242 protein-coding genes, 3 tRNA genes and 2 pseudogenes (2 of these 247 only partly in view) are annotated in these 220,539 nt (G+C 45.0%); 119 read left to right on the top strand and 128 right to left on the bottom strand.

What is annotated here, in order from left to right; translation table 11 throughout:
- The 3 genes in view from THERU_RS02700 to leuA are tightly spaced (at most 53 nt apart) and all read left to right on the top strand, a layout consistent with a single transcriptional unit that may run on beyond the window.
- On the top strand, positions 1 to 395 hold the 3' portion of the coding sequence (locus tag THERU_RS02700) for a hypothetical protein (RefSeq protein WP_025305751.1). The gene continues 34 nt to the left of window position 1, outside the view; 395 of the gene's 429 nt are visible here — the last part of the coding sequence; its start codon lies off the left edge, out of view; the stop codon is at positions 393 to 395.
- The gene (locus tag THERU_RS02695) at positions 329 to 1,924 is read left to right on the top strand and encodes a hypothetical protein (protein ID WP_169727084.1); all 1,596 of its coding nucleotides are present in this window, start codon (positions 329 to 331) and stop codon (positions 1,922 to 1,924) included. Before THERU_RS02700 ends, THERU_RS02695 begins: the two co-directional genes overlap by 67 nt.
- Before the next feature lie 53 nt (positions 1,925 to 1,977).
- On the top strand, positions 1,978 to 3,537 hold the full coding sequence (gene leuA, locus THERU_RS02690; protein WP_025305749.1) for a 2-isopropylmalate synthase: 1,560 nt from the start codon (positions 1,978 to 1,980) through the stop codon (positions 3,535 to 3,537).
- Here leuA and THERU_RS02685 read toward each other — a convergent pair.
- From THERU_RS02685 to THERU_RS02675, 3 genes are read right to left on the bottom strand one after another with little or no spacing between them, the layout of a single operon-like run.
- Positions 3,534 to 4,292, bottom strand: coding sequence for an ABC transporter ATP-binding protein (locus tag THERU_RS02685; protein ID WP_025305748.1), 759 nt, complete (start codon positions 4,290 to 4,292; stop codon positions 3,534 to 3,536). The two genes, leuA and THERU_RS02685, sit on opposite strands and share 4 nt — an antisense overlap.
- The gene (locus THERU_RS02680) at positions 4,282 to 4,785 is read right to left on the bottom strand and encodes an HIT family protein (RefSeq protein ID WP_025305747.1); all 504 of its coding nucleotides are present in this window, start codon (positions 4,783 to 4,785) and stop codon (positions 4,282 to 4,284) included. Before THERU_RS02680 ends, THERU_RS02685 begins: the two co-directional genes overlap by 11 nt.
- Positions 4,782 to 5,102, bottom strand: coding sequence for a thioredoxin family protein (locus THERU_RS02675; RefSeq protein ID WP_038532040.1), 321 nt, complete (start codon positions 5,100 to 5,102; stop codon positions 4,782 to 4,784). Before THERU_RS02675 ends, THERU_RS02680 begins: the two co-directional genes overlap by 4 nt.
- 253 nt (positions 5,103 to 5,355) lie before the next feature.
- Here THERU_RS02675 and THERU_RS02670 point away from each other — a divergent pair, with 253 nt between their 5' ends.
- Both THERU_RS02670 and THERU_RS02665 read left to right on the top strand, forming a co-directional pair.
- Positions 5,356 to 5,565 carry a cold-shock protein gene (locus tag THERU_RS02670; protein ID WP_025305746.1) on the top strand — a complete coding sequence of 70 codons (210 nt, stop codon included), beginning with the start codon at positions 5,356 to 5,358 and terminating at the stop codon, positions 5,563 to 5,565.
- A 44-nt stretch (positions 5,566 to 5,609) separates the two neighbouring features.
- Entirely contained in the window at positions 5,610 to 7,121 is a 1,512-nt protein-coding gene (locus tag THERU_RS02665; protein ID WP_025305745.1) for an HD domain-containing protein, read from the top strand.
- On the opposite strand, the gene THERU_RS02660 is transcribed toward THERU_RS02665, so the two are convergent.
- From THERU_RS02660 to THERU_RS02650, 3 genes are read right to left on the bottom strand one after another with little or no spacing between them, the layout of a single operon-like run.
- Positions 7,118 to 7,627: a DUF29 domain-containing protein gene (locus tag THERU_RS02660; protein WP_025305744.1), complete on the bottom strand. Its 510-nt coding sequence runs from the start codon at positions 7,625 to 7,627 to the stop codon at positions 7,118 to 7,120. The genes THERU_RS02665 and THERU_RS02660 overlap by 4 nt on opposite strands.
- An 11-nt stretch (positions 7,628 to 7,638) precedes the next feature.
- Complete coding sequence (locus THERU_RS02655) at positions 7,639 to 8,181, bottom strand: murein hydrolase activator EnvC family protein (RefSeq protein WP_025305743.1); 543 nt, start codon at positions 8,179 to 8,181, stop codon at positions 7,639 to 7,641.
- Positions 8,123 to 9,649, bottom strand: a complete 1,527-nt coding sequence (locus THERU_RS02650) for a bifunctional ADP-dependent NAD(P)H-hydrate dehydratase/NAD(P)H-hydrate epimerase (protein WP_025305742.1) — start codon at positions 9,647 to 9,649, stop codon at positions 8,123 to 8,125. The genes THERU_RS02655 and THERU_RS02650 overlap by 59 nt, the downstream gene beginning before the upstream one ends.
- A 17-nt stretch (positions 9,650 to 9,666) precedes the next feature.
- Here THERU_RS02650 and THERU_RS02645 point away from each other — a divergent pair, with 17 nt between their 5' ends.
- Genes THERU_RS02645 through proB form a run of 3 tightly spaced genes read left to right on the top strand, consistent with a single transcriptional unit; the run spans position 9,667 to position 11,798 of the window.
- Positions 9,667 to 10,272 carry a LolA family protein gene (locus tag THERU_RS02645; RefSeq protein WP_025305741.1) on the top strand — a complete coding sequence of 202 codons (606 nt, stop codon included), beginning with the start codon at positions 9,667 to 9,669 and terminating at the stop codon, positions 10,270 to 10,272.
- Between the two features lie 4 nt (positions 10,273 to 10,276).
- Positions 10,277 to 10,756: a GNAT family N-acetyltransferase gene (locus tag THERU_RS02640; RefSeq protein WP_025305740.1), complete on the top strand. Its 480-nt coding sequence runs from the start codon at positions 10,277 to 10,279 to the stop codon at positions 10,754 to 10,756.
- Positions 10,740 to 11,798 (top strand): glutamate 5-kinase, encoded by a 1,059-nt coding sequence (gene proB / locus THERU_RS02635; RefSeq protein ID WP_025305739.1) that lies wholly within the window; start codon positions 10,740 to 10,742, stop codon positions 11,796 to 11,798. The genes THERU_RS02640 and proB overlap by 17 nt, the downstream gene beginning before the upstream one ends.
- On the opposite strand, the gene ispD is transcribed toward proB, so the two are convergent.
- The 5 genes from ispD to THERU_RS02610 are packed head-to-tail and all read right to left on the bottom strand — an operon-like array spanning position 11,795 to position 17,427.
- Positions 11,795 to 12,424 (bottom strand): 2-C-methyl-D-erythritol 4-phosphate cytidylyltransferase, encoded by a 630-nt coding sequence (gene ispD / locus THERU_RS02630; RefSeq protein ID WP_025305738.1) that lies wholly within the window; start codon positions 12,422 to 12,424, stop codon positions 11,795 to 11,797. The genes proB and ispD overlap by 4 nt on opposite strands.
- The gene (gene uvrB / locus THERU_RS02625; protein WP_025305737.1) at positions 12,421 to 14,415 is read right to left on the bottom strand and encodes an excinuclease ABC subunit UvrB; all 1,995 of its coding nucleotides are present in this window, start codon (positions 14,413 to 14,415) and stop codon (positions 12,421 to 12,423) included. The genes ispD and uvrB overlap by 4 nt, the downstream gene beginning before the upstream one ends.
- 11 nt (positions 14,416 to 14,426) lie before the next feature.
- Positions 14,427 to 15,218 (bottom strand): acyl-ACP--UDP-N-acetylglucosamine O-acyltransferase, encoded by a 792-nt coding sequence (lpxA, locus tag THERU_RS02620; protein WP_025305736.1) that lies wholly within the window; start codon positions 15,216 to 15,218, stop codon positions 14,427 to 14,429.
- Positions 15,215 to 15,886, bottom strand: a complete 672-nt coding sequence (locus THERU_RS02615; RefSeq protein ID WP_025305735.1) for a CinA family protein — start codon at positions 15,884 to 15,886, stop codon at positions 15,215 to 15,217. The genes lpxA and THERU_RS02615 overlap by 4 nt, the downstream gene beginning before the upstream one ends.
- Entirely contained in the window at positions 15,883 to 17,427 is a 1,545-nt protein-coding gene (locus THERU_RS02610; RefSeq protein ID WP_025305734.1) for a hypothetical protein, read from the bottom strand. The genes THERU_RS02615 and THERU_RS02610 overlap by 4 nt, the downstream gene beginning before the upstream one ends.
- A gap of 169 nt (positions 17,428 to 17,596) precedes the next feature.
- Between THERU_RS02610 and fdnG the strand changes: the two genes are divergently transcribed.
- From fdnG to THERU_RS08540, 7 genes are all read left to right on the top strand, one after another.
- Positions 17,597 to 20,638: a formate dehydrogenase-N subunit alpha gene (fdnG, locus tag THERU_RS02600; protein WP_084326235.1), complete on the top strand. Its 3,042-nt coding sequence runs from the start codon at positions 17,597 to 17,599 to the stop codon at positions 20,636 to 20,638.
- 13 nt (positions 20,639 to 20,651) lie between these two features.
- A complete protein-coding gene (gene fdxH / locus THERU_RS02595; protein WP_025305731.1) occupies positions 20,652 to 21,539 on the top strand; it encodes a formate dehydrogenase subunit beta in 888 nt (295 codons plus the stop codon).
- Between the two features lie 3 nt (positions 21,540 to 21,542).
- On the top strand, positions 21,543 to 22,184 hold the full coding sequence (locus THERU_RS02590; protein ID WP_025305730.1) for a formate dehydrogenase subunit gamma: 642 nt from the start codon (positions 21,543 to 21,545) through the stop codon (positions 22,182 to 22,184).
- Positions 22,181 to 22,699, top strand: coding sequence for a superoxide dismutase family protein (locus tag THERU_RS02585; RefSeq protein WP_025305729.1), 519 nt, complete (start codon positions 22,181 to 22,183; stop codon positions 22,697 to 22,699). The genes THERU_RS02590 and THERU_RS02585 overlap by 4 nt, the downstream gene beginning before the upstream one ends.
- Positions 22,696 to 23,466, top strand: coding sequence for a formate dehydrogenase accessory protein FdhE (locus THERU_RS02580; protein ID WP_025305728.1), 771 nt, complete (start codon positions 22,696 to 22,698; stop codon positions 23,464 to 23,466). Before THERU_RS02585 ends, THERU_RS02580 begins: the two co-directional genes overlap by 4 nt.
- Positions 23,463 to 23,984 (top strand): biotin/lipoyl attachment domain-containing protein, encoded by a 522-nt coding sequence (locus THERU_RS02575; RefSeq protein ID WP_025305727.1) that lies wholly within the window; start codon positions 23,463 to 23,465, stop codon positions 23,982 to 23,984. Before THERU_RS02580 ends, THERU_RS02575 begins: the two co-directional genes overlap by 4 nt.
- Positions 23,984 to 24,079, top strand: a tRNA-Sec gene (locus THERU_RS08540). The genes THERU_RS02575 and THERU_RS08540 overlap by 1 nt, the downstream gene beginning before the upstream one ends.
- Here THERU_RS08540 and selD read toward each other — a convergent pair.
- From selD to sucC, 6 genes and pseudogenes are all read right to left on the bottom strand, one after another.
- Positions 24,080 to 25,048: pseudogene (gene selD / locus THERU_RS02570) on the bottom strand (selenide, water dikinase SelD); the annotation flags it as partial.
- A 59-nt stretch (positions 25,049 to 25,107) separates the two neighbouring features.
- Positions 25,108 to 26,163 carry a transglutaminase-like domain-containing protein gene (locus THERU_RS02565; protein WP_025305726.1) on the bottom strand — a complete coding sequence of 352 codons (1,056 nt, stop codon included), beginning with the start codon at positions 26,161 to 26,163 and terminating at the stop codon, positions 25,108 to 25,110.
- A gap of 99 nt (positions 26,164 to 26,262) precedes the next feature.
- Positions 26,263 to 27,609: an L-seryl-tRNA(Sec) selenium transferase gene (gene selA, locus THERU_RS02560; protein WP_025305725.1), complete on the bottom strand. Its 1,347-nt coding sequence runs from the start codon at positions 27,607 to 27,609 to the stop codon at positions 26,263 to 26,265.
- Positions 27,606 to 29,327, bottom strand: coding sequence for a selenocysteine-specific translation elongation factor (selB, locus tag THERU_RS02555; RefSeq protein WP_025305724.1), 1,722 nt, complete (start codon positions 29,325 to 29,327; stop codon positions 27,606 to 27,608). Before selB ends, selA begins: the two co-directional genes overlap by 4 nt.
- Positions 29,324 to 30,229, bottom strand: coding sequence for a selenium metabolism-associated LysR family transcriptional regulator (locus tag THERU_RS02550; protein WP_025305723.1), 906 nt, complete (start codon positions 30,227 to 30,229; stop codon positions 29,324 to 29,326). Before THERU_RS02550 ends, selB begins: the two co-directional genes overlap by 4 nt.
- A gap of 59 nt (positions 30,230 to 30,288) precedes the next feature.
- Positions 30,289 to 31,437: an ADP-forming succinate--CoA ligase subunit beta gene (sucC, locus tag THERU_RS02545; protein ID WP_025305722.1), complete on the bottom strand. Its 1,149-nt coding sequence runs from the start codon at positions 31,435 to 31,437 to the stop codon at positions 30,289 to 30,291.
- A 57-nt stretch (positions 31,438 to 31,494) separates the two neighbouring features.
- Between sucC and hemB the strand changes: the two genes are divergently transcribed.
- Entirely contained in the window at positions 31,495 to 32,478 is a 984-nt protein-coding gene (gene hemB / locus THERU_RS02540; protein ID WP_025305721.1) for a porphobilinogen synthase, read from the top strand.
- Entirely contained in the window at positions 32,479 to 33,537 is a 1,059-nt protein-coding gene (locus THERU_RS02535) for an LptF/LptG family permease (RefSeq protein WP_025305720.1), read from the top strand. It abuts the gene before it with no gap.
- Here the strand turns inward: THERU_RS02535 and tpiA are convergent.
- Entirely contained in the window at positions 33,487 to 34,212 is a 726-nt protein-coding gene (gene tpiA, locus THERU_RS02530; protein WP_025305719.1) for a triose-phosphate isomerase, read from the bottom strand. The two genes, THERU_RS02535 and tpiA, sit on opposite strands and share 51 nt — an antisense overlap.
- A 24-nt stretch (positions 34,213 to 34,236) precedes the next feature.
- Between tpiA and purE the strand changes: the two genes are divergently transcribed.
- Genes purE through THERU_RS02515 form a run of 3 tightly spaced genes read left to right on the top strand, consistent with a single transcriptional unit; the run spans position 34,237 to position 35,248 of the window.
- The gene (gene purE, locus THERU_RS02525; RefSeq protein WP_025305718.1) at positions 34,237 to 34,731 is read left to right on the top strand and encodes a 5-(carboxyamino)imidazole ribonucleotide mutase; all 495 of its coding nucleotides are present in this window, start codon (positions 34,237 to 34,239) and stop codon (positions 34,729 to 34,731) included.
- A gap of 22 nt (positions 34,732 to 34,753) precedes the next feature.
- Positions 34,754 to 34,993 (top strand): 30S ribosomal protein S16, encoded by a 240-nt coding sequence (gene rpsP / locus THERU_RS02520; protein ID WP_025305717.1) that lies wholly within the window; start codon positions 34,754 to 34,756, stop codon positions 34,991 to 34,993.
- Positions 34,994 to 35,008: 15 nt separating this feature from the next.
- On the top strand, positions 35,009 to 35,248 hold the full coding sequence (locus THERU_RS02515) for a KH domain-containing protein (protein ID WP_025305716.1): 240 nt from the start codon (positions 35,009 to 35,011) through the stop codon (positions 35,246 to 35,248).
- Here the strand turns inward: THERU_RS02515 and THERU_RS02510 are convergent.
- Both THERU_RS02510 and THERU_RS02505 read right to left on the bottom strand, forming a co-directional pair.
- Positions 35,240 to 35,560: a YraN family protein gene (locus tag THERU_RS02510; protein WP_025305715.1), complete on the bottom strand. Its 321-nt coding sequence runs from the start codon at positions 35,558 to 35,560 to the stop codon at positions 35,240 to 35,242. The two genes, THERU_RS02515 and THERU_RS02510, sit on opposite strands and share 9 nt — an antisense overlap.
- Complete coding sequence (locus tag THERU_RS02505; RefSeq protein ID WP_156916217.1) at positions 35,547 to 36,479, bottom strand: bifunctional heptose 7-phosphate kinase/heptose 1-phosphate adenyltransferase; 933 nt, start codon at positions 36,477 to 36,479, stop codon at positions 35,547 to 35,549. The genes THERU_RS02510 and THERU_RS02505 overlap by 14 nt, the downstream gene beginning before the upstream one ends.
- An 87-nt stretch (positions 36,480 to 36,566) precedes the next feature.
- Here THERU_RS02505 and THERU_RS02500 point away from each other — a divergent pair, with 87 nt between their 5' ends.
- The 17 genes from THERU_RS02500 to THERU_RS02420 are packed head-to-tail and all read left to right on the top strand — an operon-like array spanning position 36,567 to position 54,443.
- Positions 36,567 to 37,172 (top strand): NuoI/complex I 23 kDa subunit family protein, encoded by a 606-nt coding sequence (locus THERU_RS02500; RefSeq protein WP_025305713.1) that lies wholly within the window; start codon positions 36,567 to 36,569, stop codon positions 37,170 to 37,172.
- Entirely contained in the window at positions 37,160 to 37,651 is a 492-nt protein-coding gene (locus THERU_RS02495) for an NADH-quinone oxidoreductase subunit J family protein (protein ID WP_025305712.1), read from the top strand. Before THERU_RS02500 ends, THERU_RS02495 begins: the two co-directional genes overlap by 13 nt.
- Positions 37,648 to 37,950, top strand: a complete 303-nt coding sequence (gene nuoK / locus THERU_RS02490) for an NADH-quinone oxidoreductase subunit NuoK (protein WP_025305711.1) — start codon at positions 37,648 to 37,650, stop codon at positions 37,948 to 37,950. Before THERU_RS02495 ends, nuoK (THERU_RS02490) begins: the two co-directional genes overlap by 4 nt.
- 1 nt (position 37,951) lies before the next feature.
- The gene (gene nuoL, locus THERU_RS02485) at positions 37,952 to 39,865 is read left to right on the top strand and encodes an NADH-quinone oxidoreductase subunit L (RefSeq protein WP_025305710.1); all 1,914 of its coding nucleotides are present in this window, start codon (positions 37,952 to 37,954) and stop codon (positions 39,863 to 39,865) included.
- A gap of 3 nt (positions 39,866 to 39,868) precedes the next feature.
- Complete coding sequence (locus THERU_RS02480) at positions 39,869 to 41,389, top strand: complex I subunit 4 family protein (RefSeq protein WP_025305709.1); 1,521 nt, start codon at positions 39,869 to 39,871, stop codon at positions 41,387 to 41,389.
- A complete protein-coding gene (locus tag THERU_RS02475; protein WP_025305708.1) occupies positions 41,380 to 42,837 on the top strand; it encodes an NADH-quinone oxidoreductase subunit N in 1,458 nt (485 codons plus the stop codon). Before THERU_RS02480 ends, THERU_RS02475 begins: the two co-directional genes overlap by 10 nt.
- Positions 42,838 to 42,842: 5 nt before the next feature.
- Positions 42,843 to 43,217 carry an NADH-quinone oxidoreductase subunit A gene (locus THERU_RS02470; RefSeq protein ID WP_025305707.1) on the top strand — a complete coding sequence of 125 codons (375 nt, stop codon included), beginning with the start codon at positions 42,843 to 42,845 and terminating at the stop codon, positions 43,215 to 43,217.
- Between the two features lie 18 nt (positions 43,218 to 43,235).
- On the top strand, positions 43,236 to 44,951 hold the full coding sequence (locus THERU_RS02465; protein WP_025305706.1) for an NADH-quinone oxidoreductase subunit D: 1,716 nt from the start codon (positions 43,236 to 43,238) through the stop codon (positions 44,949 to 44,951).
- A 34-nt stretch (positions 44,952 to 44,985) separates the two neighbouring features.
- Positions 44,986 to 46,035, top strand: a complete 1,050-nt coding sequence (gene nuoH, locus THERU_RS02460) for an NADH-quinone oxidoreductase subunit NuoH (RefSeq protein WP_025305705.1) — start codon at positions 44,986 to 44,988, stop codon at positions 46,033 to 46,035.
- Positions 46,036 to 46,038: 3 nt separating this feature from the next.
- Positions 46,039 to 46,665, top strand: coding sequence for a NuoI/complex I 23 kDa subunit family protein (locus tag THERU_RS02455; RefSeq protein WP_025305704.1), 627 nt, complete (start codon positions 46,039 to 46,041; stop codon positions 46,663 to 46,665).
- Entirely contained in the window at positions 46,662 to 47,195 is a 534-nt protein-coding gene (locus THERU_RS02450; RefSeq protein WP_025305703.1) for an NADH-quinone oxidoreductase subunit J family protein, read from the top strand. The genes THERU_RS02455 and THERU_RS02450 overlap by 4 nt, the downstream gene beginning before the upstream one ends.
- Complete coding sequence (gene nuoK / locus THERU_RS02445) at positions 47,176 to 47,484, top strand: NADH-quinone oxidoreductase subunit NuoK (RefSeq protein ID WP_025305702.1); 309 nt, start codon at positions 47,176 to 47,178, stop codon at positions 47,482 to 47,484. The genes THERU_RS02450 and nuoK (THERU_RS02445) overlap by 20 nt, the downstream gene beginning before the upstream one ends.
- Before the next feature lies 1 nt (position 47,485).
- On the top strand, positions 47,486 to 49,315 hold the full coding sequence (gene nuoL / locus THERU_RS02440; protein WP_025305701.1) for an NADH-quinone oxidoreductase subunit L: 1,830 nt from the start codon (positions 47,486 to 47,488) through the stop codon (positions 49,313 to 49,315).
- Positions 49,315 to 50,790 (top strand): complex I subunit 4 family protein, encoded by a 1,476-nt coding sequence (locus THERU_RS02435; RefSeq protein WP_025305700.1) that lies wholly within the window; start codon positions 49,315 to 49,317, stop codon positions 50,788 to 50,790. Before nuoL (THERU_RS02440) ends, THERU_RS02435 begins: the two co-directional genes overlap by 1 nt.
- A gap of 1 nt (position 50,791) precedes the next feature.
- Positions 50,792 to 52,174, top strand: a complete 1,383-nt coding sequence (locus THERU_RS02430; RefSeq protein WP_025305699.1) for an NADH-quinone oxidoreductase subunit N — start codon at positions 50,792 to 50,794, stop codon at positions 52,172 to 52,174.
- The gene (gene cysM, locus THERU_RS02425) at positions 52,175 to 53,122 is read left to right on the top strand and encodes a cysteine synthase B (protein ID WP_025305698.1); all 948 of its coding nucleotides are present in this window, start codon (positions 52,175 to 52,177) and stop codon (positions 53,120 to 53,122) included. It begins immediately after the preceding gene.
- Between the two features lie 10 nt (positions 53,123 to 53,132).
- Positions 53,133 to 54,443 (top strand): UDP-glucose dehydrogenase family protein, encoded by a 1,311-nt coding sequence (locus tag THERU_RS02420; RefSeq protein ID WP_025305697.1) that lies wholly within the window; start codon positions 53,133 to 53,135, stop codon positions 54,441 to 54,443.
- Here the strand turns inward: THERU_RS02420 and THERU_RS02415 are convergent.
- The 4 genes from THERU_RS02415 to THERU_RS02400 are packed head-to-tail and all read right to left on the bottom strand — an operon-like array spanning position 54,440 to position 58,365.
- Complete coding sequence (locus THERU_RS02415) at positions 54,440 to 55,525, bottom strand: flagellar basal body P-ring protein FlgI (protein WP_025305696.1); 1,086 nt, start codon at positions 55,523 to 55,525, stop codon at positions 54,440 to 54,442. The two genes, THERU_RS02420 and THERU_RS02415, sit on opposite strands and share 4 nt — an antisense overlap.
- Positions 55,486 to 56,151: a flagellar basal body L-ring protein FlgH gene (locus THERU_RS02410; protein WP_038532027.1), complete on the bottom strand. Its 666-nt coding sequence runs from the start codon at positions 56,149 to 56,151 to the stop codon at positions 55,486 to 55,488. The genes THERU_RS02415 and THERU_RS02410 overlap by 40 nt, the downstream gene beginning before the upstream one ends.
- On the bottom strand, positions 56,148 to 57,890 hold the full coding sequence (locus THERU_RS02405; RefSeq protein ID WP_156916184.1) for a bifunctional 3'-5' exonuclease/DNA polymerase: 1,743 nt from the start codon (positions 57,888 to 57,890) through the stop codon (positions 56,148 to 56,150). Before THERU_RS02405 ends, THERU_RS02410 begins: the two co-directional genes overlap by 4 nt.
- The gene (locus tag THERU_RS02400) at positions 57,874 to 58,365 is read right to left on the bottom strand and encodes an N-acetyltransferase (protein ID WP_025305693.1); all 492 of its coding nucleotides are present in this window, start codon (positions 58,363 to 58,365) and stop codon (positions 57,874 to 57,876) included. Before THERU_RS02400 ends, THERU_RS02405 begins: the two co-directional genes overlap by 17 nt.
- Before the next feature lie 49 nt (positions 58,366 to 58,414).
- Between THERU_RS02400 and serS the strand changes: the two genes are divergently transcribed.
- Both serS and THERU_RS02390 read left to right on the top strand, forming a co-directional pair.
- Positions 58,415 to 59,695, top strand: a complete 1,281-nt coding sequence (serS, locus tag THERU_RS02395) for a serine--tRNA ligase (protein WP_025305692.1) — start codon at positions 58,415 to 58,417, stop codon at positions 59,693 to 59,695.
- Positions 59,685 to 60,221, top strand: a complete 537-nt coding sequence (locus tag THERU_RS02390) for a flavin reductase family protein (protein WP_025305691.1) — start codon at positions 59,685 to 59,687, stop codon at positions 60,219 to 60,221. Before serS ends, THERU_RS02390 begins: the two co-directional genes overlap by 11 nt.
- Here THERU_RS02390 and THERU_RS02385 read toward each other — a convergent pair.
- Positions 60,218 to 60,724 carry a thioredoxin family protein gene (locus THERU_RS02385; protein ID WP_025305690.1) on the bottom strand — a complete coding sequence of 169 codons (507 nt, stop codon included), beginning with the start codon at positions 60,722 to 60,724 and terminating at the stop codon, positions 60,218 to 60,220. The genes THERU_RS02390 and THERU_RS02385 overlap by 4 nt on opposite strands.
- 38 nt (positions 60,725 to 60,762) lie before the next feature.
- Between THERU_RS02385 and rsmA the strand changes: the two genes are divergently transcribed.
- Positions 60,763 to 61,491: a 16S rRNA (adenine(1518)-N(6)/adenine(1519)-N(6))-dimethyltransferase RsmA gene (gene rsmA / locus THERU_RS02380; protein WP_025305689.1), complete on the top strand. Its 729-nt coding sequence runs from the start codon at positions 60,763 to 60,765 to the stop codon at positions 61,489 to 61,491.
- Here the strand turns inward: rsmA and THERU_RS02375 are convergent.
- Positions 61,480 to 62,010, bottom strand: a complete 531-nt coding sequence (locus THERU_RS02375) for a thermonuclease family protein (RefSeq protein ID WP_025305688.1) — start codon at positions 62,008 to 62,010, stop codon at positions 61,480 to 61,482. The two genes, rsmA and THERU_RS02375, sit on opposite strands and share 12 nt — an antisense overlap.
- Positions 62,011 to 62,052: 42 nt before the next feature.
- Between THERU_RS02375 and THERU_RS02370 the strand changes: the two genes are divergently transcribed.
- Both THERU_RS02370 and THERU_RS02365 read left to right on the top strand, forming a co-directional pair.
- Entirely contained in the window at positions 62,053 to 62,802 is a 750-nt protein-coding gene (locus tag THERU_RS02370; RefSeq protein WP_025305687.1) for a patatin-like phospholipase family protein, read from the top strand.
- Positions 62,792 to 64,159: an MATE family efflux transporter gene (locus THERU_RS02365; RefSeq protein ID WP_025305686.1), complete on the top strand. Its 1,368-nt coding sequence runs from the start codon at positions 62,792 to 62,794 to the stop codon at positions 64,157 to 64,159. The genes THERU_RS02370 and THERU_RS02365 overlap by 11 nt, the downstream gene beginning before the upstream one ends.
- On the opposite strand, the gene THERU_RS08535 is transcribed toward THERU_RS02365, so the two are convergent.
- From THERU_RS08535 to THERU_RS02355, 3 genes are all read right to left on the bottom strand, one after another.
- The gene (locus tag THERU_RS08535) at positions 64,099 to 64,317 is read right to left on the bottom strand and encodes a hypothetical protein (protein WP_156916183.1); all 219 of its coding nucleotides are present in this window, start codon (positions 64,315 to 64,317) and stop codon (positions 64,099 to 64,101) included. The genes THERU_RS02365 and THERU_RS08535 overlap by 61 nt on opposite strands.
- Positions 64,314 to 64,808, bottom strand: a complete 495-nt coding sequence (locus THERU_RS02360) for a hypothetical protein (protein WP_156916182.1) — start codon at positions 64,806 to 64,808, stop codon at positions 64,314 to 64,316. The genes THERU_RS08535 and THERU_RS02360 overlap by 4 nt, the downstream gene beginning before the upstream one ends.
- 211 nt (positions 64,809 to 65,019) lie before the next feature.
- Positions 65,020 to 65,670 carry an SIMPL domain-containing protein gene (locus tag THERU_RS02355; protein ID WP_025305684.1) on the bottom strand — a complete coding sequence of 217 codons (651 nt, stop codon included), beginning with the start codon at positions 65,668 to 65,670 and terminating at the stop codon, positions 65,020 to 65,022.
- 30 nt (positions 65,671 to 65,700) lie between these two features.
- Here THERU_RS02355 and THERU_RS02350 point away from each other — a divergent pair, with 30 nt between their 5' ends.
- A complete protein-coding gene (locus THERU_RS02350; protein ID WP_025305683.1) occupies positions 65,701 to 66,126 on the top strand; it encodes a hypothetical protein in 426 nt (141 codons plus the stop codon).
- On the opposite strand, the gene THERU_RS02345 is transcribed toward THERU_RS02350, so the two are convergent.
- The 12 genes from THERU_RS02345 to nuoE form a co-directional block, all read right to left on the bottom strand.
- Positions 66,110 to 67,423 carry an arsenic transporter gene (locus tag THERU_RS02345; protein ID WP_025305682.1) on the bottom strand — a complete coding sequence of 438 codons (1,314 nt, stop codon included), beginning with the start codon at positions 67,421 to 67,423 and terminating at the stop codon, positions 66,110 to 66,112. The two genes, THERU_RS02350 and THERU_RS02345, sit on opposite strands and share 17 nt — an antisense overlap.
- Positions 67,424 to 67,426: 3 nt before the next feature.
- On the bottom strand, positions 67,427 to 67,843 hold the full coding sequence (locus THERU_RS02340; RefSeq protein ID WP_025305681.1) for an arsenate reductase ArsC: 417 nt from the start codon (positions 67,841 to 67,843) through the stop codon (positions 67,427 to 67,429).
- Positions 67,844 to 67,846: 3 nt separating this feature from the next.
- Positions 67,847 to 68,806, bottom strand: coding sequence for a permease (locus THERU_RS02335; protein WP_025305680.1), 960 nt, complete (start codon positions 68,804 to 68,806; stop codon positions 67,847 to 67,849).
- Between the two features lies 1 nt (position 68,807).
- Complete coding sequence (locus THERU_RS02330; RefSeq protein ID WP_025305679.1) at positions 68,808 to 69,053, bottom strand: thioredoxin family protein; 246 nt, start codon at positions 69,051 to 69,053, stop codon at positions 68,808 to 68,810.
- On the bottom strand, positions 69,050 to 69,379 hold the full coding sequence (locus THERU_RS02325; RefSeq protein WP_025305678.1) for an ArsR/SmtB family transcription factor: 330 nt from the start codon (positions 69,377 to 69,379) through the stop codon (positions 69,050 to 69,052). Before THERU_RS02325 ends, THERU_RS02330 begins: the two co-directional genes overlap by 4 nt.
- A 98-nt stretch (positions 69,380 to 69,477) precedes the next feature.
- Positions 69,478 to 70,677 (bottom strand): hemolysin family protein, encoded by a 1,200-nt coding sequence (locus THERU_RS02320; protein WP_245565844.1) that lies wholly within the window; start codon positions 70,675 to 70,677, stop codon positions 69,478 to 69,480.
- Between the two features lie 7 nt (positions 70,678 to 70,684).
- A complete protein-coding gene (locus tag THERU_RS02315; RefSeq protein WP_245565843.1) occupies positions 70,685 to 71,554 on the bottom strand; it encodes an ABC transporter ATP-binding protein in 870 nt (289 codons plus the stop codon).
- 38 nt (positions 71,555 to 71,592) lie between these two features.
- Positions 71,593 to 72,963: an oxygen-independent coproporphyrinogen III oxidase gene (gene hemN, locus THERU_RS02310; protein ID WP_025305675.1), complete on the bottom strand. Its 1,371-nt coding sequence runs from the start codon at positions 72,961 to 72,963 to the stop codon at positions 71,593 to 71,595.
- 15 nt (positions 72,964 to 72,978) lie between these two features.
- On the bottom strand, positions 72,979 to 74,226 hold the full coding sequence (locus tag THERU_RS02305) for an EAL and HDOD domain-containing protein (protein ID WP_025305674.1): 1,248 nt from the start codon (positions 74,224 to 74,226) through the stop codon (positions 72,979 to 72,981).
- Complete coding sequence (gene glyA / locus THERU_RS02300; RefSeq protein ID WP_025305673.1) at positions 74,192 to 75,478, bottom strand: serine hydroxymethyltransferase; 1,287 nt, start codon at positions 75,476 to 75,478, stop codon at positions 74,192 to 74,194. The genes THERU_RS02305 and glyA overlap by 35 nt, the downstream gene beginning before the upstream one ends.
- The gene (nuoF, locus tag THERU_RS02295; RefSeq protein ID WP_025305672.1) at positions 75,465 to 76,754 is read right to left on the bottom strand and encodes an NADH-quinone oxidoreductase subunit NuoF; all 1,290 of its coding nucleotides are present in this window, start codon (positions 76,752 to 76,754) and stop codon (positions 75,465 to 75,467) included. The genes glyA and nuoF overlap by 14 nt, the downstream gene beginning before the upstream one ends.
- Entirely contained in the window at positions 76,729 to 77,193 is a 465-nt protein-coding gene (gene nuoE, locus THERU_RS02290) for an NADH-quinone oxidoreductase subunit NuoE (RefSeq protein WP_025305671.1), read from the bottom strand. Before nuoE ends, nuoF begins: the two co-directional genes overlap by 26 nt.
- Positions 77,194 to 77,222: 29 nt before the next feature.
- Between nuoE and THERU_RS02285 the strand changes: the two genes are divergently transcribed.
- Genes THERU_RS02285 through THERU_RS02250 form a run of 8 tightly spaced genes read left to right on the top strand, consistent with a single transcriptional unit; the run spans position 77,223 to position 82,665 of the window.
- Positions 77,223 to 78,305 carry a radical SAM protein gene (locus THERU_RS02285; RefSeq protein WP_025305670.1) on the top strand — a complete coding sequence of 361 codons (1,083 nt, stop codon included), beginning with the start codon at positions 77,223 to 77,225 and terminating at the stop codon, positions 78,303 to 78,305.
- Between the two features lie 22 nt (positions 78,306 to 78,327).
- On the top strand, positions 78,328 to 78,651 hold the full coding sequence (locus tag THERU_RS02280) for a DUF190 domain-containing protein (RefSeq protein WP_025305669.1): 324 nt from the start codon (positions 78,328 to 78,330) through the stop codon (positions 78,649 to 78,651).
- Positions 78,636 to 79,010 carry a fluoride efflux transporter CrcB gene (gene crcB, locus THERU_RS02275; RefSeq protein ID WP_025305668.1) on the top strand — a complete coding sequence of 125 codons (375 nt, stop codon included), beginning with the start codon at positions 78,636 to 78,638 and terminating at the stop codon, positions 79,008 to 79,010. Before THERU_RS02280 ends, crcB begins: the two co-directional genes overlap by 16 nt.
- Complete coding sequence (locus THERU_RS02270) at positions 79,007 to 79,327, top strand: DUF190 domain-containing protein (protein ID WP_025305667.1); 321 nt, start codon at positions 79,007 to 79,009, stop codon at positions 79,325 to 79,327. Before crcB ends, THERU_RS02270 begins: the two co-directional genes overlap by 4 nt.
- Positions 79,324 to 80,235: a hydroxymethylbilane synthase gene (gene hemC, locus THERU_RS02265; protein WP_025305666.1), complete on the top strand. Its 912-nt coding sequence runs from the start codon at positions 79,324 to 79,326 to the stop codon at positions 80,233 to 80,235. Before THERU_RS02270 ends, hemC begins: the two co-directional genes overlap by 4 nt.
- An 8-nt stretch (positions 80,236 to 80,243) precedes the next feature.
- A complete protein-coding gene (locus tag THERU_RS02260) occupies positions 80,244 to 81,221 on the top strand; it encodes a 3-dehydroquinate synthase II (RefSeq protein ID WP_025305665.1) in 978 nt (325 codons plus the stop codon).
- Complete coding sequence (locus THERU_RS02255; protein WP_025305664.1) at positions 81,218 to 82,057, top strand: glycosyltransferase family 2 protein; 840 nt, start codon at positions 81,218 to 81,220, stop codon at positions 82,055 to 82,057. The genes THERU_RS02260 and THERU_RS02255 overlap by 4 nt, the downstream gene beginning before the upstream one ends.
- 23 nt (positions 82,058 to 82,080) lie before the next feature.
- Positions 82,081 to 82,665, top strand: a complete 585-nt coding sequence (locus THERU_RS02250; protein WP_025305663.1) for a nicotinamidase — start codon at positions 82,081 to 82,083, stop codon at positions 82,663 to 82,665.
- Positions 82,666 to 82,668: 3 nt separating this feature from the next.
- Here the strand turns inward: THERU_RS02250 and THERU_RS02245 are convergent, their stop codons facing one another.
- From THERU_RS02245 to THERU_RS02210, 8 genes are read right to left on the bottom strand one after another with little or no spacing between them, the layout of a single operon-like run.
- Positions 82,669 to 82,860: a CDGSH iron-sulfur domain-containing protein gene (locus tag THERU_RS02245; protein WP_025305662.1), complete on the bottom strand. Its 192-nt coding sequence runs from the start codon at positions 82,858 to 82,860 to the stop codon at positions 82,669 to 82,671.
- Between the two features lie 21 nt (positions 82,861 to 82,881).
- On the bottom strand, positions 82,882 to 84,159 hold the full coding sequence (locus tag THERU_RS02240; protein WP_211230160.1) for a CBS domain-containing protein: 1,278 nt from the start codon (positions 84,157 to 84,159) through the stop codon (positions 82,882 to 82,884).
- Complete coding sequence (locus THERU_RS02235; RefSeq protein ID WP_025305661.1) at positions 84,159 to 85,322, bottom strand: LL-diaminopimelate aminotransferase; 1,164 nt, start codon at positions 85,320 to 85,322, stop codon at positions 84,159 to 84,161. Before THERU_RS02235 ends, THERU_RS02240 begins: the two co-directional genes overlap by 1 nt.
- A gap of 2 nt (positions 85,323 to 85,324) precedes the next feature.
- The gene (locus THERU_RS02230) at positions 85,325 to 86,110 is read right to left on the bottom strand and encodes an iron-sulfur cluster-binding protein (protein ID WP_025305660.1); all 786 of its coding nucleotides are present in this window, start codon (positions 86,108 to 86,110) and stop codon (positions 85,325 to 85,327) included.
- Positions 86,111 to 86,125: 15 nt separating this feature from the next.
- Entirely contained in the window at positions 86,126 to 86,647 is a 522-nt protein-coding gene (locus THERU_RS02225) for an NTPase (RefSeq protein WP_025305659.1), read from the bottom strand.
- A gap of 21 nt (positions 86,648 to 86,668) precedes the next feature.
- Positions 86,669 to 87,304, bottom strand: a complete 636-nt coding sequence (locus tag THERU_RS02220) for a superoxide dismutase (RefSeq protein ID WP_025305658.1) — start codon at positions 87,302 to 87,304, stop codon at positions 86,669 to 86,671.
- Between the two features lie 33 nt (positions 87,305 to 87,337).
- Positions 87,338 to 88,117 (bottom strand): citryl-CoA lyase, encoded by a 780-nt coding sequence (locus THERU_RS02215; RefSeq protein ID WP_025305657.1) that lies wholly within the window; start codon positions 88,115 to 88,117, stop codon positions 87,338 to 87,340.
- A 3-nt stretch (positions 88,118 to 88,120) separates the two neighbouring features.
- Positions 88,121 to 89,452, bottom strand: a complete 1,332-nt coding sequence (locus tag THERU_RS02210) for a peptidylprolyl isomerase (protein ID WP_051402148.1) — start codon at positions 89,450 to 89,452, stop codon at positions 88,121 to 88,123.
- Between the two features lie 111 nt (positions 89,453 to 89,563).
- On the opposite strand from THERU_RS02210, the gene THERU_RS02205 reads away from it, so the two are divergent.
- On the top strand, positions 89,564 to 89,929 hold the full coding sequence (locus tag THERU_RS02205; protein WP_025305655.1) for a TraR/DksA C4-type zinc finger protein: 366 nt from the start codon (positions 89,564 to 89,566) through the stop codon (positions 89,927 to 89,929).
- The gene (locus THERU_RS02200; protein ID WP_025305654.1) at positions 89,922 to 91,133 is read left to right on the top strand and encodes an aminotransferase class I/II-fold pyridoxal phosphate-dependent enzyme; all 1,212 of its coding nucleotides are present in this window, start codon (positions 89,922 to 89,924) and stop codon (positions 91,131 to 91,133) included. Before THERU_RS02205 ends, THERU_RS02200 begins: the two co-directional genes overlap by 8 nt.
- On the opposite strand, the gene THERU_RS02195 is transcribed toward THERU_RS02200, so the two are convergent.
- Genes THERU_RS02195 through yaaA form a run of 3 tightly spaced genes read right to left on the bottom strand, consistent with a single transcriptional unit; the run spans position 91,114 to position 93,419 of the window.
- A complete protein-coding gene (locus THERU_RS02195) occupies positions 91,114 to 91,749 on the bottom strand; it encodes a ComF family protein (protein WP_025305653.1) in 636 nt (211 codons plus the stop codon). The genes THERU_RS02200 and THERU_RS02195 overlap by 20 nt on opposite strands.
- Positions 91,746 to 92,687, bottom strand: coding sequence for a glycosyltransferase family 2 protein (locus THERU_RS02190; protein ID WP_025305652.1), 942 nt, complete (start codon positions 92,685 to 92,687; stop codon positions 91,746 to 91,748). Before THERU_RS02190 ends, THERU_RS02195 begins: the two co-directional genes overlap by 4 nt.
- Positions 92,688 to 92,699: 12 nt before the next feature.
- Positions 92,700 to 93,419, bottom strand: a complete 720-nt coding sequence (yaaA, locus tag THERU_RS02185; protein ID WP_245565842.1) for a peroxide stress protein YaaA — start codon at positions 93,417 to 93,419, stop codon at positions 92,700 to 92,702.
- Between the two features lie 26 nt (positions 93,420 to 93,445).
- On the opposite strand from yaaA, the gene THERU_RS02180 reads away from it, so the two are divergent.
- From THERU_RS02180 to THERU_RS02125, 12 genes are all read left to right on the top strand, one after another.
- Complete coding sequence (locus THERU_RS02180; RefSeq protein ID WP_025305650.1) at positions 93,446 to 93,955, top strand: peroxiredoxin; 510 nt, start codon at positions 93,446 to 93,448, stop codon at positions 93,953 to 93,955.
- 120 nt (positions 93,956 to 94,075) lie between these two features.
- Positions 94,076 to 95,353, top strand: a complete 1,278-nt coding sequence (locus THERU_RS02175; RefSeq protein ID WP_025305649.1) for a heterodisulfide reductase-related iron-sulfur binding cluster — start codon at positions 94,076 to 94,078, stop codon at positions 95,351 to 95,353.
- 3 nt (positions 95,354 to 95,356) lie between these two features.
- Positions 95,357 to 97,270, top strand: a complete 1,914-nt coding sequence (gene thrS, locus THERU_RS02170; RefSeq protein WP_025305648.1) for a threonine--tRNA ligase — start codon at positions 95,357 to 95,359, stop codon at positions 97,268 to 97,270.
- Between the two features lie 32 nt (positions 97,271 to 97,302).
- Positions 97,303 to 97,548 (top strand): hypothetical protein, encoded by a 246-nt coding sequence (locus THERU_RS02165; RefSeq protein WP_025305647.1) that lies wholly within the window; start codon positions 97,303 to 97,305, stop codon positions 97,546 to 97,548.
- Positions 97,545 to 98,345, top strand: a complete 801-nt coding sequence (gene dapB, locus THERU_RS02160; protein WP_025305646.1) for a 4-hydroxy-tetrahydrodipicolinate reductase — start codon at positions 97,545 to 97,547, stop codon at positions 98,343 to 98,345. The genes THERU_RS02165 and dapB overlap by 4 nt, the downstream gene beginning before the upstream one ends.
- On the top strand, positions 98,342 to 98,758 hold the full coding sequence (locus THERU_RS02155) for an archease (protein ID WP_025305645.1): 417 nt from the start codon (positions 98,342 to 98,344) through the stop codon (positions 98,756 to 98,758). The genes dapB and THERU_RS02155 overlap by 4 nt, the downstream gene beginning before the upstream one ends.
- Positions 98,755 to 99,603, top strand: coding sequence for a UbiA-like polyprenyltransferase (locus THERU_RS02150; RefSeq protein WP_025305644.1), 849 nt, complete (start codon positions 98,755 to 98,757; stop codon positions 99,601 to 99,603). Before THERU_RS02155 ends, THERU_RS02150 begins: the two co-directional genes overlap by 4 nt.
- A gap of 25 nt (positions 99,604 to 99,628) precedes the next feature.
- Positions 99,629 to 101,209: a S1 RNA-binding domain-containing protein gene (locus tag THERU_RS02145; protein ID WP_245565841.1), complete on the top strand. Its 1,581-nt coding sequence runs from the start codon at positions 99,629 to 99,631 to the stop codon at positions 101,207 to 101,209.
- Between the two features lies 1 nt (position 101,210).
- A complete protein-coding gene (locus tag THERU_RS02140) occupies positions 101,211 to 101,468 on the top strand; it encodes an HU family DNA-binding protein (RefSeq protein ID WP_025305642.1) in 258 nt (85 codons plus the stop codon).
- Positions 101,469 to 101,541 (top strand) — tRNA-Pro (locus THERU_RS02135). It abuts the gene before it with no gap.
- A 23-nt stretch (positions 101,542 to 101,564) separates the two neighbouring features.
- Positions 101,565 to 102,179 carry a bacterio-opsin activator gene (locus tag THERU_RS02130; protein ID WP_025305641.1) on the top strand — a complete coding sequence of 205 codons (615 nt, stop codon included), beginning with the start codon at positions 101,565 to 101,567 and terminating at the stop codon, positions 102,177 to 102,179.
- On the top strand, positions 102,176 to 105,568 hold the full coding sequence (locus tag THERU_RS02125) for a translocation/assembly module TamB domain-containing protein (RefSeq protein ID WP_025305640.1): 3,393 nt from the start codon (positions 102,176 to 102,178) through the stop codon (positions 105,566 to 105,568). Before THERU_RS02130 ends, THERU_RS02125 begins: the two co-directional genes overlap by 4 nt.
- Here THERU_RS02125 and THERU_RS02120 read toward each other — a convergent pair.
- The 4 genes from THERU_RS02120 to THERU_RS02105 are packed head-to-tail and all read right to left on the bottom strand — an operon-like array spanning position 105,539 to position 107,888.
- The gene (locus THERU_RS02120; protein WP_038532014.1) at positions 105,539 to 106,051 is read right to left on the bottom strand and encodes a CDP-alcohol phosphatidyltransferase family protein; all 513 of its coding nucleotides are present in this window, start codon (positions 106,049 to 106,051) and stop codon (positions 105,539 to 105,541) included. The genes THERU_RS02125 and THERU_RS02120 overlap by 30 nt on opposite strands.
- Positions 106,052 to 106,055: 4 nt before the next feature.
- Positions 106,056 to 106,757 carry a succinate dehydrogenase/fumarate reductase iron-sulfur subunit gene (locus tag THERU_RS02115; protein ID WP_025305638.1) on the bottom strand — a complete coding sequence of 234 codons (702 nt, stop codon included), beginning with the start codon at positions 106,755 to 106,757 and terminating at the stop codon, positions 106,056 to 106,058.
- Between the two features lie 15 nt (positions 106,758 to 106,772).
- Positions 106,773 to 107,402: a Crp/Fnr family transcriptional regulator gene (locus THERU_RS02110; protein WP_025305637.1), complete on the bottom strand. Its 630-nt coding sequence runs from the start codon at positions 107,400 to 107,402 to the stop codon at positions 106,773 to 106,775.
- A gap of 45 nt (positions 107,403 to 107,447) precedes the next feature.
- The gene (locus tag THERU_RS02105) at positions 107,448 to 107,888 is read right to left on the bottom strand and encodes a group I truncated hemoglobin (protein ID WP_025305636.1); all 441 of its coding nucleotides are present in this window, start codon (positions 107,886 to 107,888) and stop codon (positions 107,448 to 107,450) included.
- Positions 107,889 to 107,981: 93 nt separating this feature from the next.
- Here THERU_RS02105 and THERU_RS02100 point away from each other — a divergent pair, with 93 nt between their 5' ends.
- Positions 107,982 to 109,985 (top strand): primosomal protein N', encoded by a 2,004-nt coding sequence (locus tag THERU_RS02100; protein ID WP_156916181.1) that lies wholly within the window; start codon positions 107,982 to 107,984, stop codon positions 109,983 to 109,985.
- On the opposite strand, the gene thrB is transcribed toward THERU_RS02100, so the two are convergent.
- Both thrB and thyX read right to left on the bottom strand, forming a co-directional pair.
- Positions 109,957 to 110,874: a homoserine kinase gene (thrB, locus tag THERU_RS02095; RefSeq protein ID WP_025305634.1), complete on the bottom strand. Its 918-nt coding sequence runs from the start codon at positions 110,872 to 110,874 to the stop codon at positions 109,957 to 109,959. The genes THERU_RS02100 and thrB overlap by 29 nt on opposite strands.
- A complete protein-coding gene (gene thyX, locus THERU_RS02090; protein WP_025305633.1) occupies positions 110,850 to 111,779 on the bottom strand; it encodes an FAD-dependent thymidylate synthase in 930 nt (309 codons plus the stop codon). The genes thrB and thyX overlap by 25 nt, the downstream gene beginning before the upstream one ends.
- Before the next feature lie 20 nt (positions 111,780 to 111,799).
- Between thyX and THERU_RS02085 the strand changes: the two genes are divergently transcribed.
- Both THERU_RS02085 and lpxK read left to right on the top strand, forming a co-directional pair.
- Positions 111,800 to 112,762, top strand: a complete 963-nt coding sequence (locus tag THERU_RS02085) for a flippase-like domain-containing protein (protein WP_025305632.1) — start codon at positions 111,800 to 111,802, stop codon at positions 112,760 to 112,762.
- Positions 112,759 to 113,682, top strand: coding sequence for a tetraacyldisaccharide 4'-kinase (lpxK, locus tag THERU_RS02080; RefSeq protein WP_025305631.1), 924 nt, complete (start codon positions 112,759 to 112,761; stop codon positions 113,680 to 113,682). The genes THERU_RS02085 and lpxK overlap by 4 nt, the downstream gene beginning before the upstream one ends.
- Here the strand turns inward: lpxK and THERU_RS02075 are convergent.
- The 5 genes from THERU_RS02075 to THERU_RS02055 all read right to left on the bottom strand — a co-directional run bounded on the left by THERU_RS02075 (position 113,666) and on the right by THERU_RS02055 (position 118,594).
- Entirely contained in the window at positions 113,666 to 114,325 is a 660-nt protein-coding gene (locus THERU_RS02075) for a potassium channel family protein (RefSeq protein ID WP_025305630.1), read from the bottom strand. The genes lpxK and THERU_RS02075 overlap by 17 nt on opposite strands.
- The gene (locus THERU_RS02070; RefSeq protein ID WP_025305629.1) at positions 114,322 to 115,632 is read right to left on the bottom strand and encodes a TrkH family potassium uptake protein; all 1,311 of its coding nucleotides are present in this window, start codon (positions 115,630 to 115,632) and stop codon (positions 114,322 to 114,324) included. Before THERU_RS02070 ends, THERU_RS02075 begins: the two co-directional genes overlap by 4 nt.
- An 82-nt stretch (positions 115,633 to 115,714) precedes the next feature.
- On the bottom strand, positions 115,715 to 116,281 hold the full coding sequence (locus tag THERU_RS02065; protein ID WP_245565839.1) for an SCO family protein: 567 nt from the start codon (positions 116,279 to 116,281) through the stop codon (positions 115,715 to 115,717).
- Positions 116,282 to 116,402: 121 nt separating this feature from the next.
- Entirely contained in the window at positions 116,403 to 118,145 is a 1,743-nt protein-coding gene (locus THERU_RS02060; RefSeq protein ID WP_025305627.1) for a cbb3-type cytochrome c oxidase subunit I, read from the bottom strand.
- Positions 118,142 to 118,594, bottom strand: a complete 453-nt coding sequence (locus THERU_RS02055; protein ID WP_025305626.1) for a cytochrome c oxidase subunit II — start codon at positions 118,592 to 118,594, stop codon at positions 118,142 to 118,144. Before THERU_RS02055 ends, THERU_RS02060 begins: the two co-directional genes overlap by 4 nt.
- 277 nt (positions 118,595 to 118,871) lie before the next feature.
- Between THERU_RS02055 and THERU_RS02050 the strand changes: the two genes are divergently transcribed.
- The 6 genes from THERU_RS02050 to THERU_RS02025 are packed head-to-tail and all read left to right on the top strand — an operon-like array spanning position 118,872 to position 123,127.
- Positions 118,872 to 119,336, top strand: coding sequence for a hypothetical protein (locus THERU_RS02050; protein WP_025305625.1), 465 nt, complete (start codon positions 118,872 to 118,874; stop codon positions 119,334 to 119,336).
- Between the two features lie 10 nt (positions 119,337 to 119,346).
- Positions 119,347 to 119,874 (top strand): glycine cleavage system protein GcvH, encoded by a 528-nt coding sequence (gcvH, locus tag THERU_RS02045; protein ID WP_025305624.1) that lies wholly within the window; start codon positions 119,347 to 119,349, stop codon positions 119,872 to 119,874.
- On the top strand, positions 119,875 to 121,230 hold the full coding sequence (gene gcvPA, locus THERU_RS02040; RefSeq protein WP_025305623.1) for an aminomethyl-transferring glycine dehydrogenase subunit GcvPA: 1,356 nt from the start codon (positions 119,875 to 119,877) through the stop codon (positions 121,228 to 121,230).
- Positions 121,199 to 121,618 carry a CoA-binding protein gene (locus tag THERU_RS02035; RefSeq protein ID WP_025305622.1) on the top strand — a complete coding sequence of 140 codons (420 nt, stop codon included), beginning with the start codon at positions 121,199 to 121,201 and terminating at the stop codon, positions 121,616 to 121,618. Before gcvPA ends, THERU_RS02035 begins: the two co-directional genes overlap by 32 nt.
- 7 nt (positions 121,619 to 121,625) lie before the next feature.
- Positions 121,626 to 122,267, top strand: a complete 642-nt coding sequence (gene thiE, locus THERU_RS02030; RefSeq protein WP_025305621.1) for a thiamine phosphate synthase — start codon at positions 121,626 to 121,628, stop codon at positions 122,265 to 122,267.
- Positions 122,264 to 123,127, top strand: coding sequence for a 5'-3' exonuclease (locus THERU_RS02025; protein ID WP_025305620.1), 864 nt, complete (start codon positions 122,264 to 122,266; stop codon positions 123,125 to 123,127). Before thiE ends, THERU_RS02025 begins: the two co-directional genes overlap by 4 nt.
- Here THERU_RS02025 and THERU_RS02020 read toward each other — a convergent pair.
- Positions 123,124 to 123,849: a flagellar hook-basal body protein gene (locus THERU_RS02020; RefSeq protein ID WP_025305619.1), complete on the bottom strand. Its 726-nt coding sequence runs from the start codon at positions 123,847 to 123,849 to the stop codon at positions 123,124 to 123,126. The two genes, THERU_RS02025 and THERU_RS02020, sit on opposite strands and share 4 nt — an antisense overlap.
- Before the next feature lie 34 nt (positions 123,850 to 123,883).
- Complete coding sequence (queA, locus tag THERU_RS02015; protein WP_025305618.1) at positions 123,884 to 124,888, bottom strand: tRNA preQ1(34) S-adenosylmethionine ribosyltransferase-isomerase QueA; 1,005 nt, start codon at positions 124,886 to 124,888, stop codon at positions 123,884 to 123,886.
- A 76-nt stretch (positions 124,889 to 124,964) separates the two neighbouring features.
- Here queA and THERU_RS02010 point away from each other — a divergent pair, with 76 nt between their 5' ends.
- Both THERU_RS02010 and THERU_RS02005 read left to right on the top strand, forming a co-directional pair.
- On the top strand, positions 124,965 to 125,786 hold the full coding sequence (locus THERU_RS02010; protein WP_025305617.1) for a hypothetical protein: 822 nt from the start codon (positions 124,965 to 124,967) through the stop codon (positions 125,784 to 125,786).
- A complete protein-coding gene (locus THERU_RS02005) occupies positions 125,783 to 126,673 on the top strand; it encodes a multiheme c-type cytochrome (RefSeq protein WP_025305616.1) in 891 nt (296 codons plus the stop codon). The genes THERU_RS02010 and THERU_RS02005 overlap by 4 nt, the downstream gene beginning before the upstream one ends.
- Here THERU_RS02005 and THERU_RS08285 read toward each other — a convergent pair whose 3' ends face one another.
- Genes THERU_RS08285 through exbB form a run of 3 tightly spaced genes read right to left on the bottom strand, consistent with a single transcriptional unit; the run spans position 126,674 to position 128,521 of the window.
- A complete protein-coding gene (locus tag THERU_RS08285; protein WP_025305615.1) occupies positions 126,674 to 127,729 on the bottom strand; it encodes an energy transducer TonB in 1,056 nt (351 codons plus the stop codon).
- Entirely contained in the window at positions 127,726 to 128,106 is a 381-nt protein-coding gene (locus tag THERU_RS01995) for an ExbD/TolR family protein (protein ID WP_025305614.1), read from the bottom strand. The genes THERU_RS08285 and THERU_RS01995 overlap by 4 nt, the downstream gene beginning before the upstream one ends.
- Complete coding sequence (gene exbB / locus THERU_RS01990; protein ID WP_025305613.1) at positions 128,096 to 128,521, bottom strand: TonB-system energizer ExbB; 426 nt, start codon at positions 128,519 to 128,521, stop codon at positions 128,096 to 128,098. Before exbB ends, THERU_RS01995 begins: the two co-directional genes overlap by 11 nt.
- 75 nt (positions 128,522 to 128,596) lie before the next feature.
- Here exbB and THERU_RS01985 point away from each other — a divergent pair, with 75 nt between their 5' ends.
- The 9 genes from THERU_RS01985 to THERU_RS01940 all read left to right on the top strand — a co-directional run bounded on the left by THERU_RS01985 (position 128,597) and on the right by THERU_RS01940 (position 136,226).
- Positions 128,597 to 130,681: a TonB-dependent receptor gene (locus tag THERU_RS01985; protein WP_025305612.1), complete on the top strand. Its 2,085-nt coding sequence runs from the start codon at positions 128,597 to 128,599 to the stop codon at positions 130,679 to 130,681.
- Between the two features lie 12 nt (positions 130,682 to 130,693).
- A complete protein-coding gene (locus tag THERU_RS01980; protein ID WP_025305611.1) occupies positions 130,694 to 132,106 on the top strand; it encodes a 4Fe-4S binding protein in 1,413 nt (470 codons plus the stop codon).
- Positions 132,107 to 132,384: 278 nt separating this feature from the next.
- Positions 132,385 to 132,750, top strand: a complete 366-nt coding sequence (locus THERU_RS01970) for a hypothetical protein (protein WP_025305609.1) — start codon at positions 132,385 to 132,387, stop codon at positions 132,748 to 132,750.
- Between the two features lie 3 nt (positions 132,751 to 132,753).
- Entirely contained in the window at positions 132,754 to 133,068 is a 315-nt protein-coding gene (locus tag THERU_RS01965) for a hypothetical protein (RefSeq protein WP_025305608.1), read from the top strand.
- A gap of 12 nt (positions 133,069 to 133,080) precedes the next feature.
- Positions 133,081 to 133,281: a hypothetical protein gene (locus THERU_RS01960; RefSeq protein ID WP_025305607.1), complete on the top strand. Its 201-nt coding sequence runs from the start codon at positions 133,081 to 133,083 to the stop codon at positions 133,279 to 133,281.
- Positions 133,281 to 135,359, top strand: coding sequence for a heavy metal translocating P-type ATPase (locus THERU_RS01955; protein ID WP_025305606.1), 2,079 nt, complete (start codon positions 133,281 to 133,283; stop codon positions 135,357 to 135,359). The genes THERU_RS01960 and THERU_RS01955 overlap by 1 nt, the downstream gene beginning before the upstream one ends.
- Before the next feature lie 12 nt (positions 135,360 to 135,371).
- A complete protein-coding gene (locus tag THERU_RS01950) occupies positions 135,372 to 135,644 on the top strand; it encodes a hypothetical protein (RefSeq protein WP_025305605.1) in 273 nt (90 codons plus the stop codon).
- Positions 135,644 to 135,901 carry a hypothetical protein gene (locus tag THERU_RS01945; protein WP_025305604.1) on the top strand — a complete coding sequence of 86 codons (258 nt, stop codon included), beginning with the start codon at positions 135,644 to 135,646 and terminating at the stop codon, positions 135,899 to 135,901. Before THERU_RS01950 ends, THERU_RS01945 begins: the two co-directional genes overlap by 1 nt.
- Complete coding sequence (locus THERU_RS01940) at positions 135,882 to 136,226, top strand: SCP2 sterol-binding domain-containing protein (RefSeq protein ID WP_025305603.1); 345 nt, start codon at positions 135,882 to 135,884, stop codon at positions 136,224 to 136,226. The genes THERU_RS01945 and THERU_RS01940 overlap by 20 nt, the downstream gene beginning before the upstream one ends.
- Positions 136,227 to 136,229: 3 nt before the next feature.
- Here the strand turns inward: THERU_RS01940 and THERU_RS01935 are convergent, their stop codons facing one another.
- The gene (locus THERU_RS01935; RefSeq protein ID WP_025305602.1) at positions 136,230 to 137,600 is read right to left on the bottom strand and encodes a deoxyribodipyrimidine photo-lyase; all 1,371 of its coding nucleotides are present in this window, start codon (positions 137,598 to 137,600) and stop codon (positions 136,230 to 136,232) included.
- A 216-nt stretch (positions 137,601 to 137,816) separates the two neighbouring features.
- On the opposite strand from THERU_RS01935, the gene THERU_RS01930 reads away from it, so the two are divergent.
- On the top strand, positions 137,817 to 138,329 hold the full coding sequence (locus tag THERU_RS01930; protein WP_025305601.1) for a flavin reductase family protein: 513 nt from the start codon (positions 137,817 to 137,819) through the stop codon (positions 138,327 to 138,329).
- Here THERU_RS01930 and THERU_RS01925 read toward each other — a convergent pair.
- The 5 genes from THERU_RS01925 to THERU_RS01905 all read right to left on the bottom strand — a co-directional run bounded on the left by THERU_RS01925 (position 138,304) and on the right by THERU_RS01905 (position 143,492).
- Positions 138,304 to 139,296 (bottom strand): sensor histidine kinase, encoded by a 993-nt coding sequence (locus tag THERU_RS01925; RefSeq protein WP_025305600.1) that lies wholly within the window; start codon positions 139,294 to 139,296, stop codon positions 138,304 to 138,306. The genes THERU_RS01930 and THERU_RS01925 overlap by 26 nt on opposite strands.
- A complete protein-coding gene (locus tag THERU_RS01920; RefSeq protein WP_025305599.1) occupies positions 139,280 to 140,746 on the bottom strand; it encodes a phytoene desaturase family protein in 1,467 nt (488 codons plus the stop codon). Before THERU_RS01920 ends, THERU_RS01925 begins: the two co-directional genes overlap by 17 nt.
- 124 nt (positions 140,747 to 140,870) lie before the next feature.
- Positions 140,871 to 141,806, bottom strand: a complete 936-nt coding sequence (locus THERU_RS01915; protein WP_025305598.1) for a YbgA family protein — start codon at positions 141,804 to 141,806, stop codon at positions 140,871 to 140,873.
- Between the two features lie 10 nt (positions 141,807 to 141,816).
- Complete coding sequence (locus tag THERU_RS01910) at positions 141,817 to 142,554, bottom strand: LytR/AlgR family response regulator transcription factor (protein ID WP_025305597.1); 738 nt, start codon at positions 142,552 to 142,554, stop codon at positions 141,817 to 141,819.
- 422 nt (positions 142,555 to 142,976) lie between these two features.
- On the bottom strand, positions 142,977 to 143,492 hold the full coding sequence (locus THERU_RS01905; RefSeq protein WP_025305596.1) for a DUF29 domain-containing protein: 516 nt from the start codon (positions 143,490 to 143,492) through the stop codon (positions 142,977 to 142,979).
- A gap of 232 nt (positions 143,493 to 143,724) precedes the next feature.
- Here THERU_RS01905 and THERU_RS01900 point away from each other — a divergent pair, with 232 nt between their 5' ends.
- The 5 genes from THERU_RS01900 (at position 143,725) to pyrH (ending at position 151,531) form a co-directional block, all read left to right on the top strand.
- Positions 143,725 to 146,205, top strand: coding sequence for a type I restriction-modification system subunit M (locus THERU_RS01900; protein ID WP_025305595.1), 2,481 nt, complete (start codon positions 143,725 to 143,727; stop codon positions 146,203 to 146,205).
- The gene (locus tag THERU_RS01895; protein WP_025305594.1) at positions 146,192 to 147,562 is read left to right on the top strand and encodes a restriction endonuclease subunit S; all 1,371 of its coding nucleotides are present in this window, start codon (positions 146,192 to 146,194) and stop codon (positions 147,560 to 147,562) included. The genes THERU_RS01900 and THERU_RS01895 overlap by 14 nt, the downstream gene beginning before the upstream one ends.
- Before the next feature lie 102 nt (positions 147,563 to 147,664).
- On the top strand, positions 147,665 to 149,935 hold the full coding sequence (locus THERU_RS01890; protein WP_025305593.1) for a DNA gyrase/topoisomerase IV subunit A: 2,271 nt from the start codon (positions 147,665 to 147,667) through the stop codon (positions 149,933 to 149,935).
- 19 nt (positions 149,936 to 149,954) lie between these two features.
- The gene (tsf, locus tag THERU_RS01885; RefSeq protein ID WP_025305592.1) at positions 149,955 to 150,818 is read left to right on the top strand and encodes a translation elongation factor Ts; all 864 of its coding nucleotides are present in this window, start codon (positions 149,955 to 149,957) and stop codon (positions 150,816 to 150,818) included.
- Positions 150,818 to 151,531: a UMP kinase gene (pyrH, locus tag THERU_RS01880; RefSeq protein ID WP_025305591.1), complete on the top strand. Its 714-nt coding sequence runs from the start codon at positions 150,818 to 150,820 to the stop codon at positions 151,529 to 151,531. The genes tsf and pyrH overlap by 1 nt, the downstream gene beginning before the upstream one ends.
- On the opposite strand, the gene THERU_RS01875 is transcribed toward pyrH, so the two are convergent.
- The 9 genes from THERU_RS01875 to THERU_RS01835 are packed head-to-tail and all read right to left on the bottom strand — an operon-like array spanning position 151,524 to position 161,400.
- Positions 151,524 to 154,007, bottom strand: coding sequence for an AMP-binding protein (locus tag THERU_RS01875; RefSeq protein ID WP_025305590.1), 2,484 nt, complete (start codon positions 154,005 to 154,007; stop codon positions 151,524 to 151,526). The two genes, pyrH and THERU_RS01875, sit on opposite strands and share 8 nt — an antisense overlap.
- The gene (gene yajC / locus THERU_RS01870) at positions 154,007 to 154,339 is read right to left on the bottom strand and encodes a preprotein translocase subunit YajC (protein WP_025305589.1); all 333 of its coding nucleotides are present in this window, start codon (positions 154,337 to 154,339) and stop codon (positions 154,007 to 154,009) included. Before yajC ends, THERU_RS01875 begins: the two co-directional genes overlap by 1 nt.
- 1 nt (position 154,340) lies before the next feature.
- Positions 154,341 to 154,685, bottom strand: coding sequence for a hypothetical protein (locus tag THERU_RS01865; RefSeq protein WP_025305588.1), 345 nt, complete (start codon positions 154,683 to 154,685; stop codon positions 154,341 to 154,343).
- 15 nt (positions 154,686 to 154,700) lie between these two features.
- Positions 154,701 to 156,599 (bottom strand): 1,4-alpha-glucan branching protein GlgB, encoded by a 1,899-nt coding sequence (gene glgB, locus THERU_RS01860; RefSeq protein WP_025305587.1) that lies wholly within the window; start codon positions 156,597 to 156,599, stop codon positions 154,701 to 154,703.
- Positions 156,599 to 158,263 carry a dihydroxy-acid dehydratase gene (gene ilvD, locus THERU_RS01855; RefSeq protein WP_025305586.1) on the bottom strand — a complete coding sequence of 555 codons (1,665 nt, stop codon included), beginning with the start codon at positions 158,261 to 158,263 and terminating at the stop codon, positions 156,599 to 156,601. Before ilvD ends, glgB begins: the two co-directional genes overlap by 1 nt.
- The gene (locus THERU_RS01850; RefSeq protein WP_025305585.1) at positions 158,244 to 158,618 is read right to left on the bottom strand and encodes a hypothetical protein; all 375 of its coding nucleotides are present in this window, start codon (positions 158,616 to 158,618) and stop codon (positions 158,244 to 158,246) included. The genes ilvD and THERU_RS01850 overlap by 20 nt, the downstream gene beginning before the upstream one ends.
- A gap of 1 nt (position 158,619) precedes the next feature.
- On the bottom strand, positions 158,620 to 160,029 hold the full coding sequence (dnaB, locus tag THERU_RS01845; RefSeq protein WP_038532007.1) for a replicative DNA helicase: 1,410 nt from the start codon (positions 160,027 to 160,029) through the stop codon (positions 158,620 to 158,622).
- Between the two features lie 24 nt (positions 160,030 to 160,053).
- Entirely contained in the window at positions 160,054 to 161,157 is a 1,104-nt protein-coding gene (locus THERU_RS01840) for an RNA ligase (RefSeq protein ID WP_025305583.1), read from the bottom strand.
- Between the two features lie 9 nt (positions 161,158 to 161,166).
- Positions 161,167 to 161,400, bottom strand: a complete 234-nt coding sequence (locus tag THERU_RS01835) for a hypothetical protein (RefSeq protein ID WP_025305582.1) — start codon at positions 161,398 to 161,400, stop codon at positions 161,167 to 161,169.
- 103 nt (positions 161,401 to 161,503) lie between these two features.
- Here THERU_RS01835 and THERU_RS01830 point away from each other — a divergent pair.
- Both THERU_RS01830 and THERU_RS08425 read left to right on the top strand, forming a co-directional pair.
- Positions 161,504 to 161,576: transfer RNA gene (locus THERU_RS01830), tRNA-Lys, on the top strand.
- 9 nt (positions 161,577 to 161,585) lie between these two features.
- A complete protein-coding gene (locus THERU_RS08425) occupies positions 161,586 to 162,125 on the top strand; it encodes a hypothetical protein (RefSeq protein ID WP_025305581.1) in 540 nt (179 codons plus the stop codon).
- Here THERU_RS08425 and uppP read toward each other — a convergent pair.
- Together uppP and THERU_RS01815 are read right to left on the bottom strand one after the other, a co-directional pair.
- Positions 162,087 to 162,857, bottom strand: coding sequence for an undecaprenyl-diphosphatase UppP (gene uppP / locus THERU_RS01820; protein WP_025305580.1), 771 nt, complete (start codon positions 162,855 to 162,857; stop codon positions 162,087 to 162,089). The genes THERU_RS08425 and uppP overlap by 39 nt on opposite strands.
- On the bottom strand, positions 162,857 to 163,600 hold the full coding sequence (locus tag THERU_RS01815; protein WP_245565838.1) for a DUF3108 domain-containing protein: 744 nt from the start codon (positions 163,598 to 163,600) through the stop codon (positions 162,857 to 162,859). The genes uppP and THERU_RS01815 overlap by 1 nt, the downstream gene beginning before the upstream one ends.
- Before the next feature lie 22 nt (positions 163,601 to 163,622).
- On the opposite strand from THERU_RS01815, the gene purS reads away from it, so the two are divergent.
- Entirely contained in the window at positions 163,623 to 163,835 is a 213-nt protein-coding gene (gene purS, locus THERU_RS01810; protein WP_025305578.1) for a phosphoribosylformylglycinamidine synthase subunit PurS, read from the top strand.
- Entirely contained in the window at positions 163,832 to 164,515 is a 684-nt protein-coding gene (gene purQ, locus THERU_RS01805) for a phosphoribosylformylglycinamidine synthase I (protein ID WP_025305577.1), read from the top strand. Before purS ends, purQ begins: the two co-directional genes overlap by 4 nt.
- On the opposite strand, the gene purH is transcribed toward purQ, so the two are convergent.
- The 7 genes from purH to THERU_RS01770 form a co-directional block, all read right to left on the bottom strand.
- Entirely contained in the window at positions 164,505 to 166,022 is a 1,518-nt protein-coding gene (gene purH, locus THERU_RS01800) for a bifunctional phosphoribosylaminoimidazolecarboxamide formyltransferase/IMP cyclohydrolase (protein ID WP_025305576.1), read from the bottom strand. The two genes, purQ and purH, sit on opposite strands and share 11 nt — an antisense overlap.
- Before the next feature lie 11 nt (positions 166,023 to 166,033).
- Positions 166,034 to 167,389, bottom strand: a complete 1,356-nt coding sequence (locus THERU_RS01795; protein WP_245565837.1) for a sigma-54-dependent transcriptional regulator — start codon at positions 167,387 to 167,389, stop codon at positions 166,034 to 166,036.
- On the bottom strand, positions 167,331 to 168,254 hold the full coding sequence (gene thiL, locus THERU_RS01790) for a thiamine-phosphate kinase (protein WP_025305574.1): 924 nt from the start codon (positions 168,252 to 168,254) through the stop codon (positions 167,331 to 167,333). The genes THERU_RS01795 and thiL overlap by 59 nt, the downstream gene beginning before the upstream one ends.
- On the bottom strand, positions 168,251 to 168,493 hold the full coding sequence (locus THERU_RS01785) for an NIL domain-containing protein (protein ID WP_025305573.1): 243 nt from the start codon (positions 168,491 to 168,493) through the stop codon (positions 168,251 to 168,253). The genes thiL and THERU_RS01785 overlap by 4 nt, the downstream gene beginning before the upstream one ends.
- A 7-nt stretch (positions 168,494 to 168,500) precedes the next feature.
- The gene (locus THERU_RS01780) at positions 168,501 to 168,953 is read right to left on the bottom strand and encodes a DUF1122 family protein (protein WP_025305572.1); all 453 of its coding nucleotides are present in this window, start codon (positions 168,951 to 168,953) and stop codon (positions 168,501 to 168,503) included.
- A complete protein-coding gene (gene hisS / locus THERU_RS01775) occupies positions 168,943 to 170,172 on the bottom strand; it encodes a histidine--tRNA ligase (RefSeq protein ID WP_025305571.1) in 1,230 nt (409 codons plus the stop codon). Before hisS ends, THERU_RS01780 begins: the two co-directional genes overlap by 11 nt.
- A 93-nt stretch (positions 170,173 to 170,265) precedes the next feature.
- On the bottom strand, positions 170,266 to 171,822 hold the full coding sequence (locus tag THERU_RS01770; RefSeq protein ID WP_025305570.1) for an IS200/IS605 family accessory protein TnpB-related protein: 1,557 nt from the start codon (positions 171,820 to 171,822) through the stop codon (positions 170,266 to 170,268).
- A gap of 175 nt (positions 171,823 to 171,997) precedes the next feature.
- Between THERU_RS01770 and panC the strand changes: the two genes are divergently transcribed.
- From panC to nusB, 3 genes are read left to right on the top strand one after another with little or no spacing between them, the layout of a single operon-like run.
- On the top strand, positions 171,998 to 172,861 hold the full coding sequence (gene panC / locus THERU_RS01765) for a pantoate--beta-alanine ligase (protein ID WP_025305569.1): 864 nt from the start codon (positions 171,998 to 172,000) through the stop codon (positions 172,859 to 172,861).
- A complete protein-coding gene (gene ribH / locus THERU_RS01760) occupies positions 172,848 to 173,312 on the top strand; it encodes a 6,7-dimethyl-8-ribityllumazine synthase (protein WP_025305568.1) in 465 nt (154 codons plus the stop codon). The genes panC and ribH overlap by 14 nt, the downstream gene beginning before the upstream one ends.
- Complete coding sequence (gene nusB, locus THERU_RS01755) at positions 173,309 to 173,713, top strand: transcription antitermination factor NusB (RefSeq protein WP_025305567.1); 405 nt, start codon at positions 173,309 to 173,311, stop codon at positions 173,711 to 173,713. Before ribH ends, nusB begins: the two co-directional genes overlap by 4 nt.
- Here the strand turns inward: nusB and tatA are convergent.
- Complete coding sequence (gene tatA / locus THERU_RS01750) at positions 173,710 to 173,913, bottom strand: twin-arginine translocase TatA/TatE family subunit (RefSeq protein ID WP_025305566.1); 204 nt, start codon at positions 173,911 to 173,913, stop codon at positions 173,710 to 173,712. The two genes, nusB and tatA, sit on opposite strands and share 4 nt — an antisense overlap.
- A gap of 5 nt (positions 173,914 to 173,918) precedes the next feature.
- Positions 173,919 to 174,860 (bottom strand): UDP-glucuronic acid decarboxylase family protein, encoded by a 942-nt coding sequence (locus THERU_RS01745; protein WP_025305565.1) that lies wholly within the window; start codon positions 174,858 to 174,860, stop codon positions 173,919 to 173,921.
- A gap of 65 nt (positions 174,861 to 174,925) precedes the next feature.
- Between THERU_RS01745 and THERU_RS01740 the strand changes: the two genes are divergently transcribed.
- From THERU_RS01740 to THERU_RS01725, 4 genes are read left to right on the top strand one after another with little or no spacing between them, the layout of a single operon-like run.
- Entirely contained in the window at positions 174,926 to 176,218 is a 1,293-nt protein-coding gene (locus THERU_RS01740) for a M16 family metallopeptidase (protein WP_025305564.1), read from the top strand.
- The gene (locus THERU_RS01735; RefSeq protein WP_025305563.1) at positions 176,215 to 177,468 is read left to right on the top strand and encodes a M16 family metallopeptidase; all 1,254 of its coding nucleotides are present in this window, start codon (positions 176,215 to 176,217) and stop codon (positions 177,466 to 177,468) included. Before THERU_RS01740 ends, THERU_RS01735 begins: the two co-directional genes overlap by 4 nt.
- Positions 177,469 to 177,519: 51 nt before the next feature.
- Positions 177,520 to 178,683, top strand: coding sequence for a (Fe-S)-binding protein (locus THERU_RS01730; RefSeq protein ID WP_025305562.1), 1,164 nt, complete (start codon positions 177,520 to 177,522; stop codon positions 178,681 to 178,683).
- A 9-nt stretch (positions 178,684 to 178,692) separates the two neighbouring features.
- Positions 178,693 to 178,974 carry a hypothetical protein gene (locus THERU_RS01725; protein ID WP_025305561.1) on the top strand — a complete coding sequence of 94 codons (282 nt, stop codon included), beginning with the start codon at positions 178,693 to 178,695 and terminating at the stop codon, positions 178,972 to 178,974.
- Here the strand turns inward: THERU_RS01725 and THERU_RS01720 are convergent.
- The 6 genes and pseudogenes from THERU_RS01720 to epmA all read right to left on the bottom strand — a co-directional run.
- Entirely contained in the window at positions 178,966 to 179,604 is a 639-nt protein-coding gene (locus THERU_RS01720) for a nucleotidyl transferase AbiEii/AbiGii toxin family protein (protein WP_025305560.1), read from the bottom strand. The genes THERU_RS01725 and THERU_RS01720 overlap by 9 nt on opposite strands.
- Complete coding sequence (locus THERU_RS01715; RefSeq protein ID WP_025305559.1) at positions 179,540 to 179,818, bottom strand: hypothetical protein; 279 nt, start codon at positions 179,816 to 179,818, stop codon at positions 179,540 to 179,542. Before THERU_RS01715 ends, THERU_RS01720 begins: the two co-directional genes overlap by 65 nt.
- A 13-nt stretch (positions 179,819 to 179,831) precedes the next feature.
- Complete coding sequence (locus THERU_RS01710; protein WP_025305558.1) at positions 179,832 to 180,776, bottom strand: bifunctional riboflavin kinase/FAD synthetase; 945 nt, start codon at positions 180,774 to 180,776, stop codon at positions 179,832 to 179,834.
- Positions 180,764 to 181,357, bottom strand: a complete 594-nt coding sequence (locus THERU_RS01705; RefSeq protein ID WP_025305557.1) for a LabA-like NYN domain-containing protein — start codon at positions 181,355 to 181,357, stop codon at positions 180,764 to 180,766. The genes THERU_RS01710 and THERU_RS01705 overlap by 13 nt, the downstream gene beginning before the upstream one ends.
- Positions 181,358 to 181,367: 10 nt before the next feature.
- Entirely contained in the window at positions 181,368 to 182,585 is a 1,218-nt protein-coding gene (locus THERU_RS01700) for a baeRF12 domain-containing protein (protein WP_025305556.1), read from the bottom strand.
- Positions 182,582 to 183,490 (bottom strand): annotated as a pseudogene (epmA, locus tag THERU_RS01695) (elongation factor P--(R)-beta-lysine ligase); the annotation flags it as partial. The gene THERU_RS01700 and the pseudogene epmA, both read right to left, overlap by 4 nt.
- Positions 183,491 to 183,689: 199 nt before the next feature.
- Here epmA and THERU_RS01690 point away from each other — a divergent pair.
- The 3 genes from THERU_RS01690 to THERU_RS01680 are packed head-to-tail and all read left to right on the top strand — an operon-like array spanning position 183,690 to position 185,479.
- On the top strand, positions 183,690 to 184,193 hold the full coding sequence (locus THERU_RS01690; RefSeq protein ID WP_025305554.1) for a DsrE family protein: 504 nt from the start codon (positions 183,690 to 183,692) through the stop codon (positions 184,191 to 184,193).
- A 56-nt stretch (positions 184,194 to 184,249) separates the two neighbouring features.
- Positions 184,250 to 184,828 (top strand): hypothetical protein, encoded by a 579-nt coding sequence (locus THERU_RS01685; RefSeq protein WP_025305553.1) that lies wholly within the window; start codon positions 184,250 to 184,252, stop codon positions 184,826 to 184,828.
- 42 nt (positions 184,829 to 184,870) lie between these two features.
- Entirely contained in the window at positions 184,871 to 185,479 is a 609-nt protein-coding gene (locus THERU_RS01680) for a M23 family metallopeptidase (RefSeq protein ID WP_025305552.1), read from the top strand.
- On the opposite strand, the gene THERU_RS01675 is transcribed toward THERU_RS01680, so the two are convergent.
- From THERU_RS01675 to THERU_RS01655, 5 genes are all read right to left on the bottom strand, one after another.
- Positions 185,476 to 186,024, bottom strand: coding sequence for a DUF507 family protein (locus THERU_RS01675; protein WP_025305551.1), 549 nt, complete (start codon positions 186,022 to 186,024; stop codon positions 185,476 to 185,478). The two genes, THERU_RS01680 and THERU_RS01675, sit on opposite strands and share 4 nt — an antisense overlap.
- A gap of 15 nt (positions 186,025 to 186,039) precedes the next feature.
- On the bottom strand, positions 186,040 to 186,750 hold the full coding sequence (locus THERU_RS01670; RefSeq protein WP_025305550.1) for a tRNA1(Val) (adenine(37)-N6)-methyltransferase: 711 nt from the start codon (positions 186,748 to 186,750) through the stop codon (positions 186,040 to 186,042).
- On the bottom strand, positions 186,737 to 187,138 hold the full coding sequence (gene atpC / locus THERU_RS01665) for an ATP synthase F1 subunit epsilon (RefSeq protein ID WP_025305549.1): 402 nt from the start codon (positions 187,136 to 187,138) through the stop codon (positions 186,737 to 186,739). The genes THERU_RS01670 and atpC overlap by 14 nt, the downstream gene beginning before the upstream one ends.
- Positions 187,139 to 187,148: 10 nt before the next feature.
- On the bottom strand, positions 187,149 to 187,919 hold the full coding sequence (locus THERU_RS01660) for an oxygen-binding di-iron domain-containing protein (protein WP_025305548.1): 771 nt from the start codon (positions 187,917 to 187,919) through the stop codon (positions 187,149 to 187,151).
- Between the two features lie 64 nt (positions 187,920 to 187,983).
- Positions 187,984 to 188,478: a YceD family protein gene (locus THERU_RS01655; RefSeq protein ID WP_025305547.1), complete on the bottom strand. Its 495-nt coding sequence runs from the start codon at positions 188,476 to 188,478 to the stop codon at positions 187,984 to 187,986.
- A 49-nt stretch (positions 188,479 to 188,527) separates the two neighbouring features.
- Here THERU_RS01655 and THERU_RS01650 point away from each other — a divergent pair, with 49 nt between their 5' ends.
- From THERU_RS01650 to THERU_RS01640, 3 genes are read left to right on the top strand one after another with little or no spacing between them, the layout of a single operon-like run.
- Positions 188,528 to 189,505 (top strand): gluconeogenesis factor YvcK family protein, encoded by a 978-nt coding sequence (locus tag THERU_RS01650; protein WP_025305546.1) that lies wholly within the window; start codon positions 188,528 to 188,530, stop codon positions 189,503 to 189,505.
- The gene (locus THERU_RS01645) at positions 189,486 to 190,997 is read left to right on the top strand and encodes an L-aspartate oxidase (RefSeq protein WP_025305545.1); all 1,512 of its coding nucleotides are present in this window, start codon (positions 189,486 to 189,488) and stop codon (positions 190,995 to 190,997) included. The genes THERU_RS01650 and THERU_RS01645 overlap by 20 nt, the downstream gene beginning before the upstream one ends.
- Positions 190,994 to 191,638, top strand: coding sequence for a hypothetical protein (locus THERU_RS01640; protein WP_025305544.1), 645 nt, complete (start codon positions 190,994 to 190,996; stop codon positions 191,636 to 191,638). The genes THERU_RS01645 and THERU_RS01640 overlap by 4 nt, the downstream gene beginning before the upstream one ends.
- Here the strand turns inward: THERU_RS01640 and hisG are convergent.
- A complete protein-coding gene (hisG, locus tag THERU_RS01635; RefSeq protein ID WP_025305543.1) occupies positions 191,577 to 192,236 on the bottom strand; it encodes an ATP phosphoribosyltransferase in 660 nt (219 codons plus the stop codon). The genes THERU_RS01640 and hisG overlap by 62 nt on opposite strands.
- Before the next feature lie 21 nt (positions 192,237 to 192,257).
- On the opposite strand from hisG, the gene THERU_RS08420 reads away from it, so the two are divergent.
- From THERU_RS08420 to THERU_RS08530, 3 genes are all read left to right on the top strand, one after another.
- Entirely contained in the window at positions 192,258 to 192,431 is a 174-nt protein-coding gene (locus THERU_RS08420) for a type I restriction-modification system subunit M N-terminal domain-containing protein (protein ID WP_084326227.1), read from the top strand.
- Between the two features lie 136 nt (positions 192,432 to 192,567).
- Positions 192,568 to 194,541: an ATP-binding protein gene (locus THERU_RS01630; RefSeq protein ID WP_025305542.1), complete on the top strand. Its 1,974-nt coding sequence runs from the start codon at positions 192,568 to 192,570 to the stop codon at positions 194,539 to 194,541.
- Between the two features lie 4 nt (positions 194,542 to 194,545).
- Positions 194,546 to 195,733: a hypothetical protein gene (locus THERU_RS08530; protein ID WP_156916178.1), complete on the top strand. Its 1,188-nt coding sequence runs from the start codon at positions 194,546 to 194,548 to the stop codon at positions 195,731 to 195,733.
- On the opposite strand, the gene THERU_RS01625 is transcribed toward THERU_RS08530, so the two are convergent.
- Positions 195,634 to 196,749 (bottom strand): phosphoadenosine phosphosulfate reductase domain-containing protein, encoded by a 1,116-nt coding sequence (locus THERU_RS01625; protein ID WP_025305541.1) that lies wholly within the window; start codon positions 196,747 to 196,749, stop codon positions 195,634 to 195,636. The genes THERU_RS08530 and THERU_RS01625 overlap by 100 nt on opposite strands.
- Before the next feature lie 263 nt (positions 196,750 to 197,012).
- Between THERU_RS01625 and serA the strand changes: the two genes are divergently transcribed.
- Complete coding sequence (gene serA / locus THERU_RS01620; RefSeq protein WP_025305540.1) at positions 197,013 to 198,605, top strand: phosphoglycerate dehydrogenase; 1,593 nt, start codon at positions 197,013 to 197,015, stop codon at positions 198,603 to 198,605.
- On the opposite strand, the gene coaBC is transcribed toward serA, so the two are convergent.
- On the bottom strand, positions 198,586 to 199,755 hold the full coding sequence (gene coaBC, locus THERU_RS01615) for a bifunctional phosphopantothenoylcysteine decarboxylase/phosphopantothenate--cysteine ligase CoaBC (RefSeq protein WP_025305539.1): 1,170 nt from the start codon (positions 199,753 to 199,755) through the stop codon (positions 198,586 to 198,588). The two genes, serA and coaBC, sit on opposite strands and share 20 nt — an antisense overlap.
- Positions 199,756 to 199,856: 101 nt before the next feature.
- Between coaBC and THERU_RS01610 the strand changes: the two genes are divergently transcribed.
- The 5 genes from THERU_RS01610 (at position 199,857) to purC (ending at position 206,656) form a co-directional block, all read left to right on the top strand.
- Positions 199,857 to 201,779 carry a PhoX family protein gene (locus THERU_RS01610; RefSeq protein ID WP_025305538.1) on the top strand — a complete coding sequence of 641 codons (1,923 nt, stop codon included), beginning with the start codon at positions 199,857 to 199,859 and terminating at the stop codon, positions 201,777 to 201,779.
- Positions 201,780 to 201,940: 161 nt separating this feature from the next.
- The gene (locus THERU_RS01605; RefSeq protein ID WP_025305537.1) at positions 201,941 to 202,663 is read left to right on the top strand and encodes a polysaccharide deacetylase family protein; all 723 of its coding nucleotides are present in this window, start codon (positions 201,941 to 201,943) and stop codon (positions 202,661 to 202,663) included.
- A complete protein-coding gene (locus THERU_RS01600; RefSeq protein WP_025305536.1) occupies positions 202,611 to 204,839 on the top strand; it encodes a glycosyltransferase in 2,229 nt (742 codons plus the stop codon). The genes THERU_RS01605 and THERU_RS01600 overlap by 53 nt, the downstream gene beginning before the upstream one ends.
- Positions 204,836 to 205,945, top strand: coding sequence for a glycosyltransferase (locus THERU_RS01595; RefSeq protein ID WP_025305535.1), 1,110 nt, complete (start codon positions 204,836 to 204,838; stop codon positions 205,943 to 205,945). The genes THERU_RS01600 and THERU_RS01595 overlap by 4 nt, the downstream gene beginning before the upstream one ends.
- Before the next feature lie 9 nt (positions 205,946 to 205,954).
- On the top strand, positions 205,955 to 206,656 hold the full coding sequence (gene purC / locus THERU_RS01590; RefSeq protein ID WP_025305534.1) for a phosphoribosylaminoimidazolesuccinocarboxamide synthase: 702 nt from the start codon (positions 205,955 to 205,957) through the stop codon (positions 206,654 to 206,656).
- Here purC and THERU_RS01585 read toward each other — a convergent pair.
- The 5 genes from THERU_RS01585 to THERU_RS01565 are packed head-to-tail and all read right to left on the bottom strand — an operon-like array spanning position 206,644 to position 210,661.
- Positions 206,644 to 207,078, bottom strand: a complete 435-nt coding sequence (locus tag THERU_RS01585) for a C39 family peptidase (protein WP_038531991.1) — start codon at positions 207,076 to 207,078, stop codon at positions 206,644 to 206,646. The two genes, purC and THERU_RS01585, sit on opposite strands and share 13 nt — an antisense overlap.
- Positions 207,078 to 207,473 (bottom strand): PA2779 family protein, encoded by a 396-nt coding sequence (locus tag THERU_RS08525; RefSeq protein ID WP_025305532.1) that lies wholly within the window; start codon positions 207,471 to 207,473, stop codon positions 207,078 to 207,080. The genes THERU_RS01585 and THERU_RS08525 overlap by 1 nt, the downstream gene beginning before the upstream one ends.
- Positions 207,474 to 207,495: 22 nt before the next feature.
- Positions 207,496 to 208,146 (bottom strand): phosphoribosylglycinamide formyltransferase, encoded by a 651-nt coding sequence (purN, locus tag THERU_RS01575; RefSeq protein WP_025305531.1) that lies wholly within the window; start codon positions 208,144 to 208,146, stop codon positions 207,496 to 207,498.
- Complete coding sequence (gene lysS, locus THERU_RS01570; protein WP_025305530.1) at positions 208,143 to 209,852, bottom strand: lysine--tRNA ligase; 1,710 nt, start codon at positions 209,850 to 209,852, stop codon at positions 208,143 to 208,145. The genes purN and lysS overlap by 4 nt, the downstream gene beginning before the upstream one ends.
- Before the next feature lie 17 nt (positions 209,853 to 209,869).
- Complete coding sequence (locus THERU_RS01565; RefSeq protein WP_025305529.1) at positions 209,870 to 210,661, bottom strand: ParB/RepB/Spo0J family partition protein; 792 nt, start codon at positions 210,659 to 210,661, stop codon at positions 209,870 to 209,872.
- Positions 210,662 to 210,730: 69 nt separating this feature from the next.
- On the opposite strand from THERU_RS01565, the gene rlmN reads away from it, so the two are divergent.
- On the top strand, positions 210,731 to 211,786 hold the full coding sequence (gene rlmN / locus THERU_RS01560) for a dual-specificity RNA methyltransferase RlmN (RefSeq protein ID WP_025305528.1): 1,056 nt from the start codon (positions 210,731 to 210,733) through the stop codon (positions 211,784 to 211,786).
- 7 nt (positions 211,787 to 211,793) lie between these two features.
- Positions 211,794 to 212,477, top strand: a complete 684-nt coding sequence (gene lepB, locus THERU_RS01555) for a signal peptidase I (RefSeq protein ID WP_025305527.1) — start codon at positions 211,794 to 211,796, stop codon at positions 212,475 to 212,477.
- On the opposite strand, the gene THERU_RS01550 is transcribed toward lepB, so the two are convergent.
- The 15 genes in view from THERU_RS01550 to secY are tightly spaced (at most 34 nt apart) and all read right to left on the bottom strand, a layout consistent with a single transcriptional unit that may run on beyond the window.
- Positions 212,467 to 214,182, bottom strand: a complete 1,716-nt coding sequence (locus THERU_RS01550; protein ID WP_025305526.1) for an oxygen-binding di-iron domain-containing protein — start codon at positions 214,180 to 214,182, stop codon at positions 212,467 to 212,469. The genes lepB and THERU_RS01550 overlap by 11 nt on opposite strands.
- Positions 214,182 to 214,430 carry a hypothetical protein gene (locus tag THERU_RS01545; RefSeq protein WP_025305525.1) on the bottom strand — a complete coding sequence of 83 codons (249 nt, stop codon included), beginning with the start codon at positions 214,428 to 214,430 and terminating at the stop codon, positions 214,182 to 214,184. Before THERU_RS01545 ends, THERU_RS01550 begins: the two co-directional genes overlap by 1 nt.
- Complete coding sequence (locus THERU_RS01540; RefSeq protein ID WP_245565834.1) at positions 214,406 to 214,807, bottom strand: hypothetical protein; 402 nt, start codon at positions 214,805 to 214,807, stop codon at positions 214,406 to 214,408. Before THERU_RS01540 ends, THERU_RS01545 begins: the two co-directional genes overlap by 25 nt.
- Complete coding sequence (locus THERU_RS01535; protein ID WP_025305523.1) at positions 214,773 to 215,549, bottom strand: TlyA family RNA methyltransferase; 777 nt, start codon at positions 215,547 to 215,549, stop codon at positions 214,773 to 214,775. The genes THERU_RS01540 and THERU_RS01535 overlap by 35 nt, the downstream gene beginning before the upstream one ends.
- Positions 215,546 to 215,785 carry a YggT family protein gene (locus tag THERU_RS01530; protein ID WP_025305522.1) on the bottom strand — a complete coding sequence of 80 codons (240 nt, stop codon included), beginning with the start codon at positions 215,783 to 215,785 and terminating at the stop codon, positions 215,546 to 215,548. The genes THERU_RS01535 and THERU_RS01530 overlap by 4 nt, the downstream gene beginning before the upstream one ends.
- Positions 215,782 to 216,138 (bottom strand): 50S ribosomal protein L17, encoded by a 357-nt coding sequence (gene rplQ / locus THERU_RS01525; protein ID WP_025305521.1) that lies wholly within the window; start codon positions 216,136 to 216,138, stop codon positions 215,782 to 215,784. The genes THERU_RS01530 and rplQ overlap by 4 nt, the downstream gene beginning before the upstream one ends.
- Positions 216,139 to 216,144: 6 nt before the next feature.
- Positions 216,145 to 217,098, bottom strand: a complete 954-nt coding sequence (locus THERU_RS01520; protein WP_025305520.1) for a DNA-directed RNA polymerase subunit alpha — start codon at positions 217,096 to 217,098, stop codon at positions 216,145 to 216,147.
- A 12-nt stretch (positions 217,099 to 217,110) separates the two neighbouring features.
- Positions 217,111 to 217,740 (bottom strand): 30S ribosomal protein S4, encoded by a 630-nt coding sequence (gene rpsD / locus THERU_RS01515; RefSeq protein ID WP_025305519.1) that lies wholly within the window; start codon positions 217,738 to 217,740, stop codon positions 217,111 to 217,113.
- Between the two features lie 3 nt (positions 217,741 to 217,743).
- Positions 217,744 to 218,133, bottom strand: a complete 390-nt coding sequence (gene rpsK / locus THERU_RS01510) for a 30S ribosomal protein S11 (RefSeq protein WP_025305518.1) — start codon at positions 218,131 to 218,133, stop codon at positions 217,744 to 217,746.
- 11 nt (positions 218,134 to 218,144) lie between these two features.
- Positions 218,145 to 218,525: a 30S ribosomal protein S13 gene (gene rpsM, locus THERU_RS01505; RefSeq protein WP_025305517.1), complete on the bottom strand. Its 381-nt coding sequence runs from the start codon at positions 218,523 to 218,525 to the stop codon at positions 218,145 to 218,147.
- Positions 218,526 to 218,536: 11 nt separating this feature from the next.
- Positions 218,537 to 218,653, bottom strand: a complete 117-nt coding sequence (gene rpmJ / locus THERU_RS01500) for a 50S ribosomal protein L36 (protein WP_025305516.1) — start codon at positions 218,651 to 218,653, stop codon at positions 218,537 to 218,539.
- Between the two features lie 34 nt (positions 218,654 to 218,687).
- Positions 218,688 to 218,927 carry a translation initiation factor IF-1 gene (gene infA, locus THERU_RS01495; RefSeq protein ID WP_025305515.1) on the bottom strand — a complete coding sequence of 80 codons (240 nt, stop codon included), beginning with the start codon at positions 218,925 to 218,927 and terminating at the stop codon, positions 218,688 to 218,690.
- Positions 218,927 to 219,733, bottom strand: coding sequence for a type I methionyl aminopeptidase (map, locus tag THERU_RS01490; protein WP_038531987.1), 807 nt, complete (start codon positions 219,731 to 219,733; stop codon positions 218,927 to 218,929). The genes infA and map overlap by 1 nt, the downstream gene beginning before the upstream one ends.
- On the bottom strand, positions 219,726 to 220,364 hold the full coding sequence (locus tag THERU_RS01485; protein ID WP_025305513.1) for an adenylate kinase: 639 nt from the start codon (positions 220,362 to 220,364) through the stop codon (positions 219,726 to 219,728). Before THERU_RS01485 ends, map begins: the two co-directional genes overlap by 8 nt.
- Positions 220,361 to 220,539 carry the 3' portion of a preprotein translocase subunit SecY gene (gene secY, locus THERU_RS01480; RefSeq protein WP_025305512.1) on the bottom strand. The gene runs 1,117 nt beyond the window's last position, so only the last 179 of its 1,296 coding nucleotides appear in the window; its start codon lies beyond the right edge, outside the window — the gene reads right to left on this strand; its stop codon occupies positions 220,361 to 220,363. Before secY ends, THERU_RS01485 begins: the two co-directional genes overlap by 4 nt.

Genomic DNA, 220,539 nt, shown 5'->3' with positions numbered 1-220,539 from the left:
TTATACCCGGCATTGGTATTTACAATCTGAACATAGAAAAGGCAAAACCTGTGAAAACCCTATACGATTTTTTAGATGAAGTTGGAGAAATTGACAGATTAAAGAACTTAGACCATCTGGGTATTGTGAGGGAGGTTATTGACGGAGCAAGACATTCAAGGTTTGACTACATTGCCTTAATTTTTGCTTTGATAGACCAATGGGATCAAAAAGTAGATGAAATTCATGCATCAAATGTAAAGTTTAAACTTAAGGCTGGAGAAAAGGAGGTAAAAGGGAAAGATCTAATCAAATGCTGGGCGTTATTATTTAATATCGGGCACTTGGAGTGGACATTTTTCACGGAAAGGATCCTGTTAGAGTTTTTTTTGAAGAAAAACTTTATACAAGATTGATAGAAAACATTGATAGAGAAAAAATAAAGAAGAGAGCCAAAGAAATATTTAAATTCTGTGATTATAGCCATTTTTATCAAATCTTAGCTTATTTGAGGTTTGATTGTTTGTATAAAAAGAATAAGGACAAAATAAATAAAGAAGACAAAATCTGGTTTGAAGAAGTATATAAGCAGATGTTTGAAAGATATATTGTTGATGACTTTTCTGATAAAGTGGAAAAAAATAATTTACCCTACCTAAAAAGCTTATATCGTACTGTAAGAAACATTGCTTTTCTTGTTTTGGACTCATTCTATACTCCATCCGGGCTTAACCTTTCCCCTGTATTGCTATTTGATAATCCAGAACTTATACGTAGCATAGTTTTCGGTGAAACTGAAATTTCTAATACATTAAAATTTCTTTACAGACAGTTGTATAAAAGCGTGTACTTAAACGAGAAAGTCTTGGCAATACAGAGCCTATACTACGAATATTTGAAGGAAAAATTAAAAACGAAAATAGAAGATTTGAAAAATGGTATAGATATCTGTAATTGTGATTTTGTTAATAAAATTTACGATGAGTTGATAAAAGATATTATAAAAGAAGTCAAGAACGATGTGAAGAGCAAAAGTAAATGCGTACCTATTATGAGGTTTGAGTTTGAAGACGAGGACCTTAGTGAACAATTTAAAAAGAGGCTGGGCAAAGCCCGATTAGTAAAAATAAATTCAAATTCAAACTACTATAGAGTAGTTTGGAAAACACCTCTGAACTTCTATGTGATTCAATACAACTCCAGGTCTGATAAGCGAAGTTCAATAACAGCATTTGAAAAATCGTTTAATATGGTTAAAAAGTTCCTAAAGTGTATAAAGGATAAATATAATGGGGCGGGTTATATAGAGCATAAAAGGGATGTGATAGAAAAAATAGCTAAGAAATACATAGAACAGGCACTGAAACTCTTCTTTAATAGTAAAGATGTAAGATGGGAATGGGATCATACTTCATTTCTTAGGAGCTACTTCAATTTCCCTGATGCGGTTATAGGTTTCGCGGACGATGTCATTAAGTTTTACGAGAACAATATCATTTCAGAATTTAACAAAAAGCATAATGGAACAAGCAAAAGCGTAAAGAAAGAATTAGAGGCAAAGTCTAAGGTTGTTGAAAAACTTAAAAATGATGAGTCAATAAAAGGAAAAGATATTCTTTGTATGACAATATCAAATCTAATTGCATATTCTGTACACTCTGGAGATCAACTTATGGAAGTTGATGGTTTAATTCTTGGTTTAACCACAGGAAAACAACTCTTTATATGCTTAATAGAAGCAAAAAGTGGTAATAAAAAGGCGGTAAAAAATTTGAAATCAAAAATTTGTGCTCGTGTAGGAGACATTTTAGAAGTCTATGATATATCTGACATACCTAATTTGATAAACTCGGTAGAAGGTTTAGACGATGACAGCATAGCTTACTTGATAATAACAGATGACTTACTTGATAATAACCGACGAAAAAATCCCAATCTTCCCTAACCCTTGACTTTTTGCTAAATGAGAATTATTATCAATAGTTAGGAGGAAACGGAATGGAGAGAGTTTATATTTTTGACACCACCCTTAGGGATGGAGAGCAGGCACCGGGTTTTTCTATGACTACGGAGGAAAAGCTCCAGATGGCACTTCAGTTGGCAAGGCTTGGGGTTGATGTAATAGAGGCGGGCTTTGCGGCGGCCTCTAAGGGGGACTTTGAGGCGGTTAAGCTTATTGCGGAAGAGGTCAAAGGACCTGTGATATGTTCCTTGGCAAGGGCTTTGGAAAAGGACATTGAACTTGCAGCACAAGCCCTTGAGGGGGCAGAAAGGAAAAGAATACACACCTTTATTGCCACCTCTGAAATTCATATGAAATACAAGCTAAGGCTACCTCCTGAAGAGGTGCTTGAGAGGGCAGAGAAAGCGGTTGCCTTTGCCAGAAGATTTACCGACGATGTGGAGTTTTCCTGCGAAGATGCTACGCGCAGTCAGAGGGAGTTTTTGTATAGGATCATAGAAAGGGCAATAAAGGCGGGTGCCACTGTTATAAACATACCGGACACGGTGGGCTATGCGGTGCCAGAAGAGTTTGCCCAGCTCATAGAGGATATTCGCAACAATGTGCCAAACATAGACAAAGCTATAATTAGCGTCCATTGCCACGATGACCTTGGTATGGCGGTGGCAAACTCTCTGATGGCTATAAAGCACGGGGCAAGGCAGGTAGAATGCACTATAAACGGTATAGGGGAGAGGGCTGGCAACGCAGCACTGGAAGAGATAGTGATGGCTCTGAAGGTAAGAAAGGACTTCTTTGGTGGGCTGTACACCAACATAAACACCAAAGAACTCTATAAAACCAGCCGGCTACTTTGCCGGATCACTGGGAGCTTTGTGCCACCCAATAAGGCGGTGGTTGGAGACAATGCCTTTGCCCACGAATCGGGCATTCACCAGCACGGAGTGCTCTCTAATCCATTAACCTATGAGATCATGAGCCCAGAGGATGTAGGCTTTCCATCTACACGCATAGTGCTCGGAAAACACTCCGGCAGGCATGCCCTTAAAAGCAAGCTAAAGGAAATGGGCTATGAGCTCTCGGAGGAGGAAATAGACAAAATCTTTGAAAAGTTCAAAGCCCTTGCGGACAAGAAGAAAGAGGTGTACGAGGAAGACTTGGAGGCGATCATCTACGAGGAGGTTATGAAAATAGAAGAGGAAGAGCCGGTGAAGGTCCTACACTATCAGGTTCAAACGGGAGACAAGCTACTTCCTACTGCAACGGTGGTACTCTCTTACATGGGAGAAGAAAGAACAGCCACTTCCACCGGAAACGGTCCTGTGGATGCTGTAATAAAGGCAATACAAAAAGCACTGGGTATAGAGCCCAAACTCTTGGATTTTTCCATAAAAGCCCTAACGCCCAACACGGACGCCCAAGCGGAATCAAGGCTTGTGATAGAACTTGATGGTATTAAGTCCTCCGGAAGAGGTGTGGATGTGGATGTGATAAAGGCAAGTGTGCAGGGCTTTGTGGATGCCCTCAATAGGGCTATTCTAAGAAAGAACTACATCCTCTCAAGGCAGAGAGTTAGAGAGGAGGGCACCGTTTAAGCTTTAAGGTATGTGGCAGAAAGCAGAGCTCTTGTGTATGGGCTTTTTGGTGCATCAAAGATAGAAACCACATCGCCCTCCTCCACCACCTCTCCCTCTTTTAAAACCAAAACCCTGTCTGCCACCTCAGCCACCACTCCAAAATCGTGGGTTACCAAAATAATGCCCTTTCCCTCCTCCTTCAACTGGGTAAAAAGTCCCAAGATCTTTCTTTGAACGGTTAAGTCTAAAGCGGTGGTAGGTTCGTCCGCCAGCACCAGCTTTGGGTTGCAAACCACCGCAATGGCAATGCAAACCCTTTGCTTTAGTCCTCCAGAAAGCTGATGAGGGTAAGAGTTCATAACCCTCTCCACATCCTGCACACCAACCTTTTTTAGCACCTCTACGACCCTCTCCTCTCCCCCCGCTTTACCGAAGTGGGCGGTGTATGCCTCAAGGATCTGATCCTTTACCTTAAAAAGAGGGTCCAAATACAGAGAGGGTTCCTGAAAGACTATGCCTATTTCTTTACCTCTTAGCTTTCTGTATTCTTCCTCCCGTAGGTTCAAAAGTTCCTTTCCTTCCAAAAGGATGCTACCGCTCAGCTTTGCGTTCTTGGGCAAAAGACCCATAATAGACAGCAAAATGGAGCTCTTCCCTGAACCCGATTCGCCCACTATACACAGGACTTCTCCTCTGTTTAAGGAAAAGCTAACATTCTTTAAAACCCTTTTATCACCGTAGCTTAGGGAAAGGTCTTTTACCTCAAGTAGCATTTATAAGCCTTTCAAAGGTGGGCTTTATGCGGTCGTAAAGCTCCCAAAGGTCTTGGGATATCACCTTTGTTTTGGCTATGGTGGGCATAAAGTTTGTGTCTCCGTTCCATCTGGGGACTATGTGAAGATGAATGTGACTCTCTAAGCCCGCACCCGCAGACCTGCCCAAATTGTAGCCAAGATTAAAGCCGTGGGGCTTTATAACTTCCTCCAAAGCCTTTATGGAGACAACCGTTAGCCTGTGAATTTCCAAAACCGTCTCTTGGTCCAAAAGACAAAAGTTCCCTATGTGTTCTATGGGGGCGACCATAAGATGTCCTGCATTGTACGGATATTTGTTAAATATCACAAAGGCTTTTTTACCTCTATATAACACCAAATGATCCCTCAGCTTTTCCTCCGGTTGGGAGACCGCATCACACAAAAAGCACCCAGAAGTTTGGTCTATCTTTTCCACATATGAACTTCTCCAAGGAGCCCACAGAAGGTTCATAGCCTCAAAAGCCTCCTTATTGCGGTTTCTACTTCCTCCTCTGTGGGTATGTAATCGTGCCTTTCCAGTTCCATGGTGTCCCTAAAGTAGAGCACCGTCGGAAAGTAAAAGATGCCCAAGTCTTCGGGAGTGGTGTTTTCTTCTGCGTTCATAGCAAAGAAATTGACCTTATCACCGTATATTGCCTTAAACTTGGCAAGAAGGTCAAAGAGCTCTTGATTTTTCTCCGAGCCGGGCTTGTAGAAAATGACCACTGCAGGCTTTTCCGCAGAAATTGCCCTGTCGTATATATCCTTATCTGTCAGCTCTTCAAACATTTACCACACCTCCAAAGGTAATTTTATCCCAAAGCCTGTATGATTGAACTCATGGTTTGTGAATGTGTAAGCATACTTGTTCCTTGGCTTTTGGAATTCTACCACCGCTTTGCATTTGGGGGATAAAAAAAACTTGCACTTTTTTTTGTTTGGGATTATAATTATACGCATTGAGCTGTTCTATGGAAGGGAGGGCGCCTAACCTTCTGTAGTTCCGCTCTAAGTAAATTTTTTGTAGGAGGTTTTTAGCACCATGAAGTTCACAGGCACCGTTAAGTGGTTCAGCAAGGAAAAGGGTTATGGCTTCATAACCCGCGATGACAATCAAGGAGATGTCTTTGTACACTTCTCCGCCATTCAGCAAAGAGGTTTCAAAACCCTTCAGGAAGGTCAGAGGGTGGAGTTTGAGGTGGAGCAAGACGCAAAGGGACCGAGGGCAAAGAACGTAAGAGTAATTTCCTGACACACCTTTCCCCCTTCGGGGGGCTTTATATATTTTTTTCTTTTATGGAAGAGATTTTGTTTGAAAAGGGTGTAAAACATACCCTTCATGGTTTGAACTTTTACCTTTCCTACTTTGACGATCTTGCCAGAGTTTTACCGAGAGATTGCTACTGCTTTATTGTGGGAGGATGGGTAAGGGACAGAGTTCTTGGGGAACCGGTTGGCTACAAGATAGACATAGACTTACTGCTTACCTGCGACCCGTTAAAGGTGGCATCAGATTTTGCAAAGCTCGTGGGAGGGTCATACTTTGAGTTTGAAAAGAAGGGGCTTTTTAGAAGACCCACCATAGCCACCGTCATAATAAATCTTCCACCTTATAAGTACAGGTTTGACTTTGCCCAAATAAAGGGAAAGGATGTGGAGAAGGCTCTAATAGAGGACCTTCTTTCAAGGGACTTTACCGCCAACGCTATGGCCGTTAGCATTGATGATGTTCTTAGCATAGGTGCCAAGCAAACGATCCTCTATGATCCAGCCCATGGTATGGAAGACCTTCAGGAGGGCATCCTTAGACCTGTGTCCTTGAAGAACTTAGAAGAGGACCCTGTCAGAATGCTGAGGGGCTTTAGGCTCAGCGTGGAGAAAAGGTTGGATCTAACTCAGGACTTTTTGGACTTTGTCAAGAAAAAGGCGGAGCTTATAAAAAAGGCACCCATGGAAAGGGTCTCTTTAGAACTGCTCAAAATTCTACGGCACAGAGAAGGCGGAAAGGTTATTCGGCTACTTTATGAAAACAATCTGCTCCAGCAGATCATTCCAGAGACGGAAAGATGGAAGGAGATCACAAACCAAGGGCAACATCACAAATACCCCCTCGATGAGCACATGCTGAGAATTATGGAGTTTATAGACCAAGTGGTGGAAGAAAGAGAAAGGTTTTTGCCCGCAGAGCTTTTGAAAGGAATAGGAGAGAAAGAATTTTTGGGGGAATTCTCCGATCTGGAACTCCTTAAGCTCTCTGCCCTTCTTCATGATATTGCCAAACCCTACACCTTTGAGCTAAGGGATGGCAAAGCCACCTTTTACAATCACGATAAATTGGGAGCCCAAATGTCAAGGGACATTCTCAAGAGGCTAAGACTAGGGGATGATGCAATTCAGTTTGTTTCCAAGTTGGTGGAACATCATCTGCGACCTTTTTATCTGAGGGAAGCTTTTAAAAAGGGTGAGCTTACAAACCGAGGAAAGGCAAAGTTTTGGAGGGATTGCGGAGACATTGCAGGTTGGCTCTTTTTGCACGCCATTGCGGATGCCTTTGCCAGCGGAGACGATCAGGAGGAAATCAGTTGGCTTTTGAAGACCATCCACGAGCTTGAGGATTTTAGAAGAAAGGAACTTAGCAAAATACCCACTAAGCCTTTGCTCTCCGGAGATGAGATCATGGAGATTTTAGGAATAGGTCCGGGTCCAAAGGTAGGGGAAATAAAAAGGGCTTTAGAGCAAGCCCAATGGGAAGGAATTGTAAAGACCAAAGAGGAAGCCATAAACTTTGTGAAATCTCAAAAGCTTTAAGACTCCCTCCTCCAAGGTCTGTGTTCCATCGCCTGTTCAAAGGTATATGGACACTTTTGTGGGAAATCCTCCTCCGTAGGAAGTCTGCCAAAGTATTTTTTGGCTAAGTCCTCCGCCTCTTCAAACCAACCTACAAGGTTTATGACCGCATATTGCCAAGCTTTTTCCAAGCTTTCTTTTTGCTCAGCCTTTTGTCTGAGGGAAGGAGTATCTTTAAAGAGCTTTTTGATCTCGTTTCTTGCGTTATTTATGCTCTTTTTCCAACTGTCACCCCAATAAACCTTCTCCCTGAAGTTTTCCCACTTGTAGAGGTGCTCCATTATAACTGCCATAAGGTTTATCAGGCTTTTTAGTTCCCTCCTTGCCATATCCTCTATCTCCTCCAGGAGATTTTCCCAGTCTACAAGGTCGTATTCTCTGTTTTTAAGAAGCTTCAGATTTTCCATAACCCAAAGGTAAAAGTCCTTTTCGTATAGCTCTTTTAGGTTTTGGGTCTTTAGTTCCATGGTTTTTGAATTTATTCCTTCACAAGCTCAAAGTTTGTTGGAGAGCCGTCCTTTAGCCTAAGTTCAAAACCTATGCCACAGTCCTGCCCTTGCTTTCCTACCTTCCCAAGCACCTGACCCTTTTTTACGCTTTCTCCTTTCTTCACAAAGACCCTTTCCGCCCTTGTATAAACGGTTATGTATCCGTCTTCCTGCTCTACCATAACCACCCAACCGTAGCCCTTAAGGTCATCCCCCGCATAGAGCACTCTGCCTCTTTCAACAGCCCTAAAGAATTCATCGCAGGAGCTTTTTATAAAGTAGCCTCTGTGGGATCTAATTGGGGCACCTTTAACGGGCATTGGCACCTTTGGAACTTCCACAGTAGGCGGTTTTACCTCTTGTTCCCTTGCGGGCTCCTTGGGCTTTGGGATTTCCTTTGGGGGTTTAGACGGGGTCTCTTGCTTTCTATACACTGGAGGCCTTCTGTCCCTGATCTCTATTTGCACGCAGGAGTTAATAAAGGTAATTAAAAGGAAGACCGTAATCGCCTGCTTCCAAGCTCCTGTAGGCATTTGGTAGGTATTCTACCAGATCAAGGGCTCGGACACTTTCCGTGTGCTTTTCTCTTTCTGCAATCTCTCCAGCCAGTCCATGGATAAAGACACCCAACTTGAGGGCATACTCCACCTCAAAGCCCCTTCCCACCAGTGCAGACAGAATGCCAGAGAGCACATCACCCACTCCACCCTTTGCCATGGCAGGAGTTCCCCTTGTGGATAAAAAGCAGCTCCCATCGGGCGTCCCTATAGCAGTCCTTGAAGACTTTAGCACCACATAGCATTGGTTATTAACAGCAAACTCCAAAGCCCGGTCCATAAGGTTATGGATGATATCCTCCTTTGGTAGACCTGAAAGCCTTTCAAACTCTCCCACATGAGGCGTCAGAATGGTAGGACTGCCTCTTTCCCTCAAAACCTCCAGCCTTTTGCTGTCAGCCAAGTTGTTCAGGGCGTCCGCATCCAAGAGGATGGGCTTTTCCCAAACTTCCAAGAGCTTTAGCACAAGCCTTTGTCCCTCCTCGGTCCTTCCCATGCCCATTCCGATCCCTAAAACGCTAAACCTATCCTGTTCTTTAAGGATAGTCTCCCAAGCCCTGTAAGAGAGAAAGTCCTCTCCGGGCAAGGGAATGCTCATCTCTTCGGTGAGGGCTACTTCAAAGATGGGATTTAAATTCTGCGGAACACCCACGCTAACGAGCCCAGCACCAGCCCGGGTAGCAGCCTTCGCAGACATGATAATAGCCCCTGTTTTCCCAACGCTACCACCTACCAAAAGTACATGCCCAGCCTTTCCTTTGTGAATGTCTGGCTCCCTTTTAGGCGGTTCAACCCTCAAAATCACCTCCCTTCTTACATCCTCCACAAAAACCTCGGGTATTCCTATGTGGGCTACGTAAAGCTCTCCACATTGTTTTGACGCCGGATGCAAAAGGTGGCATATCTTTGGAAACTGGAAGGTAACGGTGATGTTGGCTTTAACGCTTGGGGTGTAGAGCTTTCCACTGTCTGCGGAGAGCCCGGAAGGAATATCCACCGAAAGGATGGGCACCTTTGTTCTTTCTAAGGTTTTTATTATTGCCTCCGCGGGTGGTTTCACCGGTGGCTGAAAGCCCGTGCCAAAGATGGCATCTACGACAAGGTGGTAATTTTCCAAGGGTGGAAGCTCCTTCAGAGGCTCCACTCCTAAAGCCTGCAGGAGGTTGAGTTGGAGTAGTGCATCTCCCTTTACCTCACCAAACACAAGGAATACATCCACCCGGTAGCCCCAGAGCTTTAAATGTCTTGCACAGGCAAGCCCATCTCCTCCGTTGTTTCCTTTGCCCACTAACACAAGGACCTTTGAACCTTCTGGGAACTTCTGCTTGATGACCCTCGCCACCGCCAAGGATGCGTTTTCCATGAGCACAAGGGAAGGAATGCCAAGCTCTTGTATGGTTTTTATGTCCGCAAGGGACATTTCCTCTGAATTGAGGACCTTCATGCTTAAAATATTAACCTATGATACTGTTTGTTTTGCTAGTACTCCCTCTTTTTGTTTTTGCCCAGAGCTTTGAACAGCTTGAAAAAAGGCTTGCCCAGATCAACACAATAAAAGTCTCTTTTGTGCAAAAGACAAAATACACTTGGCGCACCAAGGAGGATGTAGCAAAGGGCTTTTTTTATGCCCAAAAGGGCGGAAAGTTCCGCATAGAGTACGAACAGCCGGAGAAGATGATTATTGTTTCCGATGGAAGGGAGGTCGTTCTTTACTATCCAGCCCAGGGCAATGCCCTAATAGACAGTATGGAGAAGAATCAATCTCCGGTGGTGGAGTCTTTGCTTTTGGTCTCAAAGCCACTGGGGGAGGTCTTTGACCTGGTGGGAGAAATTGAAAGGGAAGGGAGGAGGTTTTTTGTCTTAAAGCCCAAGGTTAATGACGAGTTCTTTCATAGGGTTTTAGTTCATGCGGACCGGGATGGAACGCCAAGGTTGGTTCGCGTAGAGGAAAAGGATGGAACTATTACAGAGATAGAGTTTTTAGAGGTGCGCACAAACTTTAGTCCTTCTCAGGGTCTTTTTAAACTACAACTGCCACCCAATGTTAAAGTAAAAAGGGTTTATTGAACGTATGGTTAAGGTGGAAAGGGCGACCGCGGAAGACATAGAGGAGTTAGCCAACATATACTTGGAAGGCTACGCTGGACTTGAGGAATACTCTTACACCCACAGGGAGGATGTGCTTGCTTACCTTAACTGGCTCTTTAGGAGGGATGTGGCGGGTGTTTTTGTGGCGCAGGTGGATGGCAAAAAGGTAGGGTTTGTGGCAGCGGACGGGAATTGGTTTAGCAAGAGGGAAGGCAAGGTGGTGGGTGCCATACATGAGCTGGTAGTTCTGCCCGAGTACAGAAATAAGGGCATTGGAAAAAAGCTTTTGGAGAAAGCCCTTGAATACTTTAAAGAGAGGGGTCTGCCTCTGGCGGAGCTCTGGGTTGGTGATGAAAACATAAGGGCTATAGAATTTTATAAAAAGCACGGCTTTGAAGAGAGGGATAGGTTTAACTATTGGATCAGGATGACCAAACGGTTGGAAAATGAGGATAGTGGTTAAAATAGGCTCAAACCTTATCCAAACGGAGGAGGGAGATATAGACCTCAGTCTCATTAGCAAGCTGGGCAGAGAAATAAAGAGGCTAAAAGCCTTGGGAAATGAGGTGGTCATAGTCTCCTCCGGTGCGGTGCTCTGTGGTCTAAAGAAGCTGAACTTAACAGAAAGACCAAAGAGTTTGGTGGAAAAGCAAGCTTTGGCGGGCATTGGGCAAGCTTATCTTATTCATCTTTACGACCTTGTCTTTTCCAACTATAAGCTTGTGCCCGCTCAGGTGCTTTTGACCTCCGATGTGTTTACCGACAAACACAAGTTTGAGAACGCTAAGAATGCCTTGGAAAAGCTTCTGGAGATGGGTGCGGTGCCAGTGATCAACGAAAACGATGCGGTGGCTGTGGAGGAGCTTCTCTTTGGCGACAACGACTTCCTTGCGGTGCATACCGCCTTTATGCTTCAGGCAAACCTTTTGGTGATCCTATCTACCGCGGGAGGACTCAGAGACCACCAAGACCGGGTAATTCCCTTTGTGGAGGACGTGGATTCAGCCTTTGCCTTTGTTAGAGGGGTCAATTCCACCTATGGCACCGGCGGAATGCTCAGCAAGCTGACAGCCACCAAGATTGCGGTCCGTTTGGGAATTCCGGTGGTCATAACCGGAAAAGAGGACTCTTTGGAGGAGATCCTACAGGGCAGGACAAAGGGCACCTACTTTAAGCCTCTACCTCCACCAAGGCAGGGCAAAAAACTGTTGGCTATGGTGGAAAAGCCAAGGGGTGCCCTTTACATAGATGAGGGTGCCTTTAAAGCCCTCAAATCGGGCAAGAGCCTGCTTCCTGCGGGTATAAAGAGGGTGGAGGGTAGCTTTCAGCGCGGTGATGTGGTGGTTATCTATACGGAGGATGGTCTGCTGGTGGGCAAAGGCAAAACCAACTTTTCCTCTGAGGAACTAAGGAGGGTTCTTGGAAAGAAAGGGGAGGAGGTTAGGCGTATCTTGAAGACCACCAAAGAGGAAGCGGTGCACAGGGACTATATGGTGGTCTTTTAGAGTAGCCTTTGGGCAAGGGCAAGGTCCTCTGGATATGTGATCTTTATGTTAGTGGGCTCGCCCATAACCACACCTACCCTGTAGCCATACCTTTCCAAAAGCATGGCATCGTCCGTGGCAAAAAAGCCTTCGCTCCTTGCCCTAAAGTGGCATTCCAAGAGAACCTTTCTTAAGAAGGCTTGGGGTGTTTGTGAATGCCAAAGACCTGTCCTGTCAATAGTTTTTATCACCATACCTTCTGAGACCTGCTTTAGGGTATCCCTGACGGGTAGGGCACAGATCTTTCCTTCAAAGTCTCCGAGCTCAGAGACCTTTAAAAAGAGCTCTCTGCTGGCAAAGGGTCTGGCACAGTCGTGAATGATCACTATATCTCCCTCCGCCTCAAGGATGCCCTCAAGGACAGAGTCCTGTCTTTCCTTACCTCCCGCTACCTTTTTAACCTTTGGTGGCACCTTTATCTTTTGTAGGTCCTCCTCCGGCAATACTAAGATAACCTCCTCAAAGAGGTCCAAGACCTTCTCCAAAGAGTGCATGTAAAGGGGCTTTCCACCAAGTAGAATATACTGCTTTTTTGTGCCGAACCTACTTCCTTCGCCTCCCGCAAGGAGTATAACGCTCCTCTTCATACCAGGTTCAAAAGCTCTCTGAGTTTTTTGATCTCATCCCTCAGCTTTGCTGCCTTCTCAAACTCCCACCTTTTTGCACACTCCCACATCTCCTTTTCCAGACGGCTGATCTTTTCTACGAGGTCTTCCTCGTTCTTTATGTCCTTGGGTAGATTCATCGGCAGGCGCACATAGTCCAGCTCTTCTATGGCTAAGAGTTCCTTTACGGGCTTTACTATGCTCTTGGGAGTTATTCCGTGCTCCCTGTTGTATTTCTCTTGAATTTCTCTCCTTCTGTTGGTTTCCTCTATGGCCTTTTGCATGGAAGGGGTTATACGGTCTGCGTAAAGGATTGCTTTGCCGTTTATGTTCCTTGCAGCCCTTCCTATCATCTGAATAAGCGAAGTGTAGCTTCTCAGAAAGCCCTCCTTGTCCGCCTCCAAAATGGCAACCAAAGAGACCTCGGGCAAGTCCAAGCCTTCTCTAAGCAGATTAACTCCCACTATCACATCAATGCTTCCCTCTCTCAACTCTTTTACTATCTTTGCCCTCTCTATGGCGTCAAGCTCTGAGTGCATATACTTGGCTTTTATGTTCCTCTCCTGAAGGTATTCGGATACTTCCTCTGCGAGCCTTTTGGTGGTGGTGAGCACTAGTGCCCTCTCTTTTCTCTTCTTTCTCTGCTGAATTTCTCTGACCAGGTCCTCTAACTGTCCAGTGGTGGGTCTAACTTCCACCTGTGGGTCCAAAAGTCCCGTAGGTCTGACGATCTGCTCCACCACTACGCCCGCACTTCTTTCTATCTCCCACGGTCCTGGGGTAGCGGAAACATATATGGCTTGGTTGATCCTCTCCAAAAACTCTTCAAACTTTAGCGGTCTGTTGTCCAAGGCGGAGGGCAATCTCCAGCCGTATTCTACCAGTTTTTCTTTGCGGGACCTGTCTCCGTTATACATAGCCCTTATTTGGGGAATGGTTACGTGGGACTCGTCTATTATGAGCAGAAAGTCCTCGGGGAAATAGTCAAGCAAGGTGTAGGGAGGTTCTCCCGGCTGTCTCCTATCAAAGTACCTGGAGTAGTTCTCTATTCCTTTGCAGTGTCCAATTTCTCTAATCATTTCTATATCGTGCATAGTTCTCTGATAGAGCCTTTGGGCTTCTACGAGCCTTCCCTGATCCTTGAACCACTTTACCCTTTCGTGCAGGTCCCTCTCTATCTGCTCCAAGGCAGATTCTATGATGTCCCGGGGTGCTATGTAGTGGGATGCGGGGAAGAGCACCACCTTTTGGAGTTCCTTTAGCTTGTTTCTGTTGAAGGCATCCAAAAGGCTTATGCTCTCTATTTCGTCGTCCCAAAACTCCACCCTGATAATTTGGTCCTCCATGTCGGAGGGGATGATCTCCAAGGCAGAACCTCTGAAGGAAAAGGTTGCCCTCTTTATGGAGTAATCGTTCCTTTCGTACCCTATCTCCACTAGCATCCTTGCCAGCTTGCTTTGGCTTATTCTTTTTCCCACTTCTAAGGGTATTCTCATAGAGTAGTAGGAGTGAGGCGAGCCAAGTCCGTATATACAGGAGACAGACGCCACCACTATCACATCCCTCCTCTCCAGAACCGCTATAGTGGCGGAGTGTCTGTAGCGTTCCAGTATTTCGTTTATGGATGCGTCCTTTTCTATGTAAAGGTCCTTCTCGGGTATGTATGCCTCCGGCTGGTAGTAATCGTAATAGGAGATAAAGTATTCAACCCGGTTGTGAGGGAAAAGCTCTTTCAATTCTCTGTAAAGCTGTGCAGCAAGGATCTTGTTGTGGGCGATTATGAGGGTAGGCTTTCCGTATTTGGCTATCACATTGGCTATGGTGAAGGTTTTTCCTGTGCCGGTGGCACCAAGGAGCACTTGGTCCTTTACACCGCGCAAGAGGTTGTCCAGAAGCTCTTCAATAGCCTTAGGCTGGTCTCCTGCGGGCTTCAGGTTGGTAGAAAGCCTAAAGGTCTCTTCCGTTTGAACCATCTTTTAATAAATTATCCCCTACCCACATCCCTTGCCACACCCCTCTTACTGCTCTGTAAAAACTCCACCAACTTTTTAACCTCAGGACTGTCTGGAAACTCGCTGAGGACCTTTTCTATAGCTTCCTTTCTCAAAAGACTGCTTCTGAAGATTATGCGGTAAGCCTTCTTTAGGATGTTTATGGTTTCCTTTGAAAAGCCCCTTCTTTCCAAGCCCACGGTGTTTATGCCGTAAAGGTGGGCATGCTGTCCGGACGCCCGGGTAAAGGGTGGCACGTCCAAAGAAACTCCAGACACACCGCCAACCATGGCATAGTCTCCTACCCTTGCCCACTGATGGACTGCGGAGAGCCCACCTATGAAGGCATACTCCCCTACCTCCACATGTCCACCCAGGGTAGCACAGTTTGCCATTATGGCTCCCCTTTTCACCACGCAATCGTGGGCTACATGGGTGTACGCCATTAGCATAACATCGTCCTCTATGATGGTCTTTCCGATCCCAAAGGGTGTGCCCCTGTGGATGGTGGCGTACTCCCTTATGAGCACCCTGTTGCCTATTATCACTTCCGTATCCTCTCCTTGGTATTTCAGATGCTGAGGTTCCTCTCCTATTATGACACCGTCGTAGATTTTGCAGTTTTCCCCGATTTGGACCCTTCCCTTTATGCTAACCCTTGCACCCAACTTGGTGCCTTTGCCTATTCTGATGCTCCCCTCCAACAGGCAAAAGGGACCTATCTCAACATCCTCTTCCAAGTGCACATCTCCCAAAAGGATCGCAGTTGGATGAACCTTTATCATCGGATTACTCCCAAAAGAAATTTTCTAAGCAGGTTTAAAGCCAGTTGGGTTGCCAAAAAACGGTTTTCGTTCCTGCCAAGTTTGAGCACGTGCCTTTCCACTATAACTTCCTTGTCTGTGCTCAAGGCTATGTAGGTCAAGCCCACAGGCTTTGTGGGGGTTGCCCCAGAGGGACCCGCTATGCCAGTGATGGCAATGGAGATGTCTGCGTCCGTTTCCTCCAGTGCGGATATGCACATAGCCCTGCAAACCTCCTCAGAAACCGCACCATGCTTCTGTAATAGCTCTCTTTCTAAGTTCAAAAGCTTTGTTTTTAGTTCATTGGAATAGACCACAAAGCCACCCAGAAAGTATTGACTACTGCCCGGCACGTTCACAAGCCTTGCGGACAAGAGTCCTCCAGTGCAACTTTCTGCAACCGCAAGTTTTAAGCCCCTTTCTTTTAGAAGTTCTCCCACAACTTCTTCCATCTCCCTTCTGTCATCCGCATAAACATAAAAGCCAAGCTCTTGCCGTGCCCTCCTCCAATCCTCCTCACTGTCAAAGTATATGTCTATACCACCCAACCATTCATAAACCCTTGGATAGTTGAGTTTTTCCCTCTCCAAGCCAAAGGTTCTTAAAATATAGCCCTCTTTAAAGGAGTCTTCACACACCCCCACCCTCATTCCAAAACCTCAAACCTGTAATAGGGCTCTTTGGCAAAACTTCCCACGCTGTGCCCAGGGTCAAAGGGCTGAAATTCCTCAAAGGAAAGGGGCACATAAATTACATCCTCCGCCACGTTGGGTGTGATAACCACTTCAAACTCTCTTCCTCTTAGGGTTAGTTTGCTTTTCACTCCCAGCTTTCTTGCGGTTTTTTCCGACATGTATGCCCTTTGGTGCTTTTCCATGTTGTGGGTCCAAGGGTTCCAGTGTCCCAGCTCATCCACCAAACCGTTGGAGGTATAAAGCACTATTCCTTCCTTTAACCGTCCACTTGCAGGCTCTTCTTCAAGGGATGGCAGTTTTAAGGGTGTCCCCTCAAAGCCGGGCTCCACCTTTAAAAATTCTTCCACCTTTACCTCAATACCAAACACTTCTCCCAAAAACGCGTAGGGAACTACCGCACCCTCCGGTTTTTTTATAGCCTGTGGGCAAAAATAAACCCTTCCAAAGCTGTTTCTGTACGCTATAAAGTCCCTCTCAGAAAAGTTGGCACTGCCCACCACGAGGGTAGAATACTGGGAAGTTAAGTTTGGAAACAGGGTAAAATGCACCGAAAACTTCTCTTTTATTCTTTCCCTGACCTCCTGCGGAAGCTGAACCAACGGATTTCCAAAGAACACAAAGCTATCGTAGTCCTCTATGCTATCCACAAGATCCCTAAGTTCCTTGGCGGGCAGCGGCATAAGGTCTCCCACAAAGCTGTAATCTACCCCGAAGCGTCTTTTTAGCCTGTAAAGGATGCTGAGAACTTGGTTTCTGAAGGGTGAGGCAAGGAGGTCTGTGCACACCAGCAGGAGGGTTTTTACAAGGTGCATAGCTTTCTTTAGTTCCACCACCAGAGGGTCTGTGTGCTCTGGCTCCAGAAGGCTGTTCATAAAAGAAAGCTGTTTTATAGGGTTCAAAAGTACCTGCCTTTTAGCCTTGGCACACAGGGTAGCATACCGGGAGCTAACGCAGACAAGGTGGGCAGACTTTTCCACCGCATCCACCAGATATCTCATAGACATAACCTCAGAGAATACAGGCTCCGCCTCCCAGCCAATTATGAGCATATAGTTCTGCCATTGGTTGAAGAAGACCTCCGAAGGATTGTAGCCCAGCACGGGTGCATCCACGAAAACATCTCCCAATTGCCTTGCCAGAAGATACTCCTCAAGGCTTGAAAGATGTCTGTCTAAAACTATGGCAACTTTTCCCTTAAGGTGCTCCTTTATTAGCTCCTTGGCTTGTTCTTGGGAGATGTTTAAAAGTTCTTGTCCCTGCCACAGGTAAAAGCCCAGTAGCCGGAGAGGATTTTGGGCAACCTCTTGTAGTAAGGTTATACCTTTGCTACAGAGGCTTCCCATACCCTTTGGATCCGCAGGATGTCCATAAAGGTCTATGGGCTTTCCTTGGGCTTTATACAGCACATAGCCGCACCCACAACCACAGCCCGCACACTGGCTAACTACCTGCTCCTCAAAGGGCTTTCTTGTTAGTGGAATAGAGGGCGGTGTCATTGTAGGGAGTAAATTTTAATATACATCTGGTGTGAAATTCAAGAAAGCTAAATGTCTGTTCAATATTAGAACATTCTAATATCTATACTCTAAAAGTTATCCTTTGAAAATTTCTATGGCTAAACAAAAACCTTTGAATTACCATTCAAACCAGAAGGAGGTGCAAAAAATGGAGCTTACCAGAAGGACTTTCCTTAAGGCTTCTGGATTGTCTGTTGGTGCCAGCGTGGCTGGTGTTTTGGGCTTTGATATAAAGCCCGCCTTAGCAAGGGTTCAGGAGTTGAAAATTTCTAAAGCCAAGGCAGTTAAGAGCATATGCCCTTACTGTTCTGTGTCCTGCGGTGTGCTCATATACAGCCTTACGGATGGCGCAGCGAACGTAAAGCCGAGAGTGATCCATGTGGAAGGGGACCCAGACACGCCCGTCAACAGAGGGACCCTCTGCCCCAAAGGTGCTACTCTTAAGGACTTTATAAACTCTCCGAGGAGGCTCACAAAACCCCTATACAGGGCGCCTGGTTCCAAAGAGTGGAAGGAGATCAGTTGGGACGAAGCCATAGAGAAAATGGCAAGGCTTATAAAGGATACCAGGGACAGGACCTTTATTGAAACAGACCAAGAGGGTAGGGTGGTAAATAGGTGCGAGAGCATCTTTTGGCTGACGGGCTCCATAATGGAAAACGAGGCAGCTTACCTATGGATCAAGCTGGGCAGAATACTTGGCTTAACAGCTTTAGAGACGCAGGCACGAATATGACACGCACCCACGGTGGCCAGTTTGGCCACAAGGTTTGGCAGGGGTGCAATGACCAACTCTTGGGAGGACATAAAGAACGCAGATGTTGTGTTTGTTATGGGAGGGAACCCGGCTGAAAACCATCCATGCGGTTTCAAATGGGCAATAAAGGCAAGACAGGAAAGGGGTGCAAAGATTATATGCGTTGATGTGCGCTACACAAGAACTGCAGCGGTCTCGGACATATTCGTTCAAATAAGACCCGGTTCCGACATAGCCTTTATGGGTGGTCTGATAAACTATGTTCTCCAGAACAAAAAATACAACGAAGAGTATGTAAGACACTTTACCAACGCCACCTACATAGTGAAGGACACCTACAACTTTGACCCCGAAACTGGACTTTTCTCCGGCTACGACCCAGAGAAGAGAAGGTATGACACCAAGCTTTGGGATTATGAAAGGGACGAAAAGGGCATGGTCAAGAAGGATATGACCATGGAACATCCAAGGTGCGTCTTCCAACTCCTCAAGCAGTTCTATTCAAGATACACGCCGGAGGTTGTGGAAAAGATAACGGGTGTTCCAAAGGAAAAGTTCCTGGAGGTGGCAAAGATCATAGCGGAGACTGGTGCGCCAGACAAATCCATGACACACCTTTACGCCTTAGGTTGGACCCATCACAGCTGGGGCACGCAGGTGATAGGTTCTATGGCGATCCTTCAACTGCTTTTGGGCAATATTGGTGTGCCCGGAGGAGGAATAAACGCACTCAGAGGACATTCTAATGTGCAGGGTGTGACGGACTTGGCGGGTGAGGGTAGGTTCCTGCATGGCTACCTCAGACCACCTAAACCCGAACAGCAAACCCTAAAGGATTACATTGAAGCGAACACACCCAAGCCTTGGGACGAAGGCTCCATGAACTACTGGTCCAACTACTCAAAGTTCATTGTCTCCCTGCTAAAAGCATACTACGGAGATGCGGCCACTCCCGAGAACGACTTTGCCTATCACTTCCTGCCAAAGCAGGATAAGGTCATTGCTTGGGATGAAGCCATTGACAGGATGTATAGAGGTAAGATGGAGGGTTTGGTCTCTTTGGGTGTGAATATTCTGGCTAACACGCCCAATGTGAATAAGACCGTGGAAGCTCTGTCCAAGCTCAAGTGGATGGTGGTGGTGGAACTCTTTGAAACAGAGATGGCGTCCTTCTGGAAGCAAGCCAAAAACCCAGAGGCGGTAAAGACGGAAGTTCTGCTCTTGCCCTCCGCCCTCTTTGCGGAGAAGGAGGGAACAAAGACTAACAGCGGAAGGCGTCTATCTTGGCAATACAAGGCGGTGGACCCACCCGGGGATGCCAAGTCTGAATACTGGATCGCAGGAAGGCTTTACATGAAACTAAAAGAACTCTACCAAAAGGAGGGTGGCAAATTCCCCGATCCAATACTGAAGGCACGCTGGCCCTATAAGAACCCCTACGAGCCCACTGCGGATGAGGTTCTTGCCCTGGAGATAAACGGCGTGGCTCTTGCGGACTTGACGGACGATAAGGGTAATGTGGTGGTGAAGAAGGGCGAAAGATTGCCCAGCTTTACCATGTTGAGGGATGACGGAACCACCGCCTGCGGTATGTGGCTATACTGCGGAGTGTATCCTCAGTCTGGAAACAGGGCAAAGAACACAGACCTATCCGACCCCTCTGGGCTGGGCATATATCCCAACTTTGGCTTCTCTTGGCCCGCCAACAGGAGGATCCTATACAACAGGGCCTCTGCAGACCCAACGGGTAAGCCTTGGTCTCCTAAGAAGAAACTGCTCTGGTGGGACGAAAAGGAAGGCAAGTGGGTTGGGCACGATGTGCCAGACATAAAACCCGACCTGCCACCAGAGTATGGTCCCTTCATAATGCTACCGGAGGGTAGAGGCAGGCTCTATAACTTCTTCCTTGCGGACGGACCCTTCCCCGAACACTACGAACCCTACGAATCGCCCGTCCAAAATGTGTTACATCCTAAGACCTCCACCAACCCAGTAGTTAAGATCTATAAGTCTGAGCTGGACCTTTTGGGAACCCCCGACAAGTTCCCCTACTGTGCCACCACCTACAGGCTTACTGAGCATTTCCACTTCTGGACAAAGCATGTATATGGGGCTTCTGTTCTATTCCAGAAGATCTTTGTAGAAATACCAGAGGAGTTGGCTAAGGAGCTTGGCATAAAAGAGGGAGATAAGGTCAGGATCGTGACCGCAAGGGGTTCTGCGGAAGCCTACGCCCTCCCTACCAAGAGGATCAAGCCTCTGATCGTAAACGGTAAAAAGGTCTATACCGTTGGCATACCCATTCACTGGGGCTTTGAGGGCTTTGTGAAGGGTGCCCTTGCCAACTTGGCAACGCCCTATGTGTGGGACCCCAACTCTCAAACGCCCGAGTTCAAGGGGTTCCTATGCAACATAGAAAAGGTAAAAGCATAAAGGAGGTAATGCAATGAGCACAGTTACCGTTGGAGGAACTGTTGGAGCAGGGCTAAAGCGGGTGTCTGCCTCCAAGGCACCCGCGGAGGTAAAGTCCGCGGACAGGTTAGCCATATTGGTAGATGTTTCCTCCTGCATAGGATGTAAGGGTTGTGAGGCGGCATGTGCCCAGTGGCACGACCTTAAGCCCCCACTTTTACCGGAGGAACAGGCACCAGTGGGATATCAATCCTATCCGGACCTAATGCCCAGCGTATTTATGATGATGAAGTTCAGGGAGGCGGAAACAGAGAAGGGGCTAACCTGGTTTATAGCCAAATACCAATGCATGCACTGTGGGGACCCTGGTTGTCTAAAGGCTTGCCCTTCGCCGGGTGCGGTTATTCAATACCAAAACGGCATAGTGGATTTTGACCATTCCAAGTGCATAGGCTGTAAATTCTGCCTTTCAGGCTGTCCCTTTGATATTCCAAGGTACGACGCCAACAACAAGCCGTGGAAGTGCAACTTCTGTGTGGATAGGGTCTCTGCGGGGCTTGAGCCTGCCTGTGTGAAAACCTGTCCTACCAACTGTCTGCACTTTGGCACAAGGGAGGAGATGCTACATAGGGCTGAAAAGATCGTGGCACAGCTAAAGCAGAGAGGCTTTGAAAATGCGGCTATATACGACCCACCCGGTGTGGGAGGAACTGGATACATCTATGTTCTACCCCATGGAGATAAGCCGGAGATGTATGGGCTTCCCAAAGAGGCGAGTATATCTCCCCTTGTTAGCCTGTGGAAGGGTCCCGTAAAGCTGGTGGGAAGCGTGATCCTGTGGGCTTCTCTGTTGGGTGCCTTCCTACAGCTAATACTCTTTGGACCCATAAAGGTGGGTAAGAAAGAAAAGAAGGAGGAGTAAGCCATGGAACACACAAAAAACCTTGAGGATGTGGAAGTTCAAAGGTTCTCAGCCTTTGAAAGATTTATACATTGGCTTGTGGCAATATCTTTCCTGTATCTGTTTTTCTCGGGTCTTGGTATATACTCTCCCAAGTTTAGCTGGCTTTTGACTGTGCTGGGGGGTAAGGAGTTTTCCGCATGGCTACATCCCATTGCTGGCATCGTCTATTCGGTGGGAGTGTTCTTGATGTTCCTCAAATGGGCAAAGGATTTTATTTTGGATGCGGACGACATAAAGTGGCTGAAGGGCGTAAAACACTACATAAAGGGAGAGGAGGAAAAACTGCCAGAGGCGGGGAAATATAACGCAGGGCAAAAACTCTTTGGGTGGATCGTGTTCATAGGAAGTGCGGTGTTCCTGATTTCTGGATTGGTTATGTGGTTTCCGAATAGCTTTTCAATAACCCTGGTCAGGTGGGCTATATTGTTGCACGAAATTGCCTTCATAGTGGTGGGTGCGGGCTTTATAGTGCATGTTTATATGGGAACCATTGGGGTGCCCGGTTCTCTGAGCAGTATGATAACTGGGAAGGTATCCGCCCTTTGGGCTGCCTCACATCATCCCAAGTGGTTTAAGCAAATTATTGGGAGGAGAGAGCCATGAGGGCTTTAAAGCTTTTGACCGCCGCCCTGGCGGTCCTTCCAACTTTTACACTTAGCCAAGAGTTGAAAGCGTCTGCAGAGCTCATAAATCAAAAAGGTGAAAAGGTTGGTAAAGCTGAACTGATACAAACCAACTCGGGAGTACTAATAAAGTTGGATGTTAAGGGACTTCCCCCCAACGCAGAGCTTGCCCTTCACATACACGAACTTGGAAAATGCGATCCGCCGGACTTTATGTCTGCCAAAGGACACTTTAATCCCTTCAACAAAAAACACGGGCTCTTGAACCCTGAGGGACCACACGCAGGAGACATGCCGAACGTGTTTACGGATGCCAACGGCAACCTGAGGGTGCATGTTCTCAACACCTTTGTGACCCTTGAGCGTGGAAAGCCAAACAGCCTCTTTAAGGAAGGAGGAACTTCCATCATGATCCACCAGCATCCAGATGATCACAAAACAGACCCAGCGGGACATGCGGGACCAAGGATCGCCTGCGGAGTAATAAAACAATGAGCATTGTGAGGTTAAAAGAAAGAGAATACAGCATAAGCAGACTACAGCACCTAAAGGCTAAGCACCCGGAGGCGGAGGAAATTCTTAGCTTTATGGAAAAGGTCCTCCGGTGGCAGTTAGACTTTTACGAAAAGCTTGAAAACAAAGGGGAAAGCAACTGGAGAAAAGGCTTAAAAGAATTTTATTCCCTATTGGAACTCTGCATAAGCTACGGCTCTGAAACCCTTAGGGAAACCGCGCAAAGTTTGATGGCTTTGGGTAAAGAAGAGATAGAAAAGCTGATAGCAGAGTTTCTCAAGGAGAGGTGGGCACCGGAGGAGGAGAGGTTCATATTTTTGTCCTTTTTGAACCCTTTTTTCTCCATAATGGCTGAAAGCACGGACGCAGACCTCAAAAATTGGCTAAAGGAAAAGTGCCCCGTATGTGGCTTTCGTCCCTCCGTTTCTTACATTATGGATACGGAGGATGTGGAAGGGGGGAGGTATCTGAGTTGTGTGCTGTGCAATACCGGTTGGCTATACTACCGGACCAAGTGCCCAAAATGTGGAAATGTGGAGGATGATCACTTTGAATACATCCACGAGGAAGGGAACAGGTATGTTCAACTGCATGTTTGCAAAAAGTGCAACACATACCTAAAGGTAATAGACCTAAGGGTTGATGGATTGGCGGTTCCCCATATTGACGACCTTGCCACATTAAGTTTAGACCTCTGGGCAAGACAGCAGGGCTTTGAAAGGTATGAAAAGAACCTCTTGGGTTTATGATAGACAGGCGGTTTCTTTTAAAGTTCTTGAGTTTTTCCTTTCTGGCGAGGGCTAACGTGGAAAAGGATATCGATGTGTTCGGTTGTAAGCTAAAAAGGGATAGGCTCTACAGAATAAACGAAGACAGGATGATCTTTCAGTGGATAAAAAAGGAGGGAAAGAACATTTATTCGGTGGGCTTTACACCCATCCTTTCAGCCCTTGTGTATCCCCTTTATTCGGTAAAGATCAAGCCGGTGGGTACAGTGGTGGAATACGATGGAAACTTAGCGGTAGTGGAGGCGGGCAAGAGAGTATCCACCTTTCCCTCTCCCTTGGGTGGGAAAATAGTGGATAAAAATTCCAAGCTTGAAAAGGACCCAAGCCCCCTGATCAGCGACCCTTACAACGCATGGCTCGTCAAGGTTGAATCTGAAGATACGGAAAGCCTCAAAAGGCTCAAAAGGGCTGAGGAAGTGGTGGATACCATAAGGCAGTTTATAATAAGAGAACAAATAGAGTGTTTGCCAAGGAAATAGGGAGAGCGTGGCAGGCTGGTGCCGCCCCGGGACTTCAAATCCCGTGAGGGGTTGCTCTGGCAATCCCTGGAGGGTTCGATTCCCTTGCTCTCCCGCTATGTTTTAATAACTTCCAAACCTTCGCCCTCCTCAACCCAACCTACATGCCGCAGGCTAACCTTTAATTCTTTAGCTAAAGCAAGCACATCTCTTTCTCTTTCTTTGGGAACCGTAAAAAGAAGCCCGCCGGAGGTGGTAGGGTCCGATAGAAGGATCAGCTCCCATCTTTCCAAGCCGGAGAAACTAAGGGAGGGCTTCACAAAGTTAAAGTTATCCACCGCACCCTTGGGATATATGCCCATCTTCGCAAAGTGGGCAGACTGCTCGTAAAAGGGCACCCTTGAGAAGTCTATTATTAACTTTACTCCCGATTTTTTGGCTACATTGTAGGCATGACCCAAAAGCCCAAAGCCGGTTATGTCCGTGCAGGCGTTGGCATTTACCCTTAGGGCAAGCTCGCCCGCTCTATCGTTCAAAAGTAGCATGTTTTGAATTGCATCCGGGATATCTTTCTCTTCAATCTTCCCTTCCTTTATAGCCTTGGTTAGTATGCCCACGCCTATGGGTTTTGTGATGTAAAGAAGGTCGCCGGGTTTGGCTCCACTCTGTGTTAAGAGCTTTCCAGATGGGCAAACTCCAAAGACCGCCAACCCAAACTTGGGCTCTTGGTCGTCTACGGTATGACCGCCCAAAAGGACAGTCTTTGCCTCCCTTAGTTTGTCCGTGGCACCCCTGAGCACCTCTTTTAAGACCTCCGAAGAAAGCTGGCAATGGTTAAAGCCAAGCACCGCAAGGGCTGTTAGAGGAACTCCTCCGGTGGCGTATATGTCGCTAAGGGAATTGGCGGCGGATATAGCACCCCAAAGGTATGGGTCATTGACTACGGGAGTTATAAAATCCACCGTATGCAAAAACACTGACCAATTGTATTCATATGCCCCCGCGTCATCTCCCATACCCAAAAGGGTATGCTCATCCGTGTATGGGTTTAGCCCCGCCAGGAGCTTTTCTAGGTCCCCCGGACCTACCTTAGCCGCTCAACCGGATGCCCTGACAAGCTTCAAAAGTTCCATCTTTTCAATTTTTATACAACCTCTACTCTATACTTGGATTGTTCAAAGGTCAGCTTATATTTATCTACCAATTTCCCAGAAACCTCCGCTATGGGATACATTAACTCGTTTATAGTCTCCCTACTGCTCAAAGGAGGCTCGGGTTCAAAATCCCTTGCGTAGTTAAAGGCAACCCAATGTAAATCCCATCCACCGAACATAAATTCCCTAATGAACTTTACCCTCTCATCTTTTATACTATCTATCTTTTCCTCAAGTATAAACTTCCTTACATCTGCCGGGTCTGCAGGTACCCACTGTCCTAACCAGAACTCAGCTCTACAGTGTTGTGCTTTTGTTGCATCTCCCGCTACATCAGATATGCCCTTGGATAGGGATGATGCTTTAACCCTAATGCCAAAGATTTCCCTTGCGGGAATTCCGGACGCTCGGCAAAGGGCTACAAATAGGGAATTTATATCCGTGCATTTTCCACCAAAGTATCCACTTTCCAGCATAGCCTTTACATCCCCAGTGCCACACCCCAAAACTTTGGGGTCCCTAAAAGTATTATCCACTACCCAATCGTATATAGCCCTAACTTTGCTGTAATCTGTGCTAAGACCCTTGGTGATTTTATTCGCATACTCTTTAACTATTCCATCGGTGGGTATATGTTTGGTAGGTTTGAGATAAAGGGCAACCTCAGAAGGTATGTGGGTATTGTTCTTTGGTAATTTCTTCAGATCTACATTCCTTGACCAAAATTCCACATCAAATATAACTTCCACCTGCTTTTCATTCTTATCGGGAAACTCCAAGTATAGTATGGGTGCCGAATATACCGCATCTTTAGTAAGCCTACTCAACGAGTGAGTGCCTTTTATTTCCAAGCTTAACAACCTTTGATAATCTGTATTCATAGGTACTGGTAGCCAAAGCCTAACTTTACCCTCGTAGGGAAGCTTGGCAGAATATATCAGCTTCGCCCTTTCTTTTTTGGTTGAAGAAAAGGAAAGCTGAGGAAAGTTAAGAACTGAAAGGGCAAGACTGCTTACAGAAAGCTTAATAAAATTCCTCCTGTCCATTTTACAACCTCCATAATTTGATTTGTACTAAGATTAATCAGCCAGAAAAAATTTTTCATCAGAAAGTTTGGAAGGGTGTCCGCCTTTTCGTTTGAAAATTTAGAACTCTAAACCCTTAAGCACCGAAATCAGAGGCTTTATATCCTCCTCAAGGACCGTTCTCATGTCAAGCAGTAGCAAGTCATCCCTCAACCTGCCAACCACTGGAGGCTCCTGTTTTAACAGCCACTTGTATAACTCTTGAGGGCTAATCCTTTGATGCTTTATTGCCACGCAATAGGTAGGTAGCTTTAGCTCCGGTAGGCTTCCCCCTCCGCACACTGAGAGTTCTCTAACAATAGATACACTTAACCACTTTACATTTTTTAAGTGTTTTGCCACCTTTTTTGCTTTTTTCTTTAGCTCCTCCTCCGCTGTGGAAAGCATACGCAGGGTAGGTATCTCCTCATACCTCTCTTCCCTGTAAAGTCTTAGGGTATGCTCAAGGGCTGAGAGGGTAAGCTTGTCAACCCTGAGAACCCTGCTAAGCGGATTTTTCTTCAAGGGTTCCACAAACTCTCTCTTTCCTAAGATCAGCCCCGCTTGGGGACCGCCCAAGAGCTTATCTCCGCTACCGGAGACCAAATGCAGACCTTTCTTTATAAGCTCCTCAAAGGAGGGCTCTTCGTAATTTATACCGAGCTTTCTTAGGTCCATAAGAAGACCACTACCCGCATCATAGTAGACAGGCAGACCCAAACTCAAAAGCTCTTCCGCCTTCACTTCTTCTATAAAACCCTCCATGTAAAAGTTGCTCTTATGCACCTTCATTATCAGGGCAGTGTTTGGGCTGATGGCGTTTTTGTAATCCTGTAGCCTTGTTTTGTTGGTGGTGCCCACTTCCACCAAGATTGCCCCAGAAGCCCTCATAATGTCCGGGATACGAAAGCTTCCCCCAATTTCTACAAGCTCGCCCCGGGAGACTATAACCTCCCTGTCCTTTGCATGGGTGTTCAATACTAAAAAGACCGCTCCAGCGTTGTTATTTACCACATGGGCGGACTCACAGCCAACCAAATCTACCAATAGCTCCTCCACCAAACGCACCCTTGAACCCCTTTTCCCCTCCTCCAAGTCAAACTCCAAATTGCTGTAATGGGTGGCGATTTCTTTTATAAAGTTAGCGGTCTCCTCCGAAAGGACAGACCTTCCTAAGTTTGTGTTTATGACCACTCCAGTGGCGTTTATTACCCTCCTCAGGTTTGTTCTTTTTAGCCTTTTTAGCTCCTCCTCTATAACCAACCCAAGGTCCTCCAGATGGCTTCTTTTGCCCTCCAAAATTTCCCTTCTTACCTTATCCACCGCATTTTTTATTGCCATCCTAAGCAGTGGGCTATCTCCATGAACCTTTCCATACTCTTCTATGAGCTTGGACACCTGTGGGATCTTTCTCAAAAGCTCTCTCACTTTATGAACCTCCTAAAATTTCCCTCTCGCCTGGTGTATCCAAGGTAGTCTATGTATTCCAGAAGCGGGATCAAATACTTTCTACTCAATCCAAGCAGTGCCTTTGCCTGTTGAACCTCAAAGCTGTCTCCCAAAGACCTGAGCTTAGACAACACTTCCTTTAGGTCCTCATCAAGTATGTAAAGCCTTTCTCCCAAGCTATGAACCTTTCCCTTCCTTACTGCCAAGGGAAGGACCTCCTTGAACCTCTCCAATTCAGCCTCCTCCTTTATAGAACCCTTCATAAACTCCAAAAGTTCCCGAAAGCCCTCCAACTCTTCCAAGTTTGCCCTTCTCTCGTCTAAAATATAGCCCTCTACCAGTCTGTAGCCCTTCAGTTGAGACAGGATATACTTCAAAAGTTCCTCGCTCACTCGGAGAGAACTTTTTAACTCCTCCAAGGGTAAAAAGCCCCCCTTGGTGCTAAGGATGGCGCTTAGCTTTTCCCTTAGCCCTTCCACCACAGTGGGTGCAAAGAGTTTATCCCCTATCCTTACCGCCCCAAGCTTGCTCGGATTTATATGCACACCAAATAGAGAGCCGAGCACTTCCAAAGGGAGCCCCCTAAAACCAGCCTCAGAAAGAAAGTAAGAGATTGGGTCTTCCTTGAGGAAATCCAAACGTTCTTTTATAAATCTTTTCCTTTTTACTGTGGGCTTTGGGTGTATCACCCTATAGCTGGCACATAGCTGTCCGGACGCATCAAGGATGGGTCCCCTATCCCCTAAGATAGCACACACTGGCTCTTCCAAGGTAAGAAGATAGACCTTTTCGGAGACCTTTTTTCGTTTGAACTTTATTTCCCTCATATAAAAGAAAAGGCTCCCTTCACCCTTTGGCATTTCTCCCTCCACCTCCACCAAGAGATGCCTGCTCTTTGCAATCTGTCCCTTTTTAACAAGCACAAAGCCCCTTTCCACCTGAGAGGGTTCAACACCAGCCACCAACAGAGCCAACCTTTCCCCTTCTTTTCCCTCCTTCACAAATACACCGTGATTTTGAATTTTCTTTACTCTAACTTCAAAGCCCAAGGGTTCAAGGCTCAAACTGTCTCCCTCTTCAACCCTACCAGATAAACAACTACCCCTCAGAACAGTTCCGTAGCCCTTTACATTAAAGGCTGAATCCAAAACTATGCGTAAAAATTCAACGCCGGCGCCTGAAATCTCCTCCGCATACTCGCCTATTGTCTTCTTCAACTCCTCCAATCCAATACCGCTCAAAGCGGAGACCGCACACAGCCCATAAGCCCTTAGCCCCATATCCTTCAAAAACTCCGAAAGCTCCATTCTTGCAAGTTCTAAGGTTTCCTCATCCACCCTGTCTGCCTTTGTTAGAACCGCCACGCAGTGGTATATGCCAAAGGCTTTGATGAGTTGGGTATGCTTTATAGTCTCCGGCATTACGCCCTCCACCGGGTCCACCACCAAAAGCACACCCCTTACGCAAGCCAAACCCGCTATGGCGTTCTTTATGAACCTTTCATGACCGGGTATGTCTATGAGCTCTACCCTTAGCCCTTTCTCGGGATAGTCCAAGTATGCAAAGCCAAGGTCAATGCTCATACCCCTCCTTTTTTCCTCGGGCAACCGATCTGTATCTATGCCCGTCAGGGCTTTCACCAAGGTGGTTTTACCGTGGTCTACATGTCCCGCAATTCCCACGGGCACAAATCTCATGGGCTCACTTCCACAAAGCTACGCCTTTTTAACTCTTCCACAAAATATCTAACCGCCGGTGGCATGGGTCTCTCTTCATCAAAGACCAAGTAAAACTCCCTCTCTATGGGTTCAAAGCCCTTCACCTTTACCTGCCTTATGCCTTTGTATTTTCTGAGTGCTAAGGAGGACATAAAAGATAGAGCTTTGACCCTTTTTAGCACATCCAATATGACCTCGTTCTTATCTGTGATCATGAGAACCTTCAGCTCCTTTAGATTTATTCCAAGCTTGTAAAGGGCTTCTTCTAAAAGCCTTCTTGTGCCGGAACCCTCTTCTCTCAGAACCCAAGGCAAGGTCTTTAGGTCCTCCAAGCTCAGCTTTGGGTCCACTCCATTGCCACCTACAATGTGGATCTGGTCCCACCATAGATTTTCATACTTGAGCCTACTAAAGGGTATCTTTGCACCAACTACACCCAAATCCAACTCGCCTTTTGCTACCTTATCCACGACCTCCTTAGAATCGCTAACATAAAACTCTATCATTATCTGTCTGTTCTTAGATAGAAAGTCTGATATAAAGTCGGGAAGTATGTAGCTTCCGGGAACTGAGCTCGCCCCCACCTTTACAAGTCCCCTGTAGGAACCAGAGAGCATCTTTATCTCCTCTATTACCGCAAGCTTTAGCTCAAGGACCTTTTTAGCGTATGGGTAGAGCATTTGGGCTGTGCTGGTTGGAATGAGCTTTCTGCCCTTTTTGTAAAAAAGCTTAAGTCCTATTTGGTTTTCAAGCTGATGCAAATGAAAGCTTATGGTAGATTGGGAAAGATGCAAGCAGTCTGAACTTTCTGAGATGCTTCCCTTTTCATAAACACAGCAAAAAAGCTCAAGGAGTTTCAGGTCTATATCTAAATTCTTCACTCCTTACATATTATCCAAGGCTAACAGGGCGTTCAATAGCTTAAATCATAGATTTTTGACTACTTAGCCAACTCCACCGCTTTTTTGGCACCGTCCCACATGTCCTCGGCGGTTATGAAATTCAGCCCAGATTCCGAGAGAATTCTTTTACCTTCCTCCACATTGGTGCCCTCCATCCTAACCACCACCGGCACCTTTATCTCCACCATCTTTGCTGCTTCAACGAGTCCGTTAGCAAGCCTGTCGCACCTTAGAATGCCACCGAATATGTTTATAAACACCGCCTTTACGTTCTTGTCTGCAATCAGGATCCTAAAGGCGTTGGCGATCTGTTCCACATTGGCACCGCCACCCACATCCAAGAAGTTTGCGGGCTCACCACCCGCCAGCTTGATTATGTCCATGGTGGTCATGGCAAGCCCTGCACCATTTACCATACAGCCTATGTTTCCGTCAAGCTTTATGTAGTTTAGGCTGTAAGTTTTTGCCTCCACCTCCAATGGGTCCAGCTGGGTCAGATCCTCCATCTCCTCCAGGTCCTTGTGCCTGAAGAGGGCGTTGTCGTCAATTTCTACCTTGGCGTCCAAAAGAACAAGCTTACCATCCTTTGTAAGCACCAAAGGATTTATCTCCACAAGGCTGGCATCCAACTCCTCATAAGCCCTATACAAACCCAGGGCGATCTTTACAAAATCGTTAACGGGCAGACCCAGTTTAAAGGCAAGCCTTCTTGCCTGAGAGGGCATGAGACCGAGGTCTGGGTCAATGTGTAGCATGTGGATAGCTTCCGGCTTTTCCTTTGCCACCTCCTCAATCTCCATACCACCCTCCGCAGAAGCCATCAGCACAGGCTTAGAGACAGACCTGTCTAAGGTTATGGAGAGATAATACTCCTTCTCTATGGGCGTTGCCTTCTCTATCCAAACCCTGTTTACGGGCTTTCCATCGGGACACTGGAAGGTCTTTAGCACCTTTCCAAGCATACCTTCCACCGCAGCTTCAAGCTCCTCCATGCTTTTTACCAGTTTTACACCGCCTGCCTTGCCTCTTCCACCGCAATGCACTTGGGCTTTAACCACCAATGGAAATTCACCAAGCTCTTCTGCCGCCTGCTTGGCTTCCTGCAAACTGAAGGCTACCTTACCCTCTGGAACAGGAAGGTTGTATTTTTTCAGAATTTCCTTTGCCTGATGCTCGTGCAACTTCATGCTTACCCCCTAAGAGAGTTTGTTAAATTATACCACCGTTGGCTTAAAATTGTTCCTATGGAGTTTCCTAAGCTAAGACCCAGAAGGCTGAGGTTATCAGAAAACATAAGAAGGCTCGTCCGAGAGACCCGGCTTACCCTTGACGATCTAATATATCCCATCTTTGTCAGATACGGAGAGAACATAGTGGAAGAGGTCCCATCCATGCCCGGCGTTTATCGCTACAGTGTGGACAGGGTTGTGGATGCGGTAAAGGAGGTCAGAGACCTGGGCATACCCGCCATCATACTCTTTGGAATACCCGAACACAAGGACGAAATAGGTTCCGACACTTGGAGCGAGCAGGGTATAATCCAGAGGGCTCTCAGAAGGATCAAAAAGGAAGTGCCCGAGATGTATGTAATAACCGATGTATGCTTTTGTGAATACACCACTCACGGGCACTGCGGCGTGTTAAAAGGTCATACTGTGGATAATGACCTGACCCTTGAAAACTTAAAAAAACAGGTAATTTCTCACGCAGAGAATGGTGCGGATATGGTAGCACCTTCGGGTATGATGGACGGTATGGTTCAAGCCATAAGGTCTGCCCTTGACTCTGCAGGTTATACTCACATTCCGATAATGGCATACTCTGCCAAGTTTGCCTCCGCCTTCTATGGTCCCTTCAGGGACGCAGCAGAATCTGCCCCCGCCTTTGGAGACAGGAGAAGCTATCAGATGGACCCTGCCAACGCAAGGGAAGCCCTAAAGGAGGTGCTTTTGGACGTTCAAGAAGGCGCAGACATAGTTATGGTAAAGCCCGCTTTGGCATACCTTGATATAATAGCCAAGGTAAAAGAAGCCACACTTATACCAGTCTGTGCCTACAACGTTAGCGGAGAGTATGCCATGATAAAGGCTGCCGGAAGGCTTGGCTGGATAGATGAAGAAAAGGTGATGATAGAAACTTTAATATCCATAAAGAGGGCTGGGGCGGACATGATCATAACTTACTTTGCAAAGGATGTAGCAAAGCTCATAAACAAGGGCATAATTTGAATGCTGTTTATCTATAATCTTAGGGAGTTTTTAAAAGTACTTTTACTCCTCAGTTTGGTTTTTAGCTTTCTTTTGAGCCTTTACTCCTTGGTGGATATCCTACTCCTATACAAAGTGTCTGCACCACACATAATCCCGAAGGCTATACTAATAACAGTATTCTCAAGCTTTTATTACACTGCACCCATCTTAAATTGCCTTGCCCTGATGGTCTATATGAGAAGGGTGTTTAAAAAATCTTATGACAGGCTTTCTTACTCTTTTGGTATATCGCCGTTGAGATTTTTTATGCCTGTTTTGATGGCTTCTTTTATTCTTTCCCTTTTACAGCTTGCTTTGAGCTACAGTTTTTATCCAAAAATCTTTAAAAATGCCTACGCAATTGAGAGGGAGTTCAAGAAGGGAAAGGCAAAAGAAGAGCTTGTTTTAAACAACTTTTGGCTCAGCCTGGGAGAAGGAGAAAAAAGGGCTTACGTAAGAATAGGCTTTGCAAACCTGATGGATGGCAGGGTTTATGATGTCTTCTCTGTGTATTTGCAGGGTAATTATATATACGGAGTGCTCTACGCCAAAGAAGGGCTATGGAAAGACAGAAGTCTAACACTCATTGGAGCGGAAAGGAGTTATTCTGATAGCGGGTTGAAGGAAAAGAAGGATATAACCTTGGAGTTTATATCTGTGGATGATGCAAAAGCCTTTGGAGAAAAACTGAGCCACTTAAGGATGGATAAGCTGATTTCCCTTTACTCTTTGGCAAGTTCTCTGGGTATGAACAGGGATGTTTATCTTGCGGAGCTTTTGTTAAGGCTCGTTATCAGCCTATCTGTGCTCGCACTTACCCTACCCTTAGCCTACCATCTTTTAAAGGAACGTAGCTTTCTAAAGCCTTCTATGTTTTTTCTTCTTTACATAGCCCTTTACATACTTAGTTTGAACCTTATAAAGATCACTGCCCAAGAGCTGGGACGCAGTCCCCTTTTGGGAGCCTTGCCCTTTTTCGTGCTTGTCTTACTCTCCTTCAGAAGCCTTTACTATCTGGGCAAAGGATTCAGGGTCTAAGCTGGCGGTTCCCACCAAAAGACCATCCACATCGGGCATAGAAAGAAAGTCTTTGGCGTTCTTTGGGCTTACACTGCCTCCATACAGAACTCTAACATCTCCCAAAAACTCCTTTATAAACCTATGGACAAATTGGGCATCCTCCGGTGTGGCGGGTGTTCCTGTGCCTATTGCCCAAATAGGTTCATAGGCGATGTCAATCTTGCCCGCCAAATCCTCCAAACCGGACAATCCAAGCTTTAGCTGGCTTTCCACTACCTTTAAGGTCATGCCTGCATTTCGGTCTTCTATCTTTTCCCCAACGCAAAGGATGGGTCTTAGCCCCTTTTCCAAGCAGGCTATAACCTTTTTGTTTATCATCTCGTCAGTTTCTCCAAAAAGCCACCTTCTTTCTGAGTGCCCTACTATAACATAAGACACGCCAAGTTCCTTGAGCATACTAAGGGATATTTCTCCCGTAAAGGCTCCCTTTTCCTCATAGTGGCAGTTTTGAGCTCCCAGCTTTATATGGCTATCCTTTAGCATTTCTCCTGCCACACAAAGGGAGGTAAAGGGAGGACAAAGAAGAATTTCCGTGTTTTTAACATCCCTTACAAGTTCTAAAAACTTTGTTATGTACTCCCTCGTTTGGGAGGGGGTTTTGTTCATTTTCCAGTTTCCCGCAATTAGCTTCATAGCAAAATATTCTACAATATTTGTATGGAAAAGGCCTTAGTGGGTATAATAATGGGGAGCATCTCCGATTGGGAGTATCTAAAGCCCGCCTATGAAGTTTTGAAGGAGTTTGGAGTGCCCTGCGAGGTTAAGGTTGTTTCTGCCCATCGCACACCTGAACTTATGTTTGAGTACGCCAAAACCGCAAGGGAAAGGGGCATAGAGGTGATAATCGCCGGCGCGGGAGGTTCTGCCCACCTACCGGGTATGACCGCTTCTATGACTACCTTGCCAGTTATAGGTGTTCCCGTACCCACAAAGCATTTGGGAGGTGTTGATTCTCTACACTCCATCGTTCAAATGCCCGCGGGCATCCCTGTGGCTACTGTAGGCATTGGCAATGGCACCAACGCAGGACTTTTGGCGGTCAGGATACTTTCTATAAAGTATCCAGAGCTTGAGAAAAAATTGCAGGGTTACACCAAAAAGCTGAAGGAAAAGGTAGCTAAGATGAACGAAGACCTAAAAAATATGCTATAATAAAATAGAATGGAGGAAGGAAATGGCACTGAGGATTAGACTCTCTAAGTTTGGTAGGACTCACCATCCTATATATCGGATAGTAGTGATGGATAGCCGTTCTCCAAGGGAAGGTAGGTATGTGGATATTTTGGGAACTTATGACCCAAAGAGAAAGGAACTTTTGGATATCAAACCAGAAAAGGTAAAAGAATGGCTTGAAAAAGGTGCAGAGCTTACCGATAGAGCAAAAAGCATACTCAAAAACGCAAAAATAATCTAAGAAGGAGGTAGTTCCATGAGCCAACTGAGAGACATCGTAGAAATCACCGCCAAGTCCCTTGTGGACAACCCCAACGGGGTCAATGTGGTAGAGATAGAAGGGGAGAAGACCATAGTTATTGAGCTGAGGGTGGACAAGGCAGACGTAGGAAAGGTAATAGGCAAGCAGGGCAGAATAGCCCGAGCCCTCAGGACTATCCTATCCGCTATGGGTAGGAAGACCGGCAAGAGGGTGGTTCTTGAAATCCTAGAGTGATATATTCTTTAGATGCACTATACGACCACCCTCCACTAAGATAGCATCTACCCTGCACTCCTGTGCAGGGGCTTTTGAAAGAAATTCTTCTGCGCACTTGTAGATACGTTGAAGTTTTTTGTAGTTGATGCGCTCCGCGGGGTTTAGCTTTGTGGTTGTTCCTTTAACCTCCACGAAAACTAAAACATCTCCGTCTAAGGCTATAATGTCTATCTCTCCACCCCTGCAGTAAAAGTTCCTGTGAAGGATCCTATACCCAAGATTTGTTAAATATTCGCAGGCTATGTCTTCAAAGCTCTTACCCTTCTTCAATTTCCCTTATAACCTCCTCCAAGGTTATAGGAGTGGTGCCTAGCTTTCCTACCACTATGCCTGCGCATAGGTTTGCAAGCTCACAGGCAATATGCCAATCTTTTGTGGCTATGTAAGCGGAGGTAAGCACTGCCACTGCGGTGTCTCCTGCACCCGAAACATCATAAACCTGCTTTGCCTTTGCAGGAAAATGAAAGTACTCTCTATCAAAGAGGGACATGCCCTTCGCACCCAAGGTTATAACCAAAGTCTTCAGCCCAAGTTCCTCTTTTAGCTTCCATCCAAGCGTTTCCACCGGTTTGTCTCCGCCCATCTGCTTTGCTTCCTTTTCGTTGGGGGTCATGAGGTCAGCACCAAAGTAAAGATGCTTATTAACAGGTCTTGGGTCTATGGAAATAAAGACTTTCTTTTCTTTTATTCTGTCCATCAACTGCTGGCATACAACTCCCTTGGCATAGTCCGAGACTATAACCCCATCCACATCTACATCAAGCCTTTCAAGGAGTTCCTTTAAAACCTTTCCCTCTATGGGTCTTTTGTCTTCCCAGTCTATACGTAAGAGTTGTTGGGACATAGAAACCACCCTTGCCTTTTCTGTGGTTGGCCTTTGGGGATCCTCCACCGTTAGGTCCTCTATGCCCGCAGACTTCATAAGCCCCCTTAGTATGTGCCGTCCGTAGTCTGCTCCCACCACGCCCGCCAGGTAAGTTTTTACACCCAAGTTAGCCAAATTGTTTGCCACGTTTGACGCCCCGCCTAAGCGGAACTCTTCCCTTTCCACCTCCACCACCGGAACCGGTGCCTCGGGCGAGATCCTTTCCACTCTCCCAAAGATATAACGATCAAGCATAACATCCCCCACCACCAAGATCTTTAAGTCCTTCATTTTCCTGAGGGTCTCAAGCATCTTGTCCTTCATCAGTCTTAAGTCTATCATAACCTGAACCTGATTTGCCTCATAAACTTTTACAACAAACCGCAAATGGTATAAAATACTAAACCCACTATGGCTATAAAAAAGGTAGACAGGAAGGCTTTTCTGAACATAATAGAAACTGTGCTCTTTTTGGATTTCATAAAGGGGCTTTCGGTTACCCTCAAAAACCTTCTCCGAAGGCCCATAACTACCAACTATCCGGTGGAAAAGCTCACACCCCCAAAGCGCTACAGGGGAGCCCACGGACACTTTGTATGGGATGGCACAGAGCCAGACTCCCTGAGGGCTATAGAGAAGTTTATGAGCTTTGAGAAGGGCAAAAGCAGATGCGTTGCCTGTTATATGTGTCAGACCGCCTGTCCTATGCCCACCCTGTTTAGGATAGAAGCGGTGCAAATGCCCGACGGCACAAAAAAGGTGGTACGCTTTGATATGAACTTGCTAAATTGTCTTTTCTGTGGTCTTTGTGTGGATGCCTGTCCGGTAGGCTGTCTTACCATGACAGACCTTTATGAACTGGCAGGATACTCCCGTAGGTCGGCTGTCCTTAAGATGGACAAGCTGGAAGAAAATGCCATAGACTGGAAAAAGAGAAGGGGCAACGACCCAGACAGAATTTGGATAGACGACGAACACAGAGAACGCCTTTGGGGGAAGATAGAGTGGAGTGGCTGATTTTTGGCTTTCTAAGTCTTTGGCTTTTGGTTTCAGTCTTTGGTACCCTTTTCCTGAAAAACCCGGTCCATGTGATCCTTGCCTTCTTATCGGTTATATTGGCTATAGCGGGTATCTTTTTGCACCTTGGGGCGGAGCTTTTGGCGGGTTTGCAACTCATAATATACGCGGTTGCCATAATCGTCTTTTATGTTCTGGTTATAACCACCATTCCGTGGGAAAAGGTAAAGAAATTTGAAGGCATTTACAAAAGAGAAGCCCTCTTGGCAGTGCCCTTTTTGCTGGTCTCCTTCCTTCCCATCGCATACATGGTGTTGAATGGTAAGTTTGCAGTTTCCGGGAGGGTTATAACGGAGGGTAACATTCAAAGCGTGGGCAAAACCCTATTTACCAACTACCTCTTTCCTTTTGAGGTGGCTTCTGTTATACTTTTAACCGCAATGATCGGAGCCATCCTTCTCGGGAGGAAAGAGGAGTGAAAATAGAGATTGCTTATATTCTTATAAGCATTTTTTTATTCCTCTGTGGGCTTTTTGGTGTTATCATAAGGAAAAACCTTATAACCCTTTTGGTGAGCACGGAGCTAATGCTAAACGGTGTGAATTTAGGGCTTGTTAGTATGGACAAAATGGTGGGTGGTGTAGAGGGGCAGGTTTTTGCCCTCTTTGTGCTCACCGTAGCTGCAGCGGAGGTGGCGATAGGTTTGGGCTTGGTGGTGGCCATATTCCGCCTGAGGGGCTATGAAGGTTCCTCTGAAATAACCCAACTAAGGGACTGATATGGACGCGTTGTTAATTATTTTATTCCCACTTCTTGCCTTTTTGCTGATAGGACTTTTTGGCAGAAGGCTGGGAGATTTACCTTCAGCTATAATAACAGTCTTGGGAAGTACCCTCTCATTCATCTTCTCAATCCCTGCCCTCTTGAAAGCTTTGAATTCTCCCTTTTCTGTCAAACTCTACGACTTTATAAGCCTTGGCTCTTACACCCTCACCCTCGGTCTCTACTTTGACCCGCTCTCTGCCATTACTACTTCCCTCGTATGTCTTATATCAACCCTGATATTCATCTACTCCATAGGATACATGGAAAATCTTTTTGGACAATGGACCTACAAATTCTACGCATACCTTTCTTTATTCCTCTTCTCTATGCTACTCATAGTGCTGTCGGATAACCTGCTTGGTATGTTCTTCGGTTGGGAAGGTGTGGGCTTGGCATCTTACCTTTTGATCGGCTACTTCCACCAGCAAAAATACGCCACAAACTCTGCCTTTGAAGCCTTCGTTATGAACCGCATAGGAGACTGGCTATTCCTTTTTGGCATATTCTCCATCTTTTACCTCTTTGGAAGTTTAAACCTTTTGGAGATATTCTCCAAGGTCAAAGAAATAGACCCTAACTTGCTTGGGCTTGCGGTTTTACTACTCTTTGGGGGTGCGGTAGGAAAGTCAGGACAGGTTCCACTTCACACATGGCTACCAAACGCCATGGCAGGTCCCACACCCGTGTCAGCCCTTTTGCACTCTTCCACGATGGTAGCAGCTGGCGTGTACATGGGAGCAAGGCTATATCCTGTGTTTGAGTCTGCACCGCAGAGTTTGAAGGTGGTAGCCCTCATTGGAGGAATTACTGCGCTGTTTGCTTCGCTGGCGGCCACCTCCCACACAGACATAAAGAAGATCATAGCCTTCTCCACCATGAGTCAACTGGGTCTGATGTTTTTAGCCTTGGGCATAGGGGACATGAGTTCTGCCATGTTTCATTTAACTACTCACGCCTTTTTCAAGGCACTGCTGTTTTTGTCGGCGGGTTCTATAATCCACGCCTTTCACCACCATGCCCGTGACATATATGAAGTGGGAGGGCTAAGAAAGCACATGCCCATAACTTATGCTACCTTCTTTGTGGGGGCGTTGGCATTAGCGGGCATATTTCCCTTTGCGGGATTTTGGAGCAAGGACCTGATAATAGCCAGTAGCTACGAGGCGTCTTTTGGTTTGGGAGTGTTTGTAAGCTTTGTAAGCTTTTTGACCGCTTACTACATATTCAGGGAAGGGTTTGTGATGTTTTACGGACCAGAGAGGCACAAGGAACACTTTGAGGAGGAACCACATGAGGCACCTTCTGTTATGCTTGTGCCCATGGTGGTGTTAGCCATAGGTTCAGCGGTAGTGGGCTTTTTTGAAGGTTGGTATATGAGTGCGTTAAAGGATCACAAGGAGATGCATTTAAACATAGCCATAAGTTCGGTGGTAATAGCCCTTTTGGGAATAGGTTTAGCGTATTTGGTGTTTGTCAAGAGAGTTTTGGACCCAGAAAAGCTGTATCAGTCTTTAAAGCCTGTTCATACCACCTTCAAAGAACAGTTCTTTACAGAAAGGTTGTATCACAAGGGATTTGCAAAGGGCTATATGGAACTCTCAAGGGGTCTTTTCTTGGTGGGTGATAGGTTCTTAATAGATGGTTTCATAAATCTTTTGAACTTTCTTTACTTTAAAGTGGTCAAGTTTCTGTGGATTAAGCTGGACATATACACGGTGGACCTTTTTGTTAATGGGGTTGCCAAGTTTTCCTTTAGGTTTGGGAGAAAAGCAAGCCTAATACAAACTGGTCTTCTAAACAACTATGTAGCCTTTTTGCTCTTTGGATTGGTTGTTTTGCTGGGAATAATCATTTACTTTATGAGGTGAGCCATGGAGCTTGTGCCTGCGGTTTTTCCCTTCATTCCTTTGAGTATAGTCCTGCCTCTGCTGGGCATAGTGCTCATTGTTCTTCTTGAGGAAAAATTTGCCAAGTGGATTGCCCTTGTCTTTTCGGGTGCGGTCTTTGTTCTCTCTTTGGTTTCTCTCCTTTACTTTGACTTTTCTCAAGCCCAAAAGGTTCAGTTTTACCAAAGCATTACCCTAATTGAGGAGCTGAAGCTAAGTCTCTCCTTTGGTGCAGATGGACTTTCCTACCTTATGTATATTCTTACTACCCTGGTTTCCTTTGTAGCTATATGCTGGTCTATAAGGGACCATCAGATAAACCACCGGCTGAAGGAGTACTACACCTGGTTTTTGCTCTCTGAGAGCTCCCTCGTGGGTGTATTCACCAGCTGGGACTTGCTCGTCTTTTATGTCTTTTATGAGCTTACCCTTGTGCCCATGTTCTTTGTTATAGGCATATGGGGCTACAAGCTAAGGCTATACTCTGCCTACAAGTTCTTTGTTTATATCTTTGTCTCTTCTTTGTTTTTCCTTCTGGGGATAGTAAGCATTGCGGTGGAGCATTATAGACAGTTTGGTAAATTCTCCTTTTCCTACTTTGACCTCCTGCAAAACCAGTATAGCTTAGCTTTTGGACTTTTCCTTTTCCTTCTCTTCTTTATTGCCTTTGCGGTAAAGACGCCCATAGTGCCCTTTCATACGTGGCTTCCCGATGCCCACGGTGAGGCTCCCACCGCTGGTTCTGTGGTGCTGGCGGCGATCCTCTTAAAGATGGGTACTTATGCCCTTCTAAGGTTTAACATTGGGCTTTTCCCAGAGGTTGCGGTCTTTTTGATGCCTGTCCTTGTGCTTTGGGGCATAGCCACCATAATCTTTGCCTCTTGGTTCACCATAAGCCAGAGCAATGTTAAGCGTTTTGTTGCATACTCTTCTGTTAGCCACATGGGCTTTGTGGTGGCGGGTATGTTTTTACTCAACAAGGAAGGTCTTAGGGCGAGCATAATGGAGATGTTTGCCCACGGACTTACCTCTGCCTCTTTGTTTATGATGGCAGGTTTTATATACAACAGACTGCACAGTTTTAACATGCAGGCACTGAGGGGTTCCATAAGGTTTATGCCAGTGTTTGCGGTTCTTACTGCCATAACGGGCTTTTCTTCTATGGGTCTTCCGGGTGGTTCTTCCTTTTGGGGTAAGTTTTTGACCATAATGGGTGCAAGGGAATACACCTTGCAATTGGCACTCCTTGTCCTTGCTGGTGCCTTCTTCAGCGTCCTTTATATGCTTTATCTGTTAAAAACCTTATACTTGGATGTTAAAGAAGAGGGTAGGCTTGTCCATTTTACGGATGTCAGGGGGTTTAAGTTGGTTGCCTTCCTGTTGGTGGTGGTGCCCATGCTTATGGTGGGGCTTCTACCTTTCCTCTTCTTTGCCTTCTTTGACGCCCACATTGACCTTCTTCTTAGGATGGTATTAAAAAGCTTAGGGGGTGGCTTATGGAACTAAAGGATCTAATCCAGATTGAAATTCCAAAGCTTGCCCTCTTTGTTCCAGAGCTGATAGTTCTGATCACGGGCTTTTTGCTCTTTAGCCTTGACCTTATATACAAAAGGCTCTCCCATACTTTGGCAATAAGCGTTAGTGTGATAGGCTACACCTTGGCACTGCTCTATCTGGTCTTTAACTTTGACCTCACAGGAGAGACCTTTTACGGGCTCTATATCAGGGATAGTTTTTCCTCTTTGCTTCAGTTTTTTATGATACTGCTTACCATAATACTTCTTGCCTTTACCCTTCAGTATCAGAGGTTTAAAAGGTCCCTATATGGAGAGTTTTATTACCTTCTGGCTTTCTCCCTTTTTGGTGGTATGGTCCTTGCCAGTTCTTATAACCTGCTTCTGATATACATAGCCCTTGAGGCGGTTTCTGTGTCCTTTTATATCCTTACAGCCCTGCAAAGGAGGGACTTTACCTCAAAGGAGGGTGCGTTCAAATACCTAATATTGGGTGGGCTTGCCATAGCCTTGGCGTCCTATGGTGCTGTTTTCTTATACATATATGCCGGCTCCTTTGATTTAAGGCATGTTCTTCACTTCAATGCACCGGACAAGGGCTTTCTTATTCTGGGCTTGGTATTTTTTCTCTTTGGCCTGGCTATAAAGATAGGGGTTGTACCTTTTCATTTTTGGCTACCGGACGCCTACCAAGGTGCGCCCACACCCATAACCGCCTACATGTCCAGCGTGGGCAAAATAGCCTTCTTTGCACCGGTGATAAGGGTAATGCCCTTGGTTCAGGAGGGTTTTCATAACACTTGGGTTTTAGTAGTTGGAACCTTGGCGGTAATTACCTTCCTTTACGGAAACTTTGTAGCACTTGTTCAGAAGGATGTAAAAAGGATGCTTGCCTACTCTTCCATAGCCCACTCGGGCTACATTTTGGCAGGTGTGTCTGTAGCCAGTGCCATAGGATTAAAGGCGGTTATTTACTTTCTTTTGGCATACTCCATAATGGGTATGCTTGGCTTTTTGGTTCTGGCAGTTTTGGAGCGTAGCGGAAGTTGGGAAAACAAGTTGGAGGACTTTGACGGACTAAAGTATTCGCAGAATTTTATGGCATGGGTTTTTGCCATAGCCCTTTTATCACTCCTTGGTGTTCCTCCCACGGTGGGCTTTTTGGCAAAGGCTTTGGTTTTTATGTCTTTGGCTTACGGTAAGCTGTGGTGGATCGGTATTTTGATGATCGTTGGAATAGGTGTATCCACAGGGTACTATTTAAGGTTGATCGTGCTCATGTTTATGAAGGAGAGAGAAAGGCGAGTGATTGCAAATCCTACAGGTTTTGAAAAGGCGTCCATGATTCTGATGGCAGCGTCTTTGCTGATTCTTGGCATACTTCCTATGCTCCTTTGGAATTACATTAGCCCTACTTCAGAGATGCTCTTTAGGAGGTAAAGGAAATGGACTACTTGGGCTTTTTAATCCTTGCTTTTGTTATGCTTGGTATTGCCCTGCTTATGGTCTTTCTAAACTACTTGCTTGGACCAAAGGCTCCATCAGCCCTAAAGGACTATCCTTACGAATGTGGTGTGCCTCTTTATGATAAATCCGCACAGGCAACCTTTCATCAGGGCTATTACCTTTTGGGACTACTCCTTTTGCTCTTTGATATAGAGGCTGCCTTTCTATTTCCTTGGACGGTGGTTTATAGGTATTTGGGAGTTTTTGGTTTTGTAGAGATGTTTTTGTTCATATTCATACTAACCTACGGGCTACTTTACGCCTGGAGAAAGGGCGCCCTTGATTGGCAGTTTGAAGAAGAGTATATTGATTAAACAAACGGAGGTTAAACCGTGCCCTGGGCTAAGGAAGAAGATTTTTTGGAACTGAAGAAGAAGTTTAAAGACCTGCAGATTGAGGTAAAGCCTACCATCACAAACCTTCATATCCCAAAGCACGAACTCATTGAACTTCTCAAGGACCTAAAACAAATGGGCTATAAGCTGTTTATAGACCACTCGGTGGTGGATTTTCCTGAAAGGTCTCCGAGGTTCCAAGCCTTTTACATACTCTACAATGTGGATGAGCGAAAGAGGGTTATGGTAAAAACTTGGACGGATGGAACACTTCCCAGTATTGAAAAGCTTTGGTTTGCAGGCAAGTGGGCGGAGAGGGAATGCTACGATATGTTTGGCATTCAGTATGAGGGGCACGAAAACTTGGTGCGCGCCTTTATGTGGGAAACTTATCAGTATCACCCACTCAGGAAGGACTTTCCCTTGGAAGGTTATGCCAACGAATACCTTCCATCCCTCAATGAAGTTTTGTGGGGTGAGAACTTACAGGGGCTCATGAACTACGACCGCATGCATACTCCTGTGCCCACCTTGGAGGATTTGGAAATTACCGAAAAGAGAAGGTTAAAGAAAAAGGCACAGCTGGTTTTGAACTGGGGACCCTTGCATCCGGGAACCCACGGTACCATGTGGTTCCTGTTTGACTTGGAGGGGGAAAGGGTTGTCCAGTGCGATGTGATCTTGGGACAACTTCACCGGGGTGTAGAAAAGCTGGCGGAGAACGAAATGTACAACCAGTTTTTGGTCTATACGGACCGTATGGATTATATCTCTGCCCTATGCTCCAACCAAGCTTGGGTGGTGGCGGTGGAAAGGCTTTTGGGTATAGAGGACTTGGTGCCCGAGAAGGCAAAGTACATACGCACCATGATGTCCGAACTGCAGAGGATCAACTCTCACCTTCTTTGGCTTGGGACCTACGCCTTGGACATTGGAGCCCTAACTATATTCTTGTATGCCTTCAAGGAAAGGGAAAAGATCATGGACATCATAGAGGGCATCACCGGTGCAAGGCTTACCATAAGCTACCCAAGGATAGGTGGTGTTAGGATGGACCTGCCGGAGGGTGCCCTTGAGGTTATAAAAGCCTTTGTGAAGAGATTTCCCAAAGAGTTGAAGGATTGGGAAACCATACTGAGCAGGAACAGGATATGGCTAAGAAGAAACGTGGGTGTGGGAATAATAGAGAAGGAGGATGTGTATTATTATGGGCTGACTGGGGCGGTGGCAAGGGCTTCTGGTGTGCCCTACGACATAAGAAAGTTTGAACCTTATGACGCTTACCCATGGGTGGAGTTTGATGTGCCAGTGGGAGAAAATGGGGATGTGTACGACCGTTATCTGGTGCGGTTGGAGGAGATGCGTCAGAGTATCCGGATTATAGAGCAGTGCGTAAGCAAGTTGGAAAAGATGCCCAAATCTGCTCCCTTCTTTGCGGAATCTCCGGATCCCAAAAAGTTAAAGTTGTCCTTGGACGGAATAGGTCTAAAGGTACCGGAGGGTGAAATCTACTCTTCTGGCGAAAATCCACGGGGAGAACTGGGCTTTTACATATACTCCACCGGTGGCGTAAAGCCTTACCGGGTAAAGATAAGGCCAGGCTCTATGTACAACCTGTGTATCTATCCTAAGCTTATGAAGGATAGGGTTATTGCGGATGCGGTTGCCATATTGGCTAGCCTTGACCCAGTGGTGGGTGAAATAGACCGCTGATGTGATAAACTATTAAGCCCTTTTGGAGGAGGTTATGGAGAGCCTTTTTGTCCAGCTACTGGTGATAGGGATAAAAATATTAGTCATATTGGGAGTTGTCCTTGGGCTTGGTGCTTACCTTACCTTGGTAGAAAGAAAGGTGGCGGCGCACATCCAAAGAAGACCCGGACCTATGGTGGTGGGATGGCACGGACTCTTGCAACCCTTGGCGGACGGACTAAAGCTAATTACCAAAGAGGACATATTCCCACGCGCCGGCAACAGGTTTTTATACAACTTGGCCTTGGTGCTCGCCCTTGTGCCCGCGGTCCTCGTCTTCGCGGTGGTTCCCTTTGGTCCGGAGTTTGAGGTTTTTGGTGTAAAGGTAAAGCCCATCCTGACGGATGTGAACGTGGGGCTACTTTTGGTCTTTGCCCTCGGTTCTATGACGGTTTATGCCATAGCCTTGGCAGGTTGGGCATCCAACTCCAAATACGCACTCATTGGTAGTATGAGAAAAGCAGGCATAATAGTTTCTTATGAGGTGGTAATCACCTTTGCGGTTATGGGTCCTGTCATTCTCGCAGGTACTCTCTCTACCTACGAGATCGTTCAACAACAGATTAACCAAAAGCTCTGGTATATATGGCTTCAGCCCATAGCCTTTGTGATATACATGTTTGCCATGCTGGCGGAGGCGGGAAGAGTTCCCTTTGACATTCAGGAGGCGGAGGCGGAGTTGGTGACGGGCTTTACCGTAGAGTACGGGGGCATAAAGTTTGGTCTCTTTCCCTTGGTGGAGTGGTATGTGGAGGTGCTTTCTCTGTCTGCCATAGCGGTGGTTCTATTTTTGGGCGGATGGTCTCCCATAAACATTCCCTTCTTGGGCTTTGTGGACCCGCTGTTTTTCTTGGGACCGCTGTCTCCCTTTGTTTGGTTTGTTTTAAAGGTGGCCCTGCTCTTTCTTTTCGTTCTTTGGCTCCACTGGACCCTACCAAGGTATAGGATAGACCAGATTACAGAGACCGCCTGGAAGGTAATGCTCCCGCTTACTTTTGTAAATTTGGTGCTTACCGCAGTCATTGCACCCATTGTATGGAGGTGAGCCATGATTAAAAAGGTCTTTGAAAAACCACTTTCTTGGCTTGAGAGGATCCTTTTTATAGACTTTATAAGGGGCCTTTCCGTTACCATAAGACACGCCTTTAGTAAAACAATAACTACCCACTATCCTTACGAAAAGCTCACTCCGCCCAAAAGGTTCAGGGGGTTTTTTGGTCATAAGGTGGTGGATGGCACTGAGCCACAGCCCGCCTTTGACGAGTGGGTGGAGAGGTTTAAGATTGAAGTGGAACCCGGTAGAAGCAGGTGTGTGGTATGCTTGCTGTGTAAAAGGGCTTGCCCTGTTCCTCAGCTCTTTGAGATAGAGGGAGAAAAACTGCCCAACGGCAAGAGAAGGGTAAGCGTCTTTAACATGAACATGCTTCTTTGTACTTTTTGTGGTTTTTGCGTGGATGCTTGCCCGGTGGATTGCCTCTTTCAGAGCGACATCCACGAAACCGCCAGCTATAGCAGGAAGGACTCGGTCTTAACCTTGGAGGTGCTGGAGCGTATAGGTAGGGACTGGCAGAGGAGAAGGGAAAAGGAACCAGACAGAATTTGGATAGACGACGCCCAAAGGATGCGCCTTTGGTACGAAAACGACCTAAAGTTGCCAGAGGTGAAAAAGCAATGATGCAGTGGATTGCCTTCCTGTTTTTTGCCTCTATGACCCTTCTGTCAGCCCTTGGTGTAGTCTTGCTTCCAAATATTATCTATGTGATCCTCTCCTTGCTCTCTACCTTGGTTATGGTGGCGGGTATATTCTTTGTGGCGGGGGCGGAGTTGGTGGGAGCTTTGCAACTTCTCATCTATGCAGTCGCCATAGCAGTCTTTTACGTACTGGTGTTAACCGCGGTGCCTTGGGAGAAAGCCCTTAAAAAGGACAGTCATTACCGTATTGAAGGAATTTTGACCTTTCCCATACTCTTGGCTTTTTACTTGGAGATCATACTGGTTTTTCTCATAGGTGTTAGTGTGTCTCCCAAGGGTCAAATAAGGGAGTTCATCCAAAAACTTGGCAACACAGAGGTGGTGGGCTCTATTCTCTTTAGTAAGTACTTTTTTGCCTTTGAGCTGGTGTCCCTGGTGCTTTTGGTGGGTATGATTGGGGCGGTGCTCATAGGAAGGAAGGAGGATAAAACCTATGAAGATAGTACCTCTTGAGGCATACTTGATCCTGTCCCTGCTTTTGTTTGGGCTTGGTGTTTTTGGAATGATCGTCAGAAGAAATTTGGTGGCCATACTCATGAGCACAGAGCTTGCCCTGAACGCGGTTAACATTGCCTTCGTTGGTGCGGATAGCCACTTGGGATTGGTGGACGGTCAGATTTTTGCCCTCTTTATCATAGCCCTTGCGGCGGTGGAAGCGGCAGTAGGTCTTGGTATAATAGTAGCCATATTTAGGCTAAGAAAGGTAGAATCCAGCGACGAGCTAACAGACATGGGAGGATAATATGGAGATTCTTATAATTCTATTCCCCCTTATTGCCTTTTTGCTGATAGGACTTTTTGGCAGAAGGCTGGGAGATTTACCTTCAGCTATAATAACAGTCTTGGGAAGTACCCTCTCATTCATCTTCTCAATCCCTGCCCTCTTGAAAGCTTTGAATTCTCCCTTTTCTGTCAAACTCTACGACTTTATAAGCCTTGGCTCTTACACCCTCACCCTCGGTCTCTACTTTGACCCGCTCTCTGCCATTACTACTTCCCTCGTATGTCTTATATCAACCCTGATATTCATCTACTCCATAGGATACATGGAAAATCTTTTTGGACAATGGACCTACAAATTCTACGCATACCTTTCTTTATTCCTCTTCTCTATGCTACTCATAGTGCTGTCGGATAACCTGCTTGGTATGTTCTTCGGTTGGGAAGGTGTGGGCTTGGCATCTTACCTTTTGATCGGCTACTTCCACCAGCAAAAATACGCCACAAACTCTGCCTTTGAAGCCTTCGTTATGAACCGCATAGGAGACTGGCTATTCCTTTTTGGCATATTCTCCATCTTTTACCTCTTTGGAAGTTTAAACCTTTTGGAGATATTCTCCAAGGTCAAAGAAATAGACCCTAACTTGCTTGGGCTTGCGGTTTTACTACTCTTTGGGGGTGCGGTAGGAAAGTCAGGACAGGTTCCACTTCACACATGGCTACCAAACGCCATGGCAGGTCCCACACCCGTGTCAGCCCTTTTGCACTCTTCCACGATGGTAGCAGCTGGCGTGTACATGGGAGCAAGGCTATATCCTGTGTTTGAGTCTGCACCGCAGAGTTTGAAGGTGGTAGCCCTCATTGGAGGAATTACTGCGCTGTTTGCTTCGCTGGCGGCCACCTCCCACACAGACATAAAGAAGATCATAGCCTTCTCCACCATGAGTCAACTGGGTCTGATGTTTTTAGCCTTGGGCATAGGGGACATGAGTTCTGCCATGTTTCATTTAACTACTCACGCCTTTTTCAAGGCACTGCTGTTTTTGTCGGCGGGTTCTATAATCCACGCCTTTCACCACCATGCCCGTGACATATATGAAGTGGGAGGGCTAAGAAAGCACATGCCCATAACTTATGCTACCTTCTTTGTGGGGGCGTTGGCATTAGCGGGCATATTTCCCTTTGCGGGATTTTGGAGCAAGGACCTGATAATAGCCAGTAGCTACGAGGCGTCTTTTGGTTTGGGAGTGTTTGTAAGCTTTGTAAGCTTTTTGACCGCTTACTACATATTCAGGGAAGGGTTTGTGATGTTTTACGGACCAGAGAGGCACAAGGAACACTTTGAGGAGGAACCACATGAGGCACCTTCTGTTATGCTTGTGCCCATGGTGGTGTTAGCCATAGGTTCAGCGGTAGTGGGCTTTTTTGAAGGTTGGTATATGAGTGCGTTAAAGGATCACAAGGAGATGCATTTAAACATAGCCATAAGTTCGGTGGTAATAGCCCTTTTGGGAATAGGTTTGGCTTATTTAGTGTTTGTCAAGAGGGTTTTAGACCCAGAAAAGCTATATCAGTCTTTAAAGCCTGTTCATACCACCTTCAAAGAACAGTTCTTCACGGAAAGGTTGTACCATAAAATACTGGCGGGAGGGTATATGCTATACTCCAAGGTGCTCTATACTACCTTTGAAAGACAGTTTATAGATGGAATTGTTAATGGCTCTTATGTGGTGTCCTCTGCCCTCGGTAGTCTTTTCAAAGGGCTTCAACAAGGAAGGGTGAATTTGTACATTCTCTTTCTTTTGGTGGGCTTTAGCCTTCTCGTTTTGATAACTTTTTTGGGAGGTAGATGATGGGTGTGCTTTTGACGGTGGCAATCTTTCTGCCTTTGGTTTCTGCCCTTTTGGTGGCAATTGTCCGAAACAGCACCTTTTCAAGGGTCATCTCCATAGCCACCTCTGTGGTTGTGTTTTTGATCGCTGTCTATCTTGGGCTTAACTTTGACTGGAACAATCCCTCCTTTCAGCATACCATCAAATTGCCTTGGATACAGCCCCTTGGCATATCCTTCAGTCTGGGGCTTGATGGTATGGGTATGGCGCTATTCTTGCTTACCGCCCTTATGTTCATGGTTGCCTTTGTTTGGTCTGTGAAGATTGAGGACAGGCCCAATTTATATCACGCCCTATTTTTGCTGCTGGAGACTGCTTGTCTTGGTGTTTTCTCCGCCCTAGACTTTTTCCTCTTTTACCTCTTTTGGGAATTTATGCTGATCCCGATGTACTTCATCATAGGTCTGTGGGGGCACGAAAGAAAGGTTTATGCGGCGAACAAGTTCTTTGTTTATACATTCTTTGGTAGCATATTCTTGCTTTTGGGTATAGCGTCGGTGGTAATTTATGGCTACATAGTCTCGGGAAGTGTTAGCTTTGATTATTTCTTCCTGAAGAACATTCAGTATCCATTGTGGATACAGCTTGTGGCTTTTCTATTCTTTGGGCTTGGTTTTGCGGTAAAGGTGCCCATGTGGCCCTTCCACACATGGCTTCCCGATGCCCACGTGGAAGCTCCTACCGCAGGGTCTGTGATCTTGGCAGCGGTGCTTTTAAAGATGGGAACTTACGGCTTTGTTAGGTATTCCCTTCCCATGTTCCCAGAGGCGAGTAAATATTATGTGCCCTTGATATTCTTCCTCAGTGTGGTTGCCATAATATACGCTGCAATGATGGCGATAGCCCAGACCCACATAAAGAGGCTTATTGCCTATTCCTCCATAAGCCACATGGGTTTGGTTACCTTAGCCACCTTTGCCTCCGACTGGAACGCCCTGAATGGTGCCATATACATGATGGTAGCCCACGGGCTTTCTTCTGCTGCCCTGTTTATGTCTGCGGGCTTTATTTACGACCGCATTCACTCCTACCATATGGATGACCTGGGAGGGCTAGCAAGATACATTCCCAACTTGGCTATCGTGTTCATGCTTAGCGGTCTTGTGGGTATAGGATTTCCGGGTCTTGCAGGCTTTGTGGCGGAGTTTCTCATCCTTCTTGGTACCTATAAAAACTACCCTGTTTGGGCTTTTGTGGCGGGTGTGGGAATGGTTCTCGGTGCTGCATACTTCCTTTACATGTACAAGAGAGTTATGCTGGAGGAGGAAACCATATCCGATTACAGGAGGGAAAAGTGGAGCCATCTTAAGGACCTAGAGCTCCATCACTGGATAGCCTTCGTGTTAGTCCTTGCGTCCTCTGTGCTACTTGGAGTTTATCCCTTGCCCTTTGTTAAGTTGATGGAGCATACCACAAGGATGGTCTTTGGAGGTTGATATGAACTGGAATGCCCTTCTGCCGGAGCTTGTTCTTTCCATTGGCATTCTCCTGCTGTTTTTCTTAGACCTGCTCTTGGATAAAAAACACTTTAAGCTTCTCCATGTGTTGGGTGGCTTTGTGCCCATCTTTGCTTTTATCTTACTCTTTTTTGTAGAGGTGCCCGCAAAGACCTTTTTTGATACTTTTGCAGTTGGTCCCTTTGAGCTCTTTGGAAAGGGACTTTTGTATATTCTCAGCTCATTGTCTTTATTTGCCCTTTATGACTACTTTTTGAAGAAGAACTCTCCCTACGGCGAGATTCCCTATCTGGTGCTCCTTTCTACCCTTGGACTTTCCTTCTTCATGTCATCAAACAACCTTCTTACCCTCTTTGTTTCTGTGGAACTTTCCTCCATTAGCATATACATACTAACTGCCCTTTTGAGGGGAGATTACAACTCAAAGGAGTCTGCCTTCAAATACCTTTTGATGGGTTCGGTGGGGACTGCCCTCTTTGGAATGGGCTCGGTCTTTTACTACGGTGCGACGGGAAGCTTCTTTTTGGTGCCCTACGCAGACCAAAATACTCTGTTTTCTCTGTTTATTCTCTTCTTCTTGTCCGCCTTAGCCCTTAAGGTCTCCGCAGTTCCCTTTCACTTTTGGACGCCCGACGCCTACGATGGTGCACCCACTCCTTTGGTGGGATACATTGCCACTGCGCCCAAGCTGGCCATCTATATGCTCCTGGTCAAGCTCACCCTTCTATTCTCCCAATTTAAACTCTGGCTTGTTTTGGTAGCGGTACTTTCTTTGCTGTCTATGTTCTACGCCAACTTTACCGCCTACGCCCAAAGGTCTGTCAAAAGGCTACTTGCTTACTCCTCCATTGCCCACACAGGATACTTCCTCTTGGGTGTGAGCCTTTCAGACCAAATTTTACAAAAGGCTCTGCTCTTTTACCTTGGTGTGTATGTTTTTGCGGTACTTGGTTCCTTTGTGGTACTCTCTGCCTTTGAAAAGCAGGAGGGCTTTAGCCATCATATTTTAGAATACAGGGGCTTGGGCAGAGAAAACCCTGTCCTTGGCGTAGCACTCTCCATCTTCTTGCTTGCCTTCATCGGCATCCCGCCCATGGCTCTGTTTGTAGGAAAGCTCGGCATGTTTATGGGGCTCGTAAAAGTTGGGCTGGAACTTTTAGCCTTTGCCTTTGTAGTGGCAAGCGTAATCTCCGCTGGGTATTACCTAAAGCTCATGAGCGTTATGTTCTTGGAGGAAGGAGAGGTGAGGTTCAGGGGTAGTTCCCTTTCTGCGGGCGAGTCCTTTACACTGCTTGTCTGCTTGATATTTATTCTTTTGCTTGGGCTTTTCCCTCAACTGCTTTATACTTACATAAAGCTCTAAATGTGGGTTTTAGGACAGCACGACGAACCCTACAGGAAGGCAAGAAACTCCATCCTAAACTTAATAGGCAATACACCATTGGTTAGGCTCAAAAACGTTATTCCCAAGGATATTTCTCCCAAGGTAGAAATCTACGCCAAGCTGGAGGGCTTTAACCCAGGGGGCTCTGTAAAGGATAGGCCTGCCCTTTCTATGTTTTTGGACGCTATGGAAAAGGGGCTCATAAAGGAAGGTAAGGTGGTCATAGATGCCACTTCGGGGAATACAGGGATAGCCTTGGCTATGGTGGGTGCTGCCTTGGGGGTGCCTGTTGAGCTGGCAATGCCTGCCAACGTTAGCGAAGAGAGAAAGAAGATCATAAAGGCATACGGTGCCAAGGTGTATCTAACGGACCCTTTGGAGGGAACGGATGGTGCCATACTGTTTGTTAGGGAACTGGTGGAAAAGAACCCAGAAAAGTACGTGTATTTAGACCAATACAACAATCCTGCCAACTGGAGGGCACACTTTTATTCTACGGGTATAGAACTGTGGCATCAAACTAACGGTCGGATCACCCACTTGGTAGCTGGCATAGGCACCGGTGGAACCATAATGGGCACCGGAAGGAGGCTAAAGGTCTTCAACCCAGATATTCAGATTGTGGGGGTACAACCTGCCTATCCCTTTCATGGCATAGAGGGGCTAAAGCACATAGAGAGCTCCATAAAGCCCGGCATCTTTGACGAGAGCTTTTTGGACAGGACCATCTTTGTGGAAACAGAGCCCGCCTACGAGATGACCAAAAAGTTGGCCATGCAAGAAGCCCTCTTTGTGGGACAATCCTCCGGTGCCGCTCTGGTGGCGGCGTTGGAGCTTGCCAAAGAGCTGGAGGAGGGTGTTATTGTGGTGATCTTTCCCGATGGGGGTAGCAAATATCTGAGCACTGCACCTTTTAACAATCTTTAGGAGGTTTCCCATGAGGCTGACGGTAGTAGGAGCAGGGTATGTGGGGCTTACCACCGCAGTGTGCTTTGCCCACCTTGGCAACGAGGTTATGGTGGTGGAAAAACTGCCTGAGAAGGTTCAGACTTTGAAAGAGGGAAAGGTGCCCTTTTATGAACCGGGCTTGGAGGAAATGCTGAAGGAAAACCTAAGCCTGGGAAGGCTCTTTTTTACCACGGACCTAAAGGAGGGTCTTGACTTTTCGGATGTGATATTCATATGCGTGGGTACTCCTCAAAGGCCCGATGGTTCTGCGGACCTTTCTCAGGTGGAGGAGGTGGCAAGGGAAACCGCCAAGCTTATGGAAAGCTACAAGCTTTTGGTGGAAAAATCTACCGTTCCCGTCAACACCCATAAGCTCATAAAAAGGACCGTGGAGCGGTATTTGAAAAGGAGAGGAAAGATTTTAGAGTTTGATGTGGTATCAAACCCGGAGTTTTTGAGGGAAGGCAGTGCGGTGAGAGACTTTCTGGAACCCGACAGAATAGTAATAGGTGTGGAAAGTGAGAGGGCACGCCGGATAATGGAGGAGCTCTACAAAGACTTTAAATGCCCTATTATCTTTACAGACCCTGCCACCTCCGAGCTTATAAAGCATGCGTCCAACTCCTTCTTGGCTATGAAGATCTCCTACATAAACATGGTGGCAGACCTGTGCGAGAAGGTTGGGGCGGATGTTAGGCTTGTGGCGGAAGGAATGGGGTATGACAAGAGGATCGGCAGGGAGTTCCTCAGGGCGGGCATAGGCTGGGGCGGTAGTTGTTTCCCAAAGGACATAAAGGCTTTTATAAAGATGGCTAAAGATCATGGCGTGGATTTTTCCCTCTTGGAGGAAGTAGATAAGATCAACCAGAGGAGGGCTGTCCAGTTTGTGGAAAAGGTCAAATCTGTGCTTTGGAGCTTGAAGGATAAAACCTTGGCAGTTTGGGGACTATCCTTTAAACCAAACACTGACGATATAAGGGAGGCTCCCTCCCTAAGACTGGTGCCCATGCTTTTGAAGGAAGGTGCCCGCCTGAAGCTCTACGACCCGAAGGCTATGGAGAACTTTAAAAAACTGTATCCTCCCGGCAAGGACTTAGATTATGCACCAGATATGTACTCCGCGGTGGAAGGTGCCAGCGCACTGCTCATCTTTACCGAATGGGAGGAGTTTCAAAGGGCAGACCTAAGCAGGGTAAAGGAGCTCATGGAACTTCCCATAATAATAGACGGCAGGAACATATACGAACCCAAGGTGGTTAGAGGGCTTGGGTTTGAGTACTACGGAGTGGGAGTGCCCTAAAGGACCTCTAACTTTGCCCGCAGGGCACCCGCAGACTTTATAGCCTGAAGTATAGATATGATCTCCCTTGGAGTGGCACCAAGCTTGTTTAGACTTTCCACCAATTGGGATACGGTGGCACCCCTAAGCTCAACGAGGCGCCTTTCCTTTTCCTCCACTTTGACTTCCGTCCTTGGCACCACCACCGTCTGCCCAGGTGAAAGGGGTGGAGGTTGAAAAACTTGGGGAGTCTCCTTTATAGTAACCGTCAACGTGCCCACTGCCACAGAGACAGGGTTTATAACCACATCTCCACCTAGCAGGACGGTCCCTGTCCTTCCGTCTATGACCACTTTGGCAACGGAGGGCACATCCACCTCTATGTCCTCCACACGGGCTAAGAAATCCACGACGCTCATACCCTGTGGAACCCTGAGCTTTATGGTGGAACTATCCAAAGCCTGCGCCACATTCTGTCCAAACTCGGTGTTTATTCTATCTTGGATATGCTTTGCTAAAGAAAAACTGGGATTATCTAAGTAAAGGAATACCTCTTCCCTCTGCGGATACTCGGGTAGGGATCTTTCCACTATTGCACCGTTGGGAATCCTTCCCACTGTGGGTGTGTTCTGAATTTGTCTGGCTCCCTGACCCCTCGCTTCGTATCCGCCCACGATTACCTGCCCCTGGGCTAAGGCATATATCTCTCCATCTGCCCCTCTGAGGGGTGTTAGCAAGAGGGTTCCACCCTCCAAGCTCTTGGCGTCTCCTATGGACGCAACCTCCACATCTATGCTCATACCCGGCTTTGCGTATGGGGGTAGCTTGGCAGTTACCATTACCGCCGCCACATTCTTTACAGTGATCCTACGTGGATCCACTGCAATGCCCATACGGTTGAGCATGTTTGCTATGCTCCTTACGGTGAAAAGTGTAGCCTTGCCGTCTCCTGTACCTTTCAAACCTACCACCAGACCATAACCTACCAGATAATTGCTCCTATGCCCCTCTATAACCGCTATGTCTCTGATCTTCGTACCATAGGCAAGGCTAAAGAGCAGGACTAAAAGGGCAAGACCTTTGCCAATATGCGAGCCAACCATCCTGGGCTACCTCCGTCTGCCAAAAATCCTCTGCCGTCTATATAAACCTCCAAATTGGCGATCTTATCGCTAGTTACGGTGTTTGATGAATCTATGTCCTGTGGTCTAACTATACCCCTGAGCACAACCTCCCTCTGGGCATTGTTCATGTAAAAGGCTTTCTTTGCCTCTATGAGCATGGTGCCGTTTGGATAGACCTTTACCACCCTACCCGCTAACTTGGTGGTAAGAAGCCCCGTCTGCTGAACCCTGCCGGTGCCTTTAGTACTGAACTGACCCGATCCCTGGGCTGATAGTTTATCCAAAGTGCCCACACTTATGCCAAAGAGGGAAGCCACCGATTCTTTAAAGCTGGCGGACTTTCCAGTTTGGTTTGCCACGCTTTCCACTGCGTTTATGCTCTCAATCACCTGCACATAGATTATGTCCCCTACCTTGCTTGCCCTTAGATCTGAGTAGAGGTCGTTAAAACCCTCCTTTGGCATCAAGCTACCCTTTCCTGCGTATTCAACCCTTTGCGCCTGGGCAGGATAGGGATTTTTCCTTTCATACTCCTCTAAAGTGGAGGGCTTTGGAGCGCATGAGAAAACAAAAGCCAAAATCAAAAACACACATGCAAACCTCATTCCTTCTCCCACCTCTCCTTTATCACACACTCCACCTCCACTGGCACCTTTTTTAATATAATACTGCCAGCCCTTTTCATAGCCCTTTCCAAAAGCTCCGCAGTCCTTTCTCCCTCCTCCATGGGACATTCCACCACTATCTCGTCATGCACCAAGTTTATCACATGGGCTTTGATGTTTTCCCTTCTGACCTCTGCGTCAAATATGAGCACGGAGAGTTTTAAGAGGTCCGCACCGGTTCCCTGTATGGGATAATTGACCGCGTCTGGGAAGGTGTGGGCGGTGTATCTTCTGCCAAGCAAGGTATAGCCCTCCGATTTACCTTTTTCCCTTAATTCTTTCTTCACCCTTTCGTGCCAATCCTTAAAGCCTCTGAAGTGTTCAAAAAATCTTGCTCTTATTTTCTCAGCTTCCTCAATGGAAAGGGCTATGCCGTAGGAAGAGTAAGCGTATTCTGCCAAACCCTTTGCGGATATACCGTATATGAGCCCGAAATTTACCGCCTTTGCCAACTGCCTCTCTTCCTTCGTAATTTCTTCCTCCTTTTTCCCCAAGAGCACACTGGCAGTGTATTTGTGCATATCCCTCCCTTCCCTAAATACCTTTATCATGCTCTCATCGTTTACATACTCTGCGGCAATCCTCAGCTCTATTTGAGAAAAGTCCGCTATCACAAAAACGTTTCCTTCCTCCGCCTTAAAGATTCTTCTTAAGCTCCGTGGAATGTTCTGCACATTGGGGTTCATAGAAGACATTCGTCCGGTTATTGCACCTATCTGCTTGAACTCTGGATATACCCTTTTCCCTCTCAAACCGCCCTTAATCTCCTCAAGCTTATCTAAGTTCTTTTTTATCTCTCTTATCTTCAAAAGCTCCCTTACCGCAGGGTTTTCTATGTGCTCCGCCAAGTATTTGTCATCGGTGGATATGTTGCCCTTTTCTGTTCTTGGAAGGTCCAAGCCAAACCTTTTGACCAAAAGCTCTCCCACCTGCTTGGGAGACATAGGGTCCGTTCTGTATTTGACTAAAAAGTCCATCACCCTTTTTTGAAGCTCCTTAGAGAGCTCCTTTACAAGCCTTTCCAGCTCTTCCACATCCACCGGGAGCCCGTTTCTTTCAAGCTTTGCCACCTCCTGAACAAAAGCCATTTCCACTATGGCTATGGGATTTTTGAGCCCAAAGACCTTTGCGGTCCTGGTTTTAAGGAGATTTTCCTCCACCACCGGTGTAAGACTGTTTAACCTCTCAAGGAGCAGTGGAAAGAGCCTTCTGACCACCTCCACATCCAGGGCGGCATATTCTAACTGTTCCTTTGAGAGCTTTGAGGAGCCCCAGTTGGAAAGCTGAAGGCTCTTGTCTAAGACCTCTCCCAAATACTGCATGGCTAATTTCTGAAGGGAGTGCCTGTCGGAGTCTCCCAACAATTGACTGGCGATCATGGTATCAAAGACTGCATAGGGTTCTATTCCGTAGCCAAGCAGATACTTTAGGTCAAACTTCAGATTATGCCCCACTATGCCCTTCTGGGAAAGCAGATCCTTTAAAAAGTTAATTCCTACATCACCGAGCTCGAAAAGGTCCAAAAGGAGTATGTCTTTTTCAGTTCCCAACTGAACAAGCCTTATGGTGCTGTCTCCCACCGTTTCCGTGTCAATATACAAAAAGGGTATATCCTTAAAGCTCCCTTCCCACTTGGCAAGGGATTTTGGAGATGTGATGTATTCAAAGCTCACCTTCATGGCTCTTTACTGGGCTTAGCTTTTCTATTTCCACCTGCATGGCAGTTTCGTCGCAGGAGGGAAATTTAACACAGTTTATACATTCACCCCAGACTTTGTGAGGCAGGCTCTCCTTGCTTATTGTGTGAAAACCGAGCTTTTCAAAGAAGTCCAAGGCGTAGGTTAGCACAAACACGCGCTTAACGCCAAGCTCCTCTGCTTCTTTCAAGCATGCCTGCACTAAGGCAGTGCCTATTCCCCTGCCCTTCATGGACTCCATGACCGCCAAGCTTTTAATCTCCGCCAAATCCTCCCACACCACATGCAAGGCAGAACATCCCACGATTTGTCCATCCTCCTCATAAACCCAAAAATCTCTGATGTTTTCATATATGGAGTTTAAACTCCTTGGAAGCAAAAGCCCCTCCTTGGCGTAGGAGTTTATAAGGGAGTATATTCCCACCGCATCCTTTAGCTTTGCCTTTCTTAAGCCCATAATTTAATTCTATACCTCGTGGGAAGTTTGTGTTATTCTCTATATATAAATGCTTGACATAGAGCTTCTGAGGAAAAACCCAGAGTTTGTAAAGGAAAGACTGCGTTTAAGAAAAGAAGACTATCCAAGATTGGTAGATGAAGCGCTAAGTCTTGACGAAGAAAGAAGGTCTATACTCAGAGAGCTGGAAGCCCTCAGGGCAGAAAGAAACGCACTAAGCAAAGAGATCGGAAGGCGCAAATCTAAAGGAGAGCAAACCGCAGAGCTTGAGGGTAAGGTAAAAGAGATAAAGGAGAAAATAGAGGGCTTGGAGGATAAGCTTTCCAAGGTGGAGGAACAGTTAAAGAGCGTCATGCTCTCTATTCCCAACATACCCCATCAAAGCGTGCCAGTGGGAAAGGACGAAACGGAGAACGTGGAGGTTAGAAGGTGGGGTGTACCGAGAGATTTTGACTTTGAGCCCAAAGCCCACTACGAGATAGGAGAAGTTTTGGGTATTCTGGACTTTGAGAGGGGTGCAAGTCTTGCTGGTAGCCGGTTTACCGTTATGTGGGGTTGGGGGGCAAAGTTAGAGAGGGCTCTGATAAACTTTATGCTGGATTTTCATACAAGCAGGGGCTACAAAGAAGTATGGGTTCCCCATCTGGTAAAGCCCGAGATCCTTGAGGGAACTGGACAACTTCCCAAGTTTGAAGAGGACCTGTATTTTTGCGAGAGGGATAGTCTGTATCTGATACCCACCGCAGAGGTGCCCCTGACGAACTTATTTAGGGATACCATCCTTGAGGAGAAGGACTTGCCCATATACCTGACTGCCTACACTCCCTGTTACAGAAGGGAGGCGGGGGCTTACGGTAAGGACATAAGGGGTATAATCCGTCAGCATCAGTTTGACAAGGTGGAGTTGGTAAAAATCGTCCATCCGGACACTTCAGACCAGGAGTTGGAAAAGCTAACCGCAGATGCGGAAGAGATCCTCAAGCTATTGGGACTGCCCTACAGAGTGGTTGCCCTTTGTACCGGAGACCTTGGCTTTGCTTCTGCAAAGACTTACGATATTGAGGTCTGGTTCCCCTCTCAAAATAAATACAGGGAGATATCTTCCTGTTCCAACTGCACGGACTTTCAGGCAAGGCGCATGAACACACGCTTTAAAGACAGCGAAGGAAGAAAGAGGTTTGTGCATACCCTAAACGGCTCTGGCTTGGCGGTGGGTAGGACCCTTGCAGCAATTTTGGAAAACTATCAACAAAAGGATGGCTCCGTGGTAGTGCCGGAGGTCCTCAGAGATTATCTTAAGGCGGATGTTATAAAACCCGATGGAGCTTGATGTAAAAAACCTTTCATCGGATGAACTTTACGATATTCTTGTAGACTGGGTGGCACCAAGACCCATCGCTTGGGTATCTACCTTGAGCAAAGAGGGTGTTATTAATTTGGCACCCTTCAGCTTTTTTAACGTGGTCTGCGATCAACCACCTGTTTTGATGCTGTCCATAAGTAAAAAAGAAGATGGTACCAGAAAGGACACAGCCCGTAATATCATTGATAGTGGAGAGTTTGTGGTCAATTTCCTTGAATATAACCTTTTGAAAAAGGCTAGGCAAACAGCAGAAGATTTCCCACCCCACGTTAGCGAGTTAGAGGTTGTCAAACTAATGCCCGAGCCATCCGCAATAGTAAAGCCTCCAAGGGTAAAAGAGTGCCCCGCAAGCTTTGAGTGTAGACTATTGGAACACAGGGAGCTTTATAACTACGACCTTATCCTTGGAGAGGTGGTCTTTATAGTAATAAGAAAGAGAAGGGACTACAGGGTGGGAAGGGTTGGAGAGAGATTTTGTAAATGTCCAATTTAAACGCACCCTTCCCTCTGTAGAAACTGATTTATGTTCTCCTTTTTGTTTTTGTAAAACTCCTCTTTCACATACCTTATAACGCAGGCAAGGGTCTTTGGAGGCGTATAGCCCGGAATCCTTAGGATGATCTCTCCTTGGGAGTTGTAAAAGATTATGTGAGGGTATGCCCTAACGCCCAAAGCCCTTGCCAGGTCCTCCTCGGTGCTCTCTCCCTCTTTACCATCAAGCCTGTATCTCACTCTGGCGTTGCTCTCCGCAAGGAGCTTTAGAACATCCATACCTTCCACTGCTTTTTGTAGCTGTGGGTCCCTTTGCAGGTCTTTGTCCAACTGCTTGCAGTATATACAGCTTTCACTTTCCACGATCAGCATGGCATAGGGAGATTGAGGAATTAAACTCTTGGTTCCGTAAGGGTTGGGTCCCTTGTCCTTTTCTCCTTTACAGGAGGATTGGGTGAGCACTATGCTTAGGAGAACCATAAAAAAAGCGATAAACCTACTCATGGCTTTAAAATATATCCCAATTGGGAGCACGAAGCAACTTGAGGCTTAAAAAGTTCTACGGACAGCATCTTCTTGTGTCTCCGGGGGTTTTAAAAAGAATTGTAGAGTTTGCCCGCTTGAACGCTGAAGACGTAGTGGTAGAAATCGGTCCCGGCACGGGCAATTTAACAAAAGAGATATTAAAGGAACCGATAAAAGAGCTCCACTGCTTAGAGATAGACAAAGACATGATAGAGGAGCTAAAAAAGCTACAAGATCCAAGGCTCAAAATCTATCATACCGATGCGAGCGAGTTTGACTATTGCCTTTTGGGAAACTCCTTAAAGCTTTTGGGAAATTTGCCCTACAACAGTGCGAGCTTGATCCTTGAGAGGACCGTTCTTTCCTACAAATGCGTTACGATGGCGGTTTTTATGGTTCAAAAGGAGGTGGCACAGAAGCTGGTAAAAGGCCTATCTTGGCTTGGCGTCTTTGTTAAGACCTTCTTTGAAACAGAGTACCTTATGACTGTTCCCCCTCGCTTCTTTTTGCCACCTCCAAAGGTTCAGTCGGCGGTAATAAGGCTAACCAAGAAGGAGCCAACCCCTGAAATAGAACCAACGGAATACAAAGCTTTTTTAACCAAGCTCTTTTCCCTCAGGAGAAAAGCTTTAAAGAACAAGTTCCCTGAAGAGCTTCTGCATAGGGCAAGCATAGATCCCCAAAAGAGGGTGGAGGAGCTGTCTCTGGAGGAGATACAAAGGTTGTATTTTCTCTCAAAAGCCTGACTTCCAAAAGCCCTTGCCCTCTTCCCTTGCTTTCCTTTGGGCCTCCAAAAGAATATCCTGATACTTAACATTTGGTGGGATAGTATAGACCTGTGCCATTCCTTCTCTTACCAAAATCTCGTTTAGCATTCTGCCATCCTTCAGCCACACATAAGCCAAAACCCTCCCATATCTATCCGTCTTTTGCACGTCCTGTTCCAAGTAAACAATTTCTCCCTCTGGCAATAGCTTTTTAGTAAATTCTGCGGCAATCTTTCCCATGCGGAGGATCTCCTCCCTTTCCAAACCACTCTTTTGAACATCCCTTTCAAGCTTTGGATTTACCCTACTTTCAGGCGTATCTACACCTATAAGCCTAACCTTAATTTCCTCACCGTTTTTGAGGGTGCAGGTAAAAGTATCTCCGTCTATGACCCGGACAACCTTGCAGGGAGTTCCCTTTTTCTCTGCAGGTGTTGGCGTGCTTTTACCACAGGAAACAACAAAAAGTATTAAAGGAATAACTAAAAGCCTCCACATAGCTTTTTATTTTAAAGCAAGAGTTTATACTTTATTTTTTCTATGAAGGTTGCGTTGGTGCTCTCAGGCGGTGCTATTAGGGGCGTTGCCCACATAGGAGTTATAAAAGCCTTAGAAGATCTTGGCTTTGAAATCTCAGCCATAAGCGGTGTAAGTGCGGGTGCCCTGGTGGGTGCCTTTTACTGTGCAGGATACACACCGGAGGATATGTTAAAGATCGTAAAGTCCAAACACTGGCTCAGATATATAAAGCCAAGACTTCCAAAGTTGGGATTTTTTTCCCTGATGGACGCAAAGAGGTTTCTAAAGGACTACCTAGAGGTAGAGCGCATTGAGGAGTTAAAAAGGGAGTTTCATATATGCGCTTTAGATATCCTTAGTGGAAACACCCTTTACTTTTCGGAAGGAGAACTCTATGAACCCCTCCTTGGAAGCTGTGCATTGCCTGGTATCTTTGAACCGGTGAAGTTTAAAAACTTTCTGCTTTTGGACGGAGGTATTACCAACAACCTTCCGGTGGAGCCTGTGCAGAACAAAGGGCTTTTCATAGTGGGCGTAGATGTTAATCCTACTTCTACCATTGGAAAGCCAAGGAGTATGTTTGCGGTGCTAATAAGAAGCTTTCTTTTGGCGGTCAGGTCTAACGCAGATAAAAGGAAGGAGCTATGCAATGTGGTCATAGTGCCCGATTTGGAGAATTACTCTCCATACAATCTATGGAAATTGGATGAGCTCTACTATCTTGGCTACAAAAAGACCTTGGAGGTAATGAAGGACTTTCATGGACAATAAAATTCTCATAGACCCTTCAGAAGACAGGATAACCATAGGTAAAAAAGTTTCAAAGCTTGCATTACCCATCATCTTCTCAAACCTGCTTTACGCGGTAGAAACTAGTGTGTCCCTTATATTGGTTTCGGGTATTTCTTCCACCGCGGTGGCGGGAGTGGGATACTCCAACAGCATGCTTTGGTTTGTGTATTCCCTATCGGCTTTGTCTTACACGGGCACATCCGTGTTAATAGCCCAAAGGGTGGGTGCAGGAAAGGACCCTTCTCCAGCCTTTCTATGGGGACTGATCTTAGCCTTTTTGATTGCCATACCTTTGACCTTTTTTGGTGCAGACATAACCACAGCCCTTATGGTGCAATTTGGTGCCTCAAAGGAGGTGGCAGAAGTATCCTACCAATACCTAAAACCCATATTTCTCTTTATTACCTTGGGCTTTCTCCTAGATGTCTTCTACGGCGCTTACAACGGCTACGGAGACACAAAGACCCCCTTCAAAATAGACCTTTTAATAAGTTTGACAGACATAATCTTTTCTTATCTTCTCATATACGGAAAGTTTGGCTTGCCCAGGTTGGAGGTGGCGGGTGCAGGCTGGGGAATGGTCATTGCAGAAATACTTGGTCTTTTGGCATACCTTTACCTATACATTGCCTACAGAAGACCCTTCCCTGTAAGACTAGACCTAGGAAGGGATGTTCTTCTAAAGATGCTGAGAATTGGCAGTCCCACCGCCCTTGAAAGGGCTATCACCAGCCTCTCCTTTAACATCTTTGTGGGTATGGTTGCCAGATTTGGAGACAAAGCACTCGCTGCGCACCAAGTGGGTTTGAGGGTTGAGAGTGTGTCTTTTATGGTTGGCTTTGGGTTTATGATCGCCTCCACTATAGTCTCCGGACAGAACTTTGGTGCTGGAAACTATAAGGGCTTACATCGTGGCATATCCACCATAGCCCACCTTACCGCCCTTATAATGGGTCTGGCTGGAGTATTTCTGCTACTATTCCCAAGGGAATTTTCCTACATCTTTGTAAAGGACCCAGAGGTGGTGGATTTAGCGGTATATTATTTGGTAATCGTAGCCCTATCTCAGCCCCAGATGGCATACGCCAGCATATACTCGGGAGCCTTAAAAGGCATGGGAAAGACCCACATACCTCTTATGATCAACATCTCCTCCTTTTGGCTTTTCAGGATAATCCCTTCTTATGTCTTTTTAAAGTTCTTTCCCTCTCCAATCGTGCCTTGGGTCTTTATGAGCGTGGAGACCACTTTAAGGGCACTGATCTTTTACCTTGCCTACAGATGGATCATTTCTAAGCTAACTTCGCCTACTATTAAGGAAATTCCGACATCCTGATTGACATTTACCAAATCTATCCTTATCACAGAACCATCACCTCCTCTCAAGCTGTATATGAACAATTTTTTGTGATCCTTAGCAGACCCCTTAAGGATCTCTTGGGAGTAGGCAAAGAGCCCAAGAACAAACAGCAGAGTAAAGACCAAAACTCTCACGGCATACTCTTTTTTAATTTCTCAAGTCCTTTGCAATTAAAAACATCACCATTTCTTTTGCAGTGAACAGGATAAAGCTTACCTTCTTGATTTACCTCAAAGTAAAAGTGGTCTTTGTCTTTGATATAGAGTTTTTTTATATACTGGATTTTGTCCTTTTTTTCAATGTCTGTGTCAGTAGCAAATATCTGTTCGCATGAGAGTTTGTATTTAGAGGCTATCTTACAGTGGGATATACGAGTGATTAGAATGCCTTGAGCCATATAGTGATTTAGGCAGAGAATGTCTTCGGTGGATAAATTCTGACATTGTCCAGGATATCCGCTTTCTGCATGGAGCAGACTTCCCTCTTCATTGAATACTATATACCCTCCGAAATTGCTGGCGTGAGGCTCACATTTATAGCTGTGATACACCGCAAGCCAGAGGTTTCCTACCTTTAAAGTGTATTCTATTACAAAATCTGCGGTGCGGTTCAAGGGTTCACCCATACCACCCTTGGTGGTGAAAGGAGGACATTTTTGACAAAATATACGTGTCTGCATGCTTTTTGGATTGAACTCAACGACTGGAGGAACTGGACAGACCCCTCTTAATACTTCAAAAGTGCCTAACCCTATGGAATACCCAAAGCTTATCAACAGAAATATTAACCACATCCCAAACCCTCCTATAGTGTTTATAGAAAGCTTATTTAGGACATTATTTGCAAATCAAAGAAAGCCTCATAAAAACGGTTATAGTTTGCAGGTCTTTGGTAGGTTGAGGTGCAGATATGCCTTTGACTTCTGCATATGTGGGTAAGTAAAGCAGTGGACCGTCGTAGGTTATGCTTTCTATTTGGCATTCCCTTTTAAGCTTTTTGCTAATTTCGGTGGCAAATGCGGTCGCTTTGTCAAGGAGAGAAAACATTAGCTCTTTCCTTTTGGCTTCCTGAGCATTTTCGGAAACAATCCATTGGGTCCCATGGATGGAAAAGCTTATGCCCTCCATTTGGGCAAGCTTTTGAAGTATCAGGTCTTGGTCTTTGGCATCCTTTAATCTGAACTGGTATAAGGCTTGAGCCCTAAAACCTTCGCATTTTTGGGTGTTCTTTTCCATAAAACACTTTCTATCCACCCAATAGTTCCCTCCAGAGTAAGAAAGTCCCAGTTGGCTCAGCTCTCTATCTACCCTTCCCAGTAAAGAGAGGGCTTTTATTTCTTTATCTGCTTCCGTAGAGATGGTCAAGGTAAGAATGTATATATCGGGTGCTATCTGGGTGGATTGGGCAAGATTAACAAAAACCCTTATAGGATTATCCTGTGCAAAAGACAAAGCCCAAAGGCTCAAAAGCAAGAAAAGGAGTCTCATCACAAAGATTATAGCTTAAACTTTCTTTCTATGAAAAAGGACCTGAGTTCAATGCTCGTTCAAGGTGGAAGGTTCAACAGTGTGGAGGAGTTGAAGGACTATTTAGTGGAGTATGTATTGGAGCTCATCCTTATTGAGCTTGAAAACCTTCCAAAGGACCAGTGGGAGAAAACTCTGAAAACTTGGGAAAAGATTGTACTCCTTTCTTACGGAATGATGAATAAACCTTTGGAAGAAAGAGAAAAGCTTTATGAGCGTTGGAGGTTTGACGCGGTGATGAAGACTATTGTGGAAAACTTGGCGGAAGCCCTGAGGGAATCTGCACGCCTTGGGCTTTTGAAGGAAAAGCAAGAGCCCAGAAAACTTTTGCAGGTCGCCTTGCAACATGCCCTGAACAAAGGGCATCCCAAAAAAGAAACGCTCTTGGAAGTAAAAAAACTTATGGTTTTGGGCTGAGCCAGTACACAAAGACCAAACTAAAAAGCACCGCCAGTAAGACAGGGATCGTTAGCACAAAGCCCACCTTCATGTAATATCCCCAAGATACGCGCACCCCCTTGTATTCCAAAATATGGAGCCAGAGAAGGGTAGCCAAAGAGCCTATGGGAGTTAGCTTTGGTCCTATGTTTGTTCCCACCAAGTTCGCCAAGGCTAAAAATTGGGTGATACTTTCAGGTAGCTGGGCGTCCTTTACCGATAGATTGACGATCATCACCGTGGGAAGATTGTTCATGGTTGCAGAAAGAAATGCGGAGAGCAGTCCTGTTCCCACAATGGAAAAGGGCTCTCCAGCTTCAAAGAGCCATCTTATGGCATACACCAAGCTATCAGTGAGCCCCACCTTCTTTAGGCTATAAACCACCACATACATACCAATGGAGAAAAACACAATCTGCCACGGAGTTAGAAGGGCTATTTCTTTGACTGACACGACCCTATTTTTCAGCGTGGCAAGGGTGAGCAAGAGGGCACAAAGGCCGAGAATCACCGAGATGGGCACTTGGACCTTTAACAGCTCCAAAACCAAAAAGCTAACACCAATAAAAAGTATTACAAGCCAACCCATCGCAAAAACCAGAGGGTCCCTTATGGCATACTTGGGAGGGTAGGCTTCAAGCACCTCCGGATCATATCGTTTTATCAAGCTCTTTTTGTAAAAAAGATACAAGACAAGGATGCTTGAGATTATGGCAACAAGGTTGGGCAAAAACATTAAAAAGGCAAACTTCCAAAAGTCTATGCCAAAAAAGTGGGCGGTGATGATGTTGGTGAGATTGGAAATCACCAAGGGAAGGCTTGCGGTGTCCGCAATAAAGCCACTGCCCATTATGTAGGGCATGATCGTGGCACTGGGCAGGTTAAGGTGTTTGATCTTTGAGTAGATTATGGGCGTTAGCATCAAGGACGCACCATCGTTGGCAAAGATGGCAGAGATAAATGCACCCAAAAGCATAAGAGAGACAAAAAGCAAAATTCCGTTGCCCTTAGCGTAGCCTATGGACTTTAGAGCCATCCACTCAAAAAAGCCCGCCTTGTCTAAGATGATGGAGATAAAGATCAAAAAGACAAAGGCAAGGGTAGCATCCCAAACCAAAAGGGTAATGTAGACCACATCAGAAAAAGACACCAAGCCCAAGGCTAAGCAGGTGATGGCTCCCAGCCACGCAGACCAACCTATGCCGAGATTTTTGGGCTTGGCAATAACCAAAAATAGAGTTAGAAGAAATATCCCAAGGGATAAGAGCTTTTCCATCTATCAGATTCCCTTTATAAGCTCCTCCACCCTCCTTTTGATTTCGTCTCTTATCTTTCTAAAAAATTCCAGCTTCTCTTCTTCAGAACCCTCATACTTGGCAGGGTCCGGTAGTCCCCAGTGTTCCATCCGTGCCCCGGGCACCACAGGGCAGGTCTCCTTTGCATCTCCGCAGAGGGTTATAACCACATCAAGCTCCCGGTATGGAATATCCTCTATGGACTTTGGATAGTGGGCGGACATGTCTATGCCCTCTTCCTCCATAACCCTTATGGCGTAGGGATTTACCCTCTCTGCAGGCTGGGAACCGGCGGAGTAAATTTCCACCCGTTTTCCGTATAGCTTGGCAAAATACTTGGCGTATGCCTCTGCCATCTGGCTCCTTGCAGAATTGCCCGTGCATATAAAACCTATCTTCATGGCTCACCTCCCAAACAAAAGGTTAAAAAGGTATCCTGCGATCACTATTGAGATGGATACGATGCCAGCAAACATAAGGATCAGCTTTGGTTTCATGATCTGCTTTAGGATCACAAACTCGGGCACAGAAAGGGCAGTGGTTGCCATCATAAAGGACAGGGCGGTGCCAATGGGAACTCCCTTTTCAATGAGGGCTTGGATAGCCGGCAAAATACCCGCAGAATTAGAATAGAGAGGCACACCCACCAACACCGCCACAGGAACAGATAAAAATCCCGCGGACTTCATTAGTTCTCTTACAGTCTCTTCTGGCACATAGTTATGAATAAAGCTTCCCACACCTATTGCCACAATTATGTAAGGAGAGACCTTTTTTAAAATCTCCTTTAGGTTGCCAAGGGCAAAGTTTATCCTGTCCTTAAAAGAGATCTCCTTTTCCTGAACCTCTCCAAACTTCAGCTCAAAGACATAATCCTCTATAAGGTGCCTTGGGTTTAGCCTTTCTATGATAAAACCGCTAAAGATGGCAACGGATACTCCAAAGACCACATAAGCTAAGGCAACCTTATAGCCAAAGGACGCAAACAAAAGCCCAAGGGCTACCTCATTGACCATGGGAGAAGCCACCAAAAAGGCAAAGGCTGCACCCAGAGGAATGCCCGCCTCCACAAAGTCAATAAACATGGGCACCGCAGAACAGGAACAAAAGGGCGTAAATATGCCAAGCACCGCAGAAAGAGGAATAGCCAGAGCTTTTTGCTTAGAAAGTATTCTCCTTGTCTTCTCCAAGGGAAAGTAGCTTCTGATAAAGGAGATAACAAAGATGATCAGGGCGAGCAGTGTAAAGATCTTTAGTGTATCGTATATGAAAAAGTGAAAAACACCGTAAAGCTTTTGATTTGGGCTCAAGCCCAAGAGATTGCCAACCACATAATGGGCAAAGGCGTCGTATAATTCAAACATCTCAGTCTTCCGTTATCAGTTTTTCCACCACCTGCGGTGCAGGAATGGGTGCACCGGCGTGTTTTACCTTTCCATCCACCACAAGCACTGGCGTGGTCATAACCCCAAGCTTAGCCAGTTCCCTAACATCCACCACCTTTTCAACCTCTGCGGGAATGTTCTTTGACTTTATTAGGGTGCTGACCACACTGTAGAGTAGCTCACAGTTGTTGCAATTGGTGGCGCTTATAACTTTGACCTTCTTCATGGCTCTACCTCACAGGCTGTTGTTTGAATTTTTGAAACTTCCATACCTTCTTCAATAAAGGGCAAAACCGCCCTAAGCATAGGATTTTCAAGGTTTAACCTGTAATAGACCCACCTTCCCCTCCTCTCCCAAAGCACCAAATCCGCTTCCCTTAGTACCCTCATATGAAAGGAAACATTCGGTTGAGAGAGCCCGAAGGCTTGAGTAATCTGACAGACGCACAGCTCTTTGGCAGACAACAGAGCCCTAACGATCTCAAGCCTGATAGGTTCAGAAAGTGCAAAGAAAAACTTAACGAGTTCTGTTACTTTGGTTCCAGTTTGCATAAAAATAATTTTATATAAAATTTGCCTTATATGTCAATTTTTAGCAGAGGCTGTTCTAAAAACACAAACCCATTGGTGCGTGAAGGTTTTGAGGCTAATTAAACTTCCTGCTCCTGTAAAGCAACCACCAAAAGGCTTATTATTCTGTTCCCCTCCATTTTATCAATAACAAACTTGTATCCACCATACTCAAACTCATCTCCTTCCTCGGGCACCTTGGATAGATGCTTCATAGCAAAGCCTCCTATGGTATCGTATTCGTAGTCCTCGGGCAGTTCAAAGCCAAGCCTTTTTGAAAGGCTTTCCACAGGTACCCAACCGTAGGTTTTGTAAACGTTCTTTCCCACCTGTAGAACATCCTCCTCCCAGCTTTCAGGAAAGCTCTCAAAAAGAAACTTAAGGATGTTTCCAAGGGTTATAAGACCAGTTAATTGACCATGTTCATCCACCACCACCGCTATCTGGGAATTGCTCCTTCGCATCTCCATTAGCAGGTTTTTCAGAGACATTACCTCTGGAACAATCAGAATATCTCTTTTAAATTCTTTCAAAGACCTTTGGGCATTTTCGCTAAAGGGCACTATGTCTTTTACAAAGAGCACACCTGTTATGTTATCGGGTTCCTTTGAATAGAGAGGTATCTTGCTGTGCTTCCTCTTTAAAATTTCCGGATATACTTCTCCCACTTTGCTGTCCTCGTCCAATATAAACAGGTCTGGTCTTGGTGTCATTATCTCTTTGACCGTTGTTTCCCTTATTGAAAGGGCCTTCTCTACCATCTTTTTTTCCTCCTCGCCAAAGAAGCCCCTGCCGTAGCCAAGATCAAAAACCTCCCAAAAAACCTCCTCAGGTTTTTTCTTCCCTTCATCCAATGGCATGAAAGCGTCCACCAATTTTTTGAACAAAAACCTGATGGGTGTGAGAAGAGTATGGACAATATAAAAAGGCAGTGCGTAGATGAAGGATAGAACAGTGGCAAAGGGGAAGACTATATTTTTAGGAATAACCTCTCCAAAGAGAAAGATCAGCATGCTTAGAATAGGGGCAGATATCGTGGCACCCTTTTCCCCAAAGTGGGAAATAAAAAGCTTGGTGCCATAGGCGGAGATCAGAACATTGACGATCTCGTTGCCAATAAGGATAGAAACTAAAATCTCCTTTGGCTTTGCCAACAGCCTATTAACTAAGCTATAAAACCTTCTTTGGGAGTATTTTCTTAGTAAAAATCTGTTGGTGCCAAAGAAAACTACCTCCGAGGAGCTAAAAAAGCCCGAAAGGAACAAAAGGAAAAGAAACAAAATTAGTTCAGTATATATTACAACTGACGAGCCTTCCATCTACGTAAACCTCCCTAAGCTGGGACAGGCACTCCTCCTTCCTCTCTTGACATAAATGATAAAAGGGGCACACCGCCTCCGAATAAAAGAGTATATCTGTAATTTCTGGGCTTTTTCTTTGAGAGGGATGCTCTGCGGGCAAATTCTGAATCAGATACCTGGTGTATGGATGGAGGGGGTTTTTCAAAACTTGCTCCTTTGTACCCCACTCTAAGAGCCTTCCTCTGTAAAGAACCGCCACTCTGTCTGCACAGTACTGCACCGACCTAACATCGTGGGTTATGAGTAAAACAGACACACCCTTTGCCTTCATTTTTAAAAAAAGGTCAAGTATGTCCTTTCTGAGGCTTGCGTCCAAAGAAGCGGTGGGTTCATCCGCCACCAAAAGCTTTGGTTCCAAGAGCATAGCCCTTGCTATGGCAACCCTCTGCTTTTGCCCCCCTGAGAGTTGAAGGGGTCTTCTTTCCAAAAATTCTTCTCCCAAGCCCGCCTCCTTTAGTGCAGACAGAATTTTCTCTTCTCTGTTCTTAACACCATGTACTCGCAAAGGCTCTTCAAGAATTTCCCTAACGGTCATCCTAGGGTTTAAAGAGGAGGAAGGGTCCTGAAAGACCGCAGAAACTTTCCTTGTGTATTCCCTACGGTAGCTCCATATGTCCTTACCTTCAAAGAGAACTCTTCCTTCGGTGGGCTTTTCCAGCCTTAAAACTAGCTTGCCAAGGGTGGTTTTCCCGGAGCCCGATTCCCCCACCAAAGCCAAAAGCTCTCCTCTTTCCATCCGCAGGCTAACATTCTGCAAGGCGAAAAAACTCTTTGTTCTAAAAAGCCCCACACTCACCTTGTACGCTTTACTAACCCGCTCTAAGCTAAGAAGACTCATATGGTTCTTGAAAAGCGCATTTCCTTTTTCTTTGGTAAATACTGGTCAAAGGTCATAGCCACGTTTCTAACAAGAAGCCTGCCCATAGGCAAAACCCTTATAGACCTGTCCTTGATTTCTACCAGTCCATCCCTTTCCATATCTTTGAGTTTCTCAAGCTCCTCCTCAAAGTGCTCTTCAAAGTTTATGCCAAAAGCCCTCTCTATACGGTCAAAATCACACCTAAAGTTGCACATCAAATCCATAATTACCTCTCTTCTGAGAAGGTCCTCCTGCCCCAGCAAGAAGCCCCTCATGGTGGCAAAGTCTCCACTATCCAAAGCCAAATAATACTCCCTCAGGGTCTTGTAATTTTGAAAGTACGCATCGTAGAACATCCCAATGGATGTGGCACCTATGCCTATAAGATCCACGCCCTTTTTGGTAGTGTAACCCTGAAAGTTCCTCCAAAGACTTCCTTCCCTCTGGGCTATTGCCAGTTCGTCCTCTGGCTTGGCAAAGTGGTCCATGCCAATGTAAAGATAGCCCGCTGATTGAAACATTTCAATGGTCATCTCAAGGATCGTCAGTTTGTCCTCCGGCGGAGGAAGTGTACTTGGGTCTATTCTTCTTTGAAGGGGCTTTAGCCAGGGTACATAGGCAAAGTTATAAACCGCAACCCGGTCTGGATCAAGCTCTATGGTTTTTTCTATGGTTCTTCTGAACTTCTCTGGTGTTTGATAGGGAAGTCCATATACTAGGTCTATGTTTATGCTTTTAAAGCCCAGGTCCCTCAGTTGTTTCATAACATCCCTCATTAGGGATTCTGGTTGGATACGGTTTATCGCCCTCTGGACCTCCTCATCTAAATCCTGCAGACCCATGCTGACCCTGTTAAACCCAAGCTGTCTTAGGGTTTCCAACTGCCCCTCAGACAGATATCTTGGGTCTATCTCTACGCTTATTTCCGCATCCTCATCCACAGAAAAGTTTTCCTTTATCTTTGAGAAAAGCTCTTCCATTTCCTCCACAGTAAGGAAGTTGGGAGTTCCACCGCCCCAGTGGATCTGCACCACCTTCCTTGACTTGTCTAAGTATTTACCTAAAAGTTCCATCTCTCTGTAAAGGTAGTCCAAGTATCTTTTGCTCACATCCTTTCTGTGGGATATGATCACATTGCACCCACAGAACCAGCAAGCGCTCTCACAGAAGGGAATGTGAATATACAAAGAAAGAGGTCTTTTGCCCTGATTACTCTCTAATAGTTTTTTCTTGTAGTCTTCCTTTCCTACGCTTTCGGTGAACTCCGTGGCGGGAGGGTAGCTGGTGTACCTGGGACCCGGTTTGTCGTACTTCTCTATAAGACTTTTGTTAAAAATCGTTTTCATAGGTATTAATTTAACTCACAGGTTGAAAATGTAATCTGCCTTTTCATGAGCATCCTTTAACATTCGAAATAGGTCAAATCTGTAAATACCCGTGAGTTCCTCTATTTTGAGAAGGAGGGGAGCGTTGAATACATCTTCAGACTTCAGTATTTCCGAATACATTTCCTCTAGCTGGGAAGCTATGTCAAGTATTTGTTTGAGTCTTTCGTTTTCGCCGGTGTAGGCATCTATTATCAGCTTGTCCATGTGGAGATCCCTCAAAAAGCTTATTTTATCCACACCTAAAATCTCATCTATAAGTGAAAAAAGCCCAGCTAAATAAGCAGCATCCTCAAAATCTGGTGCTATACGTTCTGCAATGGACTTTGCCAAAAGAGCCCTAACAAGGGACCTTTTCCACAATTTGGGATTTTCAACGCTAATGTAATCGTTCATTGCCAAAAGGAAAATGAAGTTTCTAAGATTCTTCAAACCGAGCATTGAACAAGCCTGTTCTACGCTTTTAATCTCCTGTATGGGAGAAAAATAGGCAGAATTTACAAACCTCAGGAGTTTTGCAGTTAATCCCACATCGTAGGAGATAAACTCCGCTATCTCTTTTGTACTCTGGGCACTGTACACCATAGATATGAGCCTGAGAAGGGTAGTCTTAAGATAAGGGGCTATTTCAAACTCCTTTAGAATGTATGGTGATTCCAAATAGTTACCTTCAAAAAGGTCGCCTACTTTAAGGGCTTCTTCATACTGTTCTTTGGTTTCTATCTTAGTAACTATGATCTTCTTACCCTTGGCTTTTAACTGTTCAATTCTTCTGTCATTCAGGCGGGGAAAATCCACCGATACAAAAAAGGATTCTTCTACAAATTGTTGATAGCGTTCGTCCTCAAGAAGTTCATAATAGGATGCAAACAGGGCTCCTGCTTCTTCGAACCTACTCATACTTTTAAGGGTTTGTGCTATGGTTACCCCTCCCACTTGAATCTGCGGTTTTAAAAGCTCAAAAATCAACTTCTCCATAGGAAGGTTCTCAAAAGCCTTGTTAAGAAGTGCATCAACAGATACATTTAGCATTACCCTTTTCCCCTCGCCAACCCTATCAATCCCGTGTTCTGCGAGTATTTCCACTATTATGTACGCACTCCTATTGTATGGAACTTCCTTAGGATACTCTAACGTATTACCTTTCTTACGAAGATACACCTCGTATGCAACTATCCTACCTTCTTTGTCAAAAATGGGCTGTTTTGCTATCAAGAAGCTCATTGAGAGTCCCCCTTAGCTCTGGGTACAGCGGAAATTGCTCGCAAAGTTCAATAACCTGCTCTTTTACCTTTTCTATGGTACGGTCGTCCTCTATGTTTCTAATAACCTGAGAAATAAGCCTGGCTATGAGCCTCATTTCATCCTCTTTCATGCCTCTTGTGGTAAGGGCTGGTGTGCCAAGCCTTATACCGCTGGTCTTTGTGGGTGGCAGAGGGTCAAAGGGTACCGCGTTTTTATTTACGGTGATGTTAGCCCTTCCGAGGGCGTCCTCCACCTGTTTACCCGTTAGCCCTGTGTTTCTCAGGTCCAAAAGTACTATGTGGCTATCTGTTCCGCCAGAGACCACCTTAAAGCCCTCTTTCTGCAGTTCTTCCGCTAAAGCCCTTGCGTTCTGTACTACTTGCCTTGCGTATGCTTTGAACTCTTCTGACATAGCTTCTTTGAAAGCTACCGCCTTTGCGGCGATCACGTGCATCAACGGTCCTCCCTGTGTGCCCGGGAAAACAGCCTTATCAATATCTTTTGCAAACTCTGCCTTGCAGAGGATAAAACCACCTCTGGGACCTCTGAGTGTTTTGTGTGTAGTGGATGTAACAAAGTGGGCATAGGGCACAGGGTTAGGATAAACACCTCCCGCTATCAAGCCTGAGTAGTGGGCCATATCCACCATCAGGTAGGCTCCCACTTCGTCCGCTATCTCCCTCAGCTTTGCCCAATCTATGACCCTCGGATAGGCAGAAGCCCCACCCACAATCATCTTGGGCTTGTGCTCTCTTGCAAGCCTGTATATCTGATCGTAGTCTATAAGCTCCGTCTCTGGATTTAGCCCATAATAGATAGCTCTGTAAATCTTCCCCGAAAAGTTGACCTTTGCACCATGGGTTAGGTGCCCACCGTGGGCCAAGTCCATGCCAAGGATTGTGTCCCCCGGTTGAAGTACCGCCATATAAACCGCCATGTTTGCTTGACTGCCCGAATGAGGTTGTACGTTGGCATGCTCCGCACCGTACAGGGCTTTTACCCTCTCTATGGCTAACTTTTCCGCCACATCAACCCACTCACAACCGCCATAGTATCTTTTGCCGGGCAACCCTTCTGCATATTTGTTGGTAAGCACAGAACCTTGCGCGGACATCACTGCAAGGGAGGTAAAGTTCTCAGAGGCTATCATCTCAAGGTGGTAGAACTGCCTCTCATACTCTTTGATTACCACTTGGTAAATCTCTGGGTCTGTCTTCTTAAGATGTTCCATGGGCTACCTCCTTAATTTTACCCACATACCGCTCCCACTCCTCCGGGAACTTCTGCATGGTCTGTCTTATGAGCCTGCCTGCCACCGCACCCAAACCGCATATGGATGTAGGCTGTATATATTTATTAACAAACTGAAAGCCCTCCCAATCCTCAGGCGTAGCATTGCCCTCTATGAGTTTTTTTAGCAGATACGCCTGTTCGTGGGTACCTACCCGGCATGGAGTGCATTGCCCACAACTTTCATGGGCATAAAATTCTGCTATGTCCAAGCATGCCTTAACTATATCATCATCTTCTGTTAACACTATGACCGTTCCTGTCCCTCCAAAGCCAAAGGGAGAGTAGTCCATGGGTGTGTCCAGCTCCTCCGCAGAAAAGCAGTCTAGGGCACCGGAAAAAACTGCCTTTACCTTTTTGTTCCCTAAGGTTCCACCAGCGTACTTGTATATAACCTCCCTTAGGGTGGTATTCATGGGAAGCTCATAAACCCCGGGCTTTTTTACCTTGCCACTGACCGGAAAGAGCTTGGGTCCCGGATAGTCGCTAGGTCCGATGTACCTGTATTCTTCCCAACCCGTGCCCACGATAAGGGGAATGTTACAGAGGGTTTCCACGTTGTTAACCACTGTGGGTCTTCCAAAGAGACCATACTGCACTGGATAGGGAGGTTTTATTCTTGGAAATCCCCTTTTGCCCTCCAAGGATTCTATTAGGGCGCTTTCCTCTCCGCATATGTATGCACCCGCTCCTCTGGCCACATAGATCTCCAGGTCAAAGCCAGAGCCAAGGATATTTTTTCCCAAAAAGCCCTTAGCCTTTGCTTCCTCTATTGCATCCCGCAGTATGTAGTATCCTGCCGCATACTCGCCCCTTATGTATATGAAGGCTTGGTTTGCCCCTATGGCATAGGCAGATATGATAATACCCTCTATGAGAAGGTGTGGGTCCCTCTCTATGAGTATTCGGTCCTTGAAGGTGCCGGGTTCCGACTCGTCTGCGTTGCAAATCAAATAACGAGGTGCTGGATTTTGGACTGCAAACCTCCACTTTTTGCCGGTGGGAAAGCCTGCCCCACCTCTGCCTCTGAGCTGGCTTTTATCTACCCACTCAATGATCTCCTCCGGGCTCATGTTGAGGGCTTTTTCCAAAGCCTGATAGCCACCATCCTTAAGGTAGTCTTCTATGGTATGAACCTTGGGCTTTTTTGCCCTCCTTAGCAAAAGGTTCAAAGTGGTCTCTGCGTAAATGTTAAGTATATTTGGATAGGATCTCATAGAGCTTCTCCTCGCTTTCAAACTTATAGGTGTCATTATCTACCATAAAAACTGGTGCCTCTGAGCACGCGCCAAGGCATTGCACCGCTATGAGCTTAAACCGCCCGTCTTTTGTAACTTCCCCCACCCCAATGCCAAGATGTTTTCTTATGGCGTCCAAAAGTCTCTGTTTGTTCATCAGATTACACACAATGCTTACGCACACCCTTATACGGTGTCTGGCAGGCTCTCCTCTATCAAACATATCATAGAAGGAGACCACATTCTCCACATGATTGAGGGGCAGACCCAATATCTGGGCAACCCTCTCTAAAGCAAAAGGAGGGATGTTGCCGTAGTAGTCCTGCACTTCATGCAAGCACAGAAGTATTGCTTGTTCCCTTCTGGGGAAATAGTTGGCATGTTCTAAAAGTTTCTGTTCAAGCTCTGGTGGTAGCATTTAAGGTTAAATTATAATCCAGTTTGGCGATGGAAGAGGGACAAAAAATACGTCTTTTGAGTAGGTTGGCAGGCTTTGAAAGGGATGGAGATGTCAATTTGGAGGATTGTATATACATGGCTTCCACTCCAAAAGGTAGGGTCCCCATACTTAAGGTTATGCAAACTACCATGTGCGATAAAAACTGTCTCTACTGCGCCTTCAGAAGGGACAGAGATGAAACCCCTCGGCTTTATATATCTCCAGACCAACTGGCGAGGAGCTTTATGGAGCTTTACAGAAGGGGTAGGGTAAAGGGGCTCTTTTTGTCCTCTGGGATCTTTGGGCATCCAGAATTTACCATGGAAAAGATGATAGACACGGTAAAAATACTGCGAGAGAAGTATCATTTCAATGGATACGTTCATTTAAAAATAATGCCCGGAGTTTCTCTGCAAACGGTGGAGGAGGCTGTAAAGGTAGCAGACAGGGTCTCCATAAACATAGAGACCTCCAAGGAGGAAAGGCTCAAAAGGATCGCCAAAGGAAAGAGCATACTGCAAGATATTCTTCCCAAAATAGAAGCGGTAGATAAGCTCATTAGGGAATACAAAGGAAAAAGCCAGATAACCCAAATGATGGTAGGTGTAGATGGAGAGAAGGACGAAGAGATCCTCAAAGTGGTGAATTTCTTGCATAAAAAATACAGGCTTAGCAGGATCTACTTTAGCGCTTTCTTTCCAATAAAGGGAACGCCCCTTGAGAACAAACAACCGGAGAATCCTCTAAGGGAGTACAGGCTCTATCAGGCAGAATTTTTAATCAGAGACTACGGTTTTAACTTAGAGGATTTTAGCAAGGTGCTTGTGGATGGAAATCTTCCCTTAAACATGGATCCGAAAGAGGCGTGGACCCTTGCCAACAGGGAACTATTCCCTGTGGAGATAAACAAGGCAGATTATCATCTTCTTCTGCGAGTACCGGGCATAGGCAAGAGGTCTGCCGAGGAAATAATCTCAAGGCGCAAAGTGAAAAGGCTCTCTTCCTTAGAGGACCTAAAGGGTATAAGAAACCTAAAGAAAATACTCAAATACGTAACGATAGATGGACGCTATTACGGAAAGGGGCTATAAAAGCATCTGATAAAATTTTCCTGTGGTTGAAGGAAATTATCTCCTGGTGCGAGTTTTTATGAGGGAGGATGATGAACTTGATGGAGAAAGGCTATATTCCAAGCTTTTAAAGTTTTTAAAAAGCAAGGGTGTGGGCGGTGCAACGGTTTTGAAGGCTATAATGGGTTATGGAACCACGGGCGAGTATCACTACGAGGGCATTGAGGTGCTATCTTACGACCTTCCTGTGGTGGTGGAGTTTGTGGAAAAGGAGGAGAAGGTAAATAGCCTTTTGGAAGAGCTTACAAAATACGTAAAAAAAGGGCTTATAACCATTGAGAGAACAAAAGTATGGGTGTCTTCTTAGCTATAGCTATAGGTGGGGCTATTGGTTCCCTCTTGAGGTTTTATCTTTCAAAGTTTTTGCAAAATAAGTTCGGCATAGAATTTCCTGTGGGAACATTGATAGTCAATTTAACGGGTGCCTTTTTTATTGGCCTTTTCTTCTCCTACTTGGTGGAAAAGTTGGATGTATCCGTAGAACTTAGGGCTTTTTTGATAACAGGACTGTTGGGTGGTTTTACCACCTTTTCCACCTTTTCATACGAGAGCTTTAACCTGATATTAAACGGCGAATATTTAAAGTTTCTTGCCTACTTTATGGGCACAAATCTTGTGGGTTTGCTTTTGACCTTTTTGGGTTACAATGTGGGTAGATGGCTATGAAGTGCGAAGAGGCGGTTTTGGTGCGGATATATTTTGGAGAGGATGATAAGTACGAAGGGAAGCCTCTTTACAAGCATCTGGTGGAATTTTGCAAGAATAGGGGCATAGCGGGTGCCACCGTCTTCAGGGGCATATTGGGTTATGGCAAGTCTTCCGTGCTACATAAGGCAAGTCCCTTCAAACTTTCCTCGGACCTCCCCATAGTGGTGGAGATCGTAGACTGCCAGGAGAAAATTGACCAAGTGCTCCCTGAGATAGCCCAGATGGTTAAAGATGGGCTTATAACCATGGAAAAGGTTAAGGTGATTAGGGCATGACTCTGCTTAGGCTTGGCACCAGAAAGAGCAAATTAGCCCTTTGGCAGGCAAACTTTGTTAAAGAAAAGTTAGAGGCTTTGGGTTGCAAGGTGGAGATTGTGCCCATTACAACCACTGGGGACAAAATCTTGGACGCACCTTTGGCAAAGATCGGCGGAAAGGGACTCTTTGTAAAGGAAATAGAGAATGCCCTCCTTGCGGGTGAAATAGACCTGGCGGTACATTCCCTAAAGGATGTGCCCATAACAATACCCGAGGGATTAACTCTCTCTGCCATAACGGAAAGGGAGGAGCCGTACGATGTTCTAATATCAAGGAATGGCAAAAAGTTGGAGGAGCTGCCCTCTGGTGCAGTGGTAGGCACGTCATCCTTACGCAGGCAGGTGCAAATAAAGAGGAGAAGAAGGGACCTAAAGGTGGAAATTCTCAGGGGAAATGTGGATACACGCCTGAGAAAACTAAAGGAAGGACTGTATGATGCCATAGTTTTAGCCTACGCGGGAGTAAAGAGGATGGGACTTTCTGGTGAAATTAGCCAGGTTTTGGAGGATTTTATCCCTGCGGTGGGACAGGGTAGTCTGGCAATAGAAACCAGGGCTGACGATGAGAAGGTTATTAACTTTGTGAAAGTGCTAAATCACCAGGAAAGCTGGCTCAGGGCTGTGTGTGAGAGGGCTTTTTTGAGGGAATTGCAAGGAGGCTGTCAGGTGCCCATAGGAGCTTACGCTTGGATAGAGAGTGATCGTATAAAAATAAAGGGTTTCATCTCGGACCTAGAGGGCGAGAGATTTTTGGAAGGTTATGAAGAGGGTGGCTTGCAAGAAGCGGAGGAAGTGGGCAAAAGGCTAGCCCAGAGGTTATTAAGGGAAGGAGGAGAGGAAATACTAAAAGAAATCTATGGTTTATAATCTTTTCCATGAAAGAGTTCTGGTATTGGGCAGAAGAGTACGATAAAAAGCTAATTACTAGCGCCATTGAGGCGGGGGCAAAGGTAATCATTCTAAACGACCCAGATAAGGAAGAGGAGGTCAAAAGGTTAGGAAGGATTGAGGTTTTTAAGGAAGGGAGGGACTTTGAGTATGTGCTAATAAAGGGCAAAGAAGATGAAGAGAGGGCGGGAAAGTATCCACCCAATGTGAAGGTAGTGGTAGAAACCACCGACTGGACTATAATCCCTTTGGAAAACCTCATAGCCCAGAGGGAAGAGCTTTACGCAGTGGTAAAAAACGAAGAGGAAGCAAAAACTGCCATAAAGATCTTAGAAAAGGGCGTAAAGGGAGTGGTCCTGAAAAGCAAAGACATAAACGTTATAAAAAAGGTGGGAAAGGTTTTGGAAGAGGAGGAAGAAAACCTTCCCCTTGTTGTGGTAAAGATCACGAGGATTTTGCCCTTGGGCTTGGGAGACAGGGTCTGTGTGGATACCACATCCCTCTTAAACAGGGGAGAGGGCATGCTGGTGGGCAACTCTTCCGGGGGCATGTTCTTGGTGCATGCAGAGACGGAGGAGAACCCTTATGTAGCGTCAAGACCTTTTAGGGTTAATGCGGGTGCGGTGCATATGTACATAAGACTTCCCAACAATAGAACTAAGTATCTTTGCGAGTTAAAGGCAGGAGATGAGGTAATGGTCTATGACTACAAAGGAAGGGGAAGGGTTGTCTATGTGGGAAGGGCTAAGGTAGAAAGAAGACCCATGCTTTTGGTGGAGGGAAAGGCAGACAATAAAAAAATTAGTGCGGTGTTGCAGAACGCAGAAACCATAAGGCTAACAAGACCAGACGGCACGCCCATATCGGTGGCAGAGCTGAAGGAAGGGGATGAAGTGCTCGGATACATAGAATCCGAGGGCAGACACTTTGGCATGAAGGTGGAAGAGACCATTATAGAAAAGTGAGCTTAGTATCCATAATCATACCTGTCTATAACGGAGAGGAATATGTCCACCGAGCTATTGAATGTGCCCTATCTCAAACCTATCCACACAAAGAGGTAATCGTAATAGATGACGCCAGCACAGACAGAACGCAGGAGGTTGTTAAAAAATATCCCGTGATCTATCACAGGAACGAAAGGAACATGGAGAGGGCATACTCCCGCAACAAGGGAGTGGAACTTTCTAAGGGAGAGTTCATATTCTTTTTAGACCACGATGACCTTTGGAGGGAGGATTACATTGAGTCTGTGTTAAAGCATTTAGAGGACAGCCAGATAGTTTATAGCTTTCCGAGAAGTTTTATAAACTCCGAAGGGAACCTTTTGAGGGTTTCAAGGAAAAAACTTCCGGAGGACCCACTTGAGCTTGTTTTTTCTGGGATGGTGGGTTATCCGTCAGCCACAGCCTTCAAAAGGTCTGCCTTTTTGGGCTACAAGGACGAATACGTGATGAGGGAAGATTGGGAGATATTTCTTAGGTCCTGTTTGGAAGGGCTGATTTTAAAAATCCTTGACGAGGATAATGTTTTTATAAGGGAGCATCCCAAAAGGACCAGCAGAGGCAAGAAATTTTGGATAGCTACCTATAAGGTTTATGAGGACTACAAAGACAAAGTGCCCGAGGAATACCTTCCTTACTTTCTCTTTCATGTGGGAGAAACCGCCATGAGGTTTGGAGAGCTAAGATTTGGCTGGGAACTTTGCACAGGTGCGATTTTTAAAAAGCCAACCCTTTTGGCGAACCCACGGAGGCTTTGGAGCCTGCTAAAAAGGGGCTTTAGGTTTTGGAGGGGATAAATTTAAACTGAGGAGGTTTAGCCATGAAGTTGAGGCTTACGCCCTTTGATGCGCTGATAGTTGTGGATGTGCAAAGGGATTTTATGCCCGGCGGTGCCCTGCCAGTGCCTGAGGGAGATAAAGTTGTGGCACCTCTCAACCAATACATTGAAAGGTTTTCTAAAGCAAACTTGCCCGTTTTTTTCACAAGGGACTGGCACCCAAAGGACCATATATCCTTTAAGGGATACGGTGGTATATGGCCACCACATTGCGTGCAGGACACAGAAGGCGCCCAGTTCCATCCTGACCTAAAAATACCTACAGACAACAAGTTCATCATCTCAAAGGGTACCAGCAGGGACTTTGATGCCTACTCGGGCTTTCAGGGAACAATTCTAAACGATCTTTTAAGAGAGAGGGGGATAAAAAGGATCTTTGTGGGTGGAGTAGCCACAGACTATTGCGTGAAAAACACAGTCCTTGGTGGCATAAATTTGGGCTATTTTGTTTTCTTGCTTATGGACGCTATAAAGGGTGTGGATGTGAAACCCGGCGATTCCGACCAAGCTATAGAGGATATGCTAAGGGCTGGTGCAGTGGCTATAACACTGGAGGATATTAGTTAAAGCTTAAGGTTTTATCTCAACCCTTCCCTCTTGATCGTAAATGTATAGCTTACCCTCTTCTTCGTACTTTGTTCTTTTGTGAGAGCCATCGCAGAAGGGTTTTTTCTTAGAAAGCCCGCACATGCAAAGGTAATAGGTCTTTTCTCCTGCCTCTAACTTATAGGGTTCCTTTTCCGTAAAAACCACCAATCTCATTTTTTACCTCCCAAACTAAATTTAGGAAAAGGTGTAGCTTTTTACAAGCTTGTGCACTTCTGTGTAGTTTATGTCCCCCGCCAGAACGTAAAACTTATCTCCATATCTGAACTTAGAAGACAGGGTGATACAAAAATCGTCTGTTGCCTGAGAGAGATATATTTCGGAGATGTATATGTCTCCTTCCTTGGCCATTTTGAAGTAGGGCTTTTCGCTTCTGTCTGCACCCTTCCTACCGGTCTTTACCGGATACTTTATCCTTGGGTTTATTACATTGTTGGAGATTTGAATGCCTCTTTCGCCGATTATGTAAAAGATCTCAAAGTAGGGATAATCCTTAAAGGCATCCTGCAGTACGTACTCCCACATCTCCTTGTCTGAATGCTTTAACCTCCAAAGAATCCGCTTAAAGTCCTCTTTGATTTTCTCTATCACCCGCTTTATATACTCCCTTCCTTTGTATTCACAGACTACCACATGGGGCTGAACGCCGTGGTATATGAAAAAGGAAACATCGGGCGTGGAGTTTAGTCTTTCCTTTAGCTGGGAGTTTAGGCTGAAGAATTCTTCGTAGTTCTTCACATCCTTCAATGGGACACAAAAACCGCATACATGCACCGGTTTGGACTCTCCGTATAGCAAGGAAAACTCCCGATGAAACTCCTCCATAAGAAGTTTTATCTTTTCTTCCTCCACTTTTTTGCGAGACAGCACATAAACCTCTCCGTCTTCCAAGGAAAGGAAGGCATTTCCTTCTATATGGTCCTTTACATTCTCCAACAGGAGCTTGTAAAGGCTTTCTAAACGAGCGATGCCCATTTCCTCTCTGAACCTCTTTGTTTCCTTTAGGTAAAAGTTGTAAAAGTATGCATCAGTACCAAAGAATTCCCTTAGCTTTTGGAAGAGGGGCGAAGTGCCCTCCCTGACACTGCTAAAATAGTGCAAAAGCACATGGTAAAAGAGTAGGCCTGCGTAAGTACCATCCTTATTTACTACTATGAGGGGCTTTTTGTTGAAGGTGAAAAAGTCAAAGAGCCCTTCCAGCCTGTCCAAAGAGGATTTAAAGGTTTTTACCTTCGGCAAGGAGGAGGTTATGTCTCCTACCTTTAGGTCTGACCTGTGCTGTGCCATCAAAAGGTCTTTCTTTGAGACAACGCCCAAGGGTTTTCTATCCTTTACCACCACCAACAGGTCGTATATACCGTATTCTGCGAATATTTTTAGTGCCTCCATTATGGAAAGGTCGTAGTTGAGGGTTGGCACCTTGGTGGCTATTTCCCGAAGTTCAACTTCCCTCATCAGAGCCTGAGTCCTTTGATCCTTTCCGCTGCCTCTAATAGCTTTTGGGTGGGAACTGTCAGAGAAATCCTAAAGTAGCCCTCTCCGTGTTCTCCAAAACCATTTCCTGGTGTGCAAACGATAGCACATTCTTCCAGGAGCTTTTCCACAAACTGGGCGGAGCTAAACCCCTTTGGCACCTTCACCCAAAGGTAAAAGGTGGCGTTGGAAGGATAAACCTCCAAGCCCGCCTCTTTTAGCGCCTTGGTCATCACCTCCCTTCTCTCCTTGTATATATCCCTCAGCCTTTGAATTTCCTCCTCGGGGAGGTTTAAGGCGGTAATGCCCGCTTCTTGGATAGCTTGGAATTGCCCCGAGTCCACGTTGGTCTTTACCTTTCCAAGCCCTGCTATGAGCTTTTCGTTTCCCACCGCCATACCCAAACGCCAGCCAGTCATGTTGAAGGTCTTTGAAAGGGAGTGAAACTCTATGGCAACATCCTTTGCACCCTCTATCTCCAATATGGACGGAGGCTTTTCACCATCAAAGTAAATCTCTGAGTAGGCAAGGTCAGACGCCACTATTATGTTGTGCTCTCTTGCCCAGTCTATGAGCTCTTTGTAGAATTCCCTTGTGGCAGTGGCAGAGGTTGGGTTGTTGGGATAATTGACCCATATGATCTTAGCCTTCTTTAACACATCGGAGGGAACGCTTTTGAAGTCCGGAAGGAAGTTGTTCTCTTCTTTCAACGGCAGAATATAAGGAACTCCTCCAGCAAAGAGGGTGCCGATCTTATATACTGGATAGGCAGGGTCTGGGCAGAGCACCACATCCCCTGGATTTACAAAGGCTAAGGGAAAGTGGGCAATTCCTTCCTTTGAACCGATAAGTGTAATTACCTCCTTCTCAGGGTCCAGTTCAACGCCAAACCTTCTTTTATACCAATCTGCCACCGCTTGGCGGAAGGAAAGCATGCCCTCGTAAGAGGGGTATCTATGGTGTTCGGGCTTTTCCACCGCCCTCTTCATGGCATCTACTATCGGCTTGGGTGTGGGTATGTCTGGGTCTCCCACTCCTAGGTCAATAACATCTGCCCCTTGGGCGATCTTTTCCCTCTTTTTCTTGTCAATTTGGGCAAAGAGGTAAGGGGGAAGCTGGGAAATCCTCTGGGAAAACTCAAACATTTCTACACCTCCGAGGAAGTTTTTCTTAGATTTTTGCGTCTTAGTAATTTTTGATACTCTTCAAGGGCTAACCTTTCCTGTTCTACAAAAAGGTCCTCCCTGATTATAAGGTTTTCCCAATCTACTTTTTGGGCATCAAACCATGGACCATCCGAGCAGGCAAGCTTAATAGAACCATCCACCAGTACCCTACACACCAAACAGAGCCCCACCGCATCCAACATATGGGTATTTACCATGGCTATGTGTGGCGTTTCTGGGTTTAACTTTAACACATCCCTTGAGAGCCTGTTGCCACCAGCGGAGATTATAAGGTCCGCATCCACCCTTTTGGGTTCCCTTAGCACTTCAACCCGGTCAAAGAGGGCATCCAACCTTTCCCTGAGAGGCAAAAAGCCATCCTCGGAAAGAAAATAGAGTTCAAGGGAATTGCCCTCCGCCCTTAAAAACTTAGCCACGTTATAGAGGGGCGCTATGCCCCAACCTATACCAAAGCAGGCTACCTTGCCATAGTTTTTCACGGGAAAGGGTTTTCCCAAAGGACCTGCAATGTATGATATCTGCTGGGCTTCCTCTTTTAGCTCCAAGGTGCTCCTGCCTACCACCTTAACCAAAAAGCTAACCTCCTCCCCGTTTACCTCCAAGATGGAAAGAGGAATAAGCTCCGAAAGTTCAGTATGTTGTAAAAGGGCAAACTGACCAGCTTGGGCTCTTTGTAGGTGTTCCGCCCTTACACTTAGAATAAAGTAATCTTTGCTTAATGGCTCCTTCTTTAAGACTGGATACATTAGCCTTATTTTATTTTAATCCAAAAGTTTTAGTATCTCCTCCACCAAAAGCTCCCTGTTTTCTTTATTTACCTCAATGACTACTGCACCTTGAAGCCTTCTGATGTCCCTCACCAGAGGATGCACATCCCTTATGGGAATGGTGGCAATTACCTTGTATTTTGGGTTGAAAAGGATCTCTCTTACCAGCTCTCTAAAAGCCTTAGAAAACAACTCCATCTTTCCGATTTCGTCTATAACGATGTAAACGTCCTTTAATTCTTTTGCCTTTTCCAAGATAGGAAGGACTACCGACTCAAACCGAGCGGTATTCACTCCGTAGGACCCTACCAAATGCTTGGAGGTGAAAAACTTGCTAGCAAAAAGTTGGGCTTTGCCTTCTGTGCTGATTACCTTAAAGCCTGTTCTCTTTTTGGTTTTGGGGTCCCTTACCTCCTCCGTCCAAAAGCCTATTGCTCTATTTCCAAGTCTTTGGAGTAGCTTTTTTATGAGGGTAGTCTTTCCTATACCCGGCTCGCCGGTAAGTATTATTTTCATGGGGGCAGAGCCCCCAAGGAATTACTTAACAAAGTCTTTAAGAGTTTCGTAGGCTTTCATAGCCTTTTCAAACCTTTCATTGACAACATCCCAGTTTATGTTTTCCAAGAAGGCGTCTATGTATGGAGGTCTTTTGTTCTTGTAATCCACATAGTAGGCATGCTCGTAAGTGTCAAGTACTATGAGCGGAATGAGACCTGTGAAGTTGTACACATTGTGGGCATCCAAACCGTTTACCACAAGCCTTCCGGAGAATATGTCCAAGCCAAGCACTGCCCATCCTCTAAAGGCTATGCCCGTCGCCTTCAGTTCCTGCACACAGGCATCCCAAGAACCAAAGTCCTCTTCCACCTTCTTCTTAAAGGCTTCTGATGGCTGTCCCTTTGCCCCCAAATGGCCAAAGTATAGTTCGTGCAGGACCACACCCATGTAGTTAAAGCTTTCTTCCACCTTTAACTCTCTGTATTCGGAGTAGTTTTGGTTTGCCTTGGACCTGTCGGAAAAGTTCAAGTCCGCCAACTTTTCCTGAATTTCGTTGTATTTGGTTACATAGCCCTTGTAGTGGGCCTCAAAGTGAGGCTCTATCTGTTCGTTGGATATACCCTTTAGGTTGGAGGGCTTAAGGTGGTCTTTGGGTTGAAGTTTATGCACTGCCATGGTAATACCTCCTAATTGAGATTTTTTTCTATTTTAAACCCTTTTAAACTCTGCAGGCAACTCCCTTGGTGGCAGTCCGGTGTATTCTACTTCCGTTTCCTCGTCCAATCTCTTGGAGAAGGGCTTTTCGGTGGTGAGCTCTTCATACACATGGGCGACAAGCCCCGGCACCCTTCCTATTATGAAAAAGCCCTTTCCGAGCCTCCAGTCAAAGCCCATCTCAGAAGCTATCGCTGCTATAGCACCATCCACATTGAGCACCAACCTTTTACCCTTTTGCCTACTGATCTCTTCTTCCACATCCTCTGCAAACTTGCAGTGAGGTCCATAAAAGCCAAGCTCCTTGGCTATGTCCATGAGCCTTTTGGTCCGTGGGTCAAAGTCCTTGTAGTATCTGTGTCCATAGCCGGGTATGGGCTTTTTGTTTTCTAAGTATTCTTTGACTATTTCTTCTACACTTCTGCCACTTTTTACACCCTCCTGGATGAACTTCATGGCATCCTCCAGAGCACCACCGTGGGCGGAGCCAAAGGCAAGCACACCCGCTGCAACACCAACATTTAGAGAGTTTCCACCGGATGCCACAGCCCTTGCAGCTATTGCGGAGGGTGGCGCAATGCCGTGGTCAATGACCGAAACCAGCATAGCTTCCATCATCTTGGATTCTTTCTCTGTGGGTAGTTCTCCCTTCAGGATCAGATAAATGGCTTGGGCAAAGCTTAGGTTGCCCACCAAGTCCAAGAGCCTGTAGCCCCTTATGTAGGTTTCATGACCCACATGCTGGGTAATAGCTGTTCTCCACTTCTTTTCCATCCTCTAACCTCCTATTAACTCCCTGTTTATTTTAACCTTTGCACCTTTTCTAAGGCTCTCTATGTAGTAGTTTATGGTGGCATCCTTTTTGAGGGAAAGAAGGTCTTTAATAAACTCTGTCCTTTGCTTTTGGTCTATTTCCTTCTTGCTCCTCTCCTGAACCACCAGCACCCCATAGCCCTTGAGCAGAGGATAAGGACCAAATACCTTTTCTTTGGAGAGCAAGATTTCAAAGAGGTCCTTCTCTCCGAGCTTCATTACAGAAAGAAGCTGAATGGCTGGCGCCTTAGAAAACTCAAAGAACTTATAGGAAACATCTTTGCCCTGCTTGAGATCCTCTTTAACCTTCTCCGCCAAAGACTTTACCTGTTCTTGGGCTTTTTTCTCTTTTAGTGTTCTTTCAATCTGGGCTTTTACCTCCTCCAGGCTTTTGTATCCGCCGGTCTCCTCCTTGAAGAGAAAAACTATGGCATAGCCCTCTCCTGTCTTTACCAAGCTTATGGGGTCAGTGGGGCTGAGCCTGTTTAGCTCTCCTTTAAGCTCTGCGGGAAATTCTCCCTCCTGCTGGGGCAGTTTGAACTCTTTGAAATTTGGAACTTCTTGCCTATTCCTAAGGGCTCTGTATATTTCTTCAGCTTTCTGTTTGTCTTTTTCTATCCAAAGACGGACTACTTTTGTTGGTTCCCTTTTAAAGTTTTCCCTGTTTTGGGTGTAAAAGTCCAAGATCTCCTTCTCACTAACGCTAACCGATACATCCTCCGGGTTTATTATGTAAAGCCTACCGCTTATTTCAAAGCTCTGGCTAAGCAGGTTGATTTCCTCCTCCTTTGGTGTCAGATAAACAGCGTTTCCTACAAGGTTCAGTAGCTTTTGTATGGTTAGTATTTTTCTTATGTATTCTTCATACTCCGTTGGCTCCAAGCCCAAACGGGCAAGGCTCTCTTTGTACTTGGAAGTGCTAAATATACCATTTTCCTGAAAGCTTGGGTCTGATTTTATAAGGTCTATGACCTCCTGGTTGCTGGCAAGAAAGCCAAGCTTTTTTGCCTTTGCATAAAGAAGTTCCTGAACTATCAAACTTTCAAGCACTTGCTCTCTTAACAATTGCTCCATATCTTTGTTCTGTACAAGGTCTCCGTACCTCAAAAGCTCCCTTCTGTAGTCCCTTAGTGTTATGCATGAGCCATCCACCTTTGCCACACAGTTTTGCCCTATGTTGGCAATATCTCCTATACCCCCAACCCAAAGTAGCCAGAGTAAAAAAGCTAAAGATACGAGACCTATAACACCCGCTACAAACTTTTTGTTTTTATAAACCAGGGAATACATGGACATCTAATTTTAACAAATGCCTAAAAGTTAGCAGACGGAAGAGTATTACAACGGGTTATTTTGAATGTTTAAATGGTTTCTCACCAGAAGTGTTAGTCAAGATATAATTATAGCATGCACCATTTGTCGGAAGAGCAAATTGCACAGATAAAGAACCTGCTTTTGGAAATGAGGCAGAAGATTCTGGGCTCTGCCCAAGAGCAGATAAAGGATCCATCCAACATAGCCTTCGAGGGAGGAGATGAGATAGACAGGGCAAACATAGAAACGGAAAGATACATAAACCTTCAGAGGCTAAAAACAAGGGAACTAAAGCTTGTGCGGAAGATAGACTATGCCCTTTATAAAATAGAGGTAGGGACTTACGGCATATGTGAGGGTTGTGGTGCGGAAATACCTTTCGAAAGGCTCATGGCAAGACCAGTAACTACCTTGTGTATAAACTGTAAGGAGTTGGAAGAGGAAGGCGAGCATGAGTAAGCTTATCTTTCCAAGGGTCCAAAAGCTTCCCAAGTATGTTTTTGCCATGGTCAATGAGCTAAAGATGAAGCTCAGAAGGGAAGGAGAGGACATTGTGGATTTGGGAATGGGAAATCCAGACCTTCCACCCGCACCTCACATAATAGAAAAGCTCTGCGAAGTGGCAAGGAGGGACAATGTGCATGGCTATTCTTCCTCAAGGGGTATACCAAGGCTCAGAAAGGCTATATGCGACTTTTACCAAAGAAACTACGGAGCTGAACTAAACCCAGAAACAGAGGCTATATTGACCATAGGGGCAAAGGAGGGCTACTCGCATCTTATCCTTGCTATGGTGGAGCCCGGCGATTCAGTAATGGTACCAAACCCTACCTATCCCATACACTATTACGCACCCATAATAGCGGGCGGAGATGCTATATCTATTCCTATAAACTTTGAGGAAAAGCAAAACTTTGAAGAATACTTTTTAAAGAGCATCCACGATACCCTTAAGGCTTCCTTCAAAAAGCCCAAAGCCCTGGTGCTGAGCTTCCCTCACAATCCAACCACCCTTTGCGTTAGCTTGGAATTTTTCAAAGAAATTATTAGGTGGGCAAAGAGGGAGGAAGTGTGGGTGATCCACGATTTTGCTTACGCGGACCTTGGCTTTGATGGATACAAACCGCCTAGCATTCTGCAGGTGGAAGGTGCAAAAGATATTGCGGTGGAAATTTACTCCATGTCTAAGGGCTTTTCTATGGCGGGCTGGCGTGTTGCCTTTGTTTTGGGCAACGAAATCCTCATAAATAACCTTGCCCATCTGAAAAGCTACTTAGATTACGGCGTTTTTACACCCATACAGGTTGCTTCCATAATAGCCTTAGAGAGCCCTTACGAGATAGTAGAGAAAAATCGGGACGTTTATCAGAGGAGAAGGGATGTGCTGGTGGAGGGACTGAACCGTATAGGTTGGCCGGTGGAAAAGCCCAAGGCATCCATGTTTGTTTGGGCAAAGATTCCTGAGTGGGTGGGTATGAGCTCTTTGGACTTTTCCCTCTTTTTGTTGAAGGAGGCAAAGGTGGCGGTCTCACCCGGCATAGGCTTTGGAGAGTATGGAGAGGGCTACGTTAGGTTTGCCTTGGTGGAAAACGAGCATCGGATAAGGCAAGCGGTCCGTGGTATAAAAAAAGCCCTTGAAAGGTTCAGACAGACCGTGCAATAAATAAGGCGTGGGTCTCTTTGGCACCCAGGGAAAGTAACATTTGGCAAAGGTGGGATATGGTCTGCCCTGTGGTTAGCACATCATCCACTACCAAGATTTTTTTATCCTCCAGGGCGTATAACCATTGCCTTCTCACCTGATGGCTCTGTACAGCCTTTAGCCTCTCTTGACTTTTGAGCTTTACCATGGGCGGGTCAAAACCTTTCCTTTCAAAAATTCTCTGATAGGGAACTTCTGCGCCCTTCAGAATTTCCTCCACCTGATTGAAGCCTCTTAGCCAAAACCTTCTAATGTTGAGCTCAGGAAAGGTTATGATGTCCGGCTGGATTTCGTTTATGTACTGCCAAAGATAATCCTTTACCACCTTGCCCAAGAACCTTGCGGTGTATGGGTTGTTCTCAAACTTTGCGTTGAGGATCAAACTCTTTATTGCACCCTCATACCTTCCAAAAACTCTGTAAGAGAAAACATAGGGAATGTGCGTATATTCCATGGGATGCTGGGGTTTGAGCTCCTTTAGACAGTCTTCGCACAAAAACTCTTCTCCCACTGTGGGTTTTTCACAATTTAGGCAATTTCCTTTAGCAAGTCCCAGAAGTCTTAAAAGTTTTCTCATTCAAAGTTTATCTTTTCTTGGATTACGTAAGGCTTTGCGTCCTTTGTCCTGTAGTATATCCGGATCAAAAGCTCCGCCAAAAGCCCAGTGGATATGAGCTGTATGCCCGCAAGGATAAAAAGGACGCTAAGGATCAAGAGGGGCCTCCTTCCTATGGGCTCCTCAAAAAAGAGCTTTAAAAAGATCAGGTAAAAGAGGCTGAAAAGACCCAACGCAAGGAGCAAAAAGCCCACACCACCAAACATATAAAGGGGCTTGTTGATGTACTCATTGAGGAACTTTACCAGCATTATGTCCAAAAGGACCCGAACAGTCCTTCCTATGCCGTATTTGGACTTTCCAAACATCCTCGGATGATGCCTTACCACCACCTCCGTGATCTTGGCACCTCTCCTTTTGGTAAGGGCGGGCAAAAACCTGTGCATGTCTCCAAAAAGTTCCAGATCCTTTACCACCTCTGCCCTGTATGCCTTTAGGGTGCATCCGTAATCGTGAAGATGCACGCCGGTAATTTTGGATATGAGCCAGTTGGCAACCATTGAAGGAAGCTTTCTTGATAAAAATGGGTCCTTTCGGTCCTTTCTCCACCCGCTTACCACATGATAGCCTTCCTTTAATTTTTCCAGTAGTATTGGGATGTCTTCGGGGTCGTTTTGTAGGTCTGCGTCCAAGGTGATGATCACATCTCCCTTTGCGTGTTCAAAGCCCGCAGACATGGCGGCGGTTTGTCCGTAGTTCCTTTTGAACCTTATTACTTTTAGCCGGCTATCCTTCTCCGCCAGCTGTTTTAGCCTTTGGTAGGTGCCATCGGTGGAGCCATCATCCACAAAGATGATCTCGTAATCCTCTCCTAAGCTATCCAGAACCTTTTTGAGCTTTTCGTAAAGGATTGGAATGTTTTCCTCTTCGTTATAGGCGGGGATAACCACCGAGAGCATGCTAATAGTTTATCAGATGTATGCTCCCTGCCCTTCCACTATTACCCTTATTAGCCTTCCCTTCTCTTCTATGTCCTTTACCCTATAATCATAAAAGTTTATCTTTGAGAGCTCCTCTAAGCTCAGCCTCTTTTCTGCGATGTATCTCAAAAGGTATGCCCTGTGGGGTTGAGGGTTGATAACTCTCTGCCCTTTTTTGTAAAAGAAAAACCTCACTATCTTATGGGCGGTTCCAAGGTCCAAGAGCCCTTCCTCCTGCCTTCCCACAAGGGGGACCACCACTTGGTCTTTGAAGAGCTCCTTTGAGATTTGTTTTAGGGATTCCTTCCACCAGTCTTTTAGCTTTGAACCTTGGCAACTGTCCTCCCAAGAGTGCTCTGCGTAGGGAATGGGCGTATCCACCTTTAACATACCAAAGAGGGGAGAAAGAACCACCGAGCTCTCCACTATAAACTCCTGCACTGGTGGAGGTAAAACCCAAAACTCCAAGCTTTCCCAAAACCTTCCCTTTAGCCTTCTCCAAAGGGGCAAAGGCTCATCCATGTTAATGCCAAGGCAGTTTATAACCTCTATCCTTTTGGTATTGAGCTCTTCGAAGGGGTAAACCTCTAAGCCAACAGGGTATTTTTCCCTAAGCTTTATCTTTGATTGTCTTTTGGACCAAGGAAGGATAAACCGCACAAAAGTTATTTTAACATCCTCTCTTGTCATTTTTAGCCTTTGATAAATCATCGTGGAGACTTAAAATAAAAAACGCTATGAAGGCATTTCTTATAAAACTCCTCACCCTTTTGGGTTTTGTGGAAGCTGGGAACCTAATTCAGGAGGGACAGCCTGCATACAACTTTAATCTCTTAAACGAAGAGGGCAAACCGGTTCAGCTTTCCCAATACAGAGGTAAATGGGTGGTGCTTTACTTTTACCCAAAGGCAGATACTCCCGGATGCACCACGCAGGGCAAAGAGTATTCAAGACTCTATGACAAGTTCCTTTCCAATAACGCAGTAGTGTTTGGCGTAAGCACCGACGACGTGCCCACTATAAAGAGGTTCAAAGAAAAATACAACTTTAGACATAGCTTACTTTCGGACCCAAAAGGCGAAGTAGCCAAAGCTTACGGAGTTAAGCTGTTTTTTGGCATGTGCTCAAGGGATACAGTTTTAATAAACCCGGAGGGAAAGGTGGAGAAAATCTATAGAGGCGTGGACCCAAAGGGAGACCCCAACCAAGTGCTCAGCTACATTACATCAAAGGCTAAAAACTATTGAACGCTGAGGCTACCTTCAAAAATTCCTTCCTTCTTTTGTGTTTTTTTAGAGTACCCCTTTTATAGTTTGACAAATGCAAATTATTTGCATATAATACTCTTTATAAAAAGGAGGTAAAAAATGGACATAGGTGGCACGAAGGATTTTGAGTTCAACATCAAGGACCCGAAGTTTCTGGACGAGCAAGCCCTCTGGGAGGAGGCAAAAAGAGTATATTCAAAGTGTAAGGATTGTAGGATGTGCGTTACCTACTGTCCCTCTTTCCCTGCCCTGTTTGATGCGGTGGACCGGCACGATGATGATGTAGAAAAGCTGAGTAAAGAGGAGTTAGCCCTTCCTTTGGAACTGTGCTTTCACTGTAAGCAGTGCTATTTTAAGTGCCCTTACACTCCGCCCCACGAGTGGCGCATAGACTTCCCTCACCTTTCTTTGAGGTATAAGGTGTGGAAGTTCAAAAACAAAGGAGCCAAGCTAACAGACAGACTTATGGTAAATACAGATTTAGTGGGCAAGCTTTCGGTACCCTTTGCTGGCATAGTAAACAAGCTAAACAACACAAAGCCTGTAAGGGTGATCCTAGAGAACTTTATGGGCATAGACAGGAGGGCAAAACTGCCACCCATAAACTCTCAAACTTTGGTGGATTGGTATAAAGAAAATAGAAAACCCGTCAAAGGCGAAAACGGAAAGGTTGTCCTCTTTAGCACCTGTCTTTTTAACTATAACTACTTGGAAAAGGGCATAGCACTGCTACGAGTATTAGAAAAGAACGACCTTTGGGTGGAAATTCCAGAGGTTCAATGCTGTGGCATTCCCTTCTTTGATGTGGGAGATATAGACACGGCCATAGAAAAGGCAAAGCACAACGTCAAGGTTCTAAAGTCCTACGTATCTGCAGGTTATGATATAGTAGTGCCTGTTCCCACCTGTGCCCTGCAGATAAAGTACGAGTATCCGTTGCTCTTGCCCGATGACCCCGACGTCAAGCTGATTTCCGAAAAGGTTTTTGATGTGCATGAGTATCTTTGGAAGCTAAAGGAAAAGGGAAGACTAAACCAAGACTTTAGGGTCTCCATGGGCAACATAGCCTACCACATACCCTGTCACCTCAAATCCCTGAACGTGGGCTACAAGGCTGCGGCGCTTATGAGGTTAATCCCCAACACCAAGGTTAGGCTCATTGAAAGATGCTCTGGACACGATGGCACCTTTGGTGTAAAAAAGCAGACCTTTGACATGGCATACAAGGTAGGTTCCAAGCTCTTTGAGGAAATAATCAGTGCAAAGGCAGACCTTGTGGTATCCGATTGCCCCCTTGCCAGCAACCAAATAGAGATGGCAACGGGCATAAAGGTATTGCACCCTATAGAAGTTTTGTACAGGGCTTATAATTTTTGAACCATGCTTAGGGTAGTTCTAAACGGTAAAGAGTACGAAGTGGAAGAGGGAAAAAAGCTTGGAGATTTCTTTAAAGAGGTGGGAATAGAGGGCGCCCTTGGCGCCAAACTGGGCGGTAAAATAATTGACCTTCAGACACCCATAAGGGAGTCTGGAGAGCTCGTGCCTATATACAAGGGGGACCCAGAGAGCTTGGAGATCATGCGCCACTCCCTTTCTCACATAATGGCTCAAGCCCTAAAGGAGATATACGGTAAGGAGGTAGTCCATCTTGGAGTGGGACCCACCACGGAGGAAGGTTTCTATTACGACGTGGAGGTGGAAGGAACAAGGATAAGAGAGGAGGACCTTCCTAAGATAGAACAGAAGATGAAGGAGATCATAGAGAGAAACTATCCTATTCTGAGGAGGGAGCTGGACAGGGATTCTGCCATTAGGCTCTTTGAACAGTTAAAGGAACATTACAAGCTTGACATAATTAAGCGCATAGACCCTCACGATGTTATATCCGTCTATGAGCAGGGGGACTTTATAGACCTTTGCAGGGGTCCCCATGTACCATCCACTGGTATGGTGGGTGCCTTTAAGCTAACTCACATAGCTGGAGCCTACTGGCAAGGAGACCCTTCCAAGCCTATGCTTCAAAGAATTTACGGCATAGCCTACTGGGACACAAAGGAGCTTGAAGAGAGGCTGAAGTTCTACGAAGAGGTAAAGAAAAGGGACCACAGAAAACTGGGCGCAGAGTTGGAGATGTTCATCATAGACGAAGACATAGGGGGAGGTTTGGTGCTCTGGCTTCCAAAGGGCGGAATATACAGAAAAGTTTTGGAGGACTTTTGGAAGGAAGAACACTTAAAGAGGGGCTATCAACTGGTTTATACACCCCATGTGGGGAAGGCAAAACTATGGCAAACCAGCGGACACCTGGAGTACTACCGTCAGAACATGTATCCACCCATGGAGATGGAGCAGGAGGAATACTTTGTCAAACCTATGAACTGTCCTTTCCATGTGGCCATCTACAAGAGCAAGGTAAGGAGCTACAAAGAGCTTCCTCTGAAGTTGGCAGAGCTTGGCACTGTTTATAGATACGAGCTATCCGGAGTTCTGCATGGACTAATGAGGGTGAGGGGCTTTACCCAAGATGACGCCCACATAATATGCACACCCGAGCAGGTGGAAGATGTTATCCTTGAAACCTTGGACTTTGCAGTGCAGATGTTAAAAACCTTCGGCTTTGAGGACTTCAAGGTTTACATATCCACAAGACCACCCCTTTACATCGGCTCCGAAGAGCAGTGGGAAAAAGCGGAGAATGCCCTCAAAAAGGCGGTAGAAGCTCTAAACTTAAGCTACGAGATAGACGAAGGTGGTGGTGCCTTTTACGGTCCAAAGATAGACGTAAAGATCAAGGATGCCATAGGTAGGTTCTGGCAGTGTTCTACCATTCAGTTTGACTTTAATTTGCCAGAGCGCTTTGACATGGAGTACGTAGGTCCAGACAACAAAAGACACAGACCATACATGATCCACCGGGCGATCTTTGGGTCAATAGAAAGGTTCACCGGTGTTCTTTTGGAACACTATGCGGGGCTCTTACCCTTCTGGCTCGCACCCGTCCAAGCAAGGGTGATCCCAGTTTCTGAAAAACATATACCTTACGCAACCGAGCTTAAGAATTTCCTAACAGAAAGGCACTTCAGAGTGGAAGTGGATGACAGAAAGGAACGACTCTCCGCCAAAATAAGGACTGCGGAGTTGCAAAAGGTCCCTTACATCCTTGTGGTGGGAGATAGAGAAGTGGAAAGCAAAACCGTCTCCGTTAGGTCCAAAAAGGAAGGAGATTTAGGAACTAAAACTTGGGAAGAGCTGGTGGAATTTTTCACAGAACTTGTTCAAAAGAAAGTGTGTTAATATCTTTAGTAAAACTTGAAAAGGAGAGTGTCATGGAAGAACAAACCTATGCAGTACCTTTTGCATTGGTAGGCTTTTTCCTAACCTCCAAGCCCATTGAGGAGAGCATCAGAAACGATGTGACTCCGGAAGAGCTGGAAAAGCTTCAGGAGATCATAAGCAGGCTACTCTTTACGGAAGGTGTCCAAGTTGCCCTCTATCCATCGGTTGTTCCACCGGATCAAGCGGAAGAGGCGATAGATGAGCTTGAAGATATGATCTTTGGAGAGGAAGAATGACCAAGCTGATCTTGTGCGGAGCCCTCGGCAGAATGGGCAGGGCGATCCTAAAGACCTCCCTTGAGTATTCAGACCTGCAGGTAGTTGCAGGCGTTGAGCACCCCGACTGCGTCAGAGGGCAAAGCTTAGGAGAAGCGGTGGGTATGGAAGAGTTCAAGTTTGCACCGCTCACCTCTAACTTGGAGGACGTTTTACCCCTTGGAGATGTGGTGGTGGATTTTACGGGGAATACTCTGTCTGCTTTAGCCCATGCCAAGCTGTCTGCCTATGCGGGTAAAGGAGTGGTCATAGGTACCACGGGCTTTAGCCCACAGCAGGTGGAGGAACTAAAGGAGCTTTCAGCGTATGCCCCCATTCTTCTCTCTCCCAACATGAGCTTGGGAGTCAATCTTCTCTTTAGGTTGGCAGAGATAGCGGTTAAAGCCCTAAAGGACAAGGGTTTTGACGTGGAAATTTTAGAGATCCACCACCGATTTAAAAAGGATGCACCAAGTGGAACCGCCCTAAAGCTTCTGGAGATAGTAGCTAACGCCTTGGGCAAAGACCCCTCACAGGTGGGAAAGTTTGGAAGGGAGGGAATAGACCCAAAGGGCGAGGAGATAGGCGTCATGTCTCTGAGGGGTGGAGATGTAGTGGGAGAGCATACTCTATATCTTTTGGGCTTTGGAGAGAGGATAGAGCTTACCCACAGGGCAGTCTCCAGAGACATCTTTGCCAAGGGCACCTTAGAAGCTTGCCGGTGGATCAAAGGAAAACCACCCGGCTTTTACAGCATGTTTGATGTGCTTGGGATATGAGCTTTTATGAAATCATAGATGACATCACCGCAGACGCAGGTATAAGGGTAAGGGCAAAGAGCTTGGAGGAACTATTCTGCAAAGCCATCCTTGCTACCTTTAACGAGATCACAGACATAGAAAAGGTTAGCAAAGACAAAAAAGTAGAGTTGGAGGTTCAAGGAGAACTACCCTACCTCTTGGCAGATGTCATAAACCAGCTTTTGGTCTTGCACGAAAAGGAAAAATTGATAATAAGCCACTGTGAAAGGGTGGAGTTTAAAGAGGATGGTGTTAAACTGATGCTAAAGGGCGGTACCTTTGATCCAGAAAGGCACCCCTCAAAGCTTGTCATAAAGGCAGCCACCTATCACAGGCTCAAGGTGGAAAAGTTAGAAGACGATTATTTGGCGGAGGTTATATTTGATATATGAGGCTAAAGGCTTACGCAGAGCTTACAAAGTTTGAACACACCATCTTCGCCCTTCCCTTCTTGCTGGCGGGAATAGTCCTGTTGGTTGAGGATTTCCCATCCCTTTGGAAGCTCTTTTGGGTGTTTGTTGCATTCGTGTCCGCAAGGACATTGGGTATGTCCCTCAACAGGCTCATTGACCTTCCCATAGACCAGCTAAACCCAAGAACAAAGGATTGGGTTCACGCAAGGGGTGAGCTCTCTCAAGAGGATATAAAAAAACTCGTTTTTCTCTCCGGCGGCATCTTCCTCCTTGCCTGCCTTATGATAAACTTGCTTACCTTCCTGTTGGCTCCTTTGGTGGTTTTTCTCCTTTGGTTTTATCCTTATGCCAAGCGGATCACCTACTATCCACACCTGGTGCTCGGCTTGGTTTACTTTTTGATCCCCCTTGCGGTGGATGTTGCCTTTAATGAAAGCATATCAAAAACCGCCCTGCTTTTGGGTGTGGGTATGGCTTTCTGGGTAGCGGGGTTTGATGTGCTGTATGCACTTCAAGACTATGAGTTTGACAGGACGCACAATCTAAAATCCATCCCAGTAAAGTATGGCATTGGGGGAGCCATAAAGATCTCCAGGCTCTTTCATGCTATAACCTTTCTTTCCCTCTTAGCCTTACTCTTTGTGTTGGATTTCTTAGGTCCCATTTACATTTTGGGGCTTCTGGTACTCGGTCTATTTCTTGTGTATGAACACAGCCTAATAAAGGAGAACGACCTTTCTAAGATAAACAAAGCATTCTTTACAGTAAACGGGTATGTGAGCGTAGTGTACTTTCTTACCGTTCTTTTGGATAGGTTGATTTGAAAAAATTGCTTATAATAATTTTCCCATGGGTGAAATGGAAAGGTTTGAAAACCTATTAGAAGAAAAGCTTGTGCCAAACAGAATTTTAAGGAAAGGGGAGGTGGTAAGGGGAAGGATCGTCAAAATAGACGATAGGACCGCGTACATTGATGTGGGCTATAAGGTAGAGGCAATAATGCCCAGGGAAGAACTGCCGCCACAAACCAAGGAGGGGGACGAAATAAAGGGCATCTTGGTTAAATTTTCAGGTGGTGTGCCCGTTCTGTCTTTCCAAAGGTATCTCAAGGAGAGGCTCTACGGCTTTCTAAAGTCTGCCCAAGAAAAAGGTAAGTTCGTAGAGGGTAGAGTAGAGGAGATTTTGGATGACGCGTATGTGGTTAATATCAGTGGTCTAAAGGCAATCCTACCTAAATCTGAAGCCCGACAAGGACTGAGAAAGAATTCAAGAGTAGTAGCAAAGATAAAGGAACTTTCAGACACAAAGGAAGGTCTAAAGATCGTTCTAAGTGAAAAGGATTTTATAGAGCTGATCAAAAAGAGAAAGAAGGAGAGAATCCTCAAGCAGTTAAAGGTGGGAGATGTAATAGAGGGTAGAGTTATCAAAATAGACCCAGAGAAAGGGGTTACACTGCTGATAAAGAATGCGCTAAGGGCATTCTTGCCAAAGGAAGAACTCTCTTGGGGTAGAGACAAAAATCCCTACAATTACACGGAGGTAGGCGAGAGGCTCAAGGTCAAGGTTAAAAGAATACCCAAAGACGGTGAGTTTATCTTTGTGAGCCTTAGGGAGCTAAAGCCCAACCCATGGGAGAAGGCAAAGGAAGTTATAAGCAAAGGCAAGGTTATGTCCGGCAAGGTGGTGGATATAACAGAAAAGGGAGTTATAGTGGAACTCTTTGAAGGTTTGGAGGGTTTTGTGCCGAAGGACGAGGTTTCATATGATGGCAGTATGCCAAAGAAGTGGGAAAATGTTAACGTAAAGGTTCTTGAGTTTAACCCAAGAGCCCAAAAGCTCATTCTTAGTATAAAGGAAACACTTCCAAAGCCTTGGGAGGAGTATATCAAAAATCATCCTGTGGGAAGCAAAGTTAAAGGAATTGTCCAAAGGTTTGAAAAAGCGTCAGCTATAATAGATTTGGGCGATGTAAAGGGAATCATTCACAGGAGCGACCTCTCTTGGGGAAGACCCAAAAGGGTAGAAGAGGTTCTCACAATAGGAGAAGAGAGGGAGTTTGTGGTCCTTGGTCTGGAGGGTAAATTTGTAAAGCTTGGGCTAAAGCAACTGCAAGAGAATCCTTGGGAGCTCTTTCTCAAGAAGTATAAGGTGGGAGATAGGGTTAAACTAAAGGTAGTTTCTGTGCATCCCTTTGGAGCATTTTTGGAGTTTCCTGAAGGAGTAGAAGGGTTGTTGCCTGTTTCTGAAATGGATAACGCAAAGGACATAAAGGTCGGAGATGAAGTTGAGGTACGCATCATTGATATAGTTCCACACTCAAAGGTAACTCTAAGTGCAAAGGAAGAAACCAAGGTAGAGGACATAGTCAGCGAAGGAGGAGAGAGCGGTTTTACTCTGGGAGAACTTCTGAAGAAGAAGATGAAGCTGTAAGATGACTAAAAGGGATATAATTCAAAGGTGTCACGAGAAGTACCCTGATTTTTCCAAGTCTTTGACCGAGAAGGTATTGAACTTTATCCTTAAGGAAATTGCCCTGAGCTTAAGTAGAGGTGAGAAGGTTAAGCTCTCTGGCTTTGGTACGTGGAGTGTAAAAAAGACAGGTAAGAAGGTTGGCGTTAAGTTCAAGCCCAGCAAAAAGCTTCTGTACTATTTGAACACCCCCAACTTAGATGCTAAAATTAATAGATAACGGGGTGTGGCGCAGGAGGAAGCGCGCTGGCATGGGGGGCCAGAGGTCACGGGTTCAAGTCCCGTCACCCCGATTTTAAACTAAAAAGGAGTCAAAATGGCTCTCGAGCTGGAAGAGCACGTTGAAGCTTTAACTCTTAGAGTTTTTCTCAAGTCCCTTGAGCTGTTAGGTGGTACGCAAAAGTTGGTCCAAACACGGGCAACCAGTTGGCTATCGTCCCTGCTTCTGGCTTCTTACACTGTAGTGCTGAAGGAAGAATACCTCAAATCCGAGCAGGAGATCGCCCAAAGGCTAAGAATAACCCCTCAAACGGTAAAAAACATCCTCCGGTCTGAGCCTTTGGTTGATAATTTAGAGGAACTTTTTGAAAGTGAGGGTAAAGACCTTAACATACATACCGCCGGTGGCATAGCCAAGCTCGCTTACAGATTAGTAAAAGACCAAAAGGACCATACAGGTCTTTGCTTGGAGTTCTCACGGAGAACTGCAGGAGCCTTGGATATAGCCTGGGCTAAAATCCTCCTTAGAAGGCTTGAGGAGAAAGATTTTCCCGTTCAATCTGCACAACATCTAAAGGAGAAGCTTGGAAAGGTTTGGCTAAGTGGTAGGTCTGTCCAAGAAGTCCTTGAAGAACTTGATTATCCCATCCATACACCCATTGAGCTCATAGAAAAGATAAAAGAAAACCTGCGTATGTATGGCCTTGAATGAAGTATGTTGGTTATCTGGTTTTAGTCCTTCTTTTTATCTATTTTGTCTTTGTTAAACCTTTTCTGCTTTTGCATCGCATTGAGTTTGAGGTAAAAGAACCAAAAATAAATCTCAAGGAAAAAAGCTTTGAGATAGGAGAGTTTTGGGTTCTTTTGCCCAACTTTAGAGGTGAAACGTTCTTTCTAAGGGTGGATGGGCTTGCCCTTTACAAAGATACTTTGAAGCTAAGGGAGCTTTCGCTGATAAGCGTCTCCTCAAAGATATCGGAAAAGCCCTTTGAATACGATTTTAGCGACCTTGCGAGGAGATTGAATAAGATAAACATACACCTGCAAAGGGCTTACATTTCAATGAATTCGGTGCCCTATTCAGAGAGTATAACCCTTTTTGTAGGGAAAGCCCACAAGGAGGGCAATAAAATTTGGGCTGAAGAGCCAACAGTTGCCTATTATATCCATGGACAGAAAATCATAAGGATAGAAGTTTTTGTTGAAAGTGCCCAACTAAAGGGTCACACTTTGGAAGTTCTTTCTTCAAAGGTTCTAGGAGAAAATTATTCCTTTGACCTAAAGGGTCGTTGGAAGGGTAAAGAGGGCGCCTTTGAAGCGGTGGGCTATGTGGATAGAATAACCACCGGAAACTTTTCCATTGAACCCATAAAGGTTGAAGCTAAAGGCTGGTTGGATTACAAAAATATCCAAGTAGATATGCAATTGCAAACAGATGACCTTGTGATAAAAGAAAAACACTTTGGCAGAGTAGCCGGGATAGGAAAATACCGCTACAGATGGAGGAATGAAAACCTGTTTTCCACTAGCTTTGAGGGTAAAAATCTCACTGGAAGGCTTGAGTATGACTTGAATAGGAGGACATTAAAGCTTGACTTTTCCGAGCTTGCCTTTGATGAAAAACTGCTTGGTGTAAAACAAGGTCTGAGGGGCTTCTTTGCGGGTAGATTGTTTGCAGACCTCAACAAAAAAACCTTAAGCTTAGAGGGGAGTGTTAAGGACATAATCTTTCAAGACATCCAGATAAATAATGCAGACCTAAGCTTGGGGCTTGATTACAAGGAAAAGCCAAAGGGGGAAGTTTCCTTTGCTTCCGACGTGCTTGAGCTAAAAGGTAGGTTCTACGGGAAGGACTTTTGGGGTCAGCTAAAGGTAAATGGACTACCCTATCAAAGGGAAAATGTAAGGGCAAAGGTCTTTTATGAGGGCTATCTTTCCTACGTGGCGGGAACTCCAGAGAGCTTGGGAAAAGGCTATCTTTCTGACCTTTACGTATACAACAGGTTTATAGGAAGGTCTGACTTTAATCTTAATCTCAAAGGGCAGGATTTTCTGGTCAGCGGAGAGGGCAAGGGTTTTAAGCTGAACGCCTCTGGAAATATAAAAGACGAAAGCATAAAGGGTGTTTTAACCTTTACAGGCTTTAACTTTCAAGAGAGGGGTATAGAGCTTTCAAACCTTGTGGGGCAGGTTTCTTTTGAGGCTATTGGTAAAAAGGTACAGGCAGAGGGTAGGTTGGAAGGTAAGTTAAGTCAGGAAAAGGTGCAGTCGCTTGCAAACTTGGAATTTAACATAAAACTCCTTGAAGGAAAGCCCGAAGGAGAATTTAAAAGCATATTGAAGAACGTAAAGCTCGGGGACCTTGAGTTTAAAAACGGTCTCTTGGTGGGAAGTGTAAAGGACCAAAAGCTCATACTAACCTACAGTTTGGAAGAAAAACTCAAAGGTTCGGGCATCTTTTCCCTCTCAGATTATACCTTTAACACAGAGGGCAGGTGGGAAGGGGAGCTAAAGGGAAGTTTTTTGATGCTCTCCTATAGACTCCAAAGCTGTTCAAAGACCGCTTGCAAGGGTGAGCTTGTGGGAAGGGCAAAGTTCAAAGACATAACAATACCCATAAACGCCAAGTTTGATTACGAAGGGGAAAGGCTGAGGGCAAACGTCAAAGGATTTGACCTTCAAAAAGGACCCATAAAGGTAAGGGTAGGAGATCTACGCCTGGAGGAGGGTAAAATCTTCTTTAGTGGTGGAAGTGTAAGCTTAAACTCGGAAGAGTTGTTGAAGCTATCGCAAGCTGAAGGCTTCTATGACTTAAAAAAAGAGGGCTTTGAAATACCCAACATAAAAATATACCGCTATGCGGAGGGCAACGCTAAAATTTCTTACAGCAAGACGGAAGGTCTTAGCATCAATTCAGAGGGGCATATAAACTTAGAAAAAACATCCGCACTCTTTAGAAGTAGGGTTCAAACTTCACTGATAGGCAACTTATACTATTATCTGAACATAGACAAAAAGGGCGTCAACTTAGTCTTGTTATCAAAGGAACCGATAGAACTGAGGTCTAGGTACGTAGGTATTCCAATGAGGGGGGAAGCTTACTTTTACGGAGACGGAAAGATCTTTAAAGGTTCGATGAACTTTTTGGGAAACGGTTCTTCTTTGACCGCGGAAGCAGAGGGAACAGAAAAAGAGTTGCAGGTAAAATTCAACGTAAACAGAGTTCCTGTGGTATATAGGGATGAAAATTTAAGGGGTAGCCTATTTTTGAGGGGAGTGGGTGCTATAAGCACAGACTACAAAAAGGTTAAAATATCCTCTGACCTAAGCATAGCGGGCATTGTAGAAGTGCGAAGTTTTCCAAAGGCAAAACAGGCAAAAAGGGAAGAGATTCCACTTACTCTAGACCTAAAGGTCTCTTCTTATGAGCCTCTAAGGGTATATTTGCCTGAGGGATACATATACAGCTCCTTGGAGGGTTATGCAAAGGGCAAGCTGGATGACCTTGAGTATAAGTTTAGGTTTTCACTTTCTGGGGGAGAGCTAAAGTATTTCAACAAGAAGTTCTATGTAAAGTCTGGCTTTTTTGAGCTTGATAAAAAGAGCAAAAATATAGACCTAACCATAGCATCATCCCTGCCCGATTATGTGATCCTCATAAACCTAAAGGGAGATCCCGAGTATCCTAAGGTCTTACTTAACTCTGAACCGCCAAAAGAAACAAGAAAAATAATAACAGACCTTGTGTTGGGTGGAGGAGAAGCGCAGGGAATTATATCCCTTGGAGATATTTTAGCTTCTCAGATCCCGCAGGTAACAGGACTCACGAAAGGCTTAGAAAAAACGTTGGGCACTGAGTTAAACATATCTGTATCGCCTCAGCTCAGTAGCTCTGGTGAGGTGGGAGTTTCCACAAAGGTTTCTAAGGACATAACAGATAGGTTTTCCATAGAGTATCAGCATAGTACTCTGAAAGATCCAAAGGAAAGCTATGTGGGAGGCAGTGCGAGAATCACCGGTGGGATTTCGGTAGGAGGAAGGATAAACTCAGACAAATCAAAGGAAGTTAGATTAAGGGTCAGGGGCAAGTTTAACTTTTGATAGGGTTTTCACGTAGAACAAAAGATAGTCCAAGAAGGAAAGAGAGATCAAAATATAAGCAGGATAGAGAAGGAGCTCTAACTTAAAAAGAACATAGAGGGGGATGGCAAAGGATATATAGGCTGTGGTAAGCTTGCCCAACATTCTTGCCTTGGGGACAAACCCTTTAGTCAAGTATATGTGCCCTCCACCGAGGAGTATAAAAAGGTCTCTAAAGAGCAAAGAAAACAAAAGTGCGGGCTCTATCATCTGAAATCTATAAGTGAGAACATAGAGGGCTATTAGCAGTAAGGTTTTATCCGCCAGAGGGTCCAAGACCTTTCCCAAGTCCGTCTCCTGTTTTAGCCTTCTTGCCAGAAAACCATCCAGGGCATCCGTTAGGGCAAGGAGTATAAACAGTGCGATGGCTTGGAGAAACTCCAAAAATAGCATAAGGGGGCTTAGCAGTAAACGGGTAAGTGATACAAGGTTTGGCAGGTTCATCACTTCAGAAAAAGCCAAAATCAGCTACGCCACCTTGGGAGAGCATTCCTCTCTTTAAAAGCTCCGTCTCTTCCAGTTTGATCAACATCTCCGGCATCACACCCATTGGGCAAACTATGGAGCAGTTCTTACAGTGGGTGCAAAGGTTGATGTGGGCATCTTTGAGAAGAAGGAGCCTTTCCTCCGCCTTTGAGTGTCTTCTGTCTTGGAGTAGCTTATAGGCTCGGGAGAAAGCCATTGGACCTCCAAAGTCTGAGTTGCTAACAAAGATGGGACAACTACTATCACACAAACCGCAGGCAATACAATCAAAACTCTTTAAAAGAAATGGGCTCATCTCAAGCTTTTGAAGGTTCTCTTGGAGGGGTTCATACCATACCTTTAGCTTTTTGATACGTTCTATTAGGATGCTATGCTCCACAACCAAGTCTTTAACTGGACGCATGTTATCAAGGGGCTCCACCAAAACCTCCTCTCCCAGGTCTTTTATGGCGGTTTTGCATGCAAGGATGGGCTTTTGGTTTGCCTTTACTCCACAGGTTCCGCATATACCAGCCCTGCACATACTTCTAAAGGAGATGGTTGGGTCATACTCCTCTTTGATGTAAAAGAGGACATCCAAGAGGGTTTGTCCGGGTTCTGTGGGAACAATAAACTCCTTTATAACAAAATCATCGTCCCTGTAAAGTTTTAGTCTTACCAGCATGAAGATAAATTTAGGCTAAGGGATGGGTTTTAGTATTCTTATTTCGCCCCTTGTGATTTCCAGATAGCCCTCCCTCTCCAGTTCCTTCAAAAGCCTTGATACCACCTCCCGGGCAGTGCCAATATCCCTTGCGATCTCTTCATGGGTAGCCTTTATCACATTGCCTTTGGCGTTGTTTTTTATGTATTCCACCAGTCTTTGGTCTACCCTTTTGGATATTAGCTCGTTCAGAACAAGAAAGAGCCCATATACATTCTTCACCACCATATCTAAAACAAAGTTCCTCCAGTAGGAGTATTTTTCAAAGAGGTAGTTGGCTTTTTCTGCAGGGATCACATAACCCAGCACGTCCTCCTCACAGACCGCGTAGGCAGGATATGGGACTTTCTTTAAAACCGAGAGGTTTGTAAGTATGCAGGTCTCACCCCTGCCAATTCTGTACAGGAAGATCTCCCTACCGTTCTCTGCGGTAAAATAGACCTTAACACTTCCCTCCAAAACTATAGGTACTAACTCACACACCGCACCTGGATAGCCTATCATAGTTCCCTTTTTTAGACTGACCGGTTGGGAGAAGGAAACCAAATCTTCCTTAAAGTTTTTATCCGCATAAGGGAAGAGCTTTTCTAGAGTGAGTTCTTTCATCAAGGATAAAAATATAGGTCCCCCGAGGGGACCCGGCAATGGGCTTTATTTCTTTTCCACAATTACCGACTTAAGGGGAGCCACCGCTTGCAGAAACTCCTGCTGTTCTCTGGCGGGAACTTTGAACTTATCCAAAACCTCCTTGGTGATCTTCACAAACCTATCCCAGTCTTCTTCCGTTATGCCCAAACCCTCGTGAGCGGTTTTCATATCCCTTCCTGTGTATATGCAGGGTCCTCCTGTGGCAGAGCAGACAAAGTCAGTAAGATGGGCTATTAGCTTTCTTTTGCTATCGTTGCTAAGCCCCTTAAAGTACACTCCCAGCTTCCTGTCCGTTACGAGCCTAGTCGCCAGCTCATTAACCACTGCGGATATGGCGTCGTAGCCGCCGAGCCTTTCATACAGGCTCTTTTCCTTCATCTGTGCATATGCGGGTGCGGACAGCATACCCGCCAAAAGCAAGCCAAAAAGTAAAGCTCTCTTCATGGCAACACCTCCCAAAAAGATTTGCTTTTTATGTTAGGGCTTTTGGGCTTTTTGTTCAGTGATTAAATCACTTTGAACCTTAATATAAAAAACATGGAACTGAGCTTGAAAATTGCTCTCCCCGGAGGGCGGGTTGAAAGGATAAAAGCGGACTTTCCTTACGAGGGCTCCCCTATAGGCTTTAGGGTTCTGGTGGAAGGAAAAACTGGACTTGTGGTGGGTCTTTCTGATGACGGACAGGTCAAGGAAGTAGTATTTCCAGACAAGGTGCCTCTGACCTCCGAAAAGAACCTCTCAGCCCTAAAGGACACCGCCATGCTCTATGGCTTAATACCTTGGCTGTTGTTATGGGAACTTTTGCCCGCTGAGTGGAACTGGAAAAAAGAAAGATTTCTTACGGTCCCCCTTTCCTCCTTTGTGGGCTTGGACCAAAGGACTAAACGGTTTTTAGATTGGGTGGCAAAAAACAAAAGGATAAAGGAAGAAACAGCCAAGAAAAGGTTTGGATGGCAGTTTGTGAGGCTTTTATTGGAAAAAGGCTTTTTGAAGGTGGTGGAAGATTGGTCTGCGGTAAATGTGGAGATGGAGCTTTTTAGCCTTAACCTTCCCTTTGATGTTGCCCTTTCTAAGCTAAAAAAGACCAAAAACTACGCAGAAAGGGTAAGACTGCTCAGCTACCTCAGGGAGAGGTTGTACGCCACAAGGGAGGAGCTCAAAGAAGAAGGTTTTTCCTCCAAAGACCTGCAGTTTTTGGTTTCCAAGGGTATAGTCAAGGTGGAAAAGGAGCTGATGCAGAACTTTGCCTTTAGTCCAAAAAGCCAGCTAAGGCAGAGTAGCATATCCTTAATAAAAAGCATACAAAAGCCAGTGCTTGTAGTAGGAAGCCTTTCAAGGCTTTTAGAACACCTTGTCCTTTTGGTGGAGTCCGCCCTAAGTAAAAACAAGAGCCTTCCCATATTTTGTTTTCAAAACTCTACGCTTCTTTACCTTATGAGAGAACTAAAGCCCCTTTTTGGAGATCGGGTGGTTTCTCTCTCTTCCTTTGACAGCCCAAGGCAGTTTGTGAAAAACTGGTTTCTGGCACAGGAAGAAGGAAGGGTGATCCTGAGCTCAAGGCTTGGACTTTTGGTGCCCTTTAAGGAGCCCTTTGCCTTTGTACTATTCGAAGACCAAAATACAAAGTTATACAACGGAATAGACCTTAGGAACTACCTTTTCCACCTTTACAGGTATTACGGCTCTCAGTTTTTTTACTACACCACAAGCCTTGGAGTGGATACCTACCAAAAGGTGAAGATTGGTGCTTGGCAGTTGGAAAGTCTTGGCTACTCCGCCAGTGTGAAAATTCTAAAAAGAAAGCCGGAGGAAGTTTTTTCCCAAGAGCTTCTTTCAAAGTTAGAGGACAACTCCCTCCTTCTGATAAGAAAAACGGGCTACTCTTATGCATACTGTCCCAGGTGTCAGTTTCTGACAGAATGTCCCCACTGTGGCACCTTTTTGACTTTAAGTAAAAGCCAAAACAGTCTTTTTTGTACCCGATGCAAATGGTCTGGTCCTCCCACTTGTCCCCACTGCGAGAGTCCTGTGGTTCCCCAAGGCTTTGGTGTGGAGAGGGCGGTGGAAGAGCTGGAAAAATACGGACTTGTAAAAGAAAGTTTGCACTTTGACACTAAGCCTTCTCTCTCGGGAACCTATAAAAAGGTCTTTTTGGTTCATGGAGATAACCTGCTTTCTCTTCCTAACTTTAACGCGGAGGAGGAGTTTTACAAGTATGTGCACAGGGCATGGGCAATGGCGGAGCAGGAGTTTTATCTGCAAACCTTCTTGGAAGAGGAGCTGGTGGAAAGGTACCTAAAGGATGACTTTCTGGAGGAAGAGCTGGAAAAAAGAAGGGAAGAAAACCTACCTCCCTTCACAAAGCTTATCTTGGCGGTCTTTCCCAAAGACAGAGAAAAGGTCCTGAGGGAACTATCCTTTGCAAAAACCCGGACGTATGGCAATCTGCTGGAGGTTTTTCTTAAGGTGGAGCCAAAGCGTTTGAGGGAATTTTTGCCAAAGCTTCTTAGCCTCAACCCCCTGAAGCTGGAGTTGTGGTAAAAATTGCCCCCTCTTTATCCACCTTCAAGGATAAATACTTTGCGGATATGCCCGCCTCTTGAAAGGCATAAACCATGGCATTTCCTACTTTGTCCTCCCCCTCAAGGCAGAAGCTGGCTATGGTGGGACCAGCCCCACTTAGAAAGACCGCAAGGGCACCCTCCGAGTATGCGCTTTCTAAAACCTTATCAAAGTTTGGAATTAGGGACTTTCTGTAGGGTTGATGAAGCCTGTCCTTTACCGCTTCCCTCAGACCTTGATAGTCCCTTTTGCAAAGACTTACCACCAAAAGGCTCGCCCTCTGTATGTTATAGACTGCGTCCTTCAAAGAAACTTCCTGCCTTAATACCTCCCGTGCCTTCTTTGTGGAAAGCTCAAAATCTGGGATGCAAACCACCACCTTTAGTTCCTCCGGAAAGTCCAACCTCTGATAATGGACCCTTTCGCCCACTGCACACACTAGAAAGCCTCCAAGAAAGGCTGGCAGTAGGTTATCCGGATGTGGCTCAAACTCAAAGGCTATCCTTAACCTCTCTTCCAAGCTTAAGGTCCTTTGATAGAAGTGTTCCCAGAGCTTTATGGCAGACACGATGGCGGTGGCGGAAGATCCCAGCCCCCTTGCGGTGGGAATGTGGTTTTTCATCTTAACCTTCAAAGGAATGGGCTTTTGGGAAAAGAGCTCGCAGGCTTTTAAATATACTCTGGCAAAGAGGTTTTCTTCGTTCTGTGGAAGTTCCTGCCCTTCTCCCACTATCTCAAACTCCCATCTATCCCAAGGCTGTGCGGTAAAGTAGTTGTATAGGTTCAGGGCAAGCCCAAAGGTGTCAAAGCCTGCACCCAGATTGCTGGTGCTTGCGGGAACCCTTAAAGTCGCATAATCCTGTCCCATCCTCTATATCCTACCATATCCTTTATTGCCAAGGCAAGCTCCCTTATCTCCTTCTGGGCGTGCGGGTGGGTCCTCAGGGTTATAAAGTTATCCAAAGAGATCCTTGGCACCGTCCAGTAAAAGCGTGTTTTCATAAACTGCGGAAGGATGCCCCTTGCCAGTTCCTTGGCAGTCCCCTTCTCCACCATGCTGGTATAGAGGGTCTTTAGGTCCTCCACATACCACTTGATCTTTTTAAGAAAAAGGGAGTTCCAAGGTTCTTCCAAGGGCGTATCCTCGCTTGCCTGTTTGTTGCTCTTTGATTGTTTCCTTAAATACTCCGGAATGTAAAAATCGGGCTCGTAGGATACATACCTCCTACTTACTTCGTTGTACGAGCCAAAGCGGTGTCTGTGCCATTGGCGTGCAACAAACAGAGGGCACTCCACCACAAAGGTGTAGTAATCCATCGGACTGTCCAGCTCTAACTTATCCACCAAACCTACAAAGCCCGAGGAGGTTTCCACAAGCTCTTTCACGTATGCGCTGTCCGTTGAATAACCTTTGGGCTCTTTCCCGACCACCACCGAATAGACCGCAGGCAGTTTTTCTTCTATAACACTTAGAACTTCCTCTGGCATGTGTTCCCAAGCGTTTATGATATTCCTGAGATTCAGCCACAAAAACTTGCCATCCCAATAGGCTTGAAAGGTAGGGTTTTTGACCTTTCTCAAAAGGGAAATCCAAAACTCTTCGTCGCTTTCAAAGGCTATTACCACGTGCTCAAAGGGTGATGCATGCCTGTTTTCAAAGAGAAACTTTATGAGCTTTATGTCTCGTTCCCGATCCACTTGCTCATCCTTTGCAAAGGACACACGAGCGCAACGTACAACCCTCTGGTCTGAACCAAGCAAAAACACAGCCATGGGCTTAAACTATTATACAGATGCTAAGACCCTTATTGTATGGAATCGTTCTCACGGTTTTTGTGCTTACCGGCTCCTTTGTTTATGTGCTAAAAAGGACTATGAGCAAAGAGATCTTTGAAGTTCTCCCACTGCTTGACAAAAGGTATTTGTTCCTTTCTGTTCTAAGCATGTTTTTTTATCACACCTTTGACAACATCAGGCTCTTTATCCTTGCCCGAGCCATGAACCTCAGGTATTCTTTTTCTTATGGCTACTTGGTCTCTTTTATAAACACCTTTGGAGCCACCATTACACCCGCCCACGTGGGAGGAGAAATGATGTCTTTGTACACCCTCTCCAGAAAGGGAGGGAGATTGCACAAAGTCATGAGCGTGGTAGTTATGAAAACCCTAACGGGAATGGTCTTTTTTGTTTTTCTGTCCCCTCTTCTAGTCTATTACTTTTATAAGCATACACAGGAGGCTGTAAAACTTTTTGTCATATTGGTGGTTTTAGGATTGCTGAGCCTTTTGGTCTACAAAGTGTTCAAATACTTTTTTGATAGGTCCAAGGACCAAAACCAAAGCCTGATGCTGAAAGTTAAATACACTCTGAAGAGGTTCATTATCGTAAGCAGACTATTTTTGAGGGACAAAAAGAAGCATATTTTCTTGGCCACCCTCAGCAGTGTGCTTTTGTATGTATGCTTTTTGCTATCGGGAGCCTTTCTGCTCTCTGCCTTTGAGCCTTCTGTGAGCTTTTCGAAAGCTGTTCTTTCGCAGGTAGCCCTGCTCTATGCCATCTTTTTGAGCCCAACGCCCGGAGGAAGTGGCGTTGGTGAGGTGGGAGGCTTGGAGGTCTTCTCTGGTTTCCTTTCCGCTTACATGTTGGGTAGCTTTGTTATCCTTTGGAGGTTTATTACCCAATACCTGAGCGCCATCATTGGTGGAGTTCTTTTCTTTTATTTACTTTTCAAAGACACAAAGGCTATGCTTAGATGAACTGGCTAAACCCATACTTCTACGCGGTCAATCTACGGAACTGGCTTTATGATAGAGGATTTCTCAAGACCTGTTCTTTTAGTGTTCCCATCCTATGCGTGGGAAACCTATCGGTGGGTGGTAGTGGAAAGACCAGTTTGGTAAGGTTTTTGGCGCAGAACTTAGCAGAGGACTACCATATCGCGGTGCTTTTGAGGGGCTACAAAAGAAGCACAAGGGGTCCGGTGGTTGTTAGCTATAGGGGGGAAGTTAGGGCAAATTGGAGAGAGGTGGGAGACGAAGCTTACATGTTGGCAAGGCTTTTAAAAAACGTCAGCGTGGTGGTGAGCGAAGACCGATGCCTTGGTGCAAAGTTGGCGGTGGAGGAGCTAAAGGCTCAGTTGATTATCCTTGACGACGGCTTCCAACACAGAAGGTTAAAGAGGGACTTAGACCTTGTCCTTTTAAAGGAGAGGGACTTAAAAGACAGGCTTTTGCCCTTTGGCAGGTTAAGGGAGCCACTGGATGGGTTGAAAAGGGCGCACGCAGTGGTACTGACCTATCAGGACCTAAAGGAGTGGGAGTTCAAGATTGAAAAACCTACTTTTAAGCTTTACAGAAAAAACTGGAGGGTGGTCTCAAAGGAAGGAGAGGTTTTAAATTTCAAAGACAAGAGCTTTATAGCCTTCTGTGGGCTTGGAGACAACGAACAGTTTTTTAAAACCTTGGAAAGATTGGGCATAAAGACAGAAGAAAAGCTGAGCTTTCCAGACCATTATCATTATGAAGGCTTTAAGTTGCAAAAGGAAAAACTTTATCTTACCACCTTAAAGGACTTTTTCAAGCTGGAACCAGCGGAAAACTTATACTACTTGGACTTTGATGTGGAAGTGCCCGGGCTTATGGATTTTGTGAGGGAAAAGCTCACTGAGAGGCCATAGTGCTGAGCTGTTCGGTGGTGCCCAATACCACAAGGATGTCTCCCGGTAGGATTTTTTCATCCCCCATAGGGTTGACGATGAGGTTTTCTCCCCTTTTTATGGCAAGGACGCTCACGCCAAAGCGCCTTCTAACGTCCAACTCCCTCAGTGTCTTGCCCAGCATAAAGTCAAAGGCTTTTAGTTCAAAAACGCTGTGCTTTTCTCCGATAGGTATTTCCTCTATGAACTCGCCCGCCAAAAGGGAGTGGGCAACCCTTATAGCCATCTCCTTTTCCGGATAGACCACCCGATCAACTCCTAATTTTTCAAGCACCTTGCCATGCAGAGGATTTACCGCCTTTGCCACTATCTCTTTTACTCCCAGCTCTTTTAACTGAACCACGATAAGTATACTTGCCTCTATGTTTTCTCCTACGCTAACCACCGCAGTATCCACGTTGGCTATGCCAGACTCCTTGAGTGCCTTTGCATCCGTTGCATCCAACACATAAGCCAAAGACACATACTCGGAGACTTCCCTAACCTTCTCCTCATCCACATCGCAGGCTATTACCTCAGCACCCCCCTGCGCCAAGGTTCTTGCTACATGATAGCCAAACCTACCGAGCCCTATAACACCAAAGGTTCTATTTTTTTTCTTCATAGCAGTAGCCTTGCTTCAGGGGGTTTTATTCTGCTCTCTTCTCCCTTGCCATAAAGGGCGAGCATGAAGCTCATTATTCCCATCCTTCCCATCAGCATAGTAATTATAATTACTACCTTTCCAAAAGGAGACCAATCGGCACAAAGGCTAAGCCCCTGAGGGTTTCCTACGGATAGTCCCACCGAAGAGAAAGCAGACACCGTTTCAAAGAGGGTGGGAAGTAGTGGAGCTCCTTCCGTATGGGTAAGTATCAGTGTGGCAAAGGTTGTGTAGAGGAATGACAGAACAAAGATGGTTAAAGCCCTTTGGATGGTATCTTCCGCTATTCTTCTCCCAAAGACCACCACCTGACCACTGCCCTTTAGGTAGCTATGAACTACGAGGATTATAACCACTGCGGTGGTGATCTTTATGCCACCACCCGTTCCGCCGGGACCTGTACCCACAAACATAAGAACCACCAGAAAGAAGAGCCCGCCCTCTGAAAAGCTCTTTAGGTCCACAGTGCTAAAACCTGCAGTCCTTGACGAAACACTGTGGAAAAAGGCAATAAGGAGCTTTTCCTTTAGGCTGTAGTTTTCCCATCTGATGGTATCAAGCAGGAGAACCAAAAAGCCTCCCACAATTAGAAGAAGTGTGGATACAAGCACAAGCTTGGTGTGAGTGGAAAGTCTTTGAATTTCCTTTCTTTGGTATAGCATGAGCTCGTGGATCACATAAAAGCCCAAGCCTCCCAAAATGATCAAAAGGCTAAAGGCTAAGTTAAGCCATAAGCTGTCTCTAAAGGGTGTAAGTCCATCAGGCAGTATGCTAAAGCCCGCATTGTTAAAGGCAGAAACCGAATGAAAAATGCTCATTGCCAAACTGATGGGCAGGTCAAAGTGCCTTAGAAAGAATGGAAGAAGAAGCAGGGCACCCAAAAGCTCAACCCCAACAACAAAGGGTACTATCCTTTTGAGAAATCTCACCAAGCCGTGCAGTCCAGGGTAATTGACCGATTCTGCCAAAAGTATTCGGTCCTTTAGGCTCAACTTTCTTCTCAGGAGAATCAAAAAGTAGGTGGTAAATCCCATGTATCCAAGCCCACCTATCTGAATGAGTAGGAGAATTACAGCCTTTCCAAAAGGTGTAAATGTCTTGTAGGTATCCACTACCACATGACCTGTAACGGAAACTGCAGAGGTGGCGGTAAATAGGGCATCCAGGAAGCTAATTCCTTCGTAGGTGGATATGGGCAGATAGAGTAGCAAGGTCCCGATGGCTATTAACACCAAGTAGGAGAGAAGTATTATTCGGTGGGGTGTCATCAGGAAAGGATTATAAAAGCTTAAACATTAAATTGGTAGGTCAGTGTTCCGACCAAGCTAAACTGCAGCTCTCCAACAATTACTATTTCACCTTTTTGAAAATTTTTAAAAGTATGTAAAGAGAGGTAGATGTAAAACCTAGTAAACCAACAAAGAACAAGTAGGGTCTTGCTTTTTCCAGGATGCTTTCCTCTTCCAAAGCCTTCTTTAAATCGCGGTAGTCAAAAACCACACCGTAGATATACCTTTTTACCCTCATGTCTGGAGATATAACCACCAAGAGGTTGGGATGTACAAAATCTCTGTTTTCCAATGTCATAAACCTAAAGTCTATGGCGTCTACTAGCCTAAAAAGATCCTCTTTATCCTTTGCTACAACTACCTTCCAGCCAAAGCCGTCTATAAGGTGATCTTGTTGAAATTTTCTTATGTCCTCAATGCGGTCTTTAGGGTCAAAGGAAAAGCTGATAACCCAAAAGTCCTCTCCGGGTTTTCCCAGCTTGGGAATGACTTTCTTTAAAGAATCCGTTATTATGGAACACGCGGAGTTGCAATGGGTGTATATGGGACTCAAGATTATGGGCTTTCCTTTGAGCTCGTATATGTCAAAGGTGTTTCCGTAAGAGTCTATAAGTTTTACATGTGGCAATGGCTTTCCTAAAGTTCTGGATTCGTTAGGGGGTATGCCTGTGCCTTGAGAGTAAACGAAGTTAAAAAATAGAAGAAGGGGGAGAACCCCCAAAAACAAGAGGCGAACGAGGGAACACATATCATTTAGCTTCCGCAGTATTCCTTTGGTCTTCCTTTGCGCTCTGAGGTTTGGTTATAGGTGTGGGATTTTTGTCGTTGTATCCCGGAGAGTCAAAGAATACACCTCTCTTTGTAACGTCGTATATGGCGGGTACGTAAGAAAGCACAAAGAGTAATACAGATACTATAAACCAAGGAGTAAGACGGTTTAGAGCTGGAGCTTTCTCATCATGTAGTGCGGGCGCTGTGGGGAACTCAATGGTGCTTTCTCTAACCTTAGGAGAGAATATGGTTCCAAAGAAGGATATAGCCCAGAATACAAAGCCAAGCACTATTATAAATCCCGCAAACACGGACAGTTCTGCATAACCTACCCATTCTGGTCTGTAGAGGGGAGAATCGGGGTTTAGGTAGGATATACCAGTGTTTGTCCTTCTTGGAAAGCCATGAATACCTGCCACCGACATGGCGTATTCAAAAATAAGCATACCTTGCCACCACAACCACGGGGCTATAACCGCAAGGCCCTTGAACTTTATATCCTTACCCATAAGCTTGGAAACCATATAAAGGGATATACCCAAGAAAGATAAGGTGACAAGACCACCTACAGTGGTGTGGAAGTGTCCAGGCACAAAGGAGGTGTTATGCACTACAAGGTTCACGTTGTAAGATGCGTTGACTATACCTGTTATACCACCCACAAGGAATAGGAAGAGTCCTGCCATAAAGTAGGAAACAAGCCACTTATCACCCTCCAGGCTTATATAGGGTATCTTGGTCCACCAGTAGAAGAGAGAATTTCTTACCTCAGGATACTTAGACTTTATGGAATACTCAAGGGATGCGGCAACAGTAAAGGCTGTGATTAAACTGGGAACAGCAACACCAAGAGTAAAGAAGGCATGTATGAGCTTATAGCTGTTGGTTATTCCGGGTTCAGTGTATTGGTGGTGAAGACCTACTGGGAAGGAAAAAAGAACGAAAAGTAGGAAGACAAACCTTGCAGCGCTGTCTGAATAGAGTTTTCCTTCGCCTGTTACTATTTTGGGAAGTATTGTGTAGAGCATAACGTAGGCTGGTAGTAGCCAGAAGTAAACAACAGGGTGGCCAAAAGCCCAGAAAAGAGTCCTGCTCAGAGACGGGTTCGTCTCAGAGATAAGACCCAAAGACACAGGTATGAGTTGGAAGACCACTTCAATTACCACAGGGACAAGCATTATGACCCACATAATGTGGTTTACAAGCATACCAAAAACTGCAAGAGGTACCTTTTCACCTGGATGCTCTTTTCTCCAAGCTATGTAATTTGGTGCCCAATCAAAGAATAGAGGGATTACAGAACCCACTAACAGAAGCGCCGCACCTATATAGAAAGCCGGATGAGCAATTAGGGGGTAATAGAATGTGTAAAGTACGTTGGCTTTACCAGCAAACATAGCCCAAGCTGCCATAAGAGTTCCTACAACCATCAGCAAAAAGCTGACCCACTGAACCGCCGGTCTGAGAGGCTTTTTGAGATAGTAGAGAAACACCGCATTACCAAAGGCTACAATTATCATTGTGGTAAATACAATTACATTAATAACACCATGAAGGGTAAGTCCTTGATAGTACTCAATGCCGAGGAAAGACATGTCCTTTATGATTCCAGCCCTGTAGAGTACTTGCATAAATCCGTGGTAAATGCCAAAGATAAGAAGCACGATAGGAAAGATGATTTCACCTAAGATAACCGTTTTTACGCTTCCTTCGACCCTCATTGTTGCTCACCTGCTTTTACTATTATTTTTGTAGCCATATCTTGGTGTCCTATACCGCAGTATTCATGGCATACTATGTGATACACACCTGGCTTATCAAACTTAACTCTTGCGTAAGCTACTGTCCCAGGTATTGCCATGAGGTTTACATTGGTCCCGTCTATCTGGAAGCCATGAATTACATCAGCGCTCGTTAGGTATATATCCACAGTTGACCCTACTGGCACTTCCACATTCGCAGGCTCAAAGTACCACATCTTGGCAAGGTAGTGGATCTCATACCTATCTGGTGCGTGTTGGATGACTTGTCCTTGTGTGAAAGGTTTCACATCAGTTATGCATGTGGGTACATCAATGTTTAACCCCTTTGCTGCATAGACTATAAGGGCAAAGAAAACACCCATAAAGGCTACAGCGGTAATAAATGCACCTTTTTCCGCCCTATCCATGGCTTACCTCCTTGCCAAAAGCGTAAAGTAAAGGGACAGCCATACAAAGGCGTAAAAGGCGATCATAAGCACAAAGAAGGCTACCGCACCTTTGGGGAAGAAATCCTCGCGCTCATTCATGTTACACCTCCTTAAAGGTTATAAGACACTCTTATAAAAATATAAGACACTTTTATAGTGTCAAGGCTTTTTGAAAGGCTACTAGACTTTCCAGGCTGAAGTGTTTTTTATTAGCTTTGTATTCCCTTTGAGTTATCATATTAATAGTCTGCCCATTATGAAGGTTTTGCTGGTGCTCCATAAGGCCCTGTCAAACAGGGAAGACCTTTTGAAGAAGTTAGAGGAAGAACTTAACCTGCTTAGCAGGGTAATAGGTCCAGATAGCATATACGCGGTGATCCCTTCGGAGATGAAAGACCTATTTGATCGTTTCCCCGAACTGGTTTTTATAAGAAACGACAAGGGTAGCTTTCTGTATGGGCTTTATAAGGGTCTTAGGAAGCTGAGGGGAAACCATGTTCTTGTTCTGGACCCGGTGGAAAGGCTAACAAAGGAAAAATTGGCACAGGTTTTAAGCGCAGGTAAGAAGAATGTTCTTTCTAAAGGTTGGGCATTGCTTAGACTCATGGACCTTGACTATGTTATAAGGACCGTGGAAAAATACAGGGAAAAGGAAGGTAGCATGGAGGAGATCTTTGAGGAAGTTTACAAAGAATACGGTATAAAATACGAAATACTCTGAGGAGGTTGCCATGGAAGACATATGGGTGGGAAAGTATTTGGTAAAGGCGGACAGATATTACACCAAAGATCATGAATGGGCTTTAGTAAAAGGAAATAGGGCTTGGGTGGGCATAACCGATTACGCCCAAAAAGAACTGGGAGACATAGTCTATGTGGACCTTCCTTCGGTGGGTGAGGAGTTTGAAGTGGGAGACACCTTAGCCAACGTGGAGTCGGTAAAGAGTGTATCCCCTGTCTATGCACCTCTTTCTGGTAGTGTGGTGGAGGTAAATGAAGCGCTGAACGATGAGCCAGGCCTTGTAAATGAGTCTCCCTATGAGGATGGTTGGATGGTGGTTTTGGAGCTTAAAGATCCCTCTGAGGTGGAGGACCTTCTGTCTCCAAAGGAGTATGCGGGGATCCTTGCGGAGATTGTAATGGAAGAAAAAGGAGAAAGGGTAAGCCTGAACCTGCCGGAGGAGGAAACGGGAATTATAGAGGAATCCTTGGAGACCCTACCTGAAGAGGAGATAAGATACGAGGAAAAGGAAAGGTAAATGTTCTTACCCCATTCAGATAAAGAAGTTAGCGAGATACTTCAAAGTCTAGGTCTTTCTTCTTTGGAAGACCTCTTTTCCCACATTGACCCTTCCCTTTTGGAGCCTCCCAAAAACCTACCGGAGCCCAAGTCAGAGGAAGAGTTGAGAAGATATTTCAAGGAGCTTGCGAGCCTCAACAGACCCCTTGTATACTTTGCGGGTGGTGGTGCCTACGACCGAATAATCCCCTCAGCTATATGGCAGATTTTAAGCAGGGGAGAGTTTTTGACCGCCTATACGCCATACCAAGCGGAGGCATCTCAGGGAACCCTTCAGGCACTATTTGAATATCAGACCCTGATATGCGAGCTAACCGGTATGGACTGTGCCAACGCAAGCATGTACGACGGTGGCTCTGCCTTGGCGGAAGCGGTTCTTATGGCAAGGGCAATAAAAGGAAGAGGAAAAAGGGTAGTGTTGACGGAGGGTATAAATCCACTCTACAGGCAGGTGGTTCAAACCTATCTCTTTGGCTACAAGGATGAGATCCAAGTGGTAAGCCTTACGGAAGAGGGCACTACAGACCTTGACCGCTTGGAAGAACTACTTAAAGACGGAGAATGTCACGCCTTGGCGGTGCAACAGCCCAACTTCTTTGGCTTTTTGGAACCTTTGAAGGAAATTTCCCATCTGGCAAAGAAATATGAAGTTCCCCTTGTGGTGGTGGCAGACCCCATAGCCCTCAGCATACTAAAGCCACCGGGCTCCTTTGGTGCAGACATAGTGGTCGGGGAGGGTCAGCAGATGGGTGCCTTTTTGAACTTTGGAGGTCCCTATGTGGGCTTTTTTGCTACTAAAATGGAGTACGTAAGAAAGATGCCCGGTAGGTTGGTGGGTTTGGCGGAGGACATTGAGGGAAAGAGGGCCTTTACCCTGGTGTTGCAGACCCGAGAACAGCACATAAGAAGGGAGAGGGCAACCTCCAACATATGCACCAATCAGAACCTAATAGCCTTGGCAAATTTGCTATACATGGTCCTACTTGGAAGGGAGGGAATGAGGGAGGTAGCCATCCAGAGCCTTTCCAAGGCGATGTATCTAAAGGAAAAGCTTTTGAACCTTGGCTTTGAAATACCTTTTAGCGGAAAACACCTCTGGGAGTTTCCCGTAAAACATCCAAAAGCCCAAGAACTCCACCAAAAGCTCATAGAGGAAGGATTTCTCTTTGGTATAAAGCTTGACAGGTTTGGATACAAAGATCAGCTTTTGATAGCAGTCACCGAAAAGAGAACGAAGGAGGAAATGGACCAGCTTGTGGAAAGGTTGCGGTATAATATCTCCCATGAAGGAACTTCATCATCCACATCAAGATGAAGCCCTTGAGGTTTTAAAGAACGCCAAAACTGTTGCAGTGGTGGGCATATCTCCCGACCCTGAAAGGCCCTCCTACTATGTTAGCGAGAGGGTGATAAGTAAGGGAATGCACAGGGTATATTTTGTTAATCCAAAGCACGCAGGACAGGAGATCTTGGGGATCAAGGTACTCTCTTCTTTGGAGGAGGTACCGGAACCCATTGACATAGTTAATGTCTTTCGGAACCCAGCCCACATAGAGCCCATCTTTGAGGAAGCCCTAAAGGTGGGTGCCAAGTGCGTATGGCTCCAACCGGGCTGTGAAAACATGGAAGTGATAGAAAAGTATAAAGACAAAATAAAAGTGGTTTGGAACGCTTGCATCGGCGTAGAAGCTGGTTATCTTTAATTGAGCCATGAACCTGAGCATATATTTGGTAACGGACGATGCCTATTTTAAGGACAGGGACCTTGTAAGCACCATAGAACAAGCCATACAGGGGGGCATAACTGCCCTGCAGTATAGGTTCAAAAACAAAACTTCAAGGCAGATGTATGAGGAGCTTTTGGTCCTCAGGGAACTGACCAAGCGCTACAACGTGGAGCTTGTGGTAAACGACAGGGTGGATTTGGCTTTAGCAGTTTCTGCGGATGGTGTTCATGTGGGAGAGAATGACTTGCCACCGGACGTGGTCCGAAAGTTGGTGGGTGATAAGATGTACATAGGCTACTCAGTCAATAGCTTGGAAAAGCTCAGGGAGGTGGAGCATCTGCCCATAGACTACATAGGCTTTGGTTCTATTTATGAGACCTCCACAAAGAAGGATTACAAATTGGTGGGCATAGAAGCCCTCCGTCAGGCGGTGAAGATGACCTCAAAGCCCATTGTCGCCATAGGAGGCATAACACACTACAGGGTTAAAGAGGTTCTCTCGGCGGGAGCCAAGGGCATTGCGGTGGTTTCTGCCATTCTTGGCTTTGAGGATGTAAAGAAGGCTACGGAAGAATTGGTGTCTGCCTGCAGGAGCTATTACAGAGAAAAGCTCTACTCTGCATGAAAGTGCTCTACCTTTTCGATGGCTCTGCCTTCCTTTACAGGAGTTTTTTTGCCCTGCCACCTCTATCCACGAGCTCGGGCTTTCCCACAGGAGCCATATACGGCTTTTTGAGGTCTATTTTGGCTATACTAAAAACGGAAAAACCCAACTACATGGCAATAGTCTTTGACCTGCCCGCACCAACCCAAAGAAAGCTTGCTTATTCTGAGTACAAAAGTAAAAGGCCACCCACTCCAGACCCTCTGAAAGTTCAAATACCCGTTATAAAGGAGTTAATAAACCTGCTCGGTATAAAGCTTTTGGAAGTGCCCGGCTACGAAGCGGACGACCTGATTGCCTACCTTACACAAAAGGCTAAAAAGGAAGGCTTTAAGGTCAAGATATACTCTCCAGACAAGGACGTTTTGCAGTTGGTGGAAGGAAATCAAGTGGTGGTGATAAACCCTATCTCCGAGGAGGTCTTTGACGAAAACAAGGTTATAGAAAAGTTTGGAGTGCCTCCCCAAAAGCTTGCAGATTACCTTGCCCTAGTGGGAGACAAGACGGACAACATAGAGGGTGTGAAGGGAGTAGGACCAAAGACCGCCATAAACCTTATTAACACCTTTGGCTCTGTGGAAAACATCTTAGCCCGGTGGGACGAGTTTAAAAAGTTGTTCCCCTATGCAGATAAAAACAGCTTGGAGCTGTCTTACTGGCTGGTAAAGTTGAAACCCCCCGAGGACCTAAACATAGATATCGGAGAGCTAAAAAGAAAAGAGCCAAACTTATCTCTACTACGGAAAAAGCTTGAAGGGCTGGAGATGAAGAGCATAATAAAGGACTTGGATAAAATCTTTGCCCAGAGAAGTTTGTTCTAAACTAAGCTATTGATTGCCCTTTCGTGGGTTTGGTCCAGTGCCCTTATTAGGTTGGAATAAACCTCATGAGCCCTGTGGGTTTCAATGAGCTTTGCCATTTCAAGTATAGGATTTACGTTGGAGCCCTCCAAAAAGCCCTGCATTACCTTGAAGTTCTGAGCTCTTTGGGGCTGACCGATAAAGAGGTCCCTTCCCACCTTTTGAGGTTGGTTTAAGGTGTATACACCAAGCCTTCCCACGGGTCCTCCTTCTGTAGAGAGGGAGCCATCGGGTGCTACCTTCAGATTACCAACCACTCTTATATCCCTGCCTTCTTCGTCCAACACCCTCATACCCAGTTCATTGACCAAGTATCCCTCCCTGTCTATACGAAAGTTTCCCTTCCTTGTGTAAAAAATCCGACCCTCTGACCTCACCGCAAAGAAGCCCTCTCCTTCTATAGCCAAGTCCAAGGGATTTCCTGTTTCCTTTATTGGACCCTGAAGCATTACAACGCTCACCCTTTCCATCAAAGGATACACAAAGTTGTTGGTGGGATTCTCGGGAGAGTTATCCGGTTCCCTCTGCCCGTTGGGCGTATCCCAAAGGCTCACAAGCCCTACATCCATCTTAAAGGCGGGTGTATCCACATTAGCCAAGTTGTTGGTAATAATCTCTAATTTTCTTTCCTGCAAAAGCATTCCGCTTGAGAGCACATAAATACCCTGATAGTCTATGGGCATTTTCCCCTCCTAAGGCTAAAAATTTATCACACTTTTACAGAATGAGCATCCCATCCCCGTAGCTGTAAAATCTGTATCTCTTTTCTACAGCCTCCCTGTAAGCGGAGAGTATAAATTCCCTTCCGCCAAAGGCACAGACCAAAAAGAGTAAGGAAGACCTTGGAAGATGAAAATTTGTTATCAGCCCATCCACCACTTTAAACTGGAAGCCCGGATAAATGTAAAGGTCTGTCCATCCCTCAAAGGGTTCAAAGGGCTTAGTCTCAAGGGCTCTGACGACGGTAGTGCCGACCGCTATTACCCTCTTACCCTTCTCTTTAGTCTCCATTATCAAATCCACTGTTTCCTTGGGGACTTTTACGTATTCGGGGTCTACGCGATGTTCCTCTATCCTTTCCACTTTTACCGGTTTGAAGGTACCATAAGACACGTGCAAGGTTATAAAGGCCATTTTTATGCCAAAGTCCTTCAGCCTTTGAAGTAGCTCCTCGGAAAAGTGTAAAGACGCGGTGGGTGCAGCAACGGAACCCTCCTCCTGGGCAAATACTGTCTGATAATAGACCCTGTCTATTTCCTCCTCTTCCCTTTCAAGATAAGGAGGGATGGGAATTTTTCCGTATTTGTCCAAAGCCTTTGCAGGGTCCTCTGTGAGGAGCCTTACTCTGAATTTGCCACCTTCTATGTGTTCCAAAACTTCCACTTCAAAATCTTCTGCCACCAATATTTTGATACCCTCCCTTATACCCTTTCCTCCTATTAGGGCGTCCCATGTGTGTTTGTCTATGTAATCTGTTAGCAAGATCTCTACCTTGCCACCGGTAGGTTTTCTACCGTAAAGTCTTGCGGGCAAAACCTTTGAGTTGTTAAAGACCAAAAGGTCTCCTTCCTCCAAGTATTGAGGAAGGTTCCAAAAAATGTCGTGCTTTATGCTTTTGTCTTTTCTGTTCAGAACCATAAGCCTTGCACTGTGGCGTGGGACTGCCGGATATTTGGCAATTAGCTCCGGAGGAAGGTAGTAGTCAAAGTCCTTTAAGTTCATAAGTATATTCTACAACCCTTATAAGCTTGCCTCCTTAAAACCAAAAGAATAAAATTCACTCAAAGGAGGGAAGGTCATGAAAAAAATTTTGGTCCTTTTTGCTACTCTTGGCTTGAGCTTTGGTGCAGACCAGGTGATCCTAAAAAAGCCTCCCGCTTCTTTGGGAAAGTACTATCCTCCTCAGTCCAACAGGTTTGAGTATGTGTCTGTTATGAACGAGATGAGCACTGCCTTTTATGGAGTGAGGCTGAACATAAACGAAGGAAGATGGGACAGGGCTTTAGATTGGGCTAACAGACTAAAGGATGCCTACACGAGGGCCCAAAACATGGTGCCAGAATGGAAAGATTATTTCAAGCCCGCCTTGGCAGACCAGCTTATAAGTGCAGTGAGGGCAAAGAACCCAGACCAAGTGATAAAGGCATCCAGAGAGCTGGGAGAAACCTGCAACAAATGTCACGCAGAGAATCAAATAGCGGTAAAGCTCGTTTATCATTATCCACCCTTTGCCACCTTAAAGATGGAGGACCCTGTAGAGTTTGTCCAGCTTAGTCCAAAGGAATACATGAGAAAGCTCTCGGATTCCATGAAAGCCCTGAGGATTTTCCTCATGCAGGGTGATGTTCAAAAGGCAAGGGAGGCGGGAGAGCAGGTAGTGGAAAGGGTCAAGGGAACGGAGGCTATATGTTCCAAGTGTCATACAGACAAAACAGTTGTGGATAGAATACACGGAAAGGACCACGAGCAAGCCCTTGCGTCCATTCAAAGGCTCTTGAAGGAACCTCAACCCAACAGGGAAGCCATCTTCAGGGCTATGAGCGTAATAGGGCAATCCTGCAATAAATGCCACAATCTACACCTGGTCCCTGCTATGGTGCAAGAAGCCTTTAGGAAATGATTCTGCTTGTGCTTTTTTCACTTCTTCTCTTTGGGTGTGGAAAATTTGAGGAGTTGGCAAGGGAGGAGGATCTATTAGAAAGACCGCAGGCAAAAAGGTGTGCGGATTGCCACGCAGAGATCTTTAAGGAGTGGGAAAAGAGCCGGCATGCAAAGGCATGGGTCAGCGAGCAATTTCGTTTAGAGTCGGAAAACTACACAAAGAACAAATGCCTTTCCTGCCATGCGCCACATCAAGTGGACCCAGATAAAAAACCCATTCTGAGGGTGGAGTTCAAAGAGGATGGCGTTAGCTGTGTTGCCTGCCACTTCAAGGAGGAAACTAAAGCTATGCACGGACCTCTGAAGGTTTGGTCTCCTCCACATCCATCAAGGGAGGACCTTAGCTACCTTCGTTCTAACTTCTGTGCAGGTTGTCACCAAGAAACCTTCAAACAGTGGCAGATGGTAAAAACCCAAAAGAGTTGTCAGGACTGCCACATGCCAAGCCTCGGCAAAAGGGACTTAATTCAAAAGTTTCCCTTTCATCTATTCCATTTAGCAAAGCCAAGACATTCCCACGAATTCCCAGCCCTAAAGGCAAAGCCCGAGGATTTGTTGCTTGAGGTAAAGGACGGAAAGCTTTACATAACCAATGTGGGCGTGCCCCACAACCTTCCCACCGCAGACCAAGGAGACCCTAAGCTTTACATAACAGTTATTGTTAATACCCCTCAAGGAAAGCAAACCATAAGAAGGCTACTCTCCGCCCAAGCAAAGACCGCCTTAGAACACGGAAAACCTTACGAGATAGAACTACCTCAAGATATCAAAAACCTAAAGGTTCTGATCCACAGGAAGCTTTCTCATAGCGAGGAGAAAGAACTTATCCTTGAAAGGGATTTATAGCTATTCAAGTCTGAAATTGATTGGCAGTTTTACCACTACGCTAACCGGAGGTTTGGGAAAATCTCTGTAGCTTCTCCTTATTGCGTCCAAAGCCTCTTTGTCTAAAACTTCGTATCCAGAGCTTTTTAGAACCTTCAGGTCTCTTATATTTCCGTTTGGTTCCAAAACAAAGCTGACAAGGACTTTTCCCTCCCATCCCATCCTTCTGGCTATGGGTGGATAGTTTATATGCCTTTGGACTATGTTTGATATGACCGAGAGCCTTTCCCTGAGGAAGCTCTCCTCTAAGGCTAATCTTTTACTTTCATCCGTGAGTTTTGAACTCTCTGAAGGATATGGGCTGGTATGTGTGGAAGAAGATGTAGGTCTTGAAGAACTCTCCACGCTTTTGTTAGTTTGAGCCTGATGTTCTTTCCCTTCTCTCTCTTGACTTGCGGGCTTTTGGGTAATTTCTTTGGCTTGGAGAGGTCTTTCTCCTTGCCCTAGGTGTTCTGCGGTTTTACTCTTTGTTTCTTCTTTTAACGGTGGGAGGGTTTGGACTTGAGAGGTTTGAGTTTCTCTAATTTCTGCCTCTGCGGGCTTTGGTGGGCTTTGGACTTGGCTTTGCTTTTCTTCCTGCTTTAGCTGTTTTGCGGTTGGGCTTTTTATTTCCTCCTTTGTAGGAGGAATGGTTGCTTGTGGGACTGGTTGGGTCTGAAGAAGTCTTGCGGGCAAGGGTTGGGCTTTTTGGAGAGGGTCTGCGTTTGGTGGGCTTGTAGCTTGGATTAACCTTTCTTCCTGCTTTGATTGTTCCATTGTTGAGCTTTTTATTTCCTCTTTTGTAGGAGGAATGGGTGCTTGTGGGACTGGCTGGGTCTGAGGCGGTCTTGCGGGCAAGGGTTGGGCTTTTTGGGAAAGGTCTGTTTGGGGTTGTCTTTGCAAATTTTCAAGGGATAGGTCTATTTCAATGAGCCTCTTCTCGGAGAGAGTGAGCCTCTGAGTGAGGAGGAAAAAGCCAAAGAGTAAAAGGGAGTGGATCAAAAAGGAAAGGCTGTATGCCTTGAAAATTTCCCTCATCCTTTTACCTCTGTTTTTATGGAAACCTTTTTAAAGCCAAGCCTTTTGAGAAGGTCTAAAACATCCACCAAGCTCTGAACCGTTGCCCTCCTGTCTGCCATCACCTGCACTTGGCTGTCCCTCTGATATTTTTCAAGCTCCCTCTCAAGCTCCGAAAGGGAGACCTTCTGGTCTTCAAAAAAAATCGTTCCTTCCTGGGTTATGGTTATAAAAAGTCCCTTTAGATTTTCCTCGTGGCTTGCCTTTGCTTGGGGTAGCTGGACGGGAATGCTTCCCTGCACCACAAAGGTAGCGGTGATGAGCACAATGGTAAGTAGCACGAGCATTATATCCACCAAAGGGATCACATTTATGGAACTGAATTCCTTATCTTCCATTCTTTATCTCCCACAAGAGCAAAAGGTTTTTTACCTTTTTTAAAAGTAGGTTGTAAAGAACAGAGGAAGGAATAGCCACCAACAGACCCACTGCGGTAGCCTTGAGGGCTAACGCCAAGCCCACCATCACCTTTTTTGTATCCACAAAGCCCTCCTGCCCTATGGTGTAAAAGGTCAGCATTATGCCAAGAACTGTGCCCAAGAGCCCTATGTAGGGTGCATTGGACGCAACGGACGCTATAAAGGTCAAACCCTTTGTTAGCTCCATCTCTAACTCCTGCTTGGTCTTGAACCTTTCCACTTCAACCTTTCTGTAAAAACTCCACCGATCAAGGGCTATGGCTATGGCAAAAAAGCTCAGCAGTAAGAGTAGCCCTATGATGCCGTAATCAACAAGCTCCTTTAGAATGTGCATGGGTTAATTATAACACATCTTGACTTGAAATTTATGTTATAATTTACACAAAACTAACATCAGGAGGGAAAGAGTATGAAAAGGGTGGTCTATACGTTGCTTTTGCTTGGGGCGGTCTCCTTTGGTAAGGATGTGGAACTCAAGGAGGTGAGCGTGACTGCCACAAGGACCGAGAGAAAGACAGAGGATGTGCCAGCAAGCGTAAGCGTGATAGGAAAAGAAAAGATCCAAGAGAAACCTATGTTAAACCTCTACGATGCACTGCAGGGAGTGCCTGGTGTAAATGTTGTCTCAAGAAATCAAGGCTACGACACAAGGTTGATAATAAGGGGTGCGGGGTTAAAGGCGACCTACGGCGTAAGGGAGATCATGATATTGCTTAACGGCGTCCCTATCACCGACCCGGACAGCCTTACAAGGCTTGACTTTGTGGATACATCCCTCATTGAAAGGGTGGAGGTGGTAAAGGGTCCCAACTCAACCCTTTGGGGTGTGAATGCGTCCGGGGGCGTTATAAATGTGATAACAAAAAATCCCTTTGAAAGGAAAGGGGGCTTTATAAAGCTGGGCTTTGGAGACTACAACACACAGAATCACAACCTTTATTACTCCACACTCATTGGAAAGGGCTTTTACTTGGGCTTTAACGCAAGCAGGAGGCAAACCGACAACTCTTGGAGACCTTGGAACAAATTCTGGACAAACCAGATAACCCTTCAACCTTCCTATATGTTTGAAAATGGAGACACTTGGGAAAACTATGTTAGCTATACAAAGGCAAGCTTACAGTTGCCCGGAGCTTTGGTAGTTAGACCCGGAACAGACCAGTGGTCTGAGTTTTTACGCACTGGAAAGGTTCCAAGAACCGCAGAGGCATGGAAGCATATGGGAAGATACTCGGAGATATTCTTCTTCAGTTCAAAGCTAACAAAGAGCTTTGGAAATTGGGAGCTTGTTCCTTTGGTATACCTCAACCACTGGCAACACTACCACCCTGTAACTGGTAGGATAAACGATGCGGACACATGGGTCTATGGGGCAGACCTTCAGGCTAACTACAAACACAGCCTTGGCATATTAACCACAGGCTTTACCATAAGGCACGATGAACAAAAGACGAATTACTTCAAATACAGGGATGTTCAAGTAGTAGGAGGGAGGATCGTAAGCACCCTTTCGGACAACAAGGGAGACCTTTTGGAAAAGCAAGATCAAAAAACCACTTTGGCGGGTGTGTTTCTTCAGCAGTCTTTCCAAAGGGAGAGGTGGATCTTAGATGTAGGCGCAAGGATTGATAGGGTGAATTTTGACATAAGCGGATACAAGTGGGGAGATTACAGCTTTAGTGCGGGCAATTACAAGATGTGTCCAGCTTCAGGCATAGAAAACTGTTTTGCCTACTCAAGAGAAAAAACTTACACCGTCTTTAGCCCAAGGGTTGGATTTCTTTACAAGCTAACACCCATACTTAACATCTACGGAAACATTTCCACAGGAGCCAACACGCCCACCAGCGGTGAGCTTTCTTCAAACCCAAACTTAGAGCTTGCAAAGGTTATAAACTACGAGGTGGGCTTAAAGGCAAGGCACAAGAAGTTTTCCTTTGACACAGCCCTTTATCTTATGGATGTTAAGGATGAAGTGGTTAGGGTAATTCAACCCGGTGGACAAACTACATTTACCAATGCAGGAAAGACGCAGAAGAAGGGCTTTGAATTCGCTGGAACTTATCAACTGATAGAAGGTTTAGAGGTTGGAGCATCATACGCCTACTCGGATTATAAGTTTAAAAGGTTTAGTGAGCTGGTTGGTAGCACAAACATAGATAGAAGCGGAAACAGGCTTCCTTATATTCCGATACATCAATACTCTGCCTTTATAAGCTACAAGCATACCTCTGGCTTTAGGTTCCGAGTGCAAGCAGATACTTGGGGAAGCTACTACATGGACAACGCAAACACGGAAAAGTATGAAGGTTATGAGTTTCTCACCAGTGCCAGCGTGGGCTACAGCAGGGGCAATCTGGACCTATCCCTCACGGTGGATAACCTCTTTGACAAAAAGTATGCGGTGGAGGTTACAAAGGACACCTCTGGCGTAAAGAGATATGCTCCGGGTCCACCAAGGACCTTTTTAGTAAGGCTTACCTACAACTTTTAAGGAGGTTTTATCATGCAAACACAAAGGGTTCATTTCATAGCCAAGAGAAGCCAAAGGGACATCTTTGGCATACCCGTGCTTAGCTTTTTCTTTAAAAACAAATACATGCTTACCCTTTACAGGCTTACTACTCTATTCCTGCTTGTTTATGCCATAATATACGGCATACTCAACCCTACCAAAGAGAACATATTTACCACTGCGGTGTTTTGGTCCATATTTTGGCCCTTCTTCATGGTTATAACGCTTCCAACCCTTGGAAATGTCTTCTGTATGGTCTGTCCCCACGGATTTTTGGGAAAGCACATAACCAAGTTTGGATTAAAGTTAAGGGTTCCCAGATGGCTTGCCAATCCCTACATAGGTCTTATAGGCTTCAACATCTTAGCCTACTGGTTTGTGATATATACTTTTCCAGGCTTTTTGAAAAGCCCACTTATCACGGCAATTTTCTTCCTATTTTTCACCATACTTTCAATACTATTCTTCTCCCTATTTAGAGGTATGGCTTACTGTAAATATATATGTCCCATCGGTTCTGTTAATACCGCCTTTGCAAGGACATCTCCTGTATGGCTTTCCACCTACGAGGAAGAGTGTAAAAGCTGTAAAAAGCCCGACTGTGCTTTGGCATGTCCCTACGAGCTAAACCCTTCAAAGTTTGAAGAAAGAAAGTCTATGATGTACTGCACCATGTGCATGGAGTGTGCCCATGCGTGCGACGCGGTAAAGCTGGAGTTTAGAAAGTTTGGATATTCCCTTTACGAAAGGATCAAAAATTCAAAAATGATAGAGGTTATGGTCTATATACTCCTTGTGGCGGTAATAACCTTTACCATGCGATTTCATCATGGACTATCAAGAACTGCCCTTTCTGAATACATGCCTTGGGTGATAGTTGGAAACTATCTACAAAAGACCTTTGGTCTTCCCAAGTGGGTGGATATGACCGGGCTTGTTGCCATGTTGATGGCACTTTCCTTGGTGCTGTTTTTAGTCTGGGCAAGCTTCACTCTAATAGCCAAGATTACAGGAAAAAGCTTTAGAGAAGTCCTTCTCACCCTTGGATACGCCTTCGCACCTTTGATGATAGTGGGAGGCCTTTCCCACGTGCTTGAGTTCTTCTTTATAGAGTATTACCACAACATAGTAAATGGCTTTTCTCAAGCTTTTGGGCTTGGCATACAAGCGGAACCTTTAGCAAAGAGAGGAGACCATTGGCTACATATCTTTAGGATTTTCCCGTTCGTAGCGGGATTCTGGAGCATGCATATACTCTGGAGAAGAACAGAGTTTATTGGAAAAGACAGGCGTCTTTCAGTATTCTTAGTTTCCTCCATCCTTCCGGTGGTATATCTTTTGCTGACATTGTTCAGTCTGATTGCCATACTCTTTTTCCCAGCCCAGCACTTTCATAGGCATTGATCAAAAGGCTATGATTAAAAGCAGTGAGCAGGCAATGGGTGCTTTTCTTGCCACAGGGTGAGGATCAAAGCATCTTCGTATTTTTGGGTTTTCCTCTCTTTTTTTGCTTGCCTGTTTGGACCAACTCTCTTAAGGAAGGGGTTTCCTTAAGTGCAGAACCGTCTTTAGATGGCTTGCCTCTTCTTCATGTACGCTTCCTTAAGCTAAAAAGTTGCCGTCCTCAAATCTTCCCCTTTTTCTTAACAATTTCTTAACGTTTTACCTTTACAATATAGCTAATGATAAATCACGTAGCCACCTATGGCAACATGCTGAGCATATACTTTGATAGCGTGGAGGAGAAGGTTCTCTTTAAAAGTAGGGTGGAGGGTTTAAAGGGTATAACAATAGAAAAGGAAGGTTACAAGACTTTAAAACTCAAAGTAGAGGACCAAGCCCTATTAGAAAGCCTGCGTAAGAACTTAGAGAGAAGGGAAAGTCTAACGATTGAAGATTTGCATTTTTATCTTTCTCCTTTCATCAAGCACCCTGCCCTCAAGCTTGCCTTTTCTGTTTTTACCTTTGGTTTTGCGGTAGGATTGCTAAGTTTTTCTTTATGCACTATGTTTATTGTACCTACCCTTAAAACTACCTTTGGGAGGTAAAGGATGCTGAACTTTAACATTCCATCCACCATAGGAGGATGCCTAAGCACCAACATGCTCCTTTACGGTGTGGGAGCATTTGTGGGTCTTGTGGTACTAAACAGGCTCTTAAAGGACTCAAGACCTTTGCTGGTGTCTGCCACCAAGGAGGTTATAGCCTTCAAGGAGTGGCTGTCAGCCAGCATAGATGAGAACAAGGAGTTCTGGGAGGATGTGGTGGCAGAGGCAAAACACCTTTATAAGTTAGAGATTGAAAGAAAGCTTGAGATACTCCAAAAACAGCAGGAAGCTTTGCAACGCATAAAACAAAACCTGTAAGGAGGTTAAGAGATGAACTTTAGTCAGATCCTAAGCAGGACTTTCTGTTCGGGACCCTTTAGCTTTGCCTTGGGTTTTGGACTTGGCATTCTTGGTGCCTATATGCTAAGCAGAATGCAAGAGCACAAAAAGTTAGAAGAAGCTCAAAAGGAAATAGAAGCCCTAATTAAAGCATTGGAGAGCAAACTTCAAGAGAAGAAAGAGGAAGGCTGATGCCCATACCTTACCAGATCAAAAGGCTCAGGGCAGGTAGCCTCAAAATCTCCTCGCCTCTTTTTAGCCTACTCCACCACCCGGAGGAGGTCATAGGAGCCTTCTTTGAGAAGTTCGGAGGTGTAAAGGAAGTAGCTTACAGCAAATCCTCAGGAAGTATAACCATACGCTACGAGCCATCTGAGTTTGACCTGATAGGCTTTATAAACTACCTTCAAACTTCTACCCCTGAACTCTTTTTGGAGGACCTCAGCAAAGAAAAGGTTAGAATTAGCCCAGAGAAGGATGGAGGCGATAGCTTTTGGTTTGGAGTGGCAAGCCTTGGGCTATTGCTAAATTTTCTGCCTCTACCAAACCCTCTTTTGAGAGGTCTCGCCCTCTTCTCCAGCCTGCCCGTCTTTAGAAAAGCCTTTAACTCTCTGAAAAGAAGGAAGATAGATGTTCATACTCTTGATGCGTCCGCCGTAGTTCTCACCTCCCTTTCGGGTAGCCCCTTCTCCGCCCAGCTTATGGCTTGGCTTTTGTCCCTTGGGGATTATTTGGAGGAAAAGATAGAAAGGAAGGCATACAGTAGCATAGAAGCCCTAATGGAGTATAGAAAGGATTATGCTTGGCTGGTGGTTGCAGACGGACAGGCAAAAAGGGTAAGGGCTGAAGAGCTAAAGGTGGGGGATATCATAGTAGTCTATGCAGGAGAGAAGATTACCGCAGATGGAGAGGTTATAGAGGGAGAAGCTTTAGTAAATCAGGCATCGCTAACGGGCGAGTCAAATCCTGTTTTAAAGAGGTCTGGGAACAAGGTCTATGCGGGTACCCTTGTGGAGGATGGAAAGCTCTATGTAAGAGTTCAGGCGGTGGGAGAAGACACGGTGGTTGCGGGCATAGTAAAGATCATAGAGCAAAACATAAAGGAGCCTTTGAGCATTCAAAAGAAGGCAGAAGAGTTTGCCAACAGATTCGTCCTCCCTACTATGGCAGTAGGGCTTTCCGCTTATGCCCTTACGAGAAACCTTCAGAGGCTGTCTTCTGTGCTAATAGTGGATTATCACACGGGCGTGCATCTTTCTACTCCTGTGGGTGTTCTCAGTGCCATATCCCAACTGGCTGAGAGAGGTATTTTGGTAAAAAGTGGAAGCAAGCTGGAGCTTTTGGCAAAAGCGGACACCTTTGTAATGGACAAGACAGGCACCCTGACAGTGGGGCACCCTCGCATAATGGATGTGGTGGGTTTGTCCATCTCAGAGGAGGATGTTCTGCTTTATGGTGCATCTCTTGAGCAGAGGATCACCCATCCTGTAGCAAGGGCAATAGTAAGGCTGGCGGAGGAGAGGGGAATAACGCTATTGCCAAGACTGGATTCCAAGTATCATATAGGGCTTGGTATAGAAGGCGTTATTGCTGGAAAGCACTTTTTGCTTGGTAGCACACGATTTATGCAAAAAAAGAGAATAAAGATCTCCCAGGAGATTAGAGAGCTGGTGGATAAGTTCCACTCGGAGGGAAAAAGCGTCCTGTATCTTGTCCAAGAGAGAAAAATTGTGGGGCTTATCACCTTCTCGGACCCACTGAGAGAGGAAGCTAGGGATGTGGTCAGAGCCCTGAAAAGCAGGGGCAAGAGGGTTATCCTTTGCACTGGCGACAACGAGGGTGTAGCCAGCTACATAGCCAAAACTTTGGGCGTGGACCAATTTTATGCGAGGGTCTTTCCCGCAGAGAAGGCTCAGATCGTCAAAAAGCTCAGGGAAGAAGGCAGGATAGTAGTCTTTGTTGGAGATGGAGTAAACGACTCGCCAGCCCTGACCAGTGCAAACGTGGGTATATCTCTAAGAAGCGGAACGGACATAGCCATAGAGGTAGCGGATGTGGTTATCGGAGACAGTTTGTGGCACCTTTTGGATGTGGTGGATGTGTCCCAAGGGCTCATGAGAAAGTTATCCAGAATATACAGCCTGAACGCCATAGCAAACACGGTAGGCTTAGTGGGCTCTGCCCTTGGACTGATAGGTCCAAGCATTGCCACCTTAATAAACAACGGTAGCACTATCGCTTTAGCTACCTATGCCCTTAAAAAAATTTAAGGAGGTTTAGCCATGGAAGAGAAGGACCTAAAGCAAGAGTTAGAGAGGATCAAGCAAGAGCTGGAAGAACTCAAGAAGAAGCTCTCCGTTGAGGAGGGCAAGTCTCTAAAGGAGCTTCCTCAGGAAGCAGTTAAAAAGCTGGTGGAAACTGCTTCGGAGGTGGGCAAAACCGCCATGGAAATAGCGGAGAAAGCCTTTGCAGTGGTAAAGGGCGCCGCTGTTGGTGCAATTGAAGGAGCCAAAGGTGCCCTCAAGGAGGAAAAGAAAGAGGAAGAGCAAAAATAATGAAACTGATAAAGACAAGGAGCGGTAGGTATATAAACGCCTACCATGCAATAGCCTTTTCTATAGAAGAGAGCGTAATAGAGGTGGAGGGCAAAAGGAGAAGGGTGTATAATCTGGTGGTTCATTTGCCCCAGCCCCTCCTCCCCGCCATCCTTGGTATATATCCCACCGAGGAGGAAGCCCATCAATACTTGGAAGCTCTGGTAAATGAGCTCTGCGGAGAGAAAAGCATAATCCATGTTGAAAGCCACTTCTGAAGACATCAAAATAGAGCTCAGGGCTCTGGCACACAAGCTGGAGGAAGGACACAGGGAAAAGCTAACAAAAATATCCCCTCCTATACTGGTGGCAATAGAACTACCCCATAGCTTTGAGAAGGTCCTGTTTTTGGTAGGAGAGGGAAAAATAAAGGAAGTTCATCAGGAGGACATCTCAGACAGTAAAATATACTTGGGTTACAGAGAGTTTAAAAGGCTCTTAGAAAAGCCCCAGAGGATTCTTCAATACATTGCCAGCGGAAGGGTGCGTATAAAGGGAGACCTAAGGCGTGTTCTTTCTTCCCTTGAAGTCCTGAGTGAATAAGCTTCATAAGTTCTTTACTTTTTCTACATACTTTTTAATGTCAAACTTTGCTTCTAAGCCCGATGCACTCATGTATCGGATTTTTCCAAAGATTTTTCTCTCTTTCCAAGGTCTGTCGTGGGTTCCAAAACACCAAGATATTCCCGCATAACCGTTTGGGTCCCTTCCATCAAGCTCGTATTTATCGTTCAGATAGCACGCTATATCAAAGGCTTTCTTTGGGTCATCCGTCCATTCTATAAGCTTTTTGCACCAATACATTCTCATGTAGTTGTGCATCTTCCCTGTTTTCAAAAGTTCTAACTGTGCGGAATTCCAATATTCATCGTGAGTTTTTGCATTTTCAAGCTCTTCAATCGTGTAAATATACTCCCTCTTGTCGTTTTTGTGTTCTTCCAATGTTTCTTTAGCCCATTCCGGAATACCTTCATACTGATTATAGTTTGGATTGTAGTAGCAAAAGTTCCTCGCAAGCTCCCTCCAAACTATAAGCTCGTTAAAAAAGCTATCTACGTTTTCATCATTCCTTCCATACTTTGATAAAACCTCAAGGACCACTTCTATGGGCGAGATCTGTCCAAAGTGCAAATAAGGACTAAGGTTTGACTGATAGTCAAGCTCCGGATGAGACCTGAACTCTTTGTATCTATGCAGTTTTTTCTCAATAAACTCCTCCAAGTATTTTCTTGCTTGACTGTAGCCTCCCACAAAAGGTGATAAGCTAACGCTTTTGTCTATGTTGAGAATGTTTAAAATCTCCAAGGAGTTGTTGAAAGCTATCTCCTCTATCCCAAAATCAAAGCTAACCGATTTAATCTTCGGCTCCCTTGGCTTTAGTTCAACAATGTATTTGTCCAACAAACTGTAAATCTTTTTTCTAAAGGTAAAGGCATAAGGTTCTTGCCTGTCTGATGCAATCTCAACTGGAACGCACACATCAGACTCTATTTCATACACTGGAACATCTAATCTGTCCGCTATGTATTTGTTTAGCTTTCTGTGATACTTCAAGTATGCTTTATCTGTAATCAAAGCATAGGCATTCTCTGATAGCTCTATAATCCTTTGTCTAATATCATTTACCTTTTCTATAGCAAACTTTATCCCTCTCTCTTCTACGGATTTTTTGGCTTCTAAAATCCCATCCAACATAAATTTGTAGTATCGTGCGTTTGAGTATTTATACTTGTCTGTTATTAGGAAGTATACCAATAGTGGTTTTCCGCTTTGGTTTGACAGCTCTATGGCAAACTCAAGGCTATGGTTGAAGTGTGCCCTGTGGCTGTGAGAAATCCAGTATATTATGTATTTGCCATTTGTGTTAAACTGTCTGCGGTTTATAACCTTTACTCTTCCTGTGAATTCTTGCTCCATTACTTATCTCCTTTTTTCCATAATAACTCATGCTTATTTTAGTTTTTTTACAAATAACCTGTAAAATTTTAAGTTTAATGCGATAAAAATTAACTTCATCATGAAAAACATTTCCTGTAGAATGTCCAGTGAAATAGACCTTAGGAAGCAGTACCATGAGGAAGTTTTTAGTAGCCCTAATGTGTTGGTCGAGTACCTTTAGTAAGCAAAAAGCAAATGTTTAAAACAATAGAGAATGGTTATACCCTTGGATATGTCCCACGGCCGCTCGTTATAGTGGTCGTGGGCGAAAATCCTTTTACCGTTGGCTGGCATACGCCTGTAAATAAAAATCCCTTTTTATACTCTATATCCATAGATAAGACAAACTACAGCTACAGGCTTTTGAAAGACAACTTCACAATCAATTTTTTAACATCAGAGTACTTTGAACAAATTCTTATTGCAGGCTCTTATCACGGAGACCAAGTTGATAAACTAAGCTTAATGAAGAACATACATTTGATAGATAGCGAAAAAGTGGCTTCAAAAAGCATCTTAGAGTCCTTTATGGTTTATGAGTGTGAAGTTTATGAAAAATTGGATTTTCAGGATCATTCCCTCGTGATTGGTAGGGTTTTAGCAATAAAGTACAAGCGAGGAAAGGTAAAACCCAAGAATAAGTTAGTTTTCTCAATGGGAAAGAACTACTACTGCTTCAACACTAAAGGATTTTATAAAAAAATCTGAATGTGGAAAACTTTCCATCATAAAAGTATTCTAACTCTCCGTTGAAAAATATCTTTAATCTCTCTCTCAGATTTTTAAGACCCGTTCCCTCCTTTATATCTTCAAAACCTTTTCCGCTATCTTTAACCTCCACATAAAGATATCCATCTTTTATGTAAGAGTTTATGATAACTTTTCCGTTGTTTCTCAAACCATGCTTTATGGCATTTTCAACAAGAAGCTGTATGGACATCTTAGGGACTTGCAAAGATAGTGTATCTTTGTCTATGTTAAACTCAAACTCTATGGCGGGAAATCTTAACTTCTCAATAAAGATAAAGTTTTTCACTATTTTAAGCTCATCCTGTAAGGTTATGATGCTATTCTCGTCTATGATCATTCTTAGGAATTGAGATAGTTTTAGCATTCCTTTTTCCGCAAGCTTTGGGTCTATGTAAATTAACTCCGAGAGTGTGTTTAAAGCGTTGAATAAAAAGTGTGGATTTATCTGATACTCTAATGCTTTTAGCCTTAGCTCTATGTTTAACCTATTCAACTCTTCCTCTACTTTCTTGGAATTTACAATCATGTATAAAAGATTACCTATTAACATTGTCAAGAGTCCTACCATTGCGCTCAGATAGAGGAGAAGTAGAACGGAAAACTCCAGTTCTATCAGTTTTAGCATCTTTATAAATTCAAAGGCGGTTATACTTCCAAGAAATCCAGCAAAGAAAGCCATTAAGAGACTCACAAAAGTCCAGTATTTATCGCTCAACAAGGGCAGGATCTTCTTGTTGCTTAGATTGATTAAAGTAAAAGAAAACACAAATATAAAAAATCCAAAAATAGCACCGGAAATCATTCCCTTTATAACGGGAATGTTCAAAATTAGAGATATAAAACCGCCAAGAATTGAACCAAACACTAAGCCAAAGACAAACACTATCGTCCAGTCTTTTCTGTTTATCTCAATAAAGTATCTCATCTATATCCTCTATTTGCAGAAGTAAGTTTAGCACGCCAACTATGACACCAGGCCAGCCTTGACCTGGGAAAACAGAGTCTCCAACCAAATACAAACCTTTTATTGGTGTAAAGTTAAAAGGATACCTTAGCGGAATGTAGTCCTTTATAAGCGGTATTCCTCCTACCGTTCCATTGTACCTTCCAGTGTATCTTTGAAAGGTCTTTGGAGTTCCTACTATAACATTTTCTATGCTGAGGTATTTAAACTTGGGCACATACTCAAAAAGTTTATTTAAGATAAATTCCTTTGCCTTCTCTTTTTTCTCAAGATATTCCTGCTTGTCTAAATCCTGCCATAGGGATATTTTGCAGTGTGTGGAAATAGTTACAGATTTCTTGCCATCCTTTGTAAGCACTTCGTCCTCTTTGTCTGACACGGATACAAAGAAGGAATTACTACCGGTGTAAGGATTTATGTCTTTGTGAATTATCTGGTAGTGATATTCATCAATTAAGTTCTCTTTATCTTCTACGTTAAAGTAGATTGTTAAGCTTGACCATATTTTTGAGTATATCTTTCTGTTTTTGATGCAATTCTCTTTCAAATCCTCAAGCAAGTCGCAGTAATCCCAAATGGTTTTATTTAGGATCACGTTTTTAGCCTCAAAAACTCCCTTGTCTGTTATAACCTGGAAAACATCTTTTACTTTTCTAATTTTTATTACCCTATGCCTTAAAAAAACGTTCTTGTAGTCGTGGGCTAAAAAGTCAAAGACCTTTCCCATTCCACCATAAACGTAGTAATTATCAAGGTTTGGGTATGTTAAACCCATAGCACCAACAGATATAGGAACCTCTTCACTGTATCCTTGCGATGTCATCAGAATCTGATTGTCTAAAAAGTGCTTGAAATCCTCATCAAAATTTCCCAAGTGATCTTTGAAAAACTCGTAGGAAGTCTTGAAGTGATAGGGTAAGGTTTGCATTATGTATCTGCAATTTTCAAAGAACTTTTTTAAAAGTAGTTTTGGGTTTTTGTAGTTTATAGGTATCACGCTGTAGATGTTCTGCCAGTTGGCATCAGATATAGAATAAACCTTTTGCCAAAGGGATTTTAGGTTTTTGTAGTTAAAATTTTTCTCAAGCTCAAAAATTGTTTTTTCTCTATCTGAGTATCTTTTGATTACTTTATCTCCAACATAAACGACCATTGGAACTTCAAGTTTTTTCACTTTTGGCTTTGGAAGGTTTAAGAATTTAAAGACCTTGCCCAATGGCATGTGCTCTTCAAGACCAACCAAAGTGGAAGCTCCAGCGTTGTATAGGTAGTTTTTTCTTCTAAAAGTTGCACTACAACCGCCCAAGTATGGTTCCTTTTCAAGCAAAGCAACGTTTCTACCTATCTTTTTTAATATAGCGTAAGAAACTACTCCACCAATACCGCCACCAACAATCACATAATCAAACATAGGAAATCCTCAGCTTAGAAAGAACATTTGCGGGTTGCTATTTATAAAGATACAAACCTTCATTGAAAGTTTGAAGACTGGTTATTTCATTATGCGGTTAGATTTTGAAATTTAGGGATTAAGTCTAAATCAACTCCTCCGGGAAAGGACTAAGATAAATCTGGGATTGTAAATATTTATCGTTAAACCTGTATATAAAGCCTTTGATGTATTCAAGGAGGGTTTCAAGTTGAAGCTTGCCCTTTCTCAGTCTATCAAGCATCTTAAGTAAATGTCTTTTTTCTGAGTCGGAAATTTTTTCTGAAAGGTGTCCGTAGATGTGCTGAAGGACGTTGGAATGCTTGTTTATGTCTGATTTCTTACTCAAAGCTCTGTGGAATAGGTTTGCATAGCGTTTCATAGTTTCATCCAACCCATACTTTTTCCAGTTGGCAAGAAGGTTTCCCATCTGCTTTAGGGTGTGTGGGTCATAAAGCATGAGTAAATACTTGTGTTCTTGGTGGAATTTTAGTAAGTCGTTAATATCTTTGTAGTTGTTTTTCAGATATCTGAACCTTGCGTGTGAGAAAATCTTTGTCAAAAAGTCCCTTCTTATCCAATAATCGTTTAATCTTCCTTCATCTTCAATGGGCAAATACGGATAGTATTCCATTGCCCTTTGGGCAAACAGACCGCTACTTCTTGCATTTATCAGACCTTTTAGGTTCTCCTGATAAAGTTTAGTGTCCTTTACTCCACAGCTTGGAGATTTTGCCTTTAGTAAAAAGCCGTCAACTTCTCCGAGGGACTTTAGAAAAGTTTCTGAAAATTTTAGCATTTCGTCCGTGTAATCCTTCTTGCTATTGGGCTCTATCATTCTTATTTGATCGCCTTTTTTGTAAAGCAAAACGGTTGGTCTTGGAACGGGCATTCCTATATCCACTTCCGGGCATACTGCTATGTATTCAACATAGTCAAGGAGTTTTTTGCTGAATTCATCGTTAATAATTCCGCCGTTGTATCTAACGGGTGCTATGTTTAGACACCTGCTTATGACGATTCTGGGTTTGTATTGAACCATCCCTATACGTTCAAATGTTTAGGTATTCCCTTAAATGTTTTGCACCGTCCCTGCTTGTTTTTATGGTGTCTGAAATATCTTGGAAGGTGATTAGAAATTTGCTCTGCTCTACTGACCTCATCTCTTTTATTTTTGCGAGGTTTACTAAATAGCTTCTGTGAACTCTGAAAAATCCTCTGTTTTTTAAGAGTTCCTCAAATTCATAAAGCTTCCTGCTGGAGAAATATTCCCTATCCTTTGTCTTTATGACCGTCTCAGAAAGTTCAGCTTTTATGTAGTAAATATCATCTGGTTTTAAAAGAACCACTTTGCTAAGATGCTTTACGGGTATGAGTATGTCTGTGCCGGTGGTAATGGTTGCTATCTTTGCGAGGTTTGATATTTTACTTTTTGTGCTTTTTATTTTGCTTAGCGCCTTTTCTACGTCCTCTTTTGTGAAGGGCTTTAAAAGGTAGTCTATTGCATTTACTTTGAAAGCTTCCAGCGCAAACTCTCCGTAAGCGGTTGTGAAGATTATGTATGGTGGCTCTTCCATCGTTTCTATCACTTCTTTTGCAATTTCTAAGCCTGTACCATCCGGAAGTTTAATGTCCAAAAACAGCACATCAATTTCTTTATCTTTTATCTCTGATAGGGCTTTTTCTTTGCTGTCTGCTTCTCCGATTATGTCAATGCCACCGATCTCTTTTAACAATCTCTTTAGTCTCTCCCTCGCTATCGGCTCGTCTTCTACTATAAAAGCTTTCATGAACCTGTCCTCCGTTTAAATTATGGACTTATACCCACCCAACCCATCACCACAAGTTTGTATCTTAGAAAAATATAAAACAGCCCTCCCACTGGGAGGGAGGGTAAGCTTTGGCATCTTTAACCAAATATTGCACCGCCGAACTTATGTCCAAGGTAGAACACAAGGCTAATGCCAATTATATGAACTATCCACCAGCCTATCCTTAGAAACCTAAAGGGCTCTGGTAGCATCATGGTTTTCACCTCCTTAAATGGGATTTACAGTTATACAAGATAGAGTAGGTGTAAAGTTTTGAAATGGAAGCTGTGTCGTTTTATGTGGTAGATTTTTAAGTTTGCATGTACGCGTTTAGTGGATAGTTTGGAAGTCTCAAATATGGGGGTAATTTCTCACCCGACGTATGGGTTTAAATATAAACCTCACTTTTCAAGCCATGGTTCGTACTCCATGATTTGTTCAAGGCTATAAGGACATTCTTGTGGAAAATCTCTTTCTGTTGGAATTCTTCCTTTGAAATAGAACTGAACCAACGCTTTGTTTCGTGGAAGCTTAAACCAATCTATTAACGCATGAACTCCCTCTTCCCATGCTTCTTGTAGGACCTCTTTCCCCTGAGCCTTTACTCTCAAGGATGGGTGTTTTCTAAAAATTCTTGCTACCTTTCTCCTGTGAGTATAAATAGTTTCTATCCAATCGTGTCCCATATCCTGACTATACCTAAAATTCTCCCACTTATACAGATGCTCCATAATTACCGCCATATAGCTAACCATAGCATCATAATGTCTTTGCCCCATATCCTCTATTTCCTCCAACAGGTTCTCCCAATCCACAAGGTCATACTCTTTGTTTTTGAGAAGCTTGAGGTTCTCCATTACCCACAGATAAAAATCCTTTTCGTATAGCTCTTTTAAGCTTTGGGTCGTTTGTTCCATAGGTTTTAAATATAAACCTTTCCTCTGTCTTACCTCACATTTTAAATTGTAGGATAAGACAACCCTTTGTGATCGTTTACAGAGGTTGTGAGTATGTAAGAGTATAAGGCAGGTGGTGAAGGGAAGGGATTACCTTACTTGCCTCCCTTTATGCCCATGTTGTGGGCTACAGCTTTTTTAGGAAAAGTCGTATATGGAACTAATTCCTCACCCGAGGTGTATAATAGTTACTATGACGAACTATCAAAGATGGCAAGGGATACAGGGTAAATCTTTCCTATCTCGGATTTTCTCTGCACGAGAAGTGAAGCATGGGTTGTCTATTTTTACCGATGAAGAAATTAACGCTATAGAAAATCTTATTACTGAACAAGATGGGAGACTTTATATTAGGTGTCAGATCACGGGCAGAGATAAAATTGCCAAACCCGAGGAAATTGTAAGACAACTTTGGATATATAGATTAATGAATAGATACAATTATCCAAGAGATAGAATACGTGTAGAAAGTCCTGTATATTTTGGTTCTTCTGCTGAACCAAGGTTTGCAGATATTGTAGTTCTTCATGAAGATTTAGAGCATCCTTACATAATTTTTGAAGTAAAAAGACCAAACAGGAGAGATGGATTAGAACAATTAAAGAGTTATTGTAATGCGCAAGGATCCCCAATTGGTGTGTGGTCTAATGGAAATGAAATCATACGGCTATATAAGGAGGAGCCAAATATATTTGTAGAAATTCCAGAAATACCTTCATACGGTCAAAGTTTGAGAGATATCTTAGCGCAAAGATGGACGATTAAATGGCTTGAAGAGCACGATGAATTAAAACAAGGTAAGACGACATTGAAAAAAATATTACTTGATTTAGAGGAACTTGTTTTAGGTAATGCTGGGGTTGATGTTTTTGAAGAAGTATTCAAACTGATTTACGCTAAGCTTTATGACGAATGGACAGGGCTTAATGACCCCTCGTATAAATTGGAATTTTTTGTTGGAGATAGAAGTCCAGCAGAAGTAAAAAGGGCGATAACAAATTTATTAGAAGGAGCAAAGAGAGAATGGCCTGGGATTTTTGAACCTACAGATAGAATTAAATTGAGAGACAATCATTTGAAAGTCTGCGTTTCTTTCTTAGAAAAGATAAAGCTATTTAATTCCAATTTACAAATTATTGATGAGGCCTTTGAGTATTTAATACCTCAGGTTTCCAAGAAGAAAGAGGGACAGTTTTTTACTCCCCGTCCCGTAATAGATATGGTTGTTAAAATGCTCAATCCTAAAGCCAATGAGTTCGTTATTGATCCTGCTTGTGGCTCTGGGGGGTTCCTTTTACATGCTGTGATGTGGGTTGCTGGGGGAATAATTAGCGGAAAACCTTTGCCTGAAAATGCAAGGAATTTTGCCCAAAATAAAATTTATGGAATTGATTTTAACGAAAAAGCAGTAAAAATAGCTAAGGCAATTAACCTAATAGTTGGAGATGGTAAATCGCATGTTTACAAAGACAATTCGTTAGCACCTCACACATGGAGTGATGAAACAAAATCTGGTCTAAGAGGTAGGCTCCTAAGGTTCCCTAGTGATTCCGTAAAAGATAGAGAAAATCAAGAGAAATTTTTATTCTTTGATTTTGATGTCTTGATGACAAACCCACCCTTTGCAGGCACGGTAAAAGAAAGAGATATACTAAGACTTTACAAACTCGCAGAGAAAAATGGCAAATTGGTAGATAAAATTGGTAGGCATATTCTTTTCTTGGAGCGTTCTTTACAATTTCTAAAACCCGGCGGAAGAATGGCTATTGTTTTGCCTCAGGGATTGTTGAATAATACAAGCGCTGAATATATCCGTAGATTTATTATTGAGGAGGCACGAATTTTAGCAGTCGTAGGCTTGCACGTCAACACTTTCAAACCTCACACAGGAACAAAAACAAGCGTTTTGTTCTTGCGTAAATATACCGAAGAAGAAAAACAAAAAATTCAACAAATAAGGCTTAAATATGAAGGCGAATGGGAAGAATTCTTGGAAAACCTGAAAGAAAAATATCAAAATTTAAGCTGGGATAGTCCGGTAGATGAAGAAGAAATACCAGAAGAATTAAGATCTTTTCTGGAAACCTATTTTGAAAATAGAGAAGAAATCGGGGAATTGCCTACAGAAGAAACCGAGGTTGAAGAAACAGACGCTACAGAAGAAAAAAACAGAGGAAAGAAACCCCTTGCAGTCTTAATTCAGGAGAAATCCGAATTAGAAGAAGTGTTGAGAGAAAAAGAGGAGGAACTACGAAGCGCAAAGGCAGGAAGGAAGGCAGAACTGAAAAAGGAAATTAAAGCATTACAAAAAAAGATAGACAAGCTTATAAAAGAGATCTCTCAAAGAACTTTAGCAGGACAAATAAGTTTAGTTTTAAATGATGAAAGGATTACAGAAGCTTTCAAAAAATACTGGCTTGACGGAAAAGTAATGAAAGAACTGGACTACCCTATATTCTTTGCTGTTAATGAAAAGCCAATAAAGGATGAAAGCGGAGAGTATAGATACAAGAAAAATCCTGACGGTTCTTTTGTTTTGGATGAGCACGGACACCCTGTTATTGACCATGATTTAGATGAAATAGCGGAGGCATTCATTAAATTTGCCAAAGAACAGTTAGCAAAAGGAGATAATCATTTTGACTTTTGGAGAGAAAAAGATGGCAGTATTTAGCATTGTGAAGTTATCGGAACTTGAAGGAGCAAAAAGACTTGATGCGGAGTATTATAAGCCAGAGTATTTGTGGATTAAGAGCCTACCTAACGCTGTGCCCTTACGAAAAATAACAAATGATGTACGATATGGTCTTTATGTAGAACCTGAATACAAAGAGGTAGGAATAAATTTCATCCGTGCTCTTAATCTATTATATTTTTGGATTGATGGTGAAATATTAAAAATTGAGGAAAATAAAGCGCCAGATGACTACAGATTAAATATAGGAGATTGTTTAATAGTTAGAAGTGGAGCTAATATAGGTTCAGTCGGTTTTGTATTTCCAATATTTCAGGGATCAACTTTTGGCTCCTACACGATTAAAATTTCATTCAATAAAATAAATCCTGCATACGGTGCTATTTTTCTGGCTTCTAAATATGGGTTATCTCAAGCTATTAGGCTGAAAACAGGCTCAGCGCAACTAAATCTAAATATTCCGAATATTTTACAAATAAAAGTCCCTGTTCTTTCTGAAGATGTACAAAAAGAAATTGAAAATATCGTATGGCAAGTTTATGAACTTCAACAGTTTTCTCGGTCAATCTACTCCCAAGCCGAAACTCTGCTTTTAGAAGAGCTCGGACTTAACGACTTCAAGCCAAAATATGAAAAAACATACACTGCCAAACTTTCCGATGCATTCTCAGCTCATAGAATAGATGCGGAATATTTCCAGCCTGCGTATGAGGAAGTAGTTAGGAAAATAAAAGAGTATCCAAACGGTTTTTCAAAATTGCTTAAGCATGTTGAAAACATTAAACCAAATTTTGATCCTACAAAATACCCAGACGAAGACTTTTGTTATGTAGAATTGGCAGATATAGACTCATCAATCGGAATAATTCATAGTGTAAATAAAGTAAAAGGAGGGGAAGCTCCCAGTAGGGCAAGAAGATTATTGAAAGAAGGAGATGTAATCGTCTCAAGCGTCGAAGGTTCGTTGGAAAAAGTCGCGTTAGTTGATAGAGAGCACGATACATGCTTAGCATCCACAGGTTTTTTCCAATTTAGACCTTTAGATATACTGCCTGAAGTTTTATTAGTTTTGTCAAAAACTATTATTCTACAATTACAATTAAAGAGATTGTGTTCGGGTACAATTTTAACGGCAGTTCCTAAAGAATCGTTAAGAGATATTATCATCCCTCTCCTCCCCCTCTCTATCCAGCAAGAAATTGCCTCATTAGTTCAGCAATCGCACGAAGCAAGAAAAAAGGCAAAGGAATTATTAGAAATAGCCAAGAGAGCAGTAGAAATTGCCATTGAAAATAGCGAAGCTGAAGCGTTGGATTATATTTCAAAACATGCTTAGGACAGCCCGCCAATTTGCTTTTGGAAACATCTCGCCAGCCTCTAGCTCTTATGTGTCAACTGTGGTAAGGTAAGGTATCATCTTAGGTTATAATACTACTTCGTGGAAATCTTAGAGGTTCCCATAGAGGAAGAGGTCAAGCAGTCCTACATAGACTACGCAATGTCTGTTATTGTGGGGAGGGCTATTCCTGATGTTAGGGATGGGCTAAAGCCTGTTCAGAGAAGAATACTCTACGCTATGCACGATATGGGGCTCACGCCCGACAAGGGCTTTGTGAAAAGTGCAAGGATAGTGGGTGCAGTTCTTGGACATTTCCATCCTCACGGAGATCAAGCAGTTTATGAGACCCTAGTTAGAATGGCTCAGGACTTTGTGATGAACTACCCGCTCATTATTGGGCAGGGGAACTTTGGCTCTATAGACGGAGACCCTCCCGCCGCTATGAGATACACAGAAGCAAAGCTCTCTAAGTATGCGGTCCTTATGTTGGAAGACATAGACAAGGACACGGTGGATTTTGTTCCCAACTTTGACGGTTCTACCCTTGAGCCTACGGTTCTTCCCTCCAAGTTTCCTAACCTTCTGTGCAACGGTGCCTCGGGCATAGCGGTAGGGCTTGCCACCTCTATACCTCCTCATAATCTCAAGGAAGTCTGCACTGCCCTGATAGAGCTCGCCAAAAATCCAGATATAGATACAAAGGAGATAATGAGATACATAAAAGGACCGGACTTTCCTACAGGGGGTGTGGTGGAAAATTACGATGAGCTTATAGAGTTCTACGAAAAGGGCAGGGGTCAAGTTAGAATAAGGGCAAAGGCGCACGTGGAAAAACTCTCCGGTGGCAGAGAGCAGATCGTCATAACGGAAATTCCCTATCAGGTCAATAAAGCGGAACTTATAAAGAGGATGGCGGAGCTTGTCCGGGAGGGAAAACTGAAGGAGATTTCGGACATAAGGGATGAGTCGGACAAAGAGGGACTAAGGATCGTGGTGGAGCTAAAGAGAGATGCGGACGGTTCAAAGGTTTTGGAAAAGCTCTACAAATACACACAACTACGGAAGAACTTTCCAATAAACTTTGTAGTTCTAATAAACGGAGAACCAAAGCAGGTTGGCATAAAGACATTGCTCTACGAATTCTTCCGCCACCGCCTGGAAGTCATTCACAGAAGGTCCAAGTACTATCTCAAAAAGGCTGAGGAAAGGCTTCATATAGTGAAGGGACTTTTAATAGCCCTTGCCCACTTGGACCAGGTGATCCAAGATATCAAAAGCTCCAAGGATACACAGGAGGCAAAGGAAAAACTCATTAAAAAGTACTCTTTGACAGAAGCTCAGGCGAACGCAGTTTTGGACCTGAGGCTCCAAAGACTGACTTCTTTGGAAAGGCAAAAGCTTGAGGAGGAAGAAAAAGAACTTTTAGAGAAGATAGAGTACTACACAAGGTTGGTGGAAAGCGAAGAGGAGAAGATCAAGGTCTTTATAGAGGAAATGTCCAATCTATCTGAGAGCTTTCCTGCGGTTAGAAGAACCTTCGTGGAAGGTGTTGGGGGTGAGCAAAGAACGGGCAGTATAACGGTGGTTGTTTTTTCTGACGGCAAGGTGATGCCTTTAACGGAGATAGAAGAGGGAGAGGTGGTCAATATTCTGGATGTGCCCTTTGATGATGGGCTATTTATGGTTTCAAACAGGGGAAGAGTCTATTGGGTGGCTGGGCTTCAAGCCCTTCAGGGGAGCAAGGTATCCTTTAAGGAACCCGAAGAACGCCTTGTGGGTGCCTTTGTTAGGTCTCAGGCAGCGGACAGACTGCTTTTGGCAACCTCAGAGGGTTATGTGAAAAAGATACCCTTGGTGGATTTTGAATACAAAGCCCAGGGAACTAACATCATCAAGCTAACAGAAGATCAAGGGGATGTGGTAAAGGTCCTGCAGTCTCCGGAGGAAGGAGACCTCCTGATCTTTACCAAGATGGGTAAAATCCTAAGGTTCCCTGTGGCAGAGATCTCACCCGCCACCATCGGCTCCAAGGGGGTGGTAGGCATAAAGTTAGACAGAGGGGACAAGGTGGTGGGCATGAGGGTTATAAGAGGGGAAAAGTTCCTGTTGATAATAACGGAAAAGGGAACGGTGCAAAAAATGGTTTCTGAGTATGTACCAAGAAAATCAAGGGGTAGCAAGGGTTTATCTATTCTCACCAGGGAGAGACTTGTGGATATCTTGCCCTTAGGGGAAGGGCAGTTCTTAGACCTTATGTTGATAACTCAAGAGGGTAGCGTTTTCTATGATAGAGTTAGGGAGGAAGAGTTGCCCTTAAACAAGGCCCAAAAGAGGTGGGACGGTAAGATCGTTAAAGTGGTGATAAAATAATACTTTTAAGGAGGTCAAGATGATAAGCGCAGAGCTTGTAAAACAACTTAGAGAAATGACCGGTGCTGGTATGTTGGAATGTAAAAAGGCTTTGGAAGAAGCCCAGGGGGACATAGAAAAGGCTAAGGAGATTCTAAGGATCAAGGGGCTTGCCAAGGCGGAAAAGAAAGCGGGCAGAGAAACAAAAGAGGGTATAGTTCAAACTTATGTCTCCGAGGATAGAAAGGTGGGTGTTATATTGGAGCTGAACTGCGAGACGGACTTTGTGGCAAGGAACGAGCAGTTTGTGGAGCTCTCTTTGCACTTGGCAAAGCACATCGCAAGCCTTAAAGAAAATGCCAGCAAGTCTGGTAGCTTTGAGGATATAGCCCAGCAACCTTATTACGCAGACAACACCCAAAAGGTGGAAGACGTTGTTAAGTCTGCCATAGCCCGGATCGGGGAGAACATAAGGCTCAGCCGGTGGGCAAGGTTTGACGCAGAGGGTTATGTGCATGCCTACGTGCACGGTATAGGTAGGGTGGGCGTTTTGATGGAATATAAGGCGGATAGGATCTCAGATGATGTGCTAAGGCTAGCCCAAGACATTATCCTTCAGATTGCAGCTATGAAGCCAGAGTTCGTCAGTGTAGAAGCCATTCCTTCAGAGGTTTTGGAGAGGGAGAGGAGAATACTGGCAGAGCAAACCCGCCAGGAGGGCAAGCCAGAGCACATGATAGACAGGATCGTGGAGGGTAAGCTAAAGAAGTTTTACCAAGAGAAGGTGCTTTTGGAACAGCCCTTCATAAAGGATGAGAAGAAATCGGTTAAGCAGTATATCTCTGAGAGCGGACTAAACTTTGAGGTGGTTAGGTTTGTCCGGTTTGAAGTAGGCTCCGCCTGATGGAAGTCCGATACAAGCGGGTCCTTTTAAAACTCTCTGGAGAAGCCTTTGCGGGGGACCGGGGCTATGGCATTGACCCAAACTTTTTGGAGTATATAACCGCAGAGATAAAGAGCTTGGTGGATGAGGGTGTACAGTTGGCGGTGGTTATTGGTGGGGGAAACATATTCAGAGGTATCACGGGCTTGGAAATAGGCATAGATAGGGCTACGGGAGACTATATGGGTATGCTGGCAACGGTAATAAACGCATTAGCCCTCCAGTCAGCCCTGGAAAGGCTGGGGGGAATTCCTACCCGGGTGCTCTCTGCCATAGAAATGCGTCAAGTGGCGGAACCATACATAAGACGAAGGGCAATAAGGCATTTGGAAAAGGGCAGGGTGGTGATCTTTGCTGCGGGCACAGGAAATCCCTTTTTCTCCACCGATACTGCGGGTGCCCTCAGGGCTGCGGAAATATCTGCCCAGCTTTTTATAAAGGCTACAAAGGTGGATGGCATATACACCGACGACCCAGTAAAAAATCCGCAGGCGGAGTTCATAGACGAGATATCCTACTTGGAGACCATAAACAGAGGGATCAGAGTCATGGACCATACCGCCCTTACCCTGTGTATGGAAAACAAAATTCCCATTTTGGTGCTCAACATAAACAAGCCGGGCAACCTGCTGAAGGCTGTGAGGGGAGAAAGGATTGGCTCTTTGATCAGATAAGCATCTCTTCTATGCTCCTTCTTGTCTCCTGAACGATCTCTTCTAAGCCCTTTCCCTCTGGGTAGATGGGCTTTCCAAAGATTACCTTTATCTTTTTAGGCTTTGGAAACCTGTCCCTTATGGACATGGATGCATAAGTGCCAATTATGGCGGTGGGAACCACTGGAACTTTAAGCACTTTGCTAAGTATGGCGAAACCCTTTTTAAAGGGCAATAGGTTTCCGTCTCTTGTCCTTGCACCCTCGGGGAAGATAACCACGTTTTTGCCCATTCTCAAAAGCCATGCGGTCCTTTCCATGGAGTCCTTTACCTTTTTTTGTAGGTCTATGGGCACCACATGGGCGAGCTTACCAAAGGTGGAGGTTATGGGATTCCTAAAGTACTCTTCCGCTCCCAAAAAGTAGGTATTGACCGCCACAGAGGTGGGCAGAGCACTTGCTAAAACAAAGCCATCCAAGTAGCTGGCATGATTGGGGGCGATTATAAAGGGTTGCGGGGGAAGATTTTCTAAACCCTCTACCTGCAGGGAGTTGTATAGCTTGAAAAAGAGCCTGAGGGTGTATAATCCTGCCAAGAAGATGGGTTGGTTGTGGTAGGGGACGTAGGGCTGTGCAGAGAGCAAGATCTTTTCCCAGTTGATCTCTTCCCACTGGACCCTTTGCTTTTGACCTTGCACAAAGTTCAAAAGTTCTCCTACTGTGGGATAGAGGGAGAGTTCCTCTTCCTTTATCTTTATCCCAAAATTGGATTCCAAAAAAGCCAAAAGCTCCACCTTTGCCAAAGAGTCCAAGCCCAGGTCTAACTCCAAGTGGTGGGACAGCTTTACCTCCCTACCGGAGAGGGAGGAGAGAAAGTCTATCAAAAGCTTGCCCTCTTGGTCTAAGGGCTTTGGCTCTTCGGTCTTTTCTTCCTTTTTGATTTCTAAGCTCTTATAAAGCTGTGGTAATAAAAACCTTCTGAGCTTTCCAAGGCGCGTTTTTGGTAGCTCTTGGGGAGAAATTTTAAAGCCCACAACCCTTTTCCAAGGGGGAAGCCTTCTGTTTACCTTATCTACCACCTCCCACCTTATGTACTCTTCCAAGTTTAAAAGCTTTAGTTCCTTTGCCTTCTCAAAATCGGGATGGATCAGGGCATACAGCATGCCGTCCATTTCCAAAACTCCCACCTCTTTGACCACAGGGCTTTCCTTCAAAAACTCTGCCTCTAACTCTTCGGGGTTTACGTTCTTTCCACCCGCTAAAACGATCAGCTCCTTTTTTCTGCCAGTGATGTAAAGGTATCCCTCCTCGTCCAAGTAGCCCAAGTCCCCAGTCAAAAGCCAACCTCCCTTAAAGGCTTTTTTTGTCTCCTCCTCCTTTTTGTAGTATCCCTGCATGACATTGGGACCTTTTACTAAAATTTCTCCGTCCTCTGCGATCTTTACTTCCACGCCCTCTATGGGCAATCCCACAGAGCCAAGCTTTACTTTTTGGGGTGGGTTAAAGCTAACGATGGGAGAGGTTTCCGTCAGCCCGTAACCCTCCAAAACCACAAAGCCAAGCCGGTCAAAGAACTTGGCAGTTTCTAAGGGCAACTTTGCACCACCGCTTACCATATAACGGAGCTTACCTCCAAAGGCTTTATGAACTTTTTTAAAGAGCAACCTCCTGGTCCTTCTGCCCATAACTCCACCCAGGCTAAAGAGCAATCTACCCAAAGGGTTTTTCTCTATCCTCTCTTTTAGCCTCTGATGAAGGACCTGATAAAGCCTTGGAACGCCTATTAGGATGGTGATGGAGTGCTTGCGTAGTGTTTCCATGAGGGCTTCTGAGCTGAGCTTTTCCAAAAATACCACGGTGGCACCCAAGTATAGGGGCAAAAGCAAAGACACCACAAGAGGGTAAGAGTGATGAAAGGGCAACAGGGCTATGGTGCTGTCTTCTTTTGATGCTACCTTTAGGCGTTCCACTCCGTGAAGGTTGGAGATAATGTTTTTAAAGCTGAGCATTACGCCCTTTGGCTCACCGGTGGTGCCGGAGGTGTAAAGGATCAGGGCGGTGTCCTTAAAGCTCCTGCTCATAACCTTCTCTACGGGGTTCGGAGGCACCACACGGTCAAGGTTGAGAACAAAAGTCTTTAAATCCAAAGATGAAAGGGCTTGGTGCACGCTTTCTTCCGTTTTGTTAGAGCAAACAACAAAGGTAGGCTCCGTCTCTCTGAGTATGTATTCCAGCTCCTTTGGAGAGGACATAAAATCTACAGGAACCGCAATGCCTCCCCTTTGCCATATGCCGTAGAGGGCATAAACCCACTCGGGTCTGTTTTCCGCACAGATAACTACCCTTTCTCCGGGCAGTATGTCCAAATACCGGGCATAAGCCTTAGTTCCTTCAATGAGCTCTGCGTAGCTAATTTCCGTGTCTTTGTATATTAGGGCGGTCTTTCCGTGGTCCTTGGGAAGGGGGATAACTATCTTTTCCTCAAGGTATATCTGCATTAGGATTTTTCTTCTTCTTTTTCCCTGTGATAACCGCTTATGTATTCCTTCAGGATCGTGATCCGCGTGTTGGCATCCACCTTCAGGGAAACGGTATCCTCTCCCACCTCTACCACCGTACCTATGATTCCAGAGGAGGTTACCACCCTATCTCCCTTTTTGAGCTTGGCTAAAAACTCCTGGTGCTTTTTTCTTGCCTTCTGCTGGGGTCTTATGAGCAAGAAGTAAAAGAGGGCAAAGAGGAAGAGAATGAAAAATAGCTGAAAGAGTAAAGCAGACCATGGGCTTGAACCATGAGGAGCAGAGCTCTGGGCAAAGGCAAAGTCCAACATCTCATTCCTCCTTTATCTGTTCTATCTTTTCCAACACCTGTTTTTTAAAGTCCTCAGAGAGCTCTTCCTTTGAGGAAAAGATATAGCTTCCCTCCTTTTCCAAGACCATTGCCAGAAGTTTTAGTCCCTTTACCTCCGCCTCAAGGGTCTCCCGGGTGGTTCTGTCTAAATACTTTTTTATACTTTCTGGGTCCGAAAAATCCACCTGCAGGTCTATGATCTCTAAATCCTCTATGTCTCCGTCTTCGGGCACGTAAAGGTTATAAATTCTGTACTCTCCAGCATCTTGCTTTATATGGCTAAAGAGCTCTTCTATGTAAAGCCTTTTTTGATGTCTTACGCTCATGGTTTTTATTTTAACCTAACCCTGCGGACATATATCATAAGCAGGCTTTAAAAAGACCGCACCCAAGGGTGGGAGGGTCAAAGAGAGGGAATACTGCCTCCCGTGAAAGGGAACATCCTCTGCCATCACCCTGCCCATGTTTCCTATGTTGGCACCGCCGTATAGCTCCGAGTCTGAGTTGAAAACCTCCAACCAGAGCCCGCCCTTTGGCACACCCACACGGTAGTTATATCTTTGCACGGGCGTGAAGTTCAAAACCACCAGAACCATCTCTCCAGACTTTGACTTTCTCAAAAAGGAGATCACACTCTGCTCATAATCGGAAAAATCCACCCACTCAAAGCCTGCCGGGTCGCAGTCCAGCTCATGAAGGGCTCTTTCTTTTCGGTAAAGCTCGTTCAAATCCTTCACGAGCCTCTGCACTCCTCTGTGGGGGAAGTATTCCAAAAGGTGCCAATCTAAGCTCTGATTGTGGTCCCACTCCCTCCACTGTCCAAACTCTCCACCCATAAAGAGCAGTTTCTTTCCAGGAAAGGCATACATGTAAGAGAACAAAAGCCTAAGGTTGGCAAACTTTTGCCAGTCATCCTTGGGCATCTTTCCCAGAAGGGAGCCCTTGCCATGGACTACCTCATCGTGGGAAAGGGGCAGGACAAAGTTTTCAGAAAAGGCATACCAAACGCTAAAGGTTAGCTTGTCGTGATAGTATTTTCTGTATATGGGGTCCTTGGAAAAGTAAAAGAGGGTGTCGTTCATCCATCCCATGTTCCACTTGTAGCCAAAGCCAAGACCTCCCATGTATGTGGGTTTGCTAACCATGGGCCATGCGGTGGATTCCTCCGCGAAGGTGTGAATGTCCGGAAAGTCCCTGTATAGAGTTTCGTTTAGCTTTCTCAAAAACTCTATGGCTTCCAAGTTTTCCTTTCCACCGTAGATGTTGGGGACCCACTCGGTGCGGGAATAGTCCAAGTACAGCATGGAAGCTACCGCATCCACCCTTAACCCATCCGCATGATATACATCTATCCAAAAGTGGGCACTGCTGAGCAGAAAGGACCTGACCTCTCCCTTTGAGTAATCAAAGACGAAACTTTTCCAATCGGGATGCCATCTTTTCCTCCAGTCCTCGTACTCATAAAGGTGGGTACCGTCAAAGAAAGCCAAGCCGTGCTCGTCGGTAGGAAAGTGGGAAGGCACCCAATCAAGGATCACTCCAATGCCCCTTTGGTGGAGGCTGTCTATTAGATACATCAAGTCCTGAGGTGTTCCATACCGAGAGGTGGGTGCAAAGTAGTTGGTAATCTGATAACCCCAGGAGCCATAAAAGGGATGTTCCATAATGGGTAAAAATTCCACATGGCTAAAGCCCATCTCCTTCACATACTCGCCTAGCCAATAGGCAAGTTCCCAATAGTGCAAGGACCGATTTTGATCTTCGGGCACCCTCCTCCAAGAGCCCAAATGCACTTCGTAAATGCTAACCGGTGCGTGATAGTCAATGTGCCTTCCCCTCTCCTTCATCCACTTATCATCCTGCCAGTTGTAGCTAAGGTCCCACACGATAGACGCATTGCCGGGTGGTTGCTCGCAGAAAAAGGCAAAGGGGTCTGATTTTTCCCTGCCCACTCCGTCAGCACCCACCACAAAGTATTTGTATTTACAGCCCTTCCAAACACCGGGCACAAAGAGCTCCCATATGCCAGATGGATCTGGACGCCTTTTCATTGGGTAGGAAAACTTGTCCCAACCGTTGAAGTCTCCAAAGACATAAACTTCCCTTGCGGAAGGTGCCCAGACTGCAAAATGGCACCCACCCTCTATCAGATGGGCTCCAAGCTTTCTATAAAGCCTTGTGTGGGTGCCCTCTTTAAAGAGGTATACGTCGTAGTCAGTTATGGGAGAGTAAAAAGCCATTAATCAGAGAGCACCGCTCCCTTTGACGCACTCTGGACGAACTTCACATACCTTCTGAGCCACCTACTTTTTATCTCCTTCTGCTTGGGCACAAAGTTTTTGAGCCTCTCTTGGAACTCCTCCTCAGAGATCAAGAGCTCTATCCTTCTGCCCGGTATGTCTATGAGGATCTCGTCGCCGTCCTTGACTATGCCTATGGGACCGCCCGCAGCCGCCTCTGGGGATATGTGTCCCACGCAGGCACCACGCGTACCACCGGAGAACCTTCCGTCGGTGATTAGGGCTACCTTGTCCCCCAAGCCCATACCCATGATGGCGGACGTGGGAGAGAGCATCTCCCTCATGCCCGGACCACCTTTTGGACCTTCATACCTTATAACCACCACATGCCCCGGTTTGACCTTGCCGGACATGATACCCTCTATGGCGGATTCCTCCGAGTCAAAGCATATGGCTTTTCCTTTAAAGACGAGCATGCTTTCCACTACGCCCGCCGTTTTCACCACCGCACCCTCCGGTGCCAGATTGCCAAAGAGTATAGCAAGCCCACCCTCTTTGGAGTATGGGCTCTCTATCCTTCTTATTACCTCTCCGTCTGCGTCCGGTGCAGATTCTGCGATCTCCCTAAGGGTCTTTCCGCTTACCGTCATTTGGTCCGGATGGGGCAAATACCCACCCCTGATCATCTCCTTGAGAAGGGCAGGAATACCACCCACTCTATCTAGATCTTCAATGTGATAGTGGGAAGCTGGGGATATTTTACACAAAGTGGGCGTTCTCTTGGATATTTCGTTTATACGGTTCAGGTCGTAGTCTATACCCGCTTCGTTGGCTATTGCCAGAAGGTGTAAAACTGTGTTGGTGGAACCGCCCATGGCTATATCCACCGCAAAGGCATTATCAAAGGCTTCTACGGTAAGAATATCCCTTGGCCTTATGTCCTTTTCCAATAGCTCCATTATCTTCCTTGCTGCAGTCCTTGCCAGTAGTTCCCTCCTTGGGTCTACCGCAGGAATGGTGCCGTTGCCGGGTAGTCCAAGACCCAAAACCTCAGTTATGCAGTTCATGGAGTTAGCGGTAAACATTCCCGAACAGCTACCACAGGTGGGGCATGCAGATTGCTCTATGACCTTTAACTGTCCCTCGTCAATCTTTCCGGCTTTTAGCTGTCCTATACCCTCAAAGACGCTTATTAGGTCCACCTTTTTGCCGTTGACCTCACCCGCCAGCATAGGACCACCGCTTATGAAGATGGTGGGAATGTTTAACCTCGCAGCGGCCATAAGCATTCCGGGGACAATTTTGTCGCAGTTGGGTATGCATATTAGTGCGTCAAGCTGATGGGCTTCTACCACCGTTTCTATAGAGTCTGCGATCAGTTCCCTTGAGGGCAAGGAGTAATGCATGCCATAGTGTCCCATGGCAATGCCATCATCCACCCCGATCACGTTGAACTCTATGGGCACACCGCCCGCCTTTCGCACCTCTTCCTTGATGGGTTCCACAAACTCCCTAAGATGCACATGACCGGGGATTATGTCTATGTATGAGTTTGCTATACCAATGAGTGGCTTGTCAAAATCCTCGTCGGTAAGCCCACAGGCCCTAAGCAGAGCCCTATGTGGAGCCCTCTCTATACCCTTTTTAACCTTGTCGCTTCTCATGTAGATAAGTATAAATTAACTCTTCAAGGTTGCAACCTTCTTTAACTTGAACCCTCTCTCCCTTTTCTGGCATCTCTAAAAAGATTTCCAAAGCATGGCATGGTTTGTAGTTCAAGGCTTCTTGGTAAAACTCTTGGGCTTGGCTTTCTTGCCCCAAGGCTAAGTTTGTTAGCGCAAGCAAAAGATATTTTTCGTAGCAATCTTCGGCGAGCATGAGCCATTTGGTAGCCTCTAAATATCTAAACTCGGTTATGTACCTAACTCCCACCCAAAAAGGGTCTTTTTCTCCCAAAAGGTCTCCTTTGCTCAGTTTTTTCCCATCTTTGTGTATAACAATCCGGAACTTTACCCGCATGTTAAAAATCTAAATCGTAGTCATCGGGAGAAAACTCTTCTTCTTCTGTTTCTTCCGGCTCGTAGGGTTCCACCCTCTTTGTGCCAGAGTATGTGGGAGAGAGGGACTTGAACATAGTGGTGTCTTTTATAAAGGCAAGCTTTACTATGCCGGTAGGACCTTGGCGCTGTTTTGCCACGATTATCTCCGCTATACCCTCCTCCTCTGGAGAGGGGTTCTTCTTGTAATACTCGGGTCTGTGGATGAAGATAATTAGGTCCGCATCCTGTTCAATCTGTCCGCTTTCCCTTAGGTCTGCCAGCTGTGGGCGTTTGTCGCTTCTGTGCTCAACCTGACGGGAAAGCTGGGCGAGGGCTACCACAGGAACCTCAAGTTCTTTTGCAAGGGCTTTCAGGTTCCTTGATATTTCCGCAACCTCCTCTTGACGGGAGCTTCTCCGGTGGGGTGGTCTGAGAAGCTGCAAGTAATCCACAAAGATGATCTCCACACCCTTCTCCTTCTTTAACTTCCTGCTTTTGATCCTTAGCTCGGTAGTGGAGAGTGTAGGATTGTCATCTATGTATATATCCCTTGAAGAGAGCTCCAAAGCTGCGTTTAGTAGCTTTCCCCAATCTTCCTCTGATATAAAACCCTTTCTTATGTTTTGAAGCCCTACACCCGAAAGCATAGAAAGCATTCTCATTACAAGCTGTTCCCTACTCATTTCTAGGGAGAATATGGCCAACGGCACCTTTTCTTCAAAGGCAAGGTTAAGAACCATAGAGAGCATAAAGCTACTTTTGCCCATCCCGGGTCTTGCGGCAACTATCACAAGGTCCGAAGGATGAAAGCCTGTGGTTAGCATATCAAGGTCTATAAAACCTGAGGGTAGACCGGTGATTACTTTCTCCTCGTTTTTTCTCTTCTCAATGATCTCCAAAACTTCGTTGGCTACCTCTTTTATGTGATAGTATCCGCTTATCTGGGTCTTCTCGGATATTTCATAAAGCTTTTGGGTTGTCCTTTCCACCAAAAGATTAAGGTCGGGAGATTCTTGGACATTCTTCAGGATCTCAATGGACAGGTCTATCAGTCTCCTTAAGCCTGCCTTTTCCTTTACGCTGTTTATTGCTTCAAAGAGCAGTGGTCCCTCTGCTGCCTCTTGGGCTAAGGCATACACCAAATCCATACTAATCTTGTCATGAAGTCCAGACTTTATCAGGTAATTCCTTAGAACAATGTCATCCCAATCTTTCCCTTTATCTTCCCACACCTTGTAAAGCAAAGAAAACAGTAGCCTGTGAGTTTCAAAGTAAAAGTCCTCCTCACGAAGATACTCAAGGACGGTGGGAATGTTGTCAGGGTCTTTGATCATAGCACCCAATACTGCCCTTTCTGCTAGCTCGTCGGTGGGGTATTCGGGTAGCTCCATGGTGGAAGATATAAATATAACCCCTCAATCAAAAATGGACCCACCCGCCAGCAGATGTCCCAATAGACCAGCCATGTTAAGATACACCCGATCAAATTCCAGTACCCAATAGTCTCCTTCTTTTTCCAATCGCCTTTGGAGTACTTGCACTTGTGAGGACGCATGCTTTATGCTTTCGATAAAAAGTAAGGCATTCTCCCTTGTTTTAAACCTGCACCGGAAGGTCCTATAAACACGCCCATCCTTTTTAGACATTTCGATTGCCTTAAGAAGCCCTTCCAAAAAGGCTTTACCTACTTTTAAAAAGAGCTCTTGGTCTGCCTCTATGCCTTCCTCTTCCATGAAGAGGGCTAACCTCAGGAGCCTGTTGGTAAAGTAATCAGGGGGCAAACCAAGAAGATTTACGGAAGTTATTTCTATGTCCTTTAGGCTTGAATAAAGGGTAACATACTTTACCCTTTTATCCCTCTCTGAGTCTTCCTTCATTACTACTCCCTCTCTACCCTCCTCGTTTAATCTTTTCATCAATCTTTTTAGCTTATCCACATCCTCCACACTAAAGAGTCCATACCTTTCCACCGAAGGAAGCCCATACTTTTCTATAAGCTTCTCTTTTTCCCTGTATGGAAGAAACCTCTGGGAGTCTTTCTCCATTATGTCAAAGACAAAGAACTGGATATCATCCTTGATGTAAGGGGGATGCTCATCCACGTAGGGGTTTTCTGGTCCTGCCACCTCTGCGCATAAAACGAGGTTAGGATGGTCTTCAAAAAACTTGAGGTTTATAAAGTCTTCAACCCTCTCGGTGGTAAAGGGACATACATAACCTCCTCTACTCAAGGCTAAGATCTGGTCCTCGTGAAGAAAGATCCGCGTATTGTATCCGTCTACCTTTTCTTCCACAAAGAAAGGATGTGTGAACTGTTCTTTTAGCCCGGTGCTCAGCTGGAAAATCCTGCCTATGTGGGGGTACCCCCAAAGGGTAAAGGACTTAAAAAGGGCTGTGCCCCTTGGCACATCTTTAAAGTCATCCATAAACCTTAGGTATTCTATGCCCTTGTAGTTTTCTATCTTTACTTTGTTCCTCTTGAGGGCTTCTCTTACGAGTTCTGGTGGTAGCTGTGTCATGAGGTCGTTCTAAAAATCCCTTGTTGGGACTGTACCCCCAGCCTCTAAGGGAACTAACCTACTCCTCACCCTATCCCACACCCCTTCCACCAACATCGGCTTCAGGGGAAAAAGTTCCATTGGCAAAACCTTTAGCATATTGTATACGGTTCGGATAGCGGAGGATTGCTTACGCATAAGCTTTATGAGTTTTTCTTTGTCTTCTCTTTTCAGTTCAAGCTTGAACTGAAGGCTAACAAACATCGGAGTTAGATTTTAACTTTAAAACTCTTCTTTGTCAATGAGGTTGTATTTTTAGAACAGCCTCGCTGTGTTATTGCAAAAGTATTATAATTAAAAATACTTAGGGCTGGTAGCTCAGCTGGCAGAGCAACGGACTCTTAATCCGTGGGTCGCGGGTTCGACTCCCGCCCAGCCCACTTTTCAAAATGGAAAAGCAAGAGCTTTCACATATATTGGTCATACTGGCAGGACTTTTGAGGGCAGTAGGCATCGCCTGCATGATAGCCCTCATCTTTATGGGTGCCCGGCTCAGATATATCTTTCTCATAGCCCTCCTAACGGTAGGCGGGATATTCACCACCGTGCTTAGCTTTCTGTTGGGCATTCTCTCCTTTACCCATGCGGTAATTTACGAGGTAGTTGTAATATTTATCAATGTGTTGGTATTTTTTCATGCCTACAGGGAAAAAAAGAACCTTCCACCACCAAAACCTTCGGAAACCACAAGGTGCGTGGTGTGTTCTGCGTACATAAAGCCAAACCAGGAGTATTTTGTGCTAAGGTGTGGTGAGAATTATCTCTACTTTGATACAGAGGAACACCTAAAGCGGTTCCTTGAGAATATAGAGGAATACAAAAAGTTCAGAAATCTTCAGATAAAGGAGCCAGAATGCTATTACATACACAGCAAAAGGATTTGGGTTGACCTAAAGCAGAAAGAAGTAGGCGTAAGCAAGTCCAACTAATATTCTATAGACGCCAAAGGGTAAAAAGCTGTGGGTGGATATAAACTTTAAAAAGAGCTTGACAGACAGCAGGGCGGTTAAAAAGGATGTGATAAAGCCCAATGCCAGAAGGTGAAACTCTTGGGTTGTAAATTGAGAGTGAGATTTGTAAAGGTCATAGCTCGTGGCGATCAACATGGTGGGAACTGCCAGCAAAAAGGAAAACTCCGCGGACTGCTTTCTGTTTAATCCCATCAGCATACCACCGATGATAGTGCTGGCACTTCTGGAAACTCCCGGAACCATAGCCAAAGACTGAAATAAGCCTATTACAAAAGCCTTTTTTAGAGGTAGCTCTCTGATGCTTTGAAGATAGCAAAACCTTTCACAGAACCTGTCCGCAAAGAGTAGAAAAACTCCACCCAACACCAAGCTAACCACCACCACCAGGTCGTTTCCTATAAGGTAGCCCTTAATAAACCTGTAAAGGGAAAATCCCAGCAGTCCAGTGGGCAAAAAGGCTACTATTATTCTCTTCCAGGTTTCTAAGTCCCTAAGCAAGGTCCAAAAATACAGAACTGCCACCGCAAGTATGGCACCAAGCTGGATGGAGATCTCAAAGCTCTTTGTGAATTCCGAATGGTCAAGTCCCAAAAGGTGGGCAACTAATATAAGATGTCCGGTGGAAGATACGGGCAAAAATTCAGTGAGCCCTTCCACAAAACCAAGGATTATTGCGTGCTTGACTTCCATCATCCTTGCCCCAAAAGGACTTTCCTTAGTAGATCCCTGTCTCCTTTAACTTCCTCCAAGAGGGCTCGGACGCTTCCTAACACAAAGAAGAGTTGCATCCTCACTGGGAAAAGGTTGTCCTTTTCTATCCAGAGCTTCCATCTTCCCCTTGGTCGCAGTAATCCTTTTGTTTCCACATTGGGAGTTACGTCCACAACCCTTGCGTAGTAGTTGCCCGCGGGCACTTTAATTTCCTCCTCTCCCACCACCTTGTAGGGTATGTGATACTTTCTGTCGTCGTAGAACATTTTTATGACGCCTTCACCATTTTGGATAGAGTTTTTGTAGAGCACAAGGCTTGCGGTGTATGGGTCTGGATAGCCATCAAAGGGATAAACCCTTTCCTCCTCCCTTTCCACCTTATCTGTTAGCTCCACATAGTGGGTTTCCTTTACATAGATCTTAGAGTTCTTAAAAATGTAGTGCTGTTTTCTTTTAAACTCTCCTTCCTCTTGATGGTAGAAAAACTCTTTGGGCATTAGGTTTTTTGCAAATATGACCGCATATCCATAGTTATACACCCTTTTTACGAGCCCTCCCACGTTTATAGTTTTGGCATAGCTGGAAACCACAAGGTCTTCTCCATGCAATTTGTAGGTTATGCAGGTTTGGGCTACGGGAAAAAACAGATAGTATGCTTTGTAGCACAGTGTTAGCTCTTTGGCAAGTAGGCTAAGAGGCAAAAGCAAAAGCAGTAAGAACATGGAAAGCATTATAATATAGGCTATGCGAGTTAGAGTCTTGATCACTCCCAAGGAGGGACTTTTGGACCCAGAGGGGAGGGCGGTAAAGGAGATCCTTCAGGATAACGGATACAAGGTTAAGAGTGTAAGGGTAGGCAAGGTGGTTGAGTTAGAGGTGGATGACCCATCCCAAGTTAAGGAGATGGTGGAAAAGTTCCTATACAACCCCCTCATAGAGGAGTACGTGATAGAATGAAGTTTGGTGTTTGTGTTTTTCCGGGTTCCAACTGTGATTACGATACTTACTATGTGCTCAGGGATGTGGTGGGGGCAGAGGTTAGGTTTCTGGACTTTAGGGAGACCAAGATACAGAACATAGACTGCGTAATTTTGCCCGGTGGCTTTTCCTTTGGAGATTACCTTAGGGCTGGCGCGCTGGCAAGTAAAACACCCATCGCAAAGGCTATAGTGGATTTTGCCCAAAAGGGCGGCTTTGTGGTGGGGATATGCAATGGCTTTCAAATTCTAACTGAGCTTCACCTCCTGCCGGGTGCCCTGCTTAAGAACGAAAACCTAAGGTTCGTTTGCAAGGATGTTTATTTGAGGGTGGAAAACAGTTCAACCCCACTCACAAAAAAGTTAGAAAAGGGAGAAGTTATCCGAATGCCCATAGCCCACGGAGAGGGAAGGTTTTATGTGCCGGAGGATGAGTTAAAACGGTTGGAAGAGAGGGGACAAATTCTCTTTAGATACTGCCAAGAAGACGGTTCTATCACAAAGGAAGCCAACCCGAACGGTTCTGTGGGCAACATTGCGGGCGTTTGCAACGAAACTTTTAATGTCTTTGGTTTGATGCCACACCCCGAGAGGGCTTGTGAGGACCTTCTGGGCTATTACGATGGGTTGTTGCTTTGGTATTCCTTGATCAGTGCCTGAAGTGTCTTGTTCCTGTAAATATTAGGGCTATCCCATGCTCGTCGCATGCGGATATGACCTCCTTGTCCCTTATGCTCCCACCGGGCTGAACTATGGCGGTTATACCCTCCTGGGCACATATATCCACGCTGTCCCTGAAGGGCAAGAAGGCCTCCGAAGCCATTACTGCACCCCTTAGGTCAAAGCCAAACCTTTTGGCCTTGGCAATGGCACACCTCAGACTATCCACCCTTGAGGTGTTGCCCGTGCCTATTCCCAAGGTCTGCCCATTTTTTGCAAGGACCACTGCGTTAGACTTGGCAAACTTACACACTTTAAAGGCAAACTCCAAATCCTTTACTTCCCTCTCAGTGGGTGCCCTTTTGCTTACCACCTCCCACTTTTCCCAGTCTATAGTGTCCTCCTCCTGCAAAAGATAGCCACCGGAAACCTTTTTTATGTCCCAGTAATAGGAAAATCCTAAACTACGGATTACCCTAAGGTTCTTTTTGGTGCTTAGAATCTCAAGGGCTTTTGGCTCATACTCAGGGGCAACCACCACCTCCAAGAACATCTCCGTCAAAAGCTTGGCACATTCCTCATCCACTTTGCAGTTAAAGGCTACAATGCCACCAAAGGCGGACTCTGGGTCTGCTTCTTTTGCCTTCAAAAAGGCTTCTGAGGGACTTTCTCCCAAGGCGGTTCCGCAGGGGTTGTTGTGCTTTACGATCACACAGGCGGGCTTTTCAAACTGAAAGACAAGCTTTAAGGCGGAGTCCGCGTCCAGGTAGTTGTTAAAGGACATATCCTTTCCTTGCAGAACCTCCGAGTTGGCAATTCCAAGGCTTTCCAAAGGATTGCTAAAGAGCCATCCTTTTTGATGGGGGTTTTCTCCATACCTTAGACCCTTTACAAGCTTTAAGGGAATTGCCATTTGTGAAAACATCTCAGAAATGCCAAACAGGTTTGCCAGGGCGTTGGAGATCAAAGCATCGTAATAGGCTGTCAAGGAAAAAGCCTTTACCGCCAAGTATTTTCTGTCTTCTAAGGTAAGGCTTTTTTCTCTGAGTTTTTGGGCAACCCAGCGATAATCTGCAGGGTCGCAGACCACCAAGACCCTGTAAAAGTTCTTGGCGCTTGCCCTTATCAAGGCGGGACCACCAATATCCACAAACTCCATGAGTTCCCTTTCTTCTAAGCCTTCTCTGAGCTTTTCCTCAAAGGGATAAAGATTTACCACCACCACATCTATGGGCTCTATTCCAAGCTCCTTAGCCTGTCTTTTATCCTCTTCCACCCAATCCCTCATGAGTATTCCACCGTGAATGAAAGGATGCAAAGTCTTTACCCTTCCACCGAATATTTCGGGAAAGTTTGTGATCTGCTCTATCTCCTTTACCTTTAGCCCTCTTTCCGTGAGGTATTTAGCTGTGCTTGAAGAGGATACAATTTCATAGCCAAGCTCCTGTAAGACCTTTGCCAGCTCTTCTACACCCTCTTTGTAATAGACAGAGATTAGGGCTCTCATGGAGTGTTCTATTATATCTCTATCCCATAGAGCTTTATCTTTCTGTAAAGGTTGGAAAGGTCTATGCCTATTACCTCTGCCACCTTTTTTACGTCTCCGTTGTATTCCCTGAGCTTTTTCTGTATAAAGAGTTTTTCAAATTTCTGCTTTGCGGTTCTCAAGTCCTTCTCTTCAAAAAGTTCGCTTAGGTCTTCTTGATATGTTATACCTAAAAATCTCTCCACGTCTGCCTTTGAGACCTCTTCTCCCTCGTGAAGTATGCAGAGCCTTTCCACAAAGTTTTTGAGCTCCCTCACATTTCCTTTCCATCGGTGGGATTTCAAAAGTTTCAGGCTCTCTTCTGTGAAGTGCTTTTTGCAGTGGTATTTTTTCAAAAAGAATTCCACCAAGAGGGGAATGTCTTCCTTTCTTTCCCTCAAGGGTGGGACCTCTATGACAACGCCCGCAATGCGGTGGTATAGGTCCTCCCTAAAGCTTCCTTCCTCTACCATAGCCTTTAGGTCCTTGTTGGAGGCGCTTATGAGCCGAAAGTTGGAGGTTATTACTTGGTTTCCACCAAGCCGACTAAATTGTTTGGTCTCTAAAACCCTAAGTAGCTTTGCCTGTGCCTTTGGGCTTAGGTCTCCGATCTCATCCAAAAATAGGGTGCCCTCGTGGGCAAGCTCCAACTTTCCTTCCTTCCTTGAATGGGCAGAGGTGAAGGCACCCTTTTCGTAGCCAAAGAGCTCTGCCTCAAAGAGCTCATCGGAAAGGTTGGCACAGTTCAGGTCCACAAAACGTTTTCTACCCGAAAGTCTGTGTATCTGCCTTGCTACAAGCTCCTTTCCTACCCCGCTCTCTCCGAGGATCAGCACACTAAGTTCGCTTTTGGCTACCTTTCTTATGAGCTCCTTGACCGCCATTACTGCCCTGCTGTTTCCCACCATCTCCTCCCCTTCCTCTTCACCAAAGGAGAACTCTAAAGCTTTCTTTAGTGTTAAAAGCAATCTCTCCATAGAAAAGGGCTTTTCAAGAAAGTCATAAGCTCCTTCCTTTATGGACCTTACCACGTGCTCCGTCTTTCCGTGGGCAGTGATCACGATTATGGGTGAGAGGGGCAGTTGTTCCCTGAGTTCTTTTATAAAGTCCAAGCCGTTGCCATCCGGTAGCCAAAGGTCCAAAAGAACTCCATGAAAATACTCCCTCTGAATTAACTCCCTGGCTTTTGCTATGCTTTCTGCTATGCTTACTTCGTAGCCTTCTTCCGAAAGGATGGTTCGCAGGGTTTGGCTTACGCTTTTATCATCCTCCACCAAAAGTAGCTTGCTTTTAGGATTTAAAGTGGTCAAAGCCCTGTGCCTCCAAAGGAGCTCCGTCCAAAAACACACCCTCTCCCTCCTCCACGGTGCCTATTTGGGTCATATCCAAAAAAGGGTTTATCCTAGAGGGAGGGTGTGTAAAAAGCAGTTGATAGTCCTCTCCGCCCCGGAGGGCATAGCTGTATGGGTCCTTGCCATGCCTTTTGGCATACTCCAAAAGCTCCCTTGAAAGTGGCAGTTTTTCCTTCTGTATAGAAAACCTTAAACCGCTCCTCTTTGCCATGTGTTGGATGTCCGAAGAGAGCCCATCGCTTATGTCCATGCTTGCGTTGGCATACTTGGAAATGTGGGCGATGTAATCTATCCTTGCGGTAGGTCTTAGATGTCTTTCTATAAGCCTGAGCTCAAAGTCTTCGTAGTGTCTCTTTTCCATCAAAATCAGCTCCAAGCCCGCAAGGGAGTCCCCCAAAGTACCACTTACAAAGATGCCATCCCCCACCTTGGCACCACCCCTTCCCACAAACCTTTCCGTCAAGCCAACTCCAAAAAAGTCTATGCCAAGGCGTTCCGATTTGACCACATTGCCACCCACGAGTTTTACACCGTAAAACTCACAAGCCCTTGTGATACCCTCATAAAGTTCATCTACCTTTTTTAACTCCACGTCGGGCAAAAGAAGGGTAACCAGTAAATAAAGAGGCTTTCCACCGTTGGCTATGAGGTCGCTTACGCAGGCGCTTACCCCCTTCCAACCCACCGCAGACATGGGATAAGAGTCTAAAAAGTGCCTTCCCTCCAAAAGGGTATCACAGGTCAAAAGCAAGAGGCTATCCCCCACCTTCACACAGGCGGTGTCATCTCCCACCTCTTCAAGGTAAAACCGATTTTTCAGATACTCTATGAGCCCAAACTCACCGAGCTGGGAGACCTTCATTCTGTGAATATCTGCCCCTCTATGGGTTGAACTATCACCCCTTTCTCTTCCAAGAACCTTATTGCCCTGTCTATTTCCTCTGCTTCTCCGTCAATTTCAACGGTTAGAATGCCCGTATCCTTTGACACCTTTGCGGTTCTTATGTTCACCACCACATCAAAGTTCTTACACAGGGCACAGAGCAAGGGCTCCTTTACCTTGTCTTCCGGATAGATAAGCTGAACCCTGATAAAGTTCATAATAAGATTATAACCTCTCCGCCTGAAGTTTATAACCGCCCTCCATCCAGCCTTCTGGGTAATACCAGTCCCTAAAGTAGGTGTAGCCCAAACTTTTTAGCTTTTTACCGAGCCTGGTCTCTTGGGGTGGAATGCTACTTTTTAACTCTTTTGTAGTCTGCGGGTCGTTGTAGTACTCCACAAAGATCCTTCTAAAGCATCTGCTGAAGAGCTCCAAAAGTAGGTCCTCCGCCTCTGTATCAAAAAATCCCTCCTCTATGTTAAAAAGCTCCACCCACTCTTTGTAGTAGGGCTTCCTTCCGTAAAAGACTTTGGCAAAGAGCAGTCTCTTTCCGTTCAGATGGATGGTGTAGTTCTCTTCCTCCAAAAAGCGCCCCTGACTTACTTTGGCCAAATAAAGTCTGCCCTGCCTAAGGTCTATACCTTCCAAAAGCCTTCGCTTCAGCTCTTCAAAGCACATGGCTAAAAAGTTCCTTCAGACTCAGCTTAACTTGCTCTCCTGTGTGCAAGTTCTTTATGGACACGCTCTCTTCCCTCATCTCATCCTCGCCCACTATTACCGCATAATCAGCTTTTAGCTTGTTTGCCAGCTCCAACTGTTTTTTCAAACCTGCCCTTTTGTAAGAGAGCTCCACCCTCTTACCCTTTTCTCTCAAAAGTTCGCAGACCTTTAGGGCGTAGCTTACCGTATCTTCTCCCAAGGGAATTACCATATAAAGGGGCTGTCTTTGCGGAAGCTCTTTAACCAACATTGCCACCCTTTCCACACCAACTGCAAAGCCTACCGCAGGCGTTGGCACTCCACCCATCTCCTCCACAAGGTAATCATACCTTCCACCCGCTATTATGGTTATACCCAGCTCTCGGGAGACCACCTCAAAGACGGTTTTTGTGTAGTAATCCAATCCTCTTACCAGGTTAGGGTTTTCCACGTAGGGAATGCCCATGATGTTCAAATACTCAAGCAGTTTTTGATAGTGTTCTCTGCACTCTTCACACAGAAAATCCACCATCTTAGGCGCATCCTTAACCGCAGACTTGCAGGTGGGCACTTTGCAGTCTAAAACCCTGAGAGGATTTCTGTCCTTTCTGTCTATACAGTCTTCACACAGATGTCCAGCTACCTGCTCCAAGTACTGTACTAGGGCTTCCCTGTATGCGGGCCTACACACCTTACAGCCTATGGAATTGACCTCTACCACTGCCTCTATCTTTAGCTCTTTTACCACCTTGTGGGCAATGCTTATTACCTCCGCATCCACGAGAGGGTCTAAGCTTCCAAAGACCTCTCCCCCTATCTGATGGAACTGACGGTATCTTCCCGCCTGAGGTCTTTCATACCTGAACATGGGTCCTTCGTAAAAGAGCTTCGTATAGGGCTTTAGGGCAAACATCCTGTTTTGAATAAAGGCTCTTACCACTCCAGCGGTGCCCTCAGGCCTAAGTGCCAACATCCTTCCCTTTTTATCAGGGAACACAAACATCTCCTTCTGGACAATGTCCGTTGCCTCTCCTATGCTCCTTTGAAAGACCTCCGCATACTCCACCACAGGCAGTATGATCTCTTCAAAGTTGTAAAGCTCAAGGATCCTTCTTACGGTCTGTCTTACAGCGTTGAACCTCTCAAGTTCCTCTCCAAAGATGTCGTGAAAACCTCTAACGCTTCTGAACTCTTCCATGCAAAAATTATAAGTATATCTCCTGCGAAAACTCGCTCTCCCGCCCTATCCTGAGCCTATCAAGGATCGCCTTGAGGCTGTTCTAAAAATCCCTTATCGGGACGCCCCTCCAGCCTCTAAAGGGACTAACCTACTCCTCACCCTATCCCACACCCCTTCCACCAACACGGGCTTCAGGGGAGAAAGGTCTCTTGGCAGGACCTTTCCAAGGATAGGGAAGAGGAGGGCTACCTTCAGAACTTGCCAAGCACTTTGAAGGGTAGTTTTTGCTACCCTTCCCTGCTCGGGATTCCTTCCATTGGCTCCCTCACATCCGCTTGGCTCACTCTGAAGGCTTTGTATGAGATGAGTTAATAGCTTCCTTGCATATTCTGCATTCCTTAGTTCGCTTCTTAGTGCGTTTCTCTTGTATTCATTGGTTTCCTTCTCTATAAGTTCCCTAAGCTCCTTTTCTCTCTCTTCATACCTTTTCAGTGCAAACTCCAAATATGCTTTGTCTTTTAAAAGCTTCTCGTAATTCTCAGGCATGTCCTCTTTAAATCCCAGTGCCCTTCTCCCTATCACATAGGCACCAGCTACGTCTTTATCTATGCTTAACTGTGGTGCATACTTTAGCATGCCAATAACTGATGTGTAGGCAGGATTTACCTCTACTACCTCCACTCCCTTTAACATTGCTACCCTCTTTAGCTTTTGCAAGAACTTTTTAGCGTTCCAGTTGTGAAGTATTTTTCTTAGTGTAGCTTTTCCATCTCCACGCATTCCTCTTTTGAGTTTCTTCAGGTTCTCTATGGCTATAGCTTTACCTTTCTGAATGGCCAAATCCACTATCTTGTGGGCTAATATCCACTCTTGGTGGTTTTTGCTGTTTTGGGAAAGTCCTAAAAGATGGTGTAGGCTAATAGTCTGATAGCTTACTAATTCTCCAGTTTTTGAGACTTCCGCTATGGCTAAGTGTATGGGTAATGCGTTTGTGTCTATGGCTATTACTCCATTTTCTTTGGTGTATCTTACTTTGGGTGTCGGGATTTCAAAGGATACGCTTCCATAAACTTCTCCATCTTTCAGTTTTAACTCCACTGTGTAGGCAAAGTAATTTTGAGTTTGCCAGCTTTCTAAAAGCATAGCCATAAAAGTTATCCACTTATCTTTGCTATTGCTTGGTTCTCTTAACACTTTGGCGTAAAAAAACTCTCTGTTTCCTGTGGTAATTCTAAGGCAAAGCTGTCCGTTTAGGTCTTCAAATCTTGTTAGCCTGTTTCCTCTGTCTGATTTTGACCCAATGCTTACGAGTGTTCCCTGTCTTAGTTCTCTCCACTGCTTTTTAAGTCTTTCTCTCGCCTCTCCTGAAAGGTGGTTTTTACAAAGCTTTTCAAAAAGTCTTTTGCCTCCAAAGATAACTGATTTGTCTGTGGGATATTGTTTAGCTTTGTAAATAGCTGAGTCAATGTATTTTGTTGGCAATTCAGGAAATAGCTGTCTTAGTCTATGGTATATTTGGGCGTGAGGATTTTTTGTTTTTTCCTTTTCCAGATCCTTTAGCATGTTGTATGCCACACGGATGGCGGAAGATTGCTTACGCATCAGCTTTTTGAGTTTTTCTTTGTCCTCCTTTTTCAGTTCAAGCTTGAACTGAAGGCTAACAAACATCAGGGTTAGATTTTAGCCTTAAAACTCTTGTGTGTCAATGGGTTTGGATTTTTAGAACAGCATCAGGATTACCTTTGCCTTCTCTACTACCTCCCTACAGAAAAACTTATACCTTATGTGAATTGAGAGTATGATTTTTACCTTCTGATATAATTATTTAGCTTGGTGAAAAGCCATGCCGAAACTCTTTAAGAAAATAAAGGAAATTAGAAGCTTTTTGAAGGAATTGAAATGTAACGGGAGCAATCTGTCGGTGGGTTTCGTTCCCACCATGGGATACCTACACAAAGGCCACATGGAACTGATAAAGCTATCAAAGCTCCAAAACGAGATCACCGTGGTTAGCATATACGTCAATCCCCTCCAGTTTGGGGCAGGTGAAGACTACGAGAGGTATCCACGGGATTTAGAGAGGGACCTGGCCATGTGCGAGGAGGCGGGTGTGGATGTGGTGTTTGCCCCCGAAGATCAGGAGATGTACCCCGAGCTACCCAAGGTAAAAATAGACATACCCGGGCTCACCGATAGGCTAGAGGGTGCTTACAGACCTGGGCACTTCAACGGTGTAGCCATAGTGGTTCTAAAGTTGCTCCATATCGTTCAGCCCGACAGGGCTTACTTTGGGGAAAAGGACTACCAACAACTAAAGGTGGTGGAAAGGCTTGTAAAAGACCTCTCTTTACCGGTTGAAATTGTGCCCGTGCCCACTGTTAGAGAAGAAGATGGGCTCGCCTGCAGTTCAAGGAATGTGTATCTGAGCCCAGAGGAGAGGCAAAGCGCTTCGGCCATTTACAAGTCCTTTTTGCTTGCCCAAAAACTCTTTCAATCGGGAAACACGGACGCAAACCTGCTAAAGGAAGCTATAAAGGATTTTCTTTTGAAGCACCCCCATGTTAGAAAGATTGATTATGTGGAAATAACAGACGAGGAGTTAAATCCCGTGGAGGAGGTAAAGGAGGGCGATAGAATTTTGGTTGCCCTTTATGTAGGCAACACAAGGCTAATAGACAACTGGAGGCTTAGTCATGAGAAGCTATGAAGGAAAGCTAACCGCAAGGGGGCTAAAGATAGGCATTGTGGCGAGTAGGTTTAACCATACCCTGGTGGAAAGGCTGGTGGAGGGTGCCATAGACTGCTTTCTAAGACACGAAGGAGAGGAGGAGAACCTTACCCTTGTTAGAGTGCCAGGTTCTTGGGAGATTCCCATGGCGGTTAAGGAACTGCTTGTAAAGGAAGATATAGAGGGTGTGGTAGCTTTGGGTGTCCTCATAAGGGGTGCCACTCCCCACTTTGAATACATAGCCAACGAGGTCTCAAAGGGTCTGGCAATGCTCAGCTTGGAGCACAGAAAGCCCGTTTCCTTCGGAATCATAACCGCAGACACCTTAGAACAGGCCATAGAGAGGGCTGGCACAAAGCACGGCAATAAAGGATGGGACGCCATGCTCTCCACCATAGAGATGGTCAATCTCTTTAGAACCCTTAGATGATATACAAAACAAAAGCAAGAGAAGACGCCTTCTTGGTGCTCTATCAGTGGGACATAAGAGGGGGTAGCATAGAGGAGCTTATCGAGGAGTATCTTTCTATGAACAGGGTAAAAAACAGCGAGCAGAGAAGATACATGCGTAAGCTCATAAGAACATACTTTGAACACGCGGGTGATATAGACAAAACCATATCCGATAACTTGGAAAACTGGGACTTTGACCGCCTCGGATATGTAGAAAGGGCCATCCTAAGGCTGGCAACTGCAGAGCTTTTATACGCAAAGGTTAAAAACCCAAAGGTGGTAATCAAAGACTACATGAACATAACTAACAAATATGCGGGTAGCAAACCCAGCAGGTTTGTAAACGGAATAATTTCAAAGATCCTAAATGCGGGTTAAACCTTTTCTTTGTTCACCTCCTCGCCCTTAACCTCTTTTACCTTCTTTTCTTCTTCGGTCTCGCCGGCGAGGGCCTTCTTAAAGTTCCTTATGCCTTCTCCCAAACCTCTGCCCACCTCGGGCAACTTTGACGCTCCAAAGAGCAAAAAGACTATGAGAAGTATTACCAACAGCTCCGTCAAATTGGGCATGTGAAACATATTTCTTACCTCCTTAAATATGATTTTAACCACTCTATGGTTTTTTTCAAGCCATCCCTCAGAGTGGTCTTTGGCTCCCAGCCCAAAAGGTTCTTTGCCTTTGTGATGTCCGGACATCTTCTTTTTGGGTCATCCTCTCTTCCGTCCAGAATTTGTATGGGAGAGTTAGAATTGGTAAGTTCTACCACCAGCCTTGCAAGGTCAAGGATGCTTATCTCCTCCGGGCTACCCAGGTTTATCACCTCTCCCTCTATCCCATCCTTGATGGACGCTCGGAATATGCCCTCCACCATGTCCTCTATGTAGCAAAAGCTACGGGTTTGGGTGCCCCCTCCGTGGACGGGTATGGGCTCGCCCCTCAGGGCTTTGTACAGAAAAGTGGGCACCACCCTGCCATCTCCGATCCTCATCCTCTCGCCGTAGGTGTTGAATATTCTCAAAATCCTAACATCCACTCCATGCTCCCGGTGATAAGCCATGCACAGGGCTTCCGAAAATCTTTTGGCTTCCGCATAGACGCTTCGGATCCCTACCGGGTTCACATTACCCCAGTAATCCTCCCTCTGTGGATGCACCAAAGGGTCCCCATATACCTCCGAAGAGGAGGCAAACACATAACGGGCGGATTTTAGCTTGGCAAGTCCCAAGGTGTTCAGCGTTCCCAAAGAATCCACCTTCATGGTGTGTATAGGATGGTTGAGATAATCCACCGGAGACGCAGGGCACGCAAAGTGAAGGATAATGTCCAGGGGACCTTCTACGTATATGTAATTGACCACATTGTAGTGGATGAACTTAAACCTCGGATGTCCCAAAAGATGGGCTATGTTGTCGGGACTGCCAGTGATGAAGTTGTCCATGCCTATAACTTCAAAGCCCTCTGCCAAGAACTTGTCGCAGAGATGAGAACCAATAAAGCCCGCGCACCCCGTTATCAAAACGCGCATTGGAGATATTTTAAGTTCATTCCTACCGTTGAAAAGTAATGGGATAAGGTTAAAATCTCTACCTTGTGAGAGTGATTATCATTTTACTTTTGGAGGTGTTTCTGATGGCTTACGCCTTTGCGGTGCAAGATTTGGCAAAGTATAAACTCAAAAACGGTGCCATCTTGGTGGTAAAACGTAGGGATGACACAGAGGCGGTTTCTTTGCAGGTTTGGTTCAAGGTGGGTTCCATAGAGGAGAATTACCAACAGAAAGGTATGGCTCACTTTTTAGAACACATGCTCTTTAACGGTTCTGAAAAGTATCCTTACGGAGAGATAGACAGGTTGGTGGAGGGTATGGGTGGTAGGATGAACGCGGGCACCTCCAAGGAATACACCTTTTACTACATAACCGTAGCAAAGCCCTATTGGAAGCCTGCCCTTGAGATTCTCTACCAACTCACCCAAAAGCCCTTACTCTCTGAGGATATGGTGGAAAAGGAAAAGCCCATAGTGATAGAGGAGCTAAGAAGGGGCAAAGATGATCCTATAAACCTTCTTTGGGAAGAGTTTGAAAAGCTGGTCTATAAAGCTTCTCCCTACAGGCACCCCATCATAGGCTACGAAGAGACCATAAGCAAGTTCACAAGGGAGAGCCTTTTGGAGTTCTTCCGCAACTATTATCAGCCACAGAATATGGTGATCGTAGTGGTGGGCGATGTGGAGCCTTCGGAGGTTAAAAGCTTTGTGGAGGAGACCTTTGGTAAAGAGGTAGGAAAGCCCGTAAAAAGAGCCCAGTATGTACCAGAGCCTGAGCAGTTGGAAAACCGCTTTAAGGAGATAAAAGACAAAAGGTTAGAGAGGGCATACTGGATCATAGGCTGGAGGGTAATGCCTGTGGCAGTAAAAGACTACTACGCCCTCTTGGTGCTGGACCAGATCCTCGGAAACGGCAGAACATCCATCTTTTACAAAGAACTGGTGGAAAAGGGATTGGCATATTCGGTATCCTCGGGGGACTTTGCAAGACCAAGGGATAACCTTTTTGTTATCTCCGCCAGCTTTGAGCCAAGCAGGTATAAAGAGGTAAAAGAAAGAGTAATGCAGATTTTGCAAGAGCTCCCTCAGACCCTGACCGACGAGGAGGTGCAAAAGGCAAAGCAAAGGATCATAAACTCGGAGGTCTTTGCCCTTGAGAGGGTCCAAAGGGAAGCTTACTACATTGGATACTCACTGACGGTGGTGGGGCTTTTGGACTACTACCTTTACTTTGAAAGCAACATAAGGTCCGTCAGAAAGAAGGACGTTCTGAATGTGCTGGAAAAGTACATACTCAGCAAGCCTTACTCGGAAATTTTGATGGTACCAGAAAAATGAGCCTCTTTCTTATAATTTTTTTCCTTTTTAGCTTAGCCTACGGAGGTGCAAAGTTGAAAGAGGTAAATCTAGAGAACGGCGTAAAGTTGATCATAAAGGAAACAAAGGGCAGAGGCATAGTGGCGGGTAGCATCTTCATAAAGTCTGGCACCCATGGGGAAGAGAAGAGGGGAACTACAAACCTTATGGCAAGCCTTTTGACCAAGGGGACAAAGACCTTCAGCTCCTACCATATTGCCAGTGCCTTTGAGGACTGGGGCGGTAGCATAGAAGCCTCCACCGCAGACGATTACATCTCTATTAACTTCTCCACAAGACCGGAGGGACTTGAGCAGGGGCTAAGGGTAATAGAGAGCATCCTTTTGGAGCCCACCTTTCCAGAGGAACAGCTACAGGTGGAAAAAAGAAGGGTCATAGCAAGCATAAGGTCCCGGAGGGAAGACGGCTTTGAGCTTGCCATGGAAAGGCTCAGGCTGATAACCTACAGGGGAACATCTTACGAAGTAGCTCCCGCAGGAAGGGAGGAGGATGTGGAAAAGGTAGAGAGGGAGGACCTAATAAAAAGATGGCAACAGGTTCTGAAGGGTAAAAACGTTGTTGTGGCTGCGGTGGGAGATATGCCTTTGGAAGAGTTAGAAAAAAGGTTCAGGGCTGTCTTTTCCAAGTTGCCCTCCGGCGAGTTCAACCTTAGGGCGGAGGACAAACCCATAAAGGAAAGCTTGGTGGAAAGGGTTCAAAGGGAAGGTGCTCAGGCAACCATTCTTTGTGCCTTTGAAGGAGTTCCACTGAATAGCCCGGACTTTTTTGCCCTTAGGGTTCTAAACAGTATACTGGGAGACGGCATGACTTCCAAGCTCTTTAGTGAGCTCAGAGAAAAGAGGGGATACGCCTACGCTACTTACTCTATGTTTCCCATAAGGCTGTACTCTCCAAGGGTCTTTGCATACATTGGCACCTCTCCGGACAAAAAAGAAAGTGCCCTAAAGGACCTGCTTTGGGTGGTGCAGGAGGCAGAGATCACCAATGAGGATTTAGAGCTTGCCAAGAAAAAGATCATAGGTGGCTATCTTTTGGACAGACAAACCAGAGGCAGGCAAGCCTTCCAATTGGGCTTTTGGGAGGTAATGGGCTTTGGCTACAAAATGGACCAAGAGTATGTAAAACACATAGAAAATGTACGCCTTGAGGATGTCTTAAGAGTAAGGGAGAGCCTAAAAAAAGCCCATCAATGCGTGGTGGTGGAGCCTTAGGTGAGCTTAATCACAGCATGGCTTATTTGGGAATATATCTTTAACTAAACAATGGTTGAAATTCCTTTGGAGCTAACCCAAAAGTGTGTGAAGTGCGCCCTGTGTAAGTCCGTATGTCCCACCTATCCCTACATCCAAAAAGAGGCAGGCTACGCAAGGGGAAGGCTCGTCTTGGCAGAAATGCTTCTCAGTGGTGAGCTAAAAGACGGAGAAGCATACAAGCACCTGGATCAGTGCGCCATGTGTAGAAGGTGCGAGTGGGTCTGTCCCAACGGAGTGGAGTATAAAGAAATCGTAGCTACCGTTAGAAACACCCAAAGGAAATCCTTTGTTAAGTCCGCCGGGTTAAAAAGCTTGGAGCTTTTGCAGTCGGAAGTAGGGCGAAAGGTAATCAAGCTAACGGGCAAGCTCATGGAAAAGTTGCCCTTTGAGGAGGTAAAGGTGCCCTTTCCTACCGGTGCGGTAAAGTTTATGCCAAAGCCGAACGGAAAAGCCTTTAACCTGAGGGGAAAGACCTTTAAGGCTGAACAGGAAAAGGGTGTGCTTTTGTTCTTTACGGGCTGTATGATAGACGCCTTTTACTCAAAGACAGGGGAGAACGTTATAAAGCTTATGAACAGGGCAGGCTGGACGGTGGTGGTGCCAGAGGATATTAAATGCTGTGGTGCTCCACATTACTATTCGGGCGACAAGGAAGCCTTTGAAAGATTGAAAGAACACAACCTGAAGGAAATGGAAAAATACCAGTTTGATGCGGTGGTGGTAGCCTGTCCCACATGCGGTGGTGCCCTCCAAGAGGACTATGGTCTGAAGAAAAAAGTCTATGACTTTGCGGAGCTACTCTTTGAAAGCAACCTAACCTTTAAAGGTAGAGGAACAAAAACCACCTTTCATGTGCCCTGCCATTCTTACAGTGCCATGAAGGTAAGCGACAAAGTCTTCTATGGCTTGCTAAAAAGGGTAGAGGGCGACCAACTGATAAAGGGTGAAAAGGATAAATCCTGCTGTGGCTTTGCGGGGCTCTTTTCCATAACAAACCCTAAGCTATCCAAAAGCATACAACAGGAGAAAATTGAAGACCTAAAAAAGACGGGTGCGGAGGTGGTGCTTACCTCTTGCCCCGGCTGTGTGCTAAACCTTAAGGATGGCACAAAGGCAAACAAAACCAACCAAAAAGTTATGCACCTTGCAGATTACCTGGCAGATTGTTTATAATTTCTACCGATGCTCAAGCAAGAGGATATAGTGGCAAGGAGCGTCTCCATTGAGGTAATTGGAGAGATCCACCGTTGCAACGAGGGGGAATACTCCAAGTTCTACTGCCTACCCGTAAAGATCATCTTTGACAACGGCGAAGAAAGGGAGTACATGCTGAGGGCCCATGGAGAACCGAAAACACTGCTTGACTTTTTGGAAAACAAGAAGGGAATAAGGGACAAGATGGAAAAATCTTTCTTTCTTTTGAAAAACGGAGAGATTGTTTACGGAAGCTACCTTTTACAGTAGGTTCATGTCTTTTAGCAGGCTTTTACACTGAAATTCAAAAAACTCCTTTATTTGTTCCCAAGCCATCTCCACCTCTTTTTGAGCTGTCTCCTTTTCCGCATCTTTAAAGTAGACAATACTACGTAAATAGATCCCTGTGTCTATGTTGGGGTATTTAAACTTTGCAAAGCCTATTGCGTCTTTTAAATTCCATCCCCTCTTTTTCATTAAAAACCAGAGGTCGTAAAAGTCTTTTTTTACTCCTCTTTTTGCTATCGCCAACAGTTTCATTGCGGAGATATCCTCGTCGCTTGCTATATCTACACCCAAACTTTCTTCTCTAGTGGTGGGTTTTACTAAGGGATAACCATACTCAAAGAAGGAAAATTTTATTCCTCTAAGGACAAAGATCACAGTAGAATTATCGAACATTTTCCAATCCACTTCCTGAAGGGCTTTATCTATCTTTTCTTGCAAAGAAAAAGGGTCAAATCTAAAATCAGGATAAGTAAAAAAATCAAAATCTTCCGAAAACCTATGGTTGTACTTTATTGCTATAGCAGTTTCTCCCGCAAGATAAAAGCCCTTAACCAATGAACTTCCTGAGACCAAACCTAAAGTTTCCCTCTGCGTATCGGTTAAACTCCTCATCGCTAACCTCAAGGGCAAACTTCCAAAAGTTTAGATTTTTCTCGTCAAAGCGGTGCAAGTTTTCAAGAAAGGTCTTTTTAAGCTCTTCCCTTGAAAAAGCCATTAAGAGTTCCACAGGGTTGTGATACATCATTGCCCTTATGAGAAGCTCTTCTTCGTCTTGCGTCCTGTCCCATGCGTATCTTTCAAGGATGGCTTTTCTTTTAGAGGACATTACAAAACATAGTTTAACGTCCAAACTTTTCCTTCACTATGGCTATGTCCCTCTCTATCTGCTTTATTAGCTCATCCTTGGAGGAGAACTTTTTTTCTTCTCTCAAAAAGCTCAAAAATTCCACCTTTAGCCTTTCTCCGCGAAGGTTTCCCTCAAAGTCCAATATATGAACTTCTAAAACCTTTGTTTTTCCGTCAAAGGTGGGTCTAAAGCCGTAGTTGGCTACTCCCAAAAACTGCTTATTCACCCTGACCGCATAAACACCCTCCTTTAAACACAGATTTTCCGAATGTCCCAAATTGGCGGTAGGGTAGCCAAGGGAACTGCCCCTGCCAGAGCCTCTGACTACTTTTCTCTTAACCCAATAATTTTCTCCAAGATATTCACTGGCTTCCTCCAACCTTCCGCTGTGCAAAAGCCTCCTTATGTATGTGCTACTTATTATGTGCCCGTTTTTGTAAAAGGGTTCTGCAGTTTCCACTTCAAAGCCAAGCCTTTGACCCATTTCCTTTGCCAACTCCACCTCTCCTTCCCCTCTGTAGCCAAACCTCCAGTCATACCCCACAAGAAGATACCTACACCTTAGCCTTTCGAAAAGCACATGCTTTAAAAAGTCCTCAGCTCTTATGCGGGAAAATTCTCTGTCAAAGTTTATAAAAACCACCCTGTCTATGCCAAGCCTTAATATTCTTTCAGCCCTCTCTAGGGGGTCCGTAAGCTCGCAGGGTTGCTGTCCGGGAGAAAGAACCTTTGAGGGATGGGGATAAAAGCTCAGAACACAGCTCTTTAGTCCTCTCCTTTGAGCACTTTCTATTAGCTTCTTTAAAAGATACTGGTGCCCAAGATGAACACCGTCAAAGACGCCCACCGTTATGGCATGTTCCTCTTCTAGCCTTTCGTAACAGGAAAGGCCCTTCAGGCATTTAGAATTTACCTTGAGGGAAACTACCTTTTCCATAGCCTAAGGACCTTCTCCCAAAAGCTAATCTCCTGACTTACCTTAACCTTCTCTTCTATAATAAACCTGTCAATGTAGTCATCCAAAAGGATAAATCGGTCGCAAACCTTCCTAAGAATGTGGGAACTGGTGCTTTTAAAGGAAGCGTTTTCTACCCTTTTGCCCAAGCTCTGAATTTCCTCCACCGTATAGGAAAAATCGCTGTCGCCTGTTACCAGTATGGCAGTATCGTATGCGTTTTTGTATGCCAAACTCAGCATATCTGTAGCTAACATAATATCCACCTCCTTTTCCATAAACTCTCCACTTGGAAGCCTTCTCAGGTTAGCGGTTTTTACCTTTATGCCCTGCAAGGCTAACTCCTCCAAAAAACGTTTCTGCCTGAGAAAGCTATCCCATTCGGGGGAATCTTTCTTTAGATCCTTCTCTTGGGGCACCGCACCGTAAAAGTAAGCCCTAATGAGCCTCCTGTCTTTCACCAAAAAGTTCACCAACTTACTGTAATCTATCCTTATGTTCAAAGACTTTATGGCATGAAAGACATTTGAACCATCTATAAACACAATTACCCTTTCTATCATAAAGGAAAGTTTATATCTTCCACCTCAGAAGGGCTCCCACGCCATCAAACTTCTTCTGAAGGTCCTCCCTGACTATTACCTCCACAACCGCCCTCTCTTCCAAGGCAAGCTCTATAACCTCATCCACTATATCCTCAACAGGATAGGGTTCTTCTTCTGTAGGGCACTTAGGCTCCAATACGGGAATATTAGAGACCGGACAGAAGTAGCCAGACCTTTCAAAGTTCTCTGCTACCAAAAGGGTCTTCACATTGCCCATGTATAACTGTTCTAAGACCTTAGACAAGCCTTCTACCGCAAGCCCTTTACCCTCAAGGTCCAATAGTGTATTTACAAGCTCTTCCTCTTGTTCTCTGTCTTTTTGCCACAAAAGTTCCAGGACCGCATTCCTTACGGTATGCTCCGTCGCCTCCGAAGGATTAATCCTCACATAGCCCACCAACATATTGAGTAGATAAGGATGAAGATGGTTTTCTATCTCTCTTATATCCTCTCTTATACTACCTATAACAAGCTTGTTAAACTTGTTCTCCTTCCAAGCCTCCATCAGTGCATCGTTGGCTATTTTGAAAAGCCTGTGTTTTTCCTCCTGGATCCTCATGTGAAATCTGTACTCACCAATTCCGTGCTGGACCATATTGGGTGCAGAAGCCCTTGAGGGCATAGAGTACCTGAATGTTCCCTGCGCACCCTTTAGGGATGCTCCACCGCTGTGGAACTTGTGAGCCCTAGTTGCCAAAGGTTCCAAAAAGTCAGAGACCTCTCCAATGCCTTCAAAATCCATTAGGAAAAACCTAACGTGCTTTCTGTCAATCAAAAGCACACCAATAATCCCTAGTTCTTCATCTATAGCAGCAATCTCCCTTACCAAAGGATCTGGAGCTACCATAAGCCTGTTTCTGTAAGTATAGGGGAGCTTTATAGGGACGAATACCTTCTTTGCACTGCAGGAAAACAGGGCAATACCTCCACAGTTCTCCAGGTTTTCCGGCTTGCTTAAAAATTCCTCCATCCTTTCAAAATCTTCTACTGCGGAATTAATCACATCCCTCTCCAATCCTCTAAGTTCCAAGCTTTCCCTTTGAGCTTTTACCATGTCTTTAAAAACCCTTAGATACTTCCTATCTGTTCTATCCTCTGGGGCGAGGCGCAAGTACAAGCTGGAAACAAGGTATGGTGCATACTGTTCTTTCAGCAAAATGCCAAGGGCTTCCTTCAAGCTATTCATAAGCCTTCCTCCTTAAAGATCCATGGGATTTGGTCTAAACTTTCTATATTATAAACCGCCATAAAGAGCCTTTCTAAGCCCACAGAACAACCAGAAAACTCAGGAATCTTTGGTAAAGCCTGCAAAAGCTCTTCATCTATGGGAAGGTCTCTATCTTTGATCCATTCTTTCATCCTTTCCCTTATCTTTTGAGGGTCCCTCTCCTCCGTCCAGCCGTTGGCTATTTCTATGCCCTTTATGTAAAGCTCAAACCTCTCCGCATAACCATCCTTTACTACTCCATACATGGCAAGCTTTGAAGGGAACTTTATTAAAAAGGTGGGCTTTTCTGAAGCTAAACACCTCTCCAACTCCACATAGAGCCTGTAAAAGATGGTCTCCCAGTCTTCCTTGTCGTCAAAATCATAGCCATAAGCCATTAGATTGTTTTTTAATATCTCTTCCTCCTCAGATAAAACTATGCCCAAGTATTCTTCAAAAGCTTTCTCCAGTTCTAAAATCTGAAAGTCTTCAAAGCCAAAGAGAGATAAAAGTTCCTTCAATTCCTCTATGAGCCCTCTGTAGTCTGTCCCAATCTTGTAAAACTCCAACATGGTGAATTCGGGTCTATGCAATCTTCCATACTCTCCGTTTCTAAACACCTTTGTTATCTGAAACATATCTTTGGGAAAGATTGCCAATAGTTTTTTCATAGCGTGCTCTGGAGAGGTATGTAGCCAGTAGCTTTTCGTTTTACCTTTTAAGGTAAGGTTTACCTTGAGAGGTTCTATATTAGGGTCTGCATTGGGATAGCTTTGCAAAATGGGCGTGGAAACCTCCAAGTATCCCTTTGAACGGAAGAATTGGCGTACTTTTTCCACAAAGTCCGACCAAGCGTAAAGCAATTGGTGGTTCATCTTATTATTATATTCAACCCAAGCACTTTAGCCAACCACGGTATTAGTTAATTGGAAAGGGAAAAGGGAATTTAAATGCATTGAGATATTCTTAAAAACTTATATAAGTAGAAGATAAAGAAGATATAAGTAAAAATTAGCACACATTCTTTGACAAAATCGTATATTAATATCCAGTAAAAATTTATCTAAAAAAGGAGGTTTTACTATGGACAGACGGGGCTTTTTTAAACTTTTGGGTATTGTTGGTTCAATACCTCTGCTGGGTAAGTTTGCCCACTCAGCACCGCCAAAATTAGGTTTTAAGGACCTAAAAAAAGAATCACAAATAAATGTAGTTTATCATGCGGATTTTGGGGATCCTCAAAGGTTTACGACCATGCTACGTAATATAAGGAACCATCTATCTGTATACGATAACGACCCAACTAAGATCAAAATAGTGATCGTTGCCCACGGACCAGGTGTAAAGTTCTTTATGAAGGACTTAACAGGAAGCCCCTGGGAAAAAGAAAATCTTGATCCTAAAATAGGTGAAGATTTAAGGGACCTCAACTTATACGGTGTGGATCCGCTGATATGCGAAATAACCTTAACAAGGTTAAAACTTGACCCTAATAAGCTTTATGACTTTTGCAAGATAGTCCCCTCTGGAGTGGGTGCGGTAGGTGAGCTCCAAGCAAAGGGCTATGCATACATAAAAGTTCAATAACCTTCTATCTGAGGCTGGCTTTTAGCCTGCCCAATTAAAAGCTGTATAATTCTTTTGTGTCCGCAAAGGCAAAGGTAATAGTTATAAAAAAATTTCTTGTGGGAGAGTGGGATCTGCTGGCTTACGCTTATGGAACTGTCGGAAGGTGCAAGATCTTCGTAAGAAGGGGCTTCCATCCGGAAGAATCTTACTGCGGTTTTTTTGAACCTTTTAACTTGCTGACCATAGATTATCACCAATCGGGAGACCTTCTTATCCTGAACGACCTTGTGTCTGCAAAGCTGTACTCTTATTTAGCCCTAAAGAGCTACGACCGGTTTTTGTGGATGTCCAAGGTCCTTCAGACCATACTAAGGTGGGTAGCCTATTACGATAGCTCTATTTTTAAACTTTTACAAAGTTTTCTGCTTTTGGATGTAAAAAATCACAAAGTGTTTGATATAAAGCTAAAAGTGAGCTTGACAAAGGCTATGGGAATATATAGAAAGGTGGAAGATTCAAACCTCGCAAGCATAATAGAAAGGATTGATCAAGAAAATTCCCCTGATAGATTAGAAAGACTGCGATTGAGTGATAAAATCTACAGGTCTATAAACGAGATTCTGGAGGATATGCTAAAGGGCACTCTTGACTGATAGGTTCCTTTTAGTTATATTTTTTGCAAGGGGGGAATTGTTATGAAAAAAGTCATTTTTCTACTTATACTAAGTTTTTCAATAGTTGGAAATACATCCTTAACAAAGTTGAGTGTGGGTGGTCCCGGGAAAGCAAGCATAGAACCATCGGAAATTTACTCTGACCCTTTAAAGGAGCTGGACACGGAAAAGGTAGATGAACTTATAAGGAGAGAAATGTCTGTGGAAGAAGCCTTTAGGGAGTTGGCAGACATCAAAACCGTTGACATGGTCAAGCCAGACATATGGCCCGTGGTGGGGGTTATAACCTCCGATTACGGTTGGCGTGTTGTGGGTGGGCGTAGGGAGTTTCATACAGGTGTAGACATATCTGCGCCCTATGGCACACCGGTTAGTGCGGCAGCAGATGGTAGGGTAGTGTATGCGGGCTGGATAAGGGGTTATGGATACACTGTCATAATCTACCACGGTTATGGTTTTGCCACGCTGTACGCTCACCTCTCAAGCCTGTCCGTTAGCTATGGAGACAGGGTGGTAAAGGCACAGATAATAGGTAAAGTGGGTAATACTGGAAGGTCCTTTGGTCCTCACTTGCATTATGAGGTGATAAGATACGGTATGCGTCAGAACCCGATAGCCTATCTGCCTTAAAGAAGCCCTCTTCTTTTTAGGGCGTCTTCGTATATTCTTTTGTAGAGATGGTTCCACTCGGGCGTCCCTTCCACGATTCTCCTTGAGTAAGATTTTATTCTTTCCCTTACCTCCCTGTCTATTTCTTCCTCTTCCCTGAGAGCTTCCATCAGGATAGCCCTTATCCGAGATCTTATAATATGAGGTTCTTCGTATATTTCCACCGTGTCGTCCTCTAATATTAAATCCTTTATCATCCCTGCTATTTGGTTCATCCTCTCCCTCTTGTTTATGTTTATGTTCATCTCCTCTGCAAGCCTGCTTTTAACAGCCCTGTAGGCGGTTCTGTAATCTAGGCTCGTTTCCTCCAAAAGATGCATCTTCTCCCTTAGAATTTCTCTCGTTTTCTCATCAAGAAGTTTTTCTTCCTCCTCTACCTTTTTGAAAATGCCGATTATCTTTTTTTTAAACACATAAGGGTCCTCCGCTTCAATGATCTTCTCTTCTGTTAGTTCTTTTATAATCCTATCCGCAATGCGTTCCACCAACTTTTCAGGCAGTCTCATAATGTGTTAATTATATCACAAAAACCTCTCCAAAATTTCCCACACTTCTTGTGTGTATTTAGTTTCCTTGTGATTTATTATCAATGGACTTTCAACTACAAGCTTAGGATTTAGGTTCTTTACACCGGCTACACGAACCAATTTGGCATGTTTGTCTATAAATGAGTGAAAAAACTTTAAATATGCGGGCTTTATGTTTAAACTTTCCATAATATTACAAGCTTCTAAAAGTCTAAAAGAGGGAACAAGCAGATTAATAAAACCTCCATCCTTCAAAATATAGGCACTTGCCCTCAAAAAATCTTCAAGTTTTCCATAAGTTTCTGTATGATATGGATTGTTTTCTGTTGCACTTTGTTTTGGGTAAAAGGGTGGGTTTAGAACCACACAATTTACACTCTGAGGTTTTAATTTTTTGTCTATTTCCTTAACATCTGCCTCTAAGATCTCCACGCTATGCTGAAGGTGATTATTTTCAACATTCTTATGTAAGAGTAAAAGCATGGTTGGGTCCCTTTCTATGGCAAGGACCTTGCAGTTAAACTTGAGGGCTATGGGTATGGATAAGGCACCAAAGCCGGCACCAAGGTCCGCCACTATGTGACTTTTTTTTATACCTTTAAGAGTTGATAAGAAGAGAATTTCTATTACAGAAAGCCTATGCTGTTTTGGCTGGATAAACCTTACCTTTCCTCGGAAAAACTCAAATTCCTTAAACCCTTCCAAACCTTTCCACTAACTCTAAGAGCGTCCTTGCCCTCTCTACTTGCTTTGTAATCTCTTCTATTTCTTCCATTGCTTGTGCGGTGGCAAGCTTTCTTGCCCATTTTTCAAACTCTTCTTTTTCTTTTCCTACATCAATTTCTCCTATGGTGTATGCCTCTTCAGCCAGTATGATCACCTTCTCAGGGGTCACGTCCACAAAGCCATAGGTTACCGCAATGCCCTCCTCTGTCTTTCCGTCAAAATACACAAGACCGGGCTTTAGAAGTGTCATCAAATACATATGCTTTTCCAAGACGCCTATCTCTCCCTCTACGGTGGGAATATTTACTGAATTCACCTCCTTGGAAAAGGCCAAACCTTTGGGTGTTACAATTTCAACCTTTATCATGGCAAAGAAATTATATCACACCCGGCACCCTATATTTCTCTTGCGTTAATAAATCCACACCTACCTGTAGGTTCTCAATCCAGTTTATAAAGCGCTCAACCATTTCCTTGCCCTTGAATATAGCACCGTGCTGGGGAACGATCATTTCTATATCCAGCTGACGGACCATGTTTGCCCAGAACTTGAGAACTTTATTGCTTGCCATGTATCTTTTGTGAAAGCCTTCCATGTACTTTATGTGCTCGTCAAAATTCTCCACAAAGAAGTAATCCTGTCCCAGGCTTGCTCCAAGGTCTCCAGAGAACAGGATCTTAGAGCAAGGGTCATAGACCTGAAAGTTGCCAGGGGAGTGCATAAAGTGGGCGGGGAGTATTAAAAGCTCACAGTCTCCACCCAAGACGACCTTTGTCCCACTATCGTCTATGGGAATTAGCCTATCCTCTAACTGGCTATCAAGCCCAAAGTGGGGCAGGAATCTAGTCCAAAGTTTAGATATGTATGCCTGTGCCTTTGTGGTCATTAGCCAACCGTTTATGGCTGCCACTATGTCTGGGTCTTGATGGGAAAGAAAGATGTATTTTATCTGATTTGGCGGAATGTAAAGAGAAATGTCCGATAAGAGCTTAGAAAAGACCTTATGACCCCCGGGGTCCAAGAGCATTCCCTCACCCTTGTGGATTATAAGCACCTGGTTTGCCTGCACCGCACTGGCGGGCGTTAGCTCTTCAAAAAATATAACTTTGTGCTCCGGTGTGTCGTAGATTACCCTCTTAGTCTCCACATCACACCTCCGTGGTTATGAATTTTAACATACGATACGAATCATACAGTTTACTTTTGCCCGGTTATAAAGAATGCTTGGTTTGTATGAGCTTTTTTAGGGCGCTAAACCTTGTGTCTTCCTCGGGTTCCTCCAGTGTGGGAATCTGACAATCCACCCTACACAGAGGCTTTGTGGGAATGCTGAGTATGATCTGTTCTCTTATAAGGTCTGCTAGATTGAAGTTTTCCTCATCCTCCAAAAAGAAGACATTCAGGTCCTCTGCTTTTAGGCTAATTGACGGCTTTTCTGGATACTTTTCCAACCTTATGGTTTCCGTACTATCAAGATCTTTTATAAAGGGGGTTAGGCACCGACTACACTCAAGCTCTATGCTTCCCTTTATGCTCAGATTCACCTCGTAGCCGCGGAGAGCTTTCTCTATTTGAATTTCCACTTCCACGGGTCCCTTTAGTTCTCCCAACTCTGGTGGCAGGTCTAACTCTTCGGGTTTTATTTTGTAAAAACCTGAAAAGCGGGCGGTTGTTTTAAATATCTCTTTGAGATTGAGTGTGGGCATAATAGGGTTTAAAATAATCTGTGGGTATATTTTTTTCAAGGAGGTTTATATGAAAGTAGTATGCGTGGGTGGAGGAACGGGGCTTTCAAACCTTCTTAGAGGTTTAAAAAGGGAAGTGGGCAATCGGATAAAGGAGCTATCTGCAATAGTAACGGTAGCAGATAGTGGAGGTAGCACAGGCAGGATTAGGAAGGCTTATCAAATACCCGCACCGGGGGATATAAGAAACTGCTTGGTTGCCCTTTCGGAAACGGAGGAGATCCTCCAGAAGCTCTTTCAGTATAGGTTCAAAGGGGAAGAGCTTGAGGGACATTCCTTTGGAAACCTCTTCCTTGTGGCACTGACGGACATAACCGGAAGCTTTCTGTCTGCCATAAACTTGGCATCTCAAATACTCAGAACAAAGGGGGAGATAATACCCGCTACTACAGAAAGCGTTCATCTTTGGGCGGAGTTTTCCGATGGAAAGGTGGTTGAAGGGGAGGAAAACATAACCGAATACGGAAAAAGTAGTAAGGCTAAGATCGCCCGGATTTGGATTGAGCCTGAGGATGCCAAGCCTCCCATAGACGCCATAGCAAAGCTTCAAAGTGCGGACCTTATAATCTTTGGTCCCGGTAGCCTTTACACCAGCATAGTGCCCAACTTGCTCATAAAGGACATAAAGTCTGCGGTGGAAACCTCTCCAGCCCTTAAGGTCTTTGTGGTAAATGCTATGACCCAGCCGGGAGAGACGGATGGCTACACCGCCTACGACCATATAAAGGGCTTTTTGACTGCAACGGGTATTTCAAAGATAGATATAGCCATCGTAAACACAAAGATGCCCTCCGATAACCTTTTGAGGAGATACATAGAACAGGGGCAGGAACCAGTAATTCCCGATGTGGCAAAGATCGCCAGGGAGGGGATCACCGTCTGCGCGGAGGACCTCGTAGGAGAAAATGAAGACTTTATAAGGCACGACCCAGAAAGGCTTAAGGATGTTATACTAAGAGCGGTTTCTCATGCATTTTCTCACATTTGACACCGCCCTATTGCCGGAGGAAGAGGTTGAGGTCCTCATCGTAGGAAGTGGCATAGGAGGGCTTACCTGTGCCCTGGTTCTCTCTGAGCTTGGACTAAAGCCCACCTTGCTGACCAGGGGCATAGGAAATACCTTTTACTCTCAAGGTGGCATAGCCTGTGCGGTGCATCCACAAGACAGCCCATCGTTGCATTTTATGGACACCTTAAGGGCGGGTAGAGGTCTTTGCAACCCTAAGGCTCTGCTTATTATGGTGGAGGAGGGCATTCAGAGGGTGGCAGACCTTGAAAGATGGGGAGTAGTCTTTGACCCAGAGCCTGCCATAGAAGGGGGACACTCTTTCCCAAGGGTTTTAAAGGTAAAGGACTACACAGGAAAGGCAATATACACCACCCTTTGGAACAGGGTAAAGGAGAGGGGAATAAGGATAATAGAGGGGGAGCTTCAGGAGATCTTGGGGGATGAGTGTGTGGAGGGTGCTTTGGTCTACGAAAAGGAGAGCCTTAGGGTTTTGAGGACCAACCTTTTGGTGCTTGCGGTGGGTGGTGCGGGCTCTATATTCTTGCATTCCTCCGGACATGTAAAGGGGGACGGCATAGGTATAGCCTTCAGGAAGGGCGTTCCCATAAAGAACCCAGAGTTTGTGCAGTTTCATCCTACCCTCTTGGAGGGCACATCCTTTCTCATCTCCGAGGCGGTCAGAGGGGAGGGGGCAATTCTTATAGATAGCAGGGGTGAGCGTTTTGTGGATGAGCTACTGCCAAGGGACCAGGTGGCAAGGGCAATATACTCAAAGCTAAAAGAAGGGGAAAGGGTCTTCCTTGACCTCAGACCCATTGCAAAGAAAGGTATAGACCTAAAGGAGAGGTTCCCGGTCATATACTCTGAGCTTTTGAAGAGGCACATTGACCCATACAAAGAGCCCGTGCCCGTGGTGCCCGGTGCCCACTACTACATAGGAGGCTTGGAAGTATCCACCTACGGACAAACTGCCCTTTTAGGGCTCTACGCGGTTGGAGAGTGTGCCTGCACTGGCGTGCATGGGGCAAACCGTTTAGCGTCCAACTCCCTTTTGGAAGGCTTGGTCTTTGGCTACAGGACCGCCTACCGAATATACCAAGACAGAAAACACGTCAAAGGCTCAAAGGGACATTTCAAAAACTCCTCCCAAGGAAACCGCCAGCCTAAATATACCTTTGAGGATCTAAAGAGGCTAATGTGGGAGCATTGCGGAATTGAAAGGGAAGAGGAAAGCTTGAAGGAAGGCTTGGAAAAACTCTTGGATTGGCTAAGGGATTGGAAGGAGTGGGAGAGAACGCCTCAAAACAGACAGCTCTTTGATATAAGCATCACCGCCTTGGCTACACTGTGGGCAAGCCTGCAAAGAAGGGAATCAAGAGGGTGTCATTACAGGAAAGATTACCCGTCCCAAAGGGACCAGTTTGAGAGGGATAGCGTAATACACTTTTCTGAGTTAAACTTGTTTCAATGAAGTTAAGAAAGCTTTTTAGAGAACCCACAGAGGTGGATTTGCAAATCGCCGAGCTTTTTAAAGATTGGCAGGAGCTGAGCTACCGCGTGCAAACAGGACAAGTGGGAGACTGCACAGTAGTGGAGGTTCAAGTAAAACCCGAGGACTTTGATAGCCTTTTGGGCATTTTTTCAAGCAGAGAGGAGGCTATGGGAGCTTTTTTAAGCCTGGCGGAAGAGCAAGGATGGGAAAAGGTTCCGCAGAGCTTTGTCTTCTACCATGCCATCTTTGATGGCAACCGGGTTATAGCGGGCATAAAGGTAGATGGTCATGTTAAAACCTACGACCAGCTCAGGTTGGAGGAGATGATCAGAGAGCTTGCAAGCAAAGACCGGGTGGTGGTCTATTCGGTGGAAGTGATCACTTACATAAAAGACGTATATCCAGAGATAGACAGGAAAACCTACTCCATAGCCAAAGCTATAGCCCAAAAGGGATTTACTCCGCCAAACTTGGAAGAGCTCGCCAAACTGTATGGCAGGGATATTAGCACCTTGGGGTTTGCCTTGGACTTTATTGAAAGCTTAGCAAAGGGTAAGGTCAGGTTGCCCGTTGGTGAGGTTGAATTGCCTCCTTTGGACGCTCCTCTTGAACTTTGCTGAGAAAGGAGAAGATCTCATCCTTTTTGTTGCGGTAGCTTGCCCTGTTGCATATGAGCCTTGCGGTGGATGGACTGATCTCCTCAAAGACCACCAAGTTGTTTTCCTTTAAAGTTCTGCCCGTTTGAACCAAATCCATTATCACATCCGCCAGGTTCAAAAGGGGGGCAAGCTCTACAGAGCCGTTAAGATAAATAACCTTTGTTTTTATTCCCTTTTCCAAAAAGAACTCCCGGGTGATCTTGGGATACTTGGTGGCAACCCTCAAAAAGGATGCCTTTTTGTACTGCTCAAGCATTTCCTCCTTTCCTGCAATGACCAGCCTACAAAAACCTATGCCAAGGTCGTAAAGTTCATAGACTTCCGGCTCCCTTTCCAACAGCACATCATAACCCACCACTCCCAAATCCGCCACGCCGTTTTCCACATACACGGGCACATCAAAGGGCTTTACCAAAAGGAACTCGTAGTCGCCCATCCTAACCTGAAGCCTTCTTCCCTCCTCAAAGGTCTCCTCAAGGATGCCCTTGCTTTTAAAAAATTCCAAGGTTTCCTCAAAGAGCCTGCCTTTGGGTAGGGCTATTCTAAGGGCGTATTTCATCTCTTAGATATAATAAAACGAATGGACATAAAGGAGCTTGAAAATTGGCTCTGGGACATAGCGAGCATTTTAAGAGGTCCGGTAGAGGCATACAATTACAAGGATTACATTTTGCCTCTCATATTCTTAAAGAGGGTCTCCGACGTCTATTGTCATATACACTATCATGGAGCTAAAAAGTTGACATCCTCATAACCCAAGTGCTACCCAAAAAAAATCATAAATTAAAAAGCCCTCCCACAGGACAGCTTTATACTATTCTAATAAACTTTCAAGGCTGGTTAAGATGGCAACTTGAGTTATATTTATTAATTAACATTGGAGGGATTGTATGAATATAAAATGGGAAGAGTTAGAACGAGATCTTAAAAATAATGGAAAGATCAGGGGATTCCTAAAAGAACGATTTGGGATGTATAGAACAGAAATAGATAGGGAAATTGAGGGAATTGTAAAAAGCATAAAAGAATCTAAGCTACCCAATAATCTTTGGTTATGGGAAAATAAGACAATCCCAGGTATAGAAAAAAGAAATCCTGCTAGAGCTGATTTGCTTAAGTTAATCCTTGAGAAAATAAGAAGCCGTGCTGATAAATATGGATTTCTTGATGAACCAGTGGAAGAAGACAAAAAGGATGAAGCTAAATTTCAAGAGATATCAGATCAACTCAGTGGAATAATTGGTAGAGTAACTATTACAAGAAACACCCCAGCTACTCCATATGACTTTTATTTCTGGCTAAAATCAGATACTGATATCCATATAGAACCTGGAGAGTTTATTGAGGTAAACCTTGCAGATACTAAAATAGCTATTGCTACAGTGGAGGAAATATATTCTGTTTCTGATAGAGAAACGCCGATTTCCGACTTTTACGGTTTTAGTTATGGGCAGCCAGAAGAAGAACCTCCAACGGAAATTCCTGTTATAAGAGTCGGAAAGGCAAGGATTATCCATAGGGATGACGGCATGCAAGCTCCTTTTATCAATAGCCACACAATAAGAAAATCTATGGCAAGGAATATTCAACGTGTTCTTCAAAATATGGTTAAGCCCGAAAACAGAGTTTTGCTTGGTTTTGTGGAAGATGGATTTTCTACTCTTGTGCCGGTATATGGAGATTATGAATATATCTTTGGATACAAGGCGGCTCACGTGAATATTACTGGAAAATCTGGCGTAGCCGGTAAAACAAGCTATGCTCTGTTTTTAATTGCTTCTGCTTTATCCAAATCCAAACAGGACGAGACAAAGTCTCTAGCAGTAGTAGGTTTTAATGTCAAAGAAAAAGACTTACTGGCAGTGAAGAACTTTGAATTTAACAGCTTAGACGATGCAATATCGGAACTTGAAAAAATGTCGGGATACAAAGATGATGCTTCTATGTGGGCTAAAGCAAAAGAGGAAGGTGTAGACCCGATAAAAATCTTTAAGGAACGTTCTCATATTTTTGAACCAGCAGAAGACTACTCTTATGGATTACAGGATCTACTAGAAAGAGGACCTTATGTGTTTTTATCCTTATTTGATATCTCAGATATAGATGATAAGTTTGAATCTCTTATTCTAAGTATTGCTGAACAGTATAAAGATAATAATACAAGTTTTATAAAATTAATAAGAGATCTTAGTTCAAGGCTCGACAAAAACAGAAATAGCCAATATATAAATATATCTTACACAACACACCATGTTAGCACAGTTCAGAAATTTCTAAACCGTCTTAATAAAATTTTACATAGTCAGGTTCTGGAGAAAGAATCGCCAAGGGGACATCCTCTAAATATTGACTATATAGAAACAGGTGATTTTTGGATAATAGACATAAATCCTTTAAAAGATAATGAAAAGAGAATGGTGTTCTTTTCTATTCTTTCCGACCTGTCTTCTATCCTTGAAAGCAAAAAACAGGGAGATCCGAATTTTGAAACCTTTCCTTCAAGAGTAGCTATATTCGTAGATGAATTAAACAAATTTGCTCCTTCTACAAAAAATGCATACTCTCCAATTAAAAACTTCTTAATTGAAATTGCAGCCCGTGGGAGGAGTATAGGTTTATCTCTTATAGGTGCAGAACAGTTTGCTTCCCAGATAGATGAGGAAATATTAGGAAACTGTTCCACCTATCTTATAGGTAAAACCAACAATGTGGAACTCTCAAACAAGTTCTACAAGAAATTGTCTGAAGGGCTACAAAAACGTGTAGAGAATTTAAAGGCTGGACAATTGGTATTAATTCACGAAGCAATAAGGGTTCCTATTTTCATAAGGTATCCCATACCTTTACATAGAGTTGAAGAATGAAACTATGGCGAAAAGTAGTTGGTTAATCCCATATTTCGCATTAGAAGAAGAGGGTAAACCTCTTTATGATCAAACAGACATATACTATGAAAAAAGTTCTCTAAGACGTGAAGTTGTTGATCTTACTACCCCTCCGTCCTTTAGTTTCAACATTTTCATAGATGGAACTATGCGATTGTATAATGTAGGATTAGCGAAACCCTATACGCCATTATACCTTGCAGTAGTCTCGGCTGCTACATTAAGAAGAGAAGGTAGAAGGTTATTCAATACAAACATCTCTAGTAGTTTATACTTACTTTTATTTCCTTTTCAAACATACAGAGAATATTTACAAGAAGCACAAATTGAGGTTTCATATGCAGATATTGAAAATTTCATAAATCAAGTTAGCAGATGGTTCAATACTAGAGGGCTTCAGAGTTTTAAGGAAGATGACCTTGATTACAGAAGAATAGGTGGAAGAGAGATTTTTAAACATAAAAATTGTCTCGTTATCTGTGATATTTCTAAGAGAGGTGTTGTTCAAAAAGGCAATTATCTAATCTCCAGAGAAGACCTGATCAATCCTCAAAAAATAAAAGAGGCTGCAAAAGCAAGGGTTAGACGTATTATGGAATTACTTGAGTTTAGATGTTTACTGGAAGCAAGTGACAATTTCAGTGATTATTATATTTTAAAGGATGGATTGATAGATAGGTACAACAGAGTAAAACATATTTTCGGCATTGATAAACAAACTTATCAGGTTATGCTAATGAATGTGGTGGGCTTTATAAAATATCCAAGAAAAATTCCTCCCGAGGTAAGAGTTAATATTTTAAGCCTGAGTGAATCCCAATATTATAGATGGATAGGAAGACCTGAAGATGACGAGGACGACGAAAACAATCCGTATCCTTCACCCGATACCAATGAACTCTTTGATTTTGCACTGTTGAGATTTAGAAGATTACCTCACTTTCTTGATACTCCAGTAGGGATTGTAAAGCTTCAGACTTTAAAAAGAGAACACAACAAAGATAATTTGAAAGAAATTGTCCAAGCGGTCTTACGAGAAAGGTATCCTCTTCCCTCAGACCATAGGCGGATTTATTCTGAACCTTTTCCTATTGAAGAGGCAGAAAAAGTAGCTAAAGCACAATTACCATCTGAGGACAGGATCAGAGGCTTAGTGTATTCCCTTATGTAATAGCTTGTAAATCGCCGTGCATCGTCTTCCCAAATTTTCTTAATTTCTAGTATCTCCTCTGGTCTTAGAATTTGTAATTCAGTATGCTTTTCTAATTCTAATACCTTTTCTAAGATCTTCTCTCGTGCTTCAAGAGAAAGTGTGCCTTTATTGTTTGCCGCTGGTTGTCCGTTGCGACGGAATGGAAGTCTGTTCTGTGGATTATTGCAGAAATTTACCAACCAATTCCTAAATTCATAAAGTTTTTGGAGAGCCCCATTCTTTATAGCTTGGTTTCTAAGCGTTTTATCTTCCCTGACCACGGTGCATACCCAACATCCGAACCTCATGCCGCATCCACTATGGAATTTATTTTTCTCAGGTATAAGAGGGCATTCTCCTCTTGCGGTTCTGTATAAGCTAATAACTCTGCCGTAATCCTCTCCCCACGGAGTAGGGCTTTGTGTGAGAAACTCCCATATATCTTCCTCAGTGAAATCAAATATAGGTGCAAAGACACGCAAGCCGTTCTTTTCAAGTTCCATACCATCCAAGCGACGGTTAAGAGACCTTTTCCTTGCCAAACTTTCCTGACTTCTCAATGCCACAAGCATGATTCCCTCTTGAAAGACCGCAAGAACTTTTTTAACAGGTTTAATTTTAAGTTTGTCCTGACACCAACGAAATCTATGATTCGGCAAAGGATAACCCTTTCCTATAACATTAACCCAAAAGCTGTTTCTTATCTCAGGCTGTGCTATTAGAATGCGAACATCTATTCCCGTCTTTTCACAGTAGGCTTTAACCTTTTGTAAAAACTCCATAACATGTTGATGAACAACCGGATTTTCAACGAGAGTATCCGCATACACAACTGCCAAAGGATTAGTTTTCATCTCGCTTAGAAGCACAAGCACATGATGTAATAAAAAGGTGCTGTCTTTTCCTCCAGAGTAGGCAACAACTATAGGATGGGTTTCAAACTGGGAAAACAGGTTCCTTAGTCTTGCTGTTAGAAGGTTAATCTTATTTCCCATTTTTCTGCCCTTAATTGCAATTATAACATCCTTGAAGGTATCAACTTTTGTAATCCATATATTGGACTGGTTAATAATTAGGACCTGAAACAGTTATGAAGGCACTAAAAACAATAGAAGAGTGGATGAAAAGGACTTGCCTATGTTTTTGCATCTTTCAAGATGCTTAACGCTAACCATTCTAAAACTCAAACAGAAGGCTCCGAGCTTTTAGGGATAAATGTTATAATAAAAGCTTTAACCAATCCTTTAAGGAGGCTCTGATGTTTAAGGTTCTCATAACAGACCCTATATCCGAAAAGGGCATTGAGATTTTAAAGAGGGAGCCAGACATTGAAGTGGACAACGAGCCAGACATAAGCTACGAAGAGCTTTTGGAGGTGGTAAAGGATTACGATTGCATAATAACCAGAAGTAGGACGCCCGTAACCGCAGAGCTCTTGGAAAGGGCAGAAAGGCTAAAGGTAGTAGGAAGGGCTGGTGTGGGGGTGGATAACATAGACGTGGAAGAGGCATCCCGCAGGGGTATTTTGGTGATCAACACACCCGGTGCCAACACCATAGGTGCCACAGAGCTAACCTTAGCCCATATGCTGTGCGTGGTAAGAAACTTCCACAATGCCCACAACTCTATGCTGGAAGGTAAGTGGGACAGAAAAAAATTCATGGGCACGGAGCTTTACGGAAAAACCTTGGGAATAATAGGGCTTGGAAACATAGGCTCCCAGGTTGCCATAAGGGCAAAGGCTTTTGGTATGAAGGTGCTCGCCTATGACCCTTACATTCCAAAGGAGAAGGCAGACAGGCTTGGGGTCAAACTTGTTGAGGACCTAAAGGAAATGCTAAAACAGGTGGATATTCTGACCATACACGCACCACTCACCCACGAGACCAGGCACATGATCACAAGAAAAGAGTTTGAACTTATGAAGGATGGTGCGGTGCTTATAAACTGTGCAAGAGGTGGGATCGTAAAGGACGAAGACCTTATTTGGGCTCTTGAAACGGGCAAGCTCTCTGGAGTTGGGCTTGATGTTTATTCGGTGGAGCCTCCTCCTTACGAATTCATAGAAAAGCTGAAGAAGTTTCCCAATGTTTCCCTCTCTCCTCACATAGGAGCAAACACTTATGAGTCTCAAGAAAATGTGGCGGTTATAATAGCCCAGCAGGTAATAAAAGCCCTGAGGGGGCAAACGGTAGAGTATGTGGTGAACGCACCATTCCCAGACCTTTCGGTGCTTACCCTTATAAAGCCTCACTTGGATTTGGCGGAGAGGATGGGCAAGTTTTTGGTGCAGTGGGCAGATGAGGGCATAAGGGAAGTTCATGTGGAGGTAAGGGGAGACATAGCGGAGCACTTCCACCCAATAGCGTCGGCGGTTTTGATGGGCATACTAAAGGAGGTGGTGGATTTTCCCATAAACATAATAAACGCATCCTATGTGGCAAGGGATAGAGGCATAAAGGTGGAGGAGCTGACCTCCGAGGAGACGGTAGATTTCAAGCACTACATAAAGGTGGTGGTAAGGTCCGACAGTTCAGAAAGGGTGGTAGCGGGCACCATCTTGGAGGGCAACTTGCCTCGGATAATCCAGATTGATAAATACAGGGTGGATGTGGAGCCGGAGGGTATTATGCTACTCTTTGAGAACAAGGACGTGCCGGGTGTTATAGGAAAGATCGGAACCATGCTGGGGCAGGCAAGGGTCAACATTGCAGGCTTTAGACTTGGAAGGGAAAAGAGGGGTGGCATAGCTTTGGGTATTCTGAACTTGGATGACCCAGTGCCGGAGGAAGTCCTTGAGGAGATCAAAAAACTTCCGGAGATTTTGTTTGTTAAGCAAGTAGTAATTTAGAGATGTGATCTACCAAAAACTCCGCAAAGGAAAGCTTATCGGGGAAAGAAAAGGGAACTGCGTTGCCATCCTTGAAGATAAGGTAGCCTTTGTGTCCTTCCTTTCCCATAGTGCCTACTGGGTTTGCCACCAGCAGGTCCAATTTCTTTCTTCTTAGCTTTTCTAAGCCCTTTTCTAAGAGAAATTTTTCCTCCTCAAGAGCAAAGCCCACCACCTTTAAACCTTCAAGCCCAAGCTTGCTAACCTCCTCTAAGATATCTGGATTTTTCACCAGCTTAATTTCAAGGACCTCTTTGCCCTTCTTTAGCTTGCCCTCCACCCTCTCCGCAGGTCTATAGTCAGCAACCGCTGAGTTCATCACCAACAGGTCTGCAAACTTCACATTCTCAAGGACCGCCTTCAGCATCTCCTCAGCAGAGGAAACCCTTATGAGGGGTATCTCCGGTGGAGGTTTTTCTTCCGTGTATCCTGCGATAATCTGAACATCCGCACCGTACCACCTCAGAACCCTTGCGATGGCAAAGCCCGTCCTTCCAGTGGAAAGGTTGGATATAAACCGCACATCGTCTATAAACTCCCTTGTTGCTCCCACCGTGAGAAGAACCTTCTTGCCCTGCAGTGGCTTTGGGCGTATGCCCCACTCTACCCAATCAAGGATCCTCTCAAGGCTTGCAAGCCTACCCTTTCCCTCCTCCTCACAGGCGAGCCTTCCCTCCTCCGGTTCTATTATCACCACTCCCCTTTTCTTTAACCTTTCTATGTTCTCCTGCACGGCGGGATTTTGCCACATCTCCACGTTACAAGCGGGTGCCAGCATCAGCAAACCCTTGTGGGCTAACGCACAGTTGGTTAGGAGGTTGTCTGCTATGCCGTTGGCGATCTTAGAGAGGGTGTTTATACTGCATGGGGCTATCAAAAAAAGGTCACACCAGCGGGGCAGTGTTATGTGCAAGAAAGGGTCCTCTTCCTCCCAATCGGAGTAGGCTTTGCTGCCACTCAAGGAAGAAAAGGTAAGCCTGGTTATGAACCTCTCCGCGGTAGGTGTGAGTACCACCTTTACCTGATGGTTTTTGTGCTTTAGTTCTCTTACCAGCTCGCAGGCTTTGTGGATGGCAACAGAAGAACAAACACCCAGCAATATTTTAGCCATTTTCTCATATTTTAAGCCTTAACAAACTCTTAACAAATCCTTAACCAAATCTTAACAGAAAGTTTCTATGCTTAACCTAAAACCTACAGGAGGTACAAGCCATGGGTGAGTACTTTGGAGATATTTTAAAGAGAGCCCTTGACAGAAGGGACTTTTTGAAGCTGACAGGTGCTTCTGCGGTAATGCTTTCATTTGCCTGTGGAGGCGGAGGAGGTGGAAGTATAACTGGAGAAGGCGGAATTACACCCACGAGCTCTCTTTCCTACAAAACCATCTACCCCAACAACGAAGACAGAGTTGTTGTGCCGGAAGGTTATAGGGTAAGCATACTTATCAAGTGGGGAGACCCCTTGGACAACGGAGAACCCCTCAACTGGAACAGGGTATACGAAGGACCAACCACAGAGGATGTGGAAAGGCAGAAGAGGTGCTTTGGCTACAACGCAGACTTTGTGGGCTTTTTTAAGCTAACATCCGATAGGGCTCTGTTGGTGGTAAATCACGAATACACAAACCCAGAGCTCATGTTTAGGGGCTTTGATTTAAATACCTCAACCCCCACAAGGGAGCAGGCAGACCTAATGCTCCACGCCCATGGTGTATCGGTGGTGGAGATAAGGAGAAAATCCGACGGCTCTTGGGAGTATGTAAAGGGCTCACCCTTCAACAGAAGGATCACAGGCGATACAGTGTGCCTTATCTCCGGACCAGCCATGGGACACAGGCTAATGAAAACCTCCTACGACCCAAACGGACTGTTGGTTTATGGAACCCTAAACAACTGCGCTGCGGGTAAAACCCCCTGGGGAACGGTGCTAACCTGTGAGGAAAACTTCCACAGCTACTTTGGGGGAGATCTCAGTTCCATAAGCGATGACTTAGTGAGAAGTATCCACCAAAGGTATGGTGTGCCCAGCCGTCGCGCTAGACTATATGGGTTTCACATGTATTACGACAGGTTTAATATAAACAGAGAGCCCAACGAAGCCTTTAGGTTTGGGTGGGTGGTGGAAATTGACCCATACGACCACACAAGACCACCCGTCAAAAGGACAGCCCTCGGAAGGTTCAAACACGAGGCAGCAACTACGGTGGTAGCCAACGACGGAAGGGTGGTGGTCTATATGGGCGACGACGAGAGGTTTGAGTATATCTATAAGTTCGTCACAAAGGGCAAATACAACCCTCTCAACAGAACCGCAAACTTTGGACTGTTGGATGAGGGAACGCTCTATGTGGCTAAGTTCAACGACGACCTCACTGGCGAGTGGATCCCAATAGCCACTGTGGATGGAAACAGAGTAATCCCCAATCCCAACCTTCCCGAACCCTTCCAAAGCGACCCAGTGCTATGCTTCATAAACACCAGAGGAGCAGCAGACCTGCTCGGTGCCACCAAGATGGACAGACCTGAAGATTTTGAATGGAACCCAATAACCAAGAGTGTCTTTGTTGCCCTCACCTATAACGAAAGAAGGGGTCAGTCCGGATATCCTGGCACAGACAAAGCAAACCCAAGACCACTCAATCACATGGGACACATAATAGAGATCAAGGAACAAAACAACGACCCTACTTCCACCAGGTTCACCTGGGTGATGGCTATGCTCTGCGGAGACCCAAGGGCAACCGACGAAAACAGAAAGCTATACATCTACGGACAGCCCGCCAAAGAAACCACACCTGCCATTTCTGCACCCGACAACTTTGCCTTTGACAAGCTCGGAAATGTGTGGATAGCGACGGATGGAAACCCAAGCCCCAACAGGCTCGCCAAGAACGATGGTGTATATACCCTGAATGTATACACCAAAGAGTTAAAGATGTTCCTCTCTGGAGCGCCCGGTTGTGAAATATGCGGTCCTGAGTTCTCCGAAGACTACAAGACCTTCTTCTGCACTATACAGCATCCCGGAGAGGACGGTGCCAATACCAGATGGCCCTACCTTGGCGATGGTGTAGTTGTCCCAAGACCCTCCGTAATTCAAGTTCAAAGGGAAGACCGCAAGGAAGTCTATCTATAAAGGGTCCTGGGGAGGCTCCTGCCTCCTCCTCTTTTTTCTTTTTTTTCCTTTTTTTTAATGATATTTCACCTTATGGCAGACCTTTTTGTTAAGAAATTGTTAACCTTTTTTGTCAGAAATTAATAATTTCTTAACACTAAAGCATTAGCATATTCCTTAACATGTATGCCATAGTAGAAATTCACGATGTGTCGCCTTTCTACAAACAGGAAGTTTATCAGGCGGTGGAATTTCTGCAAAGGCTAAAAATAGATAAGTTCTCCCTTTTGGTCATCCCAAACTACAGGGAAGAACACCCTCTCTATAAACATAAAAATTTTGTTGGTTTTTTGAAGGCACTGGAGCAAGAGATCGTTCTGCACGGATACAGCCATAAGGCTAAAGTAAAGCTCTCTCAGATCCTTTACACTTACGGGGAAGGGGAGTTTGGGGAGGGGGGCATTGAAGAAACCTACCAAAAGATAGAAAAGGCTTTAGACATCTTTGAGTCTCTATCCCTTACTGCAAAGTTCTTTGTGCCCCCTGCGTGGATTTCAAACCCATGGCTGGAGGATGTACTCTCTGCCTTTGGCTTTAGGGCTGTGGGCTACAGGGATTTCATAAAGGACCTGCAGAGCGAGGAAAAGATACCTTCCCCCTCCATTACCTTCAGCAACAGACCAGTGCTTTCCTTTCTTAGCCTGATGGCGGTGCCCACCCTTCTAAAGCTTTACGGAAGGGCAAAGGTTTTGAGACTCTCTTTGCACGCAAGGGATTTCAGAGACAGAAGAAAGATAGTCCTTTGGAGGTCCATTCTAAAGAAAGTAAAAAAAGAAAGGGAGGTGATTAGCTATGAGGAACTCTTTAGCAAAAGCAGACCTGCACCTTCACTCCAAGGCGTCTAACCTGCCGGGTGGATGGTTTAGCAAGCTGATCGGATGCCCCGAGAGCTTCACGGAGCCCATGGAAATATACAAAAGGCTAAAGGAAAGGGGCATGACCTACATAACCATCACAGACCACAACACCATAGATGGCGTTTTGGAGATCGCCCACCTGCCGGAGGTCTTTATAAGCTGTGAGTACACGGTGGAGTTTCCGGAGGAAAAGGCAAAGGTGCACGTTTTAGCCTACGGCATAGACGAAAAGATTCACGAAGACCTCATGAAGTTGAGGGAAAATGTTTATGAATTTGTTGCCTATTTAAAAGCCAAGAACATAGCCCACTCCTTGGCACATCCCTTGTATCCGGTGCAGGATACAAAGATCACCAAGTCCCTGGTGGAGAAGTTTGTCCTTCTGTTTGATAACTGGGAGGTCATAAACGGCACCCGCGGAGAGAACCTAAGGGAGTTGGAGGAAAAACTGGCAAGGCTCTACGATGGTTGGGAGAAAATTCATCAGCTTGAGGAAAAGTACAAGATAAAATCCCTTAGAACAAGACCTTATATATCCTTTACTGCGGGTTCTGACGACCACGGCGGTATGGATGTGGGGAGAACTTGGACAGAAGCCCAAGCCCTTTCAAAGGAAGAGTTTTTACAAGCTTTAAGGGAAGGGAGGACTTGGGTAAATACGGAAAAGCTAGGCTACGAAAGGCTTTTGAACATGGTCTCTCGGGTGGGCTATGACTTTCTCCTAAACAAGGGAAAAATTCCCTCCGCCCTAAAACCCTTTACGGACTTTATCTTTATGCACTCCAACAACCCAATGACGGAACTCTTTTTGAGGACCTTCTTGGGCACCAACGCAGAAAGGCACTCCCTCCTGAAGGAAGCTTTAGACAAAGTCCCCAAGCTTGCCTTAGAGAGGCTCCTAAAAGAACCCTCCACCTCTACCCTTGGTGAGTCCATCCTTGCCTTGATTCTTCACTCTGCACCCGTATTTTTAGCCTACAGACAAAAAACCGAGGAGAAAAAGGCAGAAGAGGTTGCAAAAAGCTTTGGCATCATACCAAAGAGAAAAGAAAGGCTTGCATACATAACAGACACACACTTTGAAATAAACGGTGTGGCAAGAAGCTCAAGGATCATTAGGGAGTTGGCGGAAAAGCACGACCTACCCTTAGATGTAATAGCCGTCTGGGACGGAGATGTTAGAGAGAGTAACCTGGTCCTTTTGAAGCCAGCCTTTGAGTTTTCTACGCCCTTCTACGAAGAGTTTAAACTTCGTGTGCCTACCCTTATATCTCTTCTGGACCTTTTGAGGAACTATTCAAGGGTGCATATAGCCACGCCGGGACCTCTGGGCATTATGGCTTTTGGCGTTGCCAAGGCTTTGGGACTTCCTACAACTTTTACCTTCCACACGGATGTACCTGCCTACGCATACACCTACACAGGAAGCCGGGAACTTATGGACATCTCTTACAAGCTCATTGCCCTTCTTTGCAACGCCTGCGAAAGGGTCTTTGTACCCTCCGAAGCTTACAAAAAGCTCTTAAAGGAAAAGGGAGTAAAGGAGGAAAAGATCAAAGTCTTCAAGAGGGGCGTGGATACAAGTCTGTTCAACCCCTCCAAAAAGGAAGATGGCTTTTTCCAAAGAAAGTTTGGCGTGCAGGTTAGGGGAAATGTGGTCCTCTATGTGGGCAGGGTCTCAAAGGAAAAGAACTTGGATGCCTTCTTGTACTGTGCCAAAAACTTTCCGGAGGATACCTTCATCATAGTGGGGGATGGACCCTACAGAGAAGAAATAGAAAAGAAAAAGCCAAGGAATGTTTATCTTTTGGGATATCTGACCGGGGAAGAGCTGGCAAAGGCGTACGCCAGTGCGGATGTGTTTTTGTTCCCCTCTGAGACGGAGACCTACGGACAGGTGATCTTGGAGGCTATGGCAAGCGGGCTCCCTGTAGTGGTAAGTAGCAAGGGTGCATCCCACGAACATGTGGAAGAGGGAGTAAATGGATTTATAGCGCACTCTTATGAGGATTTTGTGGAAAAGCTGGGAAGACTGCTGGAATCTCCACGCCTGAGGGAATTCATGTCCGCCGAAGCCCTAAGGTACACCCAGTCTATGGACCTGACTGAGACTTACTTAGACTATATAAACAAACTTCTGGGACGCGTAGGAGTGAAGGTATGAAGCTTATGGATATAACTCCATATTATCATCCCACCAGCGGTGGCATAAAAACCTACATAAACTACAAGGTAGAGTTCATGAAAAACCAGGATGTGGAACATGTAGTGGTTGTCCCCGGTAAAAAGCCCAGAACCTACACGGTGGGAAGGACTCGTTTTTACGAGCTATCCTCTTTTGGTCTCATCGGTGGATACAGGTTCTTTTCTTCCGTGAAGGAAATAAACAGAATTATTGAGGAGGAAAAGCCGGATGTGGTGGAGCTAGGGGGAACCTATCTGTTGGTCCCTTTCCTAAAAAGAAAGAACTACCTTCTATCTGTCTTTTATCACGCGGATGCCAAGAGGGAAATAGAGCTTATGCCAATGCCGAATCCCTTTAAAAAGGTGCTCTTAAACCATGTCTTTGAAAGGTGCCTAAAAAAGGCAGACCTTCTGCTGGTTCCCACGGAGAAGTATAAAAGGGAGTTTGACGCACTTGGCTTTGAGAATGTGTATTACACACCAATGGGAGTGGATACAGAGCTTTTTAATCCCTCCAAGCGGGACTTTTACTTAAAAAAGCTCTTGGGAGTGGAAGAGAAGAAATTTTTACTCCTGTATGCGGGCAGGCTGAGCGTAGAAAAGGGCATAAAAACCCTCCTGCAAGCCTTTGAGCTTTTGGACCCATCCCTCTTCCAATTGGTAGTGGTAGGCAAGGGACCCCTTAGCTTTTTGGTAAAGTGGTATGCAAAAAGATTTAACAATCTAACCTACATACCCTACTTGGAAAAAGGGGAGCTCTCTGTCCTTTATGCCAGCGCGGACCTGTTTGTTAGTGCGTCCTCCTTTGAGACCTTTGGCTTTGCCTTTTTGGAAGCCCAAGCCAGCGGAACGCCAGTGTGTGCCTTTGACTTAGAGCTTGAAACCCAGATCCTCAAAGAATTCCTTTCCAAGGAGAGAACGTCCCAAGCCCTAGCCCAAGCTATTGTGAAGGGCACAGACCTTATTTCCAAGAGCACCCGTCTATACCTAAGGCAAAGGGTGGAAGAGGACTTTTCCATCTTCAAAAACCTTGAGAGGATAATAAGTCTCTACTACAGTAAAACCTTCGCTCGCACATACTGTTAAAATGTTTCTATGGAAAAGCTCTACGAGGGAAAGGCGAAGGTCATATATAAAACGGAAGAAGAGGACAAGGTAATAGTCTTTTTCAAAGACAGTGCCACCGCCTTTGATGCCACAAAAAAGGCTGAAATAGAAGGTAAGGGCGTTATAAACAACACCATTTCCAGCCTTCTCTTTGAGCTTTTGGAAAAATCGGGGATAAAGACCCACTACATAAAAAAGCTATCTGAGCGGGAGATGTTGGTTTGGAAGGCAAAGAGGTTTGACTTGGAGGTGGTAGTTCGCAACATCACCGCAGGGAGCCTGTGCAAAAGACTCGGGCTTGAGGAGGGGTTAGAACTTAAACCACCTTTGGTGGAGTTTTTCTATAAAAACGACCAGTTGCACGACCCACTTATATGCGTGGAACACATAAGGCTTTTGAACCTAGCAGAAGACTGGCAAGTTCAAAGTATGAAAGAAATGGCACTGAAAACCAACCAGGTGCTCAGGGAGTTTTTCAAAGAGCATGGGCTATTGCTGGTGGACTTTAAGCTGGAGTTTGGCATACTCCCCGATGGAAGTTTGGCGGTTATCGATGAGATATCCCCCGATACTTGCCGGCTCTGGGATGCAAAAACAAGGGAAAAATTGGACAAAGACCGCTTTAGGTTTGACCTAGGAGACCTAATGGAGGGCTATAGAAGGGTTTTAGAAAAAATTCAAGGTGGATAAACCACCAAACCCACCCTTCCCATCCTTCCCCAGATTTTATCCAGCCCTTGGGAAGGGTAAAACTTCATCTCTTCGTAGCCCGTATGGGCATAAAAACCCTCTCCGTCAAAACCCACCACCACCAAGTAGTGGGGCACGCTAACAAAAAGCGCACCCAGATCTACGAGGATTATCACAGGTAGTCCTCTGCTTATGTATTGTCTAAGTTTCTCAAGGTCCCCTCTAAAAAGCTCCGTCTTGAAACCTTTCTTTTTTGCGTAGTTCTCAAGGTCTGTGATAAGGGCGCCCTTTAGCTTAGGAATATAAACTTCTTTGGCTATTTCATCTTGGTCTATGTATAGGTTATAGTAGGCAAAAACACTGCTGAGGGAGGCGGGACCGCAAAATTGGTCCCGTTGTTTTACAAAGGGAACTTTTAGGATTACCTTATTATGATTTCCTTGTTGAGGAGCTTCAGAAGGATCACCACCAGTATGGCGATCACCAAGAGGGATATGACCACCCCAAGCCCATCTCCACCTGCCAGCACCTTCTCCGATGCCCTGGCTAAGACGTGTATTTGCTGGTCGTCCATCTCCGAGAGTTTTTTTTCTATTTCCTCTTTGCTGAGCCCATAGGCTTTCAATTTCTCTTGAACTATTTTGCTCTCCAGAGCCCTCTGAATGGTTCTTATGTCTTCCTCCCTGTTTATCTTTGACACCTCCTCAGAGGCGGGCTTGGAGCCCACAAGTCCTGCCACCGCAGGGGCGGAGTTAAAAAGGAAAAACCAACCAGCTATTGCAAGGGCTAACGCGGGATTTCTCAACTTCTTCCACATACTTTCAACCTCCCAAAAAATATTATAAAAAGTCCTCCAGCTGAGGATTGACAGGAAGGGTTCCGTAGATGGCACCCTTTACCACAACCTTCCTACCCTCCACCTCCACACGACCTTCGGAAATCCACTTTACAGCCTGAGGAAGTATCTTATGCTCAAACTCAAGGATCCTTTGGGATAGGCTCTCTTCAGTATCTTGGGGTAGCACGGGCACGCATGCCTGGACGATCACGGGTCCATTGTCAAGTTCCTCAGAAACAAAATGCACTGTGCAACCGGTTAGCTTTGCCCCATACTCTAAGGCTTGCCTTTGGGCATGCAATCCCTGAAAGGCTGGAATAAGAGAAGGATGGATGTTTATAACGCGCATGGGGAAAGCCTTTAAAAACTCTCCACTGAGCACCCTCATAAAGCCCGCAAGGACTACCAGCTCCACGCCTTTTTCCTTCAAAAGCTCCACCATCCTTCTTTCAAACTCCAGCTTGCTTTTAAATTCCCTTCTTTCCACCACCGCATACTCAATTCCATGCCTTTTGCATCTTTCTATGGCGTAAGCTTGAGGGTTGTCGGAAATAACTAAAGCTATCTCTCCCTTTATCTTTCCCTCGTTGTAAGCGTTTATGAGGGCTTGTAGGTTGGAGCCCCTGCCGGATACCAAAACACCCACCCTCATGTCTTCTGCCTGAGGGCAGGAAAGAGTATTACCTCCCTTATAGAATCCACATCCGCCAAAAGCATTACCAGTCTATCTATACCTATACCCTCTCCAGCGGTGGGTGGCATACCATACTCCAGAGCCCTTATAAAGTCCTCATCCATAGCCATGGCTTCTTCATCTCCCATCTCCTTTTCCTTCAACTGTTCTAAGAACCTCTCCCTCTGCTCCATAGGGTCGTTTAGCTCTGTGTATGCGTTGGCTATTTCCTTGCCTGCTACAAAGAGCTCAAACCTCTCCACCAAATCTGGGTCCTCACGGTGGGTTTTTGCCAAGGGTGAGAGCAGTTTTGGAAAGTCTATCACAAAGCAAGGTCCCCAAAGTTCATCCTCCACCAGCAAGTCAAAGACCTTGTCTATTAACTTAGCATGGGTTAGCGTTTCCGCCTTGGGTACTCCCACCTCCTTTGCCAACTTTCTGAGACCATCCACGTCCCTCAAAAAGAAATCCTTGTCTTTGCCCGTCTTTTCCTCCAAAAGTTCAAAGTAGCGGTATCTTTTAAAGGGCGGTGTAAAGTCTAGCTCCTTGCCCTGGTAGGTTATCTTTAGCCCACCCACAAGCTGGTTTAACAGGTAAGAAAAAAGTTCCTCGGTGAAGACCATAAGGTCCTTGTAGTCCCAGTAGGCACAGTAAAACTCAAGCATGGTAAATTCCGGGTTGTGGGTGGTATCTACACCCTCGTTGCGGAAGTTCTTACCAAGCTCATAGACCCTGTTTATGCCTCCCACAATGAGCCTCTTTAGATAAAGCTCAGGGGCGATCCTCAGATAGAGGTTCTGCTCAAGGTAGTTGTGATAGGTTATGAAGGGCTTGGCGTTTGCACCGGACGCTATGGGTTGGAGGATGGGAGTTTCCACCTCCAAAAAGCCCCTGGAGTCTAAAAACTTCCTTATTTCGCTTATAAGCCTGCTCCTTAGGAAAAAGACCCTTCTGGCATGCTCGTTGGCGATCAGATCCAAGTATCTTTGCCTGTATCTAACCTCTACGTCCTTCAACCCATGCCACTTTTCCGGTAGAGGATGCAAACTCTTTGCCAAAAGTACCCACTCCTTTACCTCAACGGTAAGCTCTCCCGTGTTGGTTCTGAAAAGCCTTCCCTTAACTCCCAGTATGTCCCCTGGGTCTACAATTTCCTCAAAATCTTTAAAAGAAGCCTCTCCCACAATGTTCTGCCTTAGGTATATCTGAAGCTTTCCGGTAGCATCCTGAAGGTGTGCAAACAGGGCTTTCCCCATAGGGCGAAGGGTTATCACCCTACCCGCTACAGAAACCTCCACATCCTCCGGGTTTATGTCGTATTTTCCCTTTACCTCTGAAACATCAAGGGCATCTCCTTCCGAAACTACTGCCTGGTCTAAGGTTAGCTTGCCCTCCCACCTTGTAAGAACTCCTTCAAGAACTACATCCTCCCCCTGCTTTAGCCCTTGGGCAGTCCTTACCAACATCTCCACCCCACCCTTTTGATCCTCAAGCCTAATTAAAAAGCTGTCTTCCTGCTTAGAAACCCTTTTGACCTTGCCCCTTATTTTTACCCTTTCCCCCTGTGGTTCTCTTTCATACTGTCTTCTTAACTCTCCAAGGTTATGGCTGATTTCATATTTGTATGGATAGGCTACACCCCTTTCCCTGAGATTGTTTAGCTTTGCGAGCCTTGATTCTTCCATAAGGCAATTATTTTAAATTATTCCAGCGAAAGACCGCTTTCAAAATCCTCTGGGCTCAAACTTTCGCAAGCGGATTTCACCTTCTCTATGGCGGTGTAGAAGTCATCGGCGATAACCCTAACACGCATACCATAAGCCTTTTGCACCGCCTTTCTTATGATCTCTCCCTTCATAAGGGCATTGTCCCATCCAAACTCTGCATACTTCTCATTTACCAATCTATTCAGCTCAAAGAGGGCTTTAGCCCTATTCCTTCTTTCTTCCACCGCAGAGCTGAGGGGAAGCCGCAGGAATTTATCTATCTTTGAAACAAAGCTTTCGTAAAAGCTGGCGGAGAACTTGGGCTCAAGCTCTTCTATGGTAAAGCCAAGGGTTATGTATTCGGGTTTTTCAAAGTAGTCTATAAGGTCCTCCTCCAACTGACTGTCGTTTTCTTTAAAAAGTTCCATGTAAAGCCTGTAGGCTTGCTTGGACTTTTCTTTCACGTTGGGTGGCTTTTCGGTGTTCAATTCCAAAAAGTAATGATAAAGTTCTTCGCCCACCACAATAGCTAAAATTTCATCCACTCCAAGCTCCCTTAGAGCAAAAAACCTATGCTGACCATCTATCACATAGAATTTACCCTCCCTCTGCACCACAATTATGGGCACCAGAAAGCCCAACTTTTCTATGGCGGTTTTTAAACGCTCTTTTAAAGTTTCTGAGAGGTCCCTCTGAAAGTGTGGAACTTCAATCTCTTTTACGTCCAGCAGGCATAGAGAGAGCGTCCTGTGCCTTACTGGCTCCTGAAAGCTTGCAATTTCCCTCATAGAATTTTATTTTATAATGGATGGCGTGAGGACTAAGTTAGCTCCTCTAGAATCTGGAGGAACATCCCAATGAAGGATCTTTCTAAGACAACTTACATAACTTCCTTAAACTTGGCACAGCTGAGAGAGTTAGTTAAGAGCCTTGGATGGGAGCCTTACCGGGCAGACCAAATTCTAAACTGGGTTTATAAGAAATTCGTAACAAACTTTGAAGAGATGACAAACCTATCAAAGGAGCAAAGAAGATTTTTGAGTGAAAATTATTCTATCCACAGCTTAGAATTGGTGCAAAAGGTGGAGGGTGGAGATTCTACAAAGTTCTTGTTTAAAACCACCGATGGGCATCTTTTGGAGACAGTGCTAATATACGAGCGGGACCATCTTACCCTGTGCGTATCTTCCCAAGTAGGCTGTGCGGTGGGATGCACCTTTTGTGCCACTACCCAGGATGGGCTTGTTAGAAACTTAAGGACCGAAGAGATCATAGACCAGTTTTTGCAAGTGCAGAAGCATGCACCACAAAAGATAAGAAACGTAGTCTTTATGGGTATGGGTGAGCCTCTGGCTAACTATGAAAATGTTAGAAAGGCGGTGGAGATTATGGTTAGCCCATGGGGGCTTGACCTGTCCAAAAGGAGGGTTAGCATATCCACCAGTGGGCTTGTCCATCAGCTCAGGCTCATGGCTCAGGACCCACTAATGAGAGAGTTAAACTTGGCAGTTTCCATTAATGCACCCACTCAGGAACTTAGAGAAAAGCTTATGCCCCTTTCAAAGACAAACACTCTCCAGGACCTAATGGAAACCCTCTATCAGTTTCCCTACCCCTCCGACAGAAGGATCATGATAGAGTACGTGCTTTTGGAAGGGGTAAATGATGAAGAGGTGCATGCGAGACAGCTCGCAAACCTTCTCAAAAAGAAGAGAAATAAATTCAAGGTGAACCTCATACCCTTTAACCCAGACCCATCTTTGCCTTACAAGAGACCATCAATGGAGAGGGTTTATAGGTTTCAAAAAATCCTTTGGGAGGAGGGTATATCTACCTTCATAAGGTTGAGCAAGGGTGTGGATATATTTGGCGCTTGCGGTCAGCTGAGAAGGAAAAGACTTGTGTTAAGATAAAAGTCCTATGGAAAAGAAAGGTAGATGGATCACCGAGCTTATTGTGATAGTTATAATAGTCCTTCTCATTAGGGCGTTTGTAGCCCAAGCCTACAACATTCCCTCGGGTTCTATGAAGCCCACACTATTGGTGGGAGATTTCATACTGGTAAATAAGCTGGTGTATAGGTTTTCGGAACCTCAAAGGGGCGACATAGTGGTCTTTAAGTATCCAATAGACCCAAACATAGACTTTATAAAAAGGATAATTGCCTTACCAGGGGAAGAAGTTGAAGTAAGAAACAACCAAGTTTTCATAAACGGAAAGCCACTACATTTAATTGAAGTAGGAAGAGGCGAAGAAAACGGTTTAAGAAAAGTTATTTACGAAGAGGTCCTGCCCGAGGGCAAAAAGCATAAAGTCCAGTTCTACGAAGATTTTCCCTTCTCAAAAAGAGACTTTGGACCTGTTGTGGTCCCACCCAACCATTATTTTGTAATGGGAGACAACAGAGACAACAGCGAGGACAGTAGATACTGGGGCTTTTTGCCAAGGGAAAACATAGTAGGAAAAGCCTTTGTAATATACTTCTCAGGAGATGTTCCGCCTTTGCAGACCACCGATGTTAGCATTTTTACCGGGATAAAACAACTAATACTTGCAATATTACATCCAAGATTTGAGAGGATCGGAAAACCTCTCATATGGTAAATACGGGAATTTCCGCCTCTAAGAACCTTTCTAAGGTAAGCAAAAGCACCGTTGGTGACATTTTTGCAGAATGCAGGGTGTAAATAAACAGTTCTGGAAGTTTCTTAACATCCACAAAGCTATTAGAAATGGCTCTACCCTCCACTTCCACATACTCGCTGAGTCCATCCAATATAAGTTCGTATTTTTCCTTGGGTATTCGTTTTTCCAATTCAAAGAGTATGCTACTCAAAAGACCGAGGATAAGTATCTCATCCTCTAGATTTGCCAAGTTAAAGGTATTCTTTTGTTTAGAAATCTTTTCAATAACATCATCCACACCCTCCAATATTGGATTTCCAAAGGCTGGACGTATTACGGAGGGATTTAGAAGTCTAATTTGAGCAAGGCCTATGGTGTTTTCAATGCCAGAAAAGTTAAGCTTGTGATAAAGGATAACCCTCTCAATTTTAGCAGTTTTATGAGCGGAGTATTCCTCTGGAAGACAGTAGGAGCTAAAGAGCTTAGAGGAGAAGAGGATTTTTGTTTTTTCTTCAAAGACTACAAAACTTCCCTTCTCTGGTAAAAAGGGAGTTTTTATAAACCGAAGAACATCGCCCGTTCCAAGGCTAAGAAGACCATCTGGAAAGCTTTCCACAAGCTTTATCCGCCTTTCTGGAACACCTAGACCTATCAAGCTCAGTGCTATGGGAAGGCTCGTGATAACATAAAGCTTGGGAGCTAAATTAAGTAGGTTCAAAATGCTTTGGGTATCTTCTGGAAGTAGGTCCATCAAAATTAAAGCTCTCAAATTTTCTAACTTACCAACAGCCTTTTCTATTTCATCCCTTACAATAGAAAACCTGTGGTACGGTAGCACATTGAAAAGTAGGGAAACATAACTGTCCCCCTTTTCGTAAACTCTCAAGTACATATTCCTCTGTAGCAAACCTTCAGGGTCCAAAGAGTTTATCAGAAAGAGTCCCTCTTCCACTGATAACATACTTGGCGCGGGCGGTTGAACCTCCTCATGAACCTCCTGCGGGACTGTCTCTTGAACTACCTCTGGATAGGCGATAGAAGGTTGCGGTTGAACTTCTTCAAGTAGCATGGAGAAAAATTCTGCGTTGTTCTTAAAGTATGTGATCAATTTTGCTTCTTCTGTGTACGGAAGGAACTTAACACTAACATTATCTGATTTAATTATTCCCTTAAAATGCTCAGGGCTACAGGAAAGCCCTTTAACTGCACCCGCTTTTACATACACTTCACAACTAAGACCATCCGCATTAAGAAAGACGCCAGTGGATGTATTCCTTGACAAAAGGCTTATAAAAAGGTTCATAATTCCCAAATCCGATGGAATACTGTCATGAAGACTTTCAAGGGTCTGATAGAGCTTGGCAGATTTGTTAAGAAATTCCAAGGGGTTGAAGGGTAAGATCAGTATGTTGAAATCGCTAAAGCCGAATTTTCTAAGCTCTTCCGCCTGCTGATAATCTTCCACCAAAAATATAGGAACAACAAAGTAGCCTTCCTTAAGCAGTTCCACAAAAAAATCTCTATCCTTCCATCGGAGTATTAAAAAGTCTGGTGAAACCGCTTTCAATAAGTCCTTAGCCTTTTTCTCGTCCAATGCAACCATAAGCTTATGTCCCGTTATGTCTAAAATATCACCAAAAATAGGATAAAACCTTTTCTCTTTGTCAAAGAGCAAAAACTTCATTACACCACCTCCCCTTTTTTGGATGCTACAATTAAAAGGTTAAGCTGTTCTCTGAGGATGTTCATGGAATGCACCACCATAAAAAAGCCATGCTCCACGTTCAAAAGAGCAGTCTGAAATGCTAAAGAATCTTCCAAAAGCCTGAGCTCCCTTATTTTCCTGTAATACTCATCCAGTTCTGTCCCGCATTCTAAGAGCTTTTTTACCACTTCTTGGCTAAGGTTCAAAGCTTGTTCTCTTGTATCCAAAGCCTGCCTACCTCCTTTCCTCTTTTTCTTGGAATATGGTACCTGCTAAAGAGGATAGATTCTATCTTTTTTAGGTCTATCTCCTCCAAACCTTCAAAAATGAGGGCATTTTCCTCCTCCCGATGGATCACGCTTACACTACCCTCTCCCACCACCACATCACCACCACCCGCCATAAAGCCCACCGCCAAGGACATGGTGGCAAAATTGAGCACGTTTATTCCCAAGGTGGGTTTTTCTTCTCCTTTTATGACTAAATAGGTACAAAGGGCTAAGCCGATCCTGAATAGACTCTCTGCGGTAAAGGGATAATCGCCCATATTTCCATAGAGCTTTTTACCATCAAAGAGGCTCTTTGACAGCATTCCAAACCTCACCTTCAAGGTCTTCTATGCCTCTTTCCCCTCTTTTTGCAAACAGAAAGAACTCTTCGTTTCCCTTTGCTCCCCTTGGCTTTGCCTTAATAACCCTTAGTACAGAAAAACCAAGCTCTTTTAGAAAGTTTGCCACGTCCAACACTGCTTCTGCTTTCTTTTCGTCATCCTTCACCACACCCTTTTTGACGAACTTTGGGGGAAGCTCAAACTGAGGCTTAACCAAAACCAACAGAAAACCCTCCTCTTTTAAAAATTTTACCACCACAGGCAAAAGCTTTTTGGAGGATATAAAGGATACGTCCATGGTTATTAGATCTACCTTTTCGGGGATATGCTTCTCTGTAAGCTCCCTTGCATCCGTCTCTTCATAGAGGACTACCCTTGGGTCCTGCCTCAGCTTTTGGTCCATCTGAGCTTTCCCAACGTCTACTGCATAGACTTTCTTGGCACCCCTTTGTAAAAGACAGTCTGTAAAGCCTCCCGTAGATGAACCCACATCCAAAACAGTAAAACCTTCCACCGAAAGTCCAAGCCTTTCGAGGGCGTGTTCAAGCTTGTACCCTCCCCTTGAAACATACCTAAAGGGCTCCTTTATTTCTACCTTTGCATTTTCTTTGACCCGTTGTCCAGGCTTGTCTACCACCTTGCCATCCACAAGGACCAAGCCGGACATGATCAGGGCCTGTGCCTTTTCCCGAGTAGGGGCAAGTCCTTTTTCCACAAGATACTGGTCAAGCCTCAAAGCCTAAGAAGATGCTTTATAAGGTAAAGAATAAGCAAAAGAACAAGTGGAGAGAAGTCAACGTTCCCATAGGTGGGAAGAATACTTCTTATGGGTCTCAAAAGGGGTTCAATCAACGCGTCCAACTTCTTGTAAAAACCACTCTCCCTAACCTGAGGAAACCACGAGCCTATCGCATGAACTAAAACTAAAATTATCAAAAGGTTTATAAGGAGGGAGAGTAGCCCCTTTATCATTCAACCAGTTCTAAGATGGCAAGCTCGCAGGAGTCTCCGATCCTTCTAAAGGGAAGTTTGATAATGCGTGTGTATCCACCGTTCCTTCCCTCAAAGCGGGGACCGATCTCCTCAAAGAGTTTCTTTATCACCTTTTTATCGGGCATTAGCTGAAGAGCTCTCCTCCTGGCTGAGAGGTCTCCTTTCTTGGCGAGGGTGATGAGTTTTTCCACAAAGGGGCGAACCGCCTTTGCCCTCTGCAAGGATGTTTCTATTCGCTCTTCCAGGATAAGGGCTCTGGCTAAGGACCTGTAAAGGGCAAGCCTTTGCTCTTTTGTTCTATCAAAGTGTTTCTTTTTAACCCTGTGCCTCATTTTTTTTTACCTCCTACCCGTTAAGTCCATGCCTAAGTGTAAACCCATTTGCTTTAGGGCTTCCTTTATCTCGTTTATAGCCTTTCTTCCTACGTTTTTGGTGCTCTTTAGCTCTTCCTCCGTTAGCTTTACTAAATCTCCTATGGTGGTTATGCCCATCCTCTTTATGGAGTTAAGTGCCCTCTGGGAAATGTCAAGCTCCTCGATGGGTAGAGCGAGCTTTTCTATGAACTCGTCTGTGGGAATGGGCTCTTCTATAACCCGAGGAATCTCGTAAGAGATATTTTCCAGCAAGGAGAAATTCCTGATAAGTATTGCTACCGCCTCTTTAACCGCCTCTTCCGGGCTTTTGCTTCCATCTGTGTATATCTCCATTATAAGCCTGTCGTAATCGCTTCTCTTTTCTACCCTGGTTTTTTCTACTCTGTAGGCAACGTGCTTTACTGGATTAAAGTCCCCATCCACCAGTATCCAACCTACCTCTCCAAAGGATTCCATCTCTTCCGTGGGCACATATCCTACACCCCTTTCAACTCTCACTTCCATATTTAGTTCCACGTTTGGGTCTGTAATGGTTGCCACCTTAACTTCTGGCGTGATCAACTCCACGTTTGGGGGTAAAGAAAAGTCCTTAGCATAGACAGGCCCCTCTCCCTTCTTTTTAAGATAGAGCACCTCCACATCAGAGTTTGTCATTCTAAACTTAACCTCTTTGAGGTTTGCCAGAATTTCTAAGACGTCTTCCTGCACTCCGTCAAGGGCAGAAAATTCATGATAGACACCGTAAATCTTTACTCCCGTTATTGCACAGCCCTCTATGGAGGAAAGTAGCACCCTTCTTAAGGAATTTCCTACGGTTATGCCAAAGCCCCTTTCCAAGGGCTCTATTACAAGACGACCGTAGGTGGGGCTTATTTCTTCCCAAAATATCTTGTTAGGATAGATAAGCTGTCTTAGCATACTCTTTCCTCCTTAAACCCTTGAGTAAAACTCTATCACGTATTGCAAATTGATCGGGATCTCCAGCTGAATATCCTTGGGCAGGTCTATAACCTTTCCTCTAAAGTTCTCCTTGTCAAGTTCCAACCACACAGGCACACTCCTTGGGTCTTTGTTCTCCAAGTTCTCCTTTATTTGAGGGATGTCCCGAGAGGAAGGCTTGACCTCTATTACGTCTCCCACAGAAACCAAGTAAGAGGGAATGTTAACCTTCTTGCCATTTACTAAAATGTGGCCGTGCACCACAAACTGCCTTGCTTGCCTTCTGGTGCACGCAAATCCGAGCCTATAGACCACGTTATCCAGCCTTCTCTCCAAAAGCTGGAGAAGAACTTGACCAGTGTTGCCCTTTGACTTGGATGCCATGTCAAAATACTTTTTGAACTGTTTTTCCCTTATGCCACCGTAGAGGAACTTTAGCTTTTGCTTTTCCATAAGTCTTAGTCCGTATTCGGTGAGCTTCCTCTTTCTTCCTTTTACCCTACCATGTTGTCCAGGTGGAAAGTTTCTCTTGCTCAAAATCTTGGGAGCACTTTTCTTACCTGATACTACCACACCGAACCTTCTGTCTATCCTTACCCAAGGACCTATGTACCTACCCATGCTTCATACCCTCCTTTTTGCGGGTGGTCTGCACCCATTGTGGGGTAGAGGAGTTACATCCCTTATCTTGGTTATCTTCAATCCTGCTGCATAGACCGCCTTCAGGGCTGACTCTCTTCCTGCACCCGCTCCTTTGATCCACACTTCCGCCTCCTGCAACCCGTACTCTTGCATAGCCCTCTTCACTGCCTTTTGGGCTGCAAGCTGTGCGGCGTAAGGAGTGCTCTTTCTGGTACCCTTAAAACCAACCGTACCACCGCTTTCCCAGACCAAAGTATTACCTTGCATATCCGTTATGTTCACTATGGTGTTGTTAAAGGTGCTAAGAATATGAACTATACCCTGCGTTACAATTCTCTTCTGTTTCTTTGCGCCTTGCTTTTTCTTTGCCATTGCTCTCCTCCTTACTTAGCTACCTTCTTTTTAGTACCACCAACTGTTTTCCTTTTACCCTTCCTTGTCCTTGCGTTGGTCCTTGTTTGTTGTCCTCTTACAGGAAGACCTTTTGCGTGTCTTATACCTCTATAACAGCCTATGTCTATTAATTTTTTTATGTTCAACTGTACCTCTCTTCTTAGGTCTCCTTCCACCTTGTAATTTTGTTCTATGAATTTCCTTATGGTGTTAAGCTCATCGGGAGTTAGCTCACCCAAACGCTTCGTACAGGGTATGCCCGTTTTTTCGCATATCTCCCTTGCCCTGGACCATCCTATGCCATAAAGGTAAGTGAGGGCTACTTCCAACTTCTTATGGTCTGGTAGGTCTACGCCCGCTATCCTTGCCATAGCTTTCCTCCTTAGTTACCCTGTCTTTGTTTGTGCTTTGGGTTCTCGCATATAACCATAACCCTGCCTTTTCTTCTTATGATCTTGCATTTGGTACATATAGGTTTTACAGAGGGTCTTACCTTCATCGCAAACCTCCTAAAGGAAGGATATTATAACACATTATTCTCTGTATATGATCCTTCCTCTGGTTAGGTCATAAGGTGATAGCTCCACCTTTACCCGGTCTCCTGGTAGGATCCTTATAAAGTGTACCCTCATCTTTCCAGACACGTGAGCCAACACTGTATGTCCCGTGTCTAACTTTACCCTAAACATGGCGTTGGGCAACGCCTCCTCTACTGTTCCCTCAAGGACAATTCCCTTTTCTTTATATTTCTCTTGGTCTTTCTTCTTAGCCATCAAAAAACCCCCTTGGTAAATTGGGTTAAAACAATTGGACCATCCTTGGTTATTGCTACCACATATTCATAGTGAGCAGCTGGGCTTCCGTCTGCAGTCAAAACAGTCCATTGATCCCCATTATGGGTAATCTCGGAGGTACCAAGGGCAAGCATGGGTTCTATGGCAAGCACCATGCCTGCGCGCAGTTTCATATCCCTTTCGTGTTTAAAATCCTCCATGTGGTTTGGCACAAAGGGAGGCTCGTGCACCTTCCTTCCTATACCGTGCCCTCCCAGGTTCTTTACAGGATAAACACCGTATTTGTCCGCAACTCTCTTTATGGCTTTAGTGATATCCGACAGAAAGTTTCCGGGTACGCAAGCCTTTACCGCCTCCTCAAGGGCTTCTTTGGTGGCTTTTAGCAGTCTCTCCTTATCGGGGTCTATCTTTCCCACGGGCACTGTAATGGCAGAATCGCCCGCATATCCATCAAGGATGGCACCAAAATCCAAGCTGACTATATCTCCCTCTTTTATGATCTGATCCTTCTTTGGCAGACCATGCACCACCGCAGAATTCACAGAAACGCACAAAGCGGCCGGGTAAGAAAGTTTACTAAAGGGAGGTCTATAGTTGAGAAAGGCTGGTCTTGCCCCTCTTTTTTTTACCTCTTCCCGTGCGATAAGGTCAAGCTCTGCTGTAGATACTCCCGGCTTTACATACTCTGCCACCGTCTCCAAAACTTCCACCACCACATCGCAAGCCCTTTTGATCTTATCCAGTTCCTTTAAAGAGTAAAGTTCCAACTGTGTCTTTTCAGCCATCCCTTACGAGACCCTTAACCTCCTCAAAGAGCTCTTCAACTCCTTTTCCTGCATCTAACTTATATATTATACCTTTTTCCTGATAAAATTCAATAAGGGGTTGGGTCTGCTTCCTATAAACCTCAAGGCGCTTTTTTACAACTTCCTCTTTGTCATCATCCCTTTGCACCAGAGTACCACCGCATAGGTCGCATACTCCTTCAACCTTGGGTGGATTGTATTTCACATGATAGACCGCACCGCACTTTGAACACACCCTCCTGCCCGATAGCCTGTCTATTATTACCTCATCGGGAACATCAAAAAATAGAACCTTTGAAATCTTTTCACCTTTATCTTTTAACATCTCTTCTAAAGCTAGGGCTTGATTGACAGTTCTTGGAAATCCGTCCAAGATCACGTTGCCATCTTTGGGCATGGTTTCCTCTATGAGCTGAACTATGAGTTCATCGGGTACCAATTCACCCCTATCCATGTATTCCTTAGCCTTCTTCCCCAAGGGTGTTTGGTTCTTTACCGCTTCCCTCAGGAGGTCGCCGGTGGATAGGTGTAAAAACCCCATCCTTTGGGACAAAAGCTTAGCCTGAGTGCCCTTACCCGCGCCGGGTGGTCCCAAAAAGACTAAAATCACTTTACCTTCCTCCTGAATTGGGTGTATTTTCTCTGAAGTAAGCCCGCCTCTATTTTGTTTATGGTATCAAGGGCTACGCCCACCACGATTAGAGCAGTTGTTCCTCCATAATAGAAGGGCACTTTCAACCAAAAGCTAACAAAAACAGGAATAACAGCCACTACGCTTAAGAATA

Origin of the sequence: Thermocrinis ruber, assembly GCF_000512735.1 — a bacterium.
In the GTDB taxonomy this organism is placed as follows: Bacteria; Aquificota; Aquificia; order Aquificales; family Aquificaceae; genus Thermocrinis; species Thermocrinis ruber.
The sequence above is the reverse complement of the archived record's forward strand: the minus strand, read 5'-3'. Positions and strand labels throughout refer to the sequence as shown.

What these genes read in the sequence shown, in the direction of transcription:
- leuA (WP_025305749.1), top strand. Translation starts at nt 1,978, where the DNA reads ATGGAGAGAGTTTATATTTTTGACACCACCCTTAGGGATGGAGAGCAG.
- THERU_RS02685 (WP_025305748.1), bottom strand. Translation starts at nt 4,292, where the DNA reads ATGCTACTTGAGGTAAAAGACCTTTCCCTAAGCTACGGTGATAAAAGG.
- THERU_RS02680 (WP_025305747.1), bottom strand. Translation starts at nt 4,785, where the DNA reads ATGAACCTTCTGTGGGCTCCTTGGAGAAGTTCATATGTGGAAAAGATA.
- THERU_RS02675 (WP_038532040.1), bottom strand. Translation starts at nt 5,102, where the DNA reads ATGTTTGAAGAGCTGACAGATAAGGATATATACGACAGGGCAATTTCT.
- THERU_RS02670 (WP_025305746.1), top strand. Translation starts at nt 5,356, where the DNA reads ATGAAGTTCACAGGCACCGTTAAGTGGTTCAGCAAGGAAAAGGGTTAT.
- THERU_RS02665 (WP_025305745.1), top strand. Translation starts at nt 5,610, where the DNA reads ATGGAAGAGATTTTGTTTGAAAAGGGTGTAAAACATACCCTTCATGGT.
- THERU_RS02660 (WP_025305744.1), bottom strand. Translation starts at nt 7,627, where the DNA reads ATGGAACTAAAGACCCAAAACCTAAAAGAGCTATACGAAAAGGACTTT.
- THERU_RS02655 (WP_025305743.1), bottom strand. Translation starts at nt 8,181, where the DNA reads ATGCCTACAGGAGCTTGGAAGCAGGCGATTACGGTCTTCCTTTTAATT.
- THERU_RS02650 (WP_025305742.1), bottom strand. Translation starts at nt 9,649, where the DNA reads ATGAAGGTCCTCAATTCAGAGGAAATGTCCCTTGCGGACATAAAAACC.
- THERU_RS02645 (WP_025305741.1), top strand. Translation starts at nt 9,667, where the DNA reads ATGATACTGTTTGTTTTGCTAGTACTCCCTCTTTTTGTTTTTGCCCAG.
- THERU_RS02640 (WP_025305740.1), top strand. Translation starts at nt 10,277, where the DNA reads ATGGTTAAGGTGGAAAGGGCGACCGCGGAAGACATAGAGGAGTTAGCC.
- proB (WP_025305739.1), top strand. Translation starts at nt 10,740, where the DNA reads ATGAGGATAGTGGTTAAAATAGGCTCAAACCTTATCCAAACGGAGGAG.
- ispD (WP_025305738.1), bottom strand. Translation starts at nt 12,424, where the DNA reads ATGAAGAGGAGCGTTATACTCCTTGCGGGAGGCGAAGGAAGTAGGTTC.
- uvrB (WP_025305737.1), bottom strand. Translation starts at nt 14,415, where the DNA reads ATGGTTCAAACGGAAGAGACCTTTAGGCTTTCTACCAACCTGAAGCCC.
- lpxA (WP_025305736.1), bottom strand. Translation starts at nt 15,218, where the DNA reads ATGATAAAGGTTCATCCAACTGCGATCCTTTTGGGAGATGTGCACTTG.
- THERU_RS02615 (WP_025305735.1), bottom strand. Translation starts at nt 15,886, where the DNA reads ATGAGGGTGGGGGTGTGTGAAGACTCCTTTAAAGAGGGCTATATTTTA.
- THERU_RS02610 (WP_025305734.1), bottom strand. Translation starts at nt 17,427, where the DNA reads ATGACACCGCCCTCTATTCCACTAACAAGAAAGCCCTTTGAGGAGCAG.
- fdxH (WP_025305731.1), top strand. Translation starts at nt 20,652, where the DNA reads ATGAGCACAGTTACCGTTGGAGGAACTGTTGGAGCAGGGCTAAAGCGG.
- THERU_RS02590 (WP_025305730.1), top strand. Translation starts at nt 21,543, where the DNA reads ATGGAACACACAAAAAACCTTGAGGATGTGGAAGTTCAAAGGTTCTCA.
- THERU_RS02585 (WP_025305729.1), top strand. Translation starts at nt 22,181, where the DNA reads ATGAGGGCTTTAAAGCTTTTGACCGCCGCCCTGGCGGTCCTTCCAACT.
- THERU_RS02580 (WP_025305728.1), top strand. Translation starts at nt 22,696, where the DNA reads ATGAGCATTGTGAGGTTAAAAGAAAGAGAATACAGCATAAGCAGACTA.
- THERU_RS02575 (WP_025305727.1), top strand. Translation starts at nt 23,463, where the DNA reads ATGATAGACAGGCGGTTTCTTTTAAAGTTCTTGAGTTTTTCCTTTCTG.
- THERU_RS02565 (WP_025305726.1), bottom strand. Translation starts at nt 26,163, where the DNA reads ATGGACAGGAGGAATTTTATTAAGCTTTCTGTAAGCAGTCTTGCCCTT.
- selB (WP_025305724.1), bottom strand. Translation starts at nt 29,327, where the DNA reads ATGAGATTTGTGCCCGTGGGAATTGCGGGACATGTAGACCACGGTAAA.
- sucC (WP_025305722.1), bottom strand. Translation starts at nt 31,437, where the DNA reads ATGAAGTTGCACGAGCATCAGGCAAAGGAAATTCTGAAAAAATACAAC.
- hemB (WP_025305721.1), top strand. Translation starts at nt 31,495, where the DNA reads ATGGAGTTTCCTAAGCTAAGACCCAGAAGGCTGAGGTTATCAGAAAAC.
- THERU_RS02535 (WP_025305720.1), top strand. Translation starts at nt 32,479, where the DNA reads ATGCTGTTTATCTATAATCTTAGGGAGTTTTTAAAAGTACTTTTACTC.
- tpiA (WP_025305719.1), bottom strand. Translation starts at nt 34,212, where the DNA reads ATGAAGCTAATTGCGGGAAACTGGAAAATGAACAAAACCCCCTCCCAA.
- purE (WP_025305718.1), top strand. Translation starts at nt 34,237, where the DNA reads ATGGAAAAGGCCTTAGTGGGTATAATAATGGGGAGCATCTCCGATTGG.
- rpsP (WP_025305717.1), top strand. Translation starts at nt 34,754, where the DNA reads ATGGCACTGAGGATTAGACTCTCTAAGTTTGGTAGGACTCACCATCCT.
- THERU_RS02515 (WP_025305716.1), top strand. Translation starts at nt 35,009, where the DNA reads ATGAGCCAACTGAGAGACATCGTAGAAATCACCGCCAAGTCCCTTGTG.
- THERU_RS02505 (WP_156916217.1), bottom strand. Translation starts at nt 36,479, where the DNA reads ATGAAGGACAAGATGCTTGAGACCCTCAGGAAAATGAAGGACTTAAAG.
- THERU_RS02500 (WP_025305713.1), top strand. Translation starts at nt 36,567, where the DNA reads ATGGCTATAAAAAAGGTAGACAGGAAGGCTTTTCTGAACATAATAGAA.
- nuoL (WP_025305710.1), top strand. Translation starts at nt 37,952, where the DNA reads ATGGACGCGTTGTTAATTATTTTATTCCCACTTCTTGCCTTTTTGCTG.
- THERU_RS02480 (WP_025305709.1), top strand. Translation starts at nt 39,869, where the DNA reads ATGGAGCTTGTGCCTGCGGTTTTTCCCTTCATTCCTTTGAGTATAGTC.
- THERU_RS02475 (WP_025305708.1), top strand. Translation starts at nt 41,380, where the DNA reads ATGGAACTAAAGGATCTAATCCAGATTGAAATTCCAAAGCTTGCCCTC.
- THERU_RS02470 (WP_025305707.1), top strand. Translation starts at nt 42,843, where the DNA reads ATGGACTACTTGGGCTTTTTAATCCTTGCTTTTGTTATGCTTGGTATT.
- nuoH (WP_025305705.1), top strand. Translation starts at nt 44,986, where the DNA reads ATGGAGAGCCTTTTTGTCCAGCTACTGGTGATAGGGATAAAAATATTA.
- THERU_RS02455 (WP_025305704.1), top strand. Translation starts at nt 46,039, where the DNA reads ATGATTAAAAAGGTCTTTGAAAAACCACTTTCTTGGCTTGAGAGGATC.
- THERU_RS02450 (WP_025305703.1), top strand. Translation starts at nt 46,662, where the DNA reads ATGATGCAGTGGATTGCCTTCCTGTTTTTTGCCTCTATGACCCTTCTG.
- nuoK (WP_025305702.1), top strand. Translation starts at nt 47,176, where the DNA reads ATGAAGATAGTACCTCTTGAGGCATACTTGATCCTGTCCCTGCTTTTG.
- nuoL (WP_025305701.1), top strand. Translation starts at nt 47,486, where the DNA reads ATGGAGATTCTTATAATTCTATTCCCCCTTATTGCCTTTTTGCTGATA.
- THERU_RS02435 (WP_025305700.1), top strand. Translation starts at nt 49,315, where the DNA reads ATGGGTGTGCTTTTGACGGTGGCAATCTTTCTGCCTTTGGTTTCTGCC.
- THERU_RS02430 (WP_025305699.1), top strand. Translation starts at nt 50,792, where the DNA reads ATGAACTGGAATGCCCTTCTGCCGGAGCTTGTTCTTTCCATTGGCATT.
- cysM (WP_025305698.1), top strand. Translation starts at nt 52,175, where the DNA reads ATGTGGGTTTTAGGACAGCACGACGAACCCTACAGGAAGGCAAGAAAC.
- THERU_RS02420 (WP_025305697.1), top strand. Translation starts at nt 53,133, where the DNA reads ATGAGGCTGACGGTAGTAGGAGCAGGGTATGTGGGGCTTACCACCGCA.
- THERU_RS02415 (WP_025305696.1), bottom strand. Translation starts at nt 55,525, where the DNA reads ATGGTTGGCTCGCATATTGGCAAAGGTCTTGCCCTTTTAGTCCTGCTC.
- THERU_RS02410 (WP_038532027.1), bottom strand. Translation starts at nt 56,151, where the DNA reads ATGAGGTTTGCATGTGTGTTTTTGATTTTGGCTTTTGTTTTCTCATGC.
- THERU_RS02405 (WP_156916184.1), bottom strand. Translation starts at nt 57,890, where the DNA reads ATGAAGGTGAGCTTTGAATACATCACATCTCCAAAATCCCTTGCCAAG.
- THERU_RS02400 (WP_025305693.1), bottom strand. Translation starts at nt 58,365, where the DNA reads ATGGGCTTAAGAAAGGCAAAGCTAAAGGATGCGGTGGGAATATACTCC.
- serS (WP_025305692.1), top strand. Translation starts at nt 58,415, where the DNA reads ATGCTTGACATAGAGCTTCTGAGGAAAAACCCAGAGTTTGTAAAGGAA.
- THERU_RS02390 (WP_025305691.1), top strand. Translation starts at nt 59,685, where the DNA reads ATGGAGCTTGATGTAAAAAACCTTTCATCGGATGAACTTTACGATATT.
- THERU_RS02385 (WP_025305690.1), bottom strand. Translation starts at nt 60,724, where the DNA reads ATGAGTAGGTTTATCGCTTTTTTTATGGTTCTCCTAAGCATAGTGCTC.
- THERU_RS02375 (WP_025305688.1), bottom strand. Translation starts at nt 62,010, where the DNA reads ATGTGGAGGCTTTTAGTTATTCCTTTAATACTTTTTGTTGTTTCCTGT.
- THERU_RS02370 (WP_025305687.1), top strand. Translation starts at nt 62,053, where the DNA reads ATGAAGGTTGCGTTGGTGCTCTCAGGCGGTGCTATTAGGGGCGTTGCC.
- THERU_RS02365 (WP_025305686.1), top strand. Translation starts at nt 62,792, where the DNA reads ATGGACAATAAAATTCTCATAGACCCTTCAGAAGACAGGATAACCATA.
- THERU_RS02360 (WP_156916182.1), bottom strand. Translation starts at nt 64,808, where the DNA reads ATGGGTGAACCCTTGAACCGCACCGCAGATTTTGTAATAGAATACACT.
- THERU_RS02355 (WP_025305684.1), bottom strand. Translation starts at nt 65,670, where the DNA reads ATGAGACTCCTTTTCTTGCTTTTGAGCCTTTGGGCTTTGTCTTTTGCA.
- THERU_RS02350 (WP_025305683.1), top strand. Translation starts at nt 65,701, where the DNA reads ATGAAAAAGGACCTGAGTTCAATGCTCGTTCAAGGTGGAAGGTTCAAC.
- THERU_RS02345 (WP_025305682.1), bottom strand. Translation starts at nt 67,423, where the DNA reads ATGGAAAAGCTCTTATCCCTTGGGATATTTCTTCTAACTCTATTTTTG.
- THERU_RS02340 (WP_025305681.1), bottom strand. Translation starts at nt 67,843, where the DNA reads ATGAAGATAGGTTTTATATGCACGGGCAATTCTGCAAGGAGCCAGATG.
- THERU_RS02335 (WP_025305680.1), bottom strand. Translation starts at nt 68,806, where the DNA reads ATGTTTGAATTATACGACGCCTTTGCCCATTATGTGGTTGGCAATCTC.
- THERU_RS02330 (WP_025305679.1), bottom strand. Translation starts at nt 69,053, where the DNA reads ATGAAGAAGGTCAAAGTTATAAGCGCCACCAATTGCAACAACTGTGAG.
- THERU_RS02325 (WP_025305678.1), bottom strand. Translation starts at nt 69,379, where the DNA reads ATGCAAACTGGAACCAAAGTAACAGAACTCGTTAAGTTTTTCTTTGCA.
- hemN (WP_025305675.1), bottom strand. Translation starts at nt 72,963, where the DNA reads ATGAAAACGATTTTTAACAAAAGTCTTATAGAGAAGTACGACAAACCG.
- THERU_RS02305 (WP_025305674.1), bottom strand. Translation starts at nt 74,226, where the DNA reads ATGAGCTTCTTGATAGCAAAACAGCCCATTTTTGACAAAGAAGGTAGG.
- glyA (WP_025305673.1), bottom strand. Translation starts at nt 75,478, where the DNA reads ATGGAACATCTTAAGAAGACAGACCCAGAGATTTACCAAGTGGTAATC.
- nuoF (WP_025305672.1), bottom strand. Translation starts at nt 76,754, where the DNA reads ATGAGATCCTATCCAAATATACTTAACATTTACGCAGAGACCACTTTG.
- nuoE (WP_025305671.1), bottom strand. Translation starts at nt 77,193, where the DNA reads ATGCTACCACCAGAGCTTGAACAGAAACTTTTAGAACATGCCAACTAT.
- THERU_RS02285 (WP_025305670.1), top strand. Translation starts at nt 77,223, where the DNA reads ATGGAAGAGGGACAAAAAATACGTCTTTTGAGTAGGTTGGCAGGCTTT.
- crcB (WP_025305668.1), top strand. Translation starts at nt 78,636, where the DNA reads ATGGGTGTCTTCTTAGCTATAGCTATAGGTGGGGCTATTGGTTCCCTC.
- THERU_RS02270 (WP_025305667.1), top strand. Translation starts at nt 79,007, where the DNA reads ATGAAGTGCGAAGAGGCGGTTTTGGTGCGGATATATTTTGGAGAGGAT.
- hemC (WP_025305666.1), top strand. Translation starts at nt 79,324, where the DNA reads ATGACTCTGCTTAGGCTTGGCACCAGAAAGAGCAAATTAGCCCTTTGG.
- THERU_RS02260 (WP_025305665.1), top strand. Translation starts at nt 80,244, where the DNA reads ATGAAAGAGTTCTGGTATTGGGCAGAAGAGTACGATAAAAAGCTAATT.
- THERU_RS02250 (WP_025305663.1), top strand. Translation starts at nt 82,081, where the DNA reads ATGAAGTTGAGGCTTACGCCCTTTGATGCGCTGATAGTTGTGGATGTG.
- THERU_RS02245 (WP_025305662.1), bottom strand. Translation starts at nt 82,860, where the DNA reads ATGAGATTGGTGGTTTTTACGGAAAAGGAACCCTATAAGTTAGAGGCA.
- THERU_RS02240 (WP_211230160.1), bottom strand. Translation starts at nt 84,159, where the DNA reads ATGAGGGAAGTTGAACTTCGGGAAATAGCCACCAAGGTGCCAACCCTC.
- THERU_RS02235 (WP_025305661.1), bottom strand. Translation starts at nt 85,322, where the DNA reads ATGTTTGAGTTTTCCCAGAGGATTTCCCAGCTTCCCCCTTACCTCTTT.
- THERU_RS02230 (WP_025305660.1), bottom strand. Translation starts at nt 86,110, where the DNA reads ATGTATCCAGTCTTAAAGAAGGAGCCATTAAGCAAAGATTACTTTATT.
- THERU_RS02225 (WP_025305659.1), bottom strand. Translation starts at nt 86,647, where the DNA reads ATGAAAATAATACTTACCGGCGAGCCGGGTATAGGAAAGACTACCCTC.
- THERU_RS02220 (WP_025305658.1), bottom strand. Translation starts at nt 87,304, where the DNA reads ATGGCAGTGCATAAACTTCAACCCAAAGACCACCTTAAGCCCTCCAAC.
- THERU_RS02215 (WP_025305657.1), bottom strand. Translation starts at nt 88,117, where the DNA reads ATGGAAAAGAAGTGGAGAACAGCTATTACCCAGCATGTGGGTCATGAA.
- THERU_RS02210 (WP_051402148.1), bottom strand. Translation starts at nt 89,452, where the DNA reads ATGTCCATGTATTCCCTGGTTTATAAAAACAAAAAGTTTGTAGCGGGT.
- THERU_RS02205 (WP_025305655.1), top strand. Translation starts at nt 89,564, where the DNA reads ATGCACCATTTGTCGGAAGAGCAAATTGCACAGATAAAGAACCTGCTT.
- THERU_RS02200 (WP_025305654.1), top strand. Translation starts at nt 89,922, where the DNA reads ATGAGTAAGCTTATCTTTCCAAGGGTCCAAAAGCTTCCCAAGTATGTT.
- THERU_RS02195 (WP_025305653.1), bottom strand. Translation starts at nt 91,749, where the DNA reads ATGAGAAAACTTTTAAGACTTCTGGGACTTGCTAAAGGAAATTGCCTA.
- THERU_RS02190 (WP_025305652.1), bottom strand. Translation starts at nt 92,687, where the DNA reads ATGCTCTCGGTGGTTATCCCCGCCTATAACGAAGAGGAAAACATTCCA.
- yaaA (WP_245565842.1), bottom strand. Translation starts at nt 93,419, where the DNA reads ATGATTTATCAAAGGCTAAAAATGACAAGAGAGGATGTTAAAATAACT.
- THERU_RS02180 (WP_025305650.1), top strand. Translation starts at nt 93,446, where the DNA reads ATGAAGGCATTTCTTATAAAACTCCTCACCCTTTTGGGTTTTGTGGAA.
- THERU_RS02175 (WP_025305649.1), top strand. Translation starts at nt 94,076, where the DNA reads ATGGACATAGGTGGCACGAAGGATTTTGAGTTCAACATCAAGGACCCG.
- thrS (WP_025305648.1), top strand. Translation starts at nt 95,357, where the DNA reads ATGCTTAGGGTAGTTCTAAACGGTAAAGAGTACGAAGTGGAAGAGGGA.
- THERU_RS02165 (WP_025305647.1), top strand. Translation starts at nt 97,303, where the DNA reads ATGGAAGAACAAACCTATGCAGTACCTTTTGCATTGGTAGGCTTTTTC.
- dapB (WP_025305646.1), top strand. Translation starts at nt 97,545, where the DNA reads ATGACCAAGCTGATCTTGTGCGGAGCCCTCGGCAGAATGGGCAGGGCG.
- THERU_RS02155 (WP_025305645.1), top strand. Translation starts at nt 98,342, where the DNA reads ATGAGCTTTTATGAAATCATAGATGACATCACCGCAGACGCAGGTATA.
- THERU_RS02150 (WP_025305644.1), top strand. Translation starts at nt 98,755, where the DNA reads ATGAGGCTAAAGGCTTACGCAGAGCTTACAAAGTTTGAACACACCATC.
- THERU_RS02145 (WP_245565841.1), top strand. Translation starts at nt 99,629, where the DNA reads ATGGGTGAAATGGAAAGGTTTGAAAACCTATTAGAAGAAAAGCTTGTG.
- THERU_RS02140 (WP_025305642.1), top strand. Translation starts at nt 101,211, where the DNA reads ATGACTAAAAGGGATATAATTCAAAGGTGTCACGAGAAGTACCCTGAT.
- THERU_RS02130 (WP_025305641.1), top strand. Translation starts at nt 101,565, where the DNA reads ATGGCTCTCGAGCTGGAAGAGCACGTTGAAGCTTTAACTCTTAGAGTT.
- THERU_RS02125 (WP_025305640.1), top strand. Translation starts at nt 102,176, where the DNA reads ATGAAGTATGTTGGTTATCTGGTTTTAGTCCTTCTTTTTATCTATTTT.
- THERU_RS02120 (WP_038532014.1), bottom strand. Translation starts at nt 106,051, where the DNA reads ATGAACCTGCCAAACCTTGTATCACTTACCCGTTTACTGCTAAGCCCC.
- THERU_RS02115 (WP_025305638.1), bottom strand. Translation starts at nt 106,757, where the DNA reads ATGCTGGTAAGACTAAAACTTTACAGGGACGATGATTTTGTTATAAAG.
- THERU_RS02110 (WP_025305637.1), bottom strand. Translation starts at nt 107,402, where the DNA reads ATGAAAGAACTCACTCTAGAAAAGCTCTTCCCTTATGCGGATAAAAAC.
- THERU_RS02105 (WP_025305636.1), bottom strand. Translation starts at nt 107,888, where the DNA reads ATGAAGAGAGCTTTACTTTTTGGCTTGCTTTTGGCGGGTATGCTGTCC.
- THERU_RS02100 (WP_156916181.1), top strand. Translation starts at nt 107,982, where the DNA reads ATGGAACTGAGCTTGAAAATTGCTCTCCCCGGAGGGCGGGTTGAAAGG.
- thrB (WP_025305634.1), bottom strand. Translation starts at nt 110,874, where the DNA reads ATGGGACAGGATTATGCGACTTTAAGGGTTCCCGCAAGCACCAGCAAT.
- thyX (WP_025305633.1), bottom strand. Translation starts at nt 111,779, where the DNA reads ATGGCTGTGTTTTTGCTTGGTTCAGACCAGAGGGTTGTACGTTGCGCT.
- THERU_RS02085 (WP_025305632.1), top strand. Translation starts at nt 111,800, where the DNA reads ATGCTAAGACCCTTATTGTATGGAATCGTTCTCACGGTTTTTGTGCTT.
- lpxK (WP_025305631.1), top strand. Translation starts at nt 112,759, where the DNA reads ATGAACTGGCTAAACCCATACTTCTACGCGGTCAATCTACGGAACTGG.
- THERU_RS02075 (WP_025305630.1), bottom strand. Translation starts at nt 114,325, where the DNA reads ATGAAGAAAAAAAATAGAACCTTTGGTGTTATAGGGCTCGGTAGGTTT.
- THERU_RS02070 (WP_025305629.1), bottom strand. Translation starts at nt 115,632, where the DNA reads ATGACACCCCACCGAATAATACTTCTCTCCTACTTGGTGTTAATAGCC.
- THERU_RS02060 (WP_025305627.1), bottom strand. Translation starts at nt 118,145, where the DNA reads ATGAGGGTCGAAGGAAGCGTAAAAACGGTTATCTTAGGTGAAATCATC.
- THERU_RS02055 (WP_025305626.1), bottom strand. Translation starts at nt 118,594, where the DNA reads ATGGATAGGGCGGAAAAAGGTGCATTTATTACCGCTGTAGCCTTTATG.
- THERU_RS02050 (WP_025305625.1), top strand. Translation starts at nt 118,872, where the DNA reads ATGAAGGTTTTGCTGGTGCTCCATAAGGCCCTGTCAAACAGGGAAGAC.
- gcvH (WP_025305624.1), top strand. Translation starts at nt 119,347, where the DNA reads ATGGAAGACATATGGGTGGGAAAGTATTTGGTAAAGGCGGACAGATAT.
- gcvPA (WP_025305623.1), top strand. Translation starts at nt 119,875, where the DNA reads ATGTTCTTACCCCATTCAGATAAAGAAGTTAGCGAGATACTTCAAAGT.
- THERU_RS02035 (WP_025305622.1), top strand. Translation starts at nt 121,199, where the DNA reads ATGAAGGAACTTCATCATCCACATCAAGATGAAGCCCTTGAGGTTTTA.
- thiE (WP_025305621.1), top strand. Translation starts at nt 121,626, where the DNA reads ATGAACCTGAGCATATATTTGGTAACGGACGATGCCTATTTTAAGGAC.
- THERU_RS02025 (WP_025305620.1), top strand. Translation starts at nt 122,264, where the DNA reads ATGAAAGTGCTCTACCTTTTCGATGGCTCTGCCTTCCTTTACAGGAGT.
- THERU_RS02020 (WP_025305619.1), bottom strand. Translation starts at nt 123,849, where the DNA reads ATGCCCATAGACTATCAGGGTATTTATGTGCTCTCAAGCGGAATGCTT.
- queA (WP_025305618.1), bottom strand. Translation starts at nt 124,888, where the DNA reads ATGAACTTAAAGGACTTTGACTACTACCTTCCTCCGGAGCTAATTGCC.
- THERU_RS02010 (WP_025305617.1), top strand. Translation starts at nt 124,965, where the DNA reads ATGAAAAAAATTTTGGTCCTTTTTGCTACTCTTGGCTTGAGCTTTGGT.
- THERU_RS02005 (WP_025305616.1), top strand. Translation starts at nt 125,783, where the DNA reads ATGATTCTGCTTGTGCTTTTTTCACTTCTTCTCTTTGGGTGTGGAAAA.
- THERU_RS08285 (WP_025305615.1), bottom strand. Translation starts at nt 127,729, where the DNA reads ATGAGGGAAATTTTCAAGGCATACAGCCTTTCCTTTTTGATCCACTCC.
- THERU_RS01995 (WP_025305614.1), bottom strand. Translation starts at nt 128,106, where the DNA reads ATGGAAGATAAGGAATTCAGTTCCATAAATGTGATCCCTTTGGTGGAT.
- exbB (WP_025305613.1), bottom strand. Translation starts at nt 128,521, where the DNA reads ATGCACATTCTAAAGGAGCTTGTTGATTACGGCATCATAGGGCTACTC.
- THERU_RS01985 (WP_025305612.1), top strand. Translation starts at nt 128,597, where the DNA reads ATGAAAAGGGTGGTCTATACGTTGCTTTTGCTTGGGGCGGTCTCCTTT.
- THERU_RS01980 (WP_025305611.1), top strand. Translation starts at nt 130,694, where the DNA reads ATGCAAACACAAAGGGTTCATTTCATAGCCAAGAGAAGCCAAAGGGAC.
- THERU_RS01970 (WP_025305609.1), top strand. Translation starts at nt 132,385, where the DNA reads ATGATAAATCACGTAGCCACCTATGGCAACATGCTGAGCATATACTTT.
- THERU_RS01965 (WP_025305608.1), top strand. Translation starts at nt 132,754, where the DNA reads ATGCTGAACTTTAACATTCCATCCACCATAGGAGGATGCCTAAGCACC.
- THERU_RS01960 (WP_025305607.1), top strand. Translation starts at nt 133,081, where the DNA reads ATGAACTTTAGTCAGATCCTAAGCAGGACTTTCTGTTCGGGACCCTTT.
- THERU_RS01955 (WP_025305606.1), top strand. Translation starts at nt 133,281, where the DNA reads ATGCCCATACCTTACCAGATCAAAAGGCTCAGGGCAGGTAGCCTCAAA.
- THERU_RS01950 (WP_025305605.1), top strand. Translation starts at nt 135,372, where the DNA reads ATGGAAGAGAAGGACCTAAAGCAAGAGTTAGAGAGGATCAAGCAAGAG.
- THERU_RS01945 (WP_025305604.1), top strand. Translation starts at nt 135,644, where the DNA reads ATGAAACTGATAAAGACAAGGAGCGGTAGGTATATAAACGCCTACCAT.
- THERU_RS01940 (WP_025305603.1), top strand. Translation starts at nt 135,882, where the DNA reads ATGTTGAAAGCCACTTCTGAAGACATCAAAATAGAGCTCAGGGCTCTG.
- THERU_RS01935 (WP_025305602.1), bottom strand. Translation starts at nt 137,600, where the DNA reads ATGGAGCAAGAATTCACAGGAAGAGTAAAGGTTATAAACCGCAGACAG.
- THERU_RS01930 (WP_025305601.1), top strand. Translation starts at nt 137,817, where the DNA reads ATGTTTAAAACAATAGAGAATGGTTATACCCTTGGATATGTCCCACGG.
- THERU_RS01925 (WP_025305600.1), bottom strand. Translation starts at nt 139,296, where the DNA reads ATGAGATACTTTATTGAGATAAACAGAAAAGACTGGACGATAGTGTTT.
- THERU_RS01920 (WP_025305599.1), bottom strand. Translation starts at nt 140,746, where the DNA reads ATGTTTGATTATGTGATTGTTGGTGGCGGTATTGGTGGAGTAGTTTCT.
- THERU_RS01915 (WP_025305598.1), bottom strand. Translation starts at nt 141,806, where the DNA reads ATGGTTCAATACAAACCCAGAATCGTCATAAGCAGGTGTCTAAACATA.
- THERU_RS01910 (WP_025305597.1), bottom strand. Translation starts at nt 142,554, where the DNA reads ATGAAAGCTTTTATAGTAGAAGACGAGCCGATAGCGAGGGAGAGACTA.
- THERU_RS01905 (WP_025305596.1), bottom strand. Translation starts at nt 143,492, where the DNA reads ATGGAACAAACGACCCAAAGCTTAAAAGAGCTATACGAAAAGGATTTT.
- THERU_RS01900 (WP_025305595.1), top strand. Translation starts at nt 143,725, where the DNA reads ATGACGAACTATCAAAGATGGCAAGGGATACAGGGTAAATCTTTCCTA.
- THERU_RS01895 (WP_025305594.1), top strand. Translation starts at nt 146,192, where the DNA reads ATGGCAGTATTTAGCATTGTGAAGTTATCGGAACTTGAAGGAGCAAAA.
- tsf (WP_025305592.1), top strand. Translation starts at nt 149,955, where the DNA reads ATGATAAGCGCAGAGCTTGTAAAACAACTTAGAGAAATGACCGGTGCT.
- pyrH (WP_025305591.1), top strand. Translation starts at nt 150,818, where the DNA reads ATGGAAGTCCGATACAAGCGGGTCCTTTTAAAACTCTCTGGAGAAGCC.
- THERU_RS01875 (WP_025305590.1), bottom strand. Translation starts at nt 154,007, where the DNA reads ATGCAGATATACCTTGAGGAAAAGATAGTTATCCCCCTTCCCAAGGAC.
- yajC (WP_025305589.1), bottom strand. Translation starts at nt 154,339, where the DNA reads ATGTTGGACTTTGCCTTTGCCCAGAGCTCTGCTCCTCATGGTTCAAGC.
- THERU_RS01865 (WP_025305588.1), bottom strand. Translation starts at nt 154,685, where the DNA reads ATGAGCGTAAGACATCAAAAAAGGCTTTACATAGAAGAGCTCTTTAGC.
- glgB (WP_025305587.1), bottom strand. Translation starts at nt 156,599, where the DNA reads ATGGCTTTTTACTCTCCCATAACTGACTACGACGTATACCTCTTTAAA.
- ilvD (WP_025305586.1), bottom strand. Translation starts at nt 158,263, where the DNA reads ATGAGAAGCGACAAGGTTAAAAAGGGTATAGAGAGGGCTCCACATAGG.
- THERU_RS01850 (WP_025305585.1), bottom strand. Translation starts at nt 158,618, where the DNA reads ATGCGGGTAAAGTTCCGGATTGTTATACACAAAGATGGGAAAAAACTG.
- dnaB (WP_038532007.1), bottom strand. Translation starts at nt 160,029, where the DNA reads ATGGAGCTACCCGAATACCCCACCGACGAGCTAGCAGAAAGGGCAGTA.
- THERU_RS01840 (WP_025305583.1), bottom strand. Translation starts at nt 161,157, where the DNA reads ATGACACAGCTACCACCAGAACTCGTAAGAGAAGCCCTCAAGAGGAAC.
- THERU_RS01835 (WP_025305582.1), bottom strand. Translation starts at nt 161,400, where the DNA reads ATGTTTGTTAGCCTTCAGTTCAAGCTTGAACTGAAAAGAGAAGACAAA.
- THERU_RS08425 (WP_025305581.1), top strand. Translation starts at nt 161,586, where the DNA reads ATGGAAAAGCAAGAGCTTTCACATATATTGGTCATACTGGCAGGACTT.
- uppP (WP_025305580.1), bottom strand. Translation starts at nt 162,857, where the DNA reads ATGGAAGTCAAGCACGCAATAATCCTTGGTTTTGTGGAAGGGCTCACT.
- THERU_RS01815 (WP_245565838.1), bottom strand. Translation starts at nt 163,600, where the DNA reads ATGTTCTTACTGCTTTTGCTTTTGCCTCTTAGCCTACTTGCCAAAGAG.
- purS (WP_025305578.1), top strand. Translation starts at nt 163,623, where the DNA reads ATGCGAGTTAGAGTCTTGATCACTCCCAAGGAGGGACTTTTGGACCCA.
- purQ (WP_025305577.1), top strand. Translation starts at nt 163,832, where the DNA reads ATGAAGTTTGGTGTTTGTGTTTTTCCGGGTTCCAACTGTGATTACGAT.
- purH (WP_025305576.1), bottom strand. Translation starts at nt 166,022, where the DNA reads ATGAGAGCCCTAATCTCTGTCTATTACAAAGAGGGTGTAGAAGAGCTG.
- thiL (WP_025305574.1), bottom strand. Translation starts at nt 168,254, where the DNA reads ATGAAGGTCTCCCAGCTCGGTGAGTTTGGGCTCATAGAGTATCTGAAA.
- THERU_RS01785 (WP_025305573.1), bottom strand. Translation starts at nt 168,493, where the DNA reads ATGAACTTTATCAGGGTTCAGCTTATCTATCCGGAAGACAAGGTAAAG.
- THERU_RS01780 (WP_025305572.1), bottom strand. Translation starts at nt 168,953, where the DNA reads ATGTGCTTTGAAGAGCTGAAGCGAAGGCTTTTGGAAGGTATAGACCTT.
- hisS (WP_025305571.1), bottom strand. Translation starts at nt 170,172, where the DNA reads ATGGAAGAGTTCAGAAGCGTTAGAGGTTTTCACGACATCTTTGGAGAG.
- THERU_RS01770 (WP_025305570.1), bottom strand. Translation starts at nt 171,822, where the DNA reads ATGTTTGTTAGCCTTCAGTTCAAGCTTGAACTGAAAAAGGAGGACAAA.
- panC (WP_025305569.1), top strand. Translation starts at nt 171,998, where the DNA reads ATGCCGAAACTCTTTAAGAAAATAAAGGAAATTAGAAGCTTTTTGAAG.
- ribH (WP_025305568.1), top strand. Translation starts at nt 172,848, where the DNA reads ATGAGAAGCTATGAAGGAAAGCTAACCGCAAGGGGGCTAAAGATAGGC.
- nusB (WP_025305567.1), top strand. Translation starts at nt 173,309, where the DNA reads ATGATATACAAAACAAAAGCAAGAGAAGACGCCTTCTTGGTGCTCTAT.
- tatA (WP_025305566.1), bottom strand. Translation starts at nt 173,913, where the DNA reads ATGTTTCACATGCCCAATTTGACGGAGCTGTTGGTAATACTTCTCATA.
- THERU_RS01745 (WP_025305565.1), bottom strand. Translation starts at nt 174,860, where the DNA reads ATGCGCGTTTTGATAACGGGGTGCGCGGGCTTTATTGGTTCTCATCTC.
- THERU_RS01735 (WP_025305563.1), top strand. Translation starts at nt 176,215, where the DNA reads ATGAGCCTCTTTCTTATAATTTTTTTCCTTTTTAGCTTAGCCTACGGA.
- THERU_RS01730 (WP_025305562.1), top strand. Translation starts at nt 177,520, where the DNA reads ATGGTTGAAATTCCTTTGGAGCTAACCCAAAAGTGTGTGAAGTGCGCC.
- THERU_RS01725 (WP_025305561.1), top strand. Translation starts at nt 178,693, where the DNA reads ATGCTCAAGCAAGAGGATATAGTGGCAAGGAGCGTCTCCATTGAGGTA.
- THERU_RS01720 (WP_025305560.1), bottom strand. Translation starts at nt 179,604, where the DNA reads ATGAGGAGTTTAACCGATACGCAGAGGGAAACTTTAGGTTTGGTCTCA.
- THERU_RS01715 (WP_025305559.1), bottom strand. Translation starts at nt 179,818, where the DNA reads ATGTCCTCTAAAAGAAAAGCCATCCTTGAAAGATACGCATGGGACAGG.
- THERU_RS01710 (WP_025305558.1), bottom strand. Translation starts at nt 180,776, where the DNA reads ATGGAAAAGGTAGTTTCCCTCAAGGTAAATTCTAAATGCCTGAAGGGC.
- THERU_RS01705 (WP_025305557.1), bottom strand. Translation starts at nt 181,357, where the DNA reads ATGATAGAAAGGGTAATTGTGTTTATAGATGGTTCAAATGTCTTTCAT.
- THERU_RS01700 (WP_025305556.1), bottom strand. Translation starts at nt 182,585, where the DNA reads ATGAATAGCTTGAAGGAAGCCCTTGGCATTTTGCTGAAAGAACAGTAT.
- THERU_RS01690 (WP_025305554.1), top strand. Translation starts at nt 183,690, where the DNA reads ATGGACAGACGGGGCTTTTTTAAACTTTTGGGTATTGTTGGTTCAATA.
- THERU_RS01680 (WP_025305552.1), top strand. Translation starts at nt 184,871, where the DNA reads ATGAAAAAAGTCATTTTTCTACTTATACTAAGTTTTTCAATAGTTGGA.
- THERU_RS01675 (WP_025305551.1), bottom strand. Translation starts at nt 186,024, where the DNA reads ATGAGACTGCCTGAAAAGTTGGTGGAACGCATTGCGGATAGGATTATA.
- atpC (WP_025305549.1), bottom strand. Translation starts at nt 187,138, where the DNA reads ATGATAAAGGTTGAAATTGTAACACCCAAAGGTTTGGCCTTTTCCAAG.
- THERU_RS01655 (WP_025305547.1), bottom strand. Translation starts at nt 188,478, where the DNA reads ATGCCCACACTCAATCTCAAAGAGATATTTAAAACAACCGCCCGCTTT.
- THERU_RS01650 (WP_025305546.1), top strand. Translation starts at nt 188,528, where the DNA reads ATGAAAGTAGTATGCGTGGGTGGAGGAACGGGGCTTTCAAACCTTCTT.
- THERU_RS01645 (WP_025305545.1), top strand. Translation starts at nt 189,486, where the DNA reads ATGCATTTTCTCACATTTGACACCGCCCTATTGCCGGAGGAAGAGGTT.
- THERU_RS01640 (WP_025305544.1), top strand. Translation starts at nt 190,994, where the DNA reads ATGAAGTTAAGAAAGCTTTTTAGAGAACCCACAGAGGTGGATTTGCAA.
- hisG (WP_025305543.1), bottom strand. Translation starts at nt 192,236, where the DNA reads ATGAAATACGCCCTTAGAATAGCCCTACCCAAAGGCAGGCTCTTTGAG.
- THERU_RS08420 (WP_084326227.1), top strand. Translation starts at nt 192,258, where the DNA reads ATGGACATAAAGGAGCTTGAAAATTGGCTCTGGGACATAGCGAGCATT.
- THERU_RS01630 (WP_025305542.1), top strand. Translation starts at nt 192,568, where the DNA reads ATGAATATAAAATGGGAAGAGTTAGAACGAGATCTTAAAAATAATGGA.
- THERU_RS08530 (WP_156916178.1), top strand. Translation starts at nt 194,546, where the DNA reads ATGGCGAAAAGTAGTTGGTTAATCCCATATTTCGCATTAGAAGAAGAG.
- THERU_RS01625 (WP_025305541.1), bottom strand. Translation starts at nt 196,749, where the DNA reads ATGGGAAATAAGATTAACCTTCTAACAGCAAGACTAAGGAACCTGTTT.
- serA (WP_025305540.1), top strand. Translation starts at nt 197,013, where the DNA reads ATGTTTAAGGTTCTCATAACAGACCCTATATCCGAAAAGGGCATTGAG.
- coaBC (WP_025305539.1), bottom strand. Translation starts at nt 199,755, where the DNA reads ATGGCTAAAATATTGCTGGGTGTTTGTTCTTCTGTTGCCATCCACAAA.
- THERU_RS01610 (WP_025305538.1), top strand. Translation starts at nt 199,857, where the DNA reads ATGGGTGAGTACTTTGGAGATATTTTAAAGAGAGCCCTTGACAGAAGG.
- THERU_RS01605 (WP_025305537.1), top strand. Translation starts at nt 201,941, where the DNA reads ATGTATGCCATAGTAGAAATTCACGATGTGTCGCCTTTCTACAAACAG.
- THERU_RS01600 (WP_025305536.1), top strand. Translation starts at nt 202,611, where the DNA reads ATGAGGAACTCTTTAGCAAAAGCAGACCTGCACCTTCACTCCAAGGCG.
- THERU_RS01595 (WP_025305535.1), top strand. Translation starts at nt 204,836, where the DNA reads ATGAAGCTTATGGATATAACTCCATATTATCATCCCACCAGCGGTGGC.
- purC (WP_025305534.1), top strand. Translation starts at nt 205,955, where the DNA reads ATGGAAAAGCTCTACGAGGGAAAGGCGAAGGTCATATATAAAACGGAA.
- THERU_RS08525 (WP_025305532.1), bottom strand. Translation starts at nt 207,473, where the DNA reads ATGTGGAAGAAGTTGAGAAATCCCGCGTTAGCCCTTGCAATAGCTGGT.
- purN (WP_025305531.1), bottom strand. Translation starts at nt 208,146, where the DNA reads ATGAGGGTGGGTGTTTTGGTATCCGGCAGGGGCTCCAACCTACAAGCC.
- lysS (WP_025305530.1), bottom strand. Translation starts at nt 209,852, where the DNA reads ATGGAAGAATCAAGGCTCGCAAAGCTAAACAATCTCAGGGAAAGGGGT.
- THERU_RS01565 (WP_025305529.1), bottom strand. Translation starts at nt 210,661, where the DNA reads ATGAGGGAAATTGCAAGCTTTCAGGAGCCAGTAAGGCACAGGACGCTC.
- rlmN (WP_025305528.1), top strand. Translation starts at nt 210,731, where the DNA reads ATGAAGGATCTTTCTAAGACAACTTACATAACTTCCTTAAACTTGGCA.
- lepB (WP_025305527.1), top strand. Translation starts at nt 211,794, where the DNA reads ATGGAAAAGAAAGGTAGATGGATCACCGAGCTTATTGTGATAGTTATA.
- THERU_RS01550 (WP_025305526.1), bottom strand. Translation starts at nt 214,182, where the DNA reads ATGAAGTTTTTGCTCTTTGACAAAGAGAAAAGGTTTTATCCTATTTTT.
- THERU_RS01530 (WP_025305522.1), bottom strand. Translation starts at nt 215,785, where the DNA reads ATGATAAAGGGGCTACTCTCCCTCCTTATAAACCTTTTGATAATTTTA.
- rplQ (WP_025305521.1), bottom strand. Translation starts at nt 216,138, where the DNA reads ATGAGGCACAGGGTTAAAAAGAAACACTTTGATAGAACAAAAGAGCAA.
- THERU_RS01520 (WP_025305520.1), bottom strand. Translation starts at nt 217,098, where the DNA reads ATGCTAAGACAGCTTATCTATCCTAACAAGATATTTTGGGAAGAAATA.
- rpsD (WP_025305519.1), bottom strand. Translation starts at nt 217,740, where the DNA reads ATGGGTAGGTACATAGGTCCTTGGGTAAGGATAGACAGAAGGTTCGGT.
- rpsK (WP_025305518.1), bottom strand. Translation starts at nt 218,133, where the DNA reads ATGGCAAAGAAAAAGCAAGGCGCAAAGAAACAGAAGAGAATTGTAACG.
- rpsM (WP_025305517.1), bottom strand. Translation starts at nt 218,525, where the DNA reads ATGGCAAGGATAGCGGGCGTAGACCTACCAGACCATAAGAAGTTGGAA.
- rpmJ (WP_025305516.1), bottom strand. Translation starts at nt 218,653, where the DNA reads ATGAAGGTAAGACCCTCTGTAAAACCTATATGTACCAAATGCAAGATC.
- infA (WP_025305515.1), bottom strand. Translation starts at nt 218,927, where the DNA reads ATGGCTAAGAAGAAAGACCAAGAGAAATATAAAGAAAAGGGAATTGTC.
- map (WP_038531987.1), bottom strand. Translation starts at nt 219,733, where the DNA reads ATGGCTGAAAAGACACAGTTGGAACTTTACTCTTTAAAGGAACTGGAT.